Genomic DNA, 183920 nt, shown 5'->3' with positions numbered 1-183920 from the left:
CCATCATTTCCAGCGGCAGGCGGCGCTTGCGCAGAGTGACCGTGCCGGATTCGGCAAGACAACGGGAGATGAGTTCGGGGTCGAGATAATCCCCTAAAGATGTCAGAGGGTTACGCAGAGAGTCGTATCGGGAAACGAGATCGAGAGCCTGTCCAATGTGCATAAAAAATCCGGAAAAGAGGGAGCATTTCCGGATTCTTACACAGCCACTGGATCGATCAACCGATCCTTAACTGATCGGCATTACTCCTTGCGGAGGCTTTTGTCATTTAACGATCTAAAACTATCAGCGACTTACTTCGCCGGAATCGCTTTCAGCAGTTCAGTCAGCAGCGTCCAGTATTGGCCAACGCTTTCGATATGAACTTGCTCATCCGGAGAGTGTGGTCCGGTGATGGTGGGTCCAATCGACACCATGTCCATGTTTGGGTATGGCTTTTTGAACAGACCGCATTCCAGGCCGGCGTGGATAATCTGAATGTTCGGGGTTTTGTCGAACAGGCGCTGATAAGTCTCACGCACCAGGTGCATAACCGGTGAGTTAGCGTCTGGCTGCCAGCCCGGGTAGCCGCCTTTCGGTGCGGTTTTCGCGCCAGCCATTTTGCCCAAAGATTCCAGCATGCTAACCACGTAGTCTTTGCCGCTGTCAATCAGGGAACGAATCAGGCAGATGATTTCCACGTTGTCGTCATGCATGGTGATCACGCCGACGTTCAGGGAAGTCTCTACCACGCCTTTAGCCACATCGGAATTGCGGATCACGCCATTCGGGGTCGCATTGACCAGTTGAATAAAGGTGTCGCGGGATTTTTCGCTCAGGGCGTTTTTATCGGTCGTGACTGCTTCCAGAACAACGGTCAGGTTTTTCTCTTTCGCCGCCAGTTCATTTTTCAGGATTCCCAGGAAGTCATTCGCCAGCGTTTTCAACGTTTCTGCTTTAGCCGCCGGAACGGCAACGGTAGCAAACGCTTCACGCGGGATGGCGTTACGCAGCGTGCCGCCGTTGAAATCAACCAGACGCAGGTCCAGTTCCTCAGCGTGACCGGTCAGGAAGCGTGCCAGCAATTTGTTGGCGTTACCGAGGCCCAAATGGATGTCGCCGCCGGAGTGGCCGCCTTTCAGGCCTTTCAGCGTCAGCTTAAAGCTCTCGAAACTGGCAGGAATCGCTTCACGGGTCAACGGCAGGGTGGTGATGAAATCAATACCGCCCGCACAACCCATGTAGATCTCACCTTCTTCTTCTGAGTCGGTGTTGATCAGGATGTCAGCCTGCAGCCAGTTAGCCTGAAGGCCAAACGCGCCGTCCATGCCCGCTTCTTCGGTCATGGTCAGCAGCACTTCCAGCGGACCGTGTTCAACAGAATCGTCAGCCAGCACAGCCAGCGCGGAAGCCATGCCGATACCGTTATCTGCACCCAGCGTTGTGCCGCGGGCTTTGATCCACTCGCCGTCGATATAGGGCTGAATCGGATCTTTGGTGAAGTCATGAACGGTGTCGTTATTTTTCTGCGGCACCATGTCGAGGTGCGCCTGCATCACGACGGGTTTGCGGTTTTCCATGCCCTTCGTCGCGCCTTTACGGATCAGAATGTTGCCTACTTGATCGCGTTCTGCGTGCAGACCTTTTTCTTTCGCCCAGCCCATAATATGTTCGGCAAGCTGTTCTTCGTGGTAGGACGGATGCGGAATAGAGCAGATTTTGGCAAAAATATCCCACAGCGGCTGCGGGGATAATTGAGACAGTTCAGACACGGTAAGTCTCCTTACGGCTTCCTGCAAAAATGACTTGCAGGTAATGGGTTAGCAATGACAAACAGGCGCACAGCCTGACTTGCGAGATGCCGTTGAGAATACCACTTTCTGCCCACTCTGGTAGTACGAAGCGAGCAAAAACTCCCGGCGAGACCGTTAAACACTGGTTTTTAGTGCGTCAGATCTCTATAATCTCGCGCAACCTGGAATCACCCCGAACATTTTTTAAGCCGTTTTATAGGCTGGGATACAATCACATGAGCGAAAAATACGTCGTTACCTGGGACATGTTGCAGATCCATGCACGCAAACTGGCCGCGCGCCTGATGCCCTCCGAACAGTGGAAAGGCATTATTGCCGTCAGCCGTGGAGGTCTGGTACCAGGCGCTCTGCTGGCTCGTGAACTGGGTATTCGTCATGTGGACACCGTCTGCATCTCCAGCTACGACCACGACAACCAGCGCGAGCTGACCGTGCTAAAGCGTGCAGAAGGCGATGGCGAAGGCTTTATCGTGATTGACGATCTGGTCGACACTGGCGGCACCGCAGTGGCTATCCGTGAAATGTATCCAAAAGCGCATTTCGTCACTATCTTCGCCAAACCAGCTGGTCAACCGCTGGTGGACGATTACGTGATTGATATCCCGCAGGATACCTGGATTGAACAGCCGTGGGATATGGGCGTGGTATTTGTGCCGCCAATCAGCGGCCGCTAAATATTCATCGTCTTTTCGTCCACAGGTGTGTTGCCTGCATTTCCTGTGAACGAAAATTCCCGAATATCTTCTCAAATACAGCGCCCGGTTTACCGGGCGTTGTTCTTTTTGGCGTACAGCGAGGTACAATAGACATCATGTCGTATTCATGGAGTCTATGCGATGCCAGAAGCCAATCTCAGCGAAATCCTCTTTAAGCCTCGTTTCAAGCACCCGGAAACCTCAACGTTAGTGCGTCGCTTCAATCATGGCGCCGAGACCGCGGTGCAGTCTGCGCTCGACGGGAAAAATGTGCCTCACTGGTACCGGATGGTGAATCGCCTGATGTGGATCTGGCGAGGTGTCACGCCGCAGGAAATACTCGACGTGCAGGCGCGTATCGTGATGAGCACCAATGAACGTACCGACGAAGATCTGTATGACACGGTGGTAGGTTATCGCGGTGGCAACTGGATTTATGAATGGTCGAAGCAGGCGATGCTCTGGCAACAGAAGGCTTGTCAGGAACAAGATGACATGCTCAGCGGGCGTCACTGGCTACATGCCTCAAACCTCTACAGTATTGCGGCCTACCCTCATCTGAAAGGCGACGACCTCGCGGAGCAGGCTCAGGCGCTGGCGAATCGTGCATATGAAGAGGCGGCACAGCGTTTGCCTGGCTCCATGCGAGAACTGGAATTCACCATTCCTGGCGGTGCGCCAGTGAGCGGTTTCCTGCATATGCCACCGGGCGAAGGCCCATTCCCAACCGTACTCATGTGCGGGGGACTGGATGCCCTGCAAAGCGACAACTACAGCCTGTTCGAGAAATATTTTGCGCCGCTCGGTATCGCGATGCTGACACTGGACATGCCGTCTATCGGCTTCTCGTCAAAATGGAAACTGACACAGGATTCGAGTTTCCTGCATCAGCAGGTATTAAAATCACTGCCGAATATTCCGTGGGTCGACCACACCCGCGTGGCCGCATTTGGATTCCGTTTCGGTGCGAACGTGGCAGTACGGTTGGCGTATCTGGAGTCACCACGCCTGAAAGCGGTGGCATGTCTTGGCCCCGTTGTTCACGGTCTGTTGAGCGACCCGTTGCGACAAAGCAAAGTGCCGGAAATGTATCTTGATGTATTGGCTTCTCGTCTGGGAATGCACGATGCTTCCGACGAAGCACTTCGCGTTGAGCTCAATCGTTATTCGCTGAAAACGCAGGGGCTGCTGGGGCGTCGTTGCCCTACGCCAATGTTGTCGGGTTACTGGCAGAACGATCCGTTTAGCCCGGAGGAAGAGTCGCGGTTGATCACCTCATCCTCTTCGGACGGCAAGTTGATGCAGATCCCGTTTAAGCCGATTTATCGTAATTTTGACAAGGCGTTGAAAGAAATTGCCGGGTGGATCAACCATAGATTTGGTTAATATATTGCTTAATTCTATTGATTTGGTAAAACAGTTGCATCACTAAAGGAGACTGCAATGACGTTACCAAGTGGACACCCGAAGAGTAAACTGATCAAGAAGTTCATGGCCCTTGGCCCGTACATCCGGGAAGAGCAATGTGAAGATAATCGCTTCTTCTTCGATTGCCTGGCTGTATGCGTCAATGTCAAACCGGCACCGGAGATTCGTGAGTTTTGGGGATGGTGGCTGGAAATGGAAGCACAGGAAAAGCGTTTCACTTACAGCTATCAGTTCGGACTGTTCGATAAAGATGGCGTTTGGCAGCCGAAGGTTATCAAGGATGCTGAGGTCAGTGCTCGTCTGGAGCAGACACTGCGAGATTTCCACGTGCGTGCCCGTGACTTACTGAAGACATTTGATCTGACGCTGGAGCCAGCCGAAGATGTAAAGCAGCCGGTAAGATTATCGGCTTGACCAATGAATAAATAGAAAAGGCCCCTCGTACGTGAGGGGCCTTTTATTTTGGTTAAGATTAGAACTGGTAAACCAGGCCGAGTGCCACGACGTCGTCGTTATTCAGCGCCAGTTTGTTATCATCGCTCAGCTGGTTGATTTTATAATCAACGAAGGCCGACATATTTTTGTTGAAGTAATAGGTCGCGGCCACATCGATATATTTCACCAGATCCGCATCGCCTACGCCTTCAATATCCTTACCTTTAGACTGGACATAACCGATGGACGGACGCAGGCCGAAATCAAACTGATATTGTGCCACGAGTTCCAGTGCCTGGTTTTTATTCGCAAAACCGCTGACTTTGGTATCAATACCGCCGATAGAGGCCGTTCCTGAAATAGGCGTCATGTTACGGGTTTCGGCATAAATTGCGGCCAAATAGACGCTGTTAGCATCGTATTTAAAGCCGGTCGTCCAGGCTTCTGCATCCGTTCCTTTACCGAAGCTGCTGTCCTGCTGGGTAAGCGTACGGTTGGAGTTGGAATAGGCCGCGCCGAGAGTGAAGCCGGAGTCGCCGAAATCATAGCTCAGAGAAGTACCGAAGCCGTCACCGTTGGCTTTGCTGGCAACACGTCCGTCGTTTTCGTTCTTGCCCTGGTACTGCAGCGCCAGTTTCAGGCCATCAACCAAGCCAAAGAAGTTGTTGTTACGATAGGTTGCCAGGCCATTTGCACGACCGGCCATGAAGTTATCGGTTTTAACGAAGGAGTCATCACCGAACTCAGGGATCATATCCGTATACGCTGCGACGTTGTACAGGACGCCATAGTTACGACCGTAGTCGAATGAACCGATATCACCGGCTTTCAGGCCAGCGAACGCCAGACGGGTTTTGGTGGTAGCCGGGTCGCCTTCAACCTTGTTGGCGGCAACCTGATATTCCCACTGACCAAAACCAGTCAGCTGATCGTTAATTTGAGTTTGGCCCTTAAAGCCCAGGCGGATATAAGATTGATCGCCATCAACAGCGTCGTTGTCACTCATATAATGTTCAGCTTTAACACGGCCATAAAGATCCAGTTTATTACCGTCCTTATTATAAATCTCTGCGGCCTGCGCTGCTGTGGAAGACATTACGCCCAGTACGATTAATGCCAGTGTGCTCTTTTTCATTTTTAACCCTGATTAATAGACGCGCTTTAAAATGTGGGAACTCGCCCGATGTAAAAAACAGGAAGGGTTGTAACTCTGGGAAATGAAAGTTTTATGACAAAGTAAGAATAATTTTAAATATTTGTGTTTATCTGTTTCTGTCATAAAAAAGTCATTATCTGCCGCTACGCTTCCTGATCCCGCGCAACAAAGTGCCTCGCAATCCCCTGCGGGAGTTGGCAAGCGGCCTGAGTCCTGTTACAACGTCTGTTTCGCAATAATTGAATGGCAGAGAATCATGAGTGACAGCCAAACGCTGGTCATCAAACTGGGTACCAGTGTTTTAACCGGGGGCTCGCGCCGCCTGAATCGCGCCCATATCGTGGAGTTAGTGCGCCAATGTGCGCAGCTACATGCCGCAGGGCATCGGATTGTGATTGTAACGTCTGGCGCGATTGCTGCCGGGCGTGAACACCTGGGCTACCCCGAATTGCCTGCCACTATTGCTTCAAAACAATTGCTTGCTGCGGTTGGGCAAAGCCGCCTGATCCAACTCTGGGAGCAACTTTTCTCTATTTACGGCATTCATATCGGCCAGATGCTTTTGACCCGCGCGGATATGGAAGATCGTGAACGTTTTCTGAATGCGCGTGACACGTTGCGTGCGCTGCTGGATAACCACATCGTGCCCGTTATCAACGAAAATGACGCAGTCGCCACCGCTGAAATCAAAGTCGGTGATAACGATAACCTGTCTGCGTTGGCGGCTATCCTCGCTGGGGCCGATAAGCTGCTGCTGCTGACCGATCAGCAGGGCTTGTTCACCGCAGACCCACGTACGAATCCGCAGGCGGAACTCATTCAGGATGTGCATGGCATCGACGATGCGTTGCGCGCCATCGCCGGAGATAGCGTTTCTGGACTCGGCACAGGCGGAATGGGAACCAAATTGCAAGCCGCTGATGTCGCCTGCCGCGCAGGTATCGACACCGTTATCGCCGCAGGCAGCCGCCCTGGTGTGATTGGTGACGTGATGGAAGGCATTGCCGTCGGCACACGTTTTCACGCCCAGACTTCTCCACTCGAAACCCGTAAACGCTGGATTTTTGGCGCGCCTCCGGCCGGTGAAATCACCGTTGATGAGGGCGCTGTCTCCGCAATTTTGGAAAGAGGGAGTTCATTGCTTCCAAAAGGAATTAAAAGCGTGACAGGTAACTTCTCCCGTGGTGAAGTGATCCGTATTCGTAATCTGGAAGGTCGTGACATCGCCCACGGCGTTACCCGCTATAACAGCGATGCATTGCGCCGTATTGCAGGGCAGCATTCGCAGCAAATTGACGCCATTCTCGGTTATGAGTATGGCCCGGTTGCTGTTCATCGCGACGACATGATCACCCGCTAAGGAGCTTTCAATGCTGGAACAAATGGGCATCGCTGCCAAAGCGGCGTCGTACAAACTGGCGCAGTTATCCGGACGTGAAAAAAATCAGGTTCTGGAAAAGATTGCTGATTATCTGGAAGCTCAGACCGACACGATCCTCAGCGCCAACGCGCAGGATCTGGAAGAAGCTCGTGCCAATGGCCTCAGTGAAGCGCTGCTCGACAGGCTAGCGCTGACGCCTGCGCGTCTGAAAAGCATTGCTGATGATGTGCGTCAGGTGTGCCAACTCGCCGACCCGGTAGGGCAGGTGATTGATGGCGGAACGCTCGACAGCGGTCTGCGCATCGAACGTCGCCGGGTGCCGCTCGGCGTCGTCGGCGTTATCTATGAAGCGCGCCCGAACGTGACGGTAGACGTCGCGTCGTTGTGCCTGAAAACGGGCAACGCAGCGATTTTACGTGGCGGGAAAGAGACCTGGCGTACCAATGCTGCAACGGTGAAAGTCATTCAGCAAGCGCTGGAAGAGTGCGGTTTACCAGCTGGAGCGGTACAGGCGATTGAGAGTCCGGATCGCGCGCTGGTCAACGAAATGCTGCGCATGGATAAATACATCGACATGTTGATCCCACGTGGCGGCGCAGGCCTGCACAAGTTGTGCCGCGAACAGTCAACTATTCCGGTGATCACTGGCGGGATCGGCGTGTGCCATATCTACGTGGATGACACGGCTGAGTTTGAACCGGCGCTGAAGATTATCGTAAACGCCAAAACCCAGCGTCCAAGCACCTGTAACACGGTCGAAACGCTGCTGGTGCATAAAGCACTGGCCGACACCTTCCTGCCAGCCTTAAGCCAACAAATGGCCGAAAGCGGCGTCACTCTGCATGCCGATGCTAACGCATTGGCGCAATTGCAGAAGGGGCCTGTAACGGTGGTTCCGGTACAGGTTCAGCAGTATGACGACGAATACCTGTCGCTGGATTTGAATGTGAAACTGGTCGACGATCTGGATGATGCCATCGCGCATATCCGTCTGCATGGCACACAGCATTCTGACGCTATTCTGACGCGCACGCTGCGCAACGCCGATCGTTTCATCAACGAAGTGGATTCTTCTGCGGTTTACGTCAATGCTTCAACTCGCTTCACCGACGGTGCACAGTTTGGCCTCGGCGCAGAAGTTGCTGTTAGTACGCAGAAACTTCACGCACGCGGCCCAATGGGCCTCGAAGCGCTGACCACCTACAAGTGGATCGGCTTCGGCAATGATACGATTCGTGCTTAACTGAAAAACGGGTGATGCAAAAACAGGCAGTTGATTCTAAAGGCCATTGACGCATCACCCGCAGAGTTTTAACCTTTTACCCCGTAGCCAAATCCCCTCAGTGCCGATATAGCTCAGTTGGTAGAGCAGCGCATTCGTAATGCGAAGGTCGTAGGTTCGACTCCTATTATCGGCACCATCTCAACTTCCTCAAACGTCCGTATTCATCCATAAATACCATGATTTATAACGATTTTATCGCTTTTTAGTCCATCGTTGTCCGTAACCATCCAGTAGAATCCGATACGGAATGTGTATAGGATTGTGTATATGTTCCTGTTCGGTCTTGGATTCCTATACACATGCCTTTAAACGATATGCAGATTCGCCGTGCTAAGCCTGAAGATAAATCCTATACGCTTGGGGATGGGCAAGGCTTGTCATTGCTTATAGAACCTAATGGAAGCAAGAGTTGGCGGTTCCGCTATCGCTATGCCGGTAAACCCAAGATGATCTCACTTGGCGTTTACCCAACGATCACCCTTGCCGATGCTCGTTCCCGTCGTGATGAAGCTCGAAAACTTGTGGCAGAAGGAAAGAACCCTAGTGAGGTTCGAAAAGAGCAAAAGCTGGCTCTGCAAACAGAGTCAGAGAACGCCTTCGAAAAGATAGCCAGAGAGTGGCATCAACTAAAATCTGCTAAATGGTCGGCAGGATATGCATCAGACATCATGGAAGCGTTTAAGAACGACATTTTTCCTTATGTTGGAGCAAGGCCTGTGGGAGAGATTAAACCGCTAGAGCTGCTGAACGTACTGCGTAAAATTGAGAAACGTGGTGCGTTGGAGAAAATGCGTAAAGTGCGGCAGCGTTGTTCCGAAGTGTTTCGCTACGCAATTGCAACAGGTAGGGCGGAGTACAATCCTGCGGCGGATCTCTCCAGCGCTCTCGAAGTACATCAATCCAATCATTTCCCATTTCTCAAGGCTGATGAGATACCAGATTTTTTACACGCGTTGGAGAGTTATACGGGCAGCAAACTTGTTCAGATTGCAACTAAATTACTGATGATAACAGGTGTTAGAACCATAGAACTTCGTGCAGCGTTGTGGGAAGAATTTGATTTGGATAAAGCTCTTTGGGAAATTCCGGCTGAGAGAATGAAAATGCGTAGATCGCATCTTGTGCCTCTTTCTACCCACTCGTTAAATTTTCTTTATCAACTCAAGGCAATGACTGGTAATTATCGATATGTTTTTCCGGGACGTAACGATCCTAATAAACCAATGAGTGAAGCAAGCATTAACCAACTTATAAAAAGAATTGGGTTTGCAGGTCGTGTTACCGGACATGGTTTTAGACATACCTTTTCAACGATTTTGCATGAGCAAGGTTATTCATCTGCATGGATTGAGTTGCAGTTGGCACATATAGATAAAAATAGTATCAGAGGCACTTATAACCATGCTCAATATATAGAGGGTAGAAGAGAAATGATTGAATGGTATGGGGAATTGATTTTTGACATAAAATAAATATTATTACTAATAAAAATGCTGCAGTATCAAATAATACATGCAGCATTCTCATTCAAGAATTTCCCTGAAGAGTTGAAACCAAATCCTTCGATGTGGTTTCGCTTACTTCAATAGTGTCTCGCTCAAGTTTCAATTTATCAAGCATGAATCTATTAGTTAGATCAAAGCCATCAAAGATGGTGTACCAATTTTTTACGTAGCGCTTCATTCGTGGATCGTCACCAACTAATCCCATATCGCCTTTCTGTATATGAGAGTTCATTCTGCTTTCAATTTCAAAACTATCTTTAGATATTTTACGTCCAATAAGTATAAGTTCAAAATGTAAATTCTGACTCCCGAAACCAGGATGTCTTTGAATGATCGCAGCATAATCATCAAGCTGTCTCAAATGTTTAATATTAAGAGATATACTAGGCCGTTTAATCTCAATTATAATGCATTTGAAGTATGGGTTACCATTTGAATCGAGGCAAGGGTATTTCCTAGCAAGAAATAAATCTGTTTGTCTTTTAGCACCCTCAAGTTCATTTCCTGTATCAATATCACTTTCGTCTATGTCATCTATCTGCCTGACACTATTCCTTAATTCTTTAGCTATCTTTGTGAAAGTATCTTCTTCAGCACCAATAGTTTCATAGCGCTCACCAAAAAGCCAAGTGTTATTCTCTATGATTTTCTGAAGATCAGGTGTCTCTCTTATTTCTTTATAATGATTATCCATTAAATAACGTAATTTATCGACAACAAGTCTTCTTTTCTGCAATTCTTCAATTGCGCTGATGATATTGTCAAGCTTTGTAACTCTCAATTGCTTAGAGAATTTCTCAATCCCTTCTTTATTTAAATCCAAAACGCTTTCAAGAATATCAAATAACTCCTCATTATTATTTGAAGAAGATAACTTATCTAATAGCCTCACGAAAACTTTCCTTTGTTTTGAGCTTAAAGATTCAAGTAGGACTGGATCGGCAAAATAGATATCCCTTACAATTGCCTTTATGTTATTTAGACGCCATTCTGCATATTGAGTGTCAGAGTATTCACTGTAAGAAGGAAATACACCCTCTTGTTGATAACTTTCAAGTATTGCTTCTATTCTTTTCTTAAGGAATTCATCATAGATATCTTTTGCTAAATTCCATACGAATTTTATTACGTTTTTCCATGTTGATGAATCAGCGTTGTATTTGGCTTCGGAGAAAACATCATCCCCTTTGTTACTGAAGTTGTTCGCCCATTCTGAGTTTACGAAAATAGATAAATAAAAATCTTTCTTTTGATTAAATTTGCTGGGGACTTCGAATACTTTTTTCCCCTGCGCGTTGATAAGATAAACATTGGATCTTTCTTTAGAAGGCTTTTCGTTCCATCTAAGAGCCTTTACTGAGAATAAAGCTCCATCGAAATATTGATTATATGTATAAGAATCATGCTCTGGAGGTGTAACAACTTCGCCATTGAATGAGAGAGTAAGTTGTTCGTTTAATGCTAAGTGACAACAAAACTCGCTCTGCAATCGTCTAATTATTTCATTATCTGTTGGTAAATCGTTGTGAAAATAGTTAAATACAACACAAGTTCCACTCTTGCGACCAACCAAACTTGGATGCTGCTCCGGATTGGATATATCAATGAAAGCTTGATATTTTTTTATGTCATTATCATCAATTTCTATTCTGGCGTTAACATTATCATTCTTTGTAAACCATGTGGCTTGGTGACTTAGTTTATGAAATGAAAGGCGACCTCTACCTTGAGAACCGTGAAGTTCGATATTATCTTTTTTTAAAGAGTCATCGAATCGATTAAAGTTGGAGTCGAAATCTTTAACGTCGATTCCATCACCATCATCGAGAATATATAGCGATGATAGCCCACCTAAATCATTTCTCCGTAGTTCAACGGTTACATTACGAGCCTTTGCATCAAAACCATTCCATGCTAGTTCTACAATGGACTGAAACGGTTCATAGTTCTTAAATCTCTTTTTGATACCAACATCATTGATGTTTGTTTCGCCACTTATAACATGCATGAATGTATCCTTTTCTCGCAGTGCGTATGCTGTAATGTAACAATCTTTTATAGTGTCAGCCTGATAATAAACAATATAACGCTTTTATATTTGCGCGCAATACTCTCCCCGCCACGCCTGCCCGCTTTTGAGGTGGGTTTTAATGCAGTTGCGTAAACCGGCTGAGGCCGCGCCAGAGCTGGCGCGGCAGGACGATAAAAAATCAGGATTTTGCATGCAAAACCATGCAGCGTAGGCGTGCATGGTCATTTTTTGCAAAATAGCAGATTTTTGGGGATTTTTACGCGGTTTTTTTGCGGGTCTGCTGCGCCTGTCTGCGCCGGAATATCTGGCACCGTTCGGGGGAATATTTTGCCTGAGTGTCCGTCCTGGACGCTCTGTCTGGCCGGAAGCCGATCGAGGTCAGAATATTCCGGTCATCCTCTGCATAACTGATGCCGGTCAGTGTCGTCAGGTGTACCGATAGCGCTTCACGAATGCTGGCGGCCGCCCGGTCAAGGGCTCGTTCCCTGACCCTGTCTGGCTGTCCGTTGAGGTGCATTAGCTCTGGTGCGAGGGCGGCAGACAGTGCAGAGCCATGTTCTGACATAAAGGCACGGAGCTGGCGACGGATACTGATGCGCTGTACCGCTTCATGCGCCCGGATGTAATGCCCGGCGGCCTGATTAACTTCCCATTTTCTCAGGTCAACGCGGTCACGCAGGATTTCCGGTGTATCTGCCCCGGTTATATGGCCGGTGAGTTCATACTCTCTGAACACCATTTCAGCCTGTGACAACGCAGCCTTGCAGGTCAGCCAGGACGTTTTGTTTTGCTTGCAAGCTTCAAAAGCCTGTTCCAGTGGAATGCGGTTCATCTTTGCGTCTCCTGAATCAGTGGCGTACAGATGAGCGGGCGCGGTCGAGCAAAGGGCGAGCCAGAGGGGCCACAGGGGCCGGTTCCGGCACTTCTTTTTTTGCCGGCTGGTGTATCACTTCATCTATGGATTCAACCGTGCGAAACGTGGCTGAACAGAACACGTCAACACACTGATGGTAGCTCTGCTTAACGTTGTCTGAGAGATAGCGACTGGTGCGCACATGCGCGGCTTTTTTGCAGAAAGGACAGCGCATCATGGCTTAACCCCCTGCGCTTTACTTTTGGCTGCCAGCCCTGCGCCTTTAGACATTCGGCGTAGGGGGCTTTTGTAGAGATCCATATCCACGCCGGTAAGTGCCGGACGGGTAAGGCCAAGCTGAGAAATAACCGGCTCCTGCTCCATGTTGAAATCGTAGAAGCGGCTCTGTGTAAGTACCTGTTCACCCAGCTCCTGATACAGAATTTTGTGTGGATGTTCTTCTCCATTCATTTCAAGCTCTCGTAGCCGCAGGGCGAAAGTTCGTGCCAGTGCGGGGCTGATATTTTTCATCTCGACCGCCCATTCATTCTGTGCGTAGACGGAGAATGCTCTGAGATGAGCGCAGACATATTCATTTCCCGTGGTACATGCGGCCAGCATAGTGCGGGATTTATCGTCCTTGAGGTCGCTAATCAGCCCGGTAAATTCTTCTGCCAGCTCGCGGCTGGCCGTTCGCTGGCTGTGCTCGGCTTTCATCTCAGGAGTCATCACCCCGCGCAGTTCACGAAAGCGGGTACGCCAGCTCTGAACAGCCTCGGCACTTTCTTCCAGGGCATTCTGACGCTCTTTCTCACTGCGGGTGATAGCTGCGTCGATATCGTTCAACTTAAGCATATTGCCAGTATGGGCTGTTTTTGCCTGAATAAATGACTCCAGCGCCTTGCTCAGGCTGGCCGCGGCGTTCCGGGTGGCCGTCTCATTCATGACCTTCAGGGTGCCGTCAATAATATTGCGGGTTTTCTCATCCTGAGTGCTGCCGATGGTTTTCATTACTGCGGTAAACATGTCTTTTTTCATCGTCGGGTTCTCTTTGTTTTCAACCTGACACCATTCTGCCCCGCCCCAGACAACAACTCGATCCAATGCAGTTGTGGCACATCTGGCACAAGCAAGGGCGGTTAAACCCGGCTGGCCAGAGAAAGGTCTCCGGAAAAACCTGTTTCTGTTTGTTTTTTTACTTATAACTATTCACTACTGTTCACTGGAAATTAAAAGAAGGTAATACAGTAAGTTACAGAGTGAACAGTTGACGATGAAGTGTTCACCAGGTGTTCACTACTGTTCACTGAGCTAAAAGTACTGAGTGTAAATTTTTGAATTTACAGCCTATTAATTAATGGCTTTTTTTTGATAAAAACTATTGGCATTTCACTTTAATAATTACCAATTGCTTCTAAAGGCTTCTGGCGCTAATTAGAGTCGGGCTGAGCAAATATTACTCTGTTCGTTTTTATTGTCGGCCTGATTGCCACTGTTGCAAAGGAGAAAAATATTCACAAAATAGAGCGCTACCTGATGCCGGATGGATATGCCCGGCTCTGTATGGACTTTATGAGGTAGCCTTATGCAAACAGCTTTTTCTTCTCCAGCTTCAACTCCTGCCACGCCACTGATGCCTGTATCTGGCGTCTTTCCTGAGCGTTTTCTGCGCCTGCCGGAAGTGATGCACCTGTGCGGCATTTCGCGCTCCACTATTTACGATCTCATCAGTCGTGAAGCCTTCCCGCAGCAAGTTTCGCTCGGCGGTAAAAATGTTGCGTGGCTGCACTCTGAAATTACGGCGTGGATGGCTGAGCGGATCGCAGCCCGTAACAGGAGCTACGACGCATGACGATGACTGCTTTACAAAAAGCCCCTCTTTCTGGCTTGCATCTGTTGTCTCTTTCCTGGTACAGTTTTCTCGCTGTCGCAAAATCGGCAGCCGGGCGTAGGAACCCGTGTTACTTCAAGGCGACACCAGACGCGCCATGCGTCTTTTTTTACGTCGTTGCTCAGGCACACCCAATTTTGGGGCTGTGGTGTTTCCACCTCGGCTTAACTCAGATAATGGTGGCCCGGGCGGGGCAGCCTTCGGGCTGGCCGGTTTCCTTGAAGGCCGGTATTCCTACCCCCGTCCGGGCTACCACCCATGAGTGTAGGAACTCCGGTGGTGGCAATAACCGCTACTTCAAGGAGACTGCCTTCATGGCTACGATCCCAACCCCGTCACACCACAAATTTGTCTTTGTGTTTGCCGCTGTCCGTCGCGCAGACCGTAAACCCCGTATCTGTATGCTCCGTACCGTGGCCGGTGATGAGCGCACGGCCCGCCGTTCACTCGTGCGTGAATATGTGCTTTCTCTTGCCGCCCGTCTGCCGGTTGCGGAGGTATCACATGCATTCTGAACACCTCACTCAGACCCTCTCCACGTGTCGTGATGCCGCCTTGCAGGCACACCTCAGCATTGAGGCCTACCAGAAACTCAATCGCGCCAGTGCCGTCTCGCAGTTTGTCGGAGGAGATTTACTTCGCCGTGAGATAAACGGCCTGCAACAGCTCTGGCTGCCGCAGATTTTCAGTTATCTCCACGAGGACATCAGCTATGTGCTGGAAGAGCTGAAAGATAAAGGGCTGTGCCGTGATTTTCTCGCTACCCAGGAGGTGGAGCATGTTTGATTTCCCGCAGCCGGGCGAACTGTTCCGCTCAGAAGGGTTTCCTGACGTATGCGTGGTGGGCGTTCTGGCCGACGGTATTCCGTGGGAAATGCCATACCGCTGCCCGGCGATAGTCTGGAATCCTTTCCGCGGGACGTACACCATTCTTATCCGTATTATTTCCGATGGGCGTATTACCGAAATACCCCTCGGGCGTTTTATGCGGGAATTTACCTGCTATAGCCCGGATATATTTAAACGCAGCCCGGCCAATCGCCATTCGGTTCTGAAAGAAATAGCCGCTGACCCGATATTGCAAAAATGGCGGGATAAAAATCTCGACAATTACCCGGCTGACAGACTACCGGTGAAGCGGCTCGCACCGGTGCCGCGAGTATGGCGGGATATTTCCCGGCCCGAACCGGAAATAAAACCGGATAACGATTACCACCAGTATCTGTAGTTAAAAACTGACAACAAAAATGAATTGTGCGTATTCGCGCAGGAATACGCACGTCCTCAGGAGACAAATGATGGCTGATCAGTTAACCCCTGTTTTACGTGTTGCGCTATATCGTCGCGCGGTCGCCTGTGCCTGGCTGACCGTCTGTGAACATCAGCATCGCTATCCGCTGCTTACTCTCGACACGCTGGAAAGCGCTATGACTATCGAGCTGGAGGGCTTCTATTTACGCCAGCACGGCGAGGAAACGGGCCGTCAGATCGCCTGTGCCTTGCTGGAAGATTTAATGGAAGCCGGGCCGCTCAAGGCCACGCCGTCACTGTCCTTTCTCGGGCTGGTTGTGATGGATGAACTGTGCGCCCGCCATATCACCCCACCGGCACGGCACTGAGGGAGAAATTGCCATGAAAATGAACGTCACGGAAACCGTCAAACAGGCGTGCGGCCACTGGCCGCGTATTCTCCCTGCGCTGGGTGTGAAGGTGATTAAAAACCGCCATCAGGCCTGCCCGGTGTGCGGCGGTTCTGACCGTTTTCGCTTCGATGACAAAGAGGGGCGCGGCACGTGGTTCTGTAACCAGTGCGGTGCGGGTGATGGTCTGAAACTGGTTGAGAGGGTATTCGATGTATCTGCCTCAGAGGCCGCCGGAAAGGTGAACGCCTTGACCGGTAATCTGTCGCCGGTTGCCCCGGAAGTGATTGCGGCCGCAGAAGCCGGAACGGAAGCCGACCGCAAAGCAGCGGCCGCGCTGAGCGTAGTGTTAATGGAGAAAACCCGCACGGTGACAGGTAATGCGTACCTGACCCGCAAGGGTTTCCCCGCGCGGGAATGCCTGACGCTGACCACTACGCACAAAACCGGCGGCGTGAGCTATCGCGCAGGGGATTTAATCGTGCCATTGCAGGACGGAACCGGTGTGCTGGTTAATGTTCAGCTCATTAACGCTGACGGTCTCAAGCGCACCCTGAAAGGCGGTCAGGTCAAAGGGGCATACCATATTATCGAAGGGACAAAACAGGCCGGAAAACGCCTGTGGATAGCAGAGGGCTATGCGACCGCACTCACCGTGCATCACCTGACCGGTGAAACGATCATGGTGGCGCTGTCTTCCGTGAATCTTCTTTCTCTGGCGAGCCTTGCCCGACAAAAGCACCCTGCATGTCAGATTGTGCTCGCGGCCGACCGTGACCTCAGCGGCGACGGCCAGGCCAAAGCCGTTTCGGCCGCAGAGGCCTGTGAGGGAATCGTTGCACTGCCTCCAGTCTTCGGTGACTGGAATGATGCGTTTATGCAAAGGGGAGAGGATGCCACGTGTAAAGCGATTTATGACGCTATCCGGCCACCGGGAGAGAGTCCTTTCTGTACCATGAGCGAGGCCGAATTTACCGCCATGAGTACCAGCGAAAAGGCGATGCGGGTACTTGAGCATTACGGCGAGTCGCTGGCGGTGGATGCGAACGGCCAGCTCCTGTCACGCTATGAAGCCGGGATATGGAAAATCATCCCGCCGTCAGATTTTGCGCGTGATGTGGCCGGGCTATTCCAGCGTTTGCGAGCGCCGTTCTCGTCGGGGAAAATTGCCTCGGTTGTGGATACCCTGAAACTGATAATTCCGCAGCAGGATTCCCCGGCTCGGCGGTTGATTGGCTTTCGCAACGGTGTGCTCGATACCGGCACTGGCATATTCAGCCCGCACAGCAAATCACACTGGCTGCGTACCCTGTGTGATGTCGATTTCACGCCACCAGTCGAGGGCGAAACACTGGAAAGCCATGCGCCGAACTTCTGGCGCTGGCTCGACCGGGCCGCCGGTTACCGGGCAGAAAAACGCGACATTATTCTCGCCGCACTGTTTATGGTGCTGGCGAACCGCTACGACTGGCAGCTCTTTCTGGAGGTGACCGGTCCCGGCGGCAGCGGGAAAAGCATTCTCGCCGAAATTGCGACTATGCTGGCCGGAGAGGATAACGCCACGTCAGCAACCATTGAAACGCTGGAATCCCCACGCGAGCGCGCGGCCCTGATTGGCTTCTCGCTGATACGTCTGCCTGACCAGGAGAAGTGGAGCGGTGACGGTGCCGGGCTAAAGGCTATCACCGGGGGTGATGCGGTATCCGTTGACCCGAAATACCGCGATGCGTATTCGACGCATATCCCGGCGGTGATACTGGCCGTGAACAATAACCCGATGCGCTTCACCGACCGCAGCGGCGGTGTGTCGCGCCGTCGGGTGATTATGCACTTCCCGGAACAAATTGCCCCGGAAGAACGAGATCCGAAGCTGAAAGTTAAAATTGCCCGTGAACTGGCGGTCATTGTGCGCCAGCTAATGCAGAAATTCAGCGACCCGATGACGGCGCGCACCTTGCTCCAGTCTCAGCAGAACTCTGACGAGGCGCTCAGTATCAAGCGTGACGCTGACCCGACATTCGATTTTTGTGGCTATCTGGAGGCACTACCCGAGCCTGAAGGTATGTACATGGGGAATGCGAATATCATCCCGCGACAGCCGCGCCTGTATCTGTATCACGCCTACCTGGTCTATATGGAGGCGCACGGCTACAAGAACACGCTAAGCCTGACCATGTTCGGCAAAGGGCTGTCATCGATGCTGAAAGAGTACGGGCTGAATTATGGCAAGCGGCGAACAAATCAGGGGATGCAGACGAATCTCGCGCTCCGGGATGAAAGCAATGCCGACTGGCTACCCCGATGTGATGAAACCACAGCGATTTAACCTACCCGGACCGGCATTAGCCGGTCTTTTTTTGTCTGAAATTGGCAAAGTGAGCAGCAGAGGATCTCCATCAAGTAATTGCTATCAATTGTTTAAGTGATTAATATTATTTTGATTTTTGTTGAGAGAGGTTGAGATCGTGGATTGCTTTTATATTGTCACATGTGTTTGTTTGACAAAATTAATGGTTAAAGAATCAATTTTCTTTACGGGAAAAATTTATTCAATTACTTGGCAGTAACCCTATTCGAATCGATTACGAGAAAACCAATGATTAAGGAGAGCTATAATGAATAATAGTGATGACAGAATCAACCAAGAATGGATAGCGCTAAATGCAATAAGAGGTATGATAAAGATCGCTTCAAAAGGCAGCATGAGTAAATCTACATACGACAATGCATTAGATTTAGGCGGGGTTCTTTATCCTGAACTACTCGGTCCAGAACATAGTCTTTTAAGACGGGAGCGTGAGAGTGATACTACTAAGGAATATCGTCAAAAAGCTGAGCTCAGATCAATAAAGAATGAGACCCCTATTACTGCGCTGGAACTTGTTTTAACGGATATCGAAGATTATGAATCACTCATATCAATAGCTAAAAAAAACAGAGATGATAAACAAAAATCCGATCAGCTTAAGAGAAGATTGGCTCAGCTTTTAAAGGCAAAATCTGAATTGGAGATAAAATCACATTCTGAAAATCAACTGATTTTCAGAGATGCTTACAATGTTGACAGAAATCTCCCAGAATTATCGAAAGGACATGCCTGTAAAGACTTTGAGTTGCCCGATGGTAATTACCTAAGGCTTCGTGTGCTACATCCAGATAGACCGGAGCATATTACTGGCGCAGATATAATATATGAGCGACATAATGAGAGGTCAGGGAGGATAAGTGTGGTCGTTGTTCAGTATAAAATATGGGAGAATAAGAAGTTATATATATCAGATCGTAGAGTGAAAGATCAAATAGATAAAATGAAGGGATTTACCTGTGGAAATAACATTTGCTCCCATCAAGAAGGAGATAATACTTATAGATTCCCTTGTTGCGCAGGATTCTTGAGACCAACTGACAAGTTGCAACATGCAGATCAAACATTCATATCCACAGGCGAACACCTTCCTATCTGTAGAATAAATGACTGTAAATCAAAAGGAAAGCAAGGTGGTGAAATACTTGAATATGATAAAGTAAAAGAGGTGTCACTTTCAGCAGAATTATTTGAAGAGCTATTTAATAGGGGTAAAGTCGGTTCTAGGGAGCTATCACGTGATGAGTTGGAAGTATTGTATAAGAATGCTTCAGTTATCGATGCACACGACACAGTCATCATTTACGCACAGGAATTTTAAATGTCGACTAAAAGATATGCAGGAACAGTATCCCATTGTCCATTTACATGAAAAAATAAGAACAGTACTTCTACCTATCTCCAATTATAAATTATGTTGAATGGGACTGGGTATAAGAAGCTTGGCCAGCCCATAGGTGCATCGTCTTACCTAGCGGAGGGCCATTTTTTTGTATGGTAGCAACAGTGAACAGTAAAGTGTTCACTGTTCACCAATCATTCACCACATAACTATATGAATATTATAAGTAAAAATGCTTAGTGAACAGTGTGAACAGTTTTGCCAAAAATTAAGTTTTTTTCTATTCTTTAGTTCGTATGAAAAATGAACGCATCCGTTAATGTGTATAGCTGTGTGTATAGAATTATTTTTCGATTTTATTTTTATCAATAAAATCATAATGATAATGTTTTTTATTGGTTCCTATTATCGCACCATTTCAAACTCTTTTCAACCGTCCGTAATCACGTTGTTTATAATGCTTTGTTTCTCGTTTGTACTGTTGCGCCGTACCTAAAATATTAAGGCAGCTGACAGTAATCCTCATCAGAAACTGGTTCGAGCCATTCATTGGATGAACCTTCCGCCGGAACCGCGACGGCAAGGTGTGCAAACCAACTCTCTTTGGCGGCGCCATGCCAGTGCTTTGTGCCTGCAGGAATGTTAACGACATCGCCTGCGACCAGTTTCTGCGCCGGTTTATTCCATTCCTGATACCAACCGCTACCCCCCGTGACCAGTAGGATCTGACCGCCTTTATGGTGAATATGCCAGTGGTTACGACAGCCAGGTTCAAAGACTACGTTGCCGATGTTGACGCCTTCTGTGGAGAGCATGCTCAGGTAGCTTGTTCCCTGGAAATAGTACGCATAGGCCTCATTTTTAGGGCCTTTGGGGAATATACCGTTGCCATCAAATTTATCTTTCATCAGTTTTCTCTTTTCCGGGATACCTGCATGGGCGTACTAAACACCACGATAAGCAGGATTAAGGTGTGGGAGAAAGTGTATGCAAAGGTTGATTAAATGATAAGGTGGCCAAATGTGTATGAACTAGTGCAAAAAATTCACCAATGAAAGTGAAAGAAAAACTCAACGATTTACAGGCTTTTGTGGCGGTCGCGAGAACGCATAGTTTTACTCAGGCCGCGGCTCGGCTCGGGGTCTCCCGTTCTGCATTAAGCCATGCTATTTTGGGCCTTGAAGAACGTCTGGGCGTCAGATTATTGATTCGTACCACTCGAAGCGTTTCCCCCACGGATGCCGGAAATCGTCTGCTAAATGTGCTCGGCCCACGGCTCGACGAAATCGAAGCCGAGCTGATTTCACTGCGCGATTCCCATGACAAACCTGCTGGAACAGTGAGAATTACCGCTAACGATCACGCGATTTTGACTGCGCTTTGGCCTCGGCTGTTGCCGTTGTTAAAAGAATATCCGAACTTAAACGTTGAGTTCAGCGTGGGATATGAACTAACGGATATCGCCGCCCAGCAATTTGATGCCGGTGTGCGAATGGGCGATCAGGTGGATAAAGATATGATTGCCACGCGTATTACCCCGGACGTTCAGATGGCGGTTATTGCTTCGCCTGACTATCTTTCAGGCCGCCCTGCGCTGATGCTTCCTACCGATCTGATGGAACACAACTGCATCAACTTGCGGCTACCTACCCATGGCGCGCTATATGCCTGGGAGTTTGAAAAGAGTGGCCAGCAAATGAATGTTCGGGTGGAAGGGCAAACCGTTTTCAACAATACCTTTCTCATGATTCAGGCAGCACTGGATGGGGCTGGCGTTGCCTACGTCCCGTTTGATCTTGTCGAAAAGCAGGTTGAGTCAGGACAATTGGTGTCTGTTCTTACTGACTGGTGTCCGCGTTTTCCGGGGTATTATCTTTACTACCCGAGTCGCAAGCATTTGCCTGCGGCTTTCGCGCTGGTGGCCGATGCGTTGCGCTGGAAAAAGAGGGCGTAAAATCAGCTCACCGAAGTCAATCTTTATTCCATCCAGACCAACTAAAAAACTGCAAAAGTAGATAACCGTCGACTTTTCATCTTAAACCCCCATGATTGGCACTAGACAAAACCAGCATCTGGTTATCAAATGGTTAAATAACTTTTTGCTGGATGTGAACGATCGACCAACATCAGAAATGGTCGGCACGCATTCCGGCGTTTGCAAATACCATGACACATCTCTTTGGGAGAATTTATGCATTCCTCTGCTCACCAAAACGAAAGCCGAACTTTCTTCGGTCATCCTTATCCACTCGGTTCGCTGTTCTTCACGGAAATGTGGGAACGCTTTTCGTTTTACGGCATTCGCCCATTACTGATCCTGTTTATGGCCGCCACCGTGTATGACGGCGGGATGGGGCTGGCGCGTGAGAACGCATCGGCAATCGTGGGTATTTTCGCGGGCAGTATGTATCTGGCGGCGTTGCCGGGTGGCTGGCTGGCGGATAACTGGCTCGGACAACAGAGAGCGGTCTGGTACGGTTCGATTTTAATTGCGCTGGGTCATCTGTCGATCGCGCTGTCTGCTTTTATGGGCGATACGCTGTTCTTTATCGGTCTGATGTTCATCGTCCTCGGCTCTGGTCTGTTCAAAACCTGTATCTCGGTGATGGTCGGGACGCTGTATAAGAAGGGCGATGCGCGCCGTGATGGTGGTTTCTCGCTGTTCTATATGGGCATCAATATGGGCTCGTTTATCGCGCCGCTGATCTCCGGTTGGCTGATAAAAACGCACGGCTGGCACTGGGGCTTTGGGATAGGCGGTATCGGTATGCTGGTGGCGCTGGTGATCTTCCGCCTGTTTGCCGTTCCGGCGATGAAACGCTACGACAGCGAAGTGGGGCTGGACTCTACCTGGAACAGCCCGGTGGCGAAGAAAAACGGTGTAGGCGGATGGTTGCTGGCGCTAGCAGTAGGCGTTGCCGTTATCGTTACGCTGATTGCGAAAGGCGTTATCGTGATTAACCCTGTCGCGGTGGCCAGCATGCTGGTTTACGTGATTGCAGCTTCTGTTGCGCTCTACTTTATCTATCTGTTTGTGTTTGCCGGGCTGAATCGTAAAGAGCGCGCCAGGCTATTGGTCTGCTTTATCCTGCTGGTTTCCGCGGCTTTCTTCTGGTCCGCATTTGAACAGAAACCGACATCCTTTAACCTCTTCGCGAACGATTATACCAACCGCATGATCGGCGATTTTGAAATTCCTGCCGTGTGGTTCCAGTCGATCAACGCGTTGTTCATTATCATCCTCGCACCGATATTCAGTTGGGCATGGCCGATGTTAGCGCGCAAAAATGTGCGTCCGGGCAGCATGACGAAATTCGTGATCGGCATTTTGTGCGCCGCAGCGGGCTTTGGTCTGATGATGTTGGCAGCAAAAGATGTACTGGGCAACGGCGGGGCGGGTGTGTCGCCGCTGTGGCTGGTGGGCAGTATCCTGATGCTGACGCTCGGTGAACTGTGCCTCAGCCCGATTGGTCTGGCAACGATGACGCTGTTGGCACCGGAAAGAATGCGCGGTCAGATGATGGGCCTGTGGTTCTGTGCCAGTGCGCTGGGCAACCTGGCGGCGGGCCTGATCGGCGGGCATGTGAAAGCCGATCAGTTGGATATGCTGCCAGACCTCTTCGCGCGTTGTTCCATTGCGCTGCTGATTTGCGCTGCGGTATTGGCTGTGCTGATTGTCCCTGTGCGCCGGATGCTGGAAAATGCACAGGTGAAGCCCGAGGCGAAACCGACTGTTCATGCCTGACACAATGCGTTTAGCCTCTTAGGTGCGATGGCTGCGCAGGGAACGCTGCATTCCGAGTCGGGATTGCAGATTGCTCTGGCAGCTATCCTCCACATGCGCCGCGAGTTCTCCGCGAGAAATGTCATTTTTGCTGATGAATAACACTGAATCAGCCGAAAAATCATCCACAAAACTGTCCGGATGCCCCCTTGCTGCGATAGACTTACTTTCATCTGCTGTTCTTTGCTGACCTTTGTGGCCTGGCTGTGTAATGAAAAATCTTAAAAAAGCCTCATCGCCGTCCAACGTTCTTCGTTACCTATGGGGATCGGCTATCGCCAGCATTGTGCTGACGTCAATTCTGTCATGGTGGTTACTGTCGGTTTCATGGACGGCCTGGCATACTGCGCACGATGATGTTGTGCAGTTTGATAATTTTTATCATGTGCTTCAGGTTTCAAACGACCTGGCAAGCGAGCGCGCCTATGCCAATGAACTGGTGTTGAGCCCTGCGGTGAGTAAAGCACAGGCCTGGAAATCCCTTGAGGCCAGTCGCCGCATGGTGGACCGTGATCTCAAAAAAATTCCACAGGATTTGCTCTCCCCGGCGTTGTTAATGGCAACGCTGGACCAGCTCAAGCGTTCTCGCGAGAGTGTGGATCATTACCGGGTAGCGGTGCTGAGTGATCCGCATCATGCCCAAATCGCGATTAGTGCCATGGTGTCAGCGACGGATTTCTATCACGAAGCGCTTTTTCGTCATACTTCGGAGTTTTTGCGTCTGGAGCCGTCAGCGCTAGGGCCAATCTTACGCTCCCAATCCTTAGGCGAATTACGTGATGTCACGGGCCGGATTGGTTCTCAGCTTTTGATCCCACTGGCAACTCATACTCCCATTCCACTGAGCAATCTTGAAGCGTTGAGTCGGGGGATGGAGCGTATCGATGTGCTTTGGTGGCTGCTACGCACGCAGGGCGAAGAAGCGAATTATTTACCCGGTTTTCAGATGCAATTAGATACGATGCGTCAGCAATTCGAATCACAAGGCATTGCGCTGATTAATCAATTGCAAGACGAAAGTGTGAACGGAAAGCCTTACAGCGTCGACGCAGAGAATTTTGCCGTGCGATATCACGACAGTTTGACCTCGTTTGATGAACTGCTAAATACCTATCTCACAGGCGTTAAAAAGCACTACGTTAATGCTGAAAAACAGGCGTTGTTGCGCCTGGTGATGGTCATCGTGATTCTGATAATGCTTTGTGTGCTGACGACAATGCTTATTTTCTACGTGCGTTCTCGCGTGCTTCAGCCGATTTTGCGTCTTAATCAAATAGCCGCGGCGATCATTGCTGGCAAACATCAGGACACACTGATGGACGACGGCACCGCCGAAGAGGTTCAGGTGCTGTTTTCTTCACTCGGCACTTTGGGTAATCAACTGCGGGAACAGACGAAGCTAAGCAAAAAATTGCAGCGCCAGTCTGAAGAGGATCCACTGACCCATCTGTTTAACCGCAGGGCGTTCAATGAACTGGCGGGAAATTTGCTGTTGCAGGCTAACCGCGAATATCCCGCGTGGCTCATCATGATGGATGTCGACCACTTCAAAAAAATTAATGATACCTGGGGACACCCGACTGGCGACAAAGTGTTGGTGGCGCTGGCGACAACGCTGAAAAAATTCAGTCGTCCGGGGGACGTGATTGGGCGTTTAGGCGGTGAGGAATTTGCCGTTGTTTTCCGCACTCCAGGCCATGAAGATGTGACCGGATACACCACACGTATTCAGAATGAAATTCGCCAGTTGCGTTTCGAAAGCCCTGAGGGTGAGGTCTTTTCGATTACTGCGAGTTTTGGTGTCGCGTCGGGTTGGCATCGGGAATTAAGCGAAGTGTTAGCAGAGGCTGATGCGGCGCTGTATGAGGCGAAAAATACCGGTCGTGACAAGATCAGCGGCTTGCCGGACGGGGTGTGAAAATCCCCTCCCGAAGGGGAGGGGAATCGGATTAATGATCGAGGAAGACGTAGTTTTCCCAACTGGTCATTCGAATCAAAATCTTACGAATCAGTGACAACTCTTTGAAATGCCCTGAATAGACAGCGATTTCTACCTGCGTACCCTGCGGTAGCTGGTAATCATCCAGTCGTGGATCGTTGGCTTTCACGCGAACCAGTACGCGTCCCTGGCTGGCAACGTCGGCGGTGGTGAGCAGTCGACCCTGGCCCTGGAACTGGCTTTCACCAATCGCAGGCAACACTTCAACGACTTCCCCACTAAACACCGTACCCGGAATCGACGGGAACAGCAGTTCTGCTTTATAGCCCGGTTTCAGTCGCTGAACAGAATTCTGACGGAAGGCGGCGACATAGGTTCTTTGAGAATCGGCATCAACCGGCACAAAGGTCATGACCGGAGCCAGACCCAGCGCGGTGGACATCGTGCCATCACGCAGACCGACATTACTGACATAGCCTGTAGACGGGGCGCGAACCACGGTATTTTCAAGTTTAAATTCCGCTTTTCGCAGTTGCGCTAACAGCGACGCGACTTTGGTATTCTGACCGTTTACGACCGAATTCAGGTTGTTTTTTGCCTGCTCGACCTGTGCTTTTGCGGCGACAACGGCTGCTTCAGTCGCTTTGTAGGTCTGGCGGCGGGTATCTACCATCTGGTCGGAAAACGCGCCTTTGGCATGGCCTTCGTTATAACGTGCAAACTCGCGCTGCGCTTTATCACGGTCAGCGATAGCTTTACTGAGCTCGGCCTGCGCTTCACTCAACCCTGAGTCGAGAGACAGTGCATTCTGGCTGGCTTCTTTCACCTGGGCACGCAGATCGTCAACTTTTGCCTGGAAAGGCGTAGGATCGATGCGGAACAGCACATCGCCTTCTTTCAACATGACGTTCGGCTTCACAGGCACATCAATAACCCGGCCGCGAACCTGCGAAACAATAGGCACGGTGCGGTAGGCTTGTTTACCCATATCGCTGAACGGATAGTTGTAGTTCATGACAAGAATAATCAGAGAGATAAAAATAATCCCTCCCAGCACCGCAGTGGGTACGGTCCACTTATTCAGAGGAATGCGGAAAACCTTAAAGATAACGACACACAGAGCCGCATAGCAAAGCAGTAATAACGTTTCCATTATTTATTCTCCTTAGGTGCTGCCTGCATTGGAGTGACCATCGCTGATTTTTTCATATCGCTAATTTCGGTTTTCAGCTGATCTATCTGAATAAGTAAATGGTTCATCTGATGATGAATGGCATGATTGTCTTCACTGATTTGTTGCATGCCCCAGCCACGGTCTTCACGCCACAGCGTTGCCCAAATCCACAAGAACGGCCACAGTGCGTGCAGCGTAAACAGGCTTACCCAGCCCGCGTAGTGGATGGCATCCTGATGAGGATGATTGCGTTCCTTCGCGATTTCGTAAGGAATATCGTGAATGGCGATAATTCCATAAAATAAAATGATAATAACAGCAGCCAATATTGCCAGCGCGACGTAGTCCAGGGTCATGTTCAAAACTCCAGGAAGAATAAAAACAATCAAAATTAAATGGGATAATAATATCCTTCAGTCTACATAAAATCATAAAAGTCAAACCCGAACAAACTCTTATACATCCAAAAATAAATTGAACTTATTGGTTATTTGATTTATTCGGCGAGGGTGCATTAAGTGGGTGGTTGAAATTTAAACCCAAAAGGAATTGTTCAATAAAATAATCGGAAAAGAAGTATTTAATTCCAGGCGGGGGCCGTATTTACAGATAATGAAGAAGGTCTGTCTGTGGCACTGAGACGAAAGGGTGAATCCCCTGCAAAAGTTCAGGCTTTTGGCTGACGGCGGCACTGGTCGTCCGACAGCATGCTGAAAGAAAGACCCGCAGGAGAACATCATGGCCTGGCGACCCTTTCTTTTTCTGATTACCACACGGTATCCGCTGCTTTCACCTCGGCGCGGTAAACTGTCGCTGGTGCGTTAAACGACTAAGCTTTGCCGATTTTTTTCTAAAAACAGATTGGCATTAGCCAGATTTTTTAATTCCTTTATCAAATCACCGCTGCCAGAAATACTGCGCCCATGACAACAAGGGGAGCAGACACCATGGCACGCACATCGCATCTTTCATTCCTGGCCGCATTGGCCTTCATCACCTTCCAGGCGCAGGCGGTGAATGTCACCGTCGCGTATCAGACATCAGCCGAGCCGGCTAAGGTCGCGCAAGCAGATAACACCTTCGCAAAAGAAAGCGGGGCGACCGTCGACTGGCGTAAGTTCGACAGCGGCGCGAGTGTAGTGCGCGCGCTGGCGTCGGGTGATGTGCAGATTGGCAATATTGGCTCCAGCCCGCTGGCTGTTGCTGCCAGTCAGGCAGTGCCGATTGAGGTATTCCTGCTGGCCTCGCAGCTCGGTAACTCAGAAGCGCTGGTGGTGAAAAAGAGCATCAGCAAGCCGGAAGACCTTATCGGCAAACGTATCGCGGTTCCTTTTATTTCAACCACCCATTACAGCTTGCTGGCAGCCCTGAAACACTGGGGAATTAAACCCAATCAGGTGCAAATCGTGAACTTACAGCCACCAGCTATCGTCGCGGCCTGGCAGCGTGGAGATATTGACGCGGCCTATGTTTGGGCACCTGCGGTGAATGCGCTCGAAAAAGAGGGCACTGTGTTGACGGATTCTTCCAAAGTGGGTCAATGGGGGGCGCCAACGCTTGATGTGTGGGTGGTACGCAAAGATTTCGCCCAACAACATCCTGAGATCGTAAAAGCCTTTGCTCGCAGCGCCCTTGAAGCGCAGCGCCCATATATCGATAACCCGGATAGCTGGTTGCAACAGCAGGAAAATGTGCAGAAGTTAGCGAAGCTGAGCGGCGTGCCGGAGGCGGATGTCGCAGGTCTGGTAAAAGGCAATACCTATCTCACCGCCGATCAGCAGGCGCAGCAACTTAACGGCCCGGTGAATAAAGCGATTGTCGACACCGCGCAGTTCCTGAAAGAGCAGGGCAAAGTGCCCGCGGTGGCGGCCGATTACAGCCAGTACGTGACTGACAAATTTGTGAAATAGCGGAGGCCACGATGCTGCAAATCTCCCATCTCAGCGCGGATTACGGCGGAAAACCGGTGCTTGACGATATTTCGCTCAGCGTCGATCGCGGTGAACTGCTGGTGGTTCTTGGTCCGTCGGGCAGTGGTAAAACGACGTTGCTGAATCTGGTCGCTGGGTTCTTGCCATATCACGCTGGCAGCATTGTCCTGAATGGTGTGCCCGTTGAGGGACCTGGGGCTGAACGCGGTGTGGTGTTCCAGAATGAAGGTCTGCTGCCGTGGCGCAATGTGCAGGACAACATTGCTTTCGGTCTGCAATTGGCGGGGATGAGCAAGCCTGAACGACAGGAAATCGCCCGTACGATGCTCAAAAAGGTGGGGTTAGAAGGCGCGGAGAAACGCTTCATCTGGCAGCTTTCCGGCGGTCAGCGTCAGCGAGTTGGCATTGCTCGCGCGCTGGCGGCAGATCCACAGTTGCTGCTGCTCGATGAACCGTTCGGCGCGCTGGATGCCTTCACCCGCGAACAGATGCAAACCTTACTGCTGCGTCTGTGGCATGAAACCGGTAAACAGGTACTGTTGATCACCCATGATATTGAAGAAGCCGTGTTCATGGCGACCGATCTGGTGCTGCTTTCTGCCGGGCCGGGAAGGGTGACTGAGCGGCTGTCGCTGGATTTTGCCCGCCGTTTTGTCGCCGGAGAATCTTCTCGCAGCATCAAATCTGATCCACAGTTTATCGCCCAGCGCGAATACGTGCTGAGTCGCGTCTTTGAACATCGGGAGGCCTTCTCATGAGTCTTGTGGCGAACGACAAACCGCGTCGTCTGACGTTCAACTGGCATTGGCCGCTCTCACGCCAGTTAACGTTGAGCATTTCAACGCTGGCGGTGCTGCTTGCGCTGTGGTGGGCGGTGACGGCGTTACAACTCATCGCGCCGCTGTTTCTGCCGCCGCCGGGCCAGGTGCTGCAAAAACTGCTCACCATCGCCGGGCCGCAAGGATTTATGGATGCGACGCTCTGGCAGCATCTGGCGGCAAGCCTGACGCGTATTCTGATTGCGTTGCTGGCGGCCGTCATCATCGGGATCCCTGTCGGGATTGCTATGGGGCTAAGCCCGACGGTGCGCGGCATTCTCGATCCGCTGATTGAGCTTTACCGCCCGATCCCGCCGCTGGCTTATCTGCCGCTGATGGTTATCTGGTTTGGTATCGGCGAAACATCCAAAATTCTGCTGATCTATCTGGCGATTTTTGCCCCGGTGGCGATGTCGGCGCTGGCTGGCGTAAAAAGTGCGCAGCAGGTTCGCCTGCGTGCCGCGCAGTCGCTAGGGGCCAGTCGGGTGCAAATTTTGTGGTTCGTTATTTTGCCGGGCGCGCTGCCGGAGATCCTCACCGGGTTACGTATCGGGCTTGGTGTGGGTTGGTCAACGCTGGTGGCAGCAGAGCTAATCGCCGCCACGCGAGGTTTAGGGTTTATGGTGCAATCCGCCGGGGAGTTTCTGGCAACAGATGTGGTATTGGCAGGGATCGCGGTGATTGCCGTTATCGCCTTCGCTTTAGAACTGGGTCTGCGGGCGTTGCAACGCCGTCTGACGCCGTGGCATGGAGAAGTGGCATGAGTGAACGTTTGAGCATCCGCCCGTTAGGGCCGTACATTGGCGCGCAGGTGTCGGGGCTGGATTTGAGCCGTCCGTTAAGCGATAACCAGTTTGAGCAGCTATACCATGCGGTACTGCGTCATAAGGTGGTTTTTCTGCGTGAACAGCCGATTACTCCTCAGCAGCAGCGAGCGCTGGCGCATCGATTTGGCGATCTGCATATTCATCCAGTCTATCCACACGCGGAAGGTGTGGAAGAAATTATTGTGCTCGATACGCACGATAATAATCCACCGGATAACGATAACTGGCACACCGATGTGACCTTTATCGACACGCCACCCGCCGGGGCGATCCTGGCGGCAAAGCAGCTACCGGAAACCGGCGGTGATACGCTTTGGACCAGTGGAGTTGCGGCTTACGAGGCGCTTTCTGCTCCCTTTAAAGCCCTGCTGAATGGATTAGAGGCCGAGCATGATTTCCGCAAATCTTTCCCGGAATGGAAACATCTGAAGACGGAAGATGAACATCAACGATGGCTGACCGCGGTGGCAAAAAATCCGCCGCTTCGGCATCCCGTTGTGCGCACGCATCCCGTTACGGGCAAGCAGGCGCTGTTTGTGAATGAAGGCTTTACCACCCGAATTGTGGATGTCGCGGATAAAGAGAGCGAGGCGCTGCTGAGCTTCCTGTTTGCTCACGTCACCAAACCGGAGTTTCAGGTGCGCTGGCGCTGGCAGCAGGATGATGTGGCAATCTGGGATAACCGGGTGACGCAGCATTATGCCAATGCCGACTATCTGCCGCAGCGACGCATCATGCACCGTGCGACGATATTAGGGGATAAGCCTTTTTATCGTGTGGGGTAATATTCTGAGAAAGAAACAGGCCCGGCGATGCGTGATGCCGGGCCTGAACATTAACGCAGGATTTTCTTTTCGGCGAGATCGAGGGCGAAATAGCTGAAGATCAGGTCAGCACCCGCGCGTTTAATCGCGCCCAGGCTTTCCAGAACCACTTTCTCTTCATCAATCGCGCCTGCCTGAGCTGCAAACTTGATCATCGCGTATTCCCCGCTGACCTGATACGCGCCAATCGGCAATTCAGTGCGTTCGCGGATATCACGCAGAATATCGAGATAGGCGCCTGCCGGTTTCACCATTAAGCAATCTGCGCCCTGCGCTTCGTCGAGCAGCGACTCGCGAATCGCTTCACGGCGGTTCAGTGGGTTCATCTGATAGGTTTTACGATCGCCTTTCAGCGCGGTGCCAGCGGCTTCGCGGAACGGGCCGTAGAACGATGAAGCGAATTTCGTGGAGTAGGACATGATGGCTGTGTCGGTAAATCCGGCCGCATCCAGAGCCTGACGAATGGCCTGAACCTGTCCATCCATTGCTGCGGAAGGCGCAATGAAATCTGCCCCTGCCGCCGCCGCAACGACCGCCTGTTTACCGAGATTTGCCAGCGTTAAGTCATTATCCACGCCGTGATCGCACAGTACGCCGCAATGGCCGTGCGAAGTGTATTCGCAGAAACAGGTATCCGACATAACAATCATTTCTGGCACGGTCTGCTTACAAATGCGGGACATGCGCGCCACCAGGCCATCTTCTTTCCATGCATCGCTACCGGTGGCGTCGGTGTGGTGAGAAATACCGAAGGTCATCACCGAACGAATACCCGCGTTGGCAATGCGTTCAATCTCACGGGCAAGGTGCTTTTCCGGGATACGCATGACGCCAGGCATCGCTTCGATGGCCTTATAGTCATCAATTTCTTCTTCTACAAAGATAGGCAGCACCAGATCGTTAAGGGTCAGTGATGTCTCTTCAAACATGGCGCGCAGCGCAGCGGATTTGCGCAGGCGGCGAGGGCGTGTTGTCAACTCTGTCATGATAGGCCTGATGTTAATGGGACAATCAGAACAGTTTATCCGATTTATTAGCCAGATGTTTCACTAAAGTGGTGGTTATGTCTTTGAGATGTTCTCCGGTTATCGAAAAATTATTGCCCTGGAAATAACAAATGAAATTGTATTGTTTAATGAAGGTATTAATATGAATATTATATAAAGGCTGGTTGTTTTATTTGCATGATAAATATCTTTAGGTGATTTTGATTATTTCTTCTTGTTTTGTTTATTAAGCTTGATGAGATTTGTCCGTATTCGAACTTTTCAAAGAGAATAATTGAACTTTCATGTAACAGGAAAGCATAATTCCTCCGCAAATTTAATTTGTATTGATGGATCAACATAAATTACGTCCCTGAGGAGGGATGACGAATGCACTCGTGGAAAAATAAACTTGTCGTATCACAATTAACCGTAGCCTGCGCATTAGCAATCGCTTCTCAGGCAAATGCGGGCACCGATATCTCTAATACCACCTATGAGACTTTTACCCACTTTAATGACGCGACCACGGCCGATGGCGTCTACTACCAGGGGTACGTAGGCTGGAATAATTACGATACGGATAGTCTCTATAACGGTGATATTTATCCTGTTATTAATAACTCGGTCGTTAACGGCGTTATTTCAACCTACTACCTTGATGATGGCCTTTCATCAAGCACCAATCAAAATACACTGAATATTAGCAATAGCACTATTCACGGTATGATTACATCTGAATGTATGACAGCAGATTGTGATAATCGTACTGCGGAGGGGTATGTTTACGATCGTTTATCATTGAATGTTGATAACTCAACGATTGATGATAATTACGAGCATTATACTTATAACGGTACTAATGCTGATGGTACGGCTGATTCTCATGTTTATGATGTTTATAATCTGGGTACTGCCATTACACTTGATCAGGAAGTTGACCTGACTATTCAGAATAACTCTCATGTCGCGGGTATTACGCTGACTCAGGGTTATGAGTGGGAAGATGTTAACGATAATACCGTGGATACCGGCGTAAACAGCAGTGAAGTGTTTAATAACAACATCGTTGTTAAAGACTCGGTCGTGACGTCCGGTTCATTGAGTGACGAAGGCACCGAAGGCTGGTTTGGCCGCACAGGTAACGCCAGCGATTATGCGAACGAAATGACCGCAGATGACGTCGCACTGGCTGTTATCGCTAACCCTGCTGCCGATAACGCGATGCAGACGACGGCGACGTTCAGCAACTCTACGCTGACCGGTGATGTTGTATTCTCAAGCAACTTTGACGAAAACTTCTTCCCGAACGGCGCAGATTCCTACCGTGATACGGATTCAACCCCTGATACCAACGGCTGGGATGGCACTGACCGCCTGGATCTGACCCTTGATAATGGCAGCAAATGGGTCGGCGCAGCGATGTCGGTTCATCAGGTTGATACCGATGCTGATGGCATTAACGACAGTTTTGCTGCTGGCACCGATGCCACCGCAACACTGTATGACATCTCGGCAAACAGCCTGTGGCCGAGCTCGACGTACGGCATTGATAATACCGATACGGCATTCAATGAAGATGGTCACGTTGTGGGCAACGAGGTTTATCAGAGCGGCCTGTTTAATGTCACCCTGGATCATGGTTCAGAGTGGGATACCCGCAAAGCGTCGCTGATCGATACCCTTACCGTGAACAATGCTTCTCAGGTGAACGTTGAAAGCTCTGATCTGGTCTCTGATAGCATCACGCTGAACAACGCATCTGACATGCAAATTGGCGATAACGGCTTTGTTGCGGCTGACAGCGTTAATCTGAACAGCTACAGCACCCTGAGCCTGACGGAAGAAACCGCTGAACTATATGCAAATAGCGTAAACGTTGACGGTAACGCGCAGTTGAATCTGGGTCTGGGCCAGTTGGACACGGCTGATCTTCAGTTGACCAATGGCGGTACCTTCAACATCGACAGCCGCGACTACGTTCTTAACGGCGACATGACCAATGGTCATACCAACGACCGTTCTCAGGCGAATTACGGTTACGGTGTTGTCGCGATGAACTCAGATGGTCATCTGGCTGTGAATGGCGATGTGGCAGGTAACTACAAAGTTCGTATTAACAATGCGACCGGTGCCGGTTCTGTTGCCGATTACAAAGGTAACGAACTGATTCGTGTTTATGACAATAATGCGGATACCTCAGCAACCTTTACTGCGGCAAATAAGGCCGATTTGGGTGCCTACACCTATCAGGCCAAACAGACCGGCGATACCGTTGTTCTGGAACAGCGTGAGCTGACTGATTACGCTAATATGGCGCTGAGCATTCCTTCTGCGAATACCAATATCTGGAATCTGCAACAGGATACCCTGGGAACACGTCTGAGCAACGCACGTCATGGCCTGGCTGATGACGGCGGCGCGTGGGTGAGCTACTTCGGCGGCAACTTCGACGGCAACAATGGCACCATCAATTACGATCAGGATGTCAATGGCATCATGGTCGGTCTGGATACCCAGATTGACGGTAACTATGCCAAGTGGATTGTCGGCGCTGCGGCAGGCTTTGCGAAAGGTGACATGAGCGACCATTCAGGTCAGGTTGATCAGGATAGCCAGTCTGCCTATATCTACTCTTCTGCTCGCTGGAACAACAACGTGTTCCTCGATGGCAACATGAGCTACAGCCACTTCAATAATGACCTGACCGCGAACATGAGTAACGGTGAGTATGTTGACGGCAGCTCTGCTAACGATGCCTGGGGCTTTGGTCTGAAACTGGGTTATGACTGGAAATACAACGCGGCGGGTTACGTGACTCCGTACGGTTCAATTTCAGGTCTGTTCCAGTCTGGTGATGACTATCGTCTGAGCAACGACATGCGTATGGATGGTCAATCTTATGACAGCATGCGTTATGAACTGGGTCTTGATACCGGTTATACCTTCAGCTACAGCGACGATCAGGCACTCACTCCTTACTTCAAACTTGCCTACGTGTATGACGATGCTGGCAATGATGCGAATGTAAATGGTGATAATATCGATAACGGCGTTAAAGGCTCAGCGGTTCGCGTTGGCGCTGGTGCGCAGTTTAACTTTACCAAGAAGTTCAGCGCTTATTCAGATGCTAACTACCTGGGCGGCGGCGACGTTGACCAGAACTGGGCGGCAAATGTTGGCGTGAAATATACCTGGTAATTAACCAAAAGCAGGGAACAATGTTCCCTGCTTTATTATTAACATGACTTTGACACAGGATGTGACACTTGCATGTTGGCTGTAAAACCCCTTTCCGCATTTGATGCACTTGATCAACACTTTTTACCTTTGGCTTCAATCCTAACGCTTTCTCCCCAGGATACGCTAAACCTCCACACTAATGGGTCTGTCGTGACTGTTGTGCGCGAGGGAATATTCAAAATAGAACGGGTTCAGGAAGATATTCTGGTCGCGATCAGTTCTTCTCCATTGATTCTTGGATTACCTGAGTTATTTGAGGCAAGAGGTGAGGATTATCAGCTTACTGCGCTGACGCCATGTGAGGTTTATCAACTCGATGGATTGCAATGTAGGAGCCTATTGGATCAGCACCAGCTATGGCGTGAGGCTTTTCACTGGGTTAGCTGGATCTACAAAGCACAGGAAGTTCGTGATGCTCAATTGATTGGCAAAAATTCCTATAGCCAAATCAGAGCTACGTTGCAGGTGATGTCAGAGTGGGATATTTCACTGCGTGCCAGGGTGGGTGTGATGCACTATATCCAACAACGCACTCATATTTCCCGTTCGGTCATTGCTGAAGTGCTTGCTGCATTGCGTGCCGGAAATTATATCGAAATGAATAAGGGCAAGCTGGTGTCAGTAAACCGCTTGCCTCTTGAGTATTGAAATCTTAAGAAGCGGGAACAACCAAGGGTTTATTACCGCTGAGTTCCGCCACTAAATCGTTAATACCATCGCTCATATTGATAAAGCGTGTAAGTGAGGAACGCGTCACGACCACGAACGCCCCAACATTATGCTCAGGGATCATGGCCATGTAAGTGATGAATCCGCCACCGCCGCCGGTTTTCTGAATAATTCCCGGACGCCCGTTTTTCGGTGCCATATAAACCCATCCCATGCCAAGCGCATCCGCTTTACCCGGTACATCCATACCAATCACACGCGTTAACTGGCTACGCTGATAGATAAGCGTCTGCATCCGATCGGCTTGTTGATTGCGGGTATAAAAGTCAGAAGAGAGGAACTGTTGCATCCAGCGCATCATGTCGCCAGGTGTAGAGTAAACGCCGCCGCTACCAATCGCCGCCAGTGTGTTATTGCAAGGACTGGCTCCTTTCTGTGCGACCATCAGGCGCTGACACTGATCGGGTGAAGGCGTAAATGTGGTGTCCTTCATACCCAATGGGCGAGTGATTTGCTCTTCAAACAACTGCGGGTAGGGTTTTCCTGCTGCAGTGCTCAGCGCATCGGCAAGAAGGTCAAATGCCAGATTCGAATAAGCCGCCTGAGTGCCTGGTGCCTTAGTTAACGATGCAGTGGTAAGCCAGTTCCACCGCTGATTGTGGGTTGGCCAGACGAAGACCGGACGGTGCGCGGCACCCCCTGGTTGCTCACGCGGCAGGCTGCTGGTGTGCGTCGCAAGATTCACCAATGTAATGGGCTTACCCTGGTATGTCGGCACGCTGGCACCGGGTGGTGCATATTTACTCAGCGGATCGTTGAGTTTCACCGTGCCTTGATCTAACAACTTCACCAGCATTTCACTGGTCATCAATTTGCTCAATGAAGCAATGCGTATGACGGAGTCCAGCTGCGGATGAACATTGTTCCCAGGGCGGGTTTCCCCGAAGCTGCGAAACACACGCTGGTTACCGTCAATCACCACCAAAGCCATGCCGGTAGCGCCGCTGCCGTAATAGATATGATTGGCGTAACGATCGACAATGTCTGACGCGAAAACCGGATCCGGAGAAGTTTGTGCGGCCTGAGCCACAGGTAATGATGCAGCACACAGCGCGGCAAGAAGGAGCAGACTACGTTTCAAGGAAAGCATCCATGAATTGAAATGAAAAGTTAATGCGTATTTATACTATTAAACGGCCGCTTGCAAAGCGCCTTTACGAGGGTTTTTCGCAATAAAAACGTAACGGCGGGTAAATCTGAATATTTTTCCTACACTCCTTTACGCGCTTTTGTGAACTCACGCGTATGATACTCTCCACCTTCACAGACAGTTACGGAGCAAATGATGTCGGTGAAACTCGTGGAAACAATTGTGGCTCAATGGTCCGCGAACTAAGCCTTTTCTCCCTGGTCTCATTTGACGTTCACCCAGCGTGACTTTTTGCTGCGGCTGCTGTCGCGGCGGACTTCCTGGTTACACAGCAACCTTAAAACGATAAGAATTTAGCAGGAGAGCATGTATGTTTAAGTCTTTTTTCCCTAAGCCGGGACCCTTTTTCCTTTCGGCTGTGATTTGGGCACTGATCGCTGTGGTTTTTTGGCAGCTTGGCGGTAGCCACTGGTTGCAGCAAATGACGGGAGCCTCGGAAACGGTTCCCGTTAGCGCGTCGCGATTCTGGTCACTGAATTTCTTTGTTTTCTACGCTTATTATCTGTTTTGTGTTGGCGTGTTCACTCTATTCTGGTTCGTTTATTCGCCTCATCGCTGGCAGTACTGGTCAATTCTCGGAACCTCGCTGATTATCTTTGTGACCTGGTTTAGCGTTGAGGTGAGTGTCGCCATCAACGCCTGGTATGTGCCTTTTTGGGATCTTATTCAGCGCGCGTTAAGTAAACCCGGCAGCGTCTCTATCAGCCAGCTTTACAGTGAAACTTCTATCTTCTTGACCATCGCGTTGATTGCTGTGGTGGTAGGGGTGTTGAACCTGTTCTTCGTCAGCCACTACGTGTTTCGTTGGCGCTCGGCGATGAACGAATACTATATGAGTCATTGGCAGCGCCTGCGCCATATTGAAGGTGCCGCACAGCGTGTGCAGGAAGACACCATGCGTTTTTCGACAACCCTTGAGGATATGGGGGTGAGTTTGATTAACGCGGTAATGACGTTGATTGCCTTCTTGCCCGTTCTGGTTGCTCTCTCTCCACACGTGCAGGACATGCCGATTATTGGGCATGTTCCTTATGGTCTGGTACTGGCCGCGATCGTGTGGTCGATTTTAGGCACCGGTATCCTGGCGCTGGTTGGGATCAAATTACCTGGTCTGAATTTCAAGAATCAGCGCGTCGAGGCGGCTTATCGTAAAGAGCTGGTGTACGGCGAAGACGATCCGGCACGTGCGGCGCCACCGACGGTGCAAGAGCTATTTTCAGCGGTTCGACGTAACTATTTCCGCCTTTATTTCCACTACATGTACTTTAATATTGCACGCATACTGTATCTGCAGGCAGATACAGTCTTCGGTCTGTTCCTGCTCTTCCCGTCTATTGCCGCAGGTGCCCTGACGTTAGGTATCATGCAGCAAATTCTGAGTGCGTTTGGCCAGGTCAGCAATTCATTCCAGTACTTGATCAACTCCTGGACCACGCTGGTGGAACTGATGTCCATCTACAAACGTCTACGCAGTTTCGAGCGAGAGTTGGACAACATGCCAGAGCAGGAAGTCACACAATCTTTTAGCTAAAACAGGGAAGCACGATGGCGATAGCCACAACACGCAAGGTTTCAACCTCACTTACGCTGCTCGCCGGATTGATTCTGGCGGGTTGTACCAGCCAAAAGCCGGTATTGAAAGAAGGCGAAAAACCGGTGGATGTTGCCACCGTGGTTCGGCAGAAAATGCCAGCCAGTGTAAAAGACCGTGAAGAATGGGCGCAAAGCATCGCCAGGGCGTTTGAGAGCCAGAAGCTGGCGCCGACCGAAGAAAATGTCTGTTCGGTGCTGGCGGTTGCGCAGCAGGAATCGAATTATCAGGCCGATCCGGTCGTGCCGGGGTTAAGCAAAATCGCCTGGCAGGAAATCGATCGCCGCGCGCAGAATATGCATGTCCCGGTTTTTTTGGTCCACACGGCACTGAAAATCACCTCGCCAAACGGAAAAACCTACAGCGAACGCCTTGATACGGTCAAAACCGAAAAGCAACTGAGCGCCATTTTTGATGACTTCATTGGTATGGTGCCGATGGGGCAAACGTTGTTTGGTTCGCTAAATCCAGTGCATACCGGCGGCCCGATGCAGGTCAGCATCGCCTTCGCGCAAGCACATGAAAACGGTTATCCGTGGAAAATGGAGGGCACTGTGCGTCAGGAAGTGTTCTCTCTGCGGGGGGGACTGTGGTTTGGCACCTACCATCTGCTCAACTATCCGGCGAGCTATTCCGCACCCCTGTACCGATTTGCGGATTTCAACGCGGGTTGGTACGCCAGTCGCAATGCGGCATTCCAGAATGCTGTCAGCAAGGCGAGTGGTGTGAAGTTAGCGCTGGACGGAGATTTGGTTCGCTACGACAGCGATGAACCCGGGAAAACAGAAATTGCGGTGCAGAAGCTGGCGTCTAAATTGTCGATGAGTAACAGCGAAATCCATCAGCAATTGAAAAAAGGCGACAGCCAGGCGTTTGAGGAAACGGATTTGTACCGGGGTGTTTATAAACTGGCACAAGCGAAAACCGGAAAGGCGTTAGTGCACGAAATGCTGCCAGGGATCCAGCTTGAAAGCCCGAAGATCACGCGTAATCTCACCACCGCATGGTTTGCAAAACGTGTGGACGATCGCCGGGCTAACTGTATGGCGATGGGTCAGAAATAACGACGCCAGCGCATAATAAGGCCAACCACGCCAAGCACCGCGCAGCCAACAAGGAAGGGAACCAGTCCAAACAGTGTGCCGACGGCCAGCCCAATTTCTACACGTGGGCGGTCACTGTCCTGCACCTGCATTAAATGCTCAAACACGCCCGGAGCATGGACCAGCAGGTTTAACAGCTGCGCGCCCGCCCAAAAACAAAACAGGACGAACAGCGCATAAGCGATATTACCTGGTGTGGAGGATTCCTTTTTTTTCCCGGCAATAATCGCCCTGGATAAGGTGAACTCAGTCATAACGACCTCCTGATACTACTTTCACTCTGACTCTGTCAGTCTTCTTTCTGCTGGCAGATGCCAGAATCTATTGGAACGAGTGTGACAGTAGATGGTGATTGTCAATATCAGATTCGTGGTAATTTGACTCAGAGAATGCTCTTATTTTGGTTTTTTACCGCCTGCGTCACAAAGTCGTTCCTTAAGTGAAATCAGTGGGTGTTAAATATTTGCTAACCACCGCGCAGACGGCTACGTGGGAATGTGCGAGGATAGTGTTTTCATTTGCGGAGTTGTTATGAAACTGCCTGATAAAATTCGCCGCGACTGGCACTACTATGCGTTTGCCATCGGCCTGATTTTTATACTCAACGGTGTGGTCGGGCTGTTGGGCTTTGAAGCGAAGGGCTGGCAAACTTATGCCGTCGGGATGGTGACGTGGGTTATCAGTTTCTGGCTGGCGAAGTTTATTATTCCGCGTCGCCCGGTTGAAGAAAAAGAGACGACAGAGGCGTAAAACGGGCCGTGTTATCACGGCCCGATTAGCAGAAAACTACGCGTTCATGGTGGTTTTCAGCGCCGTATTCGCCTGATGACGTTCCAGTGCCAACTCAATCAGGCGAGTGATCAGACTGGTATAATCCAGACCGCTTGCCTGCCACAGTTTTGGATACATGCTGATATTAGTGAAGCCCGGCAGCGTGTTGATTTCATTAATGATGACGTCATTTTCTGCGGTTAAAAATACATCCACGCGCGCCATTCCACTGCAACCCAATGCCTGATACGCCTCAATTGCCGTCTGGCGAATTTTATCGTTTACTGCTGAGTCAATGGCGGCAGGGACCACCACTTTCGCACCGTTGCCGTCGATGTATTTCGTGTCGTAAGCGTAAAACTCGCTATTCAGCACAATCTCGCCGCAGGTGCTGGCCTGAGGATCGTCGTTGCCGAGTACAGCACATTCGATTTCGCGCCCGTTAATGCCGGTTTCCACCACCACTTTATGGTCAAACTCGAATGCCAGCGCGACGGCTTGCTGGTACTGCTCTTCGGTTTTCACTTTGCTTACACCTACGGACGAACCCTGGTTGGCTGGTTTGACGAACAGCGGCAGGCCCAGTTTCTCTTTCACGTCAGCGAAGCTGAATTTCTCTCGGTTTGCTCGGGTTAATGTTACGAATGGCGCAATTGCCAGCCCGGCATCGCGCAGCAGGCGTTTGGTCACGTCTTTATCCATACAGGCCGCAGAGCTCAGCACGTCGGAGCCCACAAACGGCAAATTTGCCATACGCAGCATGCCCTGCAAGGAACCGTCTTCGCCGAGCGTACCGTGCACAATCGGGAAAATAACGTCGATGGCAGGCAGCGCTTCACCGCTTTCGGCGTTAATCAACTGCTCTGACATTTTTCCGGGGATTTGGGCCAGCGTAATGTCGGAAGGGCGCAGGGCAATTCGGGCCGGATCTTGCGCGTTCAGCAGATAGTTACTGGCATCGTTAATATGCCATTGGCCCTGCTTATCAATGCCCAGCAACACCACGTCAAATCGCGTCTTATCCATCGCTTCGACAATGTTCTTTGCCGACTGCAAAGAGACTTCATGTTCCGCTGATTTACCGCCAAAGACGACCCCAACCCGCAACTTAGCCATTTCCACATCCATCCACAGAAAATACAAAGCCGATACCATAGCACGTCAATTCAGTCGCTTCTGCCACAATCTTAGTTTTGCCACAGCGGAAAATATTCTGCTGCTTTGGTTGTCATCCGGGCGCTACGGCGAGCATAACCCTCTGCAAACTACGCCATTTTTCGTGATATAAATCACACTGATGCAAAATGGTAAAATAAAACACCAAACTCCCTTTGAACGCACCTCGCGCCATACAAGCAGACTGCGTGCTTGCTATGCTGGACAATACACACCAAAAACGAATGAATACGCGTAGTTATGGAATCCTGGAAGGTTAACCTTATTTCCGTCTGGTTTGGCTGCTTCTTTACCGGTCTTGCCATCAGTCAAATCCTGCCTTTTTTGCCGCTGTATGTCTCCCAACTTGGGGTGACGTCGCACGAAGCCCTGTCAATGTGGTCCGGTCTGACGTTCAGCGTGACGTTTCTGGTTTCCGCCATCGTTTCCCCAATGTGGGGCAGTCTTGCTGACCGAAAAGGGCGCAAACTGATGTTGCTGCGCGCGTCTCTCGGGATGGCGATTGCCATTCTATTACAGGCGTTTGCCACTAACGTCTGGCAGCTGTTTATTCTGCGGGCGATCATGGGGCTGACTTCGGGCTACATCCCGAATGCCATGGCGCTTGTGGCGTCACAAGTGCCGCGTGAACGCAGTGGCTGGGCATTAAGCACATTGTCGACGGCGCAAATCAGCGGCGTGATCGGTGGGCCGTTATTGGGTGGTTTTCTCGCGGATCACGTGGGGCTGCGCGCCGTGTTTTTCATTACCGCGATCCTGTTAACGGTCAGTTTTTTGGTCACGCTGTTTTTGATTAAAGAAGGCGCTCGTCCGCAAATTAACAAAGCCGATCGGCTTAGCGGCAAAGCGGTGTTTGCTTCTCTGACTTATCCTGGCCTCGTGATTAGCCTCTTCTTCACCACGATGGTCATTCAGTTGTGTAATGGATCCATCGGGCCCATTCTGGCGCTATTTATTAAATCGATGGCACCGGAAAGCACCAACATTGCGTTTCTTGCCGGGATGATCGCCGCAGTGCCAGGGGTTTCAGCGCTAATGTCAGCGCCTCGGCTGGGCAAACTCGGCGACCGTATTGGTGCGCATCGCATTCTTTTAGCCACGCTGTTTTGCGCTGTGGTGATGTTCTTCGCGATGTCTTTTGTCACCACACCTTTTCAACTGGGCGTACTGCGTTTTCTGTTGGGCTTTGCCGATGGCGCGATGTTACCGGCGGTACAAACTCTGCTGCTTAAATATTCCAGCGATCAGGTTACCGGGCGTATCTTCGGATATAACCAGTCGTTCATGTATCTGGGCAACGTTGTCGGGCCGCTGATTGGCGCTTCGGTATCAGCGATGGCAGGCTTCCGCTGGGTATTTGTGGCGACCGCTATCGTGGTTCTTATCAATTTGGTGCAGCTCGCCATTATGTTGCGCCGACGCCAGCGAATTCCCCTTAATTAAGTCGCTAACTCTGTGGGGGTAGAATATTAATTATTGCTGCCCCCAATCTTTAGTAGGGCTTAATCCTTTGAGAGAAACGTTTCGCTACCAATTCTATTTGCATAATCCGGATTTTATAAAATAATTCTTATACCGGCTATGCATTACGGATCATCGGTGCTACCGTCTCAGGCATTCTCATAAGGAAGTCTCGCCATGAAAAATCTGATTGCAGAATTGTTGGTTAAGCTTGCAGAAAAGGAAGAAGAATCAAAGGAGTTGGTCGCTCAGGTAGAGGCGCTGGAAATCGTTGTGACCGCGCTGCTGCGGCATATGCGACAGCCAGAACAACAAGCATTGATAACGGATATTGAAGCCGCGCTGGATGAAGCCAAACCTGCATTACAGGTTCCAGAGCACGATACCGAATTACTGCATCAGTATATAAAAAAGCTATTACGGCATCCGCGTAGTTAAAGCGTGTGCCGTATTGTATGGCGGCGATGAATGTTGTCGTCGTCGCTATTTCACTCTTCTTTCAGACGTTATTCACTGTGTTTTATCGTTAATTTCGCCCGCGAAGGTGGTTTTTTTCGTATCAGCGACCAGACTTATTGAGATCCCCTCACAGAAGGATGGTGCAATGAAAATAACATTACTGGTTACCCTCATGTTCGGTCTGGTGTTTCTTACCACGGTGGGGGCAGCAGAAAAAACGATGACCCCGCAACAACAGCGAATGACCACCTGTAATCAACAGGCGACGTCAAAAACGCTGAAAGGCGATGAACGAAAAACCTACATGAGCGACTGTCTGAAAAACAGCAGTTCTAAACCGGCGGAAAAAAGCCTGACGCCGCAACAGCAAAAAATGCGTGAATGTAATGCCACCGCCACTCAGCAATCGCTGAAAGGTGACGATCGTAATAAATTCATGAGCGCGTGTTTGAAGAAAACAGGCTAGTGTTGATGTGAAATAGCGGGTGAACCGTCAAAGCAGTTCACCCGTAATTGTCAGGCTTTGCTCAATTTCTCTGACTTTTCCATGCAACTGACCATTGCCTCGATCACGGCTGAGCGGAAACCTTTTTCCTCCAGCACGCGAACTGCTTCAATCGTCGTGCCGCCTGGCGAGCACACCATATCTTTCAGTTCACCCGGATGAATGCCGGTTTCCAGCACCATTTTGGCTGAGCCCATCACCGCCTGAGCAGCAAATTTATAAGCCTGCGCACGTGGCATACCGCCCAGAACAGCGGCGTCTGCCATCGCTTCGATAAACATGAACACATAGGCCGGGGCAGAACCGCTGACACCCACAACCGGATGAATCATCGGTTCGGCGATCACTTCGGCTTCACCAAAGCAGCGGAAAATCGTCACCACATCGGCGACCTCTTCGCTGGTGACCAGCGCGTTTGGCGTGACGGACGTCATCCCGGCTTTCACTAAAGACGGTGTGTTTGGCATCGCACGAATAATTTTACGATCGTGACCGAGCGCGCGGGCGAGTTGATCCAGCGTAACGCCTGCGGCAATCGAAACGACCAGCGTGTCTTTATTGAAGCTGGATGCGACATCGCCCAGCACTTTGGTCATCATCGCGGGCTTCACCGCGCCGAAAACAATATCGGCGACTTGTGCGACCTCTTGCGCGCTTTGCGCCTCGTTGATGCCATACTGATCGTGCAAGGCCGCGACTTTGTCCGGCGATGGCGTATAGACCCAAATTTGTGCGGGCTGCACCTGGCCGCTGGCGAGCAAGCCACCAAGAATGGCTTTGCCCATATTACCGCAGCCGATGAATCCGATTTTCTTATCCATTCTGTCTCTCCCTCAGCGTTTTTTTGATAATGCGTATTAGCTTATCATCTTGTGGCTTTGCCGGGAGAAGAAAGCAGGCGACAATACCCCGGTCATTTTATTCAGGAGTGAGTATGCAGATTTGGGTTGATGCGGATGCGTGTCCGAATGTGATTAAAGAGATTCTGTTCCGCGCAGCAGACAGAACGCAAACGCCGGTTACGCTGGTGGCGAACCAGAACCTGCGCGTGCCGCCTTCGCGTTTTATCCGCGCAATGCGCGTTCCGGCGGGGTTTGATGTCGCCGATAACGAAATCGTGCGTCAGTGTCAGCCGGGCGATCTGGTGATCACCGCTGATATTCCGCTGGCAGCGGAAGTGCTGGAAAAAGGCGGTGCGGCACTGAATCCACGCGGCGAGCGCTACAGTCACGCAACCATCCGTGAACGGCTGACGATGCGTGATTTTATGGACACGATGCGTGCCAGTGGGATCCAGACCGGCGGTCCCGACAGTTTATCCCAACGTGATCGCCAGCAGTTTGCCGCAGAACTCGACAAATGGCTGCTGGCGCTTAAACGCGGACAGAATTAATCAGGCGGTCGCTGCTTTTGCCGCCGGGCAGGCTTGTCAAACGCGGGTTATGTCATGTAAGGTTGTCGCAACAATCAGTGACATTATTTCTTTACACTCCATTGCGATAAACTCACCAATCAAGATAGCTAAAGCGTGAGGGTGTCATTCTAGGGTGTCATTTTTATTTTACACTTACGTGCGTACTAGTTTGATGATATTATCATCAGCTTATTCGCACGGCCTGTATTACCGCAGTACCAGGGGGATTTTCAGTGACGACACAGCCTATTTTTCTTATCGGCGCCCGCGGCTGCGGTAAAACCACGGTCGGGCAAAAGCTCGCCGAAACCTGCAAGTTTGCATTCATCGACACCGATCTTATCCTTCAGCAGCGCGCACAAATGAGCATTGCCGATATTGTGGCGAAAGAGGGCTGGCCTGCGTTTCGGGCGCTGGAAACCAAGACACTCCAGTCCGTCGCTGAGCCGCAATCCGTGATAGCCACGGGCGGCGGTATCATTCTGGCACCCGTGAATCGTGAATTTTTGCGTGCGCAGGGCATTGTGATTTATCTGAAAGCACCTGTCGCAGTGCTTGCCGGGCGTCTGGAAGCTTTCCCGGAAGAATCACAGCGTCCAACGCTCACCGGCAAACCCATCAGCGAAGAAGTGCGTGAAGTATTGGCCCAGCGCGATGCGCTGTACCGAGAAACGGCCCATTTCACCGTCGATGCCGCCTGTGAGCCGGATGATGTCGTCGCACAAATTTTGGCGTTAATTTCTGCCGCTCGCGCATCTTCCGCTCCGCTAAATTCGGCAACGGCTGGCTAGCGCCTATACTTAAAGCTCTGAACCGCAAGAGGAAGAGCTATGCCGTCAAATCCCCCTTATCCACGCCAGGCCCGTATTGTCACTGTTGAAAAAGGTGAACCGGGCCAGTCAGTAACCTGGTACGAATTACGTGCCGACCACCCAAAACCAGACTCGCTTATTAGCGAACACCCCACAGAGGCAGAAGCCCTCGACGCCAAACGGCGTTATGAAGATCCTGGTAAATCCTGATACCCCCCATTTTTAAGATGAAACGCCTGCTCAGAGCGGGCGTAAATCACACTTTTTAGCTAAACTAAATGTTAATAAAACGTTAAGCTCAAGATATTGCTGGAGTGAACTGGAGCTATCTGGAATCTTTACAAACAGCCTGAAAGGGAAGCTGCTACGCTTCTGAACGGTTGTTTTCTTAGCCATCCAGGGGGCTGTCAGTCAGCGGTAAGCCTGTATTGAAGCAGTGATTGTCGTGATAAAAGGTAAATAACATGAGTGCGACTTTGGCGATTCTTACCATCGGAGTGGTCCCGTTGCGTGAGGTGTTGCCGCTATTAACAGAGCACATCAAGGAAGATCAAATTACCCATGTCAGTCTTTTGGGCAAAATGACACGCGAAGCGGTCATGGAAGAATACGCCGTCGATGACGAAGAAGAGGCTCTCATCACTCTTCTGAATGATAACCAACTGGTTGAAGTCTCACGCAAAAAGGTCGAGCGCGATTTGCAGTCAGTGGTTGAAGTGCTGGATAACCAGGACTTCGACGTTATTCTCTTTATGAGTACAGCGCCGATCAAAGGCCTGGTTGCCCGCAACGCCATTCTCATCGAGCCACAACGCATTATTCCGCCGCTGGTCAGTTCTATCGTGGACGGGCATCAGGTGGGCGTTATCGTTCCGATTCCCGAACTGATGAAAGCGCAGCGCAGTAAATGGCAGGCGTTGCAGAATCCCCCGCGCTACGCGCTGGCGAACCCTATTCATGGTTCGGATGAAGAACTCATTGCCGCAGGAAAACAACTGCTGAGCGAAGGGGCAGACGTGCTGATGCTCGATTGCCTGGGCTTCCATCAGCAACATCGCGATCTGCTGCAAAAAGCATTAGATGTGCCTGTCTTGCTGTCGAATGTACTCGTAGCAAGGCTTGCAGCGGAACTGCTGGTTTAATCTCACTATTTTGCGTGACAGCTTGCTGTCACGCCCCCTATATTGGTTTTGTACACAACGACAAAACCAATAAGGATCTGTTTATGCTTCAAAGCAATGAGTACTTTTCCGGGAAAGTGAAGTCCATCGGTTTTACAAGCAGCAGCACAGGTCGTGCCAGCGTAGGCGTAATGGCGGAAGGGGAATATACCTTTGGTACGGCGCAGCCAGAAGAAATGACTGTTGTGAGCGGAGCGCTGCACGTGTTGTTACCGGGTGAAACAGAGTGGAAAACCTACACCGCAGGCCAAGTGTTTAACGTCCCGGGCCACAGTGAATTCCATTTACAGGTAGCAGACCCGACCTCTTATCTCTGCCGTTATCTGTAAAAAATAGGCCTTCCTGTTTGCACAGGAAGGCACTTGCTTAACGCTGAGCTTCGCCGCCCAGACCTTCTACCAGATTCGCCACCAGCGCGGCCAGTTCTCCGGTCATCAGGATAAAGTCGGCATCGAAACGCTGATCATAATTCTCACGCTCAATGTCTTCATTCTGATCGCGTAACTCGTCGCAGAATTTCAGGCGTTTGATCGACGCATCATCACAGATCATAAACTGAATGCGTTGCTGCCAGTCGAGCGCCAGCTTGGTCACGACTTTCCCGGCTTCAATATGCACCGCGATTTCATCGCTCACCAGATCCTGTTTCTTCGCGCGGATCACGCCGCCATCTTCAAGGATCGCTTTCAGTTCCGCTTCATCTAATAGCTGGAAACCTTGCGCCACGTTACCGGAGCGAACCCACTCGGTCAGCGTCAGCTCGATAGGGTTTTCCAGTGCCAGCGGAACCACCGGCAAAGAACCGAGGGTTTTACGCAGTAACGCGAGGGTATCTTCACCTTTCTTCGCGCTGGCGCAGTCGACCATAATCAGACCGTTCACGGTGTCTATCCACAGCATGGTCTGGCTAAAACGGCTGAAAGCGCGCGGCAGCAGCGAGTGTAGCACTTCGTCTTTCAGTGAATCTTTCTCGGTTTTCTTAAGCTTGCGGCCCTGATCGGCTTCAAGTTTAAGAATTTTCGCTTCCAGCGCCTGTTTTACCACCGGAGTAGGCAGAATTTTCTCTTCCTTGCGCGCGCAGATCAGGATCTGCCCGTTCGCTTCATGAGTGAACGCATCACTGTGCGAACCCATTGGCGAAACCCAGCCGGTTTTTGCCATATCCTGGCTGCCGCAGGGAGTAAACGCCAGCGCGGCTAACTGTTTTTCCATCTCATCGGCACGCAGAGAAATGTCGCGGCTAAGACGGTAAACCATTAAATTTTTGAACCACAGCATGATAATTTCCACGGCTTTGTCGTTAAATTCAGCGGGCATGATAGCGAATTGTCACTATGCTTGCATTGTTAATCAGGCACCGGGGAGGCTTCTGTGCGAATAGGAATAGACTTAGGTGGTACTAAAACAGAGGTCATTGCGCTCAGTGACCAGGGAGATCAGTTGTTTCGCCATCGTCTGCCGACGCCGCGTGATGACTACCATCAGACCATCGAAACCATCGCCACACTGGTGGCAACGGCCGAGAAAGAAACCGGACAAACCGGTACTGTAGGGATGGGGATCCCGGGCTCGATTTCGCCTTATACCGGCGTGGTAAAGAATGCGAATTCTACCTGGCTTAACGGTCAACCTTTCGATAAAGACCTGAGCAAACGGCTCAATCGCGAAGTCAGGCTTGCGAACGACGCTAACTGTCTGGCGGTTTCCGAAGCGATTGATGGTGCTGCGGCGGGCGCGCAAACCGTCTTTGCGGTCATTATTGGCACAGGTTGTGGTGCAGGCGTGGCGTTGGGCGGCAGGGCGCATATCGGCGGTAACGGCACGGCGGGCGAGTGGGGTCATAATCCGCTGCCGTGGATGGATGAAGACGAACTGCGCTATCGCGCGGAAGTGCCGTGCTATTGCGGCAAACAGGGCTGTATCGAAACCTTTATTTCCGGAACCGGTTTTGCCACCGATTATCATCGCCTGAGCGGGAAAGCGTTGAAAGGCAGTGAAATTATGCGCTTAGTCGAGGAGCAGGATGCGGTCGCCGAACTGGCGCTGAGTCGTTACGAACTGCGGCTGGCAAAATCACTGGCGCACGTGGTCAATATTCTGGATCCGGACGTCATTGTGCTCGGCGGCGGAATGAGTAACACCGAACGTCTGTATAAAACCGTGCCGGGGCTGGTGAAGAATTTTGTCTTCGGCGGCGAGTGCGAAACGCCGATCCGCAAAGCGGTGCACGGCGATTCAAGCGGAGTACGCGGTGCGGCTTGGCTATGGCCGCTTTGATCAGAATCCTCCCCCTTTTAGGAAGAAATTCAGAGAGAGGAAAACGCCGGAACCGGTTTTTGTTTCAGGTAGGCATAAATCAGTAACGACGACATCGCAAAGAACGACAGCAGAGCGGCGGGCAGCGCCACGTAGTTGTAGGCAAAGCCCGCCGTCAGCATCAATCCCCCGCAATACGCCCCTACGGCGCTGCCGAGGTTAAAAGCCATTTGCCCGCCTGCGGCTCCCAACATTTCTCCGCCTTTGGCATTTTGCAGCAGCAGAATTTGCAGCGGGGCAGAGAGCGCGAAAAGCCCCATACAGCAGATAAAGGCGAGTGTAAGCGAGGCCGTTTTATCGGCGCCAAACAGGAACAGTAACGCCAGGGCGAGCGCGATGATCAAATCTGTGACGATGGCGATACTGAGCGGTGAAAATTTGCCGGATAAACGCCCGCTCAGCAGATTGCCAGACACCATCCCTAAACCTGCCAGCATCATAATCAGCGTCATCTTGCCTTCCGTAAACCCGGCGACCGTCATCATGAAGGGCTTAATGTAGCTGAACCAGGCGAAGACGCCCGCGTTGCCAAACATCGTGGCGGCAAAAATACACCATGGTGCGGCTGATTTGAGGAAGTGAAACTGTTCGCGCAATTTACGCTTAGCTTCATCGGCAATATTGGGGATCCAGAAAATAATCGAAATCATCACCGCGACATTAAAAATGGCGATCAGCAAAAAGGTGTAACGCCAGCTGAATTCCTGACTCAGCCAGGTGCCGAGCGGCACACCGAGCAGATTGGCGACGGTCATGCCGCTGATCATCCCGGCGACGGCGGCGGTGACTTTTCCCGGCTTGGCGAGTTTTGACAGAATGATGGCCCCGACGCCAAAAAATGCGCCATGCGGGAAACCGGAAACCAGTCGGCCAGCCGCCAGCATCCAGTATGACGATGATAAGGTGAACATCGCGTTCCCGAAGATGCACAGCGCGACCAGAAAAATCAGAATGTGTTTCAGGGAAAAACGGCTGGAAAAAACGGCGATAATCGGCGCGCCAATTACAACACCAAACGCATACCAGGAGATCATATGCCCGGCCATGGGGATGGAAAGGCCCACATTCCGGGATAGCTCAGTTAAGACCCCCATAATGCCGAATTCGGCCATGCCTAAACCGAAGGTGCCTAACGCTAAAGAGAAAATAACTTTTTTCATGCTATCCCGCTGCGAAGTGTTGCGTTTTGTCGCCTGTAATGCACAGCTTGCGGCAACCTCGCCGCCGAAGCCAATTGCTTATTCTTCTTTCTGTATTAACGATCCTGCTACATTGTTATTCCACGGCAAAGACTTTATCCAGGCGGCTATAACCCAACCCGTTAATCTTCTTCACTTTTATCTGCACCGGAATGCGTTCTTTCATCGCTTCAACATGGCTGATAACGCCGATCACTTTTCCGCTGGCATTAAGCGCGTCGAGCGCATCCAGCGCGGTATCCAGCGTTTCGCTGTCGAGCGTGCCGAAGCCTTCGTCGAGGAACAGCGAATCAATACGCGTCTTATGGCTGACCAAATCCGACAATGCCAACGCCAGCGCCAGACTGACGAGGAAACTTTCTCCGCCGGAAAGCGTGCGAGTGTCGCGCACCGCATCGGCCTGCCAGGTGTCCATCACTTCCAGTTCTAACGCTTCGCTGGCTTTGCGTTTCAGCAGGTAACGCCCGTGCAGTCGTGCCAGTTGTTCGTTCGCCAGCCACACCAGATTGTCGAGCGTTAAGCCCTGCGCGAACTTACGGAATTTATCGCCTTCTTTGGAGCCGATTAGCTGGTTCAGCCAGCTCCAGTCTTCCAGAGTTTGTGCGGCGGCATCTATTTGCGCCATCAATGCCCGCTGCTGTTGGCGGTTTTCGGCATCCTGTTTCAACTGTTGTCCAATTTCGCCTTGTGCCGCGCTATTTTCGCGAAGACGCTGAGCCAGTTGTGAGAGCAGGATTTGTACCTGTTCGCCGGTTTGCGTATCCGCTAAATCGGCAGGGCGCTGCAGCTGATGTTCCGTCAACGCGTTTTGTGCTTGTGTAGCCAGCGCCTGTTGCTGCTGGAGCTGGTTTTCCAGCTTCTGCTTCATCTCTTCCAGTTGGCGGCGAGTGTCGTCATCCAGCAACGCGGCAAGGAAGGCTTGTTGATCGGTGAACTGACTGGCGACTAGCGCTTCGTCGAACGCTTTCTGAGCCAGCGTCAGGCGTTCACGCGTCTGGCTTTCCTGCTGTTGCAGCGTCTGCCACTGACTTTCCAGCGACACGCAGTCATGATGCACCTGCTGCCAGCCGTCCAGCGGCACTGGCGTGAAATCTGTCTGCGCTGGCGTTGACGGCAGAGTGTCCAGCAGCGGTTGTAGCTGAGCCAGTTTTTGCTCGATAGCTTGCTGCTGTTCGGATTGCGTTTGCCACTGCTGGCTTTCGCTTTCTCGGGCCGCCAGCCATGCGGCTTCATCACCATTTTCGGGCGGCGTAAGGCCAAAGCCATTCAGCGTTTCATTCAGCGCCTGCTGGCGTTCGGCCATTTCCTGTTCCAGGGTGCTGCGCTGAGTTTTCAGCTCCAGCGTCTGGCGTTGCAGGCTTAGCCGCTGACTGTGTTGATAAAGCTGTTGTTCGTAGTTTTCCTGCCCGGTCAGCCAGCCGCTGATGTCATCCTCCGGCGTAAGGGAAATCTGCAACCCACTGACGGTGGTTTGCCATTGTGAGGTGAGTGCTTGCTCTTGCTCAGTGATTGACTGTAGCTCGTTTTGTTCAGCCTGTTGTTGCTTAACCAGCGCATCAAGTTGTCCTTTCAGGCTGGCACCAGACTCGCGGATCTGGTTCACCTCTTTTTCTAACGCATCGCGTCGGGCTTCATTCACTCCTGGTTTGAGCGCCTGATACTCGGCGACCGCCGGGTGTTCAGCAGAACCACACAATGGGCAAGGCGCGCCGGGCTGTAAACGGGCGCGTTCATCGGTCAGCTTCGCAATGATTTTCTCTTGTTCACATAACGTCTTAACGTCATTGAACTGCTGAAGTTTTTCTTTGTATTGCTGACGACGACGGGCGAGTTCGGCTTCACCCGCTTCCAGCTCTTGCTGGCGCTGCGCCAGCAAGGGTTGCAACTGCTGGCGTCGTTTATTCAGCGGCTGGAACTGGTTTTGTAGCGCGTTCAACTGCTGACGCAGCGGACGGGCGGCGTTGTGCTGTTCGAGTGCTGCCGTCACGGCAGACTCATCCAGCGTTAGGGTTGTGGACGGCAGCGCGTTGAGTTGGCGAGTGAATTCATTTTCTCGCTGGGTCAGCGTTTGTCGTTGCGTGGCTTCACGCATTTGCTGCGTAAATGCCGCACGCCAGCCGGTCAGTTCGCGCTGCCAGTGCTGATAGCGCTGGTTTGTAGACAACCATTCGGCCTGGGTTTTCTGGTTCGCCGTGAACTGCTGATGCTGACGTTCGGCGCTAAGACGTAAACGCCCGCGCAGCGCCAGTTGGCTCTGTAAGCGAGTATTCACTTCTTCGGTTTGCTGATGAGTTTGCGTCATCGCCGTCTGGCTATCTTCCAGACGCACCCACAGCGGGCGCAATCGGTCAGCCGGTTGCGCCAGTGCGAGAGCGGCTAACTGTGGCTGGGCGGCTCGTAGCGCCTCTTGTGCCGCTGCTAGCGAGGAGTGTGAACGCTGTTGCGCTTCACGCATTTCCGATTCGCGGGTCAACCATTGCTGCCAGAGCTGGACGCGAAGTTGCTCGCTTTGCTGCTGTTTCTCTTCGTCAGTAAGTGCCTGCAAACGTTGCTGTAACGCCTGCTGTTGCTCATCGTTGAGCAAAACCATGCCCGAAGCCTGTGCCTGGAATTTTTCCAGCGCGGTTTTGGCTTCTTTATGTTTCTCAAATACCATCGCCGAGATCTGTCCGTAGATTTCAGTGCCGGTTAGCTCTTCCAGTAACTCGGCGCGCTCTTTCGGTTTGGCGTTGAGGAAGGCGGCAAATTGACCCTGAGACAGCATCATCGAGCGTGTGAAACGCCCGTAATCCAGCCCGGTCAGGGAGGCGGTTAAATCCAGCTTATCTTTCACTTTTTCAGCAAGGATTTTGCCGTCGTCACAACGAGCCAGTTCCACGCGCGGCACTTGAAGATTGCCGTCCGGCTGATTGCGTGCGCGGGTTTGGCTCCAGAATGCGCGGTAGGCCACGCCTTTGACTTCAAATTCCACTTCCGCCAGACACTCGGCGGTGTCGCGGGTCATCAGATCATTTTGCGATTGTGACAATGTGCTCAGGCGCGGCGTTTCGTGATACAGCGCGAGACAAATCGCGTCAAGCAACGTGGTTTTGCCTGCACCCGTTGGGCCGGTAATGGCAAACAGACCGTTGCTGGCGAACGGCTCGGCGGTGAAATCAATTTTCCACTCACCTTTCAGAGAGTTGAGGTTTTTCAGGCGCAGACTCAAAATTTTCATGGCTGTTCCTCCCCGGAAAGTGCGCCAAGCGTTTCATTAAACAACTGGTGCAGCCGCTTCTGCTGCGGTTCTTCCAGTTCCTCAAGGGCCAGACGGCGCTCAAACACCTCTTCCACTTTTAACTCGCTCAGGGTTTCACGGTGCTCACTTGCCATAATACGTTCGCGTTGTTCGCGGCTGCGGCGAACCAGCAGCACTTCCACGGGCAGTTCATTGGTCAGTGCCTGAATTTTTCGTTGGATATCATGCAGGTATTCGTCACTGGTGATTTCGATATCCAGCCATACGGGGGCGGCGGCATCATTGTCTCGCCACTGTTGAAGTTGTTCGCTGATGCTGGCGAAATCGCCTTTTAATACCGCCAGTTTTTGCGTGACGGGTACTTCAAGAGGTGTCACGTCTTGTAACTTTCCGTCGCTGAAACTGACCAGATTGACGGTTTTAGCTTTGCCGGTTTCATCAAAACTCAGGGAGATTGGCGAACCGCAGTAACGGATATGTTCCGTGCCGCCGATTTTTTGCGCCCGATGGATGTGTCCGAGAGCGATGTAATCGACCGGCGGGAAATTCTGCGCCGGGAAGGCATCCAGCGTGCCGATATAGATATCACGTACCGCGTCACTTTTGCTAGCTCCGACGGTGGTCAGATGGCCGCTGGCGATAATCGGCAACGTGCGGTCGCCACGCAGATCGCAGGCTTGCTGATACTGCTGCTGGTAGTAGTCGGTTATCGCCTGTAATAAATGCTGCTGCTTTTCACCTGCGCTTGACCCGGCCTGACTGACAATCACATCGCGCGGACGCAGAAACGGCACCGGGCAGAAGATCGCGCCAGGTGTGCCGTCGCGTTGGTTCAGCACGCATGGCTTCATGCCGCTGCCTGCCACGACGGTGGTATTCAGAAACGCGAGAATATCGCGAGATTCGTTGAGCGTTGCGACCGAATCATGGTTACCCGCCAGTACGACCAAATGACAGCCGGTTTGCTGCAATTTCACCACAAAGCGGTTGTATAACTCACGCGCGTAACTCGGCGGCGAACCGGTATCAAAGATATCGCCCGCCACGATAATGGCATCCACTTGCTGCGCCTGTGCTGTCTCCAGCAACCAGTCGATAAAAGCCTCGTGCTCGGCGGCGCGGCTTTTACTGTAAAAGTTCTGGCCAAGGTGCCAGTCAGAAGTATGTAGGATGCGCATTAAGGGACCTGTGACGAAAAAGCGTGGCGGCCATTATAATCTTTTAACGATAACAGGGCGATGGCAGCATTTTTTGAGTGTCATCATGGCGAAACCCACTATCATAAGACGGTCATCTTATTCATAAATCTGTCACAAATCTGACGCATAATGACGCCGCATGATACGCATATGATTAATAAACAGGATAAATAATGGCGAGACGTATTCTGGTCGTTGAAGATGAAGCCCCCATTCGTGAGATGGTGTGCTTTGTCCTGGAGCAAAATGGCTTTCAGCCTGTAGAAGCGGAAGATTATGACAGTGCCGTCAACCAGTTGAATGAACCGTGGCCTGATTTAGTGCTGCTGGACTGGATGTTACCGGGCGGGTCAGGCATTCAGTTTATTAAGCATATCAAGCGCGAAGCGTTAACGCGCGATATCCCGGTGGTCATGCTGACCGCTCGCGGCGAGGAGGAAGACCGCGTTCGCGGGCTGGAAACCGGGGCTGATGATTACATTACTAAGCCGTTTTCGCCGAAAGAGCTGGTGGCACGTATTAAAGCCGTCATGCGCCGCATTTCGCCGATGGCAGTAGAAGAAGTGATAGAAATGCAGGGCCTGAGCCTCGACCCGTCATCGCATCGAGTGATGACCGGTGAAAGCCCGCTGGATATGGGGCCAACTGAATTTAAGCTACTGCATTTCTTTATGACTCACCCGGAGCGCGTCTACAGCCGTGAACAACTGCTGAACAACGTCTGGGGGACAAACGTGTATGTAGAAGACCGGACGGTGGATGTGCACATCCGTCGCCTGCGTAAAGCGCTGGAACACAGCGGTCACGATCGGATGGTACAAACCGTTCGCGGCACGGGTTATCGCTTTTCCGCCCGTTTCTGACAATTGACTGGAGTGTGACCCGTGCTTGAACGGCTGTCATGGAAAAGGCTGGTTTTTGAGCTGATCCTCTGTTGTATTCCCGCCCTCATTTTGGGGGCGTTTTTTGGTTATCTGCCGTGGTTCTTGCTGGCGGCGGTCACCGGATTGCTCATTTGGCATTTCTGGAATTTACTCCGTCTTTCATGGTGGCTGTGGGTCGATCGCAGCATGACGCCGCCGCCGGGCAGTGGTAGCTGGGAGCCGCTCCTGTACGGGCTGCACCAGATGCAGATGCGTAATAAAAAGCGTCGTCGTGAGTTAGGCAGCCTGATTAAACGCTTTCGCAGCGGGGCGGAATCGCTACCCGATGCGGTGGTGCTGACCACCGAAGAAGGCGCAATGTTCTGGTGTAACGGTCTTGCTCAGCAGATGCTCAATTTGCGTTGGCCGGACGATAACGGCCAGAACATCCTCAACCTGCTGCGCTATCCCGAATTTTCCCGTTATCTCAAATCCCGCGATTTCACCAAGCCGCTCAATTTGGTGCTCAACACCGGCCGGCATCTGGAGATCCGCGTGATGCCCTACAGTGAAAAACAGCTGCTGCTGGTGGCGCGAGACGTGACGCAAATGCACCAACTGGAAGGCGCGCGACGTAACTTTTTCGCCAATGTCAGCCACGAATTGCGTACGCCACTCACCGTCTTACAGGGTTATCTGGAGATGATGCAGGAGCAAACACTGGAAGGCGCGCCGCGCGAAAAAGCGCTGCATACCATGCGTGAGCAGACGCAGCGGATGGAAGGGCTGGTGCGTCAGCTGTTAACGCTGTCGCGTATCGAAGCCGCACCGCTTGCCGCGCTGAATGAAAAAATCGACGTACCGATGATGCTGCGAGTGGTAGAGCGCGAGGCGCAAACCCTCAGCCATAAAAAGCATATTCTGCATTTCGAGATTGATGACACATTGCAAGTGTTAGGTAGCGAAGAACAGCTCCGCAGCGCGATGTCGAACCTGGTGTATAACGCGGTGAACCACACGCCGGAAGGCACGGAAATCATTGTGCGCTGGCAGCATGCGCCACACGGCGCTTTGTTCAGCGTGGAAGATAACGGGCCGGGGATCGCCGCGGAACATATTCCGCGTCTGACGGAGCGTTTCTATCGCGTCGATAAAGCGCGCTCGCGACAAACGGGTGGTAGCGGCTTAGGGTTGGCGATTGTGAAACATGCGGTGAATCACCATGAAAGCCGTCTCGATATCGAAAGCGTGCCGGGTAAATTTACCCGCTTTAGTTTCTTGCTGCCGGAACGTTTGATTGCCAAAAAAAGCGCCTGAGGGTGAGAGTGTCAGGATAAATTGACAAAGACCGGCGAAAGCCGGTTTTTTTGCTTTCCGGTTAACCAAACGGTGAGCAATTATCAAACGTCTGTTGCTTTTTTGTTCGCATGATTAGCCAGAGGTTTTTCTGATATCAGGTCATTCATGCTGGTTATAAATTCGTTATTGCTATAATCCTCTGGTTTGGCGATCCCTTGTTGCATTAAAACGTTATAAGCGTTTAAATTGCCCCCTATGCAGTTGCAGTCTGACTGCTTTCGCGCGCTAAACCCAATAACAATTCTTTGTGCGCGAACATCGGGAGTATTTCCCACTGCATGACTCGCTATTACCGCCGTTCTGTTCCGTAGAGAATATGAACGACGTTTTATGACTTTCAACACCACATCCACAGGCAGTAAAGAGTTTATGACCCATCAGTTAAAATCTCGCGATATCATCGCGTTGGGCTTTATGACCTTTGCGTTGTTCGTTGGCGCGGGCAACATCATTTTCCCTCCTATGGTTGGTTTGCAGGCCGGCGAGCACGTCTGGACTGCGGCTTTAGGTTTCCTGATAACAGGCGTTGGCCTGCCGGTTCTGACCATTATTGCGCTGGCAAAAGTCGGCGGCGGTGTGGACAGCCTCAGTACGCCAATCGGCAAAGTCGCGGGCATTCTGCTGGCGGTGGTGTGTTATCTCGCCGTTGGGCCACTGTTCGCCACCCCGCGTACCGCGACCGTTTCTTTTGAAGTGGGCATCGCGCCGCTGACCGGTGACGGCCCGCTGCCGCTGCTTATCTATAGCGTTATCTATTTCGCGCTGGTGATCCTGGTGTCGCTGTATCCGGGCAAACTGCTGGATACCGTCGGTAACTTCCTTGCACCACTGAAAATCATCGCGCTGATCGTCTTGTCTGTTGCCGCACTGATGTGGCCTGCGGGTTCTATCAGCCACGCGCTGGATGCCTATCAGACCGCGCCGTTCTCTAACGGCTTCGTCAATGGCTATCTGACCATGGACACGCTCGGCGCAATGGTGTTTGGCATCGTTATCGTCAACGCCGCGCGTTCTCGTGGCGTAACCGAAGCTCGCTTGCTGACGCGTTATACCGTGTGGGCTGGCCTGATGGCCGGTGTCGGCCTGACGCTGCTGTATCTGGCGCTGTTCCGCCTGGGGTCTGACAGCGCGACGCTGGTCGATCAGAACGCTAACGGTGCGTCGATTCTGCATGCCTACGTTCAGCACACCTTTGGTGGCGCGGGTAGCTTCCTGTTAGCGGCGCTGATTTTCATCGCCTGTATGGTGACGGCGGTTGGCCTGACCACGGCGTGTGCGGAGTTCTTCTCCCAATATCTGCCGCTCTCTTATCGCTCACTGGTGTTTATCCTTGGTCTGTTCTCGATGGTGGTGTCCAATCTGGGCCTCAGCCACTTGATTCAGATTTCGATTCCGGTGCTGACCGCGATTTATCCGCCTTGTATCGCACTGGTGGTATTAAGTTTTACCCGCGGTTGGTGGCATAATTCGTCCCGCGTGATTGCCCCGGCGATGTTTATCAGTCTGGTGTTCGGCCTGCTGGACGGCATTAAAGCCTCCGCATTCGCCGGGATCTTGCCAGCCTGGACCGCGCATCTGCCGCTGGCCGAGCAAGGTCTGGCATGGCTGATGCCGACTATCATCGCTGCCATTCTGGCAATGGGATGGGATCGCGCAGCAGGCCGTCAGGTGACCTCCAGCGCGCATTAATTAGCGGGCGAGGATTGAAATTAACCACGGGGCCAATGGCTCCGTGGTTTTGTTTTTTGTACAGGCAGTGGAATTTATGGAAACCAATAACAAGCTAAAGCGGGGGCTTACCGCCCGTCACATTCGCTTTATGGCACTCGGCTCGGCAATCGGAACCGGTCTTTTTTATGGCTCGGCAGACGCCATTAAAATGGCCGGTCCTAGTGTGCTGCTGGCGTATCTCATTGGCGGCGTCGCCGCTTACATTATCATGCGTGCGCTCGGTGAAATGTCGGTGCACAACCCGTCTGCCAGCTCGTTTTCCCGCTATGCGCAGGATAACTTAGGCCCGTTGGCGGGTTATATCACCGGCTGGACCTACTGTTTTGAAATCCTGATTGTGGCGATAGCTGACGTCACCGCGTTCGGCATCTACATGGGCGTGTGGTTCCCGACGGTGCCGCACTGGATTTGGGTACTGAGCGTGGTGCTGCTCATCTGTTCCATCAACCTGATGAGCGTGAAAGTCTTCGGCGAGCTGGAGTTCTGGTTCTCGTTCTTTAAAGTCGCGACCATCATTGTGATGATTGCCGCTGGTTTTGGCATCATTATTTGGGGGATTGGCAACGGCGGGCAACCAACCGGCATTCATAACCTCTGGAGCAACGGCGGCTTCTTTAGCAATGGCTGGATAGGCATGGTGATGTCACTGCAAATGGTGATGTTTGCCTACGGCGGCATCGAAATCATCGGCATTACGGCAGGTGAAGCGAAAGACCCGGAGAAATCCATTCCGCGCGCGATTAACTCGGTGCCGATGCGGATCTTGGTGTTCTACGTGGGCACGCTGTTTGTGATCATGTCGATTTATCCGTGGAACCAGGTCGGCACCAACGGCAGCCCGTTCGTGATGACCTTCCAGCATTTAGGCATTACGTTTGCCGCCAGCATTCTCAACTTTGTGGTTCTGACCGCGTCGCTGTCGGCAATTAACTCCGATGTATTTGGCGTGGGGCGTATGCTGCACGGCATGGCGGAGCAGGGCAGTGCGCCGAAGATTTTCGCCAAAACGTCTCGTCGCGGCGTGCCGTGGGTGACCGTCGCGGTAATGACCGTCGCACTGCTGCTGGCGGTGTTCCTGAACTACATCATGCCGGAAAACGTGTTCCTGGTGATTGCTTCACTGGCAACGTTCGCCACCGTATGGGTGTGGATCATGATCCTGCTGTCGCAGATTGCGTTCCGTCGTCGCCTGTCACCGGAAGAAGTGAAAGACCTGAAATTCAAAGTGCCGGGGGGTGTGTTTACCACGGTCGTTGGTCTGCTGTTCCTGGTGTTTATCATCGTGCTGATTGGCTGGCACCCGGACACTCGCATTTCGCTGTACGTCGGTTTCGCATGGATCGTGCTGCTGCTGGCAGGATGGCAGTTTAAAGTCCGTCGCGACAGGCAGTTGGCAAACGCGCAGTAATTCCCAATCCCGGTGGCGTTCGCTGCCGGGATCTTTACCCTTCTTCGGCACCCTGATTAGGGATAATTAATCGTGAATTGCGCCGTGGCATTTGCTTTGCCTGGCGTAATATTGCTTCGCCCGGTTAGCGCCTGATACTGCGCGGTGAAATTCAGTGTATTTTCCCCGGCGATCAGGGCTGTTGTCGCCGATGGCGTATTCAATTTCACCTGCTCGCCGCTGTCTGCCTGATTAATGCGTACTGCGATGCCTGTTGCGGCACCTTCACCGCCGTCCAGCGCAAGTAGTGTCGGGTCAGATGCTGCTGTGCCACTGAACGTCACCGTGGCCTGTTTAGGACCATAATCCGCACAGTTCAATCCAATGCTAAAAGGTTTAGCGCTAGAAACGTCGCCTGTCGAACCAAAATGAGTGGTGCCAACATCGCCGAGTGAAACCTTCTGTCCGTTTCCACTACTGATATCGCAGCTTGCCGCTTTTATGGTGCCTGTAAAATTAAGGGCAATGCTATTTTCATCGGAATAGGCTTTAACTGTCATGGTGAAAATCATTATTAAGATATAAATAATGGGCTGAAAAATATTTTTTGAACGCATTACTCTTTCCTGCTAATCGTAATTTAATGTCAACGTTGCAGACGCGCTAGCATCTCCTGGACTCACAGTTGCGGCCGTCTGTAGATACCTAACCTGCCAATTGAAATCATATTCGCCTGCACCTGGCGTTGTATCGACAACAAATTTTTTATTTAGCGCCACTCCTGCACCATTTTTATCCAGAAGTTGAATTGCAATCCCAGATGCTCCACCACTATTGAGCTTTATCGCCCCCTGTTGAGAGGTTGAACTATCTGAATTAGCAGTAATAAGTGCATTTATTCGTGCGCTGGAACTGCAATTAATGCTAATGGGGATGTTTTTATTCTCAGTCGTATGATTTATAGCAGTGAATTCTGTAGTGAGATAATCCCCTACAGGCACATTAACCGTAGATGTATTTACAGCACATGAAGGGTTGATGACGGTAACTGAAATGGCTCCACCCCAAATATTAGTGAGGGTATCCGTTCCTGTTGACTGATTATTATAAGTGACCGATGTGGTCACTACGGGAATAGTGGTAATAATACCGCTCTCGGCATCATCCGCAGTTTTAACAAATTGCAACGTTGAACTCACACTGCCTGCATTTAAAGCAGTATCTGTGCCATGCATCATATGACATGTCCAGCTCAACATTTGGTTGGTTAGCGGGGAGTCATTCTGCAGACCAGGACTGTTTGCGCACGGATTACTCATCGAAAAATTATAATGCACGCTCCATCCGTGAAGATTCGTGGGGTAATTCTGAGAATAACCCGTGACCGCCGGTGTGGCTGTTTGAAATTTTACATAAATATCTCGGTCAGCGGTTGTGTCCTGGCCACAGATTAATGCCCAATTGCTTCCGGTTGCATTTATTTTCGGGGAAATATAGCCGACGGCAGCTCCTCCCGGAACGGTAAAGTTCCCACTGGCGCTATAATTTCCACCTGACCCTTTGCAGTGTATTTCCATTGCATTTGCCTTTGTACTTGAAATTATGCAGATAATAACAAAGCATGCTGTCAATAATATTTTGTTCATTTTCATATTACCATTAATGACAAATTAGATTAAGTTGTTCAATGCCCACTTTATTATTCTCTCTGACCGGTGGGAGTTCAAAGTTCGCGCGGCATTGCTGCGTGCCACCGTCACCCCATTTAGCCGTCAGGCTACCTTTTTCCGGTACACCGCTGAGATAAACCTGGCCTTCTTCACCCACGATACTGGCGTTTTCTTCTGTCATATCATCTTTACTGTCTAGCGTGACGGTGGCCCCAAAAGGTACCGCCTGGCCTGAATGTATTAAGTTCAAAAGCACTCTGCTACCCACGCTGGTTTGGAATTTTGCTAGCACAACAGCACCTTTGGTCGGAACGACCGATGCCACATTGCCTTTCAGATCCACGTTGTTGCCTAACGATTCGGTATCGAGCGCTACGCGGTCACGGCGATAGGGGCTGAGATACGGCACAATGGTGTAGCCGCGCCAATCGGTTCGCACGCCCGTGCTGTTCTGAACCAGGGCATTATCGGCACCTGGGGCCGCAACGAGGGCGATTGAACTGATATCACCTGATAAAGGTTGGCCAAATGTTACACCGTGAGAATGGACAATCATTGAACCCTGTGCCCCATAGTTCAACTGACGGGAACTGTCGTTATAGTTGTACCCGGCATTGACTTCACCATAAGACCCTCTGTAATCGGCGCTCATCATTCCATTGTAGCCGTCACCATTACTCCCATAGCCTTGCATCACGCTGTAAGACAGATTGTTGTTTTTCAGCGCTGTGCCGCTAAGCCCAACCTGATTGACAGACCCTCCGTGTGAATCGTGCGTGCTGCTGGTGCTTACATAGGTATTAGGTAACCAACGGCTCAGTGGAATACTGAGGTTCAGTGCCAACTGTTGGTTCGAGCCTTGATCACTATTGGCGTAACTGGTTTGCGTATACATCAATGTCCAACTGATACCGTTCCATGAATTGCTATAGCCGACACTCAGGTTGCGCTCATAACCCTCTTCATCCCAGTAATCCTGCTGGTAACCGGACAACGACAGAGAACCCCAATCACCGCCCATCAGGTTCTGCGTTAAATCAATCTGCATCTTGCTGCGCTTGTTGTTATGAATATCTGAACTGTTGTTATCATCCGTAGCGGACTGGTACTGAGCGGCTTCGCTGAAGGTATAAAATCCTTTGGTGGAGTAGCGATAGCCCGCGAGCGTAATGGTTGAATCGGTGGCGGTGATATCTTTTGAATACTGAAAGCGGAACGACTGACCTTCTTTGGCAGCCTGGGCATCTGCGTCCTGGCCTGCGCCAGTCCATGCATTGGTGAGATCAATGGATACAGAGCCTAAATCCCCCAGCCCGAAACCGAATCCCAACGCCGCAGAGCGATAATTAGCCGCGGTTTGAACACCACCATAGACCGTAACGTCATGGGGAAGCCCATACAGTAAGGTGACTTGCCCAAAAACAGGGGCGACGCCATCGGGATTTGACGCGCGGTATTTACCCGCAGTGACGGTGTATTTCAGGCGTCCCTGACGCTGCATGATCGGGACATTCGAGAACGGCTGAACGAAAGAGCGCTCAGAACCGTCTGCTTCACGAATCGTGACCTGCAAATCACCGCTGGATGATGTTGGATAAAGATCGCTCAGGGTAAAGGCACCGGGGGAAACATAGCGTTGATAGATAACGCTACCGTTTTGTTTGACCGTTACCCGCGCGTTACTGTTAGCGATGCCTCGAATTGTGGGGGCAAACCCTTTCAGGCTTTCAGGCAGCATATCGTCATCTGAGGCTATCTGTGCGCCGCGAAACTGGAGGCTGTCAAAAACATCCGAAGGCGTATAGCTATCGCCCGCGGTGAATTGTCCCCGGAGACGCTTGAGATCGTGTTGGATAAAGGTATTGATAGAGTTCCAATGGCTTTCTGCTGGTTCATCAGTTTCACCGTTGCTGGTACCACTGCTTTTACTGTAGTTCCAGGTGCTGTAGTTACGCAGTCGCCAGCCGCCGAGGTTGAACCCGCTGTGCAGGTTCAGGAAGTCGTTGGTTGTGACGGCACCGTTGCTGATTTGCTGCGTGTTTGCCCCCGAAAAACTATAGCTCAGCAGCAGCGCTGTAATACCGTCATCCCAAAGCTGTGGGTCGACTTCCCCCTGCGCTGTCTGATTCATGTTGTCTTGAGGAACTGAAATTTTCAACGCCAAATGAGGTAAGTCAAAATCCGTCTTGGCTTGTGGAATGATCTTGGTTAGGGAGTTTGTGGCTTTGTCCTTCGCCATAACAGCCATGCCCGGTACAGAAGAGAGAACCATTCCCCATTTTGCAAGCTGAGTAGGTGTTAATAAGGGTTGCAGCTTGCCATTGTCTCCGTCGACGAATGTGACGTCCAGCGTATCCTGATGCTCTCCGTTCATATACACATCCACATGATACGTACCTGGAGCTTGGCCACCCTGGCTGGCAAATTGTGCTAAATCGACGGGGGTCGCAGTAGGGTTGTCGATTTCTAGGGCATTCACATTAAAAAAATCCTCGGCATATCCATGATGCGCGAAGAGTGATAGGGTCACAGCGACAGCCAGACGAGTGAATGTAAGTCCTTTTTTTCCTCCAGGCAGAGGCTGACTGCCCTTTGATTTTATATTTTTTAACATAATAGCCTCGAGCCAGAAACCAAGGATAAAAAAACACTGCCGTCTTTATTACTGAATTGAGGCTTGCATTGGTTTCGTAGTGCCGCCGAAATCATTAATGGCCTGCCAGGTCACTTGTGCACTTGTTGTTGCAGGTAATGAGTATGTTGCAGTGCCTTTAGGCGGGACCATCTGGTTTAGCGTTTTAACGGGTGTAGATCCGGCTTTTAGGCTGTAAAAAGTCACGTAATAAGGGGTCGGATTGTTGACCTGGAGCTGATTCCCGTTACGGTGGAAGCTGATGGTTTTGTAGATATCTTCACTTGGCGCGCTGATCCCTTCCGGGCGGTAAAATAATTTTATTCGCGTTTTAACCGATATTTGCAAAACATTCTTATCGCCTACCTTGGTCGCAGGAATTGATTTTACATTGGCCCAATAAACCGATTCTCTGTCCGTTGGGATATTTCCACCAGTACGAATAATACGAATCATATTTTCGTTATTGGCCTCGAGACGGAATAGAGGCGGGGTAACAACAAAAGGTGGTTTTGCAGCCGCTTTATTTTCACCTAATGGACCATCACCATCTACCCAAGTCTGGATGAGATAAGGTGAATTATCTGGGTTGTTTATGGAGAGGGATGTTTCATTTTTAGTTCCATCATAAATAATGCGGGTGCCACCAACGACGATGCCGGCTTGTGCTGCGTTGCCATAAACAAACAATGCGGCTATTAGCATTAACTTGGTTGAAATTACGGAGGTAGTATTTGGCATAACAAAAGTCTCATTCCCCTTTAGGGCATAATATCCACCCGATAGAAATGATATATCAGGTGGTGTACAGTTATTAGGTGTGGTTTTTTATGCCGGAAATGTAGAATTCCCGCATTGCATTACTGATAGTTGATAGTGAACTGGCTGGTGCCGCTGGCAGTTCCTGCTCCAACGGTTGTCGCTGTCGCAACGTATCGGCTGCTGAAGTTCAGTGTTGCGGTGCCGCTGTCACTGTCGACAGGGTAATCAGGAGAAGAGGTGTGCAGAGGAATGGCATTGCCCTGAGCATCAGAAATCTCAATCCCAACGCCTTTTGCTGTCTGGCCTTTATCCAAAGACAACAGACTTGTATCAGTGGTATCAGATACACCATCAAATTTGACAGAGACGTGATCTACTGCTTCAGCACAGCCTGTTAAATCAATTTTAAAGGTTGTTGGAGAGGCTTTGTCACCGGCTGCAGTAAATGCAGTTGTCGCCACATCACCCATAGTAACAGTCTGATCTGCATCAGCAACCGTTACTTTACAGGCATCGGAAACAATATTTCCGCTAAAACTAATGGTTCCGTCAGCAGCAAAAACCGAATTTGCTGACAAGCAGGTCCCTGCCATGAGCATTAATGCAATGGCCTTCTTCATATAAACTCCTGAATTAATATTACGATGAAATTGGTATTAAGTGATAATTCACATTGTAGAGTATTGAATGCGCTGAAATACAAGGAAACTAAAGTAATATTATCACTTCTTGATATGCGAAAATGATCCTAGCGGAGATCATTAAATATGTCATCTTTTTTTGGGTACGATCTCGGATCGAGTTAATGAATCCTATAGCACGTATGCTGCTATCTTCATCGGCAATAATAATGCTCCTTATGGGATGATTCTGAAATTATGTCATTTTTATGTGGCGGTTTAATGATTGAATCTTTCCGGGGGGCCTCAGGCGGCCTTTTTCGATAAAAATATGCAATAGGGGCAGGTGAAGTTAAGTCAAGCGCGTTTCATGATTTTTTGTCTAAAAATGTTTTTGTTTAGATTGCATTGCTGTAATAGTAAGTTGATGCTGATAGAATCTATGGTTGGAAAAATAATTGGCGTGATTTGATTTAAATCATCCTAAATAAAACTAAGTACTCTAATGTCTATTTATTACTGTCGCTAACTTATTTTTTGTTATTTCGGTTTTCTTGGTGAGTAAAAAGTGCCCAGTAAAAACCACTGTTATCTCTGCAGTTGCTATACTTATCAAAAATGTCGCCAGGTCGAAAGCTGATGGATTCAAGAAAACAAAATTTAACTACGTTTAATTCTGCATACGCTGCGGAGTTAGTTGAAAAAATTGGTACTAAAGTCAATTTTAAAGCTTTTCCCAGAGGAAAACGCATTTTTCTCAGTGCCACTCAGCCCAATAAAATTTATGTGATTCGGTCTGGAATTATTGCGATTCATCGGCAGCCTGATGACATCCTGATGGGATACCTTGAGGCACCCACAATCCGCGGGATGGCGAATGCATACCATTCAAACTTGCGTTTTCAATCTGAATATATCATCAAAGTCGTTGAGAGCGTGGAGTTAGCGGTCATTGAGCGTGAAGCATTTTATACATTGCTTCATGAGTTGCAGCTCTGGGATGTTTACGCAAAAATCCTTGAAATGAATATTAGTATCCTTGGCGATCACATCTTTAAGCATCTATCGCCGACGGTCTACGATGTCGTGCGTATACGACTTCCAGAGCTGATGTCTGAACCTGATTCAGTGCGCAATAGCGTCACCGTGGAAGAATACATCAGGAGCAAAACACGTCTGTCTCGCAGTCGAATCATGCAAATTTTGTCTGAGCTTAGGGTGGCTGGGTACATCAAAACGGAAAAAGGCTATCTTGTCTGGGTAAAAGAACTTCCTAAAGCCTTTTAGCCATAGACCAGTAATGCAAAAAAATACCGAATATGGATGATGTCCTCCCCCTGCATCCTCCCCCTCTCTCCACCCAAAGAAAGCGTCATAATGATGAGTCATACGTCGCCTGACTGTGGCATGGTGAACGTATTTTGAACAAAGGGGTATGACGATGTTGAAGGCATGGCATCTTCCTGTTGCACCGTTCCTGAAACAGCAACAGGATCGACTGGCAATTACGCTGTGGCTGAGCGGTGAAACGCCGCCGCTGCGGGTCACGCTGCGGGCAGAGGAAGACAACGAAGAGATTGCGCTGCCGATGCATCGTCTGCGTAGTGAACCTTATCCTGGCGTCACCGCATGGCGAGCAGAAATCGATCTGAGCAGCGGTCAGTCGCGTCGTCGCTATTGTTTCAAACTGCTGTGGGCAAATCGCCAGCGCTGGTTTACGCCGCAGGGGTTTAGCCATTTTCCTCCGGCGCGTCTGGAACAGTTTGCCGTTGATGTGCCGGATGATGGCCCACAATGGGTTGCCGATCAGGTGTTTTACCAAATTTTCCCCGACCGCTTTGCGCGCACCGAGCCGCGCACCACCGAACAGGATAATGTCTATTATCATCACGCCGCCGGGCGGGACATCGTTCTGCGTGAATGGGATGAGCCGCTGACGGCAGAAGCGGGCGGATCGACATTTTATGGCGGCGATCTTGACGGGATCAGCGAAAAACTGCCGTATCTGAAAAAGCTTGGCGTGACCGCGCTGTATCTCAATCCGGTCTTTGTTGCGCCGAGTGTGCATAAATATGACACCGAAGATTATCGCCACGTTGATCCACAGTTTGGCGGCGATCAAGCGTTGTTGCGTCTGCGACACAATACACGTCGCGAAGGCATGCGCTTGATCCTCGACGGCGTGTTTAACCACAGCGGTGATTCGCACGGCTGGTTTGATCGACACAATCGCGGCACCGATGGTGCCTGTCACAATCCTTCATCGCATTGGCGCGACTGGTACAGCTTCTCCGAAGAAGGCAAGGCGCTGGACTGGCTTGGCTATGCCAGCTTGCCAAAACTGGATTTCAGCTCCGAAACGCTGATCAACGAAGTCTATCGCGGCGAAGACAGCATTGTGCGTCACTGGTTAAAAGCACCGTGGAGTATGGACGGCTGGCGGCTTGATGTGGTGCACATGCTCGGTGAAGCGGGTGGGGCGCGCAATAACTTGCAGCACATCACCGGCATTACCAAAGCGGCGAAAGAGACACAGCCGGAAGCCTATATTCTCGGCGAGCATTTTGGTGATGCGCGTCAGTGGCTCCAGGCCGATGCCGAAGACGCGGCGATGAACTATCGCGGTTTCACGTTCCCGTTATGGGGTTTCCTCGCGAACACCGATATCTCTTACGATCCGCAAATGATCGACGCGCAAACCTGCATGGCGTGGATGGATAGCTATCGCGCCAGCCTTTCGCATCAGCAGCAGTTGCGGATGTTCAATCAGCTCGACAGTCACGATACGGCGCGATTTAAATCGTTGCTCGGTAAAGATGCGGCTCGACTGCCGCTGGCGGTGGTGTGGCTGTTCACCTGGCCGGGCGTGCCGTGCATCTATTACGGCGATGAAGTCGGGCTGGACGGCAATAACGATCCGTTCTGTCGCAAACCGTTCCCATGGAACAAAGAGCAGCAGGATGGCGATCTTCTGGCGTTGTATCAGCGAATGACCAAACTGCGCCATCGCACCCAGGCGCTGCGGCATGGCGGTTGTCAGGTGATTTACGCCGAAGATAACGTGGTGGTGTTTGTCCGTATGTTGAAACAGCAGCGTGTGCTGGTGGCTATTAACCGGGGCGAACCGTGCGAAGTGGTGCTCGATGCCACTCCGCTGCTGGCGGTAAAAACCTGGTTGCTGAAAGAAGGGAAAGGCACGTTGCAGGACGATGTGCTGTCACTGCCGGCGATTTCAGCCTCCGTCTGGTTCGGCAATTAGCGATACAACTGGCTGAGCGTGTCGCGGGTGAGTAGGGCTTCACGCCACCAGCGCTGCGCCAGCCCGTCGCTATGATTGCGCCACGCCATGTAAGCGACGTCTTTCTCACGAAATGACAGCACCTCTTTTTCCAGTAATTCCCCATTTTCCAGCCACGGGCGCGCGATATGGCGTGGTAAAAAACCACATCCCATTCCGGCCCGTAGCAGCAATACCTTAGAGTGAAAATCATCCACGCGAATCTGCGGCTGTTCATCCATCAAATTACTGTTGATCGGATGACAACTACGGGCGCTGTCGCTGATCACTACCGCGCGATGCAGATAAAGCTGATCGTTGCTGAGCGGGGTGTGCGTCTGTGCCAGTGGGTGTTGAGGGGCGACCACAAACACGTTGTCCAGCGTGCCGAGCATTTTATAAGACCAGGCGCCGGAGGTCGGCGGCTCGTTGATCGCCCCGAGGATCATGTCCGCGCCATGATGCGTCAGCTCTTCCCATGAGCCTGCCAGCGTGTGATGGGTGAAATTCAGGCACGTCTGTTTATTCAATGCGTGAAACTGGTCGATAAGCGGCAGCAGGGCGGCAAACGGAAATGAGTCATCGAGCGCGATGGACAGCTCTTTTTCCCAACCGGACTGCACCTGCACGGCCTGTTTCTCTAAATCCTTCGCCGCGTTGACTAACAAACGGCCCTTCTCCAGCATCATCCTGCCGGTATCGGTGAATTTTGCGCGATGACCGGAGCGGTCGAGCAGCGTGATGTCCAAATCGTGTTCCAGTTTCTGGATCATGTAGCTCAACGCGGCTGGCGTTTTGAAAAGTGATTCCGCCGCAGTGGCAAATGAACCGTGTTTGTCGAGGGCATCGAGAATGAGTAATACATCGAGATTTAAGCGCATGCAGGTAATTTCACTGATTCAAATAATAAACAGAGTGTCCCTGAAGCGGTCATTCGATAAAAGTGAAAATTTACGAACGCGCTGGCGCAATTTTTTGACTAAGCCTGATAATAATCATCCTTCTGTATTAATTTCGATTGCGAATATTCTCAAGTGGCTGGAAATAAAACAGAAAGATTTCTTTAATAACTCGTTAAAAATTTCCGGCTATACTCATTTGGCTTTCTCCTTCAGGATCCAACTGCTTACAACAGTCTTAGACCGTTGCCTTTTAACTTATTGATTAAGAAGGTGTGTCATGTCTATTCGGGAACTGATTGACCCGCAAAACTCTGCGCTTATTTTTATCGACCATCAGCCACAAATGTCTTTTGGTGTGGCGAATATCGATCGTCAAACTTTGAAAAATAACACTGTGGCGCTCGCCAAAGCCGGAAAGATATTTAATGTACCGGTGATTTATACCTCAGTCGAAACGAAAAGTTTTAGCGGATATATTTGGCCGGAACTGCTGGCGGTACACCCGGACGTAAAACCGATTGAACGCACTTCGATGAACTCCTGGGAAGATGAGGCTTTCGTCAACGCGGTAAAAGCGACCGGGCGTAAAAAGCTCATCATTTCAGCCTTATGGACCGAAGTCTGCCTGACTTTCCCGGCACTGATGGCGCTCGATGAAGGCTTTGAAGTGTATGTGGTGACTGACACATCCGGCGGCACATCGGTGGATGCGCACGAACGTGCCATCGACAGAATGGTACAGGCCGGTGCCGTACCTGTGACCTGGCAACAGGTGTTGCTTGAGTACCAGCGCGACTGGTCACGCAAAGGCACTTACGATGCGGTAATGGATCTGGTGCGCGAACACAGCGGCGCCTATGGCATGGGTGTCGATTATGCCTACACGCTGGTACACGGCGCGCCTGAACGTAAAGCGTAACAGCTTGCAGCGGGTGAAGGCCCGCTGACTTGTGACTGCAAGGAACACCCGCTATGACGCAAAAACATGTGACGCTGGTGATAACCCATGCCCTGCGCCCGGAAGACAGTGATACTTACGAAGCATGGCTTGGCAAAATTATGCCGGTGGCTGCCGACTATCCGGGCCATTTAGGGGCGAACGTCATTCGCCCTGGCGACGGGCAGAATCGGTGGAATATCATCATCCGCTTCGACACCCTCGAACACCTTTACGGCTGGACGCAATCGGAAACCCGTAAACAGTTGGTCGATGAAATCACACCGTTATTGACGGAGGGCGACCAAACCGAAGTGCGCACCGAGGCCGCGTTCTGGTTCACTCCGCCCGCGCCGCATGTCCGTCAACCGAAGCGCTGGAAGCAATTTCTCATCACCCTGCTGGTGATTTTTCCAAGTACAAATCTGGTGCCTACTCTCACCGGTACGTTACTCCCGACGCTGAAAGGTTCTTTACTGCTGCATCTGATTAACGATGCCTGCGTTGTGGCGCTGGTCGTCTGGTTCTGGATGCCCATCGTCACCCGAATTTTTGCCGGCTGGCTGAAAAAAGCCTGAGCCGGTTTGAGGAGTTCTTATGTCTCAACATGCCACATTGATCCTGACCCACGGCGAAATCCACACTCTCGATAAACACAACCCACTGGCGGAAGCGGTGGCGATTGCTAACGGCAAAATTATGGCCGCGGGTAGTCATGATCGGGTGATGAGCTACGCCAATGACGGCACGCAGATTGTCGATCTCAAAGGCCATACGGTGATCCCGGGTCTGAACGATTCGCACCTGCACCTGATTCGCGGCGGGCTGAATTACAATCTTGAACTGCGCTGGGAAGGCGTGCCTTCGCTGGCTGATGCGCTGCGAATACTGAAGGATCAGGCCGATCGTACGCCTTCGCCACAGTGGGTACGTGTGGTCGGCGGTTGGAGTGAATTCCAGTTTGCTGAACGTCGGATGCCAACCATTGAAGAATTGAATGAAGCGGCACCCGATACGCCCGTGTTTGTGCTGCATCTTTACGACAGGGCGTTGTTGAACCGTGCCGCGCTGAAAGCTGTGGGCTATACCAAAGAGACGCCCGATCCGGCTGGCGGTGAAATCGTTCGCGATAAAAACGGCAACCCCACCGGAATGCTGGTGGCGAAACCCAATGCGATGATCCTCTATTCAACATTGGCGAAAGGGCCGAAGTTGCCGCTGGAGATGCAGGTCAATTCAACGCGCCAGTTTATGCGCGAACTGAATCGTTTGGGCCTGACCAGCGCCATCGACGCGGGGGGCGGTTTCCAGAATTACCCGGAAGATTACGAAGTCATTGATGAGTTGCATGCCAAAGATCAGATGACCGTGCGCATCGCCTACAACCTCTTTACGCAACGGCCTAAACAGGAACTCGACGATTTCGAACGCTGGACCGATATGCTCAAACCAGGGCAGGGCACGGATTTTTATCGTGCCAACGGGGCCGGCGAAATGCTGGTCTTTTCAGCGGCTGATTTTGAAGATTTCTTGCAGCCGCGCCCGGATTTGCCGGAGGGCATGGAAGATGAACTTGAGCGTGTGGTGCGTCATTTAGCAGAACACCGCTGGCCATTCCGTTTGCATGCGACGTATGACGAGTCGATCAGTCGGATGCTCGACGTGTTCGAGAAAGTGAATCGCGACATCCCGTTCAATGGGTTGCACTGGTTCTTTGACCACGCGGAAACCATTACCGAGCGCAATATTGAGCGCGTGAAAGCGCTGGGCGGTGGGATTGCCGTGCAGCATCGTATGGCGTTTCAGGGCGAATATTTTGTCGATAGATATGGCAAAGATGCAGTGAAACACACCCCTCCTGTCGCGAAAATGCTGGAAATGGATGTACCTGTTGGACTGGGAACGGACGCAACGCGTGTCGCCAGCTATAACCCATGGACGGCGCTGTATTGGCTCGTTTCCGGGCGTACGGTGGGCGGCATGGCGATGTATGACGACGATAACCGTTTGCCACGCGATGTAGCACTGGAGTTGTGGACGGCAGGTAGCGCCTGGTTCTCCAGCGAGCAGGGGAAAAAAGGGCGCATCGTTGCCGATCAACTGGCGGATTTAGTGGTGTTGTCGAAAGACTATTTCCGTGTGCCGGAAGAAGAGATTAAAGGCATTGAGTCGGTGCTGACGATTGTGGATGGCAAAGTAGTTTATGCCGCCGGACATTTCAGTCCGCTCGCGCCACCGTCGATTCCGATTGTACCGGACTGGTCGCCCGTGGTGAAAGTGCCAGGCCATTACCGTTCAGCCCTGCCTGTGGCGTCAAACGTGGGGGCGGTTGTGCAGATGCATCAGTGCTGCGGCAGTTGTGGGGTGCATGGTCATCAGCATGACATCGCGCGCAAATCAGCGGTTCCGGTGTCTGACAATCAGGCGTTTTGGGGCGTACTGGGGTGCAGTTGCTTCGCGTTTTAGTTAAGCGATAAAAACAAAAAAGGCTCGCATCTGCGAGCCTTTTGCGTACACCGTGCCGATTACAGGCTGGTGACGTTTTCGGTCAGGTATTTAGCCACACCAGCTGGAGACGCGTTCATACCTTCTTTGCCTTTTTCCCACTGAGCCGGGCACACTTCGCCGTGCTCTTCGTGGAACTGCAGCGCGTCAACCATACGCAGCATTTCGTCGATGTTACGACCCAGTGGCAGATCGTTCACCACCTGGTGACGGACGATGCCGTTCGCGTCGATCAGGAAAGAACCACGCAGCGCAACGCCTGCGTCTGGGTGCTCGATACCGTATGCTTGCTGGATTTCGCGTTTGATGTCCGCAACCATTGCGTATTTCACTTCACCGATGCCGCCTTTGTCGACAGGGGTGTTACGCCATGCGTTATGAACAAATTCAGAGTCGAATGAAACGCCAACCACTTCTACGCCACGTTTCTGGAATTCTTCATAACGCTTGTCGAAAGCGATCAGTTCAGACGGGCATACGAAGGTGAAGTCCATCGGCCAGAAGAACAAAACGGTCGCTTTGCCGTTGGTGTGCTGTTTGAAGTTGAAGTTATCAACGATTTCGCCGTTACCAAGAACAGCTGCAGCAGTAAAATCAGGAGCAGGACGAGTTACCAGAACCATGAGGTTCTCCTCTACATTTATAAGGTTAATGGAACGCAACGCGGGCCAGTATAGGGAGAGGAAGCGGTTGACTCAATGCAAACCTGACAATCGCTGAGACAGGTTTTGCCTATCGATTCTAATATTAACAACTGTTTCAGCTTAGCGATTCTGTGATAAAGCGCAAGTTTTACAGCTCTCGCGCCTTCGCCTGCGCCATCATGCGCGGGTAAAACGACCAGAAGGTTTCTTCCAGTTGTGCGTAATGGGTGTCCAAATCCTGCCAGGAATCACGTAACGCATCGAGACGCGGGCGACGATTAGCCATGCCGTTGAGGACATTCTGAATAAACGCCATTTCGCGATAACGCTCCAGCCAGCGCTCGGACCACAGATAGTCATTCAGATTGACGAAGCGCGGCGGTGAGTCTGGCAAAATCGTCGTCACCTGGGCCTGAGCGTAATGCACAAAATCGGGCAGCGAGATCTCAGGCGACAATTTTTCCCAGTGACGAGACAGAAAATGATCCCACATTACGTCGAGGGTGATCGGCGCGACGCGGCGCGTTTCAGGGCGGAACCACGCTTTCGCGGCTTTCACTTCCGCCAGATTGTCAGTCAGGGCGTCGATACGGCGATGCATATAAATGCCGCTCACGACATCGGGCGCGTATTCGGCATCCGGGTTGCCACGCACGAAATCGGCCAGCAAATTGCCCGACAACGAGCTGTCGGCGAGGTGTGCGAGGTGCAGGTGAGCCAGAAAATTCATTCTATGTGTTATCCGTATTTGAGGCTTACAGGTTGCAGCTAAAGCCGCCTGCCACTAGACTAGCCGCCTCTTTATTATGTCTTGAGTTACCGTCATGCGCGTCGCCGATTTTTCTTTTGAACTACCCGAAACCCTGATTGCCCACTACCCACAGCCGGAGCGCAGTGGCTGCCGCTTGCTGTCGCTGGATGGGCCAACGGGGGCGCTGACGCACGGTACTTTCACCGATCTGCTCGCGAAGCTCAACCCTGGCGACCTGCTGGTTTTCAACAATACCCGCGTGATCCCGGCGCGCCTGTTTGGTCGTAAAGCCAGCGGCGGCAAGATTGAAGTGCTGGTTGAGCGCATGCTCGATGATAAACGTATTCTGGCACATATTCGCGCTTCTAAAGCGCCAAAGCCAGGTGCGGAACTGCTGTTGGGCGATGATGAAAGCATCATTGCCACTATGGTGGCGCGTCACGATGCGCTGTTTGAAGTGCAGTTTAACGATGAACGCCCGGTGCTGGATATTCTCAACGCCATCGGCCACATGCCGCTGCCGCCATACATTGACCGTCCGGACGAAGACGCTGATCGCGAACTGTATCAGACCGTCTACAGCCAGAAACCCGGTGCGGTAGCCGCTCCGACGGCAGGTCTGCATTTTGACGAACCGCTGTTAGCGAAACTGCGTGAAAAAGGCATTGAGATGGCATTTGTGACGCTGCACGTTGGCGCGGGAACCTTCCAGCCAGTGCGCGTGGACAGCATTGAAGACCACATCATGCACTCAGAATATGCGGAAGTGCCGCAGGATGTCGTGGATGCGGTGTTGGCAGCGAAAGCGCGTGGCAGCAAAGTGGTGGCCGTGGGCACGACATCCGTTCGTTCTTTAGAGAGCGCGGCACAGGCGGCGCAAACCGATCTGATTGAGCCGTTCTTTGGCGACACGAAAATCTTTATTTACCCGGGCTATCAGTACAACGTGATTGATGCGCTGGTGACCAATTTCCATCTGCCGGAGTCGACGCTTATCATGTTGGTTTCCGCTTTTGCGGGTTATCAGAACACCATGAACGCCTACAAGTCTGCGGTAGAACAAAAATATCGCTTTTTTAGCTACGGGGATGCCATGTACATCACGTACAATCCGTCCGCTATTCAAGAACGCGTTGGGGAATAAGTCCGCGGCGCTATAACTTCTCTACGTATTTTGGGTTGCAGGAAGGCGGCCAGTTTGAAAATACCAGCAGCATAGAAAACGATGTGACTGGGATTTGAGAACGCCGCCAACGCCCCTGTGGCCCGAAAGACGACGAGAAAAAACGTCAGACTGTCTTTCTGACGTAGGAGAAATAATGAAATTTGAACTTGATACCACCGACGGACGCGCTCGCCGTGGCCGCCTGGTCTTTGACCGCGGCGTCGTTGAAACGCCAGCCTTTATGCCTGTCGGCACCTACGGCACCGTAAAAGGCATGACGCCAGAAGAAGTACAAGAAACTGGCGCACAAATTATTCTCGGCAATACTTTCCACCTGTGGCTGCGCCCGGGTCAGGAAATCATGAAGCTGCATGGCGATCTCCACGACTTTATGCAGTGGAAAGGGCCGATCCTCACCGATTCCGGTGGCTTCCAGGTGTTCAGCCTGGGCGATATCCGCAAAATTACCGAAGCGGGCGTTCATTTCCGTAATCCGATCAACGGCGATCCGATTTTCCTCGATCCGGAAAAATCGATGGAAATTCAATACGATCTCGGGTCTGACATCGTGATGATCTTCGATGAATGCACGCCGTACCCGGCTGACTGGGATTACGCTAAGCGCTCAATGGAAATGTCTTTGCGCTGGGCGAAACGCAGCCGTGACCGTTTTGATTCCTTGAGTAATAAGAACGCCTTGTTCGGTATCATTCAGGGCAGCGTTTACGAAGATTTACGTGATATATCCGTTAAAGGTCTGGTAGACATCGGTTTTGATGGCTACGCTGTCGGCGGCCTGGCTGTCGGTGAGCCGAAGGAAGACATGCACCGCATTCTGGAACATGTCTGCCCACAGATCCCGGCAGACAAACCACGATACCTGATGGGCGTGGGTAAACCGGAAGACCTGGTTGAAGGCGTGCGTCGCGGCATCGACATGTTCGACTGCGTGATGCCAACGCGTAACGCCCGTAACGGTCATTTATTCGTGACCGACGGCGTCGTAAAAATCCGTAACGCGAAGCATAAGAGCGATACCAGCACGCTGGACGCTGAGTGTGATTGCTACACATGTCGCCATTATTCGCGCGCATATTTGCATCATCTCGATCGTTGCAACGAAATATTGGGCGCGCGTCTCAATACCATCCATAATCTTCGCTATTATCAGCGCTTAATGGCGGGTTTACGCAAGGCTATCGAAGAGGGTAAATTAGAGAGCTTTGTGACGGAGTTTTACCAACGTCAGGGTCGATCTGTTCCACCACTGAACGTTGATTAATTTTAATAATGAGGGAATTTCAATGAGCTTTTTTATTTCTGATGCGGTAGCCGCTACTGGTGCACCGGGACAAAGCAGCCCGATGTCGCTGATCCTGATGCTGGTGGTGTTTGGTCTGATTTTCTTCTTCATGATCCTGCGTCCACAGCAGAAACGCACCAAAGAGCATAAAAAGCTGATGGACTCCATCGCCAAAGGTGATGAAGTGCTGACTACCGGTGGTCTGGTTGGTCGCGTAACCAAAGTAGCTGAAGCAGGCTATATTGCTATCGCGCTGAACGAGACCACTGAAGTGGTTGTTAAACGTGACTTCGTAGCTGCCGTTCTGCCGAAAGGCACCATGAAGGCGCTGTAATCAACTGTTTTCCCAAAGGGAACTGCCGTGTTAAACCGTTATCCTTTGTGGAAGTACATTATGCTGGTCGTCGTCTTTGTCGTCGGCCTGCTTTACGCACTTCCCAACCTGTATGGTGAGGATCCGGCTGTTCAAATCACTGGCGCGCGCGGCGTCGCCGCCAGTGAGCAAACGCTGATCCAGGTCCAGAACACCTTAAAAGAAGAAAAAATAACCGCTAAGTCTGTGGCACTGGAAGAGGGCGCAATTCTTGCTCGCTTCGACTCCACTGACATCCAGCTCCGCGCGCGTGAAGCGCTGATGGGCGTGCTGGGTGACAAGTACGTCGTGGCGTTAAACCTTGCTCCGGCAACACCGCGCTGGTTATCCTCCCTCTCCGCAGAGCCGATGAAACTCGGTCTTGATCTGCGTGGTGGTGTGCACTTCCTGATGGAAGTCGATATGGATACTGCGCTGGGTAAATTGCAGGAACAAAATATCGATGGCTTGCGCAGCGATCTGCGCGAGAAAGGCATTGCTTACACGACTGTAAGCAAAGCGGATAACTATGGCCTGAGCATTACGTTCCGTGACGACGCGGCGCGCAATCAGGCGGTTGATTATCTGACTCCGCGTCATCGTGACCTGGTTATCTCTAAGCAAGGCAGCAATCAGCTGCGTGCGGTGATGACCGATGCACGTCTGAATGAAGCGCGTGAGTATGCCGTCCAGCAGAACATCAACATCCTGCGTAACCGTGTCAACCAGCTGGGCGTTGCCGAGCCGTTGGTTCAGCGTCAGGGTGCCGACCGTATCGTGGTTGAACTGCCAGGTATTCAGGACACCGCTCGTGCGAAAGAAATTCTTGGCGCGACCGCAACTCTGGAATTCCGTCTGGTAAACACCACAGTCGATCAGTCCGCTGCCACTACTGGCCGTGTACCGGGCGACTCCGAAGTGAAAGATACCCGTGAAGGCCAGCCAGTTGTGCTGTACAAGCGTGTGATCCTGACCGGTGACCATATCACCGACTCCACTTCAAGCCAGGACGAATACAACCAGCCGCAGGTTAACATCTCGCTTGATAGCGCAGGTGGTAACATCATGTCTAACTTCACCAAGGACAACATCGGCAAACCGATGGCAACCCTGTTCGTGGAGTACAAAGACAGCGGTAAGAAAGATGCGAAAGGCCGTGCCGTATTGGTGAAAGAGGAAGAGGTGATTAACGTCGCTAATATCCAGTCTCGCCTCGGTAACAGCTTCCGTATCACCGGTATTGGCAACCCGAACGAAGCTCGTCAGCTCTCTCTGCTGCTGCGCGCAGGTGCGTTGATCGCGCCAATTCAGATTGTTGAAGAACGTACTATTGGTCCAACTTTGGGTCTGCAGAACATTCAGCAAGGTCTGGAAGCGTGTCTGGCGGGTCTGGCTATCTCCATCATCTTTATGATCTTCTTCTATAAGAAGTTTGGTCTGATTGCGACCTCCGCGCTGATTATGAACCTGATTATGATTGTCGGGATTATGTCACTGCTGCCGGGGGCCACGCTGACCATGCCGGGGATTGCGGGGATCGTGTTAACCCTTGCGGTGGCGGTCGACGCCAACGTACTGATTAACGAGCGTATTAAGGAAGAAATCAGTAACGGTCGTACTATCCAGCAGGCGATTGACGAAGGTTATCGCGGTGCGTTCAGCTCGATTTTCGATGCGAACGTCACCACGCTTATCAAAGTTATCATCCTGTACGCGGTCGGTACTGGCGCTATTAAAGGCTTCGCTATCACAACCGGTATCGGTGTGGCGACTTCCATGTTTACCGCGATCGTCGGCACCCGTGCCATCGTAAACCTGTTGTACGGCGGCAAACGCATCAACAAGCTGTCTATCTGAGGAGTGCGTTGTGGCACAGGAATATACTGTTGAACAATTAAACCACGGCCGTAAAGTCTACGACTTTATGCGCTGGGACTACTGGGCCTTTGGTCTCTCTGGCCTGCTGCTGATCCTGTCGATCATTGTGATCGGTGTGCGCGGCTTTAACTGGGGTCTTGATTTCACTGGCGGTACTGTCATTGAAATCAGCCTGGAAAAACCGGCCGATATGGACCAGATGCGTGACTCGCTGGAAAAAGCAGGTTTCGCTGACCCATTACTGCAAAACTTCGGTAGCAGCCGTGACATTCTGGTGCGTATGCCACCTGCCAAAGGGGAAACCGGCGGTCAGGAACTGGGCAGCAAAGTACTGAGCGTGATTAACGAAACCACTAACCAGAACGCCGCGGTTAAGCGTATTGAATTTGTGGGGCCGAGCGTCGGGGCAGACCTTGCAACTAACGGTGCAATGGCGCTGCTGGTGGCACTGATCTCCATCCTCGTGTACGTCGGGTTCCGCTTCGAGTGGCGTCTGGCAGCAGGCGTAGTTATCTCACTTGCGCACGACGTGGTGATCACCATGGGCATTTTGTCGCTGTTCCAGATTGAAGTTGACCTGACTATCGTCGCGTCACTGATGTCGGTCATCGGCTACTCGCTGAACGATAGCATCGTGGTATCTGACCGTATTCGTGAAAACTTCCGTAAGATCCGTCGCGGTACGCCTTACGAAATCTTTAACGTGTCGCTGACCCAAACGCTGCACCGTACGTTGATCACCTCAGGTACGACCTTAATGGTTATCCTGATGCTGTTCCTGTTCGGTGGCGCGATGCTGAAAGGCTTCTCGCTGACGATGCTTATCGGTGTTTCCATCGGTACTGCGTCTTCCATCTACGTAGCTTCTGCGCTGGCGCTGAAACTCGGGATGAAACGCGAACACCTGTTGCAGCAGAAAGTAGAGAAAGAAGGCGCCGATCAGCCTTCAATCCTGCCGTAAGGTCTGCTCAGCAAAAATCGAATCCCGGTCAATTGGCCGGGATTTTTTTATGTCAAAAATCCGCATTTCGGGTAGGGTGAAGGGATAATCTCTGTTTAAAGGACGCTACAGAAATGCCCACTCCGCACTCGATTTCGCTCAAATCACTTCCACAGCCTCAATGCTGGACAGATCTGCCTTCGGTTACCCTCAACGACGCAACTCTAAATGAACGCAAAATCCGCGTGCTGGAAAGGATGCGTCAACAGGGCCTGGACACGCTGATCGTTTATGCCGACAAAGAGCACGGCGGCAATTTCGAATATCTCACCGGGTTTATTCCGCGTTTCGAAGAGGCGTTGCTGGTGTTGCAGCAGAGGGGGGATGCGGTGCTGGTGCTTGGGAATGAAAATCTCAAACTCGCGCCTCATGCCCGGTTAGCAAACCGTGTGTTACATGCGCCGTGGTTCTCGCTGCCGAATCAGCCAATGGAGAATACCCAATCGCTGCCGAATCAGCCAATGGAGAATACCCAATCGCTACCTGAAATCTTGCAGGCGGCGGGTATTGTTGATGGCAAAACCTTAGGTCTGGCGGGTTGGAAGCTGTTTACCGGCGCAAATGACAACACCAGACAGATGTTTGATCTTCCGTCGTTTATCGTGGATGCCATTCGTGATGCCGCCCCACATTCGCAACTGCAAAATGCGACCGGCGTCTTCATTTCTCCGGCTTATGGCGCACGTGCGATCAATAACGCCAACGAACTGGCGCATTACGAATATGGCGCGAATCTGGCTTCAACGGCGATCCTTCGTGCGCTGAATGCGGTGGCGCCGGGGAAAACGGAAAAGCAGATTGCCAGCCTGTTAGCCGCGGACGGTCAGCCGAATAACGTGGTGACCATTGCCGCAACGGGCGATCGTTTTGCTCATGCGAATCTCTATCCTGGCGACAAAACGGTAAAAGTGGGCGATAAATTCTCCCTGACGACCAGCTACAAAGGCGGCCTAAGCAGTCGTGCAGCCTATGTTGTGGAGTCGGCAGAACAATTGCCCGAGGCGGTTAGCGATTATCTTGATGTCGTCGCGATCCCGTATTTCCGCGCCGTAGTGACCTGGCTGGAAAATATTCATCCTGGCATGACCGGTGGCGAGTTATATCAGTTGATTGAAAGCGTACTGCCGAAAGCAGAGTACCACTGGCATCTTAATCCGGGCCATCTGGTGGCTGATGAAGAGTGGCTCTGTTCGCCAGTCTCGGCAGATTCGGATATTCCGCTTGCCAGTGGGATGCTGCTACAAATCGACATCATTCCTTCCCGCGCGGGTTATGCAGGCGCGAGCATTGAAGATACAGTGGCGTTGGCAGATGAAGTATTGCGCAATCAGCTAGCCGCAGATTACCCGCAGCTTTGGACGCGCGTTCAGGCGCGACGGGCGTTTATCGAGAACGAAGTGGGTATTCGCTTACCGGAATGCGTGCTGCCGTTCTCTAATACCGTCGGGTATTTGCGTCCGTGGTTGTTGGATCAGCGTAAAGCGTTAACCGTGAAATGATAAAAAGCCGGGTGGCGCGATGCCTTACCCGGCTAACTGTTGATACCGAATTTTCTGCTTTATGCCCGGTAAACCGCCGGGCACAGGGTTATCAGAAGTTATAACCCACAACCAGGTATCCACCCCAGCCGGTAGAACGTACGCTGAAGTCACCGTCGCCAAAGTTCAGGCTGGCGTCATCATTCCACTGACCGCCGTTGTGCCAGTAACGCGCCACAACAGAGTAATGCCAGTGATCGTAGTTCAGCGCCAGAATGTGGCTCGACGCGATAGAGTTGTTCGTACGCGCTTTTTTGCCATTCAGGTCACGGAAGTCGTTGTCGCCCAGTTCAGAACCCCAATCAAAGTTGGTGAAACCGATGTAGCTCAACTGGCCGCCCCACAGCTGGGTCAGCGGTACGAAGTATTTCACTTTGAAGCGGTAACCATCCCACTCATTTTCGTTCGCAGCGCCGTAGTTCTGCCACTGGTACTTGGCGTACACGTTCAGGGACAGACTCATTGGCAGGCCGGTATCGATATCAGTACCCAGACCCATGTACCAGGTATTCTGCTTGCTGGCGTCGTTACCGTGCGCACCCATATCGTAGATATAGTTGTTCGCGAAGTACCACTCTTTGAACGGACCGAACGCCAGGCTGGTGCCGGTCAGCTTATCAATAGAGAAGCGTGGTTCGATTTCCATAAACATACGTGAACCGTCGTCCCAGATACCGGTGTCGTTGCCGTTACCTGCACCGAAGGTTTTTGGGATATCGATATAGCCGTAGAAATCAAACCAGTCTTTCTTAGCGAACGCTTCGTATTCCAGATAAACGTCGTTATTGATCTTTGGCCCAAAGCGAGTGTGGTAACTGCCTACCACGTTAACGCTCTGATGCCACCAGTCAGAGACATACTCAGGTTTGTTGTTTTCGGCTGCACCTGCCGTGAAAGAGGTGGAAAGCGCAAGCACTGCACCGGCTGCTAATAGTGTTTTTTTCATAAGATTGCCACTTATTGAAATCCCTTTCGGGGAGTGAAAAGAACCGCCCAGGCGTTTCTAAATGTAACTGTGTTCTGCGAGGCCTATTATAAGAATCATTGCTCACAAAAATATGTGGTGTTTCACAGTTCTCTCAAGTACGTAATCGATTGCGTTCACGTTTGCGTACATTATTCGCGGGCATTGTACGGATCCTCCCAAATGTTTCCAGGGTTTTCTGGAAAACAGGAAAGATTGCAGCGGATGTCGAAGGGTGAGGAAGGCGGTGGGGAAAGCCGGAAAGCAAAAGCTATCCGGCGATAAACGATTACTGTGCGGTGACGGGCTGAATATCGTGGATGCGCACGAACACGGGCTGTTTCGGATCGCTACCACTCAGTTGTAGCGGAATATCCACATCGCTCGGCGCGAGAATGCTCGCCGGGGCGTTGATCAGCTGATTTTTGACGTTCACTTCCTGATAGTTGTCTGTCGTACCCTGAATCAGACCCCACTCAACAGTGCCGCTGAACGCAGGTAGCGGATCGTCAGATTCGCCCTGAATACGTAGCGTGGCTCGCATTCCATCGGCATTTTGCGTGATATTAATCAGCGACATCCGTAATGTACCAATCTGACTTTCCAGACGCGCTGGCGTATTGGAACCTGGCAGCAGGTATACGCCGCTCGCCGATTTGGCGTTGAGCGTATTTTGCTGGGTAATTTTGACCGTTTCCTGATTCAGCTTGGTCATGTCTTTATTGAGCGCACTGACGCTCTGTTGCATTTGGTGAACTTCGGTTTGCTGTGCGCAAGCGCTAAGGGTAAACAGGCTGCCCAGCGCCAGAAGGCGTAAAAAACGTCGTGTCATTGTTTGGGTTCCTTTTGAGTTTTGTTGCTGTTCAATGGTAGCAGCATCGTTGTAGATACCATCGGGGGTTTGTCTCAAAATGACGGCGCAGCACTGGTCGTGGTAAAATAAGAAAATGTGATTATTCTTCGTCAGGACGCGCCATGCATTGCCCATTTTGTTTCGCCGTAGATACCAAAGTGATCGACTCTCGTCTGGTCGGGGAAGGCTCCTCAGTGCGCCGTCGCCGCCAGTGCCTGGTGTGTAATGAACGTTTTACCACCTTTGAAGTGGCTGAATTGGTGATGCCACGGGTCGTGAAAAGCAACGACGTCCGTGAACCTTTCAATGAAGACAAGTTGCGCAGCGGAATACAAAAAGCACTCGAAAAGCGCCCGGTCAGTTCTGATGACGTTGAAATGGCAGTGAACCATATTAAATCGCAGCTGCGTGCGACGGGTGAACGCGAAATTCCGAGCAAACAGATCGGCAACCTGGTGATGGAGCAGCTTAAAAAGCTCGATAAAGTGGCTTATATCCGCTTTGCTTCCGTGTACCGGAGCTTTGAAGATATCAAAGAGTTTGGCGAAGAGATCGCCCGCTTACAGGACTAATCCATGCTCGACGAAATGTACATGGCGCGTGCGCTAAAACTGGCGAATCAGGGGCGTTTTACCACGCACCCGAATCCGCGTGTCGGCTGCGTGATTGTGAAAAATGGCGAAATCGTCGGTGAAGGCGCGCATTACCGTGCCGGTGAGCCGCACGCCGAAATTCATGCCCTGCGCATGGCGGGTGACAAAGCGAAAGGGGCGACGGCGTATGTCACGCTTGAGCCTTGCAGCCACCATGGCCGCACGCCGCCATGCTGCGAAGCGCTGATTACGGCAGGTGTCAGCCGTGTGGTGGCTGCGATGCAGGATCCGAATCCGCAAGTGGCGGGGCGTGGTCTGTATCGCCTGCAACAAGAAGGCATTGAAGTCAGCCACGGGCTGATGATGAGCGAAGCCGAAGCGCTGAATAAAGGCTTTCTCAAGCGGATGCGTACCGGTTTCCCGTATATCCAGCTAAAACTTGGCGCATCGCTCGATGGCCGCACGGCAATGGCCAGCGGTGAAAGTCAGTGGATTACGTCTCCACAGGCGAGACGCGATGTGCAGCGCCTTCGCGCCGAAAGCCACGCTATTCTGACAACGGACGCAACGGTGCTGGCAGATAACCCGGCGATGACCGTGCGTTGGGAAGAACTCAACGCTGATGTGCTGGCAAGTTATCCGCAGGAAAATTTGCGTCAACCGCTGCGTATCGTGATTGACCGTCAAAACCGCGTCACCCCGGAACACCGTATCGTGCAGCAACCCGGTGAAACCTGGTTTGCTCGCTGTGAGGAAGACACCCGCGAATGGCCGGAAAACGTGCGCTCGCTAAAAATTCCTGAGCATAATGGACATCTCGATTTAGTGTTGCTGATGATGCAACTCGGTAAACAGCAAATTAACAGTATCTGGGTGGAAGCTGGCCCAACGCTTGCGGGCGCATTGCTGCAAGCCGGTCTGGTTGATGAGCTGATTGTTTACGTTGCGCCTAAACTGTTAGGCAGCGACGCCCGAGGTTTATGTGTGTTACCAGGGCTTGAGAAACTGGCTAATGCCCCCCAATTTAGTTTCAGCGAGATCCGCAAAGTTGGCCCGGATCTGTGTCTGCATTTATTACCGGCGTAGGGCGGCCTGAAATAGGTAAGCCGTGCGCGAATTATTATGATAAAATCCGCCCCCCTCGGGGTAAGTCGAATCCCAAAAGGAAAAGTATGAACATTATCGAAGCTAACGTTGCTGCCCCGGACGCTCGCGTTGCCATCACCATTGCGCGTTTCAACAATTTCATCAATGACAGCCTGCTGGAAGGTGCGATTGACGCCCTGAAACGTATTGGTCAGATGAAAGACGAAAACATTACCGTGGTTTGGGTTCCAGGTGCATACGAACTGCCACTGGCAGCGGGCGCACTGGCGAAAACCGGTAAATACGACGCGGTTATCGCGCTCGGCACCGTGATTCGTGGCGGTACAGCTCACTTTGAATATGTAGCCGGTGGCGCAAGTAATGGTCTGGCGCAGGTTGCGCACGACAGCGAAATCCCGGTCGCTTTTGGGGTTCTGACCACCGAAAGCATCGAACAAGCCATCGAACGTGCTGGCACCAAGGCCGGTAACAAAGGTGCAGAAGCTGCACTGACCGCGCTTGAAATGATCAATGTATTGAAAGCCATCAAGGCCTGATTTTTTTGTAAGGGGAATTCCGTGAAACCTGCTGCTCGTCGCCGCGCCCGTGAGTGTGCTGTCCAGGCGCTTTACTCCTGGCAGTTATCCAAAAACGACATCTCTGATGTTGAATACCAGTTCCTGGCGGAACAGGACGTGAAAGACGTCGACGTCGTGTACTTCCGTGAACTGCTGACCGGAGTGGCGACCAACAGCGCGTATCTCGACGGCCTGATGAAACCTTATCTGTCCCGTCTGCTGGAAGAGCTGGGTCAGGTCGAGAAAGCCGTGCTGCGCATTGCGCTGTTTGAGCTGGCTAAGCGTGATGATGTGCCGTACAAAGTGGCCATCAACGAAGCTATCGAACTGGCAAAAACCTTCGGTGCCGAAGACAGCCATAAGTTCGTGAACGGCGTGCTGGATAAAGCAGCACCGGCAATTCGTCCCCGCAAAAAGTAATCTCCAGGCCGAAGCACACATTAGTTTGCTTCGGCCTTCTCTTTTCTTTGCTGAGGCATGACGTATGGCTTGCGGCGAATTTTCTCTGATTGCCCGTTATTTTGATCGCGTAAGAAGCTCCCGTCTTGATGTTGAAACCGGAATCGGTGACGACTGCGCACTGCTCAATCTCCCTGAAAAACAGACTCTCGCCATCAGCACCGATACGCTGGTGTCAGGCATTCATTTCCTCCCGGATATCGATCCCGCTGATTTAGCCCGTAAGGCGCTGGCGGTCAATTTAAGCGATCTTGCAGCTATGGGGGCTGATCCGGCGTGGCTGACGTTAGCCCTAACGCTGCCGTCAGTGGATGAAGCCTGGCTTGAAGCCTTCAGCGACAGTCTGTTTGAACAACTGAATTACTACGATATGCAGCTGATTGGCGGCGATACCACCAAAGGGCCGCTGTCGATGACGCTGGGTATTCACGGTTTCGTGCCGGATGGCCGGGCGTTGAAACGCTCTGGCGCTAAACCGGGCGACTGGATTTATGTCACTGGCACACCGGGCGACAGCGCCGCCGGATTAGCTATTTTGCAGGATCGTTTGCAGGTGGATAACGCCGAGGACGCCGCGTATTTGGTTAAGCGTCATCTCAATCCAACACCGCGTATTCTCACCGGTCAGGCGCTGCGTAATTTTGCCCATTCGGCTATCGATCTCTCCGATGGGCTGATTTCCGATCTCGGTCATATCCTTAAAGCCAGTGAATGCGGCGCGCGTATCGACCTTGATCTGCTCCCAATCTCCGAGGCAATGAAACGCCATGTTGAGCCTGACCAGGCACTACGTTGGGCGCTTTCGGGTGGCGAAGATTATGAACTCTGCTTCACTGTACCTGAACTGAATCGCGGCGCGCTGGACGTGGCGCTTGGCAATTTCGGCATGGGTTACACCTGTATCGGGCAAATCAGTGCCGATGTAGAAGGGCTGCATTTTCAGCGTGAGGGGAAGCCTGTCACGCTCGACTGGAAGGGGTACGACCATTTTGCGCAGTAAAGACGTAGCAAAAAGCCGCCTGAGTATGCTCAACCCGTGGCATCTGCTGGCGACCGGGTTTGGCAGCGGCCTTAGCCCGATTATGCCGGGTACTGCGGGTTCCATCGCGGCTATTCCGTTTTGGTATCTGCTGACTCTCCTGCCGTGGCAGCTCTATTCGCTGGCGGTGATGGCGAGCATCAGCATTGGCGTGTACATCTGTCATCGCACCGCGAAAGATATGGGCGTACACGACCACGGCAGCATCGTGTGGGATGAGTTTGTCGGCATGTGGATCACGCTGATGGCGCTGCCGACCAACGACTGGCAGTGGGTCGTTGCCGGGTTCGTCATCTTCCGTATTTTCGATATCTGGAAACCGTGGCCGATCCGCTGGTTTGACCGCAACGTACACGGCGGGATGGGGATCATGGTCGATGACATTATCGCCGGGGTGATTTCCGCAGGGCTCTTGTATCTGATTGGCCATCATTGGCCGATTGGGATTATCTGACCTGTATGCTTGCCCGGCGGCGCTGCGCTTGCGCGGACCTACAGCCGTTGTAGGCCCGATAAGCGTAGCGCCATCGGGCATTGCGCTTACTTAAATCCGACCACCGGATGCGGCTGATAAGGCGTTTCCAGCTCGGCAATCTGCTCCGGTTTCAGCGTGATATCCACCGCGCTTAGCAACTCATCTAATTGTTCTTCCCGCGATGTACCGATAATCGGTGCCGCCACGCCGGGTTTGCTTAACAGCCAGGCCAGCGCCACTTGCGCGCGCGTGACATCCAGTTCTTCAGCAATGCTCGCCAGCCGCTCCGCAATTTGCGCATCGTTTTCTTCGGTAGTGCTATAAAGCGTTTTGCCAAATTCATCAGACACCACACGAGCGGTGGTTTCACCCCACGGACGGGTCAGACGACCACGCGCCAATGGACTCCATGGAATGACCGCCACGCCTTCCTGATAGCACAGCGGCAGCATCTCACGCTCTTCTTCGCGATAAATCAGATTGTAGTGATCTTGCATGGTGACAAAACGCGCCCAGCCGTTCTGCTTCTGTAATTCAAGCGCTTGTGCAAATTGTGACGCATGCATGGAAGACGCGCCGATGTAGCGCACTTTCCCGGCTTTCACGACGTCGTTCAGGGCTTCCAGCGTTTCTTCTATCGGCGTGTTGTAGTCCCAACGGTGGATTTGCAGCAGGTCGACATATTCCATACCGAGGCGCGTCAGGCTGTCGTCAATGGAGCGCAGGATTTGCGCACGGGAAAGCCCTTGTGGCAAATCGCCGGTCTGATGATAAACCTTAGTGGCAACCACAACGTCTGCACGGCGGGCGAAATCACGCAGCGCCCGGCCAACAATTTCTTCGCTACTGCCGTCGGAATAGCTATTGGCGGTATCGAAGAAATTAATGCCGCCGTCGAGGGCGTGCTTGATGATCGGACGACTGCTCTCTTCCGGCAGCGTCCAGGCGTGATTGCCGCGATCGGGTTCGCCAAAGGTCATACAGCCGAGACACAGCCGGGAGACGTTAAGGTCGGTCGTTCCTAATTTATTGTATTGCATGGTTCCACTCCTGCGATGAACATAATAGTAAGCATAGCAGGAGCGGAAAGGGGGAGAGGATCAGGCCAGCCAGGCCGTGATTTTTGCTTCGATTCCGGCGGCGTCGAGACCGATATCGGCCCGCGCTTCATCCTGCGTGCCTTGCGGAATAAAGAAGTCCGGCAGGCCAATATTCAGCACTGGCACCGGTTTGCGATGGGCCATCAGCACTTCATTCACACCGCTACCTGCACCACCCATAATGGCGTTTTCTTCCAGCGTGACCAACACCTCGTGGCGTGTGGCCATATCCCGAATCAGCGTCTCATCAAGTGGCTTCACAAAGCGCATATCAACCAGTGTAGCGTTGAGTTTTTCCGCCACAATTTCGGCATCTGCCAGCAGCGTACCGAAGTTGAGGATCGCCATTTTCTCGCCCTGGCGTTTGACGATGCCTTTGCCGAGCGGCAGTTTTTCCAACGGTGCCAGTGCCACACCTGTACCGCTTCCGCGCGGATAACGCACCGCACTTGGGCCGTCATTGTAGTGATAACCGGTAAACAGCATCTGGCGGCATTCGTTTTCATCGCTCGGGGTCATAATGACCATTTCCGGGATGCAGCGTAAAAACGAGAGATCGAACGCACCCTGATGGGTTTGTCCGTCCGCGCCAACGATGCCCGCACGGTCGATAGCAAACAACACCGGCAGTTTCTGGATAGCGACGTCGTGAATAACCTGGTCGTAGGCGCGTTGCAGGAAGGTCGAGTAGATAGCGACAACAGGCTTATAGCCGCCAATCGCCAGACCCGCCGCGAACGTCACCGCGTGTTGTTCCGCAATCGCCACGTCGAAATACTGATCCGGGTATTTTTTTGAAAACTCCACCATACCGGAGCCTTCACGCATCGCCGGAGTGATCGCCATCAGCTTGTTGTCTTTCGCTGCGGTTTCACACAGCCAGTCACCGAAGATCTTCGAGTAACCCGGCAGACCGCCGCTGCTTTTTGGCAGCACGCCGCTGGTGTGATCGAATTTCGGCACCGCGTGGAAAGTGATCGGATCTTTTTCCGCTGGCTCATAGCCACGGCCTTTTTTGGTCATGATGTGCAGGAACTGCGGGCCTTTCAGGTCACGCATGTTTTTCAGCGTACTGACCAGCCCCAGGACATCGTGACCGTCGACCGGGCCGATATAGTTGAAGCCCAGTTCTTCAAACAGCGTCCCGGGAACCACCATGCCTTTGATGTGTTCTTCGGTGCGCTTGAGCAACTCTTTGATCGGCGGTACGCCAGAGAACACTTTCTTGCCGCCTTCACGCAGCGAAGAGTAAAGCTTGCCAGAAAGCAGCTGTGCCAGATGGTTGTTCAGCGCACCAACGTTCTCGGAAATCGACATTTCGTTATCGTTGAGGATTACCAGCATATCGGGCTTGATGTCGCCCGCGTGGTTCATCGCCTCAAAGGCCATGCCAGCGGTGATCGCGCCATCGCCAATCACACAGACGGTGCGGCGCTGTTTGGCTTCTTTTTCTGCCGCGACGGCAATACCGATCCCGGCAGAAATAGAGGTTGATGAGTGGCCGACGCTTAATACGTCAAACTCACTTTCTCCGCGCCACGGGAACGGATGCAACCCGCCTTTCTGACGAATAGTCCCGATGCGATCGCGACGACCGGTCAAAATTTTATGCGGATAAGCCTGATGACCCACGTCCCAAACCAACTGGTCGAAAGGGGTGTTATAGACGTAATGCAGCGCCACGGTGAGTTCCACCGTGCCAAGCCCGGAGGCAAAGTGTCCGCTCGAGCGGCTCACGCTGTCGAGCAGGTAGCGACGCAATTCGTCGCAGAGCTTCGGCAGGCTCTCTTTAGGCAACAGACGCAATTCCTGAGTGGATTCCACCAGTGCCAGCGTCGGGTATTTGGCAATATCAAAACTCATCAGAGACTCATCGTGGTGTTTTATTTATCGCGCTGAATAATGTAATTCGCTAGCGCTTCCAGTGCCGTAGTGTCCAGAGACTGCGCGGCCAGTATCGTTAATGACTGGCGGGCGTCTGCAATGAGGTCACGGGCTTTACTTTGGGCTTGCTCAAGGCCCAGCAGGGCAGGATAGGTGCTTTTGCCAAGTTGCTGATCGGCACCCTGGCGTTTGCCAAGGGTCGCAGTATCCCCTACCACATCCAGAATGTCATCCTGCACCTGGAATGCGAGGCCGATGCTTTCGGCATATTTGTCCAGCACAGGCAAGGCAGCCAACCCTTTTTCACCCGCGCTTAATGCGCCAAGGCGAACGGCTGAGCGGATCAGCGCCCCGGTTTTGTGGCGATGAATACGCTCAAGGGCTGCCAAATCAACCTGTTTGCCTTCGGCCTCCAGATCCAGCGCCTGACCACCGCACATGCCTGCGACACCGCTGGCTTGCGCCAGTTCGGAAACCATCGCCAGACGGAAACGGTCGGCGACTTCCGGCATTGGCGCATCACTCAGTATAGAAAATGCCAGCGTTTGTAGCGCATCACCGGCCAGAATCGCATTGGCTTCGCCGTATTTGATATGGCAGGTCGGCTGACCACGGCGCAGATCGTCATCATCCATTGCAGGCAGATCGTCATGGATCAGCGAATAGGCATGAATGCATTCAACCGCCGCTGCGGGCGCATCCAGCGTGGAGAGACTGACGTTAAACATGCTGCCAGTGGCATACACCAGAAACGGGCGAAGACGTTTACCGCCTAAGAGTGCACCATAGTGCATCGCCTCAACCAGCGGAGTGTTCTGAAAGGGCTGCGGCGCAATAAACTGGCGCAGCGCGTCGTTGGCTCGCTCAACGCAGGCCTGTAACTGTTGCGAGAAATCCATTGTTTACTCGGCGTCCGGCGTGAAAGGCGTCAGCGGGGCTTCATCATTATCGGCCAACAGGATTTGCACCCGTTGCTCGGCCTGTTGCAACTTCACCTGACCCTGACGCGCCAGCTGTACGCCGCGCTCAAACTCATTCAGCGCATCTTCCAGCGGCAAGTCACCGTTTTCGAGACGGGACACAATCTGCTCAAGTTCAGTCAGTGCGTTTTCAAAAGTGGCTGGCGCTTCATTTTTCTTTGGCATAGTGAATGTTTGACTCTCAATATTTTCAGCCCCGTCATGGTAACGGACTTAGGGCAATTATCAAATAACGCGCAATGTGCACAGGAGCCGCGCGATGGTGGTATACTTGCGCACCTGGATGCAGCCGCGGGTATGGGCTGCTGTACTATTTTCCATTACAAGCCTTTACAGGCTTGCCAACGAACCATTGCCGCCATGAAGTTTATCATTAAATTGTTCCCGGAAATCACCATCAAAAGCCAATCTGTGCGTTTGCGCTTTATAAAAATTCTGACCGGGAATATTCGTAACGTTCTGAAGCATTATGACGAGACGCTTGCCGTTGTTCGTCACTGGGATCACATCGAAGTTCGCGCCAAAGACGAGGACCAACGTCCGGTCATTCGCGATGCGCTGACCCGTATTCCCGGTATTCACCATATTCTGGAAGTGGAAGATGTGCCGTTCACTTCTATGCATGACATCTTCGAGCAAACGCTGCCGTTGTGGCGCGAACAGCTGGAAGGCAAATCGTTTTGCGTGCGTGTTAAGCGCCGGGGTAAACACGATTTTACCTCCATTGACGTTGAGCGTTATGTCGGCGGTGGGCTGAATCAGCACATCGAAACCGCGCGCGTGAAGCTGACTAACCCGGATATCACGGTGCTTCTGGAGATCGAAAACGATCGTCTGCTGCTGGTAAAAGGCCGCTATGAAGGTATCGGCGGTTTCCCAATCGGCACACAGGAAGACGTGCTGTCGCTGATTTCCGGTGGTTTCGATTCCGGTGTTTCCAGCTACATGCTGATGCGTCGCGGTTGTCGCGTGCATTACTGCTTCTTCAACCTTGGCGGCGCTGCGCATGAAATCGGCGTCCGTCAGGTGGCGCATTATCTGTGGAATCGCTTTGGCAGTTCGCACCGCGTGCGTTTCGTGGCGATCAACTTCGAACCGGTTGTGGGCGAAATCCTCGAGAAAGTCGACGACGGCCAAATGGGCGTGGTGCTGAAACGCATGATGGTGCGTGCGGCTTCTCAGGTTGCTGAACGCTACGGCGTGCAGGCGCTGGTGACCGGCGAAGCGCTGGGCCAGGTTTCCAGCCAGACGCTGACCAACCTGCGTTTGATCGACAACGTTTCCGATACCCTGATCCTGCGTCCGCTGATTTCTCACGACAAAGAGCACATCATCGATTTGGCGCGTGAAATCGGCACTGAAGATTTTGCCCGTACCATGCCGGAATACTGTGGCGTGATTTCGAAGAGCCCAACCGTGAAAGCGGTGAAGGCGAAAATCGAAGCGGAAGAGCAGAACTTTGATTTCGCGATCCTCGACAAAGTGGTGGCGGAAGCCAACAATGTCGATATCCGCGACATTGCGCAGCAAACTCAGCAGGACGTGGTTGAAGTCGAAACGGTGTCCGGTTTCACCGCGACTGACGTTATTCTTGATATTCGTTCCATCGATGAACAGGATGACAAACCGCTCAAACTCGACGGTGTGGAAGTGGCGTCGCTGCCGTTCTACAAATTGAGCACGCAGTTTGGCGATCTCGACCAGAGCAAAACTTATTTGCTGTGGTGTGAACGCGGCGTGATGAGCCGCTTGCAGGCGCTCTATTTGCGCGAGCAAGGCTTCGCTAATGTGAAGGTTTATCGTCCGGATTAAACAGTAGCATCGTGAAACTGCCGGGCGGCACGCTGTTTGCCCGGCCTACAAGCGGCAGGAATGTGTAGGCCGGGTAAGCGCAACGCCACCCGGCGATTTTCTGGGAACCGAATGCAAAAAACACACAAATACATTGAGATTAAGGAACGCTTAAAGGGCGATATCCTCAATCAACTCTACAAAAAAGGTGAAAGCATTCCCTCTGAACGCGAACTGGCAGGCCTTTACGGCGTGACTCGCGTGACGGTGCAAAAAGCGATGGATAACCTGGTACAGGAAGGGTTTATCGAGCGCATTCACGGCAAAGGGATGTTCGTGCTGAAAAACAGCGCCACCAACGTCTACCTTCTCAATAACGAAACCAGCGACAGCATTCTTGGCTTTTCCCGTGAATTTCAGGGAAGAGTGAAAGTCAGCAGCCAGCTTCTGACGTTCAACGTGATTCAGGCTGATGCGACACTTGCGCAGCATCTGGAAATCACCGCCGGAGATAACGTCTGGTTTATCCGTCGTATTCGTTTGCTCGATGGGAATCCTGTACTGGTGGAAGACAGTAATATTCCGCAAAGCGTTATCGACACCATTCCCGAAAATATTCTCAAAGAAGGCTCGTTGTACGGCTATATCGAAGCGTTCACTGGGAAGAAAATCAAAGATGCTGACTCGATTATCGAAGCCGCGTTATTTGATGATGAGCTTGCGCCATTGCTGGATATTGCCAGCGGGCAGCCGATGCTGAAAATTACCGAAGTGACCCGTCTTGCCGATAAAACAGCGTTTAACTACTCGATCAGTTACAACCGGGCTGACATCTTCCGGGTCAAAAACCTGCGAATCGAACGCTAGCAGGCGCAAAAAATAGCGCCTGCCAGATCCCCTTTACAGCGCGCTTGCCGCTGCGTTATCCACGTATAAAGCTGCCTGTGGCACAGTTTTCACCAGCGTCGAAGGAATGTCGACCGTCGCAGGGTGATTCACCGTTTGCGCAACAATCGCTGATTTTTTCTCACCGCTTGCCATCACCACAATATTTTTCGCTGCCAGCAAGGTTTTCAGCCCTAGCGAAATACCCTGTTTGACCTCACGCGGTGTATCAAAATACTTCACTGAAACCGCCTGAGTGACGGCGTCCAAATCGACAACGTGGCAGGTGTTTTCCAGCGAAACGCCCGGTTCGTTAAAACCAATATGCCCGTTCATACCGATGCCTAATACGACGCAGTCGATCGGCCCATGCCTGTCTATATAACGATCGACACGCTGGCATTCTGCTTTCGGGTCGCTGGTCAGCCCATCGAAAAAGCAAATTTGCTCATCGCGCAGGGGGAGTTTGTCGAAAAAGTGATGCCAGACCATTTCACGACAGCTGCCTTTATCGGCTTTGCCGAGGCCCAGCCATTCATCGATCCCTAAAAATTGGGTGCGTGAGAAATCTACGTGGCCCTGCTTTTGTGCATCAACGAGTGCTGCAAATACGCCGAGAGGCGTGTCACCACCCGCAATACAGATGAGCGCGTCAGGTTTGGTTTTCACGCAATCAATGACGTTTTGCGCCACCGCCTGACAAAGCTGCGGGTAATTCGGGGAAATATAAGTCTTCATGGCTGCTCCTTAGCTTTTTGAGTGATATTGCGGCAAATAGCGCTGATTCACTTCCAAATATTCATCAAGAATTTTTTCCGCAAGCGTCGCCGAAGGCACCAGTGGGTTGATGGTTAACGCCATCAGCGCGGTGCTGTAATCACCGGTCATCGCCGCTTCAACGGTCAGTTCTTCATAGGCTTTTACGCTCTGGATCAGCCCACGAATTTTGACCGGTAAACGGCCGTAAGCCAGCGGATGAGCGCCACTGCGATCGATAACCGCGTTGGTTTCCAGCGTGACATGATCGGGCAGATCCGGCGTCGCACCGTTGTTGACGGTGTTGACCACATGGATTTCTTTCTTGTCGTTATAAATGGAACTGATGATCGAGCAGGCAGTATCGGAGTACCAGGCCCCGCCGCGCTTTTCCAGTTCTTTCGGTTTATGGGAAAGATGCGGATCCTGATAAAGCTCAAAAAGACGGTGCTCAATTTCACGGGTTTGTTCGCCGCGCGTCCCTTTGGTGCTGGCATCTTTCAGTGCCGCATCCACCATTTCGCGGGTCAGGAAGAAGTACTTTAAATAGGAGATCGGGTACATGTGCAGCGCTTTGGCGAAGCGCGAAGAAAAGCCGATATCCGGGATGTTTTTCAATGAGTTGCTGGCGCTGCCCTGAGCCAGTTTTGCCATGAAATCATCCGTGTAGTCTTCGCCTTTAATGAAAATTTGGTCGGCAAATATCAGATGGTTCAGCCCCATAATGCGGGCATAAACGTCCTTTTTCTCCACGTCGTAGGCTTTGGCGATATCCATCAACATGCTATTAGCGCCGCTGCAAATACCGATGCTCTTGATATTTGAATGACGGGTGATGGCTTCGGTCACGATGCCTGCCGGGTTGGTGAAGTTAATCAGCCACGCATCCGGGCAATATTTTTCCATATCGCGGCAGATATCCATCAACACTGGAATGGTGCGCTGGGCTTTCATAAAGCCGCCGGGGCCGGTGGTTTCCTGGCCGAGTACGCCGTATTTTAACGGGATTTTTTCGTCATTAATGCGCGCGTCCAGGAAACCGACACGCAGTTGCGTCGTTACGAAATCAGCGTCTTTCAGCGCTTCGGCGCGATCGAGCGTCAAATGTATGTTCATTGGCACACCGGCTTCTTTCACCATGCGCTGCGCCAGCTTGCCGACAATCTCGAGCTTCTCTTTGCCTTCTTCGATATCGAGCAGGTAGTAATCCGTGACCGGAAGCTCATCGTAACGTTTGATAAAGCCATCAATCAGTTCCGGGGTATAGCTTGAGCCACCGCCAATGGTGACAATTTTGAGCTTTTTCATCAGAGTTCCTTTTTACAATGCAGAGTCAGTGTTCAGGACGGATTCGTTTTCGTGCGTTTCTTCCAGGCGTTCTTTGTTCAGTTGCTGGCGTTCCAGCAATTTAAAGAACGGGAAGTAGATCGCGACAGAAATGACGACGGTACAGACGGACCAGATCACCGCCGGAATATTGCCGCCGGTCACAAACCAGGCGGCGAGAATAGGGGGCATGGTCCACGGAATTTGCAGCACCGGACGACCAATAATGTCGAAGTACATCAGGCCGTAGGTGGAGATGCACAGCAGCATCGGGGTCAGCGTGAAGGGGATCATCAGCAGCGGGTTGAAGACGATGGGGCAGCCGAATATCACCGGTTCATTAATACAAAATACGGCAGACGGCAGTGACAGTTTGCCGACAGATTTATACATTTTGCTGCGTGAACGCAGCATCGCCAAAACCAGGCCGAGCGTGGCACCCGTGCCGCCGATACACATAAAGACGATGTAAAAACCGTCGGCGGTGATATGCGGGATCGGCTGGTGGTTTAAATAAGCCTGTGTATTTTCGGCGATGTATTTCAGGAAGATGGGGCTGGTGATGCCGGAAAGCACATTGTCACCGTGAATACCGCAGCACCAGAGCAAAGAAATCAGGAATATCAGCACCAGCATGCCCGGCAGCGAACCGAGACCGCTGACCAGCGGGCTGAGGACTTGTGTGAAAAATTCATTAATATCAAAGCCGAGCATCACTCTGACAAACCACACCAGCGTAATCGCCACCGCCGCAGGCACCAGGCTTGCGAAAGACTGTGCCACCGCGGGCGGCACGCCTTCAGGCAGCTTTATGACGATCTCACGGCCAATAAACCAACGAATAATATGCACCGTGATGACCGCCAGAATAATGGCGGAAAAAAGACCCGCTGCGCCGAGGTTATCCACGTTGAGCTGATATTTATCATTGAGTTGCGCGAGCAGGAACACGACCAACGTGACGGCACTACAGGTTATGGCGTTGAGCTTATATTCCTTCGCCAGGTTGTAGCTGATACCTACGGCTGATATGAGGCCGATCGCGCCAAAGGTGACAGCCACCGGGGCGCTGATTTTATCGGCCCACGGCCCTAGCCACTCACTCCAGCCAGGAATAGGGAGATTGGCGATGATCAGGAAAAGGCTGCCGGTGATGGTGAACGGCAATGTCAGGGCGATACCGTTACGCACCGCCACCAGAATTTTGTTTTCGCCTATCCGGATTAGGACAGGCACGACCTTGCTCTCAATAAATGTAATCACGGGCGACTCCTCTCAATGAGGTTTTTATTCCCCCTGGTGGGTGAAGTCAGGAGGGTTTATTTAACTGGTATAGTCCAGTTGAGCTCGAGTTTTTCACGCTTCTTTCTGGCTGTCAACGCCACCTAAAACACCCGCGCCAGATGTTAACTAGATGAAATATCTAGATTTATACCGAGAAAATTCAGGGGGGGCATCAGCACAAAAGATGAGATCTGTGAGCGTTGGCACGTAATGGTGTCCCGTGTGGACGATCTTGATAAATTCCGAAAAGAACGGTTTCTGAAGCCCACTCGTAAATCCTAATTCATTGTCTTTACGAGAATTACTGCCGGGAATATAACGTCATTGCCTCGCAGCAGGGTTGTGTGTGATAAACAAAAAAGTTTATATTCGAAGGGTGATGGAGATGAAGCAAAGGGAATTTCGTCAGTGGCTGGCAAGAAATGGCGCTTCGTTTGTCGAAGGTACGAACCATCTCAAAATTTACCTGGGTGGACGCCAGTCGGTGATGCCTAGGCATCCTGGGAAAGAACTGAACGAAAAATTGCGTAAGGCAATCGTGAAGCAACTCAATCTGTGCGAGGAGTAAAAATGAAATACAGAGTGGTGATTGAGAAAGATGAGATTGAAGGGGGCTGGTTTGCTTCATTTCCGCAAATTCCTGAGGCGCTGACTTGCGGTGATACGCGTGAAGAAGCGTTGATGATGGCGGAAGATGCGCTGGTGACCGCGCTGGATTTTTATTTTGAAGACGAACGGTCGATTCCGATCCCTCCCGTGTTAAACGTACATGACGATTTTATTCAGCTGCCTGCCAGCGTAACGGCAAAAGTGCTGCTGTTGAACGCGATGCTAAAGAGCGGAACCAGTCAGGCGGAACTGGCGCGTAAACTATGTACCCGCCCGCAGGAAGTGACCCGCATCGTCAAACTGGATCACGCAACCAAAATTGACACCATCGCGGATGCGTTGTCCGCGTTGGGTTTGCAACTGGTGCTTTCAGTGGTGAAAGGGCCATAGTTGGCCCCTTGCGTTACTCGTAGAAGTTGTAAATACCCGCCGGGAGCACCAACTGAGAAGCCACTTCATAGGCTTTTTCGCGGCTGACCAGCAGGTCGATAATTTTTAACCCAAAATCGATGCTGGTGCCTGGGCCCTGACTGGTGAGCAGGTTCACTCGCGGATCCCAGACTACACGTTTGTCCTGCCACTGATCTTCCGGAATCTTCTCTTTCAACGCCGGGAATCCGGTCATGTTGCCGATAGGGAAAATCTCGTGTGGCGCGAGAACTGTTCCCGCTGCGGCACAAATAGCGGCAACGATACGCCCTGAGCGGTGAAACTGTTTTACCGTTTCCACTAACAGTGCGCTGTCGCGGAAATATTCGGCCCCTTTCAGACCGCCAGGCAGAATAATGATGTCGAAATCGCCGTCGGCAACTTGCACGAGCGGTGCGTCAGCCAGCAGTTTAACCCCGCGTGAACAGGTGATGGCTAACTCGCCGTCGCTGGCGACACTGGCGGTCGTGACCTTGATCCCGCCGCGAACCAGCAGATCGATGGTGGTCACCGCTTCCATTTCTTCACTCCCAGGGGCGAGACAAACCAGCGCTGATGCGCTCATACGTGTTCTCCTTACGTTTAATTTGTTCAAACAGGCGGGCATTTTCCGGCACGGCAATCCCGTGTGCGCGGGCGCGTTTGAGCAGGTAGCCGCTGATATAGTCGATTTCAGTTTGACGTTGGGCGCGAACGTCCTGAAGCATCGAAGAGATATTGCTGGCGGTGCTGTCGATGACCTGCCAGATATACGCCAGCAAATCTTCCGGGCTGGAGTGATGACCTTCGCGTTGCATTACGGCGGCGACTTCTGCGCTCACCAGCGTGACTTCTCCAGGATGGTCGCGCAATTGTCCGTTCGGGCAATCATAAAGTGCAGTGAGCGGGTTGATCACGCAGTTCACCGCCAGTTTGCGCCAGCTGGCGTTGCCGATATCGTTATGCCATGCGACATCCGGTAGCGCGGCATGGAATGTATCTGCAAGAAAACTGTACTCCTGGGCCATCGTGTTGGCAGGGCCGATGTGTGTCATTCCGTTTGCCGAATGAATAATCAAGTTACCGTCACGGCGGGCAGCTTGCGTGGTCATTCCGAGCAGCAACGGCTGTTTTAACGCATGCAACTCGTCTAGCGTCCCCATACCGTTATGCATTAGCAGAATCGGGCAAGTGGGCGACAACATGCTGACCAGATTTTTCACCGCTGTTGAAACCTGCCAGGCTTTCAGCGTGACCAGCAATACATCACTGTTGGCGAGGACATCGGGATCGTTGGCGGTGAACAGCTCGTTGAAAATGCTGCCGTCAGTTTCTTGCAGATTCACACTGCACCAGGGGGCAGGTACACGTAGCCAGCCCTGAACTTCATGGCCTTGCCGGTGCAGTGCGGTCAGCCATAATTGTCCAAGAGCGCCGCATCCAAGCACGGTTATCTTCATCGTTCCTCCTTACCTGCTGCGCGATCGGGCGTTATGTTACTATTATAGCGCCGACGGCACGTCCGCAGTCACGGGATAACAGGTTGTGTTCTCTGACGTTGCGGGTATTATGCAACGCAACAAAAAGAGAGGGAGAATAAAACATGCCATCTTTCGATATTGTCTCTGAAGTTGATCTTCAGGAAGCCAAAAACGCGGTCGATAATGCGGCCCGTGAAGTAGAGTCACGTTTTGACTTCCGTGGCGTAGAAGCGTCTATTGAGCTGAACGAAAAGAACCAAAGCATTAAGGTTCTGAGCGAGTCCGATTTCCAGGTCAATCAGCTGCTTGATATCCTGCGCGCCAAACTGCTCAAACGTGGCATTGAGGGGAGTTCCATCGAAGTGCCGGAAGAGTTTGTCCACAGCGGCAAAACCTGGTTCGTCGAAGGAAAGCTGAAAACCGGCATTGAAAGTACTGTGCAGAAGAAACTGGTTAAGCTGATTAAAGACAGCAAACTGAAAGTGCAGGCGCAGATTCAGGGCGAAGAAATTCGCATTACCGGTAAATCTCGCGACGATCTGCAGGCCGTTATGGCGCTGGTTCGTGGTGGCGATTTGGGCCAGCCTTTCCAGTTCAAAAACTTCCGCGATTAATAAAAAACCACCTGTTAAAGGTGGTTTCGTAAGTAGCCGAAAGCGGGATTTTCCCGCTTTTTTTTACGCCGGTAACATGGCTTGTTCAACCTCAAAACGGTTCGTCACTTTGCTGTCGATTTTTACATAGGCAGAGCGTTCAGCGGCAATCACCAGCACTTCTTTCACGCCCTCTTTCGCCAGCAGGCGTGCTTTCAGATTTTCATCGGCTTCAACATCGTCCGGAATGGTGACGCGAAGGCTGCTGACGTAAGCCGGTTCTTGCATGGTGATCGCCACCAACAGCCACACGGTTGCCAGTAATGCGCCCATCAAAAATACGGTTTGGGAATCGAAATACCCGTCAAGCCAGCCACCCAGCGAGCCGCCGATGGCGACGCCAAGGAACTGGCTGGTGGAGTAAATACCCATCGCCGTGCCTTTATATCCCGCCGGGGATTCTTTGCTGATAAGTGAAGGCAGCAACGCTTCCATCAGGTTAAACGCGAGGAAGAACAGCTGTACGCCCGCCACTAATTCCCAGAAGTAAGCGCCCGAACCCCAAAGCACGATTTCGGCAATCAAAATGATCACGATGCACACCTGAAACACCTGCTTCATGCGGCGCTTCACTTCGGCGTAGATAATGAATGGCACGACGGAGACAAACGAAATGACCATCGTCACCAGATAGATTTTCCAGTGTTCCGCCGCCGGGAAACCTGCAGCTTCCAGTTGGCCGGGCAGGGCGACAAATGTCGACATCAACAGAATATGCAAACACATGATGCCGAAATTCAGTTTCAGCAGTTTCGGCTCCATCAGCACTTTGCTGAAACAGCCTTTGACCATCCCGGATTCACGGTTGAGCACATGGTTGTCGCTATTTGGAACCACCCAAATCGTCAGCAAAATGCCGAGCGTCGCCAGGCCGGAGATCATCCAGAACAGCGCGTGCAGGCCAAGTTTATGCGTGACGATAGGGCCGAGCACCATCGCGATAGCAAAAGTGACGCCGAAGCTCACGCCGATAAACGCCATCGCTTTGGTACGATTCTGCTCACGGGTAAGGTCAGACAAAAGCGCCATCACGGCGGCGGCGATTGCGCCGGAGCCTTGTAACGCGCGACCAAGAATAATGCCCCAAATGGAGTACGAGAGCGCGGCAATCACGCTTCCGAGGACAAATATCAGTAATCCGCCGACAATCAGCGGTTTTCGGCCAATACGGTCTGAAAGCAGGCCAAAAGGGATCTGAAATATCGCCTGCGCCAGGCCATAAATACCAATAGCTAAACCAATCAGCGCTTCGCTGGCACCTTGCAATGCCATGCCGTAAGTGGTCAGAACGGGAAGAACCATAAACATGCCGAGCATGCGCAGAGAGAATACGGTCCCTAAACCCCAGGTCGCGCGCAATTCGCCTGGCGTCATCTTAAAATCGTTCATTTCAACCTCGGGTTAAAAGCAGCGCTTAGTGTAAGGCCAGGGGAGGGCAGGGTAAACAAGCGGTTGTTTAACAAATATTACATCGAGATGCATTGATAATACGAATAAAAAAGGGTGCCGAAGCACCCTTTTGTCGTTCAGGCATGACTTACCAAACGTAAGCCAGCAGCGGGTGAGAATCTGGCACCATAAAGTCGACTGACATCATCACCGACAGCGAGGTGATAGCAACGATAGAGAACACGAACAGCTTACGCGCCCAGACTCTGTCATCTGCCACTTTGTACCCACGCAGCGCCATCCCAAGCCACCAGACGCTAACGGCGGCGGCGACGATCAGGTATTTGTAACCTGCATAGCCGCCCAACGTCAGCATCAGCGTAGCGACAGCAAAAGCGATGATATAGAGCGTGATGTGGTTTTTGGCAACGGAAATTCCTTTCACAACCGGCAGAACCGGAATGTTTGCCGCCTGATAATCCTTAAAGCGGAAAATCGCGATGGCATAGGAATGCGGCATCTGCCACAGGCTGAAAATCGCCAGCAGAATGGCCGCACCACTGTCAAAGTTGCCGGTCACGGCGCAGTAGCCAATCACGGGCGGCGCAGCGCCCGAGAGTGAGCCAATCAGCGTACCGTAGACGGAATGGCGCTTCATATACAGGCTGTAAACGCCCACATAAACCACGAAGCCCATCACGCCCAGCCAGCAGGCCAGCGGGTTAGCGCCGAACCACAGGAGCATAAAGCCAGCAATACCCAACAAAGTGGCATACACCAGCGAAACGTTCGCAGAAATCAGGCCTTTGACCAGCACCCGATTCTTGGTTCGTTCCATCTTCTTGTCGATATCCCTGTCGATGTAGTTGTTAAACACACATCCGGATGCAACGACCAGCGACACGCCAACCAGGGTATAAACAAACAGCGGATAGTCAATGTTGCCTTTAGAAGCCAACAGGAAACCGCCGATGACCGAGATCAGGTTACCGAAGATGATGCCGGGTTTTGTAACTTGCAGGTATTGCTTAAACATACTCGCCGCTCTTATCGAACCATCATGTTGTAGTTAAGGTTCCACATAATCCAGATTGAACCTATCACCACAATCGCAATGATTAGCACAGTAAAGACAAAGGCTGTCAGATTCCAGCCCTCATCAGACTTGGAGTTCATGTGCAGGAAGCACACCAGATGCACCAGAATCTGTACTACCGCTGCTACCAGAACGCAGCCAATCAGGACTACGTGAGACGCAGAGCCGTTCATCACCATCCAGAACGGGATGAGCGTCAGGATGATCGACAGGATAAATCCTGTCATGTAGGTTTTCACGCTACCGTGGGAAGCGCCGTGATCAGTTGAATGACTCATTACATCGCCCCCATCAGATAGACTACAGAGAACACGCAGATCCACACCACATCCAGGAAGTGCCAGAACAGACTCAGGCACAGGATACGGGTGCGGTTGGTAGGTGTCAGACCGCGACGGTTAATCTGGAACATCAGCACTGCCATCCAGATAAGACCTGACGTCACGTGCAGACCGTGGGTGCCAACCAGCGCGAAGAACGCCGACAGGAAGCCGCTGCGATCCGGACCCATACCTTCCATGATCAGGTGATGGAATTCATAGATTTCCATCCCGATGAACCCTGCACCGAACAGCCAGGTCAGCGCGAGCCAGGAAACAACCTGGCTCTTGTTGTTCTTATACATGGCGATAGCTGCCATGCCATAAGTGATGGAGCTGAACAACAGCAGGGCGGTTTCAACCAGAACGAACGGCAGTTCGAAAATGTCTTTACCTGCCGGGCCACCAGCAGTGTTGTTAACCAACACCGCGTAGGTCGCGAACAGAATAGAGAACAGAATACAGTCGCTCATCAGGTAGATCCAGAAGCCGAAGACTTTCATCGGCCCTGCATCGTGGTGCCCATGTTCGTGCGCATGGGCTTGCGCGTTAGTCAGAGTATCAGTTGCCATTTTTCAGCCCTGCCTTAGTGACTTCATCGAAATGCTGATTTTCCAGTTTTTCGATTTCTGCAACAGGCACGTAGTAATCCACGTCCTCGTCGAAGCTTTTAACAATCCAGCTGATAACGATGCCAAGGAAACCAACAATCGCCATCCACCAGATATGCCAGATCATGGCAAAACCGAAGATCGTCGCGAAGGCAGCAATCACGATGCCTGCACCGCTGTTTTTCGGCATATGGATTTCTTCATAGCCAGCTGGTTTCTTGTACGCTTCGCCTTTCTCTTTCATTTCCCAGAACGCATCACGCTCATGAATGTGCGGCACGTGGGCAAAGTTATAGAACGGCGCAGGAGAAGAAGTAGACCACTCCAGCGTACGGCCACCCCATGGGTCACCGGTCAGATCACGGTTCTGCTCGCGGTCGCGAATAGACACGTAGTACTGAATCAGCTGACATGCGATACCGCAGGCAATCAGCGCCGCACCGCAGGCAGCCACAACCAGCATTGGATGGAACTGCGGGTCAATCTGCTGGCTCAGGCGACGGGTCATGCCCATGAAGCCCAGCACGTACAGCGGCATAAATGCAACGAAGAAGCCGATGATCCAGAACCAGAATGCGCGGATGCCCCAGGTTTCGTTCAGCGTGAAGCCGAACGCTTTTGGCCACCAGTAGGTGATCCCTGCGAAGCAACCGAACACCACACCACCGATAATAACGTTATGGAAGTGAGCAATCAGGAACAGGCTGTTGTGCAGCACGAAGTCCGCGCCCGGCACCGCCAGCAGAACACCGGTCATACCGCCGACCGAGAAGGTCACGATAAAGCCGATAGTCCACAGCATCGCGGAGTGGAACACGATACGACCCTGGTACATGGTGAACAGCCAGTTGAAGATCTTAACCCCGGTAGGGATCGCGATAATCATGGTGGCAATACCGAAGAAGGCGTTTACGTTCGCGCCAGCACCCATGGTGAAGAAGTGGTGCAGCCAAACAATAAACGACAGAACGGTAATACACACGGTTGCCCATACCAGAGAGGTGTAACCAAACAGACGCTTGCGCGAGAAGGTTGCAGCCACTTCGGAGAACACGCCGAACACCGGCAGAACCAGAATGTACACTTCCGGATGGCCCCAGGCCCAGATCAGGTTGATGTACATCATCATGTTGCCGCCCATTTCGTTAGTGAAGAAATGGGTACCCAAATAGCGGTCAAGGGTCAGCAAAGCGATGGTGACAGTCAGGATCGGGAATGAAGCAATAATCAGGACGTTTGCGCACAGAGATGCCCAGGTAAATACCGGCATCTTGAACATGGTCATGCCAGGCGCACGCATCTTGATAATGGTCACAAAGAAGTTAATACCGGTCAGCGTAGTACCAATACCGGAGAGCTGAAGCGCCCAAATCCAGTAATCGACCCCGACGCCGGGACTGTACTCAATGCCTGATAGCGGCGGATAAGCCAGCCAGCCAGTCTGCGCGAATTCGCCCACACCCAGTGACAGGTTAACCAGGATCACACCAACGACGGTGAACCAGAAGCTGAGGTTGTTCAGGAACGGGAACGCAACGTCGCGTGCGCCGATCTGTAAAGGAACAACCACGTTCATCAGGCCGATAACCAGCGGCATCGCCACGAAGAAGATCATGATAACGCCGTGGGCGGTAAAGATCTGATCGTAGTGATGAGGAGGCAGGAAGCCCGCTTCCCCCGCAGAGGCCAGGACCTGCTGGCTACGCATCATGATGGCGTCAGCAAAGCCACGAATCAGCATGACAATACCGACGATGCAGTACATCACGCCCAGTTTTTTGTGGTCGACCGAAGTCAGCCACTCTTTCCACAGGTAGGTCCACTTACCGAAGTAAGTGATAAGGCCCAGTAAGGCCGCCCCACCGATGATAATGGCAGCCACCGTAACCACGATAATAGGTTCGTGGTAGGGCACTGCATCCAGTGTCAATTTTCCGAACATCGTTTCTTCCTCGGCCCCTTAATGAGCGGTTTCCGCATGACTCATGTCCATGCCTTCCATCCCTTCGTGTGAGGCGTGCTCACCGGCAGGTTGGCTCATGTCCATGTGACCGTGACCCATGTATTTGCTAATAACATCTTTAAACAAATCAGGTTTCACGTTGGAGAAGTATTCCACCTTGTTGTACTCGCTCGGTGCAGCCAGTTTCTCGTAGGCGGCCATGTCAGACATGGTGCTCTGAGACTGTTTCACCTTCGCGACCCACTGGTCAAACCCAGCGCGATCAGGTGTTGCAATGGCTTTGAACTTCATACCTGAGAAGCCCTGACCACTGTAGCTGGCGGAGATACCGTCGTAGGTGCCTGCTTCGTTCGCGATCAGGTGCAGGTTAGTCTGCATACCGGCCATCGCGTAGATTTGGCTACCCAAACGCGGGATAAAGAACGAGTTCATCACGGAATTGGAGGTGACTTTGAACTGAACCGGAACGTTCGCCGGGAAAGCGATTTCGTTAACGGTCGCAATGCCCTGCTCCGGGTAGATGAAGAACCATTTCCAGTCCATAGAAACGACTTCGATGGTAATCGGTTTTTCGTCATGGGCCAGCGGTTTGCTAGGCTCAAGCGCGTGAGTGGTTTTCCAGGTCAGCACGGCAAGGAACAGGATGATAAGGATAGGCACCGTCCAGACCACAGCTTCCACTTTATTGGAGTGTGACCAGTTAGGGCTATACTTCGCATCTTTGTTGCTCGCGCGGTATTTCCAGGCGAAACCAACAGCCATCAAGATGGCGGGAATGACGACGATTAACATCAGGCCAAATGCCGTCAGTATCAGCGAACGTTGCTCCAGTCCAATCTGTCCTTTGGGGTCAAGTAGCGCAGAATCACAGCCGCTGAGTAATACAGTGCCTGCAATTAATGACAACCATCCCAAACTTTTATTGTATTTCCTGAGTCTCATGTAACGACCTCAATTCCACGGGATTTGGTGGCGTTTAAAGTGTGGGGGCATTTTACGGGAAGGTTACATTACTGTAAACATGATTGGAGAAGTGTCTTTCGGGTGTTACCGGGTTCTGCCGGGGCTGTCACAGATGTTGCCGATTGTGTCTAAAATCCAGGCGGATAGCGCATAATGCCTGTTTTATAACAAAAGGAGGTGGAATTAATGTCTTTGACTGATTGTGGGTATAACTAGCGTTAAAAGCATACAAATAATTAACAATTAAGTATCAATAAACTGACATTGCAAAAACAAAAAAATAATCGAACTTAAGCTGAATCGGTTAAGGAAATATGCCGAAATTTAAAAAGCGTCAGTAATTTCCTAAAATTAATAGCGCACAAAATAACAATCGGAAAAAATGAATGAATTATTGCCGTTATAATTACCGACAGTAACTACAACGACAAATAACGTTTATTTATTGTTCAGGTCAGGTGCGTTTTCCGCAAAGCTATTGCATCAAGAATACCGCCCAGAACGATGCCCAGGATGGCAATCAGAGCACCGATTTCCAGCAGGCCTGTCAGGAACGAGAAGGCCGTCAAATCCAACGCATTCATGATAAGCAGCAGAAGCCAGACGCCGAGGATAAGACAGCCAATAGCCAGGATCCGCAGCGCAACAGAATACAGTTGAGTGAATTCTGTACGTGGCATAAAACTTTCACTGCGCCAGGTATATTCCAGCGTTTGCCGACAGAGCAGCAGCAGCAAAATACCCGGGATGGCGGCGAACACGGAAAACAGATAGAACGTCGGCCAGCCGTGGGCTTCGACAAACCAACCGGCAATCGGGCCAACATACACGCGCCCAACAGCAGAAAGCGCCGAGAGCAGGGCAAACTGTGTTGCAGAGAACGATTTGTTGCATAGCGTCATCAATAAGGCGACGAACGCCGAGGTGCCCATTCCGCCACACAAGTTTTCGAAGAAAACAGCCGCACCCATGCTGAGCATGTGTTTGTCTGTAATCGACAGCAGCCAGTAACCCGCGTTTGATGCGCCCTGTAAAATGCCGAAAATCAGCAGCGCCCGGAACAGCGATAAACGCTGCATCAGTACCCCGCCATACAGCGCGCCGAGAATGGTGGCAAACAACCCGAGGGTTTTATTCATCACACCCACTTCGCCGGCATCAAACCCAACACCGCGTATCAGGAACGTGGTGGTCAGGCTCAGGGCAAACGCATCTCCAAGCTTATAGAGGACAATCAACAGCAGGATCAGCCAGGCGTTATTCCGACCAAAGAAATCACGCAGTGGTTCGGCGACAGCTTGTTCAAGCGTTTTGGGTGCCGGAATAATGTCGCTGGGTTCCGGTGCCATTAATGTTGCGATGATGCAGGGCACCATCAGTGCTGCCATCAGCCAGTACATGGCCTGCCAGCCGAGCCATTGATCTGCCAGCCACAGCGCCAATCCACCAGAAACCAGCATTGCCAGGCGGTAACCCAACACGCTGATAGCCGCGCCAGTACCCCGTTCCTCTGGAGGAAGAATGTCGGTTTTCCACGCATCAAAAACAATGTCTTGCGACGCAGAGCAGAAGGCGATAATAACGGCGAGCCCTGCCATCCAGCGTAACTGGCTTGAGGGTTCCAGGAATCCCATTGCCGCAATAGAGAGCAATAACAGCACCTGAGTGGTCAACAGCCAGCCACGACGACGCCCTAAAAACGGCGGCGTGTAGCGGTCCATCATCGGCGACCAAAGGAATTTAAACACATAGGCCTGACCGACAAGGGAAAAGAAACCGATGGTTTTAAGGTCAATATTCTCGACCGTCATCCATGCTTGTAACGTGCCGGACGTCAGTGCCAGAGGTAAACCGGAGGCGAAGCCGAGGATCAGCAGGATGGCTGATTTAGGTTGCTGGAAAAAGCGGAAGTAATAATTAGGCATGGGGTTAAATAACTGACCCGGCACGGGGCCGGGTGAGAAAGACTTAATGCGCGTTCTGTTTGATGAAGTCGTGGACACTGGTGTCCTGCGCCATATCGGAAATGGTATCCGTCAGCACGCTATTAACCGCATTGGCAATATTCTGGTTGTTGGCAGTGAAAGCACCTTCAACCTGATAGCTTGCACGGTAGTTTTTGTTCATCTTATTGCCATTCTTCGCGGTGGCGATGATCGCGATATCCGCTTTAGTGGCGATGTTGTAACGCACGTTACCCTGAGACACGTCTGCATACAGCTGGTTGACGATAATCTGCAAATCAACTGCGCCGCTTGGCCCAATCATGTAACCACGTGCGGTCATTTGTTTCTCAAGCACTTCCTGCAACAGGAAACGCAGATCACGGGAGGCGGTCAGCGTCACCAATTGGTTATCACGGGTGACCTTAGCCAACGCCTGGTCCGGACGTTGATCCGCACCGTTAATGCTAACAGTCACGCCCATCAGGCTTGGATCCTGTGAAGGCAGCGTGATTTTCGGGGCGACATCAATGGTGGTTTGCGGCTTGGCACAACCGGCCAGCATAAACATCGCAACCAACGGGAAGAGGATTTTTTTTAACATGTTAAGACTCTCAGCGTTACAGTTGTTCAACGGGCGAAAAATTCCCGCCATCATAACATCGCCAACGACGAGGGGAAGTGGGCAACGCATGTAAATTCATCGTGCTGTACGTTTTATGAGCGCAAGCCCGATTTCGTACTCTTTTTAGAGAGGATTAGTCTGGTCTGGTCGGCAAAATTCATCCGTTTGGCTGAGAAATACAGACGAAAGCTAAATTTTTGTTGTCTTCATGTAATGGAAACGGTAAAAGCGGCTAACATTTAAAGGGAAGGGCGGCATCTCAGCGTTGTCGGAGGAGTAAATTCATGATGATACGTGAACAGATAGAAGAAAAACTAAGGGCAGCGTTTGAACCCTTATTCCTCGAAGTGGTGGACGAAAGTTATCGCCACAATGTCCCGGCCGGCTCCGAAAGTCACTTTAAAGTGGTGCTGGTCAGCGATCGCTTTGCCGGAGAACGTTTTCTTAATCGTCATCGAATGATTTACGGCACGCTAACTGCTGAATTGTCCACGACCGTACATGCACTGGCGCTGCATACCTACACCGTGAAGGAGTGGGAAGGGTTACAGGATACGGTGTTTGCTTCCCCGCCATGTCGCGGCGCAGGCAGCATCGCGTAAAATTCGCATTTGCAACAGCCTGAGCTTTTCCAGTATGTTGCGTACAGATTAAATGAAAAACGGCCTGCGGGCCGTTTCATACTGCTGACAAAGAAGGAAAAAGCGTGGTTTTTCCTTCTTTGTGGTAAACGGCTGAAAATCAATAAATTGATTTTGCTTGTTTTTTTGCTGATGCTCTCTGTCCGTTCAGCATCGGAAGTGAGCGGTATTATCATATCAAACGGCCTGCGGGCCGTTTTGTTTTGTTTGAAATTTGAGCGAGCAACACATTTTTTGAGTCAAAATTACCTCAAAAGTGTGAAAAATGGCGCATCGATGCACCATTCCCGTTCTCGACTCACTACTGTGATGCCGCTATAATGCTGCGTCTTATTTTCGGAATGTCTTCGGGATGATTCTGGCAACAGGGATTGTACTTCTGCAATGAAGAGAGCTTCCCGGTGCTGCGAAGCCATCGAAACGTGCTTCCAGAGTTGACCGAGCACTGTGATTTTTTTGAGGTAACAAGATGCAAGTTTCAGTTGAAACCACTCAGGGCCTTGGCCGCCGTGTAACGATTACTATCGCTGCTGACAGCATCGAAAACGCTGTAAAAAGCGAGCTGGTCAACGTAGCAAAAAAAGTTCGCATCGACGGTTTCCGTAAAGGGAAAGTACCGATGACTGTAGTTGCTCAGCGTTATGGCGCCTCTGTTCGCCAGGACGTGCTGGGCGAGCTGATGAGCCGCAACTTTGTTGATGCGATCATCAAAGAAAAAATCAATCCAGCAGGCTCCCCGACCTACGTTCCGGGCGAGTACAAAGAAGGCGCAGACTTCACTTACTCTGTTGAGTTCGAAGTTTACCCAGAAGTTGAGCTGAAAGGTCTGGATGCAATCGAAGTTGAAAAACCGGTTGTTGATGTGACGGATGCTGACGTTGACGGCATGCTGGACACCCTGCGCAAGCAGCAGGCGACCTGGAAAGATAAAGAAGGCGCTGTAGCCGATGAAGATCGCGTTACCGTTGACTTCTCCGGCTCTGTAGACGGCGAAGAATTCGAAGGCGGCAAAGCCACTGATTTCGTACTGGCAATGGGCCAGGGTCGTATGATCCCAGGCTTTGAAGACGGTATCAAAGGCCACAAAGCGGGCGAAGAATTCACTATCGACGTGAATTTCCCGGAAGACTACCACGCTGAAAACCTGAAAGGTAAAGCGGCGAAATTCGCTATTACCCTGAAGAAAGTTGAAGAGCGTGAGCTGCCAGAGCTGACTGCAGAATTCATCAAACGTTTCGGCGTTGACGATGGTTCCGTTGAAGGTCTGCGTGCTGAAGTGCGTAAAAACATGGAACGCGAGCTGAAAGGCGCTGTGAAAAACCGCGTTAAGTCTCAGGCAATCGACGGTCTGGTTAACGCCAACGACATCGACGTGCCAGCAGCACTGATCGACAACGAAATCGACGTACTGCGTCAGCAAGCTGCACAGCGTTTTGGTGGCAACGCCAAACAAGCTATGGAGCTGCCACGTGAGCTGTTCGAAGAGCAAGCTAAACGCCGCGTAGTGGTTGGCCTGCTGCTGGGCGAAGTAATTCGTACCAACGAGCTGAAAGCTGACGAAGACCGCGTGAAAGGCCTGATCGAAGAGATGGCTTCTGCGTACGAAGATCCGAAAGAAGTGATTGAATTCTACAGCAAAAACAAAGAGCTGATGGAAAACATGCGCAACGTAGCTCTGGAAGAACAAGCGGTTGAAGCTGTTCTGAACAAAGCGAAAGTCTCTGAAAAAGCGACTTCTTTCAACGAACTGATGAACCAGCAGGCGTAATTCACGCCCTCACGGTTTACAGTTTGAGCGAAAAACCCGTTGCCTTTTGGTGACGGGTTTTTTATTGCATTATACCCGCCATACTTCAGATGACAGGTGAGCTCGCTGCCACCTGAAGTATTTCGAGTATATAAATGACGATACGTGCCAAAACAGCGTTTCGGTGTTAGCGTAACAGCAAAATATTGTTATGCTTGAAATAGGGCACTATCACCCCCATAAAAGGGGAAGTAGTAGATTGACTGGCTGATTCTCCGTCCGCAAGGTTACAATCAGTACAGCAGGTATTATCACTTTTTTATCCAGGAGACGGACATGTCATACAGTGGCGAACGAGATAACTTGGCACCCCATATGGCCCTGGTGCCAATGGTCATCGAACAGACTTCACGCGGTGAACGTTCTTTTGATATCTACTCCCGTCTGCTCAAGGAGCGCGTTATCTTTCTGACAGGCCAGGTGGAAGACCACATGGCGAACCTGATCGTAGCGCAGATGCTGTTTCTGGAAGCGGAAAACCCGGAAAAAGACATTTACCTGTATATCAACTCCCCAGGTGGTGTGATCACTGCAGGGATGTCAATCTATGACACCATGCAGTTCATCAAACCAGACGTCAGCACCATTTGTATGGGGCAGGCGTGTTCAATGGGTGCATTCCTGTTGACCGCAGGGGCGAAAGGCAAGCGTTTCTGCCTGCCAAACTCCCGCGTAATGATTCACCAGCCGCTGGGCGGTTACCAGGGTCAGGCGACGGATATCGAAATCCACGCCAGAGAAATCCTGAAAGTTAAAGCGCGCATGAATGAACTTATGGCGCAACACACGGGTCAATCTCTTGAGCAGATTGAGCGCGACACCGAGCGTGACCGCTTCCTCGCTGCTTCAGAAGCAGTTGAGTACGGTCTGGTCGATTCCGTTTTGACCCATCGTAAATAATGCCACTGCGTCGAGTGCCGCTATACTGTAGAGGGCGGCATTCCGTTAAGACTGGCATTTGCGTCGTCATGTGCGGCACAAAGAACTTAGAAAGAGGTTTGGACTCATGACAGATAAACGCAAAGATGGTTCAGGCAAACTGTTGTATTGCTCTTTTTGCGGCAAAAGCCAGCACGAAGTGCGTAAGCTGATCGCCGGGCCGTCCGTGTATATCTGCGACGAATGCGTTGACTTGTGTAACGACATCATTCGCGAAGAAATCAAAGAAGTAGCCCCGCATCGTGAACGTAGTGCTTTGCCAACGCCGCATGAAATCCGCCATCACCTGGACGATTATGTTATCGGTCAGGAACGGGCGAAAAAAGTGCTGGCAGTCGCGGTATACAACCACTACAAACGCCTGCGTAACGGTGACACCAGCAACGGCGTTGAGCTTGGCAAAAGTAACATTCTGCTGATTGGCCCAACCGGTTCCGGTAAAACGCTGCTGGCGGAAACGCTCGCTCGCCTGTTGGATGTTCCGTTCACCATGGCTGACGCCACCACTCTGACCGAAGCCGGTTATGTGGGTGAAGATGTGGAAAACATCATCCAGAAACTGTTGCAGAAATGCGATTACGACGTGCAGAAAGCGCAGCGCGGCATCGTTTATATCGATGAAATCGACAAAATCTCCCGTAAATCGGATAACCCGTCGATCACCCGTGATGTGTCTGGCGAAGGTGTTCAGCAGGCTCTGTTGAAACTTATCGAAGGCACCGTAGCAGCCGTTCCGCCGCAGGGTGGCCGTAAGCATCCACAGCAGGAATTCCTGCAGGTCGATACGTCGAAGATCCTCTTTATCTGTGGCGGCGCGTTTGCCGGTCTGGATAAAGTGATTTCCCATCGTGTCGAAACCGGTTCAGGTATCGGTTTTGGTGCAACGGTTAAAGCAAAATCCGAAAAAGCCAACGAAGGCGAACTGCTGGAGCAGGTGGAGCCGGGCGATCTGATCAAATTTGGTCTTATCCCTGAGTTCATCGGTCGTCTGCCAGTGGTAGCAACGCTCAATGAGCTGAGTGAAGAAGCGCTGATTCAGATCCTGAAAGAGCCGAAAAATGCCCTGACTAAGCAGTATCAGGCACTGTTTGGCCTTGAAGGTGTGGATTTGGAATTCCGTGACGAAGCGCTGGATGCGATTGCCCGCAAAGCGATGGCCCGTAAAACCGGTGCCCGTGGCCTGCGTTCTATCGTTGAAGCGGCACTGCTTGATACCATGTACGATCTGCCTTCCATGGAAGACGTCGAGAAAGTGGTTATCGAAGAGTCGGTCATCGAAGGACAAGCTAAGCCATTACTGATTTACGGAACGTCCGAAACTCAGCAGGCTTCTGGTGAATAATTAAGCAATTCACTCAATCAGTTAGACAAAAGGGGGATATTTTATCCCCCTTTTACTTTTCCTGTATTCCTGCCGTTGAATGTGTGGGAAACATCCCCATATACTGGATTACATGTTAACGGTGGCGTGAAGCACAGTTACGCCATCGACTCTACCTGGCGGACATTAAACTAAGAGAGAGCTCTATGAATCCTGAGCGTTCTGAACGCATTGAAATCCCCGTATTGCCGCTGCGCGATGTGGTGGTTTATCCGCACATGGTCATTCCCTTATTTGTAGGGCGGGAAAAATCTATCCGTTGTCTGGAAGCGGCCATGGACCATGATAAAAAAATCATGCTGGTTGCTCAGAAAGACGCATCAACGGATGAGCCGGGTGTAAACGATCTTTTCACCGTCGGGACCGTGGCCTCTATTTTGCAGATGCTGAAGCTGCCTGACGGGACTGTCAAAGTGCTGGTCGAAGGCTTGCAGCGTGCGCGTATTTCCGCGCTGTCTGACAACGGCGAGCATTTCTCGGCGAAGGCGGAGTACCTTGAGTCTCCGGCTATCGACGAGCGTGAGCAGGAAGTGCTGGTACGCACGGCCATTAGCCAGTTTGAAGGCTATATCAAGCTCAACAAGAAAATCCCACCAGAAGTGCTGACGTCGCTGAACAGCATTGATGATCCGGCTCGTCTGGCGGACACCATCGCTGCGCATATGCCGTTGAAACTGACTGACAAACAGTCGGTGCTGGAAATGTCCGACATCAACGAGCGTCTGGAATACCTGATGGCGATGATGGAATCGGAAATCGATCTGCTGCAGGTTGAGAAACGCATTCGTAACCGTGTCAAAAAGCAGATGGAAAAATCCCAGCGCGAGTACTATCTGAACGAGCAAATGAAAGCTATTCAGAAAGAACTCGGCGAGATGGACGATGCGCCGGACGAAAACGAAGCGCTGAAGCGTAAAATTGACGCCTCTAAAATGCCGAAAGAGGCAAAAGAGAAGGCTGAAGCTGAGCTGCAGAAGCTGAAAATGATGTCGCCAATGTCTGCAGAAGCAACCGTCGTTCGCGGCTACATCGAATGGATGGTGCAGGTTCCGTGGACCGCGCGCAGCAAAGTCAAAAAAGATCTGCGCCAGGCGCAAGAGATCCTCGATACCGACCATTACGGTCTGGAACGGGTGAAAGATCGTATCCTTGAGTATCTCGCAGTCCAGAGCCGCGTGAACAAGCTCAAAGGGCCGATTCTGTGTCTGGTTGGGCCTCCGGGTGTGGGGAAAACTTCACTGGGCCAATCGATCGCGAAAGCGACCGGCCGTAAGTATATCCGTATGGCGTTAGGCGGCGTACGTGACGAAGCGGAAATCCGCGGTCACCGTCGGACCTACATCGGTTCCATGCCGGGTAAACTTATCCAGAAAATGGCAAAAGTGGGCGTTAAAAACCCGCTGTTCCTGCTGGATGAAATCGACAAAATGTCTTCCGACATGCGCGGTGACCCGGCGTCGGCTCTGCTGGAAGTCCTTGATCCAGAACAGAACGTAGCGTTTAACGATCACTATCTGGAAGTCGATTACGACCTCAGCGATGTGATGTTTGTGGCAACGTCTAACTCCATGAACATTCCGGCTCCGCTGCTGGATCGTATGGAAGTGATTCGTCTGTCCGGCTACACCGAAGACGAGAAGCTGAACATCGCTAAACGTCATCTGTTGTCGAAGCAAATCGAGCGTAATGCGCTGAAAAAAGGTGAACTGTCCGTTGATGACAGCGCCATTATCGGCATCATTCGTTACTACACGCGTGAAGCGGGCGTGCGTAGTCTTGAGCGTGAAATTTCCAAACTGTGCCGGAAAGCGGTTAAACAACTGCTGCTGGACAAAACGCTCAAGCATATCGAGATCAACGGCGACAACCTGCACGATTATCTCGGTGTCCAGCGCTTTGACTACGGTCGCGCGGACAACGAAAACCGTGTAGGTCAGGTGACGGGTCTGGCATGGACCGAAGTGGGCGGCGACCTGCTGACCATTGAAACCGCATGTGTTCCGGGTAAAGGTAAATTGACCTATACCGGCTCGCTCGGTGAAGTGATGCAGGAATCCATCCAGGCGGCGCTGACCGTGGTACGCGCGCGTGCAGAGAAACTCGGCATTAATGGCGATTTCTATGAAAAACGCGACATCCACGTTCACGTTCCGGAAGGCGCAACGCCGAAAGACGGTCCAAGTGCGGGTATCGCCATGTGTACGGCCCTGGTGTCCTGTCTGACGGGTAACCCGGTACGTGCTGATGTGGCGATGACCGGTGAAATTACGCTGCGTGGTCAGGTTCTGCCGATCGGTGGTCTTAAAGAAAAACTGTTGGCGGCCCACCGTGGTGGTATCAAGACAGTTCTGATTCCTGATGAGAACAAACGTGATTTGGAAGAAATTCCTGATAACGTAATCGCCGATCTGGATATTCATCCGGTGAAGCGTATTGAAGAAGTTCTGGCACTTGCTTTGCAGAATGCACCTTACGGGATGCAGGTTGTAAGCGCAAAATAGTGACTTCGCGCAAAGAGCGTTAATAAAAACAGGGCTGGTAGGTGATTTCGCACTTGCCAGCCTTTTTTTGTATAGCTAATTTAGATTGCTGGTAGGGTATGTCATAGACAACGGGTGTTGTAAGGGCATGACACTCCTGATATAACTGCTGCGCCGTCGCATTGCGAAGGATTCCATTGCGATATAAATTATAAAGAGAGGAAGAGAAAAGTGAATAAATCTCAACTGATTGACAAAATTGCTGCAGGTGCGGATATTTCTAAAGCTGCAGCTGGACGTGCGTTAGACGCTTTAATTGCTTCTGTTACCGAGTCTCTGCAGTCTGGTGATGACGTTGCACTGGTTGGTTTTGGTACTTTTGCTGTTAAAGATCGTGCTGCCCGTACTGGCCGCAATCCGCAAACAGGTAAAGAGATCACCATTGCTGCTGCCAAAGTGCCGGGCTTCCGTGCAGGTAAAGCACTGAAAGACGCGGTAAACTGATCGCTTTCCCTTAAAGGGAATGTGGCAAAGTACAAGGGCGCATCATGAGATGTGCCTTTTTTGTTTGTCCAGTCTGACTTTATGCGACTTTAGGCGAGTTGTGGGCTGACAATGACCCTGTTTTCTTGTCAAAATACGCCCTCACGTGCAGCTCTCATGCTATGCTGTGCGAGGAATACAGTCACCTACAGCGGAGCGTTGTTACACCATGATGGACTCCTTACGTACGGCAGCCAATAGCGTCGTGCTCAAGATTATTTTCGGTATCATTATCGTGTCGTTCATTTTGACCGGCGTGAGCAGCTACCTGATTGGCGGTAACAAAGATTACGCCGCAAAAGTGAATGGTCAGGAAATTGGCCGTGCACAATATGAAAACGCTGTTGCCAGCGAACGAAACCGTATGCAGCAGCAGTTGGGCGATCGGTTCTCTGAGCTTGCTTCCAACGAAAACTACATGAAAACCATGCGCCAGCAGGTTCTCAACCGTCTTATCGACGAATCGCTTCTCGATCAGTATGCGAAGCATCTGAATCTCGGCATCAGTGATGCTCAGGTGAAAGAAGCGATTTTCAAAACCCAGGCCTTCCAGGCGGATGGCAAATTCGATAACCAGCGTTTCAGCGGTATCGTCGGCCAGATGGGAATGACCACGGATCAGTACGCGCAGGCACTGCGTAATCAGCTGGTCACTCAGCAGTTGATTAACGCCATCGTGGGTTCAGAATTTATGCTGCCTGGCGAAACGAACCAACTGGCGGCTCTGGTCTCGCAGCAGCGCGTTGTACGTGAAGCCACCATTGATGTTAACGCTCTTGCGGCGAAACAGCAGGTGAATGACCAGGAAATCAGCAGCTACTACGAGCAGCACAAGAATCAGTTTGTTGCGCCGGAGCAGTTCCGCGTGAGCTACATCAAAATGGATGCAGCCAACGTGCAGGAAACCGCTTCTGACAGCGAAATCCAGTCGTACTACGATCAGCATCAGGATCAGTACACGCAACCACAGCGGGTACGCTACAGCGTGATTCAGACTAAAACTGAAGCCGACGCGAAAGCCGTGCTGGATGAAATCAACAAAGGCGCTGCTTTCGCAGACGTCGCGAAAGCAAAATCCACCGACATCATCTCCGCTAAAAATGGCGGTGACATGGGTTGGCTGGAAGCGTCTACCACGCCAGATGAGCTGAAAAATGCGGGCCTGAAAGACAAAGGCCAACTGTCTGGTGTCATCAAATCATCCGTTGGTTTCCTCGTGGCACGTCTTGATGACGTAGAAGCCGCGAAAGTGAAGCCGCTGGCGGATCTGCACGATGACATCGCTGCAAAAGTGAAGCAGGAAAAAGCGCTCGACGCATTCTATGCGATGCAGCAGAAAGTGAGTGATGCGGCCAGCAACAACAACGAATCTCTCGCGGGCGCTTCACAGGTTTCGGGGATCAAAGTTGTTGAGACCAACTGGTTTGGTCATGACAATTTACCAGAAGAGCTGAACTTTAAGCCCGTTTCCGACGCCATCTTCAACGGTGGTCTGGTGGGTGAAAACGGTACGCCGGGTAACAACTCCGACATCATTACCGTCGATGGCGATCGTGCGTTTGTGTTGCGTATTAGCGAGCACAAAGCTGAATCCGTCAAACCGCTGGCTGATGTGAAAGCGCAGGTGACTGACATCGTTAAACACACCAAAGCTGTGCAACAGGCTAACCTGACCGCTGAGAAGCTGTTGGCGGACCTGAAAGCCGGTAAAGGTGATGAAGCAATGAAAGCTGCAAACCTGACCTTTGGAGCAGCGAAGACCCTGAGCCGTACCGGTCAGGATCCGCTGAGCCAGACTGCGTTCACGCTGCCACTGCCGCAGAAAGACAAACCAAGCTACGGCGTAGGTGCTGATATGCTGGGCAATGTGATTCTGGTCTCGCTGGATGAAGTGAAAGACGGCACCATGCCGGAAGCACAGAAGAAAGCGATGGTGCAGGGTATCACTCAGAACAACGCTCAGGTGGCTTTCGAAGCACTGATGGCGAACCTGCGTAAAGAAGCGAAAATCAAGCTGGGTGATATTGCTCAACAGCAGCAATAATCACGAGCACGCTCGCAGATTTTCGTAACGCACTGCAATATTTAAAGGCCGCTTTCGCGGCCTTTTCCAATTTTGAAATCTGCCTTTTGTACTGTTTTCTCTGCCCGGTTATGGTGACGTCGCTGTCAACAAACAAGGAGATAACAGCATGAAATCAGGAATCAAATCATTACTGTTCGTACTTTCCATTGCCTGTTCCGGGCTCGGATCTCAGGCTATCGCGGCTACGGCATCCGGCAAAGCATCGGCAGACGCTAAACCGGCTGTCACACAACTGGCCACGCCCGAAAAGAGCACGGCATCCGCAGACAAAAACCAAAGCACTGGCGACAAAGTCAGTATCAACACCGCCAGCGCCGATGAACTCGCAAAGGCAATGAACGGTGTTGGGCTGAAAAAAGCCCAGGCGATTGTTAGCTACCGCGAAGAATATGGCCCGTTCAAAACCATCGATGATCTACGTCAGGTGCCGGGCATGGGCGGTGCGTTGGTCGAACGTAATCTTTCACATCTGATGCTCTGACCCCTAGAGGAATTTGCACAGTAGCAAAAAAATGCCAGACTAAAGAGGTCGTACCAGTGTGCGACCTCTGACTCTATAAATAACAAAGGCAATTGCGCTATGCAGACCCAAATTAAAGTTCGTGGATATCACCTGGATGTTTATCAACACGTTAATAACGCGCGCTATCTTGAGTTTCTCGAAGAAGCCCGGTGGGATGGGCTGGAAAGCAGCGCAGGCTTCCAGTGGATGAGTAAACATCACATCGCGTTTGTGGTGGTGAACATCAACATTAACTATCGGCGGCCGGCGGTATTGAGCGATCTGCTGACGGTAACCAGTAAAGTGCAGCAACTGAACGGTAAAAGTGGGGTGCTAAGTCAGGTCGTGACGCTCGAACCAGAAGGCGAAGTAGTGGCGGATGCACTGATTACGTTTGTGTGTATCGACCTGAAGACACAAAAGGCGTTACCGCTCGAGGGAGAACTTCGCGAGCATCTTGAAGCGATGGTGGAGTAGTTACAGGAAGAATGAGGTAGAAATTGTGTCGCCCCGGCAAGCAAAGCGCCGCCGGGGAAAACAGTTACTTGAGCCCAGTTTTCGCTTTCATGGCGCTCATCACCCCGACCTTGTCAGCCAGGTAGTGATTCAGACCGTTGGCGCGAAGGGAACAGGCGGCGCAATGTCCACAGCCGTCACCTTTGATGCCGTTGTAACAGGTCAGGGTTTCACTGCGAACTAAATCGAGATGGCCCCAGAAATCGGCAAGCGCCCAGGTTTCTGCTTTATCCAGCCACATCAATGGCGTGTCGAAGCGAATCTCTTTCGCCATGCCTAGGTTTACCGCGTGATTGAGGGCTTTGACGAACTCGTCGCGGCAGTCCGGGTAGCCGGAGAAGTCGGTTTCGCACACGCCGGTAATCACCGCTTCGGCTTTTACCTGATAAGCGTAAATCGCCGTCAGGGTTAAAAACAGAATGTTGCGGCCGGGTACGAAGGTGTTAGGAATGCCATTGGCTTCAGGTTCGTAGTCCGGAACCGGAATGCTGTCGCGGGTCAGGCTGCTGACGGCCAGTTCATTCAGCAATGTCACGTCCAGCACTTTATGGGCGCGAGCGCCAAGTTTCAGTGCCAGTTCACGTGCAACGTCAATCTCAGCGCGATGGCGCTGACCATAATCAAACGTCACACAGTGCACTTCGTCATACTGCTGTAAAGCCTGAACCAGGCAAGTAGTGGAGTCCTGACCTCCGCTGAAAACCACGACGGCGCGTTTCATAGCAAATCCTGTCAACTTGTGAGAATGCACTATGGTAGCGCCTGAACGCGACGTCCACCAGCTACAAGACGTGCTTTAGGTTGCTGTCGAAGCGGGAAGCCAGGCTTCGGTAAAATCAAACCAGCCACGGGCGTTCAGGCGAATGCCGTTCACTCCCGGCGGAGCGCTGATTTTGTATTGATAATTGAACAGCGGCGTCAAAACTGCGGCATCCATCAGGTGGTGGAAAACGTTCTGCAACGCCGTATGGCGCGATGCCGGGTCGCGTTGAGTCTGCACTGCATCCAGCGTCGCCTGAAGATGCGCATATTGAGCCGCACTCAGTGTGTGCGGCCATAAAGGATCGCAGCGCAGCCATTGCTCGAGGGTGTATTCCGGCGTGTCGCCAATCAGCCTGTCGCCCATGATTAAATCGGCCTTCGCTAATTGTGAACAGCCATCCCAGGTTTTAGCATCGTGAAAGATAACCGTTAATTCGCAGTCCTGGTTTGCCAATGCCAGCCGGAGCTGTTCCGCCATGGTGTGAAGCTCAACGGGCAGGTGATAAATCAGCGTGAGCGTAGGCGGGAAAGTGACCGCAGACGTGTCATCAGCCAACGGAATTGCCCAACCTGGCAGCAGTTCATGGCTGGGGGTAATCAGGCTTTCGTCCAGAGGCAGTGTTTGCATCAGCGAGCTGCGATGAATCAGGGCAATCAATTTTTGCGCCTGCGCCGTGGTCAGTTGTGCGCTTTTGCGCAAGGTGAGGTAGCAAAATCCGAGGCTGATACTGTCGCTCACCAGGCGCAGTTTTCGCAGATCGTCTGCTTCACCAATCGCCAGTTGCACCGGATGGCGGCAACTGGTGCCCAAATCCTGTTCGAATAATTGCGGCGTTATCCAGTATTCGATGGTCTGTAGCAACGGGTGGCAGAGATGATAACGATTATGGCTTTCCAGCCGTACTAATTCAGGCTCGAAGATTTTCAGCCGAAAAGGACCGGTGCCAATCGTCGCGTTATCAGGATGCGCCAGCACGCTGCAATAGCTGGCCAGACGATGTGCCAGCCAAAAGTCCGGTTTGACCAGCGTAAACGTCAGACACTGCGCGTGAGTGACTTCGATCCGCTGAACGCTGGCAAACAGCGTACGAAGGGCGGGCAGTGACAGCAGCATTTCGAAACGCTGATGAAGCTGCGCGGTATCCACCGGATCGCCATTGTGCCAGTGCAGCGTGGAGCGAATGTAAAAATGCCAGCGTAAGCCGTCGGCTGACACTTCCCAATGATGAGCCAGATCGCCGACCGGCTCACTGTTATTTTGATGAAAACGGGTCAGACCGGAGAAAACTTGCCCCGCCAGATGCTGTTCGGCACGCCCGGGCAGAAAACCGGGGTGCAGCGGTTCGAGAGGGCGATAGTAGGGGATGCGCAGTGTCGGCGAGTTGTTCTGCCATTGACCGCCAAGGAAAGGGTGCAGCAGCGCACGCAGCTCAGGGGCTGCCAGTTGCGCCAGCGCCAGCGCATTTTGTTGCTGCCCAAGCGTCAGCGCCTGCTCCATCATCTCGTTGCGCAGGCTTTCCGGCGTAACGTGAAACGTCAAGGTGCCGCGCTTCCCACGCCCGGACTGCGCCTGCCAGCTCAACCAGCCCGCATCCTGCGCCTGGCGCAAGAGTGTTCGCACGTGGCGTTCGCTGCAAAAACAGCGTTCAGCCAGTTCGGCGACGGTGATCTGTTGCGACGCCCCGGCTGAAGGTTGCCACAGGCGTTGAAACTGGTTGAGTCTGTTGAGCTGGCGCATCGTCGGTCATCCTGTAAACCCGGAACAATAAAAAACATTCATTCACTATTCCTTCCGTATATCTCAGGCGATACTCTGGCACAAGAGACGTCTATCACACTTTCGGGGAACGACATGGCAAGACTGGCTGCATTTGATATGGACGGGACATTGTTAATGCCCGACCACCGTTTGGGTGAGCAAACGCTGAGCACTTTAAAGCGCCTGCATGAGCGGGACATTACCCTGACGTTTGCCACCGGTCGGCATGTCCTCGAAATGCGTCATCTCATCGGTAATTTTTCTCTTGATGCGTTCCTGATTACCGGCAACGGCACGCGGATCCATTCGCTGGAAGGTGACGTGTTGCATCGTAGCGATCTGGATCCGGAAGTTGCGGATCTCGTGTTGCACAGCCATTGGGATACCCAGGCAAGCATGCATGTCTTTAACGACAGCGGCTGGCTCACCGATCGTGAAATCCCTGATTTGTTGCAGGCGCATGTGTATAGCGGCTTCCGCTATCAGCTCTGTGATTTCAAACGCCTGCCTGCGCATGACGTCACCAAAATTTGCTTCTGCGGCGATCATGACGATCTCAGCCGTTTGCGCATTCAGCTTAATGAAGCGTTAGGCTCCCGTGCGCATCTGACGTTTTCGGCGGTGGAATGTTTAGAAGTGCTGCCAGTGGGCTGCAACAAAGGCGCGGCGCTCTCTACGCTCAGTCAGCATTTGGGAATGACGATGGCAGACTGCATGGCTTTTGGTGACGCGATGAATGACAGCGAAATGCTTGGCCTGGTCGGCAAAGGGCTGATCATGGGTAACGCCATGCCGCAGTTAAAGGCTGCGTTGCCGCATTTACCGGTTATCGGACACTGCCAGAATCAGGCGGTGTCTCACTTTTTGACTCATTGGCTGGATTCTCCACATCTCCCTTATTCCCCCGAATGAATGAGACCCTTCCGGCAAGCCAGACTTCGCATGAAGCCTGGCTTTTTTCTTTTTTACTGAGCGAGTAACTCCGCAAGCGCCGTCTGCCACGGGGTCAGTGAGCCGATATTGGCCTCGACCCATTGCGGGTTGTAGTAAGTTTCGAGATAGCGTTCACCGCTGTCACACAGCAGCGTCACGATAGAGCCGCTTTGGCCTGCGCTACGCATCTGTGCGGCGAGTTGCAAAGCGCCCCACATATTGGTGCCTGTCGACGCGCCGACTTTTCGACCCAGTTGGGTTTCCAGCCAATATGCGGTGGCGACGCTGGCGGCGTCCGGCACGCGCAGCATGTTATCCACCACATCCGGAATGAACGACGGCTCCACGCGCGGGCGACCAATCCCTTCGATTTTACTGCCTACCGGGCTGCGCAAAGTCGCGTCGCGGCTCTGCCAGTAATCCATAAACACCGAGTTTTGCGGGTCAACCACCGTTAATTGTGTATCGTAGCCCTGACAGCGGATGTAGCGTCCAATGGTGGCAGATGTGCCGCCAGTGCCAGCGCTCATCACAATATGCGCCGGAACCGGGTTCGGTTCATGCTGCATCTGACGGAAAATACTGTCGGCAATATTGTTATTACCGCGCCAGTCGGTGGCGCGCTCGGCGAAGGTGAACTGATCCATATAGTGACCGTTCAGCTCGCGGGCCAGCATTTCCGAGGCGGCATAGATTTCACAGGCGCTTTCCACGAAATGGCAGCGCCCGCCGTAAAATTCGATTTGCTCGACTTTGCGTTTCGCGGTGCAGGAAGGCATGACCGCAATAAACGGCAGGCCAAGCAGACGCGCGAAATAGGCTTCTGACACCGCCGTCGATCCCGAGGATGCTTCAATAATGGTGGTGCCTTCGTTGATCCAACCGTTGCACAAACCGTACAAAAAGAGCGAACGCGCCAGACGGTGCTTGAGGCTGCCGGTCGGGTGGGTGCTTTCATCTTTCAGGTACAGCTGAATGCCGGGGAAGGCGGGGAGCGTCAGACGAATCAGATGCGTGTCGGCAGAGCGCTGATAGTCGGCGTTAATCTCACTGATGGCGTGTTTGACCCAGGTGCTGTTCATCATTACTTTCCGTTTGTCATTTTGTGCCCAGCTTAGTGGAAAGCACGGAAAAAATTGTTGCTATCTGGCCTTTGAAATACAATTAACAGAGAAAATTTTTCTCTGTGAGCGGCACATGATAGACAAAATTGACCGTAGACTGCTGGCATTGCTGCAGGAGGACTGCACCCTCTCTTTGCAGACGCTGGCCGATGCCGTTAATCTGACCACCACACCCTGCTGGAAGCGCCTCAAACGTCTTGAAGATGACGGGATTTTGCGTGGCAAAGTGGCGCTGCTGGATGCAGAAAAACTGGGGCTCGGACTGACGGCGTTCGTGCTGATAAAAACCCAGCATCACAGCAGTGAGTGGTACAGTCGATTTGTGTCTCATGTGACGCAAATGCCTGAAGTGCTCGGTTTCTGGCGCATGGCCGGCGAGTACGACTATTTACTGCGGGTTCAGGTAGCGGACATGAAACGCTACGACGACTTTTACAAACGACTGGTCAACAGCGTGCCAGGGTTATCTGACGTGACATCGAGTTTTGCGATGGAACAGATCAAATACACCACCGCGCTGCCGGTCGAATAATTCTCTGGGTATTTCTGCGTGCGATTATTTGCTCAACTCAGCTGGTACTTCCGTCGGGAATGGCGTCGCTATTTCGGGGCGGTCTTACTGCTAATCATTATTGCCATTCTGCAACTGATCCCGCCGAAAGTGGTGGGCTATGTGGTAGACGGCGTGACGCAACAACATTACACCACTACGCGCATCATGATGTGGGTAGGCACACTGGCGCTGGTTGCGGTGGTGGTCTATCTGCTGCGCTACGTCTGGCGTGTGCTGCTGTTTGGCGCGTCCTATCAGCTCGCCGTTGAACTGCGCGAAGATTATTATCGCCAGCTTAGTCGCCAGCATCCTGAATTCTATTTGCGTCATCGCACCGGGGATTTGATTGCCCGTGCGACAAATGACGTCGACCGCGTGGTATTTGCTGCCGGTGAGGGCGTATTGACGCTGGTGGATTCACTGGTGATGGGCTGCGCGGTGCTGATCGTGATGTCCACGCAAATCAGCTGGGAGCTGACGCTGCTGGCGCTAGTGCCGATGCCGATTATGGCGATTGTGATTAAACGTAACGGGGATGCGCTGCATAACCGTTTCAAACTGGCACAGGCGGCGTTCTCCGGGCTTAACGACCGCACTCAGGAAAGCCTGACCAGCATCCGTATGATCAAAGCGTTCGGCCTTGAAGACCGACAGTCCGCGCAGTTTGCTGCCGATGCGGCGGATACTGGTGCGAAAAACATGCGCGTCGCGCGCGTTGACGCGCGTTTCGATCCCACCATTTACATTGCCATTGGCATGGCAAACCTGCTGGCGATTGGCGGCGGGAGCTGGATGGTCGTGCAGGGCAGCTTAACACTCGGGCAGCTCACCAGCTTTATGATGTATCTCGGGCTGATGATCTGGCCGATGCTGGCGTTGGCATGGATGTTTAATATTGTTGAGCGCGGCAGCGCCGCTTACAGCCGCATTCGCGCCATGCTTGCCGAAGCGCCCGTTGTCAACGATGGCACACAGCTGCTGAGCCCCGATCGTGGAACACTTGCGGTCAATATCCGCGAGTTTCGCTACCCACAAACCGAAAAACCGACGCTGCATAACGTGCAGTTTAGCCTGCGGCCAGGGCAAATGTTGGGGATTTGTGGCCCAACGGGTGCCGGAAAAACGACGGTGTTGTCATTGATTCAACGCCATTTTGACGTCACCGAAGGCGATATTCGTTTTCAGGACCTTCCACTGACTGAGCTTCAGCTCGACAGCTGGCGCAGCCGCCTGGCGGTCGTGAATCAGACGCCGTTTCTGTTCTCCGATACCGTCGGCAGCAACATTGCGCTCGGCAAACCGGCCGCGACTCAGCAAGAAATCGAACATGTGGCGAGACTTGCGAGCGTGCATGAAGACATTCTGCGCTTACCGCAAGGTTACGATACTGAAGTGGGCGAGCGCGGGGTGATGCTCTCCGGCGGACAGAAACAACGTATTTCCATCGCACGTGCGTTACTACTGGATGCTGAAATTCTGATCCTCGACGATGCACTTTCTGCCGTTGATGGGAGTACTGAACACCAGATCCTGCACAACCTGCGCCAGTGGGGCGAAGGGCGCACGGTTATCATCAGTGCACATCGTTTGTCGGCGTTGACCGAAGCGAGTGAAATCATCGTCATGCAGCACGGACACATCGCCCAGCGTGGTGAACACGATCAACTGGCGACACAATCGGGTTGGTATCGTGATATGTATCGCTACCAGCAACTCGAAGCGGCGCTGAATGACGTGCCGGAAGAGCAAAGCGAGGAGCAAGCCGATGCGTAATTTTGGACAACTTTGGCCAACGCTCAAACGCCTGCTGGCCTATGGTTCACCGTGGCGCAAACCACTGACTATCGGCATGTTGATCATGTGGGTCGCGGCGGCGGCAGAGGTAACGGGCCCGCTGCTGATAAGCTACTTCATTGATAACATGGTAGCGAAAAGCTATCTGCCCTGGGGCATTGTGATCGGTTTGGGCGCGGCGTATGTCGGACTGCAACTGCTGGCGGCGTCGCTGCACTACATTCAATCGCTGTTGTTTAACCGTGCCGCAGTGGGCGTGGTGCAACAGTTGCGCACTGACGTGATGGATGCCGCGCTGCGCCAGCCGCTCAGTGAATTTGACGTTCAGCCGGTCGGGCAGTTGATTTCGCGTGTGACCAATGACACCGAAGTGATCCGCGATCTCTACGTCACCGTCGTTTCAACGGTGCTTCGCAGTGCAGCGCTGATAAGCGCAATGCTGGTGGCGATGTTCAGCCTTAACTGGCGCATGGCGCTGGTGGCGATAGCCATCTTCCCGGCGGTCATTGTGGTGATGGTGATTTATCAGCGTTACAGCACGCCGATTGTGCGCCGCGTGCGCGCTTATCTGGCGGACATAAACGACGGTTTTAACGAAGTAATCAACGGCATGAGCGTCATCCAGCAGTTCCGCCAGCAGGCGCGCTTTGGTGAACGCATGGGGGAGGCGAGCCGCTCGCATTATATGGCGCGTATGCAAACGCTGCGTCTCGACGGTTTCCTGCTGCGTCCTTTGCTGAGTCTGTTTTCCTCTCTAATCCTCTGCGGTTTGCTGATGCTGTTTGGGCTGAGCACCACCGGCACGATTGAAGTCGGCGTGTTGTATGCGTTTATCAGTTATCTCGGGCGTCTGAATGAGCCGCTGATTGAACTCACCACCCAGCAGTCGATGCTGCAACAGGCGGTGGTCGCGGGTGAACGTGTCTTTGAGCTGATGGACAAGCCGCGTCAGAACTATGGTCACGACGAAGCGCCGCTGCAAAGTGGTTCCATTGATGTGGACGATGTGTCGTTTTCCTATCGCGGTGATCGGCTGGCGCTTGAGGACATTCAGCTCAGCGTACCGACGCGCAGCTTCGTGGCGCTGGTCGGCCACACTGGCAGCGGTAAAAGCACGCTCGCCAGTTTGCTGATGGGTTATTACCCGCTGAGCAAAGGGGAAATTCGTCTCGACGGACGTCCGCTTTCTTCACTCAGCCATAGCGTGTTGCGACAGGGCGTGGCGATGGTGCAGCAAGATCCGGTAGTGCTGGCAGAGTCGTTTTTTGCCAACGTGACCTTAGGCCGTGATATCAGCGAAGAGCAAGTCTGGCAGGCGCTGGAAACAGTGCAACTGGCAGAGCTTGCGCGCGGGATGAGCGACGGGATTTATACTCAGCTCGGCGAGCAGGGCAATAATCTCTCTGTCGGGCAGAAGCAGCTTTTAGCGCTGGCGCGTGTGCTGGTGGATACGCCGCAAATACTTATTCTCGACGAAGCCACCGCGAACATCGATTCCGGCACCGAGCAGGCGATTCAACTGGCGCTCGCTGCCGTTCGTCAGCGTACAACACTGGTTGTGATTGCTCACCGTCTTTCGACCATTGTCGACGCGGATACCATCATGGTGCTGCATCGCGGCCAGGCGGTGGAACGCGGCACTCACCAGCAACTGCTTGAAGCCAAAGGACGTTACTGGCAAATGTATCAGTTGCAGCTTGCCGGAGAAGAGCTAGCGGCCAGCATCGAAGAAGAATCGCTTATCGCCTGATGCACCAGCAGTAAGCAATTTATTGACACCCGCGCCCGCTGGTGCAAAAACAAAACGCACCTTGCACCGCAATGGTGCGTTTTGTTTTTCCCGCTTGTCTCACACATCGCCTCGTGCCTCGTTACTTCCTCAGAAACAGCCTGAATACCCGGCATAACACCTGATTTTAATTTCTGGCACGCCGATTGCTTTATCTCTTACGTGTTAGCTGCCGCCATTACCGAATTCTGACTGGAGGGGATCTATGAAGCTGGTTACCGTGGTGATTAAACCATTCAAACTCGAAGACGTTCGCGAAGCGCTGTCTTCCATTGGTATTCAGGGGCTGACCGTGACCGAAGTGAAAGGCTTCGGACGTCAGAAAGGCCATGCCGAGCTCTATCGCGGTGCCGAATATAGCGTCAACTTTTTGCCAAAGGTGAAAATCGACGTGGCGATCGCCGACGATCAGCTCGATGAGGTGATCGACGTGATCAGTAAAGCGGCGTACACCGGCAAGATTGGCGACGGCAAGATCTTCGTCGCCGAGCTGGAACGCGTCATTCGTATTCGTACCGGCGAAGCCGACGAAGCGGCTCTGTAACTCTCAGGCCACACAGTGATAGGGATCGAGACAATGAACAAAAAACTGCTAAAAATTGCCCCCGCTGTTCTGGCACTGTTGCCGGGTCTGGCGATGGCGGCACCCGCCGTTGCCGATAAAGCGGACAACGCCTTTATGATGATCAGCACCGCACTGGTGCTGTTTATGAGTATCCCCGGCATCGCGCTGTTTTACGGCGGCTTGATCCGTGGCAAAAACGTGCTGTCGATGCTGACTCAGGTCACCGTCACGTTCGCGCTGGTTTGCGTGCTTTGGGTGGTTTATGGCTACACTCTGGCGTTCGGGACTGGCGGCAGTTTCTTCGGCAGCTTCGACTGGGTTCTGCTGAAAGGCATTGATATTAAAGCGCTGATGGGCACGTTCTATCAGTACATTCACGTCGCCTTCCAGGGCTCATTCGCCTGTATCACCGTTGGCCTGATTGTCGGCTCGCTGGCAGAACGTATTCGCTTCTCCGCCGTGCTGATTTTCGTGGTGGTGTGGATGACTTTCTCCTACGTGCCGATTGCGCACATGGTGTGGGGCGGCGGTTTACTGGCAACGCATGGCGCGCTGGATTTCGCGGGCGGCACAGTGGTACATATCAACGCCGCAGTCGCGGGCCTGGTGGGTGCTTACCTGATTGGCAAACGTGTAGGCTTTGGCAAAGAAGCGTTCAAACCGCATAACTTGCCGATGGTCTTCACCGGTACGGCTATCCTGTACGTCGGCTGGTTCGGCTTCAACGCCGGGTCAGCAAGCTCTGCGAACGAAATTGCGGCGCTGGCGTTCGTGAATACCGTGGTTGCAACGGCGGCAGCGATTCTGGCCTGGGTCTTTGGCGAGTGGGCTGTGCGCGGCAAACCTTCTCTGTTGGGTGCTTGTTCTGGCGCTATCGCAGGTCTGGTCGCGGTCACTCCTGCTTGTGGTTACATCGGTGTCGGCGGTTCCTTGATTGTCGGAATAGCGGCGGGCCTGGCGGGCTTGTGGGGCGTAACGGCGCTGAAACGCTGGCTGCGTGTCGATGACCCTTGCGATGTGTTCGGTGTGCACGGTGTGTGTGGCATCGTCGGCTGTATTCTGACTGGCATCTTTGCCTCCACTTCCCTGGGTGGCGTGGGCTATGCCGAAGGCGTGACCATGGGCCATCAGGTTCTGGTGCAGCTGGAAAGTATCGGTCTGACCATTGTCTGGTCTGGCGTGGTGGCGTTCATCGGCTACAAACTGGCTGACCTTACCGTTGGGCTGCGTGTGCCGGAAGAGCAGGAACGCGAAGGGCTGGACGTCAACAGCCACGGCGAGAATGCGTATAACGCCTGATAAATTGAGTTAACTCCAGAGCGAGCAAAGCCTCCGATTCGGAGGCTTTGTTTTTGGTTCAAGCGTATGTGATATCGCCGGGCGAGAGTATGTCGGGTAAGCGTAGTGCCACCCGACAATAAAAAAGCGCAATCAGTTACGATTACGCATCACCCCTTCCTGCACAGTCGACGCGACCAGCACACCATCCTGAGTGTAAAACTCACCGCGCACAAAGCCCCGAGCGCTGGAGGCCGACGTGCTTTCCACGCTGTACAGCAGCCATTCATTCATATTGAACGGGCGATGGAACCACATCGAATGGTCAATCGTCGCGACCTGCATACCTTTTTCAAGGAATCCCACGCCGTGCGGCTGCAAGGCCACGGGCAGGAAATTGAAATCGGAAGCGTAGCCCAACAGGTATTGATGCACGCGGAAATCATCGGCAACGGTGCCATTGGCGCGGATCCACACCTGACGTTTCGGCTCGGCAACGTGACCTTTCATTGGGTTATGGAACTCGACTGGGCGAATTTCCAGTGGCTTATCAGAAAGAAACTTCTCTTTGACCGGCGGGGGCAATAGATGGGCGAGCTTACGGGCGATATCGGTTTCCGACGGCAGTGCATCAGGTGCAGGCGCAATTGGCATCTGTTTCTGGTGTTCATAACCCGACTCGGGAGCCTGGAAAGAGGCCGTCATATAGAAAATCGGTTTACCGTTCTGGATAGCAGCCACGCGGCGAGCGCTGAAACTGTTGCCATCGCGCAGGACTTCTACGTCATAGACAATCGGTTTTTGGCTGTCACCGGGGCGCAGGAAGTAGCTGTGGAACGAATGCACCAGACGATCTGCAGGGACGGTCTCCTTAGCGGCATAAAGCGCCTGACCGACTACCTGACCGCCAAACACCTGACGTAAACCCAGATCCTCACTCTGGCCGCGGAACAATCCCTCTTCAATTTTTTCCAGATTTAACAGGGCTAGCAGATTAGAGAGAGCCTGACTCATAAATGTCCTCAAAGGTAAAAAAGACCGCACAAGGCGCGGGAATAGCCACAGTATAACGCAGTTTTCGAAGTGGTCCGATGGGTGCAATTATCTGAATAACGGTCCGATTACAGGCAGATATCTGAGATCTGTGCCACACTTACTGCGTTACAAATGTTTTAACCACTCACTCTTGCGGGATAAAATCCCGTGGGTGCATGGATGATAAGGAGAACATAATGAAAGTCGTGCACATGTTAAGTGGTTTAGCGGTTGCGGTTGCACTGTCTGCCTGTGCTCATAAGAGCGCGGATATTCCGACGCCTGCGCCAAACCCGAACCCCTCTGCGGCTACACAGCCTGTAATTCAGCAACCTAATGTGTCCGGTACTGCGTGGATCCGCCAGAAAGTGGCCTTGCCACCGGATGCCGTGCTGACAGTCACATTGTCTGATGCATCGCTTGCGGATGCGCCTTCGAAGGTAATTTCGCAGAAAGTGACGCGTACGGAAGGGAAACAGGCGCCGTTTAGCTTTGTCCTCCCGTATAACCCGGCAGACATTCAGCCTAACGCGCGGATCCTGTTGAGTGCGGCGGTGACCGTCAACGATAAACTGGTGTTCATTACCGATACGGTTCAGCAGGTTATCAACAACGGCGGGACCAAAGCGGACCTGACACTGGTGCCTGTACAGGCGACGGCTGTACCTGTTGCCACGGACGGTGGGGCGGCGACAACCGTGCCATCGACTTCACCGACTCAGGTGAATCCGTCCTCCGCAGTGCCTGCCCCGACGCAAATTCCTTAACGTCGGTTTCCCTCCTCCTGATGGGGGAGGGAATCAGTAATTCCAGCGATACTTCTGCATATCAATTTTGCCACTTCCCGAGACTTGCACGCCGTCAGACAATAATGCCTGACGTTGACGCTGCAAATCCGGCCCGGTCAGTGAAATGTTGCCATGACGATTAACCACCCGGTGCCACGGTAACGTCGATCCTTCCGGTAAGCGTCTTAGCACGCCACCCACCTGACGCGCCGCGCGTGGCGAACCCGCGAGTCTTGCGACGTCGCCATAGGTCGTGACCGAACCTTCCGGGATCGCCGCAACAATTTGCCACACCCGGTGCGGGAATGAATCAATGGGTTCCATAGCGCTATCCATCTCGGGAAAAGCACAGAATAAGCGACGCTCTACACGATGTGAAGACTGGCGTTATTCCGGCTGTTGAAACGTAAATTCCAGCGCCAGTCCAATAACCTGCGACGTGCTTGGCGCAAATTCGTCAGGTTTCACCATCTGATTTTCAAGGAATTTCAGCTTTCGCGAGGCGGTGTTGATGATCAGTTTACCGCGCATCTCCGGCAGGATCTGGGTGCAAATCGGGTAGATCACCCGGCCAGAAACCGCAACCGGGATGCGGCGCAACGGTACATGACCGACCACACCAAGCGAGGCGAACAGCACCGCGACCGGGGTGACGAACAGCAGCGGTGTCGGGTTGACGCTGACAAAATCCAGCACCACGTCCGGGCGTAAATAATTTAGCCCCTGATGGGCTATTGTCACTTCATCGATAGCGGGCATTGGCAGAGTAAGTGTCAAAGGCAGTGATTTGATCATTGTCGACCCCTGAAGGTGAAGAAAGACGGATGTCTGATGGACTCAAAAACAGTCTGGACGCTGCGCCACATTTTGCTGAGAGCAAGTTCGCAATATGGAAAACTTGTCCGGCGGGATGCCCGGTGCGAACGGTGTTCGAACAATAAACCATCATCCGGACCGCCGCGGGTTGCAATTGCCGGGCCGCACAGGGATAATGCGCCAGCGCGTTAGGAATAACGCTCTCAATGGGGGCTCTGTTGGTTCTCCCGCAACGCTACTCTGTTCACCAGGTCAGATCCGGAAGGAAGCAGCCAGGGCAGACGACGTGTGTGCCGGGATGTAGCTGGCAGGGCCCCCACCCAATTCTGCGCTACCCTCCCAAAATCCCCCCAAACGTCTATACTCGTTCTTTTCTTTCGTTCCTGGAATTAACCCCTTAAACTTTAGTGTTATTACATTGTGTTTGAAGCAAGAATAAATAGTCGGTCATGTGTTTGAAATAATAGTGTCATATAACTGTCATATATTAGGTAGACAATAAATCTGGGTAATTATTTATTTCATTTTTATGAAAAATTTATTTCTGGATTGCCTGCAAATGTTCGTGTATTAATTATCTTAATTTATTGCACGGGAAGCTTTACCATGACCACGGCTGTTCTGAATGTTAAAATTGACGGCGATCTGAAAGAACAATTACGCCATTACGCGGAAGTCCATAACGAGACCTTAGGCGCGGCAACGCAAAGACTTTTGCAGCTGGCGCTGGAAACAGAATCAGAGGCGGGAGTATCCGAAGGCGAGGTAGACAGTCAACATACCGAAGAAGAATCATCTCCTCTTACTCCTAAAGAAATCAAAGCAATACGAAAAATTCTGAAGAAGAGAAAATGAAACAGCAACTCTCAACGGCCAGCAGTTACGGTGAAGCCTGTGAAATGCTTCGCTCGGGATATGTAAAACACGTTCGTCTCAACTGGAATGTCGGTAGCGATGAGTTCTTTCGCATTGCATCAGACTGGTGCGATACCGGCGCTAAAATTAAAAAAGACGGCGATAGCTTTATTATTTCGGTCAAAGGTTTCCCGATCCCTCGTCAGCATTAATTTTACCCGTCATTCTTCGAGCTGCAGGTACGTTGACTGCACCCTGTTGCCGCCCTCCTGCAACTCGAATTATTTAGGGTAAAAGTATCTCTATTTTTGAATGAGCTAATAATAAACCGCAGATTATTATTAGCTCGTCGCTATTTTAGTAAACTATTTTTCGTGGTGGTAATTTATTCTGCTGACCGTTCAGAGAATTCCAGATAGGTTGCAATGTCCTGAACGCCATTCTCAGTGTTTCATCGTCCAGCGTAAACGGCAACCGTAGCCAGCGGTCGAAAGCCCCAGCCAACCCAAAGCGTGTGCCCGTTCCCAAATGGATCCCAGCGCTTTCAGCCCGCGCGGCGAACAGCGTTGCCAAAGAATCCGGTAATTCCACCCAAAATGAAAGTCCTCCTTCTGGCTGTTCGTAACGCCATTGCGGGAAATATTCCGTCATTAATGCGCTGCACATGTCGCGGCGAGCGGCGAGCATTTTGCGTCTTGCTGGCAACAGGCTCTCTGCGTTTTCCAGCAGCCAGCAGGTGGCGAGTTGCTCCAGCGTCGGTGACCCTAAATCCAGGGTATCGCGCGCCTGAATCAATGAAGCCAATGTGCGTGTGGAAGCGCGGATCCAACCGAGCCGCAGTCCGCCCCAAAAACTTTTGCCCGTCGAACCTAAAGTTATTACCGGCGCATCGGCGTTAAAGGCTGCCAGCGGCGCGGGTGGGGGAGCGTTGTACCAGAGATCAACCATGGTTTCATCGATGACAAGCGTAGTACGCGTGCGGGCAGAGAGATCGGCCACGCGCTGGCGTGTCGCGGCATCCATGCAACGCCCGGTCGGATTGTGAAAATCTGGCATCAGATAGGCAAGACGTGGCGCTGTTTGCGCGAAAGTGGCGGCCAGCCCATCAACATCCCAACCCTGTTGTGGCAGAGAAACACCCACCGGACGGCAGGAAGCGCCCTGAATGGCGGCAATCGCCAGAGGATAGGTTGGATTATCCACCACCACCCGATCTCCGGGGCCGGTTAACAATCGCAGAATCAGTGCCAACCCGCTTACTGCGCCGTTGACCACCATGATTTCGTCGGCGCGAGTCGGCAAACCGCGTGCACAATAGCGCTGCGCGATTGCTTCCCGCAACACCGGTAAACCTTGCTGATCGTATCCGGTACTGGCGAGATGCTGTGGCATAGCGGCAAGCGCGTGGGTATAAGCCTGATGAATTTCAGGGCCTGCGCTCAGCGCGGCGGTCGACAAATCGAGTGCCTGTACGGTAGCCATTCGCCCAGGCACCTGCTGATGCTGAATTGGAAGGATTACCCGCGAGCCGCTACCGTGGCGACTGAGGATATAGCCCTCATCGCGTAATTGGGCGAGGGCGCTGGCGACCGTGGTACGGCTCACGTTCAGCGCCGTTGCCAGTTCGCGTTCGCCAGGCAAACGGCTGTCGAGCGCCAGACGCCCATCAAGGATCAACAGCCGTAGCGCCTCGGCAAGCTGACGCCATAGCGGTGTGCGCGAAGCACTTTCCTGCCAGTGACCGAGCAGGCTCATCAGCGATTGACTTCCGGAGCGACGAAGAGACATAGCAGTCCACTTTTATAAAACTGGTCATTAATAATAGGTCCATTTTTAACGATGATGGCGTTTTCAGCAATCACTGATGAGGTCTTTATGCTGCGCCGTTTACTGCAACTGTACGTCGGGCTCTGCCTGTACGGCGTTTCCACCGCGATGTTCGTGCATGCAAATTTAGGGGCCGATCCCTGGAACGTTTTCCACCTCGGCGTGGGCAAGGTTTTTGCACTCGATATCGGTACGGTGATGATCATTACCGGCGCGTTAGTGCTGTTGCTGTGGATCCCTATTCGCCAGCGTCCGGGGCTGGGCACGATCAGCAATGTGATTGTGATCGGTCTGGCTGCTAACGCGACGATGGCAATACTTTTCACGCCAGAATCGCTGGTTATGAAAAGCGTGCTGATGATTGCCGCGGTCATACTCAACGCACTGGCGACCGGAATGTACATTGGCGCAGGCTTTGGCCCCGGACCGCGTGATGGACTAATGACCGGGATTCATGCCCGCACCGGCTGGTCAGTTCGCGTCATCCGCACTTGTATCGAGCTAACCGTATTGGTCATCGGCTATCTGCTGGGCGGCAGCGTGGGTATTGGCACGCTGGTGTATGCGCTTGCGATTGGTCCGTTAATTCAGCTTTGCTTGCCGTGGTTCCGCACGGAGATACAAGCGCGTCCGCAGCTGAAAAAAGAGAAAGTATTGAGCTAATTTACGAAGCGCTCACAGTCATAGCTTTCATTATCCGTTACACTGGCGGCATTGCTCTATGGATGCTGAATACCAATGAAAGCCATCACTCTGTATGACGTCGCGCGACTGGCGGGCGTTTCCTACCAAACCGTGTCCCGCGTGATTAACCAGGCGGAACACGTTTCGGCCCGCACCCGTGAAAAGGTGCAGCTCGCAATGGCGGACCTGAATTATATTCCCAATCGCGGTGCGCAGCTTTTAGCGGGTAAACGCCAACCGACGCTCGGGCTTATAAGCGCCGATTTGGCGTTGCATGCGCCGTCGCAAATTGCTTCGGCGGTGAAGCGCCGGGCCAGCGAACAGGGCTATGCAGTGCTGATTTCGATGGTGACCGGCAACGCGGAGGATGATTGTCGGGCGGCGGTACAGGAAATGTTGGCGCAGCGCGTTGAAGGATTGATGATTAACGTGCCGTTGGAAGATGATGTCGCCCTGCGGTTGCGCGAGCTGGCAGCGCCGCTTCCGGTTCTGTTTCTGGATGTCAGCGAACAGGCTGAGGTCAACAGCCTGGTGTTCAGTTCATCGCAGGGCGCACAGCTTGGCGTCACGCATTTGCTGGAGCAAGGCCATTCACGGATTGCGCTGCTGGCAGGGCCACTCTCTTCCGTTTCTGCGCGAGCACGACTTGATGGCTGGAAACAGGCGTTGATTACTGCCGGAGTTGCACCCTGTGCTATCGCGAGTGGGGACTGGAGTGCGCAATCGGGTTATGAAAAGACGCACGGACTGCTGGCGAACGCAGCGAAACCGGATGCCATTCTGGTGGCAAATGATCAGATGGCGCTCGGTGTACTGCGCGCTTGTGCGGAAAAGGGAATTGCGGTGCCGCAACAGTTATCCGTCGTCGGTTATGATGACACCACAGATAGCGCCTGGTTTACCCCGCCGTTGACCACCATTCGCCAGGCGTTTCGTGATGCAGGCGAACAGGGGGTGGACTGGCTTATCAGTGAGCGTGATGCCAGCGCATTGAGCCAGACACAGTTGCCGGTCACACTTGCCTTTCGTGGAACGACCGCGCCAGTTACGCAGGATCTGCCAGACGATCTTGCCCATCGGCTACAGGAACTCGCGGCGCTGGCGAATAAACTCGGTCTGCGATGATCGCTTTGTGATCCTCCTCGCTTCTCGTTGATTCGATCCTTTACGCTTGATGCAGATCGGCGCATGCTGATTAAAATTGTGAGCGCTTCGCGTAGAGGTTTTATTGATGAATTCCCTGCACTCCATTCTCGCCCGCCGCGACTGGGAAAACCCCGGTGTAACGCAATGGCATCGTTTACCCGCCCACGCCCCGATGTTCAGCTGGCGTGATGCCGAACAGGCACAAGACGATATGCCTTCCGCTTCTCGCCTGTGTCTCAACGGTGAATGGCGTTTTAACTTCTTCCACGCGCCGGAAGCCGTGCCGGATGACTGGCTTGAACGCGATTTAGCCGATGCGGTGGCGATGCCGGTGCCGTCTAACTGGCAGATGCAGGGTTATGACATCCCGATTTACACCAACGTCACTTATCCCATCGCCGTCACGCCGCCACACGTGCCTACGGAAAACCCGACCGGCTGTTACTCCCGCGATTTTGAGGTGCCAGAAAGCTGGCTGAAAGAAGGGCCGACACGGATTGTGCTCGATGGCGTGAATTCCGCGTTTTATCTGTGGTGCAACGGGCAGTGGATGGGCTATTCGCAGGACAGCCGCCTGCCAGCGGAATTCGATCTTAGCGACGTGCTGGTGCCCGGAAATAATCGCCTGACGGTGCTGGTGTTGCGCTGGTGCGACGGCAGCTATCTGGAAGATCAGGATATGTGGCGAATGAGCGGGATTTTCCGTGATGTGTCGTTGCTGCACAAACCCGCCACTCGCATCGCCGATTACCATCTCACGACCGATTTGAATGAAGATTTCACCCGTGGTGTGCTGAACCTGAATGTCACGTTCGAAGGTGAAGCGTTTGCTGAAACGGAAGTGGAAGCCGTGCTGTGGTGCGAAGGGGTTGCAGTTGGGCGGCAGCGCCAAAAACCGGGGAGTGACATTGTCGATGAACGGGGAAACTGGGCTGAACGGCTGCATCTGGCGATCCCGGTGGAAAAGCCGGATCTGTGGAGCGCAGAAATCCCCACGCTTTATCGCCTGACGATCACTCTGTTTGACGCCAGCGGAAAGCCGCTGGAAACCGAAGCCTGTGACGTCGGCTTCCGTAAAGTGGCGATCGTAAATGGCCTGCTGACGCTCAATGGTCAACCACTGCTGATCCGGGGCGTGAACCGTCATGAACATCATCCACAAACAGGACAAGCAGTGGATGAAGCCACCATGCGGCAAGATATTTTGCTGATGAAGCAGAACAACTTTAACGCCGTACGCTGCTCGCATTACCCTAACCATCCGCTGTGGTATCGGCTGTGTGATCGCTATGGTTTATACGTGGTCGACGAAGCCAATATCGAAACCCACGGCATGGTGCCAATGAGTCGTCTGGCGGACGATCCCCGCTGGCTGCCAGCGATGAGCGAGCGCGTGGCCCGAATGGTGAGTCGTGACCGTAATCATCCATCGATCATTATCTGGTCGCTGGGGAATGAATCCGGGCACGGCGCGAACCACGATGCGCTGTATCGCTGGCTGAAAACCACCGATCCTACGCGTCCGGTTCAGTACGAAGGCGGCGGGGCTAATACCGCCGCGACGGACATTGTTTGCCCGATGTATGCGCGGGTCGATCAGGATCAGCCGTTCCCGGCGGTGCCGAAATGGTCGCTGAAAAAATGGATCGGTCTGCCAAATGAATCGCGTCCACTTATCCTTTGCGAATATGCGCATGCGATGGGGAACAGCTTTGGTGGTTTCGCTAATTACTGGCAGGCGTTCCGCGAATTTCCGCGATTGCAGGGCGGTTTCGTCTGGGATTGGGTCGATCAGGCGCTGTGTAAAACCGATGCCGAAGGCAATACTTTCTGGGCTTATGGCGGTGATTTCGGTGATACGCCTAACGATCGTCAGTTCTGCATGAATGGCCTGGTGTTCCCTGACCGTACGCCGCACCCGGCGTTGTTCGAAGCCAAACGCGCGCAGCAGTTTTTCCAGTTTCGTCTGCATTCCGTTTCCCCATTGAGGGTGGAGGTTCGTAGTGAATATCTGTTCCGTCGCAGCGATAACGAGCGTTTGCGCTGGTGGCTGGCACGCGACGGCGAAACCATTGCTGAGGGCGAGTGCGTTCTGACTCTTGCCCCGCAGGGCGTTCAGTTGCTGGAGCTGGCGAATGAGGCACTGCCAGCAGGCGCGGGGGAACTCTGGCTGAACGTTGAAGTGTGGCAGAACGACGCCACGGCGTGGTCCGACGCAAATCATCTTTGCGCCTGGGATCAGTGGCCATTACCGACGCCGCTTGCCATTCCGGTGTTGACCGTCGCTGGCGTTACACCGCAGTTGGCTGAAAACGCAGAGACTTTTACCGTCACTCATGGCAATCAGCGCTGGCAGTTCAGTCGTGAGAGCGGGAATTTAAGCCAGTGGTGGCGCGATGAAAAGCCCGCGTTATTGTCGCCGGTTGTCGATAACTTCACTCGTGCGCCGCTGGATAACGACATTGGTGTCAGCGAAGCCACACGTATCGATCCAAACGCCTGGGTTGAACGCTGGAAGGCGGCGGGGATGTACGCCATGAATGCCCGATTGTTGCACTGTGAAGCGAAAGAAAGGGGCGACGAGGTGGTGATTGTGACCCGCCATGTCTGGGAGCACGAGACGAAAGCGTTATTTATTTCCGATAAGCGCTGGCGTATTGATGGTCACGGCGAGTTGCATGCCGAGATCGACATCACCGTTGCGGCGGATATTCCCGAACCTGCGCGAATTGGCCTGAGCTGCCAGTTGGCAGAGACCGCAACACATGCGTCGTGGCTGGGTCTTGGTCCCCATGAAAACTATCCGGATCGCAAACTTTCTGCTCGCCACGGACGCTGGACACTGCCGCTTAACGAGCTGCATACGCCTTACATTTTCCCGACAGAGAACGGGCTGCGCTGTGATACGCACGAACTCCGTTATGCGGATAATTGCTGGCAAGGCGAGTTCCATTTCGGCCTTAGCCGCTATAGCCAGCAGCAGTTGCAGGAGACAAGTCATCAGCATCTGTTACGTGAGGAACCGGGCTGCTGGCTGAATCTGGATGCGTTTCATATGGGCGTCGGCGGCGATGACTCCTGGAGCCCGAGCGTATCGCCAGAATTCCTGCTGCCTTCACGGCGCCTGCGTTATGCGTTCAGTTGGCGTCGCGACTAAACTTATCAACGCCGGATGCGGTCAGAACCGCTGACCGCGCCGTTCACTTCGGAGGTTATCTCATGAAGTATGTTGATGGTTTTGTCGTTGCCGTGCCTGCGGACAAAAAGGAGGAATATCTGGCGTTGGCGGCAAAGGCGGCACCGCTCTTTAAAGAGTTCGGGGCCACCCGCGTGGTGGAATGTTGGGCAGACGATGTGCCAGACGGCAAGCTGACTGACTTTCGCATGGCGGTAAAAGCAGAAGACAATGAAGAAGTGGTTTTCAGCTGGATTGAATATCCGTCGAAAGAGGTTCGGGATGCGGCCAACGCGAAGATGATGGCCGATCCACGGATGAAAGAGATGGGCGAAAGCATGCCATTTGATGGCAAAAGGATGATTTACGGCGGCTTCGCACCGATCCTAAACGAGTAAACGAATACGGCTGTGCGGCGTGCCGCCAGCCGTTTTACACCGCGTCAGACTGATGCAGATTGCTTTCCGCCCAGAGGACAAACTCTGCTCTTGGCAATGCCTTACTGAATAACCAACCCTGACCAAACTGCACGCCATGCTGCACCAGCCACTCTCGCTGGAATTCGGTTTCAACCCCTTCGGCGACAATCGCTAATTGCAGAGACTTGGCCATTTCGATGATGTGCGGCGTGACATTTTTAAATTCCAGCGCATCCACGAATGATTTGTCGATTTTGATGATGTCGACATCCAGATTTTGCAGATAACTCAGGCTGGAATAGCCGGTGCCAAAATCGTCGATGTACAGCGCGTAACCCGCTTGTCGAAACTGGCTCAGGGCGCTGCTGCTGTTTTTCAAATCGATAAAACTGCGCTCAGTCAGTTCAAGCGCCACCTGCGAGGGCTGTACGCCCCACTTATTAAGCTGTTGCGCCAACAGCGCAGGCAGTTTGGGGGAGAGAAGGTCTTGCGGATCGAGGTTGATCGAGACATGCAGATCCCGATGCAGTTTCAGCCACGGCCCCAAATCTTCAAAGACTTTTTCCACGATCAAACCCGTGAGGCGGGTGATAAGCCCGGTTTGCTCAGCCAGCGGCACAAAAATGTCAGGCGATAAAAAGGTGCCATCCGGCTGACGCCAGCGCGCCAGCGCTTCTGCGCCAACGATTTTCCCGGATCGTAATGACACAATGGGCTGATAGTAAACGTCGAGACTGCGGGCGTTGATGGCGTCCAGCATGCGTTGATAAGGCGATTGTGACTCACGCACCAGTTTTATGATCAGCAACGAACCGAGCAGGCTTATGATCACCCCAAGCGGCAACCAGATGAGCAACTGCTGGTGCCAACGTGCGGTGAGCGGCGTCGTGGGGGCCCAGACTACCTGTGAAATACCGACATCCGGATAGTCGCGCAAATTATAGAGAATGCCGTTACGTAAGAAGGTGTTGTTCCCGTTATGGCGCACCTGTCGCAAAAGCTGTAAATCGAAAGGAGCGCTTTGAGCGATGATGCCTCCGCTGCGGGTGCCAATCAGGGCTACGTTGATTATCCAGGATGAAAAAGGCGTGACGTCGACGAACGAACCGGGATCGAGCATCACCATGTGATGCTCACTCGCCAGCGCCACCATGTAATGATGGATCCCCAGATCGTTGTTGTTGGTCAGCCAGACGCGGTAACCGTCCACGGTGTGACGATCGGTAGGCGGAAATTGCATCTCAGTACTTTTACTTTCCAGCGACGAACAGCGTGGTTTCAGGTCGTCCAGCCATAAGACTTCTTGCACATCGCGGTGGGTGTAGGAGGCGCGGCGCATCGCCTGCAGATGGGCCTCGCTACAAGATTCACCCTTGAAGGCATCGATTTCTTTAAGGGTCGATTTGGCCTGAGAAACCACCTGTTGGGTACGCATAATGACGCGTTCGCCATAGTGGTTAAGATCGCGCGTAAACTCTTTTTCGGCCTGATAATGTGCGAGCCAGACGCTGAGTGTGATAGGTAATAAGACAGAGAGGATCAGCACGGCCACGACCAGAACGACCATTTTTTTATTTGTCACGGTCCTGCTTCCCTTATCCAGCGTGGAAATCGTCATATTACGCCAATTATATGCAATGATAAGGTTAACTGTCTTTTTTCAAAGGAATAATCAGGGACACGCCGATGAAGAAAAATGAGTTCGTCACGCAGGATCTGCTCAGTAAAATTTATCAGCAGGGCGATGGCGGCCCACGCAAACTTCCTCCTGAGCGACAACTAGCGGAAGAATACGGCGTTTCGCGATTTACCGTCCGACAGGCGCTGGAAAAACTGGCGAGTATCGGTGTCGTCAGAATTGTCCAGGGATCGGGCTGCTGGATTAATGAACAGGCGCGGAACAATCCTCTGGTCTACAACTCGATAACCGAAAAGCGTTTCGATCAGATGCGTTACCGGATGATTAGCCTGCATAAAAAACGCCCGAATCGCGAGGAGCAACAGATATTCGGGCTAACGGATGATGACTTTATCTGGCAGTTTTGCCGTCTGCGCTATGTGGACGACAATCCCGTGCAAATCGAGGTGTCACGCATGCCTTCGGCGGCATTCGCTGACCTTAGCCAGCAGGTTATCGAGCGATCATTACAGCAATATGTCCTGCAAAAGGGTTTTGAGATTTCGCACATGCTCACGACCTACCGGGCGGTCACTATCAGCCGTGAACAGGCCGAATTATTGGGCTGCAAAAAGGGGAGTCCGGCGATGCACATCAACAACCGTGGCATTTTAGCGGGCGGGCAGGTGTATGAAATCAGTGACATTATTGACATCAACTACACCTGCACTTACGTTATTCCCCACAACCGCGACAATCTTGCTTTCCGTCAGCAACCCGGCTGACTATGGCGTGTGAAGGGTGCCGTCCGGTAACCGGCTTTGCGTCCATTCGTGCGGGCGATAGACCACCGGATGCTGAGTTGCCAATTCCTCATTGAAGCCAACCCCAATGCCGACCGCCTGTGGCGGATAGATGTATCCCGCCTTCACTTCTGGCGCGCCAGGGAAGACTGCATCTGTGGTGGCGGAACGAGGAATAAACTCCTGAATTGCCGCGTTGTGCAGATGAATATTGAGATGGGTGTTCACCGCTACGCCAATCGGGGTCATGTCGCCGGGGCCGTGCCAGGCCAGACGTACACCAAACGCCTGACACAGTACCGCTAATTTCAGTGCCGGTGTGATGCCTCCGATTTGCGACACGTGGCAGCGAATAAAATCTATCTGACGATTAACGATTAAGTCGTGCCATTCCGCCGGATTGTTAAACAGCTCGCCAAGCGCCAGTGGCACGCTGCTTTGCTGGCGAATTTGCGTCAGCCACGGGGTCTGCTGCGGCGGCAAAATGTCTTCGATGAAATAGGGCTGATACGGTTCCAGTTGTTTCGCCAGTTGCACCGCTTGCTGCGGGAACAAACGTTCATGCACGTCATGCAGAATGTGGAAACGGTGGCCGTAGCGTTCACGCAGCGCGCGGAACATCTCCACCGTATTGCGCATGTACTGATCCTGATCGAACCACGCGCCAACCGAAGGGTTTTCCGGCGCATGCAAGTCGGTTGGCGTGCCGCCATAGAAACCAAGCTGGCAACGAATGTGGCGATACCCTTTTTCCAGGAGCGCATCCACCGCGCGGTACAGTTCTTCGAGTGTTTCGCCGCTAGCGTGGGTATACGCGGCAATCGCGTCGCGAGATTTACCGCCGAATAACTGATACAGCGGCATGTTTGCCAGTTTCGCTTTGATATCCCATAGCGCCATATCGATGCCTGCGATGGCGTTGTTCATCGCCGGGCCGTTACGCCAGTAAGCGTTGACGTTCATCATCTGCCAGAGATCTTCAATATGATTGGCATCGCGGCCCATTAGCAGCGGACGAAGATATTCATCGACGAGGGTTTTGACCGCCAGTGGGCGCTGCTGAAATGTGGCGCAGCCAAGGCCGATAATGCCTTTGTCGGTGGTTACGCGTACCGTCACCAGATTATGGCGATCCGGGCGGGTGATGAAGCAGTCTATTGCGGTAATAAACGTCGGTTCCACGGAAAAAGGCTCCCTGTTTAAGACGGAAAAGAAGACGATTGATGATTTATCTTCGCTCTATTTTTGGCATGCGGTAAACCCTTTTTTTGAATAAATATTTTGGTCTGAAATTGGTGGTTAATTGAATTAAAAACCAGACCAATTATTACTATGTGGCAGATTGATGGCTTTTGTTATTGAGAAGTGTGAGAGGCTTCAAGTTTTATTGGTTTGTTTTGTATGCCGGGCTTTATTACCATCCGGATAACCAAAACAAGAAGAGTCGCAGGAGTCACTATGGGGACGCGAGACGCCATCGCCCGGATCATCCAACTGGTGGGTGGACAAGGTAATATCAATAAAGTCTGGCACTGCATGACCCGCTTACGCTTTGATTTGATTGATGATAGCAAAATTGAACAAGTCGAAATCAGAAAGCTGCCCGGCGTGCTGGGTGCGCAATTACAAAGCGATCAGTTCCAGATAATCATTGGGCCGAAGGTCAACGGCTGGTATGAGCAAATGCAGGAAGCGCTCGGTCAGCGTGACGAGTCGACTGCGGTAAACAGCAAAGGGCGTAAAAGCCTGGTGTCGCTGTTTATGGATACCGTGTCCGGCGTGTTTGGTCCCATTGTGCCGGCGATTGCCGGGGCAGGGATGATCAAAGGATTGCTGGCCGGTTTAATCGCGCTGAATGTGGTGTCGACCAAAAGCGACACAGTGATGATTATCGACCTGATCGCCAGTGGCGTGTTCTATTTCCTGCCTTTTTTCCTTGCGGTATCTGCGGCAAAAATCTTTAAAACCAATGAGTATCTGGCAGCTGCGGTGGCGGCCTGTCTGATGTATCCAACGTTAATCGAGGCCGCGAAAGCGCTGGCGACACATCAGCCTGATGCCGCTTCCGCGCTGTGGCTGATGAACGCTATTCCGGTTCCAGTGTTTAACTATGCTTCCAGCGTTATTCCGGTGATTTTCTCGGTACTGGCGCTGAAATATATCCACAAATGGGTCGACAGCTTCATGCCCGACGTGCTGAAAACGGTGTTCACCCCAACGCTGACGCTGTTTATTGGCGCACTGGCGGCGCTGGTGGTGATCGGCCCGATTGGTATTTGGTTGGGCAAAGCGCTGGCGTATGGCATTGAAGGGTTGTTCGGTGTATCGGCGAGTTTTGCAGGACTTGTGGTCGGCGCGATCCGTCCTGTGGCGATCCTCACCGGGATGCATCATGCAATGACCCCGATTGCGCTGCAAAATTTCAGCGATCGCGGTTACGACATGCTGATGCCGATGATGTTTATGGCAAACATGGCGATTGCCGGAGCAACCTTTGCTATCTGGCGTCTGAGCAAAGACCGACAAGAACGCACAGTGACGCTGTCGGCGGCGGTTTCGGCCTTATTGGGGATCACAGAACCGGCGCTGTTTGGCGTACTGACGCGCTATAAGAAAGCGTTTATTGCGGCGACGATTGCCAGTTCCCTGGCCTCGGCATTCATCGCTTTCTTTGGCGTGCGCCTGTATGGCTACATTCTGTCGAGTATCTTCAGTTTGCCTGCGTACATCGGCCCGTACTTTGTGTTTGCGCTGTCAGGTGTGGCGATGGCGTTAGTGTTGTCGTTTACGCTAACCACTTTTTTAGTGGGGCGTGAACAGCGTTAACGCTGTGATGCTGTAACGAGAAGGGCGACGATGGTCGCCTTTTTTATTGCGTGAAAAATAACCATGAACGGTACAGGGTTGATATTGATCCAACCTCGGTGTATCTTGTTGTTATGTTATAATATAACAATTGAGGTTCATCATGAAAACCAATATCCACCCGCATTACCGCACCGTGGTGTTCCATGACACCAGCGCCAACGAATATTTCAAAGTCGGCTCGACTATTCAAACCGAACGGGAAATTGAGCTGGAAGGGGAAAACTTCTCGTATATCCCGCTGGATGTGTCGTCCAAATCGCATCCGTTCTATACCGGGAAGCAAAAAACGTATTCGAACGAAGGCAGTATGGCGCGCTTCCGCCAGCGCTTCGGCGGTTTTATTGACGCGAAACGGAGCTAACGATGCAGGTTCTGAATTCACTCAAAAGCGCGAAACAGCGCCACGCGGATTGCCAGATAGTGAAACGTAAAGGGCGGCTGTACGTCATTTGCAAAACAAACCCCCGCTTTAAAGCCGTGCAGGGGCGTAAGAAAAGACGTTAATTTTTTGGCTGTCGCCAACTTTCCAGGGACGTCCGCTGCTTGCCGTCGGTATCAAAATTATCGGCGGCAAGCCATTTCTGCATTGCCTTGTCTACTTCCGGCCACTCCTGGTCGATGATTGAAAACCAGTGTGTGTCACGATTATGACCTTTAATCACTAACGCCTGACGAAAACACCCTTCGTACTGAAAGCCCATGCGTAGCGCCGCGCGGCGAGAAGGCTCATTGTGGCTATTGCATTTCCATTCGTAGCGACGATACCCAAGCGTATCGAACGCGTAGCGCATCAGCAGCCACTGCGCTTCGGTAGCCATTGCCGTGCGGCTTAACAATGGTGAAAAATGCACATGCCCCACTTCGATCACGCCGTTTTTACTGTCGATGCGCATCAGTGCCAGCGTACCCACCGGTTGCCCGCTCTGTTTGTCGATAACGGTAAAATGGATAGGATCCTGTAGCGCCACGATGCTTTTCACCCACGCGGTGTAACTCTCCACATCGTTATCCGGTTCACGCAAAAGCCACGTCCAGGCGCGAGTATCTTCTGCCAACTGATAAGCAGCAAACAGCGCTCCGGCGTGTTTTTCATTAAGTGGTTCAAGACGGCACAGGCGGCCCTCAAGCGTTTCGCGACGTGGATGCGGGCGCGGTTGCCAGTCCGGAAGGGCATCGCCAACCGGCTGACCAAACTGATTATTCTGACTCATACTGACTCTCCTTTATGAACATGCAACCGCAGAATAAGGATTTGATGGTTCCCTAAAAAGAACCACTGGCGTATCTTCTGGTGGTACCACAAGGAGAGGCGATGAATATTCCTGACGATGCATTTTATGGGTTGCTGGCGCGGGCTGTGCAACAACGCGACGGCGAGACATTACAGCGCACGCTTTATCACGCGCTACGTAACGCGATTCTGAACGGGCAATTACAGCCGCAGAGCCGCTTGCCTGGGTCGCGAACTATCGCGCAGCAACTGCTGTTATCGCGTAACACCATCAATGCCGCGCTGGATCAACTGGCAACAGAAGGCTATCTGCTGCGTGATCGGTTGGGATCGCAAGTGGCGACGCTCCCGCATTCCTCGATCGCAGAAACACACGCTCCGCTCGCGTTTTCTCTGCCGCTACATCTGGGCGAACTGCCGCCAGCCACGCGTCGCGATTCGCCCGTATTGGCTTTTACACCGGGTACGCCTGCGGTAAACTATTTCCCACTGCCGCTGTGGCGACGCTTGCTGGATCGCGTCTTGCGGGAAGAGGGCAGCGCATTGTTGGGTTACGGTGATTCTGCGGGGGAGGAATCATTACGCAGAGCGATCGCTCGTCATCTGGCGATTTCGCGCGGGATTGATTGCGATGCCAGTCAGGTGGTGATCACCGAAGGCGCGCGTGAAGGGATGAATCTCTGCACCCAGTTACTCAGTGAAAGAGGGCAGTTAGCGTGGCTGGAAGATCCCGGCTACTTTGGCGCCCGGAGTGCGTTTATCTCTGCGGGATTGACGCTCCAGGGATTACCCGTCGATGATGAAGGCATGTATTTCCCCGCATCGCCCACCTCGACGCCACGTCTTATTTTTACGTCCCCTTCGCATCAGTATCCGCTTGGTAATCTGATGAGCGCCGCCCGGCGTTTAGCCTGGCTGGAATTCGCGCGCTCGCATGATGCGTGGATTATTGAAGACGATTACGACAGTGAGTTTCGCTATAGCGGGGAACCTATCCCGGCGATGTTAGGCATGGTGCCGAACGCGCCAGTCGTTTACCTCGGTACATTCAGTAAAACACTGTTCCCGTCGCTGCGTATCGGTTTCATGGTAATGCCCAAAGCATTGGCGAAAGCGGTACAGCCAGCGATTCATTCCCTGCTGCGCGGCGGGCATCGTGCAGAGCAGCGCGCGTTGGCGCATTTCATTGAAGAGGGGCATTACGCGCGACATTTGGCGTCGATGCGTCGTTTATACCGCAAACGACAGGCTCAGCTGCGAGCGGCTTTACAGCAGGAGTTGACGCTGCCTCACAGCATTTCAGCCGGGGAAGGGGGAATGCATATCACGGTGAAAATAGCGGGTATCGATGACGGAAAAGTAGTGGATCTGGCGCGTCAGTGCCAGTTGGCTCCGGCGGCGTTAAGCCATTTTTACCTTGACCCTTCTCAGGGCGAAACCGGTCTGGTACTGGGGTACGGAAATACTTCTGCTTCCCGGTTTATCGCCGGGATACGAACGCTTAATCGGCTTATTGTGCAGACTCGGCGCGAGCAAGCGTGAAGATATCATAGAACGACAGCTCGCCTTTGGTTGCCACCATTTTTTGCAGCTGGCTTTTCTGCGGCTCCGCAACGCGGGGCGATTGCAGGATAGTGTCGATTAACCCGTTCGGCACAAAACGGGTGTTGTACCATTCCCCGTTGTAGCAGACGCGAAAATCGAGGACATCGATATCCTCGTAGCGATAGCGCGGTGCGACATCGAAAAAGAAAAAGCCGTTAAGTACGATGAACAGGACGACCAAAAGCCATTGGGAATCTGCCAGCGTTTCGGAACGGTACATCACGACCCACGTCGCGAAGAAGCCCAGATACATGGCGAAAACGAGACCTGGGAAGCGGCGAATAAAACTGATGCTAAAGCGCGGACGGTTGTCGCGCTTTTCTACGCTGTTCAACTCGTCAATGGTGCGGGTAAGCAGTCGCTGTATTTCGGTCATCTGCGCCTTCTGTTATGCCTGAATCGGGTGATGTTCTATTTTATGTTGCGTCCGTGCAGGCGAAAAGTAACAGTTTGGCTACAGAAAAGCATAACAGTCATGCGAGCATTTTGATTATCTTCGCCGGATTGCCGCCAACAACAGCATTGGCTGGAACATCTTTCACCACCACCGCGCCTGAAGCGATGACCACGTTATCGCCAATTGTCACGCCGGGATTAATGATGGCGCGCCCACCAATCCACACGCTATTACCAATTGTCACGGGTTTGCCGTATTCCGCGCCGCTATTGCGTGCTTCGGCATCAAGTGGGTGTGTTGCGGTATAGATATGGACGCCGGGTGCCAGCATGCAGTTGTCGCCAATATGAATGGGGCAACCGTCGAGCATCACGCAGTCGAAATTAGCGTAGAAATTTTTGCCGAGGAAGATGTTGTATCCGTAATCACAGCGGAATGTGGGCTCAATATACGCATCTTCGGCGCGACCGAGCAGTTCGCCCAGCAAGCGGGTGCGCAGGGGCTTCTCCTCGGGGGAGGAGTGATTGTAGCTATGCAGCAGTGTTCTGGCGCGTAAACGGTCGGCTCGGAGGGTCGTATCACCCGGACGATAAAGCTCTCCGGCGATCATTTTGCGTTTTTCTTCACTCATGTGGTTCTCCTTTTAGCGAGAGAATCACAATATACGAGTGTGAAATCAGTTGGGAACGTTCCCTGTCTCAGTGTGTGATAAGTATCACATTGTAATCTGTACTGTTGTCAGTAAAGAAGGCGAAGGGGGGAAGAACCAGAATTCAGTAATGATTAACGTATAAATTTCCACACAGACGATGGGATCTTATCGTAAAGCTTATTCATCGTCAGTTCGGCCAGACGATGATCCGCTGCTGAGTAAAAAACAGCCAGTTCATTATCTGAAAGTTCATATTTATTTTTTTCAATAACACGTTCTAATGTATCCAGCGTCTGACAACGTCGTAGTCGCATCAAATAATCAGTTTTTGTTAAAGGGTTATCTGACATAACTTCACCTTTTTGTTTGTAATAATCTCAACAAGAGAGACTGACAGGGTTCGTCCGGCTTAGCGTGACGAAGCAGCGGAAGAGTCTGTTTCCAGACTTGCGCCATTTCTGCAGATCTTCTGCGTTAATGCCATAGTTACTGAACAACATAAAAGTATCGTCCAGATATTCATCAATTTGCGCGATCAATTTATTGTCTTCGTTATACTTAATTTTGTAATTAAGTGCGAAGGTAGCAATATGTTCGATCAGTTCATTGAGTTGAAGATTGAGTTCAGACGTGGGGTCATTGACCCAGCCTGATCGGTTTTCTTCAAGGTTAGCGAGACAGTCATGATACAACGTTTCACAGAGAAATTTAAGCTGTACGAGATCATGTCTTTTTGGCGAGTATTCGTCCATAACGCATCCCCTTATGATATACCAACAAACACCGTGTGGGATGGATACAACTGTCTGACCCGGAACATACGCAGTGAACCTGATGCAGTAACTATAATCTACTCTGAAAAAGATTTCACCGCGCTATTACGAAAAATTACAATTACCTTTAATAAGTTCAGCAGTGTACCGACATCCAAACATTCAAAAGCCTGCGTTTTAATATAACTCTGGTTAAATAAGCAGAGACAGGCTTACTTTTCATTAGGTTATGTTGACAGAATCTTCAGCAGTACAAAAATGACTTTCGTATGGGTCTGGTAAACTAAGACTAGTCTTAAGTGGCTGTCTTACTAAAGACGGGAACCATCGCATATTGCCTTCGGAAAATGCCGCAATATTAAGATTATATCCCTGAGTTTTGTCCGAGAAAAATAAACTGATGTGCAATAGATGCGATTAATTTTTAGGGGCAAAAAAGAAGGGCCGCTAATGCGACCCTTTTCGTTACTACGTAAGACTAATTAATGACGTTCTACCGGATGCGAATGTTCGACATCTTCCGTCTTCTTACTGAAACGGCGACGAACGACCACGAAGAACACCGGAACGAAGAAGATAGCCAGAACGGTCGCGGTGACCATCCCGCCCATTACGCCCGTACCTACGGCGTTCTGCGCACCGGAGCCAGCACCGGTACTGATAACCAGCGGCATTACCCCGAGGATAAACGCCAGAGAAGTCATCAGAATCGGACGCAGACGCATACGGACGGCTTCCAGCGTGGATTCAATCAGGCCTTTGCCTTCTTTCTCCATCAGGTCTTTGGCGAATTCCACGATAAGTATCGCGTTCTTCGCCGACAAGCCAATGGTTGTCAGCAGGCCCACCTGGAAGTACACGTCATTGGTCAGGCCGCGTAAGGTCGCAGCTAACAATGCGCCCACAACCCCCAGCGGAACCACCAGCATGACCGAGAACGGAATCGACCAGCTCTCATACAACGCCGCCAGACACAAGAACACCACAATCAGTGAAATCGCGTACAGGGCAGGGGCCTGGTTACCGGACAGACGTTCCTGATAGGACATACCGGTCCAGTCGTAGCCCACACCGGTCGGCAGTTTGCTCGCCAAATCTTCCATCAGCAGCATCGCTTCACCGGTACTCTTACCCGGTGCAGCCTGTCCAAGGATTTCCATCGATGGTAGACCGTTGTAACGCTCCAGACGCGGTGAACCGTATTCCCAACGCGAAGTGGAGAAGGCGGAGAACGGCACCATTTGCCCGTTACTGCCACGAACATACCAGTTGCCAATATCATCCGGCAGCATGCGGTATTTCGCTTCAGACATTAGATAAACTTTCTTAACGCGTCCACGGTCAACGAAGTCGTTAACGTAGCTCCCGCCCCAGGCCGCACCCAGCGTGGTGTTAATGTCGCTAATCGACACGCCCAGCGCTTGTGCTTTTTCCTGATCGATATCGACCTTAAACTGCGGGGTATCTTCCAGGCCGTTAGGACGCACGCCGACCAGCATGTCAGGATGTTTTGCGATTTCGCCAAACAACTGGTTACGCGCCTGAGTCAGTTTTTCGTGGCCGAGGCCCGCCTGGTCAATCAACTGGAAGTCGAAGCCGGTAGCCGTACCCAGTTCAACGATCGCAGGCAGGTTGAAGGCGAACACCATCGCATCTTTAATCTGCGAGAAGCGTCCCATCGCACGACCGGTAATGGCTTCAACTTTGTTCTCATCACCTGGACGCTCGCTCCAGTCTTTCAGAGAAACGAACGCAATACCGGTGTTCTGACCACGACCGGCGAAGCCGAAGCCGTTAACCGCAAAAACAGACTCAACGTTAGCTTTCTCTTTGTTGAGGTAATAATCGGTCACCTCATCAAGCACTTTCTGCGTACGTTCTTGCGTCGCACCTGCTGGTAACTGCGCCATGGTCAGGAAAACGCCCTGGTCTTCATCGGGCAAGAAGGAACTTGGCAGACGAACAAACAGGTAAGCCATGCCCACCACGATGATGATATAGAGCAGCAGATAACGACCGGTGCTGCGCAGAATATTGCCTACGCTGTCGGTGTAATGATGCGTGCTCTTATCGAACATGCGGTTAAACCAGCCGAAGAAGCCTTTATGCTCGCCGTGGCCGCCTTTCTGAATCGGCTTCAGCATGGTGGCACAAAGCGCAGGCGTCAGGATCAACGCCACGAGAACCGACAGCGCCATCGCCGAAACGATAGTGATGGAGAACTGGCGATAAATCGCACCCGTCGAACCGCCAAAGAAGGCCATCGGAATGAATACCGCTGACAGCACCATCGCGATACCGACCAACGCGCCCTGGATCTGGCCCATTGATTTACGGGTCGCTTCTTTCGGCGGTAACCCTTCCTCGGCCATCACACGCTCGACGTTTTCGACCACCACGATGGCATCATCCACCAGCAAGCCGATGGCGAGCACCATCCCGAACATCGTCAGGGTGTTTATCGAGTAGCCGAAGGCGGAAAGCACAGCAAAAGTACCCAACAATACGACCGGTACGGCGATGGTTGGGATCAGTGTCGCGCGGAAGTTCTGCAAGAACAGATACATCACGAGGAACACGAGGATGATCGCTTCAACCAGCGTTTTCACCACTTCATGAATCGAGATTTTCACGAACGGGGTGGTGTCGTATGGGTAAACAATTTTCATCCCTGACGGGAAGAACGGTTCCATACGTTTCAGTTCAGCACGGATCGCATCGGCGGTATTCAGCGCGTTCGCACCGGTCGCCAGTTTGATCCCCAGACCCGATGCAGGCTGACCGTTGAACTTGGCGATAACGTCATAGTTCTCACCGCCGAGTTCGACTTTCGCTACATCACGCAGGCGAACCTGCGAACCGTCCGGGTTCACTTTCAGCAGGATTTTGCTGAACTCGTCGACGCTGGTCAGACGGGTCTGCGCCACAATCGAGGCGTTCAACTGCTGGCCTTTCACGGGTGGCGTGCCGCCTAACTGACCGGCTGCCACCTGGGCGTTTTGTGCTTTCAGTGCGCTGATTACATCTACTGGCGTCAACTGGAAGTTATTCAGTTTGTTCGGGTCCATCCAGATACGCATCGCGTACTGAGAACCAAACAGTTGAACGTCACCGACGCCGGAAGTACGGCTGATCGGGTCTTTCATGTTGGCAGCAACGTAGTCGGAGATATCGTCCTGAGTCATAGTGCCGTTGGTGTTGATAACACCGACAACCATCAGGAAGCTGCTGGACGCTTTCTCCACGCTCACACCCTGCTGCTGAACTTCCTGCGGCAGAAGCGGCATCGCCAGCTGCAGTTTGTTCTGCACCTGAACCTGCGCGATATCGGGATCAGTACCGGATTCGAAGGTCAGGGTAATGGTTGCTGTACCCGTGGAGTCACCGTTTGAAGACATGTACATCAGGTGATCGATACCGTTCATGTTCTGTTCGATAACCTGGGTCACGGTGTTCTGCACGGTCTCAGCATCCGCTCCCGGATACACGGCCGTGATGGCAATCGCAGGCGGCGCAATCGTTGGATATTGCGCTATCGGCAATTTGAGGATCGCAAGTCCCCCAGCCAGCATGATAATGATGGCGATCACCCATGCGAATATGGGGCGATCGATAAAGAAATTAGGCATGTCTTAACGTCTCCTGTTTAAGTTAAGACTTAGGCTGTTCTGACGCGGCATTACCTGCCGTTTGTTGCTCTTTGTCAGAAGTGACTTCCTGCGCTTTTACCTGAGCGCCCGGTCTGACTTTTTGCAAACCGGTAATGATGACGCGATCGCCATCTTTCAGACCTTTGGTCACAAGCCATTTGTCGCCAATCGCTTGAGCCGCAGTGATCTGACGAACTTCGACTTTATCGCCTTCACCGACCACCATCGCACTGGCATCGCCACGTGGCGTACGGGTCACGCCTTGTTGTGGAACCAGCAGGGCGGTAGGGTTGATCCCTTCTTCCAGCTTCGCGCGCACGAACATGCCTGGCAGCAGAGTGTGGTCAGGGTTAGGGAACACCGCGCGCAGCGTGATGGAGCCTGTGGTCTGATCAACAGTGACGTCGGAGAATTCCAGAGTACCGCTCTGCGAATAAGTGATACCGTCCTGAGTCACAAGATCAACTTTGGCTTTACCGTCGACCTGTTTCAGGGAGCCGCTAGCCAATTCTTGTTTCAGACGCAGGAAATCGTTGCTGGACTGGGTCACGTCAACGTAAATCGGATCAAGCTGCTGAACGGTTGCCAGCGCATCGGCCTGACCGGTCTGCACCAGAGCACCTTCCGTTACGGAAGATTTGCCGATACGGCCACTGATAGGTGAGGTGACTTTGGTGTAAGCCAGGTTGATACGCGCTGTTTCAACGGCTGCTTTTGCTGCCAGAACGGAAGCGCTGGCTTGCTGAGCATCCGCAAGCGCGGTGTCGTAATCCTGTTTACTGATGTACTGCGTGCCCACCAGTTTCTGGTAACGGCTGACCGTCACCTGCGCGATTTTGGCGGCAGCTTGTGCTTTAGCCAGATCGCCTTTCGCACTGTCGTACGCGGCCTGATAGGTTGCGGGATCAATCTGATACAGGGACACCCCTGCCTGAATTTCACCACCTTCCGTAAAGTTGCGTTTCAGGATAATGCCACCCACCTGAGGACGAACTTCTGCGATACGGAAAGCACTGGTGCGACCAGGGAGTTCGGTTGTGATTTGAAGAGGTTCAGATTTGAGCGTTACTACACCAACTTCTGGCGTCTGCGCCGCTCCCTGTTGAGCCTTTTTATCATCACATCCTGTAAGCGCTAAGCTGCCTGAAAGCATCAGAACGACCGCCAGAGGCGTTAACCCTCTGTTTTTGTTCATATGTAAACCTCGAGTGTCCGATTTCAAATTGATCAATGGATCAAATGTCCACAAACCCATTGCTGCTTTATATTATGGTCGTGCTATGGTACATACATTCATAAATGTATGTAAATCTAACCTGTGTAAATTCACCAACCTATGGCACGAAAAACCAAACAACAAGCACTGGAAACGCGGCAACAGATTCTTGATGTTGCACTGCGCTTGTTTTCTCAACGGGGCGTATCATCCACCTCGTTGGCCGAGATTGCAAAAGCGGCTGGTGTGACTCGTGGAGCAATCTACTGGCATTTCAAGAACAAATCAGATTTATTTAGCGAAATCTGGCAGATCTCGGAGTCCAGTATCAGCAGTCTTGAGTCTGAGTATCGGGCAAAATTCCCTGACGATCCACTCTCTATTCTTAGGGAGATTCTAGTCTATATTCTTGAAGCGACAGTGGTCGATGAGCGTCGGCGTTTAATGCTGGAAATTATCTACCATAAATGTGAATTTGTTGGCGAAATGGCCGTCGTCCAGAGGGCGCAACACGATCTCTGCCTTGAAAGTTATGACCGGGTAGAAGAGGCATTAAGAGAATGTATTCGTGCCGGGCAATTACCCGCGGATTTATTGACCCGTCGTGCGGCGATTGTGATGAGAAGTTATGTGTCGGGCATTGTTGAGAATTGGCTGTTTTCGCCTGACACCTTTGATCTTAAAAATGAAGCCAGAGACTTCGCGGCCATTCTGCTCGAAATGTACCAGTTTTGCCCAACGCTTCGAGGCACCCAGGCAATGTGACGGTCAGTAAAACAGACTGAGAAATTTCCTAACGCCGACTGCTATTCGGCGAAGAGCAGAAATGCTATGCTTCGCCGGCAATTGCCCCCGGCGTTTCCGGCCCTGAACTCATTCATGCTGACACTATGCTGCACACTACTTTCTGGCGGAAATCATTCTCCGCGCTCATTGTTTCGTTAGTTCTTCTCTTTGCCGCCACGGGCCTTAGCCACGCGCGCGAGCAAAGCAGCAACGATCTTCCCGATCGTGCCGATGTGCAAAAACAGCTCAACGCGCTGACCAAGAAAAAAGATCTCACGGCGCAGGATAAACTCGTCGAACAAGATCTGTCGGACACCCTGCAACTGCTCGATAAAATCGAGCGCTTAAAGGACGAAACGGCGCAGCTTAAACAGCAGATTGATCAGGCTCCGGCGAAAATGCGTCAGGCGGCTGATAACCTCAGCGCATTGGGTGATGCGGACAATGACGACGAAACGCGTAAGACGCTGAATCAGCTCTCTATGCGCCAGCTGGAATCGCGGGTGAGTGACTTGCTCGACCAGCTACAAGCCGCGCAAAACGATCTCGCCACCTACAATAGCCAACTGGTGTCACTGCAAACGCAGCCCGAGCGCGTGCAAAATGCGATGTACAACGCGTCCCAGCAGCTTCAGCAAATTCGAAATCGCCTGAACGGCACCACGATAGGTGAAGATGCCCTGCGTCCGACACAGCAAACCATGCTGCTGGTGCAACAGGCGTTGCTGAATGCCGAACTTGAACAACAGCGTAAAAGCCTCGCCGGGAATACCGTGTTGCAGGATACGTTGCAGAAACAGCGTGATTACGTCACCGCCAACAGTAATCGCCTGCAACATCAGCTCCAGCTGTTGCAGGAAGCGGTGAACAGCAAACGTCTGACGCTGACCGAGAAAACCGCACAAGAAGCCGTTTCGCCAGATGATGCCGCGCGTATTCAGGCTAATCCGTTGGTGAAACAAGAGCTGGATGTTAATCATCAGCTCAGTGAACGGCTGATAAAAGCCACCGAAAGTGGCAACCAGCTGGTGCAGCAAAATATCCGCGTGAAAACCTGGCTCGACCGGGCGCTGCAATCCGAACGCAATATCAAAGAACAAATCTCGATGCTCAAAGGCAGCCTGTTGCTGTCGCGCATTCTTTACCAGGAACAGCAGACCTTACCGTCAGCCGATGAGCTGGAAGACATGACCAACCGCATCGCGGATCTGCGTCTTGAACAATTTGAAGTGAACCAGCAGCGCGATGCCCTGTTCCAGAGCGACGATTATGTGGCGAAACTGGAAGAGGGCCACAACGCTGATGTGAACGCCGACGTGACCGACGCCTTGACCCAGGTGGTCGATATGCGCCGCGAACTGCTGGACCAAATGAACAAACAGTTGGGCAACCAACTGATGATGGCTATCAACCTGCAGGTCAACCAGCAGCAGTTGATGAGCGTGTCAAAAAGTCTGCGTTCTATCCTCACGCAGCAGATTTTCTGGGTGAACAGCAACAAACCAATGGACTGGGACTGGGTGAAGTCGTTCCCTTCGGCGTTGAAAGAACAGTTTGGCAAAATGAAACTCACCGTAAACTGGGAGAAAGCCTGGCCTGCGGTGTTTATCGCGTTCCTGGCAGGGCTACCGCTGCTGCTGATTGCCGGGCTGGTTCGCTGGCGTTTGAAATGGCTGCGCAATTACCAGCAAAAATTGGGTTCGGAAGTCGGTCAATTGCGCAATGACAGCCAGTTGCATACGCCGAAAGCGATCCTCATTGATATGGTGCGGGCGTTGCCGGTGGTGATGCTGATCCTCGCCGCTGGGCTTATCCTGCTCACAATGCAGCTTAATGTCAGTGAACTGCTGTGGGCATTCAGTAAAAAACTGGCGCTGTTCTGGCTGATATTTGGTGTGTGCTGGAAAGTGCTGGAGAAAAACGGCGTCGCGGTCACGCACTTCAACATGCCGCCACAGTTGACCAGCCATTGGCGTCGACAGATTGTCCGTCTTAGCCTGGCACTGTTGCCGCTGCATTTCTGGTCGGTGGAAGCCGAACTCACGCCGCTGCATTTAATGGACGATGTGCTGGGTCAGTTCGCCATTTTCCTCAATTTACTGCTGATAACCGTGCTGGTCTGGCCGATGTGCCGCGACAGTTGGCGCGACAAAGAATCGCATAGCCTGCGTTTGCTGACGATAACCACGCTGGCGATTGTACCCGTGGCGCTGATGGTGCTCACGGCGACAGGTTATTTCTATACCACGCTGCGCCTGGCTGGACGCTGGATTGAAACGGTCTACCTGGTCATTCTGTGGAACCTGATTTACCAGACGGTGCTGCGCGGCCTGAGCGTTGCGGCTCGCCGTATCGCCTATCGTCGTGCGCTTGCACGTCGTCAGCATCTGGTGAAAGAGGGCGCGGAAGGCGCAGAGCCACTGGAAGAACCGACCATCGCGCTGGAAGATGTTAACCAACAAACGTTGCGTATCACTATGCTGGTGATGGTGGCGGCGTTTGGCGTAATGTTCTGGGCCATCTGGTCCGATTTAATTACCGTCTTTGCTTATCTCGATAGCATCACTTTGTGGCACTACAACGCGACCGAAGCCGGTGCCGAAGTGATGCGTAACGTAACGCTCGGCAGTCTGTTGTTTGCGCTGATTGCATTTGCGGTGGCCTGGGCGCTCATTCGAAACTTACCGGGGTTGCTGGAAGTTCTGGTGCTCTCGCGCCTGAACATGCGTCAGGGCGCGTCCTATGCCATCACGACGATCCTTAACTACGTCATTATCGGCGCAGGGGCGATGACCGTCTTCGGTTCGCTTGGCGTATCGTGGGATAAATTGCAGTGGCTCGCGGCGGCATTGTCGGTCGGCCTGGGCTTCGGCTTACAGGAAATTTTCGGTAACTTCGTTTCTGGCCTGATTATCCTGTTCGAGCGCCCGGTGCGCATCGGCGATACGGTGACTATTGGCACGTTCTCCGGGTCGGTCAGCAAGATCCGTATCCGTGCGACCACCATTACCGACTTTGACCGTAAAGAAGTGATCATCCCGAACAAAGCGTTCGTGACCGAGCGTCTGATCAACTGGTCACTCAGCGATACCATCACTCGCGTGGTGATTAGCCTCGGCGTGGCGTATGGTTCGGATCTGGATAAGGTCAAAGCAGTGTTGCTGCAAGCGGCGATGGAACACCCGAAAGTCATGCACGAGCCGGAACCGTCGGTGTTCTTCACCACCTTTGGCCCGAGCACGCTGAACCATGAGCTGCGTCTGTATGTGCGTGAACTGCGCGACCGCAGTTACACCGTGGATGAGTTGAACCGTACCATCGACCGACTGTGTCGTGAGAACGGAATTAATATCGCCTTTAACCAACTGGAAGTGCACCTGCGTAATGAAAAGGGTGACGAAGTGCGGGAAGTGAAGCGCGAAGTGAAAGGCGACGATCCGACGCCATCCGGCATTTAATTCAGGCTTAAGCCCTCTCTCTTTCCGGGAGAGGGTCGCAGGTCAGTTCTGCGACTTTTCGCTAATCTTCCGCTCAAAATCTTTCTTCACGATTTCCAGCGCGCTCAGCACGGTTTCCGGCGCGATGGCGTGTTCTTCCAGCAGCATAATCAAATCCACCGCCAGTTTGACATCGTCCGGGGCATTCTCCAGCGACATAGCTTCTCCTGTTAGCGCATCATGCGCGCCAGTACGTTTTCGATATTCTCCAGCGCGCCGCGACAGCGTGCCAGACGTGCGCTAAAAGCCTCCACTTCCCGGGAAAGCCGTTGCTGGTCAGCAAGGGTTGTGGCCTCGGCGAGTTGTTGGCGACGCAGTTGCGTCATCTCCAGCAGGCGGCGTTCATACTCCTGATGTTTGAGTCTCTTACGCTGCCAGCGTGTGAGGGCAGGCGAACCGTTATCCCACCCACGCAATGACCAGGCCGCACTTTCGCGGGCGATGGCTTCAAGCTGCGCCACTAAATGTTCCGCCAGCCACTGCACCTGTTCAAACTGCTGCTTTTCGACGACCTGATGCAGCGCCTTAAGATTTCCTCGCGCCTCTTCCACGCAGGCCTGCAAAAATGAACTCCGGGTGCGAAAAAGCTGGCGATCGAAGCGTGCGCCAAGCGTGGCATGAAACGCCATCGGGGCCACGTCGGCTTCAAGCCGCGCAAGCTGTGCGTCCAGCGATTGCAGTAACAGGTCAGTTTTCATTTATTTCTCCCTCGTAAGGACGGTGGCCTGTGCTACATTTGCCGTTCATTTTGACTAATTTTCTCTCTATGAAACGGACTATTCTAAACATCATTGGCTGGCTGGCGGTAGTGTTAGGCACCTTGGGTGTGTTTTTACCCCTCTTGCCGACAACGCCGTTTATTTTATTGGCGGCCTGGTGCTTCGCGCGGTCGTCGCCGCGTTTTCACGACTGGTTGCTGTATCGCTCCTGGTTTGGCGGCTACCTGCGCCATTGGCAGCAATATAAAGCGATGCCACCAGGCGCGAAATCACGTGCAATTGTGGTGACGCTCGTCACCTTCGCCATTTCACTTTGGCTGGTGAAGATAATCTGGGTGCGTTTTTTGCTGCTGGCGATCCTCGCCTTCCTGCTGATTTTCCTTTGGCGCATTCCGGTGGTTGATGCAAAACAACAAAAATAATAATGCTGGTAATGGTTATTGCATTTATGCGTGACTGCCAGTACATTCTGGCGTTTTCGAGCATGGGCCACATGGGTTAAAAGTTAAACAACTGTAACTTTTAGCGCAAACAAGGCGCCTTGTGAGTAACACCGTCTTAATCAGGCATACACCTATGACCGCAACAGCACAGCAGCTTGAATTTCTGAAAAACAGCATCAAAAGCATCCAGGACTATCCGAAACCTGGCATTCTTTTCCGCGATGTCACCAGTTTGCTGGAAGACCCGAAAGCCTACGCGCTCAGCATCGAACTGCTGACCGAGCGTTTTAAAGACATGGGTATCACCAAAGTGGTGGGAACCGAGGCGCGTGGCTTCCTGTTTGGTGCTCCGGTGGCGCTGGCGCTGGGCGTAGGTTTTGTGCCGGTGCGTAAGCCGCGCAAACTGCCGCGTGAAACGATCGCTGAAAGCTATGAGCTGGAATACGGCACCGATCAGCTGGAAATCCACATCGATGCGATCCAGCCGGGTGATAAAGTGCTGGTAGTGGACGATCTGCTGGCCACTGGCGGCACCATCGAAGCGACCGTGAAACTGATCCGCCGTCTGGGTGGTGAAGTCACCGACGCCGCGTTCATCATCAATCTGTTCGATATCGGCGGCGAGCAGCGCCTCGAAAAGCAGGGCATCAACTGCTACAGCCTGGTGCCATTCCCGGGCCACTGATCAAATCCCCACATAGCCTCGCCGTATTCGCGAGGCTATGTTAGCATTACCCTCCTGTATTTCACCTTCCAGCGTTGCAGAGCCTGCCAATGAGTTATCAGGTCTTAGCCCGAAAATGGCGACCACAAACCTTTGCTGACGTCGTCGGCCAGGAACATGTGCTGACCGCACTGGCGAACGGCCTGGCGTCCGGTCGTATCCATCACGCGTACCTTTTTTCCGGCACTCGCGGCGTCGGGAAAACCTCTATCGCCCGTCTGTTGGCGAAAGGGCTGAACTGCGAAAGCGGTATCACCGCCACACCGTGCGGCGTATGCGACAACTGCCGTGAAATCGAGCAGGGGCGTTTTGTCGATTTAATCGAAATCGATGCCGCTTCACGCACCAAAGTGGAAGATACCCGCGACCTGCTGGACAACGTGCAGTACGCCCCGGCGCGTGGCCGCTTCAAGGTCTATCTGATCGATGAAGTCCACATGCTCTCGCGTCACAGCTTTAATGCGCTGTTGAAAACGCTGGAAGAGCCGCCTTCACACGTTAAATTCCTGCTGGCGACCACCGATCCGCAGAAACTGCCGGTGACCATCCTTTCCCGCTGCCTGCAGTTCCATCTGAAAGCGCTCGACGTCGATCAGATCCGTCAGCAGCTTGAACATATTCTGAGTGAAGAGAAGATTGCGTCCGAACCGCGTGCGCTGCAACTGTTGGCCCGTGCGGCCGATGGCAGTCTGCGTGACGGGTTGAGTCTCACCGATCAGGCGATTGCCAGCGGTGACGGACAATTGACCGCCGCGACCGTCAGCACCATGCTCGGCACGCTCGACGACGATCAGGCGCTCTCATTAATTGAAGCGCTGGTTGCCGCCAATGGCGAGCAGGTGATGGCACTCATTCACGAAGCTGCTTCGCGTGGCATTGAGTGGGAAGCGCTGCTGGTCGAAATGCAAAGTTTGCTGCATCGCATTGCGATGGTTCAGCTCTCTCCCTCGGCGCTTGGCAGTGACATGGCGATTGTAGAGCACCGGATGCGCGAGCTGGCACGAACCGTGCCACCGGCTGATATTCAGCTTTATTACCAGACGCTGCTGATGGGCCGCAAAGAGCTGCCGTATGCACCGGATCGCCGGATGGGGATCGAAATGACCCTGCTGCGCGCGCTGGCATTCCATCCTCGTCAACCGTTGCCGGAACCAGAAGTACAGCCTCAGTCGTTTGCGCCCGTTGCGCCAACTGCGGTAATGCAGCCGACGCAGGTGCCGCAGCAGCAAGCCGCCTCAGCGCCGCCTGCGTATCAAAACGAATCGCTACCGGATTCCACCAGCCAGGTGCTGGCGGCCCGGAATCAATTGCAGCGCGCTCAGGGAGCACCCAACGCAAAAAAGAATGAACCGGCAGCCGCATCCCGCGCGCGGCCGGTGAACAGTGCTGCGCTGGAGAGACTGGCCTCGGTGACGGAACGCATTCAATCGCGTCCAGCTTCTCCGACGTCGGAAGAACAGCGTCCGCAGAAAAAAGAAGCTTACCGCTGGAAAGCGACGACCATCGTCGAAGAAGTGAAAGAAGAGGTCGCCACGCCGAAAGCGTTAAAGAAAGCGCTTGAGCATGAGAAAACGCCAGAGCTTGCCGCGAAACTCGCGGTGGAAGCCATTGATCGCGACAGTTGGGCGGCGGAAGTCAGCCAGCTAAAATTGCCTAAACTGGTAGAACAGGTCGCGCTCAATTCGTGGAAAGAGCAGAACGGCAGCGCCATTTGCCTGCATTTGCGTCCTTCCCTGCGCCACCTCAATAACGGCGGGGCGTTAAAAGCGCTGACCGACGCACTCAGCGAATTCATCGGTTCTCCGGTTGAATTGACCATCGTTGAAGATGATAATCCGGCGGGGCGTACGCCGCTGGAGTGGCGTCAGGCCATTTATGAAGAGAAGCTCGCGCAAGCACGCGAAGCGATCGTTGCCGATAATAACATTCAGACTCTGCGCCGTTTTTTCGATGCGGATCTGGACGAAGACAGTATTCGACCCATTTGATCGTAAGTCTGGCTTACGGTTTAACTTTTAACATGACTGACTGAGAGATAAGCCTATGTTTGGTGGAAAAGGCGGTCTGGGTAACCTGATGAAACAGGCCCAGCAGATGCAAGAAAAAATGCAGAAAGCGCAGGAAGAAATCGCTCAACTGGAAGTGACCGGTGAGTCGGGTGCGGGCCTGGTGAAAGTCACCATTAACGGTGCGCACAACTGCCGTCGCGTTGAAATCGATCCGAGCCTGCTCGAAGACGATAAAGACATGCTGGAAGATTTGGTGGCTGCTGCGTTCAATGACGCTGCGCGCCGCATCGAAGAAACCCAGAAAGAGAAAATGGCCGGTGTTTCCTCAGGAATGCAGCTGCCACCAGGCTTTAAGATGCCGTTCTGATGCAGACCAGCCCTCTGTTAACACAGTTAATGGAAGCGCTGCGCTGCCTGCCGGGCGTTGGCCCGAAGTCAGCGCAGCGGATGGCGTTTACCCTGCTGCAGCGCGATCGCAGCGGCGGTATGCGCCTGGCGCAGGCCCTGACTCGGGCGATGTCCGAAATCGGTCACTGTGCCGATTGCCGGACGTTCACCGAGCAGGACGTGTGCAACATCTGTTTGAACCCGCGTCGCCAGGAAAACGGTCAGATTTGCGTGGTGGAGAGTCCAGCGGACATCTACGCCATTGAGCAAACCGGGCAATTTTCCGGCCGCTATTTCGTGCTGATGGGGCATCTTTCGCCGCTGGATGGCATCGGGCCGGACGATATCGGCCTTGATCGTCTTGAGCATCGTTTGAGCAGCGAAAAGATGCAGGAAGTGATCCTCGCCACCAATCCGACGGTGGAAGGGGAAGCGACCGCCAACTACATCGCCGAGCTGTGCGGGCAATATGGCGTTGAAGCCAGCCGCATCGCCCACGGCGTGCCAGTGGGTGGTGAGCTCGAAATGGTCGATGGCACCACGCTGTCGCATTCACTCGCTGGACGTCACAAGATTCGTTTTTAACCAATCGAGAGGGCATTTTTGTCCTCTCGCTTGAAAAGTTCCTCCCTTAGCCCCATCTCCCCCTCATCGCTTATTCATTCTGTTTAATTTGGCATTGAGGAATTTTCCGATGAAAGGACAAGAAACTCGCGGTTTCCAGTCAGAAGTCAAACAGCTTCTGCACCTGATGATCCATTCGCTCTACTCCAACAAAGAAATTTTCCTGCGCGAGCTGATTTCCAACGCCTCCGATGCGGCGGATAAGCTGCGTTTCCGTGCGCTGTCTGACGCCTCCCTGTATGAAGGTGACGGCGAATTGCGCGTGCGTGTGTCGTTCGATCAGGAAAAACGCACCCTGACCATCGCCGACAACGGAATCGGTATGAACCGTGACGATGTGGTCGATCATCTTGGGACCATTGCGAAGTCCGGGACCAAAGCTTTCCTGCAATCTATGGGATCCGATCAGGCGAAAGACAGCCAGTTGATCGGCCAGTTCGGCGTGGGCTTCTATTCAGCGTTCATCGTCGCGGACAAAGTGACCGTGCGCACCCGTGCCGCGGGTGACAGTGCTGAAAACGGTGTGTTCTGGGAATCCGAAGGCGAGGGTGAATACACCGTTGCGGATATCACCAAAGCGGATCGCGGCACCGAAATCACCCTGCATCTGCGCGAAGGTGAAGATGATTTCCTCAATGACTGGCGTGTACGTTCGATCATCAGCAAATACTCTGATCACATCGCGCTGCCAGTTGAGATTGAAAAGACCGAAGAAGTGGATGGCAAAACCGTCGTTTCCTGGGAAAAAATCAACAAAGCCCAGGCGCTGTGGACCCGTAACAAGTCTGAAATCAAAGACGACGAATACAACGAATTCTACAAACACATCGCCCATGACTTCACCGACCCGCTGGCCTGGAGCCACAACCGTGTTGAAGGGAAACAGGAATACACCAGCCTGCTGTACATCCCGGCACAAGCGCCGTGGGACATGTGGAACCGCGATCACAAGCATGGTCTGAAACTGTACGTGCAGCGCGTGTTTATCATGGACGAAGCCGAGCAGTTCATGCCGAACTACCTGCGCTTCATTCGTGGTCTGATTGATTCCAACGATCTGCCGCTCAACGTTTCCCGTGAAATACTGCAAGACAGCACCGTGACCCGCAATCTGCGCGCCGCGCTGAGCAAGCGTGCGCTGCAAATGCTGGAAAAACTGGCGAAAGGCGATGCGGAAAAATACCAGACCTTCTGGAAGCAGTTCGGTCTGGTGTTGAAAGAAGGCCCGGCGGAAGACAACGATAACCAGCAGGCTATCGCCAAACTGCTGCGCTTCGCGTCCACGCATACCGACTCTTCCGAGCAGACTGTGTCGCTGGAAGATTACGTATCGCGCATGAAAGAAGGGCAGGAAAAAATCTATTACATCACCGCAGACAGCTACGCTGCGGCGAAGAGCAGCCCGCATCTGGAACTGCTGCGTAAGAAAGGCATCGAAGTGCTGCTGCTGTCCGATCGTATCGATGAATGGATGATGAGCTACCTGACTGAATTCGACGGGAAAGCATTCCAGTCCGTTTCGAAAGCAGACGAGTCACTCGACAAACTGGCCGATGAAGTGGATGAAACCACCAAAGAAGCGGAAAAAGCGCTGGAGCCGTTCGTTGATCGTGTGAAAACCCTGTTGGGCGATCGCGTGAAAGAAGTGCGTCTGACGCACCGTCTGACCGACACGCCAGCGATCGTGACCACCGAAGCGGACGAAATGAGCACCCAAATGGCGAAACTGTTTGCCGCTGCGGGCCAAAGCGTGCCAGAAGTGAAATACCTCTTCGAGCTGAACCCGGACCACGCGCTGGTGAAACGTGCGGCGGATACGCAGGATGAAGCACAGTTTGGTGAATGGATCGAATTGCTGCTGGATCAGGCGCTGTTCGCCGAGCGCGGCACGCTGGAAGATCCGAACCTGTTTATCAAGCGTATGAACCAGTTACTGGTGTCCTGAGTCTTTATTTCGTTAACCCTCTCCCGAAAGGGAGAGGGTATTAAACCGAATCATCGCCCCAATAATTCTCCCCGTTAACCGTTTCAGCCTGCCCGCCTTCCTTGAGCGAGCCGCCGTCTGGTGGTATCGTTTAGCGCTTTTGAAAAATTGAATCAACATTTGAGGGGATTTTCGCAATGCGTATTATTCTGCTTGGCGCTCCGGGCGCGGGTAAAGGAACTCAGGCGCAGTTCATCATGGAGAAGTACGGTATTCCGCAAATCTCCACGGGTGACATGCTGCGCGCCGCAGTAAAATCAGGCTCCGAGCTCGGCAAACAAGCGAAAGACATCATGGATGCTGGCATGCTGGTGACCGATGAACTGGTTATCGCCCTCGTGAAAGAGCGCATTGCGCAGGAAGATTGTCGTAACGGTTTCCTGCTGGACGGCTTCCCACGCACCATTCCACAAGCTGATGCCATGAAAGACGCGGGTATCAAGGTCGATTACGTGCTGGAATTCGATGTGCCGGACGAGCTGATCGTCGATCGCATCATCGGTCGTCGTGTACACGCCGCTTCTGGCCGTGTTTACCACATCAAATTCAATCCACCGAAAGTGGAAGGCAAAGATGATGTGACCGGCGAAGAGCTGACCACCCGTAAAGACGATCAGGAAGAAACCGTGCGTAAGCGCCTGGTGGAATACCATCAGATGACCGCGCCGCTGATCGGCTACTACTCCAAAGAAGCGCAGGCGGGCAACACCCAATACGTCAAAGTTGATGGCACTCAAGCCGTGGCTGACGTTCGCGCTGAACTGGCTAAAATCCTCGGCTAAAGCCCGAGTCTCTCACCTGGGCCACCAGGTGAGAAAATTTCTCACTTACCTTTCACACCAATAGATACTTCTCTCTCTCGTTTCGGCTACAATTATCAGCCATTTAACGACGAAGAGGCGGTAATGCGTCAGACCAAACCCGGCATTCTGTTAGCGAACCTCGGCACGCCCGATGCACCCACGCCGCAAGCGGTCAAACGCTATCTGCGCCAGTTCCTGAGCGACATTCGCGTGGTTGATACGCCGCGACTCCTGTGGTGGCCCATTCTGCGTGGTGTGATCCTGCCGCTGCGCTCAGCGCGTGTGGCGAAACTCTATCAATCCGTTTGGATGGACGAAGGGTCGCCGTTGTTGGTTTATAGCCGTCAGCAGCAACAGGCGCTGGCGAAACGGCTGCCGGACACGCCGGTTGTGCTTGGCATGAGCTACGGCTCACCGTCGCTGCAAAGTGCAGTAGACGAGCTGCTGGCACAAGGCGTTGATCATATCGTGGTGTTGCCACTGTATCCGCAATATTCGTGCTCGACTGTCGCTGCTGTGTGGGATGAACTGGCGCGTATTCTTGCCCCGAAACGCTTCATTCCAGGTGTGTCGTTTATCCGCGATTACGCAGACGACAACGGTTACATTCAGGCGTTAGCCAACAGCGCCAAAGCCTCGTTTGCCGAACACGGTGAGCCGGACGTGCTGCTGCTCTCTTATCACGGCATTCCTCAGCGTTATGGCGATGAAGGCGATGATTATCCGCAGCGTTGCCGGGATACCACGCGTGAGTTGGTTTCCGCGCTCGGTATTTCGCCTGATAAAGTGATGATGACCTTCCAGTCGCGCTTTGGTCGTGAACCCTGGCTAACGCCGTATACTGATGAAACACTGAAAATGCTCGGCGAAAAAGGCGTGAAGCATGTGCAGGTGATGTGCCCGGGTTTCTCGGCGGATTGTCTCGAAACGCTGGAAGAAATCGCGGTGCAGAACAAAGAGTTCTTCCTCGAAGCCGGCGGTGAAACTTATACATACATTCCGGCACTGAATGCCTCGGCCGAACACATTGAGATGATGGTTAATCTGACCGCACCATACCGCTAAGTGCAGGCAGGCAGCGAACAGGCAGGGAATATGCTACTATTCTCCGCCTGTTCACAGCCACCGACCGCAGCCCATGAAATTTCCCGGTAAACGCAAATCCAAACACTATTTCCCCGTTAACGCCCGCGACCCACTGTTGCAGCAAATTCAGCCTGAAACCGAAACCAACGCCTCATGGGTAGTGGGTATCGATCAGACGCTGGTGGATATTGAAGCCAAAGTCGACGACACCTTTGTCGAGCGTTATGGTCTGAGCAGCGGTCATTCGCTGGTGATTGAAGATGACGTAGCGGAAGCGCTTTATCAGGAGCTGGTGAGCAAAAACCTGATCACCCATCAGTTTGCGGGCGGGACGATCGGCAACACCATGCACAATTATTCCGTGCTGGCAGACGACCGCTCGGTATTGCTCGGCGTGATGTGCAGCAATATTGAAATCGGCGGCTATGCTTACCGCTATCTCTGCAACACCTCCAGCCGTACCGATCTCAACTATTTGCAAGGCGTGAACGGCCCGATTGGCCGCTGCTTTACGTTGATCAGCGACAGCGGCGAACGAACGTTTGCCATCAGCCCAGGCCACATGAATCAGCTGCAAGCCGACAGCATTCCGGAAGATGTGATTGCTGGCGCTTCTGCGCTGGTACTGACGTCCTATCTGGTGCGCTGCAAGCCGGGCGAACCGATGCGTGAAGCCACCTTGAAAGCCGTGGAATATGCCAAAAAGCATGACGTCCCAGTGGTGCTGACGCTTGGAACGAAATACGTTATTGCCGACGACCCGGCATGGTGGCAGGCCTTCCTGAAAGAAAACGTCTCGATTCTGGCGATGAATGAAGAAGAAGCTGAAGCGCTGACCGGCATTGCCGATCCGCTTTTGGCATCTGATAAAGCGCTGGATTGGGTCGATTTGGTGCTCTGTACCGCAGGGCCTGTGGGCCTCTATATGGCGGGCTTCACCGAAGACGAGAAGAAGCGCCTGACTCAGCATCCGCTGCTGCCGGGCGCGATTGCCGAATTCAACCAGTACGAATTTAGCCGCGCGATGCGCCACAAAGATTGTCAGCAGCCGCTGCGTATTTATTCTCACATTGCGCCCTACATGGGCGGGCCTGAGAAAATCATGAACACCAATGGCGCAGGCGATGGCGCCCTGGCGGCACTGCTGCACGATATTACCGCCAATAGCTATCATCGCAGCAATGTGCCTAATTCCAGCAAACACGAATTTACGTGGCTGACGTATTCCTCGCTGGCGCAGGTGTGTAAATACGCTAACCGCGTGAGCTATCAGGTGCTGAATCAGCATTCGCCACGTTTAACACGCGGCTTGCCGGAGCGGGAAGACAGTCTGGAAGAGTCTTACTGGGAACGTTGAGTGTGTTCCCCGGCGGCGTGATGCTTGCCGGGGCTACGTTATACGTGCAGTGATAAATGTAGGCCTGCTAAGCGAAGCGCCAGCAGGCTTTTTTTATCCGGTGACGATTTCACTCACCGCCGGTTTCTCCAGCAGCGTCAACATCGTGTTGGCAATCTCGCGCTCGCCCATCACCACTTTGTCCGCACCGCGTTCGGTAATGTAATCCACTTCATCGTCATAATGCGCACGGGCGATAATCTCAATCGTCGGGCATTTTTCGCGAGCAGAGGCGACGATTTCCCCGGCCTCATAGCCGTTCGGGATGGTCAGCAGCAGCCAGCGCGCGCAGTCGAGATGCGCAAGGTTCATAATTTCTTCGCTCGCTGCGTTGCCCAGCACCGCACGAATGCCACGTTCACGCAGTTCATCGACGCGTGTTCGCGACGTTTCAATCACCACCAGCGGAATGCCCTGCGCCAGTAATTTCTCGCCGAGCAGACTACCGACCCGTCCAAAACCGACCAGCAGCGCGTGATTGCAGATATCCACCGGGATCTGTTTTTCGTCCTCAATGGCTTCCTCTAAGGTTTGCTCTTCGAGGGTTTCGGTTTTATCGAGGTATTTTTCCAGCACCGCAAACAATATCGGGTTGAGCATAATCGACAGGATCGCACCCGCTAGCACCAGATTCAGTCCGGCCTGTGGCAGCAGATCCAGCGCTATGCCAAGCCCGGCAAGGATAAAGGCGAATTCACCAATCTGTGCGAGGCTTGCGGCGATCGTCAGCGCTGTACGCTGAGAGTGACCAAACAGACGTACCAGCAGGAAAGCGGCGGCAGATTTACCGAAGATGATAATCGCCAGCGTGCCAAGCACCGCCAGCGGCTGCTCGATAAGGATCATTGGGTCAAACAACATGCCGACGGAAACAAAGAACAGCACCGCAAAGGCGTCGCGCAATGGTAGCGTATCGTGTGCCGCGCGGTGGCTTAGCTCGGATTCATTCAGCACCATACCCGCGAAGAATGCGCCAAGGGCAAAGGAAACGTCGAACAGTTCAACCGCGCCGAACGCGATACCTAACGCCAGCGCCAGCACCGAAAGGGTGAATAGTTCGCGGGAGCCGGTGGCGGCGCTACGAGCCAGGATCCACGGCACCAGACGACGGCCTACCAGCAGCATCACGGCGATAAAGGCGACAACTTTGCCGATGGTCAGGCTAAGGTCGAGTGCCAGCGTGGCAAAGCCCACATTGCCCTGTTCCATCATGCTGGCAATCGCTGGCAGCATCACCAGCGTCAGCACCATCACCAGATCTTCCACAATCAACCAGCCAATCGCGATTTGCCCGCGCTGGCTGTCGATTAACTGCCGTTCTTCAAGCGCGCGCAGCAGCACCACGGTACTGGCGGTTGAAAGACACAGACCAAAGACGATGCCGGTCATCAGCGACCAGCCTAATCCAGCGGATAGCGCCATACCCAATAACGTTGCCACCGCAATCTGAGCAATCGCACCGGGAATGGCGATGGCCTTTACTGCCATCAAATCCTTCAAAGAGAAGTGCAAACCGACGCCGAACATCAGCAGGATCACGCCGAGCTCTGCCAGTTCAGCGGCTAAATGGGTATCGGCGACAAAGCCTGGAGTAAACGGTCCGGACAGAACACCGGCTAATAAATAGCCCACCAGAGGAGAAATACGCAGTTTGTTGGCAATCATGCCGAAGATAAAGGCGAGGACGAGCCCCCCGACAATGGTGGTGATTAGCGGTGTGGCGTGATGCATTCCGTCTCCTTTCGTGGCTGCTGTTTCCTGTTCTGGCGAAAAACACCAAAAACCGAGTTACAGTTTATGACAATTTTGACTGTTCTGTTTATGAATTATTGTTGAATTTAGTAATAAAAAGGAATTAGGCGCTTAAATGGCACAGATGGGAAAAGAACGAGGGTTAAACACGAAGTGTGCTGATAAATAGCAGTTATCAGGCCGTCAGTTTTTCAGTCTGACGGCCAGAAAATCAGGCTTTATGACGATTATCAGGTAAGAATATGGTCAATATTCCCAGTAATGGCAGGAAAGCACAGATTTTATAGACCTCTTCAATGCTGGTATGGTCGGCAACTACGCCCAACACCGCAGCGCCAAGGCCACCCATCCCAAAAGCAAAGCCGAAGAACAACCCTGAAACCATGCCGATACGGCCCGGTAAAAGCTCCTGAGCGTACACCAGAATGGCAGAAAAGGCGGATGCGAGGATAAAACCAATGATCACCGTTAAAATACCGGTCCATTCAAGCGTGGCGTAAGGTAAAACGAGCGTGAAGGGCGCAACACCGAGAATGGAGCCCCAAATAACATACTTACGCCCAATCTTATCACCGACAGGCCCACCAATCACGGTCCCTGCGGCAACGGCGAACAGGAAGGCGAACAGGTGAAACTGCGCGTTTTGTATCGATAATCCGAACTTATCTATCAAATAAAAGGTGTAATAGCTACTGATGCTCGCCATATAGAAGTATTTTGAGAAAATTAGCAGTAACAGCACGCTAACGGCCAGAATCACCTTGTTACGCGGCAACGGATTCACCACTGCTGCCTTTGGTTTCCCCTTATTCAGGCGGTGCTGAGCGGCATACCAGCGGCTGACTTGCGCCAGGACCACGATAGCCAGTAGTGCCGCGAGAACGAACCAGGAGACATTGCCCCGGCCATACGGCGCGATTATCAACGCCGCCAGCAACGGGCCGAGCGAGCTGCCGAAGTTGCCGCCAACCTGGAATATAGACTGTGCCAGTCCGTGACGGCCACCGGACGCCATACGTGCCACGCGCGACGATTCCGGGTGGAATACCGAAGAACCTGTCCCGACCAACGCTGCTGCGATAACAACCGCTTCAAAAGTGCCCGCCATCGCCAGTAACACCAGCCCGCTGAGGGTAAAGCACATGCCCACCGGCAATGACCACGGCATCGGGTATTTATCGGTCCAGTAACCCACTACCGGCTGAAGCAGCGACGAGGTGAGCTGGAAAGTCAGGGTGATCATCCCGATCTGCACGAAGGTGAGGGAGAACTCAGATTGCAGCAGCGGGTAAATCGCCAGGATCAGCGACTGGATCATATCGTTTAGCAGGTGAGACAGGCTGATTGCCCCTAAAATGCCAAAGGAAGTACGGGCCTTTTGCGGCGGCGCAGACGGGCCTGACAGCGTCGGATTGGTTTCACTGATTGCCATAGTTTCACTTTAAAGTTGGTTTGCGATGTTTAGGGAAGATCTACTCTGTAATAATTATCAGACTAAGATAACTGGCTCAGGCGTTTGAAGAAAGTCTCAATTCTGAAAACAAAGTTGTCTATGCTTGTTACGCATTGTAATTTCTACATTTGCCATTCAGTCAGGGAGAGAGTCATGAAATGTCTAAAACGCGGTGTGACGCTGGCAATGCTGGCTGCATTGTCGCTTACGAGCCTACAGGCGCAGGCGTACGAGCAGGATAAAACCTACAAAATCACAATCTTGCATACCAACGATCACCACGGTCATTTCTGGCGCAGTGAATACGGCGAGTATGGTCTGGCAGCGCAAAAGACGCTGGTGGACGGCATTCGCAAAGAAGTGGCAGCAGAAGGCGGGAGCGTACTGCTGCTGTCGGGTGGTGACATCAACACGGGTGTACCGGAATCCGATTTACAGGATGCGGAGCCTGATTTCCGCGGCATGAATCTGGTGGGTTATGACGCAATGGCGGTCGGCAACCACGAATTCGACAATCCGCTGAGTGTGCTGCGTCAGCAGGAAAAGTGGTCTAAATTCCCGTTCCTTTCGGCCAATATTTACCAGAAAAGCACTGGCGAACGCCTGTTCAAACCTTGGGCGCTATTTAAACGCCAGGGGTTAAACATCGCGGTGATTGGCTTAACGACAGACGATACCGCCAAAATCGGCAACCCGGAAAATTTCACTGATATCGAATTCCGCAATCCGGCTGAGGAAGCGAAGCTGGTCATTCAGGAACTGCAGCAGACGCAAAAACCGGACGTGATTCTGGCTGCAACGCACATGGGCCACTACGACAACGGCAATCATGGCTCTAATGCTGCGGGTGATGTGGAAATGGCGCGCAGCCTGCCCGCAGGTTCGCTGGCGATGATTGTGGGTGGTCACTCACAAGATCCTGTGTGCATGGCTTCAGAGAATAAAAAGCAGGCTGATTACGTTCCGGGCACACCGTGTGCGCCAGATAAACAGAACGGCATCTGGATTGTGCAGGCGCACGAATGGGGCAAATACGTCGGGCGTGCGGATTTTGAATTCCGTAACGGCGAAATGAAATTGGTGCATTACCAGCTCATCCCAATCAACCTGAAAAAGAAAGTGACGTACGACAACGGGCAAAGTGAGCGCGTACTTTATACCCCGCAGATCCCGGAAAACCCGCAAATGCTCTCGTTGCTGACGCCGTTCCAGAACAAAGGCAAAGCGCAACTAAACGTTAAAGTGGGTGAGGTGAATGGTCATCTTGAAGGCGACCGCAGCAAAGTGCGTTTTGTGCAAACCAATATGGGGCACCTGCTCCTTTCGGCACAAATGGCGCGCACCAACGCTGATTTCGCCGTCATGAGCGGCGGTGGCATTCGCGATTCCATCGAAGCGGGCAAAATCACCTACAAAGACGTGCTGAAAGTGCAGCCGTTCGGCAACGTTGTGGTGTATGTCGACATGACGGGCAAAGAGGTCACTGACTATCTGACGGCTGTTGCACAGATGAAACCGGATTCAGGTGCTTATCCGCAGTTTGCGAACGTCAGCTTTGTGGCGAAAGGAGGCCAGTTGAGCGACCTGAAAATCAAAGGTGGGCCGATTGACCCGAGCAAAAATTACCGCATGGCGACGCTGAACTTTAACGCAACGGGCGGCGATGGTTATCCGCATATCGACACCAAACCGGGTTATGTAAATACCGGGTTTATCGATGCCGAAGTGCTGAAACAGTACATTGAGCAAAACTCACCGCTGGATGTGAATGCTTATGAACCGAAAGGCGAAGTGAGCTGGCAGTAAGCGCGCGGGCTATTTTGTTCGCCATTTTGGACGCGGGCAGTGCTCGGAATCCTCACGTACTTTGTGTACGCTCCGGTTCCTGCGCGCTGTCCGCGTCCAAACTGCCTTCACCAATAACGCCCTGAGGCATACCGGCAAATCTCAATCGCGCCGCGCAATATCCGCAAATTTCGCGTCGAGCATCGTCGCCAAATCACCCGCCGCCAGTTCAATGTCCAGCCCACGTCTACCGCCAGAAACATAAATGGTCGCGAATGCCTGCGCCGGGGCGTCGATCAGCGTCGGCAGGCGTTTTTTTTGCCCTAACGGACTGATGCCGCCGACCAGATAACCTGTTGTACGCTGCGCCACCATAGGATCGGCCATATCCACTTTTTTCACGCCTAACGCTTTAGCGACCTTTTTCAAATCGAGCTGCGTCGCAACAGGCGTAACGGCCACCGCCAGATGTTTCAGATCGCCGTTGATCGCCACCAGCAACGTTTTATAAACCTGGTCCGCATTCAGACCTAATTTGCGCACCACTTCGTCGCCAAAATTGGTTTCGTTGGGATCGTGATCGTAACTGTGGACCTGAAACGAGATCTTGTTTTTTTCGAGTAACTTAACGGCGGGCGTCATAACCATCCTTCTTACAACCGGAGTGAATAGGGCTCAGCATACGCCCGAAGCCTGGCGAAAAAATAGTACTATCTTGCGCAATAGTGTTGGCAGTGCTGGTGAGTTTGAGCGACAATCGAAAGATCCGAAGTGCGAACTTCGGGATAATAATAACGATGAAATTCCTCTTTGACGGGCCAATAGAAATATTGGCCACTTTTTTATTTATGCTGTGTTTTCAGCATCGACGGCAGATTTCCTTCCCCGTATAAATGCAGCGCACCGACCGCCACGACATAGCGTCCCGGTGGCAACGTTTGCAACTTTTCCCGCCAGGCCAGATTTCGCTGATGCATCAAAACATCGTACAGCGACTGGCTAAAGGTATTCGGCAGCGACGGCGTATCGCCCGGCGGCTGCTCCAGCCACCAGCCAATCATCACCTGTAATAAGCGCGCATTAGTGTGCCAGTGGGTGAGCGTATCTTCCAGCAACGCGAGACCGCCGTCAGGCAGTTCACGCAACAACGTAATCTGACTCTCCGCGCCTTCCAGTTCCATGACCTTACTGTTCGTTTCACGTGCCACGTTCAGCAGTTGGTAATCAATCCCGTAATCGGGACGTAACCCGAGTGTCTGCGCCTGGGTTGCCTGCAAAATCATCGCTATTTGCCACAGCGGCTGGCTGTCGAACAGCGCAATGGAAAGCCCGAGTTCGTCGGTGAGTTTTTCCAGCTGTTGGAAGTGTGATTCGCTCAGACGCTCGCGCAGCGGCGGGCAAGCCGGGAGATCGCGAAACGGGGTTTCGTTCCCGCTAATATCGGCTTCAACAATCAACGCATCGGCTTGCTGAATGAGTTTGATCAGCTGCGGCGGCAGCGGGGCCATATCACGGGTGCCCATATGAATGCTGCCAACCAGATGCAGTTTTTGCCCACCCGCGAGATGGATATCCAGGCCGGGCCAGGGATAACGCCCGCGAAACAGCGCGCACAGCGAGGATTTTATTCGTTGAAACAGGCCCATACGCGCTCCGCAAAGATAAAGATTCATGCTAACGCTTCACGCTGTGGCTCTCAACGCTTAAATCACCGCAACCCCCTGATTCTGGCAGGCTGCCTGTAAATCGTTATCCAATGGATGTTCAGCGATGATCGCGCTCGCCAGTTTTAAATCGCCAATGGCAAAGGGCGATGCGCTGTTCAATTTTTCCTGCGATGCCATCACCACCGTTTCGGCAGCTCGTGCGGCCAGTGAGCGTTTCACGCAGGCTTCTTCGTAATGTCCGGTAGTCAAACCGGCTGTGGGATGAATGCCGGTGACGCCCATAAAAAACAGATCCGCATTGATCCGGTTTATGGATTCCAGCGTCGCCGCGCCCATCGTCACCACCGAATGGCGAAAAAGAATGCCGCCAATCAGAATCACCTCAACCAGCGGAAAATCGACCAATGCAACAGCAATCGTTGGGCTGTGTGTGACGGCGGTAAACGGCAGATTGGCTGGCAGCAGGCGCACCAGTTCGTGCGTGGTGGTGCCGCCGTCAAAGATGACGACTTGACCCGGTTGGATCAGTTTTACCGCTTTTTGCGCGACTGCCTGTTTACTGCCGGATTGCACGTTTTTGCGTGTTTCCAACGGTGCGATAGCGGCGGATACCGGTAGCGCGCCGCCATGGACGCGCTGGAGCAAACCTTCCGCTGCCAGTTCGCGTAAATCCCGGCGAATGGAGTCTTCAGAAACGCTAAAGCGCAGGCTCAGTTCGCCTGATTGCACCTGCTTTTCGGCGTTCAGTATCTGAAGGATTTGTTGTTTTCTTTGGCTGGCGAGCATCATATTACCTGTTAACGAATTTTCTTGATATTGCACGATTATGCATGATAGCGTTTTTGCTGTCATCTGCCGGAGAAAACAAAATGCAAAAAGAGAACGAGCATGTTCGTCACGTCGAAGCCCATTTGTTATCGGACAACTGGTACACCCTGAAAAAATACACTTTTGAGCTGCGTCGTCATGACGGTTCATGGCAGCAGCAAAGCCGTGAAGCCTATGATCGCGGTAATGGCGCGACCATTTTGCTCTACAACCGGGATAAAAAAACGGTGGTGCTGACCCGTCAGTTTCGTCTGCCGGTTTATCTGCAAGATCAGCAGGGCTATCTGATTGAAGCCGCTGCAGGGTTGCTGGATAACGCTTCACCGGAACAGCGCATTATTGCGGAAGCGGAAGAGGAAACGGGGTTTAAGATTGCGCAGCCAGAGAAAGTCTTTGAGGCGTTTATGAGCCCAGGTTCTGTCACCGAAAAACTCTATTTTTTCATTGCCGAATACCGTGAGCAGGATAAAAGCGGGAAGGGCGGTGGACTGGCAGAAGAGGGCGAAGATATTGAAGTGCTGGAGTGGTCGTTTGATAAGGCAATGGCTGCAGTGCGCAGTGGCGAGATCCAGGATGGCAAAACCATCATGCTGTTACAACATCTGGCCCTTAACGTCCTGAATTAAGGGCCAGATTGGTTTTATGCTTTCGGTTTAAAGCGCAGCAGTCGGTTAGCGTTGCTGACAACGGTGATGGATGATAATGCCATCGCCGCACCAGCCACCACCGGGTTGAGCAACGTTCCGGTCAGCGGCCACAGGATCCCTGCGGCAATCGGAATACCCAGCGAGTTGTAAACGAACGCGCCCAGCAGGTTCTGCTTCATATTGCGAAGCGTCGCTCTGGAAATCGCCAGCGCATCGGCCACGCCCACCAGACTGTGACGCATCAACGTGATAGCCGCCGTTTCGATGGCCACATCGCTACCACCGCCCATCGCGATACCCACTTCTGCCTGTGCCAGCGCTGGCGCATCGTTGATGCCGTCGCCAACCATCGCCACTTTACGGCCTTCCGCCTGCAATTTTTTAATCGCTTCGGCCTTTCCATCTGGCAACACGCCCGCGATCACTTCGTCGATACCAGCTTCTTTGGCGATGGCGTTGGCGGTGACCGGGTTATCTCCGGTCAACATCACCAGACGATAGCCTTCGCGATGCAGACGCTGGAGCGCCGCCACACTGTCCGCACGCAGCGGATCGCGAATGGCAAACAGTGCCGCTGCTTTGCCATCGACAGCTAACAACACAGGCGTGGCCCCTTTCGCGGCTTGCGCTTGAAGGTCAGCGTCAATTTCTGCGGTGGCAATCTGCTGTTCGTTTAACAATGCCTGATTCCCTAACAGCAACGAATGGCCTTCCGCTTCACCGCTTACGCCAAGACCGCGCAGCGTGCGGAAACCGTTCACCTGTGGAAGCTGGCTTTCATTCGCTTTTTCAATGATCGCGCGGGCCAGTGGATGGCTCGAACCCTGTTCCAGCGCCGCCGCAAGCCGTAAGGCCTGAGCTTCATTGATATCGCCGTAGGTTTTCACTGCCACAACCTGAGGTTTGCCTTCGGTCAGCGTGCCTGTTTTATCGAACACCAGCGTGTCGAGTTCACTGGCGCGTTGCAACGCATCGGCATCACGCACCAGCACGCCATATTCTGCGGCGCGACCGACGCCTGCAATAATCGACATCGGTGTTGCCAGACCCAAGGCACACGGACAGGCGATGATCAGCACCGTGGTTGCAATCACCAGGGTATAAACAATTTGCGGAGCAGGGCCGAAGAAATACCAGATTGCCGCGCTAAACAGCGCAATGACGACCACGGTCGGAACAAACACCGCAGAGATGCGATCCGCCAGTTGGCCGATTTCTGGCTTACTGCTTTGGGCCTGACGCACCATGCGAATAATGCGAGATAACGTGGTGTGGCTGCCAACGGCGCTCGCGGTAAACAGTACGCTGCCGTCCTGAACAACGGTCCCGGCGTGAATGTTTTCACCGTCGCTTTTTTGCTGTGGCACCGGTTCCCCGGTCAGCATCGCTTCGTCGAACCAGGCTTCGCCCTGGGTGATTTCCCCATCAACCGGCACGCGATCGCCAGTGGTCAGGCGCAGCGTCATGCCCGGCTGTACGTCTGCCAGTGGCAAGGATTTTTCGCCATCTTCGGTGACCACGCGCGCGGTCGGTGGTGTCAGATCGAGTAATTTTTCCAGCGCTTTTGAAGAACGTTGACGGGCGCGGGCCTCAAGCATATGACCGAGGTTAATCAGGCCGATGATCATCGCACTGGCTTCGTAATAGAGATGGCGCGCTTCCATCGGGAACCACTGCGGCCAGAGGTTGACGCTCATCGAGTAGAGCCAGGCCACGCCTGTGCCGACTGCGACCAGCGTATCCATTGTGGCGGTGCGATTTTTCAGGCTTTTCCACGCACTGGTATAGAAATGGCCTCCGGCGAAGACCATCACACCGAGGGTAATCAGACCGATGACGAGCCATAGCGAGCGGTTGGCGTCGGTGACCATCATGTTGTCACCGATCATGCCCCAGACCATTACCGGGATACCGACCAGCAGCGCGACAATCGCCTGCCAGCGAAAACGTTTCATGGTGGCGAGGGCGGTTTCCTGCTGGCGTTCGCGACGTTTGAGGTCGTCTTCGATGGCCTCCGCGCCGTAGCCTGCTTTTTCCACCGCTTGCACTAAATCCGCGGCGGTCGCATGGCCCATTATCAGCGCCGTGCGTTCCGCCAGATTGACCCGTGCCTGAGTGACACCCGGAACGGCGGCAAGCGCATTCTGAACCCGGGAGACACAGCTGGCGCAGCTCATGCCGTTGATCAACAGCTGTTGGCTGTCATCAAGGTCATCGGCTGCCGGAAGCGCAGGGGGGACCGCTGTCAGTGCTTCCGACGGAATTGATGACTCTGCCAGCGGGTCAGCCTTTGGGTGGCTAAGTTCTGCCCCGTATCCGGCTTGTTTAATGCTCTCGATCAACGCGTCAGCGCTGGCGCTGCCGGTGATATGCGCTTCGGTGATCGACACATCGGCCTGTTCGACATCAGGACGTTGCTCCAGACTTTCTTTTACCCGTTTCACGCAGTGACCGCAGGAAAGGCCGTCCAGCGTAAGATCGACGATATGAGACATATTCATTCTCCTGGTGAAGTAACCGACAAGGCGCGTCGGCGTTTTTTCTTTGACTGTGGTAGAGCTTAAACCTTCCATCAAGGGGAAGGTCAACCCTTTTGAAAATATGACGCGGGAGGCTAATAACCGGGAGATGTCTGATTTGCTCCTGTAAAATCAAAATGCAGCGGTGCAAATCACTTATACTGCCCACATTCTGATTAATCGACGTCACGCCTCCAGCATGTATATTTCGACACGCATTAAGGTTGTAATCCATCTCTGTGCTTTTCTCGTTGTGCTGTATAGCCTGACGATGCTGCCGCCTATGCTTCTGGCGCTGGTGGAAAAGGAGCGCAGTCTGTTTGCGTTTCTGTCTACGTTCGCCATTATCTTTCCGACCGGGCTTGTCGGTTGGGCGTTGACGCGCCAGTCGAAAATACAGCTTGAAACGCGGGATGGTTTTATCATTATCGTCCTGTTTTGGTTGTTGTTTTCCGTTATCAGCGCGATGCCGCTGTGGCTGGATGACTCACTGAATATTTCGTTGGCTGACGCCATGTTTGAAGGCGTGTCGGGGATAACGACGACCGGTGCGTCGATTTTCAATGACGTGACGCATCTTCCGCGCTCAATCCTCTATTATCGCTCGCAGCTCAATTTCATTGGCGGTTTGGGTGTTATTGTTCTTGCCGTGGCGGTGCTGCCACTGCTGGGCATTGGGGGCATGAAGCTGTATCAGTCGGAAATGCCTGGCCCGTTCAAAGAAGAGCGGTTGACCCCACGACTGGCAGACACGTCTAAAAGCCTGTGGTTTACCTACA

General features: G+C 52.5%; 171 protein-coding genes, 1 tRNA gene, 1 other RNA gene and 1 other annotated feature (1 of these 174 only partly in view). Of the genes, 103 read left to right on the top strand and 70 right to left on the bottom strand.

The features are described 5' to 3' along the window. Both VH187_RS17755 and pepD read right to left on the bottom strand, forming a co-directional pair. Window positions 1-163: transposase domain-containing protein (locus VH187_RS17755; protein WP_000547038.1), on the bottom strand; the 163-nt coding region annotated here is incomplete at its 3' end. A gap of 131 nt (window positions 164-294) precedes the next feature. Next, entirely contained in the window at window positions 295-1752 is a 1458-nt protein-coding gene (gene pepD, locus VH187_RS17750) for a cytosol nonspecific dipeptidase (RefSeq protein ID WP_329702777.1), read from the bottom strand. Window positions 1753-2009: 257 nt separating this feature from the next. Here pepD and gpt point away from each other — a divergent pair, with 257 nt between their 5' ends. The 3 genes from gpt (at window position 2010) to crl (ending at window position 4331) form a co-directional block, all read left to right on the top strand. After that, a complete protein-coding gene (gene gpt, locus VH187_RS17745; RefSeq protein WP_329702776.1) occupies window positions 2010-2468 on the top strand; it encodes a xanthine phosphoribosyltransferase in 459 nt (152 codons plus the stop codon). Between the two features lie 162 nt (window positions 2469-2630). Continuing rightward, window positions 2631-3875 carry an esterase FrsA gene (frsA, locus tag VH187_RS17740; protein ID WP_329702775.1) on the top strand — a complete coding sequence of 415 codons (1245 nt, stop codon included), beginning with the start codon at window positions 2631-2633 and terminating at the stop codon, window positions 3873-3875. Window positions 3876-3932: 57 nt separating this feature from the next. Further along, on the top strand, window positions 3933-4331 hold the full coding sequence (gene crl / locus VH187_RS17735) for a sigma factor-binding protein Crl (RefSeq protein WP_329702774.1): 399 nt from the start codon (window positions 3933-3935) through the stop codon (window positions 4329-4331). A 58-nt stretch (window positions 4332-4389) separates the two neighbouring features. On the opposite strand, the gene VH187_RS17730 is transcribed toward crl, so the two are convergent. Then, window positions 4390-5487 (bottom strand): porin, encoded by a 1098-nt coding sequence (locus tag VH187_RS17730; RefSeq protein WP_329702773.1) that lies wholly within the window; start codon window positions 5485-5487, stop codon window positions 4390-4392. A 277-nt stretch (window positions 5488-5764) separates the two neighbouring features. Here VH187_RS17730 and proB point away from each other — a divergent pair, with 277 nt between their 5' ends. From proB to VH187_RS17710, 4 genes are all read left to right on the top strand, one after another. Next, a complete protein-coding gene (gene proB, locus VH187_RS17725; RefSeq protein ID WP_329702772.1) occupies window positions 5765-6868 on the top strand; it encodes a glutamate 5-kinase in 1104 nt (367 codons plus the stop codon). 10 nt (window positions 6869-6878) lie between these two features. Continuing rightward, window positions 6879-8132, top strand: a complete 1254-nt coding sequence (proA, locus tag VH187_RS17720) for a glutamate-5-semialdehyde dehydrogenase (protein ID WP_329702771.1) — start codon at window positions 6879-6881, stop codon at window positions 8130-8132. Window positions 8133-8234: 102 nt separating this feature from the next. Continuing rightward, window positions 8235-8310, top strand: a tRNA-Thr gene (locus VH187_RS17715). 163 nt (window positions 8311-8473) lie between these two features. Next, the gene (locus VH187_RS17710; protein ID WP_329702770.1) at window positions 8474-9646 is read left to right on the top strand and encodes a tyrosine-type recombinase/integrase; all 1173 of its coding nucleotides are present in this window, start codon (window positions 8474-8476) and stop codon (window positions 9644-9646) included. A gap of 55 nt (window positions 9647-9701) precedes the next feature. Here the strand turns inward: VH187_RS17710 and VH187_RS17705 are convergent, their stop codons facing one another. The 4 genes from VH187_RS17705 to VH187_RS17685 all read right to left on the bottom strand — a co-directional run bounded on the left by VH187_RS17705 (window position 9702) and on the right by VH187_RS17685 (window position 13602). Beyond that, window positions 9702-11687 (bottom strand): ATP-binding protein, encoded by a 1986-nt coding sequence (locus tag VH187_RS17705; RefSeq protein ID WP_329702769.1) that lies wholly within the window; start codon window positions 11685-11687, stop codon window positions 9702-9704. A 280-nt stretch (window positions 11688-11967) separates the two neighbouring features. Further along, window positions 11968-12543: a phage polarity suppression protein gene (locus tag VH187_RS17695; RefSeq protein ID WP_329702768.1), complete on the bottom strand. Its 576-nt coding sequence runs from the start codon at window positions 12541-12543 to the stop codon at window positions 11968-11970. Window positions 12544-12559: 16 nt separating this feature from the next. Continuing rightward, the gene (locus tag VH187_RS17690) at window positions 12560-12802 is read right to left on the bottom strand and encodes an ogr/Delta-like zinc finger family protein (RefSeq protein ID WP_329702767.1); all 243 of its coding nucleotides are present in this window, start codon (window positions 12800-12802) and stop codon (window positions 12560-12562) included. After that, complete coding sequence (locus tag VH187_RS17685; protein ID WP_329702785.1) at window positions 12799-13602, bottom strand: capsid protein; 804 nt, start codon at window positions 13600-13602, stop codon at window positions 12799-12801. The genes VH187_RS17690 and VH187_RS17685 overlap by 4 nt, the downstream gene beginning before the upstream one ends. A 547-nt stretch (window positions 13603-14149) precedes the next feature. Here VH187_RS17685 and VH187_RS17680 point away from each other — a divergent pair. The 7 genes from VH187_RS17680 to VH187_RS17650 all read left to right on the top strand — a co-directional run bounded on the left by VH187_RS17680 (window position 14150) and on the right by VH187_RS17650 (window position 19781). Further along, window positions 14150-14416 carry a helix-turn-helix transcriptional regulator gene (locus VH187_RS17680; RefSeq protein ID WP_329702766.1) on the top strand — a complete coding sequence of 89 codons (267 nt, stop codon included), beginning with the start codon at window positions 14150-14152 and terminating at the stop codon, window positions 14414-14416. After that, the gene (locus tag VH187_RS17675) at window positions 14413-14970 is read left to right on the top strand and encodes a host cell division inhibitor Icd-like protein (RefSeq protein ID WP_329702765.1); all 558 of its coding nucleotides are present in this window, start codon (window positions 14413-14415) and stop codon (window positions 14968-14970) included. The genes VH187_RS17680 and VH187_RS17675 overlap by 4 nt, the downstream gene beginning before the upstream one ends. Next, a complete protein-coding gene (locus VH187_RS17670) occupies window positions 14960-15241 on the top strand; it encodes a derepression protein (RefSeq protein WP_329702764.1) in 282 nt (93 codons plus the stop codon). Before VH187_RS17675 ends, VH187_RS17670 begins: the two co-directional genes overlap by 11 nt. Beyond that, a complete protein-coding gene (locus tag VH187_RS17665) occupies window positions 15234-15683 on the top strand; it encodes a hypothetical protein (RefSeq protein WP_329702763.1) in 450 nt (149 codons plus the stop codon). Before VH187_RS17670 ends, VH187_RS17665 begins: the two co-directional genes overlap by 8 nt. Before the next feature lie 70 nt (window positions 15684-15753). After that, entirely contained in the window at window positions 15754-16074 is a 321-nt protein-coding gene (locus tag VH187_RS17660; protein ID WP_329702784.1) for a DUF5375 domain-containing protein, read from the top strand. A 13-nt stretch (window positions 16075-16087) separates the two neighbouring features. Continuing rightward, a complete protein-coding gene (locus tag VH187_RS17655; protein ID WP_329702762.1) occupies window positions 16088-18421 on the top strand; it encodes a primase-helicase zinc-binding domain-containing protein in 2334 nt (777 codons plus the stop codon). 289 nt (window positions 18422-18710) lie between these two features. After that, window positions 18711-19781 (top strand): hypothetical protein, encoded by a 1071-nt coding sequence (locus VH187_RS17650; RefSeq protein WP_329702761.1) that lies wholly within the window; start codon window positions 18711-18713, stop codon window positions 19779-19781. A gap of 521 nt (window positions 19782-20302) precedes the next feature. Here the strand turns inward: VH187_RS17650 and VH187_RS17645 are convergent. Then, the gene (locus tag VH187_RS17645; protein ID WP_329702760.1) at window positions 20303-20710 is read right to left on the bottom strand and encodes a cupin domain-containing protein; all 408 of its coding nucleotides are present in this window, start codon (window positions 20708-20710) and stop codon (window positions 20303-20305) included. Window positions 20711-20853: 143 nt separating this feature from the next. Between VH187_RS17645 and VH187_RS17640 the strand changes: the two genes are divergently transcribed. The 3 genes from VH187_RS17640 (at window position 20854) to VH187_RS17630 (ending at window position 25504) form a co-directional block, all read left to right on the top strand. After that, entirely contained in the window at window positions 20854-21756 is a 903-nt protein-coding gene (locus tag VH187_RS17640) for a LysR family transcriptional regulator (protein WP_329702759.1), read from the top strand. 237 nt (window positions 21757-21993) lie between these two features. Beyond that, entirely contained in the window at window positions 21994-23547 is a 1554-nt protein-coding gene (locus VH187_RS17635) for a peptide MFS transporter (protein WP_329702758.1), read from the top strand. 250 nt (window positions 23548-23797) lie between these two features. Then, window positions 23798-25504: a GGDEF domain-containing protein gene (locus tag VH187_RS17630; RefSeq protein ID WP_329702757.1), complete on the top strand. Its 1707-nt coding sequence runs from the start codon at window positions 23798-23800 to the stop codon at window positions 25502-25504. 31 nt (window positions 25505-25535) lie between these two features. Here VH187_RS17630 and VH187_RS17625 read toward each other — a convergent pair whose 3' ends face one another. Beyond that, on the bottom strand, window positions 25536-26678 hold the full coding sequence (locus VH187_RS17625; protein ID WP_329702756.1) for an HlyD family secretion protein: 1143 nt from the start codon (window positions 26676-26678) through the stop codon (window positions 25536-25538). Beyond that, window positions 26678-27055, bottom strand: a complete 378-nt coding sequence (locus tag VH187_RS17620) for a DUF3302 domain-containing protein (RefSeq protein ID WP_329702755.1) — start codon at window positions 27053-27055, stop codon at window positions 26678-26680. The genes VH187_RS17625 and VH187_RS17620 overlap by 1 nt, the downstream gene beginning before the upstream one ends. A 591-nt stretch (window positions 27056-27646) precedes the next feature. On the opposite strand from VH187_RS17620, the gene tauA reads away from it, so the two are divergent. The 4 genes from tauA to tauD are packed head-to-tail and all read left to right on the top strand — an operon-like array spanning window position 27647 to window position 31060. Next, entirely contained in the window at window positions 27647-28609 is a 963-nt protein-coding gene (gene tauA / locus VH187_RS17615) for a taurine ABC transporter substrate-binding protein (protein ID WP_329702754.1), read from the top strand. Window positions 28610-28620: 11 nt separating this feature from the next. Beyond that, on the top strand, window positions 28621-29388 hold the full coding sequence (tauB, locus tag VH187_RS17610) for a taurine ABC transporter ATP-binding subunit (protein ID WP_329702753.1): 768 nt from the start codon (window positions 28621-28623) through the stop codon (window positions 29386-29388). Then, window positions 29385-30212, top strand: a complete 828-nt coding sequence (gene tauC, locus VH187_RS17605) for a taurine ABC transporter permease TauC (RefSeq protein ID WP_329702752.1) — start codon at window positions 29385-29387, stop codon at window positions 30210-30212. The genes tauB and tauC overlap by 4 nt, the downstream gene beginning before the upstream one ends. Continuing rightward, window positions 30209-31060, top strand: a complete 852-nt coding sequence (gene tauD, locus VH187_RS17600) for a taurine dioxygenase (RefSeq protein ID WP_329702751.1) — start codon at window positions 30209-30211, stop codon at window positions 31058-31060. Before tauC ends, tauD begins: the two co-directional genes overlap by 4 nt. A gap of 50 nt (window positions 31061-31110) precedes the next feature. Here tauD and hemB read toward each other — a convergent pair whose 3' ends face one another. Continuing rightward, window positions 31111-32085 carry a porphobilinogen synthase gene (hemB, locus tag VH187_RS17595; protein WP_329702750.1) on the bottom strand — a complete coding sequence of 325 codons (975 nt, stop codon included), beginning with the start codon at window positions 32083-32085 and terminating at the stop codon, window positions 31111-31113. Window positions 32086-32475: 390 nt separating this feature from the next. On the opposite strand from hemB, the gene VH187_RS17590 reads away from it, so the two are divergent. Both VH187_RS17590 and VH187_RS17585 read left to right on the top strand, forming a co-directional pair. Beyond that, a complete protein-coding gene (locus tag VH187_RS17590) occupies window positions 32476-35286 on the top strand; it encodes an autotransporter outer membrane beta-barrel domain-containing protein (protein WP_329702749.1) in 2811 nt (936 codons plus the stop codon). A 72-nt stretch (window positions 35287-35358) separates the two neighbouring features. Further along, window positions 35359-35976, top strand: coding sequence for a helix-turn-helix domain-containing protein (locus tag VH187_RS17585; RefSeq protein WP_329702748.1), 618 nt, complete (start codon window positions 35359-35361; stop codon window positions 35974-35976). Window positions 35977-35980: 4 nt separating this feature from the next. On the opposite strand, the gene ampH is transcribed toward VH187_RS17585, so the two are convergent. Then, complete coding sequence (gene ampH, locus VH187_RS17580) at window positions 35981-37138, bottom strand: D-alanyl-D-alanine-carboxypeptidase/endopeptidase AmpH (protein WP_329702747.1); 1158 nt, start codon at window positions 37136-37138, stop codon at window positions 35981-35983. A gap of 379 nt (window positions 37139-37517) precedes the next feature. Between ampH and sbmA the strand changes: the two genes are divergently transcribed. Both sbmA and VH187_RS17570 read left to right on the top strand, forming a co-directional pair. Beyond that, window positions 37518-38738, top strand: a complete 1221-nt coding sequence (gene sbmA / locus VH187_RS17575) for a peptide antibiotic transporter SbmA (protein WP_329702746.1) — start codon at window positions 37518-37520, stop codon at window positions 38736-38738. A 14-nt stretch (window positions 38739-38752) separates the two neighbouring features. Continuing rightward, window positions 38753-39862, top strand: coding sequence for a DUF1615 domain-containing protein (locus tag VH187_RS17570; protein WP_329702745.1), 1110 nt, complete (start codon window positions 38753-38755; stop codon window positions 39860-39862). Here the strand turns inward: VH187_RS17570 and VH187_RS17565 are convergent. After that, window positions 39853-40155, bottom strand: coding sequence for a DUF2755 family protein (locus VH187_RS17565; protein WP_329702744.1), 303 nt, complete (start codon window positions 40153-40155; stop codon window positions 39853-39855). The genes VH187_RS17570 and VH187_RS17565 overlap by 10 nt on opposite strands. A 277-nt stretch (window positions 40156-40432) precedes the next feature. Between VH187_RS17565 and VH187_RS17560 the strand changes: the two genes are divergently transcribed. Then, window positions 40433-40651: a DUF2754 family protein gene (locus tag VH187_RS17560; RefSeq protein WP_329702743.1), complete on the top strand. Its 219-nt coding sequence runs from the start codon at window positions 40433-40435 to the stop codon at window positions 40649-40651. 36 nt (window positions 40652-40687) lie between these two features. Here VH187_RS17560 and ddlA read toward each other — a convergent pair whose 3' ends face one another. Beyond that, window positions 40688-41788 carry a D-alanine--D-alanine ligase gene (ddlA, locus tag VH187_RS17555; RefSeq protein ID WP_329702742.1) on the bottom strand — a complete coding sequence of 367 codons (1101 nt, stop codon included), beginning with the start codon at window positions 41786-41788 and terminating at the stop codon, window positions 40688-40690. Between the two features lie 300 nt (window positions 41789-42088). On the opposite strand from ddlA, the gene VH187_RS17550 reads away from it, so the two are divergent. The 3 genes from VH187_RS17550 (at window position 42089) to psiF (ending at window position 44234) form a co-directional block, all read left to right on the top strand. Beyond that, window positions 42089-43291 carry a multidrug efflux MFS transporter gene (locus VH187_RS17550; protein WP_329702741.1) on the top strand — a complete coding sequence of 401 codons (1203 nt, stop codon included), beginning with the start codon at window positions 42089-42091 and terminating at the stop codon, window positions 43289-43291. Between the two features lie 195 nt (window positions 43292-43486). After that, the gene (iraP, locus tag VH187_RS17545) at window positions 43487-43747 is read left to right on the top strand and encodes an anti-adapter protein IraP (RefSeq protein WP_329702740.1); all 261 of its coding nucleotides are present in this window, start codon (window positions 43487-43489) and stop codon (window positions 43745-43747) included. Window positions 43748-43913: 166 nt separating this feature from the next. After that, a complete protein-coding gene (gene psiF / locus VH187_RS17540; RefSeq protein ID WP_329702739.1) occupies window positions 43914-44234 on the top strand; it encodes a phosphate starvation-inducible protein PsiF in 321 nt (106 codons plus the stop codon). Between the two features lie 50 nt (window positions 44235-44284). On the opposite strand, the gene proC is transcribed toward psiF, so the two are convergent. Beyond that, a complete protein-coding gene (gene proC / locus VH187_RS17535; RefSeq protein ID WP_329702738.1) occupies window positions 44285-45094 on the bottom strand; it encodes a pyrroline-5-carboxylate reductase in 810 nt (269 codons plus the stop codon). 113 nt (window positions 45095-45207) lie between these two features. Here proC and VH187_RS17530 point away from each other — a divergent pair, with 113 nt between their 5' ends. The 5 genes from VH187_RS17530 (at window position 45208) to ppnP (ending at window position 48009) form a co-directional block, all read left to right on the top strand. Further along, window positions 45208-45666 (top strand): YaiI/YqxD family protein, encoded by a 459-nt coding sequence (locus VH187_RS17530; protein ID WP_329702737.1) that lies wholly within the window; start codon window positions 45208-45210, stop codon window positions 45664-45666. A 254-nt stretch (window positions 45667-45920) separates the two neighbouring features. Then, window positions 45921-46478: a shikimate kinase AroL gene (gene aroL, locus VH187_RS17525; protein WP_329702736.1), complete on the top strand. Its 558-nt coding sequence runs from the start codon at window positions 45921-45923 to the stop codon at window positions 46476-46478. A gap of 39 nt (window positions 46479-46517) precedes the next feature. After that, window positions 46518-46709 (top strand): YaiA family protein, encoded by a 192-nt coding sequence (locus tag VH187_RS17520; RefSeq protein ID WP_329702735.1) that lies wholly within the window; start codon window positions 46518-46520, stop codon window positions 46707-46709. Between the two features lie 254 nt (window positions 46710-46963). Beyond that, entirely contained in the window at window positions 46964-47641 is a 678-nt protein-coding gene (locus VH187_RS17515; protein WP_329702734.1) for an AroM family protein, read from the top strand. Between the two features lie 83 nt (window positions 47642-47724). Next, window positions 47725-48009 (top strand): pyrimidine/purine nucleoside phosphorylase, encoded by a 285-nt coding sequence (ppnP, locus tag VH187_RS17510; RefSeq protein ID WP_329702733.1) that lies wholly within the window; start codon window positions 47725-47727, stop codon window positions 48007-48009. A 37-nt stretch (window positions 48010-48046) separates the two neighbouring features. On the opposite strand, the gene rdgC is transcribed toward ppnP, so the two are convergent. Continuing rightward, complete coding sequence (rdgC, locus tag VH187_RS17505; protein WP_329702732.1) at window positions 48047-48958, bottom strand: recombination-associated protein RdgC; 912 nt, start codon at window positions 48956-48958, stop codon at window positions 48047-48049. A gap of 93 nt (window positions 48959-49051) precedes the next feature. On the opposite strand from rdgC, the gene mak reads away from it, so the two are divergent. Then, entirely contained in the window at window positions 49052-49957 is a 906-nt protein-coding gene (gene mak, locus VH187_RS17500) for a fructokinase (RefSeq protein WP_329702731.1), read from the top strand. 29 nt (window positions 49958-49986) lie between these two features. Here mak and araJ read toward each other — a convergent pair whose 3' ends face one another. The 3 genes from araJ to sbcD form a co-directional block, all read right to left on the bottom strand. Continuing rightward, entirely contained in the window at window positions 49987-51156 is a 1170-nt protein-coding gene (gene araJ / locus VH187_RS17495) for an MFS transporter AraJ (RefSeq protein WP_329702730.1), read from the bottom strand. Between the two features lie 115 nt (window positions 51157-51271). Next, on the bottom strand, window positions 51272-54412 hold the full coding sequence (gene sbcC / locus VH187_RS17490) for an exonuclease subunit SbcC (protein ID WP_329702729.1): 3141 nt from the start codon (window positions 54410-54412) through the stop codon (window positions 51272-51274). Continuing rightward, window positions 54409-55611 carry an exonuclease subunit SbcD gene (gene sbcD / locus VH187_RS17485; protein WP_329702728.1) on the bottom strand — a complete coding sequence of 401 codons (1203 nt, stop codon included), beginning with the start codon at window positions 55609-55611 and terminating at the stop codon, window positions 54409-54411. Before sbcD ends, sbcC begins: the two co-directional genes overlap by 4 nt. 194 nt (window positions 55612-55805) lie before the next feature. Here sbcD and phoB point away from each other — a divergent pair, with 194 nt between their 5' ends. From phoB to proY, 4 genes are all read left to right on the top strand, one after another. Then, complete coding sequence (phoB, locus tag VH187_RS17480; protein WP_329702727.1) at window positions 55806-56495, top strand: phosphate response regulator transcription factor PhoB; 690 nt, start codon at window positions 55806-55808, stop codon at window positions 56493-56495. A gap of 21 nt (window positions 56496-56516) precedes the next feature. After that, window positions 56517-57812, top strand: coding sequence for a phosphate regulon sensor histidine kinase PhoR (phoR, locus tag VH187_RS17475; protein ID WP_329702726.1), 1296 nt, complete (start codon window positions 56517-56519; stop codon window positions 57810-57812). A 411-nt stretch (window positions 57813-58223) separates the two neighbouring features. Continuing rightward, window positions 58224-59543 (top strand): branched-chain amino acid transporter carrier protein BrnQ, encoded by a 1320-nt coding sequence (gene brnQ, locus VH187_RS17470; protein ID WP_329702783.1) that lies wholly within the window; start codon window positions 58224-58226, stop codon window positions 59541-59543. Between the two features lie 76 nt (window positions 59544-59619). Then, window positions 59620-60993: a proline-specific permease ProY gene (proY, locus tag VH187_RS17465; RefSeq protein ID WP_329702725.1), complete on the top strand. Its 1374-nt coding sequence runs from the start codon at window positions 59620-59622 to the stop codon at window positions 60991-60993. 56 nt (window positions 60994-61049) lie between these two features. Here proY and VH187_RS17460 read toward each other — a convergent pair whose 3' ends face one another. The 5 genes from VH187_RS17460 to VH187_RS17440 all read right to left on the bottom strand — a co-directional run bounded on the left by VH187_RS17460 (window position 61050) and on the right by VH187_RS17440 (window position 66656). Next, window positions 61050-61532 (bottom strand): fimbrial protein, encoded by a 483-nt coding sequence (locus tag VH187_RS17460; protein ID WP_329702724.1) that lies wholly within the window; start codon window positions 61530-61532, stop codon window positions 61050-61052. Between the two features lie 69 nt (window positions 61533-61601). Next, window positions 61602-62618 (bottom strand): fimbrial protein, encoded by a 1017-nt coding sequence (locus tag VH187_RS17455; protein WP_329702723.1) that lies wholly within the window; start codon window positions 62616-62618, stop codon window positions 61602-61604. Window positions 62619-62631: 13 nt separating this feature from the next. Beyond that, window positions 62632-65256: a fimbria/pilus outer membrane usher protein gene (locus VH187_RS17450; RefSeq protein ID WP_329702722.1), complete on the bottom strand. Its 2625-nt coding sequence runs from the start codon at window positions 65254-65256 to the stop codon at window positions 62632-62634. Between the two features lie 48 nt (window positions 65257-65304). After that, complete coding sequence (locus VH187_RS17445; RefSeq protein ID WP_329702721.1) at window positions 65305-66015, bottom strand: fimbrial biogenesis chaperone; 711 nt, start codon at window positions 66013-66015, stop codon at window positions 65305-65307. 119 nt (window positions 66016-66134) lie between these two features. Further along, a complete protein-coding gene (locus tag VH187_RS17440; protein ID WP_329702720.1) occupies window positions 66135-66656 on the bottom strand; it encodes a fimbrial protein in 522 nt (173 codons plus the stop codon). 639 nt (window positions 66657-67295) lie between these two features. Between VH187_RS17440 and VH187_RS17435 the strand changes: the two genes are divergently transcribed. Together VH187_RS17435 and malZ are read left to right on the top strand one after the other, a co-directional pair. After that, the gene (locus VH187_RS17435; RefSeq protein ID WP_329702719.1) at window positions 67296-67943 is read left to right on the top strand and encodes a helix-turn-helix domain-containing protein; all 648 of its coding nucleotides are present in this window, start codon (window positions 67296-67298) and stop codon (window positions 67941-67943) included. A 154-nt stretch (window positions 67944-68097) separates the two neighbouring features. Then, window positions 68098-69915 (top strand): maltodextrin glucosidase, encoded by a 1818-nt coding sequence (gene malZ / locus VH187_RS17430; RefSeq protein ID WP_329702718.1) that lies wholly within the window; start codon window positions 68098-68100, stop codon window positions 69913-69915. Here the strand turns inward: malZ and VH187_RS17425 are convergent. After that, window positions 69912-70814, bottom strand: a complete 903-nt coding sequence (locus VH187_RS17425) for a LysR family transcriptional regulator (RefSeq protein ID WP_329702717.1) — start codon at window positions 70812-70814, stop codon at window positions 69912-69914. The two genes, malZ and VH187_RS17425, sit on opposite strands and share 4 nt — an antisense overlap. A gap of 298 nt (window positions 70815-71112) precedes the next feature. Between VH187_RS17425 and VH187_RS17420 the strand changes: the two genes are divergently transcribed. Genes VH187_RS17420 through VH187_RS17410 form a run of 3 tightly spaced genes read left to right on the top strand, consistent with a single transcriptional unit; the run spans window position 71113 to window position 74238 of the window. Next, window positions 71113-71754: a hydrolase gene (locus VH187_RS17420; protein WP_329702716.1), complete on the top strand. Its 642-nt coding sequence runs from the start codon at window positions 71113-71115 to the stop codon at window positions 71752-71754. Window positions 71755-71807: 53 nt separating this feature from the next. Continuing rightward, on the top strand, window positions 71808-72350 hold the full coding sequence (locus tag VH187_RS17415; RefSeq protein ID WP_329702715.1) for an antibiotic biosynthesis monooxygenase: 543 nt from the start codon (window positions 71808-71810) through the stop codon (window positions 72348-72350). Window positions 72351-72369: 19 nt separating this feature from the next. Beyond that, window positions 72370-74238 carry an amidohydrolase gene (locus VH187_RS17410; RefSeq protein ID WP_329702714.1) on the top strand — a complete coding sequence of 623 codons (1869 nt, stop codon included), beginning with the start codon at window positions 72370-72372 and terminating at the stop codon, window positions 74236-74238. A 59-nt stretch (window positions 74239-74297) separates the two neighbouring features. Here the strand turns inward: VH187_RS17410 and VH187_RS17405 are convergent, their stop codons facing one another. Next, window positions 74298-74900: a peroxiredoxin C gene (locus VH187_RS17405; RefSeq protein WP_110511520.1), complete on the bottom strand. Its 603-nt coding sequence runs from the start codon at window positions 74898-74900 to the stop codon at window positions 74298-74300. 169 nt (window positions 74901-75069) lie between these two features. Further along, window positions 75070-75651, bottom strand: a complete 582-nt coding sequence (gene acpH / locus VH187_RS17400) for an ACP phosphodiesterase (RefSeq protein ID WP_329702713.1) — start codon at window positions 75649-75651, stop codon at window positions 75070-75072. A gap of 94 nt (window positions 75652-75745) precedes the next feature. Here acpH and queA point away from each other — a divergent pair, with 94 nt between their 5' ends. The 6 genes from queA (at window position 75746) to VH187_RS17370 (ending at window position 82869) form a co-directional block, all read left to right on the top strand. Further along, the gene (gene queA, locus VH187_RS17395) at window positions 75746-76816 is read left to right on the top strand and encodes a tRNA preQ1(34) S-adenosylmethionine ribosyltransferase-isomerase QueA (RefSeq protein WP_329702712.1); all 1071 of its coding nucleotides are present in this window, start codon (window positions 75746-75748) and stop codon (window positions 76814-76816) included. Window positions 76817-76991: 175 nt separating this feature from the next. Next, window positions 76992-78119, top strand: coding sequence for a tRNA guanosine(34) transglycosylase Tgt (gene tgt, locus VH187_RS17390; protein WP_329702711.1), 1128 nt, complete (start codon window positions 76992-76994; stop codon window positions 78117-78119). Between the two features lie 22 nt (window positions 78120-78141). Further along, complete coding sequence (gene yajC / locus VH187_RS17385) at window positions 78142-78474, top strand: preprotein translocase subunit YajC (protein WP_329702710.1); 333 nt, start codon at window positions 78142-78144, stop codon at window positions 78472-78474. 27 nt (window positions 78475-78501) lie between these two features. Further along, complete coding sequence (gene secD / locus VH187_RS17380) at window positions 78502-80349, top strand: protein translocase subunit SecD (RefSeq protein ID WP_329702709.1); 1848 nt, start codon at window positions 78502-78504, stop codon at window positions 80347-80349. Between the two features lie 10 nt (window positions 80350-80359). After that, window positions 80360-81331, top strand: coding sequence for a protein translocase subunit SecF (secF, locus tag VH187_RS17375; RefSeq protein ID WP_329702708.1), 972 nt, complete (start codon window positions 80360-80362; stop codon window positions 81329-81331). A gap of 113 nt (window positions 81332-81444) precedes the next feature. After that, window positions 81445-82869, top strand: coding sequence for a M24 family metallopeptidase (locus tag VH187_RS17370; protein ID WP_329702707.1), 1425 nt, complete (start codon window positions 81445-81447; stop codon window positions 82867-82869). 91 nt (window positions 82870-82960) lie between these two features. On the opposite strand, the gene VH187_RS17365 is transcribed toward VH187_RS17370, so the two are convergent. Then, window positions 82961-83854 (bottom strand): nucleoside-specific channel-forming protein Tsx, encoded by an 894-nt coding sequence (locus tag VH187_RS17365; protein ID WP_329702706.1) that lies wholly within the window; start codon window positions 83852-83854, stop codon window positions 82961-82963. A gap of 307 nt (window positions 83855-84161) precedes the next feature. After that, entirely contained in the window at window positions 84162-84704 is a 543-nt protein-coding gene (locus VH187_RS17360) for a SadB/YajI family lipoprotein (protein ID WP_329702705.1), read from the bottom strand. A gap of 143 nt (window positions 84705-84847) precedes the next feature. On the opposite strand from VH187_RS17360, the gene nrdR reads away from it, so the two are divergent. From nrdR to pgpA, 6 genes are all read left to right on the top strand, one after another. Next, window positions 84848-85297 (top strand): transcriptional regulator NrdR, encoded by a 450-nt coding sequence (gene nrdR, locus VH187_RS17355; protein WP_329702704.1) that lies wholly within the window; start codon window positions 84848-84850, stop codon window positions 85295-85297. A 3-nt stretch (window positions 85298-85300) separates the two neighbouring features. Next, complete coding sequence (gene ribD, locus VH187_RS17350; RefSeq protein WP_329702703.1) at window positions 85301-86404, top strand: bifunctional diaminohydroxyphosphoribosylaminopyrimidine deaminase/5-amino-6-(5-phosphoribosylamino)uracil reductase RibD; 1104 nt, start codon at window positions 85301-85303, stop codon at window positions 86402-86404. 86 nt (window positions 86405-86490) lie between these two features. Next, a complete protein-coding gene (gene ribH, locus VH187_RS17345) occupies window positions 86491-86961 on the top strand; it encodes a 6,7-dimethyl-8-ribityllumazine synthase (protein ID WP_159752357.1) in 471 nt (156 codons plus the stop codon). 21 nt (window positions 86962-86982) lie between these two features. Beyond that, a complete protein-coding gene (gene nusB / locus VH187_RS17340) occupies window positions 86983-87402 on the top strand; it encodes a transcription antitermination factor NusB (protein WP_110511508.1) in 420 nt (139 codons plus the stop codon). A gap of 64 nt (window positions 87403-87466) precedes the next feature. After that, entirely contained in the window at window positions 87467-88441 is a 975-nt protein-coding gene (thiL, locus tag VH187_RS17335; protein WP_329702702.1) for a thiamine-phosphate kinase, read from the top strand. Then, window positions 88398-88934, top strand: coding sequence for a phosphatidylglycerophosphatase A (pgpA, locus tag VH187_RS17330; RefSeq protein WP_329702782.1), 537 nt, complete (start codon window positions 88398-88400; stop codon window positions 88932-88934). The genes thiL and pgpA overlap by 44 nt, the downstream gene beginning before the upstream one ends. Before the next feature lie 86 nt (window positions 88935-89020). Here pgpA and VH187_RS17325 read toward each other — a convergent pair whose 3' ends face one another. Genes VH187_RS17325 through xseB form a run of 4 tightly spaced genes read right to left on the bottom strand, consistent with a single transcriptional unit; the run spans window position 89021 to window position 93084 of the window. Continuing rightward, window positions 89021-89995, bottom strand: a complete 975-nt coding sequence (locus VH187_RS17325) for an aldo/keto reductase (protein WP_329702701.1) — start codon at window positions 89993-89995, stop codon at window positions 89021-89023. 60 nt (window positions 89996-90055) lie between these two features. Next, complete coding sequence (gene dxs / locus VH187_RS17320) at window positions 90056-91918, bottom strand: 1-deoxy-D-xylulose-5-phosphate synthase (RefSeq protein ID WP_329702700.1); 1863 nt, start codon at window positions 91916-91918, stop codon at window positions 90056-90058. 20 nt (window positions 91919-91938) lie between these two features. Continuing rightward, on the bottom strand, window positions 91939-92838 hold the full coding sequence (ispA, locus tag VH187_RS17315; RefSeq protein WP_329702699.1) for a (2E,6E)-farnesyl diphosphate synthase: 900 nt from the start codon (window positions 92836-92838) through the stop codon (window positions 91939-91941). Between the two features lie 3 nt (window positions 92839-92841). Further along, complete coding sequence (gene xseB, locus VH187_RS17310; RefSeq protein WP_329702698.1) at window positions 92842-93084, bottom strand: exodeoxyribonuclease VII small subunit; 243 nt, start codon at window positions 93082-93084, stop codon at window positions 92842-92844. Window positions 93085-93279: 195 nt separating this feature from the next. Between xseB and thiI the strand changes: the two genes are divergently transcribed. Together thiI and VH187_RS17300 are read left to right on the top strand one after the other, a co-directional pair. Further along, window positions 93280-94731 (top strand): tRNA uracil 4-sulfurtransferase ThiI, encoded by a 1452-nt coding sequence (gene thiI, locus VH187_RS17305; RefSeq protein ID WP_329702697.1) that lies wholly within the window; start codon window positions 93280-93282, stop codon window positions 94729-94731. A 111-nt stretch (window positions 94732-94842) separates the two neighbouring features. Beyond that, window positions 94843-95577: a GntR family transcriptional regulator gene (locus VH187_RS17300; protein WP_329702696.1), complete on the top strand. Its 735-nt coding sequence runs from the start codon at window positions 94843-94845 to the stop codon at window positions 95575-95577. Window positions 95578-95610: 33 nt separating this feature from the next. Here VH187_RS17300 and VH187_RS17295 read toward each other — a convergent pair whose 3' ends face one another. From VH187_RS17295 to VH187_RS17285, 3 genes are read right to left on the bottom strand one after another with little or no spacing between them, the layout of a single operon-like run. Next, the gene (locus tag VH187_RS17295) at window positions 95611-96333 is read right to left on the bottom strand and encodes a glucosamine-6-phosphate deaminase (protein ID WP_329702695.1); all 723 of its coding nucleotides are present in this window, start codon (window positions 96331-96333) and stop codon (window positions 95611-95613) included. A 9-nt stretch (window positions 96334-96342) separates the two neighbouring features. Further along, window positions 96343-97659 (bottom strand): 6-phospho-beta-glucosidase, encoded by a 1317-nt coding sequence (locus VH187_RS17290; protein WP_329702694.1) that lies wholly within the window; start codon window positions 97657-97659, stop codon window positions 96343-96345. Between the two features lie 12 nt (window positions 97660-97671). Beyond that, a complete protein-coding gene (locus VH187_RS17285; RefSeq protein WP_329702693.1) occupies window positions 97672-98940 on the bottom strand; it encodes a PTS sugar transporter subunit IIC in 1269 nt (422 codons plus the stop codon). Window positions 98941-99346: 406 nt separating this feature from the next. Here VH187_RS17285 and VH187_RS17280 point away from each other — a divergent pair, with 406 nt between their 5' ends. Next, window positions 99347-99529 (top strand): type II toxin-antitoxin system HicA family toxin, encoded by a 183-nt coding sequence (locus VH187_RS17280; protein ID WP_329702692.1) that lies wholly within the window; start codon window positions 99347-99349, stop codon window positions 99527-99529. 2 nt (window positions 99530-99531) lie between these two features. Then, window positions 99532-99960, top strand: coding sequence for a type II toxin-antitoxin system HicB family antitoxin (locus tag VH187_RS17275; protein ID WP_329702691.1), 429 nt, complete (start codon window positions 99532-99534; stop codon window positions 99958-99960). A 13-nt stretch (window positions 99961-99973) separates the two neighbouring features. Here VH187_RS17275 and yajL read toward each other — a convergent pair whose 3' ends face one another. Beyond that, a complete protein-coding gene (gene yajL, locus VH187_RS17270; protein WP_329702690.1) occupies window positions 99974-100564 on the bottom strand; it encodes a protein deglycase YajL in 591 nt (196 codons plus the stop codon). Further along, on the bottom strand, window positions 100524-101438 hold the full coding sequence (gene panE / locus VH187_RS17265) for a 2-dehydropantoate 2-reductase (protein WP_329702689.1): 915 nt from the start codon (window positions 101436-101438) through the stop codon (window positions 100524-100526). Before panE ends, yajL begins: the two co-directional genes overlap by 41 nt. A 143-nt stretch (window positions 101439-101581) precedes the next feature. Here panE and VH187_RS17260 point away from each other — a divergent pair, with 143 nt between their 5' ends. Continuing rightward, the gene (locus VH187_RS17260; RefSeq protein ID WP_329702688.1) at window positions 101582-102073 is read left to right on the top strand and encodes a YajQ family cyclic di-GMP-binding protein; all 492 of its coding nucleotides are present in this window, start codon (window positions 101582-101584) and stop codon (window positions 102071-102073) included. A gap of 63 nt (window positions 102074-102136) precedes the next feature. On the opposite strand, the gene VH187_RS17255 is transcribed toward VH187_RS17260, so the two are convergent. The 8 genes from VH187_RS17255 to VH187_RS17220 form a co-directional block, all read right to left on the bottom strand. Next, window positions 102137-103501 (bottom strand): MFS transporter, encoded by a 1365-nt coding sequence (locus VH187_RS17255; protein ID WP_329702687.1) that lies wholly within the window; start codon window positions 103499-103501, stop codon window positions 102137-102139. Between the two features lie 148 nt (window positions 103502-103649). Further along, complete coding sequence (gene cyoE / locus VH187_RS17250; RefSeq protein WP_329702686.1) at window positions 103650-104537, bottom strand: heme o synthase; 888 nt, start codon at window positions 104535-104537, stop codon at window positions 103650-103652. Window positions 104538-104548: 11 nt separating this feature from the next. Beyond that, window positions 104549-104875 carry a cytochrome o ubiquinol oxidase subunit IV gene (locus VH187_RS17245; RefSeq protein ID WP_329702685.1) on the bottom strand — a complete coding sequence of 109 codons (327 nt, stop codon included), beginning with the start codon at window positions 104873-104875 and terminating at the stop codon, window positions 104549-104551. Then, on the bottom strand, window positions 104875-105489 hold the full coding sequence (locus tag VH187_RS17240) for a cytochrome o ubiquinol oxidase subunit III (protein WP_329702684.1): 615 nt from the start codon (window positions 105487-105489) through the stop codon (window positions 104875-104877). Before VH187_RS17240 ends, VH187_RS17245 begins: the two co-directional genes overlap by 1 nt. After that, window positions 105479-107470 (bottom strand): cytochrome o ubiquinol oxidase subunit I, encoded by a 1992-nt coding sequence (cyoB, locus tag VH187_RS17235; protein ID WP_329702683.1) that lies wholly within the window; start codon window positions 107468-107470, stop codon window positions 105479-105481. Before cyoB ends, VH187_RS17240 begins: the two co-directional genes overlap by 11 nt. An 18-nt stretch (window positions 107471-107488) precedes the next feature. Then, window positions 107489-108433, bottom strand: coding sequence for a cytochrome o ubiquinol oxidase subunit II (cyoA, locus tag VH187_RS17230; RefSeq protein ID WP_329702682.1), 945 nt, complete (start codon window positions 108431-108433; stop codon window positions 107489-107491). A 470-nt stretch (window positions 108434-108903) separates the two neighbouring features. Continuing rightward, on the bottom strand, window positions 108904-110379 hold the full coding sequence (gene ampG, locus VH187_RS17225) for a muropeptide MFS transporter AmpG (protein WP_329702681.1): 1476 nt from the start codon (window positions 110377-110379) through the stop codon (window positions 108904-108906). Between the two features lie 43 nt (window positions 110380-110422). After that, window positions 110423-111001, bottom strand: a complete 579-nt coding sequence (locus tag VH187_RS17220) for a lipoprotein (RefSeq protein ID WP_329702680.1) — start codon at window positions 110999-111001, stop codon at window positions 110423-110425. A 305-nt stretch (window positions 111002-111306) separates the two neighbouring features. Between VH187_RS17220 and bolA the strand changes: the two genes are divergently transcribed. The 9 genes from bolA to VH187_RS17175 all read left to right on the top strand — a co-directional run bounded on the left by bolA (window position 111307) and on the right by VH187_RS17175 (window position 121878). Then, complete coding sequence (gene bolA, locus VH187_RS17215; RefSeq protein WP_110511661.1) at window positions 111307-111624, top strand: transcriptional regulator BolA; 318 nt, start codon at window positions 111307-111309, stop codon at window positions 111622-111624. A 508-nt stretch (window positions 111625-112132) separates the two neighbouring features. After that, window positions 112133-113431 (top strand): trigger factor, encoded by a 1299-nt coding sequence (gene tig / locus VH187_RS17210; RefSeq protein ID WP_329702679.1) that lies wholly within the window; start codon window positions 112133-112135, stop codon window positions 113429-113431. Between the two features lie 315 nt (window positions 113432-113746). Beyond that, on the top strand, window positions 113747-114370 hold the full coding sequence (gene clpP, locus VH187_RS17205; RefSeq protein WP_329702678.1) for an ATP-dependent Clp endopeptidase proteolytic subunit ClpP: 624 nt from the start codon (window positions 113747-113749) through the stop codon (window positions 114368-114370). Between the two features lie 106 nt (window positions 114371-114476). Then, window positions 114477-115751, top strand: a complete 1275-nt coding sequence (clpX, locus tag VH187_RS17200; RefSeq protein ID WP_329702677.1) for an ATP-dependent protease ATP-binding subunit ClpX — start codon at window positions 114477-114479, stop codon at window positions 115749-115751. 185 nt (window positions 115752-115936) lie between these two features. Then, on the top strand, window positions 115937-118291 hold the full coding sequence (gene lon, locus VH187_RS17195) for an endopeptidase La (RefSeq protein WP_329702676.1): 2355 nt from the start codon (window positions 115937-115939) through the stop codon (window positions 118289-118291). Between the two features lie 210 nt (window positions 118292-118501). Further along, on the top strand, window positions 118502-118774 hold the full coding sequence (gene hupB, locus VH187_RS17190) for a nucleoid-associated protein HU-beta (protein WP_329702675.1): 273 nt from the start codon (window positions 118502-118504) through the stop codon (window positions 118772-118774). A gap of 208 nt (window positions 118775-118982) precedes the next feature. Continuing rightward, complete coding sequence (gene ppiD / locus VH187_RS17185; RefSeq protein WP_329702674.1) at window positions 118983-120857, top strand: peptidylprolyl isomerase; 1875 nt, start codon at window positions 118983-118985, stop codon at window positions 120855-120857. 148 nt (window positions 120858-121005) lie between these two features. Next, window positions 121006-121380 carry a helix-hairpin-helix domain-containing protein gene (locus tag VH187_RS17180; protein ID WP_329702673.1) on the top strand — a complete coding sequence of 125 codons (375 nt, stop codon included), beginning with the start codon at window positions 121006-121008 and terminating at the stop codon, window positions 121378-121380. A 99-nt stretch (window positions 121381-121479) separates the two neighbouring features. Next, on the top strand, window positions 121480-121878 hold the full coding sequence (locus VH187_RS17175) for a YbgC/FadM family acyl-CoA thioesterase (RefSeq protein ID WP_329702672.1): 399 nt from the start codon (window positions 121480-121482) through the stop codon (window positions 121876-121878). A 64-nt stretch (window positions 121879-121942) separates the two neighbouring features. Here VH187_RS17175 and queC read toward each other — a convergent pair whose 3' ends face one another. Both queC and VH187_RS17165 read right to left on the bottom strand, forming a co-directional pair. Continuing rightward, the gene (queC, locus tag VH187_RS17170) at window positions 121943-122638 is read right to left on the bottom strand and encodes a 7-cyano-7-deazaguanine synthase QueC (protein ID WP_329702671.1); all 696 of its coding nucleotides are present in this window, start codon (window positions 122636-122638) and stop codon (window positions 121943-121945) included. 75 nt (window positions 122639-122713) lie between these two features. Then, the gene (locus VH187_RS17165; RefSeq protein ID WP_329702670.1) at window positions 122714-124417 is read right to left on the bottom strand and encodes an SgrR family transcriptional regulator; all 1704 of its coding nucleotides are present in this window, start codon (window positions 124415-124417) and stop codon (window positions 122714-122716) included. A gap of 114 nt (window positions 124418-124531) precedes the next feature. Here VH187_RS17165 and cof point away from each other — a divergent pair, with 114 nt between their 5' ends. Beyond that, window positions 124532-125350 (top strand): HMP-PP phosphatase, encoded by an 819-nt coding sequence (gene cof, locus VH187_RS17160; RefSeq protein WP_329702669.1) that lies wholly within the window; start codon window positions 124532-124534, stop codon window positions 125348-125350. A gap of 53 nt (window positions 125351-125403) precedes the next feature. Here the strand turns inward: cof and VH187_RS17155 are convergent, their stop codons facing one another. Further along, complete coding sequence (locus tag VH187_RS17155) at window positions 125404-126456, bottom strand: PLP-dependent cysteine synthase family protein (protein ID WP_329702668.1); 1053 nt, start codon at window positions 126454-126456, stop codon at window positions 125404-125406. Between the two features lie 112 nt (window positions 126457-126568). Between VH187_RS17155 and VH187_RS17150 the strand changes: the two genes are divergently transcribed. The 5 genes from VH187_RS17150 to amtB all read left to right on the top strand — a co-directional run bounded on the left by VH187_RS17150 (window position 126569) and on the right by amtB (window position 132495). Continuing rightward, window positions 126569-127027: an Lrp/AsnC family transcriptional regulator gene (locus tag VH187_RS17150; RefSeq protein ID WP_329702667.1), complete on the top strand. Its 459-nt coding sequence runs from the start codon at window positions 126569-126571 to the stop codon at window positions 127025-127027. Window positions 127028-127045: 18 nt separating this feature from the next. Next, window positions 127046-128821, top strand: coding sequence for a SmdA family multidrug ABC transporter permease/ATP-binding protein (locus tag VH187_RS17145; protein ID WP_329702666.1), 1776 nt, complete (start codon window positions 127046-127048; stop codon window positions 128819-128821). Continuing rightward, entirely contained in the window at window positions 128814-130592 is a 1779-nt protein-coding gene (locus VH187_RS17140) for a SmdB family multidrug efflux ABC transporter permease/ATP-binding protein (RefSeq protein WP_329702665.1), read from the top strand. The genes VH187_RS17145 and VH187_RS17140 overlap by 8 nt, the downstream gene beginning before the upstream one ends. 244 nt (window positions 130593-130836) lie before the next feature. Then, window positions 130837-131175 carry a P-II family nitrogen regulator gene (gene glnK / locus VH187_RS17135; RefSeq protein ID WP_329702664.1) on the top strand — a complete coding sequence of 113 codons (339 nt, stop codon included), beginning with the start codon at window positions 130837-130839 and terminating at the stop codon, window positions 131173-131175. Window positions 131176-131208: 33 nt separating this feature from the next. Next, entirely contained in the window at window positions 131209-132495 is a 1287-nt protein-coding gene (gene amtB, locus VH187_RS17130) for an ammonium transporter AmtB (RefSeq protein ID WP_329702663.1), read from the top strand. A 132-nt stretch (window positions 132496-132627) separates the two neighbouring features. Here amtB and tesB read toward each other — a convergent pair whose 3' ends face one another. Further along, window positions 132628-133488 carry an acyl-CoA thioesterase II gene (tesB, locus tag VH187_RS17125; RefSeq protein WP_329702662.1) on the bottom strand — a complete coding sequence of 287 codons (861 nt, stop codon included), beginning with the start codon at window positions 133486-133488 and terminating at the stop codon, window positions 132628-132630. A 218-nt stretch (window positions 133489-133706) separates the two neighbouring features. Between tesB and VH187_RS17120 the strand changes: the two genes are divergently transcribed. Beyond that, window positions 133707-134276, top strand: coding sequence for a YbaY family lipoprotein (locus tag VH187_RS17120; RefSeq protein ID WP_329702661.1), 570 nt, complete (start codon window positions 133707-133709; stop codon window positions 134274-134276). 33 nt (window positions 134277-134309) lie between these two features. Here the strand turns inward: VH187_RS17120 and VH187_RS17115 are convergent, their stop codons facing one another. Both VH187_RS17115 and VH187_RS17110 read right to left on the bottom strand, forming a co-directional pair. After that, a complete protein-coding gene (locus VH187_RS17115) occupies window positions 134310-134621 on the bottom strand; it encodes an MGMT family protein (RefSeq protein ID WP_329702660.1) in 312 nt (103 codons plus the stop codon). A gap of 63 nt (window positions 134622-134684) precedes the next feature. After that, entirely contained in the window at window positions 134685-135092 is a 408-nt protein-coding gene (locus VH187_RS17110; protein WP_329702659.1) for a dTDP-glucose pyrophosphorylase, read from the bottom strand. Between the two features lie 237 nt (window positions 135093-135329). On the opposite strand from VH187_RS17110, the gene ffs reads away from it, so the two are divergent. The 3 genes from ffs (at window position 135330) to VH187_RS17095 (ending at window position 136180) form a co-directional block, all read left to right on the top strand. Continuing rightward, window positions 135330-135426: signal recognition particle sRNA small type (gene ffs / locus VH187_RS17105), an RNA gene on the top strand. 293 nt (window positions 135427-135719) lie between these two features. Continuing rightward, the gene (locus VH187_RS17100) at window positions 135720-135968 is read left to right on the top strand and encodes a hypothetical protein (RefSeq protein WP_329702658.1); all 249 of its coding nucleotides are present in this window, start codon (window positions 135720-135722) and stop codon (window positions 135966-135968) included. Then, on the top strand, window positions 135965-136180 hold the full coding sequence (locus VH187_RS17095) for a hypothetical protein (RefSeq protein WP_097161529.1): 216 nt from the start codon (window positions 135965-135967) through the stop codon (window positions 136178-136180). The genes VH187_RS17100 and VH187_RS17095 overlap by 4 nt, the downstream gene beginning before the upstream one ends. A gap of 145 nt (window positions 136181-136325) precedes the next feature. Here the strand turns inward: VH187_RS17095 and yczR are convergent, their stop codons facing one another. Further along, a complete protein-coding gene (yczR, locus tag VH187_RS17090; protein ID WP_329702657.1) occupies window positions 136326-137756 on the bottom strand; it encodes a MocR-like transcription factor YczR in 1431 nt (476 codons plus the stop codon). Between the two features lie 87 nt (window positions 137757-137843). On the opposite strand from yczR, the gene yczE reads away from it, so the two are divergent. The 4 genes from yczE to VH187_RS17070 all read left to right on the top strand — a co-directional run bounded on the left by yczE (window position 137844) and on the right by VH187_RS17070 (window position 143198). Further along, window positions 137844-138458: a membrane protein YczE gene (yczE, locus tag VH187_RS17085; RefSeq protein WP_329702656.1), complete on the top strand. Its 615-nt coding sequence runs from the start codon at window positions 137844-137846 to the stop codon at window positions 138456-138458. 75 nt (window positions 138459-138533) lie between these two features. After that, on the top strand, window positions 138534-139604 hold the full coding sequence (locus tag VH187_RS17080; RefSeq protein ID WP_329702655.1) for a LacI family DNA-binding transcriptional regulator: 1071 nt from the start codon (window positions 138534-138536) through the stop codon (window positions 139602-139604). 106 nt (window positions 139605-139710) lie between these two features. Next, window positions 139711-142782 (top strand): beta-galactosidase, encoded by a 3072-nt coding sequence (locus VH187_RS17075; protein WP_329702654.1) that lies wholly within the window; start codon window positions 139711-139713, stop codon window positions 142780-142782. 62 nt (window positions 142783-142844) lie between these two features. After that, window positions 142845-143198, top strand: a complete 354-nt coding sequence (locus tag VH187_RS17070) for a DUF1428 domain-containing protein (RefSeq protein WP_329702653.1) — start codon at window positions 142845-142847, stop codon at window positions 143196-143198. 34 nt (window positions 143199-143232) lie between these two features. Here VH187_RS17070 and VH187_RS17065 read toward each other — a convergent pair whose 3' ends face one another. Then, on the bottom strand, window positions 143233-144801 hold the full coding sequence (locus tag VH187_RS17065) for an EAL domain-containing protein (RefSeq protein WP_329702652.1): 1569 nt from the start codon (window positions 144799-144801) through the stop codon (window positions 143233-143235). A gap of 104 nt (window positions 144802-144905) precedes the next feature. Here VH187_RS17065 and VH187_RS17060 point away from each other — a divergent pair, with 104 nt between their 5' ends. Further along, window positions 144906-145622: a GntR family transcriptional regulator gene (locus VH187_RS17060; RefSeq protein ID WP_329702651.1), complete on the top strand. Its 717-nt coding sequence runs from the start codon at window positions 144906-144908 to the stop codon at window positions 145620-145622. Here VH187_RS17060 and VH187_RS17055 read toward each other — a convergent pair whose 3' ends face one another. Then, window positions 145623-146822, bottom strand: a complete 1200-nt coding sequence (locus tag VH187_RS17055; protein ID WP_329702650.1) for an enolase C-terminal domain-like protein — start codon at window positions 146820-146822, stop codon at window positions 145623-145625. 276 nt (window positions 146823-147098) lie between these two features. On the opposite strand from VH187_RS17055, the gene VH187_RS17050 reads away from it, so the two are divergent. The 3 genes from VH187_RS17050 to ykgO all read left to right on the top strand — a co-directional run bounded on the left by VH187_RS17050 (window position 147099) and on the right by ykgO (window position 149012). Then, window positions 147099-148466, top strand: a complete 1368-nt coding sequence (locus VH187_RS17050) for a PTS transporter subunit EIIC (RefSeq protein WP_329702649.1) — start codon at window positions 147099-147101, stop codon at window positions 148464-148466. 142 nt (window positions 148467-148608) lie between these two features. Beyond that, window positions 148609-148869 carry a type B 50S ribosomal protein L31 gene (locus VH187_RS17045; protein WP_329702648.1) on the top strand — a complete coding sequence of 87 codons (261 nt, stop codon included), beginning with the start codon at window positions 148609-148611 and terminating at the stop codon, window positions 148867-148869. A gap of 2 nt (window positions 148870-148871) precedes the next feature. Next, entirely contained in the window at window positions 148872-149012 is a 141-nt protein-coding gene (gene ykgO / locus VH187_RS17040) for a type B 50S ribosomal protein L36 (RefSeq protein ID WP_329702647.1), read from the top strand. Here the strand turns inward: ykgO and VH187_RS17035 are convergent. Continuing rightward, window positions 149009-149719, bottom strand: coding sequence for a GNAT family N-acetyltransferase (locus VH187_RS17035; RefSeq protein WP_329702646.1), 711 nt, complete (start codon window positions 149717-149719; stop codon window positions 149009-149011). The two genes, ykgO and VH187_RS17035, sit on opposite strands and share 4 nt — an antisense overlap. A 101-nt stretch (window positions 149720-149820) precedes the next feature. On the opposite strand from VH187_RS17035, the gene pdxR reads away from it, so the two are divergent. After that, on the top strand, window positions 149821-151281 hold the full coding sequence (gene pdxR, locus VH187_RS17030; RefSeq protein WP_329702645.1) for a MocR-like pyridoxine biosynthesis transcription factor PdxR: 1461 nt from the start codon (window positions 149821-149823) through the stop codon (window positions 151279-151281). On the opposite strand, the gene VH187_RS17025 is transcribed toward pdxR, so the two are convergent. The 6 genes from VH187_RS17025 to acrA form a co-directional block, all read right to left on the bottom strand. Further along, a complete protein-coding gene (locus VH187_RS17025; RefSeq protein ID WP_329702644.1) occupies window positions 151250-151720 on the bottom strand; it encodes a YlaC family protein in 471 nt (156 codons plus the stop codon). The genes pdxR and VH187_RS17025 overlap by 32 nt on opposite strands. Before the next feature lie 97 nt (window positions 151721-151817). Next, window positions 151818-152372, bottom strand: a complete 555-nt coding sequence (gene maa, locus VH187_RS17020) for a maltose O-acetyltransferase (RefSeq protein ID WP_329702643.1) — start codon at window positions 152370-152372, stop codon at window positions 151818-151820. Window positions 152373-152524: 152 nt separating this feature from the next. Continuing rightward, a complete protein-coding gene (locus VH187_RS17015) occupies window positions 152525-152743 on the bottom strand; it encodes an HHA domain-containing protein (protein WP_329702642.1) in 219 nt (72 codons plus the stop codon). A 27-nt stretch (window positions 152744-152770) separates the two neighbouring features. Beyond that, window positions 152771-153145 (bottom strand): Hha toxicity modulator TomB, encoded by a 375-nt coding sequence (tomB, locus tag VH187_RS17010; RefSeq protein WP_329702641.1) that lies wholly within the window; start codon window positions 153143-153145, stop codon window positions 152771-152773. A 503-nt stretch (window positions 153146-153648) separates the two neighbouring features. Continuing rightward, window positions 153649-156795, bottom strand: a complete 3147-nt coding sequence (gene acrB, locus VH187_RS17005) for a multidrug efflux RND transporter permease subunit AcrB (protein ID WP_329702640.1) — start codon at window positions 156793-156795, stop codon at window positions 153649-153651. A 22-nt stretch (window positions 156796-156817) separates the two neighbouring features. Further along, window positions 156818-158011 carry a multidrug efflux RND transporter periplasmic adaptor subunit AcrA gene (acrA, locus tag VH187_RS17000; protein ID WP_329702639.1) on the bottom strand — a complete coding sequence of 398 codons (1194 nt, stop codon included), beginning with the start codon at window positions 158009-158011 and terminating at the stop codon, window positions 156818-156820. 141 nt (window positions 158012-158152) lie between these two features. Between acrA and acrR the strand changes: the two genes are divergently transcribed. Further along, on the top strand, window positions 158153-158797 hold the full coding sequence (gene acrR / locus VH187_RS16995; protein ID WP_329702638.1) for a multidrug efflux transporter transcriptional repressor AcrR: 645 nt from the start codon (window positions 158153-158155) through the stop codon (window positions 158795-158797). Between the two features lie 125 nt (window positions 158798-158922). Continuing rightward, window positions 158923-162276, top strand: coding sequence for a mechanosensitive channel MscK (gene mscK, locus VH187_RS16990; RefSeq protein WP_329702637.1), 3354 nt, complete (start codon window positions 158923-158925; stop codon window positions 162274-162276). A gap of 42 nt (window positions 162277-162318) precedes the next feature. Here mscK and rsmS read toward each other — a convergent pair whose 3' ends face one another. Then, on the bottom strand, window positions 162319-162474 hold the full coding sequence (rsmS, locus tag VH187_RS16985) for a pleiotropic regulatory protein RsmS (protein ID WP_329702636.1): 156 nt from the start codon (window positions 162472-162474) through the stop codon (window positions 162319-162321). Window positions 162475-162485: 11 nt separating this feature from the next. Next, window positions 162486-163013: a primosomal replication protein N'' gene (priC, locus tag VH187_RS16980; protein ID WP_329702635.1), complete on the bottom strand. Its 528-nt coding sequence runs from the start codon at window positions 163011-163013 to the stop codon at window positions 162486-162488. A gap of 68 nt (window positions 163014-163081) precedes the next feature. Here priC and VH187_RS16975 point away from each other — a divergent pair, with 68 nt between their 5' ends. The 9 genes from VH187_RS16975 to VH187_RS16935 all read left to right on the top strand — a co-directional run bounded on the left by VH187_RS16975 (window position 163082) and on the right by VH187_RS16935 (window position 172451). Continuing rightward, the gene (locus tag VH187_RS16975) at window positions 163082-163456 is read left to right on the top strand and encodes a DUF454 family protein (RefSeq protein ID WP_329702634.1); all 375 of its coding nucleotides are present in this window, start codon (window positions 163082-163084) and stop codon (window positions 163454-163456) included. A gap of 154 nt (window positions 163457-163610) precedes the next feature. Continuing rightward, window positions 163611-164162 (top strand): adenine phosphoribosyltransferase, encoded by a 552-nt coding sequence (apt, locus tag VH187_RS16970; protein ID WP_329702633.1) that lies wholly within the window; start codon window positions 163611-163613, stop codon window positions 164160-164162. 89 nt (window positions 164163-164251) lie between these two features. Then, complete coding sequence (gene dnaX / locus VH187_RS16965) at window positions 164252-166189, top strand: DNA polymerase III subunit gamma/tau (protein ID WP_329702632.1); 1938 nt, start codon at window positions 164252-164254, stop codon at window positions 166187-166189. Further along, window positions 165519-165583: a sequence feature (DnaX frameshifting element), on the top strand. It overlaps the preceding gene by 65 nt. A gap of 55 nt (window positions 166190-166244) precedes the next feature. Continuing rightward, window positions 166245-166577, top strand: coding sequence for a YbaB/EbfC family nucleoid-associated protein (locus VH187_RS16960; protein WP_110511710.1), 333 nt, complete (start codon window positions 166245-166247; stop codon window positions 166575-166577). Then, window positions 166577-167182, top strand: a complete 606-nt coding sequence (gene recR / locus VH187_RS16955) for a recombination mediator RecR (protein ID WP_329702631.1) — start codon at window positions 166577-166579, stop codon at window positions 167180-167182. Before VH187_RS16960 ends, recR begins: the two co-directional genes overlap by 1 nt. Before the next feature lie 109 nt (window positions 167183-167291). Next, a complete protein-coding gene (gene htpG / locus VH187_RS16950) occupies window positions 167292-169166 on the top strand; it encodes a molecular chaperone HtpG (protein WP_329702630.1) in 1875 nt (624 codons plus the stop codon). Window positions 169167-169342: 176 nt separating this feature from the next. Further along, window positions 169343-169987: an adenylate kinase gene (gene adk, locus VH187_RS16945; RefSeq protein ID WP_329702629.1), complete on the top strand. Its 645-nt coding sequence runs from the start codon at window positions 169343-169345 to the stop codon at window positions 169985-169987. Window positions 169988-170110: 123 nt separating this feature from the next. Beyond that, window positions 170111-171073 (top strand): ferrochelatase, encoded by a 963-nt coding sequence (gene hemH, locus VH187_RS16940; RefSeq protein WP_329702628.1) that lies wholly within the window; start codon window positions 170111-170113, stop codon window positions 171071-171073. Between the two features lie 73 nt (window positions 171074-171146). After that, complete coding sequence (locus VH187_RS16935) at window positions 171147-172451, top strand: inosine/guanosine kinase (RefSeq protein ID WP_329702627.1); 1305 nt, start codon at window positions 171147-171149, stop codon at window positions 172449-172451. A 93-nt stretch (window positions 172452-172544) separates the two neighbouring features. Here VH187_RS16935 and ybaL read toward each other — a convergent pair whose 3' ends face one another. Continuing rightward, on the bottom strand, window positions 172545-174221 hold the full coding sequence (gene ybaL / locus VH187_RS16930) for a YbaL family putative K(+) efflux transporter (RefSeq protein ID WP_329702626.1): 1677 nt from the start codon (window positions 174219-174221) through the stop codon (window positions 172545-172547). A 232-nt stretch (window positions 174222-174453) separates the two neighbouring features. Continuing rightward, a complete protein-coding gene (locus VH187_RS16925) occupies window positions 174454-175674 on the bottom strand; it encodes an MFS transporter (RefSeq protein WP_329702625.1) in 1221 nt (406 codons plus the stop codon). Window positions 175675-175848: 174 nt separating this feature from the next. Between VH187_RS16925 and ushA the strand changes: the two genes are divergently transcribed. After that, window positions 175849-177501 carry a bifunctional UDP-sugar hydrolase/5'-nucleotidase UshA gene (ushA, locus tag VH187_RS16920; protein WP_329702624.1) on the top strand — a complete coding sequence of 551 codons (1653 nt, stop codon included), beginning with the start codon at window positions 175849-175851 and terminating at the stop codon, window positions 177499-177501. 141 nt (window positions 177502-177642) lie between these two features. Here ushA and ybaK read toward each other — a convergent pair whose 3' ends face one another. The 3 genes from ybaK to VH187_RS16905 all read right to left on the bottom strand — a co-directional run bounded on the left by ybaK (window position 177643) and on the right by VH187_RS16905 (window position 179933). Beyond that, window positions 177643-178122 (bottom strand): Cys-tRNA(Pro)/Cys-tRNA(Cys) deacylase YbaK, encoded by a 480-nt coding sequence (gene ybaK / locus VH187_RS16915; protein ID WP_329702623.1) that lies wholly within the window; start codon window positions 178120-178122, stop codon window positions 177643-177645. 200 nt (window positions 178123-178322) lie between these two features. Then, window positions 178323-179126, bottom strand: a complete 804-nt coding sequence (locus tag VH187_RS16910; protein ID WP_329702622.1) for a TraB/GumN family protein — start codon at window positions 179124-179126, stop codon at window positions 178323-178325. Window positions 179127-179183: 57 nt separating this feature from the next. Continuing rightward, complete coding sequence (locus tag VH187_RS16905; protein ID WP_329702781.1) at window positions 179184-179933, bottom strand: DeoR/GlpR family DNA-binding transcription regulator; 750 nt, start codon at window positions 179931-179933, stop codon at window positions 179184-179186. An 83-nt stretch (window positions 179934-180016) separates the two neighbouring features. Here VH187_RS16905 and VH187_RS16900 point away from each other — a divergent pair, with 83 nt between their 5' ends. Next, the gene (locus VH187_RS16900) at window positions 180017-180601 is read left to right on the top strand and encodes an NUDIX hydrolase (RefSeq protein WP_329702621.1); all 585 of its coding nucleotides are present in this window, start codon (window positions 180017-180019) and stop codon (window positions 180599-180601) included. Window positions 180602-180615: 14 nt separating this feature from the next. Here VH187_RS16900 and copA read toward each other — a convergent pair whose 3' ends face one another. After that, window positions 180616-183117 (bottom strand): copper-exporting P-type ATPase CopA, encoded by a 2502-nt coding sequence (copA, locus tag VH187_RS16895; protein WP_329702620.1) that lies wholly within the window; start codon window positions 183115-183117, stop codon window positions 180616-180618. Between the two features lie 223 nt (window positions 183118-183340). Here copA and VH187_RS16890 point away from each other — a divergent pair, with 223 nt between their 5' ends. Beyond that, window positions 183341-183920 carry the 5' portion of a TrkH family potassium uptake protein gene (locus VH187_RS16890; RefSeq protein ID WP_329702619.1) on the top strand. The gene runs 881 nt beyond the window's last position, so only the first 580 of its 1461 coding nucleotides appear in the window; it begins with the start codon at window positions 183341-183343; the stop codon falls past the right edge of the window.

Source organism: Scandinavium sp. (assembly GCF_036271055.1).
GTDB lineage: Bacteria > Pseudomonadota > Gammaproteobacteria > Enterobacterales > Enterobacteriaceae > Scandinavium.
This window is presented reverse-complemented; position numbering and strand designations above follow the sequence as displayed.

Coding starts and splice junctions, on each gene's coding strand:
- yczE (WP_329702656.1), top strand. CDS start 137,844: ATGCTGCGCCGTTTACTGCAACTGTACGTCGGGCTCTGCCTGTACGGC.
- tauA (WP_329702754.1), top strand. CDS start 27,647: ATGGCACGCACATCGCATCTTTCATTCCTGGCCGCATTGGCCTTCATC.
- VH187_RS17050 (WP_329702649.1), top strand. CDS start 147,099: ATGGGGACGCGAGACGCCATCGCCCGGATCATCCAACTGGTGGGTGGA.
- nrdR (WP_329702704.1), top strand. CDS start 84,848: ATGCATTGCCCATTTTGTTTCGCCGTAGATACCAAAGTGATCGACTCT.
- VH187_RS17450 (WP_329702722.1), bottom strand. CDS start 65,256: ATGTTAAAAAATATAAAATCAAAGGGCAGTCAGCCTCTGCCTGGAGGA.
- VH187_RS17075 (WP_329702654.1), top strand. CDS start 139,711: ATGAATTCCCTGCACTCCATTCTCGCCCGCCGCGACTGGGAAAACCCC.
- VH187_RS16905 (WP_329702781.1), bottom strand. CDS start 179,933: ATGCTCGCCAGCCAAAGAAAACAACAAATCCTTCAGATACTGAACGCC.
- ddlA (WP_329702742.1), bottom strand. CDS start 41,788: ATGGCTAAGTTGCGGGTTGGGGTCGTCTTTGGCGGTAAATCAGCGGAA.
- VH187_RS17255 (WP_329702687.1), bottom strand. CDS start 103,501: ATGAACGATTTTAAGATGACGCCAGGCGAATTGCGCGCGACCTGGGGT.
- cyoE (WP_329702686.1), bottom strand. CDS start 104,537: ATGTTTAAGCAATACCTGCAAGTTACAAAACCCGGCATCATCTTCGGT.
- gpt (WP_329702776.1), top strand. CDS start 2,010: ATGAGCGAAAAATACGTCGTTACCTGGGACATGTTGCAGATCCATGCA.
- VH187_RS17140 (WP_329702665.1), top strand. CDS start 128,814: ATGCGTAATTTTGGACAACTTTGGCCAACGCTCAAACGCCTGCTGGCC.
- proB (WP_329702772.1), top strand. CDS start 5,765: ATGAGTGACAGCCAAACGCTGGTCATCAAACTGGGTACCAGTGTTTTA.
- VH187_RS17530 (WP_329702737.1), top strand. CDS start 45,208: ATGCAGATTTGGGTTGATGCGGATGCGTGTCCGAATGTGATTAAAGAG.
- VH187_RS16975 (WP_329702634.1), top strand. CDS start 163,082: ATGAAACGGACTATTCTAAACATCATTGGCTGGCTGGCGGTAGTGTTA.
- VH187_RS17035 (WP_329702646.1), bottom strand. CDS start 149,719: ATGAGTCAGAATAATCAGTTTGGTCAGCCGGTTGGCGATGCCCTTCCG.
- rsmS (WP_329702636.1), bottom strand. CDS start 162,474: ATGTCGCTGGAGAATGCCCCGGACGATGTCAAACTGGCGGTGGATTTG.
- ribH (WP_159752357.1), top strand. CDS start 86,491: ATGAACATTATCGAAGCTAACGTTGCTGCCCCGGACGCTCGCGTTGCC.
- lon (WP_329702676.1), top strand. CDS start 115,937: ATGAATCCTGAGCGTTCTGAACGCATTGAAATCCCCGTATTGCCGCTG.
- copA (WP_329702620.1), bottom strand. CDS start 183,117: ATGTCTCATATCGTCGATCTTACGCTGGACGGCCTTTCCTGCGGTCAC.
- queA (WP_329702712.1), top strand. CDS start 75,746: ATGCGCGTCGCCGATTTTTCTTTTGAACTACCCGAAACCCTGATTGCC.
- VH187_RS17245 (WP_329702685.1), bottom strand. CDS start 104,875: ATGAGTCATTCAACTGATCACGGCGCTTCCCACGGTAGCGTGAAAACC.
- VH187_RS17115 (WP_329702660.1), bottom strand. CDS start 134,621: ATGGAACCCATTGATTCATTCCCGCACCGGGTGTGGCAAATTGTTGCG.
- VH187_RS17650 (WP_329702761.1), top strand. CDS start 18,711: ATGAATAATAGTGATGACAGAATCAACCAAGAATGGATAGCGCTAAAT.
- frsA (WP_329702775.1), top strand. CDS start 2,631: ATGCCAGAAGCCAATCTCAGCGAAATCCTCTTTAAGCCTCGTTTCAAG.
- VH187_RS17590 (WP_329702749.1), top strand. CDS start 32,476: ATGCACTCGTGGAAAAATAAACTTGTCGTATCACAATTAACCGTAGCC.
- maa (WP_329702643.1), bottom strand. CDS start 152,372: ATGAGTGAAGAAAAACGCAAAATGATCGCCGGAGAGCTTTATCGTCCG.
- VH187_RS17180 (WP_329702673.1), top strand. CDS start 121,006: ATGAAATCAGGAATCAAATCATTACTGTTCGTACTTTCCATTGCCTGT.
- dnaX (WP_329702632.1), top strand. CDS start 164,252: ATGAGTTATCAGGTCTTAGCCCGAAAATGGCGACCACAAACCTTTGCT.
- VH187_RS17435 (WP_329702719.1), top strand. CDS start 67,296: ATGGATTCAAGAAAACAAAATTTAACTACGTTTAATTCTGCATACGCT.
- VH187_RS17150 (WP_329702667.1), top strand. CDS start 126,569: ATGATAGACAAAATTGACCGTAGACTGCTGGCATTGCTGCAGGAGGAC.
- amtB (WP_329702663.1), top strand. CDS start 131,209: ATGAACAAAAAACTGCTAAAAATTGCCCCCGCTGTTCTGGCACTGTTG.
- VH187_RS17730 (WP_329702773.1), bottom strand. CDS start 5,487: ATGAAAAAGAGCACACTGGCATTAATCGTACTGGGCGTAATGTCTTCC.
- VH187_RS17155 (WP_329702668.1), bottom strand. CDS start 126,456: ATGATGAACAGCACCTGGGTCAAACACGCCATCAGTGAGATTAACGCC.
- apt (WP_329702633.1), top strand. CDS start 163,611: ATGACCGCAACAGCACAGCAGCTTGAATTTCTGAAAAACAGCATCAAA.
- VH187_RS17640 (WP_329702759.1), top strand. CDS start 20,854: ATGAAAGTGAAAGAAAAACTCAACGATTTACAGGCTTTTGTGGCGGTC.
- VH187_RS17165 (WP_329702670.1), bottom strand. CDS start 124,417: ATGCGCCAGCTCAACAGACTCAACCAGTTTCAACGCCTGTGGCAACCT.
- recR (WP_329702631.1), top strand. CDS start 166,577: ATGCAGACCAGCCCTCTGTTAACACAGTTAATGGAAGCGCTGCGCTGC.
- VH187_RS17550 (WP_329702741.1), top strand. CDS start 42,089: ATGGAATCCTGGAAGGTTAACCTTATTTCCGTCTGGTTTGGCTGCTTC.
- tomB (WP_329702641.1), bottom strand. CDS start 153,145: ATGGACGAATACTCGCCAAAAAGACATGATCTCGTACAGCTTAAATTT.
- VH187_RS17695 (WP_329702768.1), bottom strand. CDS start 12,543: ATGAACCGCATTCCACTGGAACAGGCTTTTGAAGCTTGCAAGCAAAAC.
- VH187_RS17260 (WP_329702688.1), top strand. CDS start 101,582: ATGCCATCTTTCGATATTGTCTCTGAAGTTGATCTTCAGGAAGCCAAA.
- acpH (WP_329702713.1), bottom strand. CDS start 75,651: ATGAATTTTCTGGCTCACCTGCACCTCGCACACCTCGCCGACAGCTCG.
- dxs (WP_329702700.1), bottom strand. CDS start 91,918: ATGAGTTTTGATATTGCCAAATACCCGACGCTGGCACTGGTGGAATCC.
- VH187_RS17325 (WP_329702701.1), bottom strand. CDS start 89,995: ATGCAATACAATAAATTAGGAACGACCGACCTTAACGTCTCCCGGCTG.
- pdxR (WP_329702645.1), top strand. CDS start 149,821: ATGAATATTCCTGACGATGCATTTTATGGGTTGCTGGCGCGGGCTGTG.
- ampG (WP_329702681.1), bottom strand. CDS start 110,379: ATGCCTAATTATTACTTCCGCTTTTTCCAGCAACCTAAATCAGCCATC.
- VH187_RS17455 (WP_329702723.1), bottom strand. CDS start 62,618: ATGAACAAAATATTATTGACAGCATGCTTTGTTATTATCTGCATAATT.
- malZ (WP_329702718.1), top strand. CDS start 68,098: ATGTTGAAGGCATGGCATCTTCCTGTTGCACCGTTCCTGAAACAGCAA.
- VH187_RS17175 (WP_329702672.1), top strand. CDS start 121,480: ATGCAGACCCAAATTAAAGTTCGTGGATATCACCTGGATGTTTATCAA.
- VH187_RS17420 (WP_329702716.1), top strand. CDS start 71,113: ATGTCTATTCGGGAACTGATTGACCCGCAAAACTCTGCGCTTATTTTT.
- VH187_RS17060 (WP_329702651.1), top strand. CDS start 144,906: ATGAAGAAAAATGAGTTCGTCACGCAGGATCTGCTCAGTAAAATTTAT.
- VH187_RS16960 (WP_110511710.1), top strand. CDS start 166,245: ATGTTTGGTGGAAAAGGCGGTCTGGGTAACCTGATGAAACAGGCCCAG.
- tauD (WP_329702751.1), top strand. CDS start 30,209: ATGAGTGAACGTTTGAGCATCCGCCCGTTAGGGCCGTACATTGGCGCG.
- tig (WP_329702679.1), top strand. CDS start 112,133: ATGCAAGTTTCAGTTGAAACCACTCAGGGCCTTGGCCGCCGTGTAACG.
- tauC (WP_329702752.1), top strand. CDS start 29,385: ATGAGTCTTGTGGCGAACGACAAACCGCGTCGTCTGACGTTCAACTGG.
- clpX (WP_329702677.1), top strand. CDS start 114,477: ATGACAGATAAACGCAAAGATGGTTCAGGCAAACTGTTGTATTGCTCT.
- VH187_RS16900 (WP_329702621.1), top strand. CDS start 180,017: ATGCAAAAAGAGAACGAGCATGTTCGTCACGTCGAAGCCCATTTGTTA.
- VH187_RS17425 (WP_329702717.1), bottom strand. CDS start 70,814: ATGCGCTTAAATCTCGATGTATTACTCATTCTCGATGCCCTCGACAAA.
- VH187_RS17710 (WP_329702770.1), top strand. CDS start 8,474: ATGCCTTTAAACGATATGCAGATTCGCCGTGCTAAGCCTGAAGATAAA.
- tesB (WP_329702662.1), bottom strand. CDS start 133,488: ATGAGTCAGGCTCTCTCTAATCTGCTAGCCCTGTTAAATCTGGAAAAA.
- thiL (WP_329702702.1), top strand. CDS start 87,467: ATGGCTTGCGGCGAATTTTCTCTGATTGCCCGTTATTTTGATCGCGTA.
- VH187_RS17625 (WP_329702756.1), bottom strand. CDS start 26,678: ATGGAAACGTTATTACTGCTTTGCTATGCGGCTCTGTGTGTCGTTATC.
- VH187_RS17120 (WP_329702661.1), top strand. CDS start 133,707: ATGAAAGTCGTGCACATGTTAAGTGGTTTAGCGGTTGCGGTTGCACTG.
- VH187_RS17045 (WP_329702648.1), top strand. CDS start 148,609: ATGAAAACCAATATCCACCCGCATTACCGCACCGTGGTGTTCCATGAC.
- VH187_RS17110 (WP_329702659.1), bottom strand. CDS start 135,092: ATGATCAAATCACTGCCTTTGACACTTACTCTGCCAATGCCCGCTATC.
- yajC (WP_329702710.1), top strand. CDS start 78,142: ATGAGCTTTTTTATTTCTGATGCGGTAGCCGCTACTGGTGCACCGGGA.
- clpP (WP_329702678.1), top strand. CDS start 113,747: ATGTCATACAGTGGCGAACGAGATAACTTGGCACCCCATATGGCCCTG.
- bolA (WP_110511661.1), top strand. CDS start 111,307: ATGATGATACGTGAACAGATAGAAGAAAAACTAAGGGCAGCGTTTGAA.
- psiF (WP_329702739.1), top strand. CDS start 43,914: ATGAAAATAACATTACTGGTTACCCTCATGTTCGGTCTGGTGTTTCTT.
- araJ (WP_329702730.1), bottom strand. CDS start 51,156: ATGAAAAAAGTTATTTTCTCTTTAGCGTTAGGCACCTTCGGTTTAGGC.
- acrB (WP_329702640.1), bottom strand. CDS start 156,795: ATGCCTAATTTCTTTATCGATCGCCCCATATTCGCATGGGTGATCGCC.
- VH187_RS17240 (WP_329702684.1), bottom strand. CDS start 105,489: ATGGCAACTGATACTCTGACTAACGCGCAAGCCCATGCGCACGAACAT.
- rdgC (WP_329702732.1), bottom strand. CDS start 48,958: ATGCTGTGGTTCAAAAATTTAATGGTTTACCGTCTTAGCCGCGACATT.
- ybaL (WP_329702626.1), bottom strand. CDS start 174,221: ATGCATCACGCCACACCGCTAATCACCACCATTGTCGGGGGGCTCGTC.
- VH187_RS17095 (WP_097161529.1), top strand. CDS start 135,965: ATGAAACAGCAACTCTCAACGGCCAGCAGTTACGGTGAAGCCTGTGAA.
- VH187_RS17690 (WP_329702767.1), bottom strand. CDS start 12,802: ATGATGCGCTGTCCTTTCTGCAAAAAAGCCGCGCATGTGCGCACCAGT.
- VH187_RS17415 (WP_329702715.1), top strand. CDS start 71,808: ATGACGCAAAAACATGTGACGCTGGTGATAACCCATGCCCTGCGCCCG.
- VH187_RS17100 (WP_329702658.1), top strand. CDS start 135,720: ATGACCACGGCTGTTCTGAATGTTAAAATTGACGGCGATCTGAAAGAA.
- sbcC (WP_329702729.1), bottom strand. CDS start 54,412: ATGAAAATTTTGAGTCTGCGCCTGAAAAACCTCAACTCTCTGAAAGGT.
- cyoA (WP_329702682.1), bottom strand. CDS start 108,433: ATGAGACTCAGGAAATACAATAAAAGTTTGGGATGGTTGTCATTAATT.
- VH187_RS17300 (WP_329702696.1), top strand. CDS start 94,843: ATGCAAAAAACACACAAATACATTGAGATTAAGGAACGCTTAAAGGGC.
- VH187_RS17295 (WP_329702695.1), bottom strand. CDS start 96,333: ATGAAGACTTATATTTCCCCGAATTACCCGCAGCTTTGTCAGGCGGTG.
- VH187_RS17655 (WP_329702762.1), top strand. CDS start 16,088: ATGAAAATGAACGTCACGGAAACCGTCAAACAGGCGTGCGGCCACTGG.
- VH187_RS17025 (WP_329702644.1), bottom strand. CDS start 151,720: ATGACCGAAATACAGCGACTGCTTACCCGCACCATTGACGAGTTGAAC.
- VH187_RS17520 (WP_329702735.1), top strand. CDS start 46,518: ATGCCGTCAAATCCCCCTTATCCACGCCAGGCCCGTATTGTCACTGTT.
- VH187_RS17370 (WP_329702707.1), top strand. CDS start 81,445: ATGCCCACTCCGCACTCGATTTCGCTCAAATCACTTCCACAGCCTCAA.
- sbcD (WP_329702728.1), bottom strand. CDS start 55,611: ATGCGCATCCTACATACTTCTGACTGGCACCTTGGCCAGAACTTTTAC.
- xseB (WP_329702698.1), bottom strand. CDS start 93,084: ATGCCAAAGAAAAATGAAGCGCCAGCCACTTTTGAAAACGCACTGACT.
- hemB (WP_329702750.1), bottom strand. CDS start 32,085: ATGACAGAGTTGACAACACGCCCTCGCCGCCTGCGCAAATCCGCTGCG.
- ribD (WP_329702703.1), top strand. CDS start 85,301: ATGCTCGACGAAATGTACATGGCGCGTGCGCTAAAACTGGCGAATCAG.
- VH187_RS16925 (WP_329702625.1), bottom strand. CDS start 175,674: ATGGCAATCAGTGAAACCAATCCGACGCTGTCAGGCCCGTCTGCGCCG.
- VH187_RS17080 (WP_329702655.1), top strand. CDS start 138,534: ATGAAAGCCATCACTCTGTATGACGTCGCGCGACTGGCGGGCGTTTCC.
- VH187_RS17570 (WP_329702745.1), top strand. CDS start 38,753: ATGGCGATAGCCACAACACGCAAGGTTTCAACCTCACTTACGCTGCTC.
- cyoB (WP_329702683.1), bottom strand. CDS start 107,470: ATGTTCGGAAAATTGACACTGGATGCAGTGCCCTACCACGAACCTATT.
- VH187_RS17620 (WP_329702755.1), bottom strand. CDS start 27,055: ATGACCCTGGACTACGTCGCGCTGGCAATATTGGCTGCTGTTATTATC.
- VH187_RS17675 (WP_329702765.1), top strand. CDS start 14,413: ATGACGATGACTGCTTTACAAAAAGCCCCTCTTTCTGGCTTGCATCTG.
- VH187_RS17365 (WP_329702706.1), bottom strand. CDS start 83,854: ATGAAAAAAACACTATTAGCAGCCGGTGCAGTGCTTGCGCTTTCCACC.
- ushA (WP_329702624.1), top strand. CDS start 175,849: ATGAAATGTCTAAAACGCGGTGTGACGCTGGCAATGCTGGCTGCATTG.
- VH187_RS17220 (WP_329702680.1), bottom strand. CDS start 111,001: ATGTTAAAAAAAATCCTCTTCCCGTTGGTTGCGATGTTTATGCTGGCC.
- thiI (WP_329702697.1), top strand. CDS start 93,280: ATGAAGTTTATCATTAAATTGTTCCCGGAAATCACCATCAAAAGCCAA.
- ispA (WP_329702699.1), bottom strand. CDS start 92,838: ATGGATTTCTCGCAACAGTTACAGGCCTGCGTTGAGCGAGCCAACGAC.
- adk (WP_329702629.1), top strand. CDS start 169,343: ATGCGTATTATTCTGCTTGGCGCTCCGGGCGCGGGTAAAGGAACTCAG.
- acrR (WP_329702638.1), top strand. CDS start 158,153: ATGGCACGAAAAACCAAACAACAAGCACTGGAAACGCGGCAACAGATT.
- VH187_RS17360 (WP_329702705.1), bottom strand. CDS start 84,704: ATGACACGACGTTTTTTACGCCTTCTGGCGCTGGGCAGCCTGTTTACC.
- yajL (WP_329702690.1), bottom strand. CDS start 100,564: ATGAGCGCATCAGCGCTGGTTTGTCTCGCCCCTGGGAGTGAAGAAATG.
- VH187_RS17290 (WP_329702694.1), bottom strand. CDS start 97,659: ATGAAAAAGCTCAAAATTGTCACCATTGGCGGTGGCTCAAGCTATACC.
- proC (WP_329702738.1), bottom strand. CDS start 45,094: ATGGATAAGAAAATCGGATTCATCGGCTGCGGTAATATGGGCAAAGCC.
- glnK (WP_329702664.1), top strand. CDS start 130,837: ATGAAGCTGGTTACCGTGGTGATTAAACCATTCAAACTCGAAGACGTT.
- ybaK (WP_329702623.1), bottom strand. CDS start 178,122: ATGACGCCCGCCGTTAAGTTACTCGAAAAAAACAAGATCTCGTTTCAG.
- VH187_RS17440 (WP_329702720.1), bottom strand. CDS start 66,656: ATGAAGAAGGCCATTGCATTAATGCTCATGGCAGGGACCTGCTTGTCA.
- VH187_RS17685 (WP_329702785.1), bottom strand. CDS start 13,602: ATGAAAAAAGACATGTTTACCGCAGTAATGAAAACCATCGGCAGCACT.
- iraP (WP_329702740.1), top strand. CDS start 43,487: ATGAAAAATCTGATTGCAGAATTGTTGGTTAAGCTTGCAGAAAAGGAA.
- crl (WP_329702774.1), top strand. CDS start 3,933: ATGACGTTACCAAGTGGACACCCGAAGAGTAAACTGATCAAGAAGTTC.
- sbmA (WP_329702746.1), top strand. CDS start 37,518: ATGTTTAAGTCTTTTTTCCCTAAGCCGGGACCCTTTTTCCTTTCGGCT.
- VH187_RS17445 (WP_329702721.1), bottom strand. CDS start 66,015: ATGCCAAATACTACCTCCGTAATTTCAACCAAGTTAATGCTAATAGCC.
- VH187_RS17705 (WP_329702769.1), bottom strand. CDS start 11,687: ATGCATGTTATAAGTGGCGAAACAAACATCAATGATGTTGGTATCAAA.
- VH187_RS17410 (WP_329702714.1), top strand. CDS start 72,370: ATGTCTCAACATGCCACATTGATCCTGACCCACGGCGAAATCCACACT.
- acrA (WP_329702639.1), bottom strand. CDS start 158,011: ATGAACAAAAACAGAGGGTTAACGCCTCTGGCGGTCGTTCTGATGCTT.
- VH187_RS17665 (WP_329702763.1), top strand. CDS start 15,234: ATGTTTGATTTCCCGCAGCCGGGCGAACTGTTCCGCTCAGAAGGGTTT.
- mscK (WP_329702637.1), top strand. CDS start 158,923: ATGCTGCACACTACTTTCTGGCGGAAATCATTCTCCGCGCTCATTGTT.
- queC (WP_329702671.1), bottom strand. CDS start 122,638: ATGAAACGCGCCGTCGTGGTTTTCAGCGGAGGTCAGGACTCCACTACT.
- VH187_RS17670 (WP_329702764.1), top strand. CDS start 14,960: ATGCATTCTGAACACCTCACTCAGACCCTCTCCACGTGTCGTGATGCC.
- proY (WP_329702725.1), top strand. CDS start 59,620: ATGGAAACCAATAACAAGCTAAAGCGGGGGCTTACCGCCCGTCACATT.
- VH187_RS17015 (WP_329702642.1), bottom strand. CDS start 152,743: ATGTCAGATAACCCTTTAACAAAAACTGATTATTTGATGCGACTACGA.
- htpG (WP_329702630.1), top strand. CDS start 167,292: ATGAAAGGACAAGAAACTCGCGGTTTCCAGTCAGAAGTCAAACAGCTT.
- brnQ (WP_329702783.1), top strand. CDS start 58,224: ATGACCCATCAGTTAAAATCTCGCGATATCATCGCGTTGGGCTTTATG.
- priC (WP_329702635.1), bottom strand. CDS start 163,013: ATGAAAACTGACCTGTTACTGCAATCGCTGGACGCACAGCTTGCGCGG.
- VH187_RS17680 (WP_329702766.1), top strand. CDS start 14,150: ATGCAAACAGCTTTTTCTTCTCCAGCTTCAACTCCTGCCACGCCACTG.
- hemH (WP_329702628.1), top strand. CDS start 170,111: ATGCGTCAGACCAAACCCGGCATTCTGTTAGCGAACCTCGGCACGCCC.
- VH187_RS16910 (WP_329702622.1), bottom strand. CDS start 179,126: ATGGGCCTGTTTCAACGAATAAAATCCTCGCTGTGCGCGCTGTTTCGC.
- VH187_RS17630 (WP_329702757.1), top strand. CDS start 23,798: ATGAAAAATCTTAAAAAAGCCTCATCGCCGTCCAACGTTCTTCGTTAC.
- cof (WP_329702669.1), top strand. CDS start 124,532: ATGGCAAGACTGGCTGCATTTGATATGGACGGGACATTGTTAATGCCC.
- phoB (WP_329702727.1), top strand. CDS start 55,806: ATGGCGAGACGTATTCTGGTCGTTGAAGATGAAGCCCCCATTCGTGAG.
- VH187_RS17275 (WP_329702691.1), top strand. CDS start 99,532: ATGAAATACAGAGTGGTGATTGAGAAAGATGAGATTGAAGGGGGCTGG.
- VH187_RS17070 (WP_329702653.1), top strand. CDS start 142,845: ATGAAGTATGTTGATGGTTTTGTCGTTGCCGTGCCTGCGGACAAAAAG.
- tgt (WP_329702711.1), top strand. CDS start 76,992: ATGAAATTTGAACTTGATACCACCGACGGACGCGCTCGCCGTGGCCGC.
- VH187_RS17585 (WP_329702748.1), top strand. CDS start 35,359: ATGTTGGCTGTAAAACCCCTTTCCGCATTTGATGCACTTGATCAACAC.
- VH187_RS17635 (WP_329702758.1), top strand. CDS start 21,994: ATGCATTCCTCTGCTCACCAAAACGAAAGCCGAACTTTCTTCGGTCAT.
- VH187_RS17645 (WP_329702760.1), bottom strand. CDS start 20,710: ATGAAAGATAAATTTGATGGCAACGGTATATTCCCCAAAGGCCCTAAA.
- VH187_RS17560 (WP_329702743.1), top strand. CDS start 40,433: ATGAAACTGCCTGATAAAATTCGCCGCGACTGGCACTACTATGCGTTT.
- VH187_RS17660 (WP_329702784.1), top strand. CDS start 15,754: ATGGCTGATCAGTTAACCCCTGTTTTACGTGTTGCGCTATATCGTCGC.
- ppnP (WP_329702733.1), top strand. CDS start 47,725: ATGCTTCAAAGCAATGAGTACTTTTCCGGGAAAGTGAAGTCCATCGGT.
- panE (WP_329702689.1), bottom strand. CDS start 101,438: ATGAAGATAACCGTGCTTGGATGCGGCGCTCTTGGACAATTATGGCTG.
- VH187_RS17515 (WP_329702734.1), top strand. CDS start 46,964: ATGAGTGCGACTTTGGCGATTCTTACCATCGGAGTGGTCCCGTTGCGT.
- VH187_RS17565 (WP_329702744.1), bottom strand. CDS start 40,155: ATGACTGAGTTCACCTTATCCAGGGCGATTATTGCCGGGAAAAAAAAG.
- VH187_RS17280 (WP_329702692.1), top strand. CDS start 99,347: ATGAAGCAAAGGGAATTTCGTCAGTGGCTGGCAAGAAATGGCGCTTCG.
- VH187_RS17460 (WP_329702724.1), bottom strand. CDS start 61,532: ATGACAGTTAAAGCCTATTCCGATGAAAATAGCATTGCCCTTAATTTT.
- ppiD (WP_329702674.1), top strand. CDS start 118,983: ATGATGGACTCCTTACGTACGGCAGCCAATAGCGTCGTGCTCAAGATT.
- ykgO (WP_329702647.1), top strand. CDS start 148,872: ATGCAGGTTCTGAATTCACTCAAAAGCGCGAAACAGCGCCACGCGGAT.
- tauB (WP_329702753.1), top strand. CDS start 28,621: ATGCTGCAAATCTCCCATCTCAGCGCGGATTACGGCGGAAAACCGGTG.
- proA (WP_329702771.1), top strand. CDS start 6,879: ATGCTGGAACAAATGGGCATCGCTGCCAAAGCGGCGTCGTACAAACTG.
- VH187_RS17405 (WP_110511520.1), bottom strand. CDS start 74,900: ATGGTTCTGGTAACTCGTCCTGCTCCTGATTTTACTGCTGCAGCTGTT.
- yczR (WP_329702657.1), bottom strand. CDS start 137,756: ATGTCTCTTCGTCGCTCCGGAAGTCAATCGCTGATGAGCCTGCTCGGT.
- VH187_RS16935 (WP_329702627.1), top strand. CDS start 171,147: ATGAAATTTCCCGGTAAACGCAAATCCAAACACTATTTCCCCGTTAAC.